Source organism: Streptomyces sp. NPDC097640 (assembly GCF_040302705.1).
Lineage (GTDB): Bacteria > Actinomycetota > Actinomycetes > Streptomycetales > Streptomycetaceae > Streptomyces.
The window spans coordinates 1-216,597 of record NZ_JBEOSB010000020.1 but is presented as its reverse complement, the minus strand read 5'-3'; the positions used below and the strand labels follow the sequence as shown (position 1 = coordinate 216,597).

163 protein-coding genes and 1 pseudogene are annotated in these 216,597 nt (G+C 73.4%); 83 read left to right on the top strand and 81 right to left on the bottom strand.

All coding sequences use genetic code 11. From position 1 onward, the window contains the following. Positions 1-132: 132 nt before the first annotated feature. A complete protein-coding gene (locus tag ABTY62_RS29455) occupies positions 133-1,314 on the bottom strand; it encodes a S8 family serine peptidase (RefSeq protein ID WP_352132437.1) in 1,182 nt (393 codons plus the stop codon). Between the two features lie 85 nt (positions 1,315-1,399). Between ABTY62_RS29455 and ABTY62_RS29450 the strand changes: the two genes are divergently transcribed. Next, on the top strand, positions 1,400-4,711 hold the full coding sequence (locus ABTY62_RS29450; RefSeq protein WP_352132436.1) for a right-handed parallel beta-helix repeat-containing protein: 3,312 nt from the start codon (positions 1,400-1,402) through the stop codon (positions 4,709-4,711). 21 nt (positions 4,712-4,732) lie between these two features. On the opposite strand, the gene ABTY62_RS29445 is transcribed toward ABTY62_RS29450, so the two are convergent. Together ABTY62_RS29445 and ABTY62_RS29440 are read right to left on the bottom strand one after the other, a co-directional pair. After that, the gene (locus ABTY62_RS29445) at positions 4,733-4,948 is read right to left on the bottom strand and encodes a ferredoxin (protein ID WP_311725516.1); all 216 of its coding nucleotides are present in this window, start codon (positions 4,946-4,948) and stop codon (positions 4,733-4,735) included. A 6-nt stretch (positions 4,949-4,954) separates the two neighbouring features. Next, positions 4,955-6,157 carry a cytochrome P450 gene (locus tag ABTY62_RS29440; RefSeq protein ID WP_352132435.1) on the bottom strand — a complete coding sequence of 401 codons (1,203 nt, stop codon included), beginning with the start codon at positions 6,155-6,157 and terminating at the stop codon, positions 4,955-4,957. Between the two features lie 134 nt (positions 6,158-6,291). Here ABTY62_RS29440 and ABTY62_RS29435 point away from each other — a divergent pair, with 134 nt between their 5' ends. Then, on the top strand, positions 6,292-6,912 hold the full coding sequence (locus ABTY62_RS29435; RefSeq protein ID WP_352132434.1) for a TetR/AcrR family transcriptional regulator: 621 nt from the start codon (positions 6,292-6,294) through the stop codon (positions 6,910-6,912). A gap of 36 nt (positions 6,913-6,948) precedes the next feature. Beyond that, on the top strand, positions 6,949-7,716 hold the full coding sequence (locus ABTY62_RS29430) for a sulfite exporter TauE/SafE family protein (RefSeq protein ID WP_352132433.1): 768 nt from the start codon (positions 6,949-6,951) through the stop codon (positions 7,714-7,716). A 30-nt stretch (positions 7,717-7,746) separates the two neighbouring features. Here the strand turns inward: ABTY62_RS29430 and ABTY62_RS29425 are convergent, their stop codons facing one another. Beyond that, positions 7,747-9,018: an MFS transporter gene (locus tag ABTY62_RS29425; protein ID WP_352132432.1), complete on the bottom strand. Its 1,272-nt coding sequence runs from the start codon at positions 9,016-9,018 to the stop codon at positions 7,747-7,749. 131 nt (positions 9,019-9,149) lie between these two features. Between ABTY62_RS29425 and ABTY62_RS29420 the strand changes: the two genes are divergently transcribed. Further along, entirely contained in the window at positions 9,150-9,530 is a 381-nt protein-coding gene (locus ABTY62_RS29420) for an ArsR family transcriptional regulator (protein WP_352132431.1), read from the top strand. Positions 9,531-9,540: 10 nt separating this feature from the next. On the opposite strand, the gene ABTY62_RS29415 is transcribed toward ABTY62_RS29420, so the two are convergent. After that, a complete protein-coding gene (locus ABTY62_RS29415; RefSeq protein ID WP_352132430.1) occupies positions 9,541-10,203 on the bottom strand; it encodes a TetR/AcrR family transcriptional regulator in 663 nt (220 codons plus the stop codon). A 238-nt stretch (positions 10,204-10,441) separates the two neighbouring features. Between ABTY62_RS29415 and ABTY62_RS29410 the strand changes: the two genes are divergently transcribed. Further along, a complete protein-coding gene (locus ABTY62_RS29410; RefSeq protein ID WP_502997538.1) occupies positions 10,442-11,926 on the top strand; it encodes an MFS transporter in 1,485 nt (494 codons plus the stop codon). Positions 11,927-11,972: 46 nt separating this feature from the next. Here the strand turns inward: ABTY62_RS29410 and ABTY62_RS29405 are convergent, their stop codons facing one another. The 3 genes from ABTY62_RS29405 to ABTY62_RS29395 all read right to left on the bottom strand — a co-directional run bounded on the left by ABTY62_RS29405 (position 11,973) and on the right by ABTY62_RS29395 (position 16,158). After that, the gene (locus ABTY62_RS29405; protein ID WP_352132429.1) at positions 11,973-13,547 is read right to left on the bottom strand and encodes an alkaline phosphatase D family protein; all 1,575 of its coding nucleotides are present in this window, start codon (positions 13,545-13,547) and stop codon (positions 11,973-11,975) included. A gap of 225 nt (positions 13,548-13,772) precedes the next feature. Continuing rightward, positions 13,773-15,290, bottom strand: coding sequence for a glycerol kinase GlpK (gene glpK / locus ABTY62_RS29400; RefSeq protein ID WP_352132428.1), 1,518 nt, complete (start codon positions 15,288-15,290; stop codon positions 13,773-13,775). A 43-nt stretch (positions 15,291-15,333) separates the two neighbouring features. Next, positions 15,334-16,158: an MIP/aquaporin family protein gene (locus ABTY62_RS29395; RefSeq protein WP_352132427.1), complete on the bottom strand. Its 825-nt coding sequence runs from the start codon at positions 16,156-16,158 to the stop codon at positions 15,334-15,336. Positions 16,159-16,377: 219 nt separating this feature from the next. Between ABTY62_RS29395 and ABTY62_RS29390 the strand changes: the two genes are divergently transcribed. The 8 genes from ABTY62_RS29390 to ABTY62_RS29355 all read left to right on the top strand — a co-directional run bounded on the left by ABTY62_RS29390 (position 16,378) and on the right by ABTY62_RS29355 (position 23,193). After that, positions 16,378-17,649, top strand: a complete 1,272-nt coding sequence (locus ABTY62_RS29390) for an FAD-binding protein (protein WP_352132426.1) — start codon at positions 16,378-16,380, stop codon at positions 17,647-17,649. Positions 17,650-17,761: 112 nt separating this feature from the next. Continuing rightward, positions 17,762-18,382 carry a CBS domain-containing protein gene (locus ABTY62_RS29385; RefSeq protein ID WP_311725496.1) on the top strand — a complete coding sequence of 207 codons (621 nt, stop codon included), beginning with the start codon at positions 17,762-17,764 and terminating at the stop codon, positions 18,380-18,382. A 36-nt stretch (positions 18,383-18,418) separates the two neighbouring features. Further along, positions 18,419-18,754: an SHOCT domain-containing protein gene (locus ABTY62_RS29380; RefSeq protein WP_352132425.1), complete on the top strand. Its 336-nt coding sequence runs from the start codon at positions 18,419-18,421 to the stop codon at positions 18,752-18,754. Between the two features lie 18 nt (positions 18,755-18,772). Continuing rightward, complete coding sequence (locus ABTY62_RS29375; protein WP_352132424.1) at positions 18,773-19,684, top strand: universal stress protein; 912 nt, start codon at positions 18,773-18,775, stop codon at positions 19,682-19,684. A 53-nt stretch (positions 19,685-19,737) separates the two neighbouring features. After that, a complete protein-coding gene (locus ABTY62_RS29370; RefSeq protein WP_352132423.1) occupies positions 19,738-20,817 on the top strand; it encodes an alcohol dehydrogenase catalytic domain-containing protein in 1,080 nt (359 codons plus the stop codon). 54 nt (positions 20,818-20,871) lie between these two features. After that, entirely contained in the window at positions 20,872-21,555 is a 684-nt protein-coding gene (locus ABTY62_RS29365) for a helix-turn-helix domain-containing protein (RefSeq protein ID WP_352132422.1), read from the top strand. Positions 21,556-21,623: 68 nt separating this feature from the next. After that, complete coding sequence (locus ABTY62_RS29360; protein WP_352132421.1) at positions 21,624-22,505, top strand: universal stress protein; 882 nt, start codon at positions 21,624-21,626, stop codon at positions 22,503-22,505. 19 nt (positions 22,506-22,524) lie between these two features. Continuing rightward, positions 22,525-23,193: a CBS domain-containing protein gene (locus tag ABTY62_RS29355; RefSeq protein WP_352132420.1), complete on the top strand. Its 669-nt coding sequence runs from the start codon at positions 22,525-22,527 to the stop codon at positions 23,191-23,193. A gap of 52 nt (positions 23,194-23,245) precedes the next feature. Here ABTY62_RS29355 and ABTY62_RS29350 read toward each other — a convergent pair whose 3' ends face one another. Further along, the gene (locus tag ABTY62_RS29350; protein WP_352132419.1) at positions 23,246-23,827 is read right to left on the bottom strand and encodes an Rv1733c family protein; all 582 of its coding nucleotides are present in this window, start codon (positions 23,825-23,827) and stop codon (positions 23,246-23,248) included. 274 nt (positions 23,828-24,101) lie between these two features. Here ABTY62_RS29350 and ABTY62_RS29345 point away from each other — a divergent pair, with 274 nt between their 5' ends. Then, complete coding sequence (locus tag ABTY62_RS29345) at positions 24,102-24,812, top strand: response regulator (RefSeq protein ID WP_352132418.1); 711 nt, start codon at positions 24,102-24,104, stop codon at positions 24,810-24,812. Between the two features lie 110 nt (positions 24,813-24,922). After that, positions 24,923-25,756 carry a nitroreductase family protein gene (locus ABTY62_RS29340; RefSeq protein ID WP_352132417.1) on the top strand — a complete coding sequence of 278 codons (834 nt, stop codon included), beginning with the start codon at positions 24,923-24,925 and terminating at the stop codon, positions 25,754-25,756. Between the two features lie 62 nt (positions 25,757-25,818). Here the strand turns inward: ABTY62_RS29340 and ABTY62_RS29335 are convergent, their stop codons facing one another. Then, positions 25,819-27,534, bottom strand: coding sequence for a sensor histidine kinase (locus tag ABTY62_RS29335; protein WP_352132416.1), 1,716 nt, complete (start codon positions 27,532-27,534; stop codon positions 25,819-25,821). Positions 27,535-27,699: 165 nt separating this feature from the next. Here ABTY62_RS29335 and ABTY62_RS29330 point away from each other — a divergent pair, with 165 nt between their 5' ends. Then, positions 27,700-32,307 carry a glycoside hydrolase family 2 TIM barrel-domain containing protein gene (locus ABTY62_RS29330; protein WP_352132415.1) on the top strand — a complete coding sequence of 1,536 codons (4,608 nt, stop codon included), beginning with the start codon at positions 27,700-27,702 and terminating at the stop codon, positions 32,305-32,307. Positions 32,308-32,664: 357 nt separating this feature from the next. Here ABTY62_RS29330 and ABTY62_RS29325 read toward each other — a convergent pair whose 3' ends face one another. Next, positions 32,665-33,165 carry an NUDIX hydrolase gene (locus tag ABTY62_RS29325; protein WP_502997537.1) on the bottom strand — a complete coding sequence of 167 codons (501 nt, stop codon included), beginning with the start codon at positions 33,163-33,165 and terminating at the stop codon, positions 32,665-32,667. Between the two features lie 149 nt (positions 33,166-33,314). Between ABTY62_RS29325 and ABTY62_RS29320 the strand changes: the two genes are divergently transcribed. Together ABTY62_RS29320 and ABTY62_RS29315 are read left to right on the top strand one after the other, a co-directional pair. Then, positions 33,315-33,803, top strand: coding sequence for a DUF2267 domain-containing protein (locus tag ABTY62_RS29320; RefSeq protein ID WP_352132414.1), 489 nt, complete (start codon positions 33,315-33,317; stop codon positions 33,801-33,803). After that, positions 33,800-34,774: a glycosyltransferase gene (locus ABTY62_RS29315; RefSeq protein WP_352132413.1), complete on the top strand. Its 975-nt coding sequence runs from the start codon at positions 33,800-33,802 to the stop codon at positions 34,772-34,774. The genes ABTY62_RS29320 and ABTY62_RS29315 overlap by 4 nt, the downstream gene beginning before the upstream one ends. A gap of 21 nt (positions 34,775-34,795) precedes the next feature. Here the strand turns inward: ABTY62_RS29315 and ABTY62_RS29310 are convergent, their stop codons facing one another. Beyond that, positions 34,796-35,014, bottom strand: a complete 219-nt coding sequence (locus tag ABTY62_RS29310; RefSeq protein ID WP_352132412.1) for a hypothetical protein — start codon at positions 35,012-35,014, stop codon at positions 34,796-34,798. 29 nt (positions 35,015-35,043) lie between these two features. Here ABTY62_RS29310 and ABTY62_RS29305 point away from each other — a divergent pair, with 29 nt between their 5' ends. Beyond that, entirely contained in the window at positions 35,044-35,637 is a 594-nt protein-coding gene (locus ABTY62_RS29305) for a helix-turn-helix domain-containing protein (RefSeq protein ID WP_352132411.1), read from the top strand. A 9-nt stretch (positions 35,638-35,646) separates the two neighbouring features. Here the strand turns inward: ABTY62_RS29305 and ABTY62_RS29300 are convergent, their stop codons facing one another. After that, on the bottom strand, positions 35,647-37,014 hold the full coding sequence (locus ABTY62_RS29300) for a hypothetical protein (RefSeq protein ID WP_352132410.1): 1,368 nt from the start codon (positions 37,012-37,014) through the stop codon (positions 35,647-35,649). A 90-nt stretch (positions 37,015-37,104) separates the two neighbouring features. Here ABTY62_RS29300 and ABTY62_RS29295 point away from each other — a divergent pair, with 90 nt between their 5' ends. Beyond that, a complete protein-coding gene (locus tag ABTY62_RS29295; protein WP_352132409.1) occupies positions 37,105-37,596 on the top strand; it encodes a MaoC family dehydratase in 492 nt (163 codons plus the stop codon). Between the two features lies 1 nt (position 37,597). Here the strand turns inward: ABTY62_RS29295 and ABTY62_RS29290 are convergent, their stop codons facing one another. Genes ABTY62_RS29290 through ABTY62_RS29260 form a run of 7 tightly spaced genes read right to left on the bottom strand, consistent with a single transcriptional unit; the run spans position 37,598 to position 44,935 of the window. Next, on the bottom strand, positions 37,598-38,572 hold the full coding sequence (locus ABTY62_RS29290) for an ornithine cyclodeaminase family protein (protein ID WP_352132443.1): 975 nt from the start codon (positions 38,570-38,572) through the stop codon (positions 37,598-37,600). 5 nt (positions 38,573-38,577) lie between these two features. Then, positions 38,578-39,588, bottom strand: coding sequence for a 4-hydroxy-2-oxovalerate aldolase (dmpG, locus tag ABTY62_RS29285; protein ID WP_352132408.1), 1,011 nt, complete (start codon positions 39,586-39,588; stop codon positions 38,578-38,580). Next, positions 39,585-40,511, bottom strand: a complete 927-nt coding sequence (locus ABTY62_RS29280) for an acetaldehyde dehydrogenase (acetylating) (protein ID WP_352132407.1) — start codon at positions 40,509-40,511, stop codon at positions 39,585-39,587. The genes dmpG and ABTY62_RS29280 overlap by 4 nt, the downstream gene beginning before the upstream one ends. Further along, a complete protein-coding gene (locus ABTY62_RS29275) occupies positions 40,498-41,508 on the bottom strand; it encodes an HpcH/HpaI aldolase/citrate lyase family protein (protein WP_352132406.1) in 1,011 nt (336 codons plus the stop codon). The genes ABTY62_RS29280 and ABTY62_RS29275 overlap by 14 nt, the downstream gene beginning before the upstream one ends. Continuing rightward, positions 41,505-42,767, bottom strand: a complete 1,263-nt coding sequence (locus ABTY62_RS29270) for an 8-amino-7-oxononanoate synthase family protein (RefSeq protein ID WP_352132405.1) — start codon at positions 42,765-42,767, stop codon at positions 41,505-41,507. The genes ABTY62_RS29275 and ABTY62_RS29270 overlap by 4 nt, the downstream gene beginning before the upstream one ends. Continuing rightward, positions 42,764-43,630: a cupin-like domain-containing protein gene (locus tag ABTY62_RS29265; protein ID WP_352132404.1), complete on the bottom strand. Its 867-nt coding sequence runs from the start codon at positions 43,628-43,630 to the stop codon at positions 42,764-42,766. The genes ABTY62_RS29270 and ABTY62_RS29265 overlap by 4 nt, the downstream gene beginning before the upstream one ends. Positions 43,631-43,690: 60 nt before the next feature. Then, positions 43,691-44,935: an MFS transporter gene (locus ABTY62_RS29260; RefSeq protein WP_352132403.1), complete on the bottom strand. Its 1,245-nt coding sequence runs from the start codon at positions 44,933-44,935 to the stop codon at positions 43,691-43,693. A gap of 476 nt (positions 44,936-45,411) precedes the next feature. Between ABTY62_RS29260 and ABTY62_RS29255 the strand changes: the two genes are divergently transcribed. From ABTY62_RS29255 to ABTY62_RS29240, 4 genes are all read left to right on the top strand, one after another. After that, positions 45,412-46,056 (top strand): peptide deformylase, encoded by a 645-nt coding sequence (locus tag ABTY62_RS29255; RefSeq protein ID WP_352132402.1) that lies wholly within the window; start codon positions 45,412-45,414, stop codon positions 46,054-46,056. 186 nt (positions 46,057-46,242) lie between these two features. Further along, positions 46,243-47,001 carry a GNAT family N-acetyltransferase gene (locus ABTY62_RS29250; protein WP_352132401.1) on the top strand — a complete coding sequence of 253 codons (759 nt, stop codon included), beginning with the start codon at positions 46,243-46,245 and terminating at the stop codon, positions 46,999-47,001. Further along, positions 46,998-47,825, top strand: a complete 828-nt coding sequence (locus tag ABTY62_RS29245) for a lysophospholipid acyltransferase family protein (protein WP_352132400.1) — start codon at positions 46,998-47,000, stop codon at positions 47,823-47,825. The genes ABTY62_RS29250 and ABTY62_RS29245 overlap by 4 nt, the downstream gene beginning before the upstream one ends. A gap of 293 nt (positions 47,826-48,118) precedes the next feature. Beyond that, on the top strand, positions 48,119-48,775 hold the full coding sequence (locus ABTY62_RS29240; protein ID WP_352132399.1) for a helix-turn-helix transcriptional regulator: 657 nt from the start codon (positions 48,119-48,121) through the stop codon (positions 48,773-48,775). 53 nt (positions 48,776-48,828) lie between these two features. On the opposite strand, the gene ABTY62_RS29235 is transcribed toward ABTY62_RS29240, so the two are convergent. Both ABTY62_RS29235 and ctaD read right to left on the bottom strand, forming a co-directional pair. Next, a complete protein-coding gene (locus ABTY62_RS29235; protein ID WP_352132398.1) occupies positions 48,829-49,191 on the bottom strand; it encodes a hypothetical protein in 363 nt (120 codons plus the stop codon). Next, positions 49,188-50,849 (bottom strand): aa3-type cytochrome oxidase subunit I, encoded by a 1,662-nt coding sequence (gene ctaD, locus ABTY62_RS29230; RefSeq protein WP_352132397.1) that lies wholly within the window; start codon positions 50,847-50,849, stop codon positions 49,188-49,190. The genes ABTY62_RS29235 and ctaD overlap by 4 nt, the downstream gene beginning before the upstream one ends. 105 nt (positions 50,850-50,954) lie before the next feature. Between ctaD and ABTY62_RS29225 the strand changes: the two genes are divergently transcribed. From ABTY62_RS29225 to ABTY62_RS29200, 6 genes are all read left to right on the top strand, one after another. Further along, positions 50,955-51,503, top strand: a complete 549-nt coding sequence (locus ABTY62_RS29225) for an RNA polymerase sigma factor (protein ID WP_311725458.1) — start codon at positions 50,955-50,957, stop codon at positions 51,501-51,503. Then, positions 51,500-52,471, top strand: a complete 972-nt coding sequence (locus ABTY62_RS29220; RefSeq protein WP_352132396.1) for a CU044_5270 family protein — start codon at positions 51,500-51,502, stop codon at positions 52,469-52,471. Before ABTY62_RS29225 ends, ABTY62_RS29220 begins: the two co-directional genes overlap by 4 nt. A 65-nt stretch (positions 52,472-52,536) precedes the next feature. Further along, a complete protein-coding gene (locus ABTY62_RS29215) occupies positions 52,537-53,280 on the top strand; it encodes a hypothetical protein (RefSeq protein ID WP_352132395.1) in 744 nt (247 codons plus the stop codon). Further along, complete coding sequence (gene cseB / locus ABTY62_RS29210; RefSeq protein WP_352132394.1) at positions 53,277-54,050, top strand: two-component system response regulator CseB; 774 nt, start codon at positions 53,277-53,279, stop codon at positions 54,048-54,050. The genes ABTY62_RS29215 and cseB overlap by 4 nt, the downstream gene beginning before the upstream one ends. A 2-nt stretch (positions 54,051-54,052) precedes the next feature. Beyond that, complete coding sequence (locus tag ABTY62_RS29205; RefSeq protein WP_352132393.1) at positions 54,053-55,333, top strand: sensor histidine kinase; 1,281 nt, start codon at positions 54,053-54,055, stop codon at positions 55,331-55,333. A gap of 148 nt (positions 55,334-55,481) precedes the next feature. After that, positions 55,482-57,323: a transglycosylase domain-containing protein gene (locus ABTY62_RS29200; RefSeq protein WP_352132392.1), complete on the top strand. Its 1,842-nt coding sequence runs from the start codon at positions 55,482-55,484 to the stop codon at positions 57,321-57,323. Positions 57,324-57,352: 29 nt separating this feature from the next. Here ABTY62_RS29200 and ABTY62_RS29195 read toward each other — a convergent pair whose 3' ends face one another. Further along, entirely contained in the window at positions 57,353-58,141 is a 789-nt protein-coding gene (locus ABTY62_RS29195; RefSeq protein WP_352132391.1) for an Fpg/Nei family DNA glycosylase, read from the bottom strand. 78 nt (positions 58,142-58,219) lie between these two features. Here ABTY62_RS29195 and ABTY62_RS29190 point away from each other — a divergent pair, with 78 nt between their 5' ends. After that, positions 58,220-59,371: a PP2C family protein-serine/threonine phosphatase gene (locus tag ABTY62_RS29190; protein ID WP_352132390.1), complete on the top strand. Its 1,152-nt coding sequence runs from the start codon at positions 58,220-58,222 to the stop codon at positions 59,369-59,371. Between the two features lie 17 nt (positions 59,372-59,388). Here ABTY62_RS29190 and ABTY62_RS29185 read toward each other — a convergent pair whose 3' ends face one another. The 5 genes from ABTY62_RS29185 to ABTY62_RS29165 all read right to left on the bottom strand — a co-directional run bounded on the left by ABTY62_RS29185 (position 59,389) and on the right by ABTY62_RS29165 (position 72,738). Next, positions 59,389-62,343 carry a glycosyl hydrolase gene (locus tag ABTY62_RS29185; protein WP_352132389.1) on the bottom strand — a complete coding sequence of 985 codons (2,955 nt, stop codon included), beginning with the start codon at positions 62,341-62,343 and terminating at the stop codon, positions 59,389-59,391. After that, positions 62,340-65,639 (bottom strand): family 78 glycoside hydrolase catalytic domain, encoded by a 3,300-nt coding sequence (locus tag ABTY62_RS29180; RefSeq protein WP_352132388.1) that lies wholly within the window; start codon positions 65,637-65,639, stop codon positions 62,340-62,342. Before ABTY62_RS29180 ends, ABTY62_RS29185 begins: the two co-directional genes overlap by 4 nt. A gap of 120 nt (positions 65,640-65,759) precedes the next feature. Beyond that, a complete protein-coding gene (locus tag ABTY62_RS29175) occupies positions 65,760-69,104 on the bottom strand; it encodes a glycosylhydrolase-like jelly roll fold domain-containing protein (RefSeq protein ID WP_352132387.1) in 3,345 nt (1,114 codons plus the stop codon). 106 nt (positions 69,105-69,210) lie between these two features. After that, complete coding sequence (locus ABTY62_RS29170) at positions 69,211-71,778, bottom strand: glycoside hydrolase family 127 protein (protein ID WP_352132386.1); 2,568 nt, start codon at positions 71,776-71,778, stop codon at positions 69,211-69,213. Positions 71,779-72,003: 225 nt separating this feature from the next. Then, positions 72,004-72,738, bottom strand: coding sequence for a Mut7-C RNAse domain-containing protein (locus tag ABTY62_RS29165; protein ID WP_352132385.1), 735 nt, complete (start codon positions 72,736-72,738; stop codon positions 72,004-72,006). A gap of 133 nt (positions 72,739-72,871) precedes the next feature. Between ABTY62_RS29165 and stsA the strand changes: the two genes are divergently transcribed. From stsA to ABTY62_RS29140, 5 genes are all read left to right on the top strand, one after another. Then, on the top strand, positions 72,872-73,252 hold the full coding sequence (gene stsA, locus ABTY62_RS29160) for a StsA family sactipeptide RiPP (protein ID WP_352132384.1): 381 nt from the start codon (positions 72,872-72,874) through the stop codon (positions 73,250-73,252). 83 nt (positions 73,253-73,335) lie between these two features. After that, positions 73,336-74,754: a StsB family radical SAM/SPASM domain sactipeptide maturase gene (gene stsB / locus ABTY62_RS29155; RefSeq protein ID WP_352132383.1), complete on the top strand. Its 1,419-nt coding sequence runs from the start codon at positions 73,336-73,338 to the stop codon at positions 74,752-74,754. Positions 74,755-74,766: 12 nt separating this feature from the next. After that, positions 74,767-75,075, top strand: coding sequence for a PqqD family protein (locus ABTY62_RS29150; protein WP_352132382.1), 309 nt, complete (start codon positions 74,767-74,769; stop codon positions 75,073-75,075). Continuing rightward, a complete protein-coding gene (locus ABTY62_RS29145; RefSeq protein WP_311725442.1) occupies positions 75,072-76,022 on the top strand; it encodes an ABC transporter ATP-binding protein in 951 nt (316 codons plus the stop codon). The genes ABTY62_RS29150 and ABTY62_RS29145 overlap by 4 nt, the downstream gene beginning before the upstream one ends. Continuing rightward, positions 76,012-76,842, top strand: a complete 831-nt coding sequence (locus tag ABTY62_RS29140) for an ABC transporter permease (protein WP_352132381.1) — start codon at positions 76,012-76,014, stop codon at positions 76,840-76,842. The genes ABTY62_RS29145 and ABTY62_RS29140 overlap by 11 nt, the downstream gene beginning before the upstream one ends. A gap of 128 nt (positions 76,843-76,970) precedes the next feature. On the opposite strand, the pseudogene ABTY62_RS29135 reads toward ABTY62_RS29140, so the two are convergent. Continuing rightward, positions 76,971-77,910 (bottom strand): annotated as a pseudogene (locus tag ABTY62_RS29135) (LysR family transcriptional regulator); the annotation flags it as partial. Between ABTY62_RS29135 and ABTY62_RS29130 the strand changes: the two are divergent. Together ABTY62_RS29130 and ABTY62_RS29125 are read left to right on the top strand one after the other, a co-directional pair. Next, positions 77,904-78,815 carry a serine hydrolase gene (locus tag ABTY62_RS29130; protein ID WP_352132380.1) on the top strand — a complete coding sequence of 304 codons (912 nt, stop codon included), beginning with the start codon at positions 77,904-77,906 and terminating at the stop codon, positions 78,813-78,815. The pseudogene ABTY62_RS29135 and the gene ABTY62_RS29130 sit on opposite strands and share 7 nt — an antisense overlap. Before the next feature lie 73 nt (positions 78,816-78,888). Then, positions 78,889-79,869 (top strand): MBL fold metallo-hydrolase, encoded by a 981-nt coding sequence (locus ABTY62_RS29125; protein ID WP_352132379.1) that lies wholly within the window; start codon positions 78,889-78,891, stop codon positions 79,867-79,869. Positions 79,870-79,899: 30 nt separating this feature from the next. On the opposite strand, the gene ABTY62_RS29120 is transcribed toward ABTY62_RS29125, so the two are convergent. Together ABTY62_RS29120 and ABTY62_RS29115 are read right to left on the bottom strand one after the other, a co-directional pair. Next, positions 79,900-80,646, bottom strand: a complete 747-nt coding sequence (locus ABTY62_RS29120) for a YhjD/YihY/BrkB family envelope integrity protein (RefSeq protein ID WP_311725602.1) — start codon at positions 80,644-80,646, stop codon at positions 79,900-79,902. 99 nt (positions 80,647-80,745) lie between these two features. Continuing rightward, positions 80,746-81,312 (bottom strand): nucleoside deaminase, encoded by a 567-nt coding sequence (locus ABTY62_RS29115; protein WP_352132378.1) that lies wholly within the window; start codon positions 81,310-81,312, stop codon positions 80,746-80,748. A 128-nt stretch (positions 81,313-81,440) separates the two neighbouring features. On the opposite strand from ABTY62_RS29115, the gene ABTY62_RS29110 reads away from it, so the two are divergent. Continuing rightward, entirely contained in the window at positions 81,441-82,406 is a 966-nt protein-coding gene (locus tag ABTY62_RS29110) for an antibiotic biosynthesis monooxygenase (RefSeq protein ID WP_352132377.1), read from the top strand. Here ABTY62_RS29110 and ABTY62_RS29105 read toward each other — a convergent pair. The 4 genes from ABTY62_RS29105 to ABTY62_RS29090 form a co-directional block, all read right to left on the bottom strand. Then, positions 82,399-83,934 carry a condensation domain-containing protein gene (locus ABTY62_RS29105; protein WP_352132376.1) on the bottom strand — a complete coding sequence of 512 codons (1,536 nt, stop codon included), beginning with the start codon at positions 83,932-83,934 and terminating at the stop codon, positions 82,399-82,401. The genes ABTY62_RS29110 and ABTY62_RS29105 overlap by 8 nt on opposite strands. Next, complete coding sequence (locus tag ABTY62_RS29100; RefSeq protein ID WP_502997540.1) at positions 83,931-89,456, bottom strand: MupA/Atu3671 family FMN-dependent luciferase-like monooxygenase; 5,526 nt, start codon at positions 89,454-89,456, stop codon at positions 83,931-83,933. The genes ABTY62_RS29105 and ABTY62_RS29100 overlap by 4 nt, the downstream gene beginning before the upstream one ends. 629 nt (positions 89,457-90,085) lie before the next feature. After that, a complete protein-coding gene (locus ABTY62_RS29095) occupies positions 90,086-93,340 on the bottom strand; it encodes a type I polyketide synthase (RefSeq protein ID WP_352132374.1) in 3,255 nt (1,084 codons plus the stop codon). Beyond that, positions 93,337-94,638 (bottom strand): MFS transporter, encoded by a 1,302-nt coding sequence (locus tag ABTY62_RS29090; protein ID WP_352132373.1) that lies wholly within the window; start codon positions 94,636-94,638, stop codon positions 93,337-93,339. Before ABTY62_RS29090 ends, ABTY62_RS29095 begins: the two co-directional genes overlap by 4 nt. A 220-nt stretch (positions 94,639-94,858) precedes the next feature. Here ABTY62_RS29090 and ABTY62_RS29085 point away from each other — a divergent pair, with 220 nt between their 5' ends. Continuing rightward, the gene (locus tag ABTY62_RS29085; protein ID WP_352132372.1) at positions 94,859-98,323 is read left to right on the top strand and encodes a SpoIIE family protein phosphatase; all 3,465 of its coding nucleotides are present in this window, start codon (positions 94,859-94,861) and stop codon (positions 98,321-98,323) included. Positions 98,324-98,463: 140 nt separating this feature from the next. On the opposite strand, the gene ABTY62_RS29080 is transcribed toward ABTY62_RS29085, so the two are convergent. From ABTY62_RS29080 to ABTY62_RS29070, 3 genes are read right to left on the bottom strand one after another with little or no spacing between them, the layout of a single operon-like run. Further along, a complete protein-coding gene (locus tag ABTY62_RS29080; RefSeq protein ID WP_352132371.1) occupies positions 98,464-99,450 on the bottom strand; it encodes a MauE/DoxX family redox-associated membrane protein in 987 nt (328 codons plus the stop codon). After that, positions 99,447-100,094: a cell wall protein gene (locus ABTY62_RS29075; RefSeq protein ID WP_352132370.1), complete on the bottom strand. Its 648-nt coding sequence runs from the start codon at positions 100,092-100,094 to the stop codon at positions 99,447-99,449. Before ABTY62_RS29075 ends, ABTY62_RS29080 begins: the two co-directional genes overlap by 4 nt. Positions 100,095-100,107: 13 nt before the next feature. Further along, a complete protein-coding gene (locus ABTY62_RS29070) occupies positions 100,108-100,530 on the bottom strand; it encodes a septal ring lytic transglycosylase RlpA family protein (protein ID WP_352132369.1) in 423 nt (140 codons plus the stop codon). A 312-nt stretch (positions 100,531-100,842) separates the two neighbouring features. On the opposite strand from ABTY62_RS29070, the gene ABTY62_RS29065 reads away from it, so the two are divergent. The 4 genes from ABTY62_RS29065 (at position 100,843) to ABTY62_RS29050 (ending at position 108,692) form a co-directional block, all read left to right on the top strand. After that, positions 100,843-102,345 carry a glutamate synthase subunit beta gene (locus tag ABTY62_RS29065; protein WP_352132368.1) on the top strand — a complete coding sequence of 501 codons (1,503 nt, stop codon included), beginning with the start codon at positions 100,843-100,845 and terminating at the stop codon, positions 102,343-102,345. Positions 102,346-102,532: 187 nt separating this feature from the next. Further along, on the top strand, positions 102,533-103,957 hold the full coding sequence (locus tag ABTY62_RS29060; protein ID WP_352132442.1) for a DUF2201 family putative metallopeptidase: 1,425 nt from the start codon (positions 102,533-102,535) through the stop codon (positions 103,955-103,957). Positions 103,958-104,042: 85 nt separating this feature from the next. Next, a complete protein-coding gene (locus ABTY62_RS29055; protein ID WP_352132367.1) occupies positions 104,043-105,953 on the top strand; it encodes an ATP-binding protein in 1,911 nt (636 codons plus the stop codon). 102 nt (positions 105,954-106,055) lie between these two features. Beyond that, positions 106,056-108,692: a hypothetical protein gene (locus tag ABTY62_RS29050; protein ID WP_352132366.1), complete on the top strand. Its 2,637-nt coding sequence runs from the start codon at positions 106,056-106,058 to the stop codon at positions 108,690-108,692. Here ABTY62_RS29050 and ABTY62_RS29045 read toward each other — a convergent pair. Beyond that, positions 108,685-111,234, bottom strand: coding sequence for a SpoIIE family protein phosphatase (locus ABTY62_RS29045; RefSeq protein WP_352132365.1), 2,550 nt, complete (start codon positions 111,232-111,234; stop codon positions 108,685-108,687). The genes ABTY62_RS29050 and ABTY62_RS29045 overlap by 8 nt on opposite strands. A 71-nt stretch (positions 111,235-111,305) precedes the next feature. Next, complete coding sequence (gene lpdA / locus ABTY62_RS29040; RefSeq protein WP_352132364.1) at positions 111,306-112,706, bottom strand: dihydrolipoyl dehydrogenase; 1,401 nt, start codon at positions 112,704-112,706, stop codon at positions 111,306-111,308. Positions 112,707-112,791: 85 nt separating this feature from the next. Between lpdA and ABTY62_RS29035 the strand changes: the two genes are divergently transcribed. Further along, positions 112,792-113,166 carry an RNA-binding S4 domain-containing protein gene (locus ABTY62_RS29035; protein ID WP_311725425.1) on the top strand — a complete coding sequence of 125 codons (375 nt, stop codon included), beginning with the start codon at positions 112,792-112,794 and terminating at the stop codon, positions 113,164-113,166. Positions 113,167-113,212: 46 nt separating this feature from the next. Here the strand turns inward: ABTY62_RS29035 and ABTY62_RS29030 are convergent, their stop codons facing one another. Continuing rightward, positions 113,213-114,454 carry an FAD-dependent oxidoreductase gene (locus ABTY62_RS29030; protein ID WP_352132363.1) on the bottom strand — a complete coding sequence of 414 codons (1,242 nt, stop codon included), beginning with the start codon at positions 114,452-114,454 and terminating at the stop codon, positions 113,213-113,215. A gap of 232 nt (positions 114,455-114,686) precedes the next feature. On the opposite strand from ABTY62_RS29030, the gene ABTY62_RS29025 reads away from it, so the two are divergent. After that, positions 114,687-115,418: a peptidoglycan-binding domain-containing protein gene (locus tag ABTY62_RS29025; RefSeq protein ID WP_352132362.1), complete on the top strand. Its 732-nt coding sequence runs from the start codon at positions 114,687-114,689 to the stop codon at positions 115,416-115,418. Positions 115,419-115,455: 37 nt separating this feature from the next. Here ABTY62_RS29025 and ABTY62_RS29020 read toward each other — a convergent pair whose 3' ends face one another. The 7 genes from ABTY62_RS29020 to ABTY62_RS28990 form a co-directional block, all read right to left on the bottom strand. Next, a complete protein-coding gene (locus ABTY62_RS29020; protein ID WP_502997536.1) occupies positions 115,456-116,211 on the bottom strand; it encodes a LuxR C-terminal-related transcriptional regulator in 756 nt (251 codons plus the stop codon). Positions 116,212-116,515: 304 nt separating this feature from the next. Next, complete coding sequence (locus tag ABTY62_RS29015) at positions 116,516-119,341, bottom strand: ATP-binding protein (RefSeq protein WP_352132360.1); 2,826 nt, start codon at positions 119,339-119,341, stop codon at positions 116,516-116,518. Then, the gene (locus tag ABTY62_RS29010; RefSeq protein ID WP_352132359.1) at positions 119,331-122,057 is read right to left on the bottom strand and encodes an AAA family ATPase; all 2,727 of its coding nucleotides are present in this window, start codon (positions 122,055-122,057) and stop codon (positions 119,331-119,333) included. Before ABTY62_RS29010 ends, ABTY62_RS29015 begins: the two co-directional genes overlap by 11 nt. A gap of 59 nt (positions 122,058-122,116) precedes the next feature. Then, entirely contained in the window at positions 122,117-125,047 is a 2,931-nt protein-coding gene (locus ABTY62_RS29005; RefSeq protein ID WP_352132358.1) for a helix-turn-helix transcriptional regulator, read from the bottom strand. A 312-nt stretch (positions 125,048-125,359) separates the two neighbouring features. Next, the gene (locus ABTY62_RS29000) at positions 125,360-125,848 is read right to left on the bottom strand and encodes an ATP-binding protein (RefSeq protein ID WP_352132357.1); all 489 of its coding nucleotides are present in this window, start codon (positions 125,846-125,848) and stop codon (positions 125,360-125,362) included. Beyond that, positions 125,845-126,039 carry a DUF5999 family protein gene (locus ABTY62_RS28995; protein ID WP_311725417.1) on the bottom strand — a complete coding sequence of 65 codons (195 nt, stop codon included), beginning with the start codon at positions 126,037-126,039 and terminating at the stop codon, positions 125,845-125,847. The genes ABTY62_RS29000 and ABTY62_RS28995 overlap by 4 nt, the downstream gene beginning before the upstream one ends. 311 nt (positions 126,040-126,350) lie before the next feature. Further along, the gene (locus tag ABTY62_RS28990; protein ID WP_352132356.1) at positions 126,351-128,561 is read right to left on the bottom strand and encodes an ATP-binding protein; all 2,211 of its coding nucleotides are present in this window, start codon (positions 128,559-128,561) and stop codon (positions 126,351-126,353) included. Between the two features lie 278 nt (positions 128,562-128,839). On the opposite strand from ABTY62_RS28990, the gene ABTY62_RS28985 reads away from it, so the two are divergent. Then, positions 128,840-131,128 (top strand): ATP-binding protein, encoded by a 2,289-nt coding sequence (locus tag ABTY62_RS28985; protein ID WP_352132355.1) that lies wholly within the window; start codon positions 128,840-128,842, stop codon positions 131,126-131,128. A gap of 150 nt (positions 131,129-131,278) precedes the next feature. Next, entirely contained in the window at positions 131,279-133,243 is a 1,965-nt protein-coding gene (locus ABTY62_RS28980; RefSeq protein ID WP_352132354.1) for a pyridoxal phosphate-dependent aminotransferase, read from the top strand. A gap of 99 nt (positions 133,244-133,342) precedes the next feature. Here ABTY62_RS28980 and ABTY62_RS28975 read toward each other — a convergent pair whose 3' ends face one another. Then, positions 133,343-133,747 carry a hypothetical protein gene (locus tag ABTY62_RS28975; RefSeq protein ID WP_352132353.1) on the bottom strand — a complete coding sequence of 135 codons (405 nt, stop codon included), beginning with the start codon at positions 133,745-133,747 and terminating at the stop codon, positions 133,343-133,345. Between the two features lie 128 nt (positions 133,748-133,875). Between ABTY62_RS28975 and ABTY62_RS28970 the strand changes: the two genes are divergently transcribed. From ABTY62_RS28970 to ABTY62_RS28955, 4 genes are all read left to right on the top strand, one after another. Beyond that, on the top strand, positions 133,876-134,736 hold the full coding sequence (locus tag ABTY62_RS28970) for a Sco1979 family transcriptional regulator (RefSeq protein WP_352132352.1): 861 nt from the start codon (positions 133,876-133,878) through the stop codon (positions 134,734-134,736). Further along, on the top strand, positions 134,737-134,973 hold the full coding sequence (locus ABTY62_RS28965) for a DUF397 domain-containing protein (protein ID WP_311725411.1): 237 nt from the start codon (positions 134,737-134,739) through the stop codon (positions 134,971-134,973). It begins immediately after the preceding gene. Positions 134,974-135,022: 49 nt separating this feature from the next. Further along, a complete protein-coding gene (locus tag ABTY62_RS28960) occupies positions 135,023-135,847 on the top strand; it encodes an SAM-dependent methyltransferase (protein ID WP_352132351.1) in 825 nt (274 codons plus the stop codon). A 2,111-nt stretch (positions 135,848-137,958) separates the two neighbouring features. Beyond that, positions 137,959-139,176, top strand: coding sequence for a transglycosylase family protein (locus ABTY62_RS28955; protein ID WP_352132350.1), 1,218 nt, complete (start codon positions 137,959-137,961; stop codon positions 139,174-139,176). A gap of 87 nt (positions 139,177-139,263) precedes the next feature. On the opposite strand, the gene ABTY62_RS28950 is transcribed toward ABTY62_RS28955, so the two are convergent. Further along, positions 139,264-140,025 (bottom strand): DUF429 domain-containing protein, encoded by a 762-nt coding sequence (locus ABTY62_RS28950; RefSeq protein ID WP_352132349.1) that lies wholly within the window; start codon positions 140,023-140,025, stop codon positions 139,264-139,266. Positions 140,026-140,155: 130 nt separating this feature from the next. On the opposite strand from ABTY62_RS28950, the gene ABTY62_RS28945 reads away from it, so the two are divergent. Further along, the gene (locus ABTY62_RS28945; protein WP_352132348.1) at positions 140,156-140,761 is read left to right on the top strand and encodes a DUF4291 domain-containing protein; all 606 of its coding nucleotides are present in this window, start codon (positions 140,156-140,158) and stop codon (positions 140,759-140,761) included. Positions 140,762-140,837: 76 nt separating this feature from the next. Here the strand turns inward: ABTY62_RS28945 and ABTY62_RS28940 are convergent, their stop codons facing one another. From ABTY62_RS28940 to ABTY62_RS28930, 3 genes are all read right to left on the bottom strand, one after another. After that, complete coding sequence (locus tag ABTY62_RS28940; RefSeq protein WP_352132347.1) at positions 140,838-142,556, bottom strand: ABC transporter ATP-binding protein; 1,719 nt, start codon at positions 142,554-142,556, stop codon at positions 140,838-140,840. Further along, entirely contained in the window at positions 142,553-144,271 is a 1,719-nt protein-coding gene (locus ABTY62_RS28935) for an ABC transporter ATP-binding protein (protein ID WP_352132346.1), read from the bottom strand. Before ABTY62_RS28935 ends, ABTY62_RS28940 begins: the two co-directional genes overlap by 4 nt. 131 nt (positions 144,272-144,402) lie before the next feature. Continuing rightward, positions 144,403-144,996, bottom strand: a complete 594-nt coding sequence (locus ABTY62_RS28930; protein WP_311725404.1) for a helix-turn-helix domain-containing protein — start codon at positions 144,994-144,996, stop codon at positions 144,403-144,405. Between the two features lie 50 nt (positions 144,997-145,046). On the opposite strand from ABTY62_RS28930, the gene ABTY62_RS28925 reads away from it, so the two are divergent. After that, entirely contained in the window at positions 145,047-145,439 is a 393-nt protein-coding gene (locus tag ABTY62_RS28925; RefSeq protein WP_352132345.1) for a GNAT family N-acetyltransferase, read from the top strand. After that, positions 145,436-145,582 carry a GNAT family N-acetyltransferase gene (locus ABTY62_RS28920; protein ID WP_352132344.1) on the top strand — a complete coding sequence of 49 codons (147 nt, stop codon included), beginning with the start codon at positions 145,436-145,438 and terminating at the stop codon, positions 145,580-145,582. The genes ABTY62_RS28925 and ABTY62_RS28920 overlap by 4 nt, the downstream gene beginning before the upstream one ends. Positions 145,583-145,642: 60 nt before the next feature. Here ABTY62_RS28920 and ABTY62_RS28915 read toward each other — a convergent pair whose 3' ends face one another. After that, the gene (locus ABTY62_RS28915) at positions 145,643-146,401 is read right to left on the bottom strand and encodes a GntR family transcriptional regulator (RefSeq protein ID WP_352132343.1); all 759 of its coding nucleotides are present in this window, start codon (positions 146,399-146,401) and stop codon (positions 145,643-145,645) included. A 112-nt stretch (positions 146,402-146,513) separates the two neighbouring features. Between ABTY62_RS28915 and manD the strand changes: the two genes are divergently transcribed. From manD to ABTY62_RS28895, 4 genes are all read left to right on the top strand, one after another. Further along, positions 146,514-147,722, top strand: coding sequence for a D-mannonate dehydratase ManD (gene manD / locus ABTY62_RS28910; RefSeq protein ID WP_352132342.1), 1,209 nt, complete (start codon positions 146,514-146,516; stop codon positions 147,720-147,722). Continuing rightward, positions 147,719-149,191, top strand: a complete 1,473-nt coding sequence (locus ABTY62_RS28905) for a mannitol dehydrogenase family protein (RefSeq protein ID WP_352132341.1) — start codon at positions 147,719-147,721, stop codon at positions 149,189-149,191. The genes manD and ABTY62_RS28905 overlap by 4 nt, the downstream gene beginning before the upstream one ends. Positions 149,192-149,261: 70 nt before the next feature. Beyond that, on the top strand, positions 149,262-149,678 hold the full coding sequence (locus ABTY62_RS28900; RefSeq protein WP_352132340.1) for a YchJ family protein: 417 nt from the start codon (positions 149,262-149,264) through the stop codon (positions 149,676-149,678). 217 nt (positions 149,679-149,895) lie between these two features. Next, positions 149,896-153,450 (top strand): phosphodiester glycosidase family protein, encoded by a 3,555-nt coding sequence (locus ABTY62_RS28895; protein WP_352132339.1) that lies wholly within the window; start codon positions 149,896-149,898, stop codon positions 153,448-153,450. 96 nt (positions 153,451-153,546) lie between these two features. On the opposite strand, the gene ABTY62_RS28890 is transcribed toward ABTY62_RS28895, so the two are convergent. Next, positions 153,547-154,467, bottom strand: coding sequence for an EamA family transporter (locus tag ABTY62_RS28890; protein ID WP_352132441.1), 921 nt, complete (start codon positions 154,465-154,467; stop codon positions 153,547-153,549). A 52-nt stretch (positions 154,468-154,519) separates the two neighbouring features. Here ABTY62_RS28890 and ABTY62_RS28885 point away from each other — a divergent pair, with 52 nt between their 5' ends. Together ABTY62_RS28885 and ABTY62_RS28880 are read left to right on the top strand one after the other, a co-directional pair. Continuing rightward, the gene (locus ABTY62_RS28885; RefSeq protein WP_352132338.1) at positions 154,520-155,044 is read left to right on the top strand and encodes a MarR family winged helix-turn-helix transcriptional regulator; all 525 of its coding nucleotides are present in this window, start codon (positions 154,520-154,522) and stop codon (positions 155,042-155,044) included. Between the two features lie 290 nt (positions 155,045-155,334). Next, positions 155,335-155,487 carry a hypothetical protein gene (locus tag ABTY62_RS28880; protein WP_352132337.1) on the top strand — a complete coding sequence of 51 codons (153 nt, stop codon included), beginning with the start codon at positions 155,335-155,337 and terminating at the stop codon, positions 155,485-155,487. Positions 155,488-155,510: 23 nt separating this feature from the next. Here ABTY62_RS28880 and ABTY62_RS28875 read toward each other — a convergent pair whose 3' ends face one another. Both ABTY62_RS28875 and ABTY62_RS28870 read right to left on the bottom strand, forming a co-directional pair. Continuing rightward, entirely contained in the window at positions 155,511-156,650 is a 1,140-nt protein-coding gene (locus tag ABTY62_RS28875) for a Gfo/Idh/MocA family oxidoreductase (RefSeq protein ID WP_352132336.1), read from the bottom strand. Positions 156,651-156,749: 99 nt separating this feature from the next. Beyond that, entirely contained in the window at positions 156,750-157,292 is a 543-nt protein-coding gene (locus ABTY62_RS28870; protein ID WP_352132335.1) for a tyrosine-type recombinase/integrase, read from the bottom strand. A gap of 125 nt (positions 157,293-157,417) precedes the next feature. Here ABTY62_RS28870 and ABTY62_RS28865 point away from each other — a divergent pair, with 125 nt between their 5' ends. Next, on the top strand, positions 157,418-157,921 hold the full coding sequence (locus ABTY62_RS28865) for a metallophosphoesterase family protein (RefSeq protein WP_352132334.1): 504 nt from the start codon (positions 157,418-157,420) through the stop codon (positions 157,919-157,921). A gap of 25 nt (positions 157,922-157,946) precedes the next feature. Here the strand turns inward: ABTY62_RS28865 and ABTY62_RS28860 are convergent, their stop codons facing one another. From ABTY62_RS28860 to ABTY62_RS28825, 8 genes are all read right to left on the bottom strand, one after another. Further along, positions 157,947-159,920, bottom strand: a complete 1,974-nt coding sequence (locus ABTY62_RS28860) for an APC family permease (protein ID WP_352132333.1) — start codon at positions 159,918-159,920, stop codon at positions 157,947-157,949. Between the two features lie 148 nt (positions 159,921-160,068). Next, positions 160,069-160,857 carry a sugar phosphate isomerase/epimerase family protein gene (locus ABTY62_RS28855; RefSeq protein WP_352132332.1) on the bottom strand — a complete coding sequence of 263 codons (789 nt, stop codon included), beginning with the start codon at positions 160,855-160,857 and terminating at the stop codon, positions 160,069-160,071. Beyond that, positions 160,854-162,860: a DUF2264 domain-containing protein gene (locus ABTY62_RS28850; protein WP_352132331.1), complete on the bottom strand. Its 2,007-nt coding sequence runs from the start codon at positions 162,858-162,860 to the stop codon at positions 160,854-160,856. Before ABTY62_RS28850 ends, ABTY62_RS28855 begins: the two co-directional genes overlap by 4 nt. Before the next feature lie 97 nt (positions 162,861-162,957). Beyond that, positions 162,958-163,938 (bottom strand): hydroxyacid dehydrogenase, encoded by a 981-nt coding sequence (locus ABTY62_RS28845; protein ID WP_502997539.1) that lies wholly within the window; start codon positions 163,936-163,938, stop codon positions 162,958-162,960. Positions 163,939-163,973: 35 nt separating this feature from the next. After that, positions 163,974-164,888 (bottom strand): carbohydrate ABC transporter permease, encoded by a 915-nt coding sequence (locus ABTY62_RS28840; protein ID WP_352132329.1) that lies wholly within the window; start codon positions 164,886-164,888, stop codon positions 163,974-163,976. Beyond that, positions 164,885-165,835 (bottom strand): carbohydrate ABC transporter permease, encoded by a 951-nt coding sequence (locus ABTY62_RS28835; protein ID WP_352132328.1) that lies wholly within the window; start codon positions 165,833-165,835, stop codon positions 164,885-164,887. The genes ABTY62_RS28840 and ABTY62_RS28835 overlap by 4 nt, the downstream gene beginning before the upstream one ends. A gap of 75 nt (positions 165,836-165,910) precedes the next feature. Further along, the gene (locus ABTY62_RS28830; RefSeq protein WP_502997535.1) at positions 165,911-167,260 is read right to left on the bottom strand and encodes an ABC transporter substrate-binding protein; all 1,350 of its coding nucleotides are present in this window, start codon (positions 167,258-167,260) and stop codon (positions 165,911-165,913) included. A 101-nt stretch (positions 167,261-167,361) separates the two neighbouring features. Then, positions 167,362-168,459 (bottom strand): LacI family DNA-binding transcriptional regulator, encoded by a 1,098-nt coding sequence (locus ABTY62_RS28825; RefSeq protein ID WP_352132440.1) that lies wholly within the window; start codon positions 168,457-168,459, stop codon positions 167,362-167,364. Between the two features lie 228 nt (positions 168,460-168,687). Here ABTY62_RS28825 and ABTY62_RS28820 point away from each other — a divergent pair, with 228 nt between their 5' ends. Then, positions 168,688-169,173: a hypothetical protein gene (locus ABTY62_RS28820; RefSeq protein WP_352132326.1), complete on the top strand. Its 486-nt coding sequence runs from the start codon at positions 168,688-168,690 to the stop codon at positions 169,171-169,173. A 49-nt stretch (positions 169,174-169,222) separates the two neighbouring features. After that, positions 169,223-169,783: a methylated-DNA--[protein]-cysteine S-methyltransferase gene (locus ABTY62_RS28815; RefSeq protein WP_502997534.1), complete on the top strand. Its 561-nt coding sequence runs from the start codon at positions 169,223-169,225 to the stop codon at positions 169,781-169,783. Between the two features lie 15 nt (positions 169,784-169,798). Here ABTY62_RS28815 and ABTY62_RS28810 read toward each other — a convergent pair whose 3' ends face one another. From ABTY62_RS28810 to ABTY62_RS28800, 3 genes are all read right to left on the bottom strand, one after another. After that, entirely contained in the window at positions 169,799-171,829 is a 2,031-nt protein-coding gene (locus tag ABTY62_RS28810; protein ID WP_352132325.1) for an NAD-binding protein, read from the bottom strand. Positions 171,830-172,055: 226 nt separating this feature from the next. Further along, positions 172,056-172,577 (bottom strand): YbaK/EbsC family protein, encoded by a 522-nt coding sequence (locus tag ABTY62_RS28805; RefSeq protein ID WP_352132324.1) that lies wholly within the window; start codon positions 172,575-172,577, stop codon positions 172,056-172,058. Then, entirely contained in the window at positions 172,547-173,482 is a 936-nt protein-coding gene (locus ABTY62_RS28800; protein WP_352132323.1) for a DMT family transporter, read from the bottom strand. Before ABTY62_RS28800 ends, ABTY62_RS28805 begins: the two co-directional genes overlap by 31 nt. Before the next feature lie 80 nt (positions 173,483-173,562). On the opposite strand from ABTY62_RS28800, the gene ABTY62_RS28795 reads away from it, so the two are divergent. Then, positions 173,563-174,468: a LysR substrate-binding domain-containing protein gene (locus tag ABTY62_RS28795; protein WP_352132322.1), complete on the top strand. Its 906-nt coding sequence runs from the start codon at positions 173,563-173,565 to the stop codon at positions 174,466-174,468. Positions 174,469-174,567: 99 nt separating this feature from the next. Here the strand turns inward: ABTY62_RS28795 and ABTY62_RS28790 are convergent, their stop codons facing one another. Together ABTY62_RS28790 and ABTY62_RS28785 are read right to left on the bottom strand one after the other, a co-directional pair. Beyond that, the gene (locus ABTY62_RS28790; protein ID WP_352132321.1) at positions 174,568-175,890 is read right to left on the bottom strand and encodes an MFS transporter; all 1,323 of its coding nucleotides are present in this window, start codon (positions 175,888-175,890) and stop codon (positions 174,568-174,570) included. Between the two features lie 79 nt (positions 175,891-175,969). After that, positions 175,970-177,133: an XdhC family protein gene (locus tag ABTY62_RS28785; protein WP_352132438.1), complete on the bottom strand. Its 1,164-nt coding sequence runs from the start codon at positions 177,131-177,133 to the stop codon at positions 175,970-175,972. Positions 177,134-177,224: 91 nt separating this feature from the next. Between ABTY62_RS28785 and ABTY62_RS28780 the strand changes: the two genes are divergently transcribed. From ABTY62_RS28780 to ABTY62_RS28760, 5 genes are all read left to right on the top strand, one after another. After that, positions 177,225-177,788, top strand: a complete 564-nt coding sequence (locus ABTY62_RS28780; protein WP_352132320.1) for a (2Fe-2S)-binding protein — start codon at positions 177,225-177,227, stop codon at positions 177,786-177,788. Continuing rightward, positions 177,785-178,786, top strand: coding sequence for an FAD binding domain-containing protein (locus ABTY62_RS28775; RefSeq protein WP_352132319.1), 1,002 nt, complete (start codon positions 177,785-177,787; stop codon positions 178,784-178,786). The genes ABTY62_RS28780 and ABTY62_RS28775 overlap by 4 nt, the downstream gene beginning before the upstream one ends. Further along, complete coding sequence (locus ABTY62_RS28770) at positions 178,783-180,927, top strand: xanthine dehydrogenase family protein molybdopterin-binding subunit (protein ID WP_352132318.1); 2,145 nt, start codon at positions 178,783-178,785, stop codon at positions 180,925-180,927. Before ABTY62_RS28775 ends, ABTY62_RS28770 begins: the two co-directional genes overlap by 4 nt. Before the next feature lie 10 nt (positions 180,928-180,937). Next, on the top strand, positions 180,938-181,585 hold the full coding sequence (locus ABTY62_RS28765; RefSeq protein WP_352132317.1) for a TetR/AcrR family transcriptional regulator: 648 nt from the start codon (positions 180,938-180,940) through the stop codon (positions 181,583-181,585). A gap of 195 nt (positions 181,586-181,780) precedes the next feature. Further along, positions 181,781-182,710, top strand: coding sequence for a siderophore-interacting protein (locus ABTY62_RS28760; RefSeq protein WP_352132316.1), 930 nt, complete (start codon positions 181,781-181,783; stop codon positions 182,708-182,710). Between the two features lie 22 nt (positions 182,711-182,732). On the opposite strand, the gene ABTY62_RS28755 is transcribed toward ABTY62_RS28760, so the two are convergent. Then, on the bottom strand, positions 182,733-186,599 hold the full coding sequence (locus tag ABTY62_RS28755; protein ID WP_352132315.1) for an AfsR/SARP family transcriptional regulator: 3,867 nt from the start codon (positions 186,597-186,599) through the stop codon (positions 182,733-182,735). 85 nt (positions 186,600-186,684) lie between these two features. On the opposite strand from ABTY62_RS28755, the gene ABTY62_RS28750 reads away from it, so the two are divergent. From ABTY62_RS28750 to ABTY62_RS28740, 3 genes are all read left to right on the top strand, one after another. Then, positions 186,685-187,338 carry a LysE family translocator gene (locus ABTY62_RS28750; RefSeq protein WP_352132314.1) on the top strand — a complete coding sequence of 218 codons (654 nt, stop codon included), beginning with the start codon at positions 186,685-186,687 and terminating at the stop codon, positions 187,336-187,338. A gap of 178 nt (positions 187,339-187,516) precedes the next feature. After that, positions 187,517-188,416, top strand: coding sequence for an MBL fold metallo-hydrolase (locus ABTY62_RS28745; protein WP_352132313.1), 900 nt, complete (start codon positions 187,517-187,519; stop codon positions 188,414-188,416). Between the two features lie 71 nt (positions 188,417-188,487). After that, positions 188,488-189,894, top strand: a complete 1,407-nt coding sequence (locus ABTY62_RS28740) for an FAD-binding oxidoreductase (protein WP_352132312.1) — start codon at positions 188,488-188,490, stop codon at positions 189,892-189,894. On the opposite strand, the gene ABTY62_RS28735 is transcribed toward ABTY62_RS28740, so the two are convergent. Beyond that, a complete protein-coding gene (locus tag ABTY62_RS28735) occupies positions 189,891-194,339 on the bottom strand; it encodes a cation-translocating P-type ATPase (protein ID WP_352132311.1) in 4,449 nt (1,482 codons plus the stop codon). The genes ABTY62_RS28740 and ABTY62_RS28735 overlap by 4 nt on opposite strands. A 109-nt stretch (positions 194,340-194,448) precedes the next feature. Between ABTY62_RS28735 and ABTY62_RS28730 the strand changes: the two genes are divergently transcribed. Further along, positions 194,449-194,940 carry a hypothetical protein gene (locus tag ABTY62_RS28730; RefSeq protein ID WP_352132310.1) on the top strand — a complete coding sequence of 164 codons (492 nt, stop codon included), beginning with the start codon at positions 194,449-194,451 and terminating at the stop codon, positions 194,938-194,940. 178 nt (positions 194,941-195,118) lie between these two features. Further along, on the top strand, positions 195,119-198,058 hold the full coding sequence (locus tag ABTY62_RS28725; protein WP_352132309.1) for a SpoIIE family protein phosphatase: 2,940 nt from the start codon (positions 195,119-195,121) through the stop codon (positions 198,056-198,058). Between the two features lie 54 nt (positions 198,059-198,112). Here the strand turns inward: ABTY62_RS28725 and paaK are convergent, their stop codons facing one another. Both paaK and ABTY62_RS28715 read right to left on the bottom strand, forming a co-directional pair. Further along, a complete protein-coding gene (paaK, locus tag ABTY62_RS28720; RefSeq protein ID WP_311725351.1) occupies positions 198,113-199,450 on the bottom strand; it encodes a phenylacetate--CoA ligase PaaK in 1,338 nt (445 codons plus the stop codon). Positions 199,451-199,690: 240 nt separating this feature from the next. Beyond that, the gene (locus ABTY62_RS28715; protein WP_352132308.1) at positions 199,691-200,263 is read right to left on the bottom strand and encodes a hypothetical protein; all 573 of its coding nucleotides are present in this window, start codon (positions 200,261-200,263) and stop codon (positions 199,691-199,693) included. A gap of 225 nt (positions 200,264-200,488) precedes the next feature. Here ABTY62_RS28715 and ABTY62_RS28710 point away from each other — a divergent pair, with 225 nt between their 5' ends. The 3 genes from ABTY62_RS28710 to ABTY62_RS28700 are packed head-to-tail and all read left to right on the top strand — an operon-like array spanning position 200,489 to position 203,715. After that, entirely contained in the window at positions 200,489-201,139 is a 651-nt protein-coding gene (locus ABTY62_RS28710) for a DUF4142 domain-containing protein (protein ID WP_352132307.1), read from the top strand. Positions 201,140-201,148: 9 nt separating this feature from the next. Next, a complete protein-coding gene (locus tag ABTY62_RS28705; protein ID WP_352132306.1) occupies positions 201,149-202,684 on the top strand; it encodes a DUF1996 domain-containing protein in 1,536 nt (511 codons plus the stop codon). After that, the gene (locus ABTY62_RS28700; protein WP_352132305.1) at positions 202,684-203,715 is read left to right on the top strand and encodes an RNA polymerase sigma factor; all 1,032 of its coding nucleotides are present in this window, start codon (positions 202,684-202,686) and stop codon (positions 203,713-203,715) included. Before ABTY62_RS28705 ends, ABTY62_RS28700 begins: the two co-directional genes overlap by 1 nt. Positions 203,716-204,019: 304 nt before the next feature. Here ABTY62_RS28700 and ABTY62_RS28695 read toward each other — a convergent pair whose 3' ends face one another. Beyond that, complete coding sequence (locus tag ABTY62_RS28695; RefSeq protein WP_385336664.1) at positions 204,020-205,057, bottom strand: PucR family transcriptional regulator; 1,038 nt, start codon at positions 205,055-205,057, stop codon at positions 204,020-204,022. A gap of 558 nt (positions 205,058-205,615) precedes the next feature. Between ABTY62_RS28695 and ABTY62_RS28690 the strand changes: the two genes are divergently transcribed. The 4 genes from ABTY62_RS28690 to ABTY62_RS28675 all read left to right on the top strand — a co-directional run bounded on the left by ABTY62_RS28690 (position 205,616) and on the right by ABTY62_RS28675 (position 209,736). Next, positions 205,616-206,467 carry a ferric reductase-like transmembrane domain-containing protein gene (locus tag ABTY62_RS28690; RefSeq protein WP_352132303.1) on the top strand — a complete coding sequence of 284 codons (852 nt, stop codon included), beginning with the start codon at positions 205,616-205,618 and terminating at the stop codon, positions 206,465-206,467. Continuing rightward, a complete protein-coding gene (locus ABTY62_RS28685) occupies positions 206,455-207,969 on the top strand; it encodes an NADH-ubiquinone oxidoreductase-F iron-sulfur binding region domain-containing protein (protein ID WP_311730647.1) in 1,515 nt (504 codons plus the stop codon). The genes ABTY62_RS28690 and ABTY62_RS28685 overlap by 13 nt, the downstream gene beginning before the upstream one ends. Positions 207,970-208,160: 191 nt before the next feature. Next, complete coding sequence (locus ABTY62_RS28680) at positions 208,161-209,150, top strand: SCO0930 family lipoprotein (protein WP_311730646.1); 990 nt, start codon at positions 208,161-208,163, stop codon at positions 209,148-209,150. Between the two features lie 103 nt (positions 209,151-209,253). Beyond that, entirely contained in the window at positions 209,254-209,736 is a 483-nt protein-coding gene (locus ABTY62_RS28675) for a hypothetical protein (protein ID WP_352132302.1), read from the top strand. Between the two features lie 32 nt (positions 209,737-209,768). Here the strand turns inward: ABTY62_RS28675 and ABTY62_RS28670 are convergent, their stop codons facing one another. Next, positions 209,769-210,446 carry an HAD family hydrolase gene (locus tag ABTY62_RS28670; RefSeq protein ID WP_352132301.1) on the bottom strand — a complete coding sequence of 226 codons (678 nt, stop codon included), beginning with the start codon at positions 210,444-210,446 and terminating at the stop codon, positions 209,769-209,771. Positions 210,447-210,766: 320 nt separating this feature from the next. Continuing rightward, positions 210,767-211,747: a ScbA/BarX family gamma-butyrolactone biosynthesis protein gene (locus tag ABTY62_RS28665; protein ID WP_502997533.1), complete on the bottom strand. Its 981-nt coding sequence runs from the start codon at positions 211,745-211,747 to the stop codon at positions 210,767-210,769. A gap of 111 nt (positions 211,748-211,858) precedes the next feature. Here ABTY62_RS28665 and ABTY62_RS28660 point away from each other — a divergent pair, with 111 nt between their 5' ends. Next, entirely contained in the window at positions 211,859-212,485 is a 627-nt protein-coding gene (locus ABTY62_RS28660; RefSeq protein WP_352132299.1) for a ScbR family autoregulator-binding transcription factor, read from the top strand. A 35-nt stretch (positions 212,486-212,520) separates the two neighbouring features. Here the strand turns inward: ABTY62_RS28660 and ABTY62_RS28655 are convergent, their stop codons facing one another. From ABTY62_RS28655 to ABTY62_RS28640, 4 genes are all read right to left on the bottom strand, one after another. Beyond that, positions 212,521-213,330: an endonuclease I family protein gene (locus tag ABTY62_RS28655; RefSeq protein ID WP_352132298.1), complete on the bottom strand. Its 810-nt coding sequence runs from the start codon at positions 213,328-213,330 to the stop codon at positions 212,521-212,523. 165 nt (positions 213,331-213,495) lie between these two features. Then, positions 213,496-214,176: an SDR family NAD(P)-dependent oxidoreductase gene (locus ABTY62_RS28650; protein ID WP_352132297.1), complete on the bottom strand. Its 681-nt coding sequence runs from the start codon at positions 214,174-214,176 to the stop codon at positions 213,496-213,498. Beyond that, complete coding sequence (locus tag ABTY62_RS28645) at positions 214,169-215,407, bottom strand: sialidase family protein (RefSeq protein ID WP_352132296.1); 1,239 nt, start codon at positions 215,405-215,407, stop codon at positions 214,169-214,171. Before ABTY62_RS28645 ends, ABTY62_RS28650 begins: the two co-directional genes overlap by 8 nt. A gap of 62 nt (positions 215,408-215,469) precedes the next feature. After that, on the bottom strand, positions 215,470-216,480 hold the full coding sequence (locus ABTY62_RS28640; RefSeq protein WP_352132295.1) for an aldo/keto reductase: 1,011 nt from the start codon (positions 216,478-216,480) through the stop codon (positions 215,470-215,472). Positions 216,481-216,597 lie beyond the last annotated feature (117 nt).

Genomic DNA, 216,597 nt, shown 5'->3' with positions numbered 1-216,597 from the left:
TCCACCTTGGCCACGCGGACGAACACGCGAGCAGGCGCGACCCCCCGCACCGGGTGCACGACCGCGACCACCGGGGTGGCGCTCCGTACGCCGGCACCGCCGTGCCGGAACCCGCTCGCGTGGAGTCCGGTCCTACCCGGCCGGGCGCCAGCCGCGGGCCTTGCCGCGGGGGACGATGAACGCGGCGGCGGCCACCAGCAGCACGACGGCCGCGGCTCCGCCCGCGATCAGCAGGGCTCGTACCCGCGGCGACTTGGGGGCGGCGGGCGGGACATGCGCGGCGGCGGCCTTCGGCTCGGCCCGGGTGCCGTCGCCGAGGACCGCGGTCAGCCCGGCGTAGGTGTCCAGGCGCGGGGCCTCGCCGGGGTAGGCGGCCTCGGTCAGCCGCCGGGAGACCTCGGCGGCGGACAGGCCGGGGTGGTAGGAGCGGATGAGCGCCGCCGCCCCCGCGACATGCGCGGCCGCCAGCGACGACCCCGAACCGATGTAGTGGCCGTTTCCCTTGGGCCCGATGCCGACCACCGCGTCGCCGGGGGCGGCCAGGTCCGGGGCGAGGGGGGCCGCCGCCTTCTCCGGGCGGCCGCCGCTCGGCCCGTAGTCCACCACCGACAGCACCTGCGGGACCTGGGCGGGCCAGTAGGCGCGGGCCCGCGGGTCGGGGCGCCCGTCGGCGCCCTCGGGGGCGATGTCCGGCGCGGCCGGGGCGATGACCAGCACGTCCTTGGTGGTGGCGTAGGCGACCGCCTGGGTCAACTGGCTTCTGCCCACGGCCAGGGCCTGCCCGGTGTAGATGATGTCCGCGCCCTCGTCCACGGCGGTCCTGATGCCGTCCGCGACCTGCTGGGCGGTGGTGTTGCCCCGCGCGTCGGTGGCCCTGACGGCCAGGATGCGGGCCCGGGGCGCGACGCCGACGACCGCGCCCTTGCCGCTGGGGGCCCCGGCGATGAGGCCCGCGGCGAAGCTTCCGTGTCCGACGCAGTCGACGCCCGCGTCGCCCGCCTGGGTCACCCGGCCGGAGAGCGCGGGAAGGTCGTCGCCCACGCCCGTGTCCACGACGGCCACGGTCACATCGGCGCCCTTGGACAGCTGCCACGCCCGGGAGAGCTGCAACGCCTGCCAGGTCCAGGGCCGCTGCTCGGCGGCCTTGAGCGACGCGGTGGCACAGCTCTCGTCGGGGGCGACGCGGGAGCGGAGCGCGGGCAGGCTGACCGGGTCGTCCTGGTCGGCCTGTGCGGGCGTGGACATCATCAGCGCGGGGAGAGCGGCTGCCGCCGCGAGTGTCACAGAGGCGCGGCGGTAACGATCGCTTCGCATGCCACGCATGATAGGGGAAGCCCGGCCGCCAACATGGTTCGGTCCGGGCACAGTTCACTGCACGATGAATTCAGGAGGTCCGAGGGTGTCACGGCAGGTACTGACGGTCTGCCCGGAACAACCGGAGAGTTTCCGGACGATCGGTGAGGCGCTGGCCACGGCACGCACCGGTGCGGTGATCCATGTCCGGCCCGGCCGTTACGCCGAGAACCTCACCGTCAAGACCCGGGTCACGCTCGTCGCCGAGGGCGAGCCCGGCAGCGTGGAGATCTGCCCGCGCCGCGGCACCGCGCTGACGCTGGTCGCGGACGCGGTGATGCTCACCGATCTGACGCTGCGCGGCGGCAGCGAGGACGTGGCGGTGGTCGACGCGCCGCGCGGGCAGGTCGCCATGGACGGCTGCACGGTGATCGGTTCCGGCTGGACGGCGGTGCTGGCCCGGCAGAGCGGCTCGCTCGCCATGCGGGGCTGCCGGGTCACCAACCGCGAGGGCGCCGCGATCGTGGACACCTCCGAGGTGGCGAGCGTCATCGAGGACTGTGTGCTGGAGAACCTCGGCACCTCCGGCGTCGTGTTCAGCGAGAGCGCCCGCTCGACGGTGCGCGGCTGCCGTATCCGCGACGCCCGCGGCAACGGCATCCTCGCCAACGGCGAGTCGCAGGGCTCCATCGAGTCCTGCGACATCACCGCCACCGACAAGCCCGCCATCGCGCTGGAGGGCAACAGCACCACGTACGTGTCCCGCTGCACCGTCCGTGACACGGCGGTGGGCGTCTATCTCACCAGCGGGTCCCGCCCCATCGTCGAGGACGTCACGGTCTCCGGCACCACCGGCCCCGCCATCGCCCTGTCCGCGGGCGCCGACCCGCTGCTGCGCCGGTGCCGGACACTGCGCACCAAGGGCGCCGGGGTGGTCGTCTCCGAGCGGTCCCGAGGCACCTTCGAGGACTGCGAGTTCACCTCGGCCACCGGCCCGGCGATCCGGGTGACGGGTTCCAGCTCGCCGTCGTTCACGCGCACCACCGTGCGGGACTGTGCCGACGCCGAGGCGGCCGTGCTGCTCGCCGAGGAGTCGACCGCCGAGTTCGACCGGCTGGAGGTGATGGACGCGGTCGGCAGCGCGGTCGCCATCCGCTCGCACGCCAACCCGCTGCTGCGCGGCGCCCGGATCACCGCGCCCGGCAAGTACGGCTTCGAGGTGGGCGACGACGGGCGCGGGCGCCTGGAGTCCTGCACCGTGGAGCGGGCGGGCGGCGGCGGGATACGCGTCGCCGACGGCGGCAACATCCGGATCGACGACTGTGTGCTGCGCTCGTCCTCGGAGACCGGTGTCTCGGTGGGCCGCGACGCCGTCGCGGCCGTGCTCGACTGCCAGATCGACACCTGCGGCGCCTCGGGCGTGGCCGTCGAGGAGGGCGGGGAGCTGACCCTGACCCGGGCCCGGATCACCGGGGCCGGGGCGCACGGTGTGCTCCTCGCCGCGGGCTCCCGCGCCGAGCTGCACAGCTGCGCGATCAACGGCAGCGTGGGCGACGGCATCCGGATCGACAGCTCCGAGCCGGTCAGCGTCACCAACTGCACCGTGCGTGACAACCGGGGCGCGGGGCTGACCCAGACCCGGGTGAGCGAGCGCCTGGAGGTGCTGGAGCTGACCAGCGCTGACAACTCCACTCCGGATGTCTGGGGCGCCGAGGTGGCCGCGAACACCACCGCGCGCGCCGCGGGGAAGGACTCCGGCGGCGGCGAGCCCAGGGAGCCGCTGGACGAGCTTGAGGCCCTGATCGGCCTGGAGGGCGTCAAACACCAGGTGCGCACGCTGGTCAATCTCAACCAGCTCTCCCAGCGGCGCCAGCGGCTGGGCATGCCGGTGCCGTCCATGAGCCGCCACCTGGTGTTCGCGGGCCCGCCCGGCACCGGCAAGACCACCGTGGCCCGGCTCTACGGCTCCATCCTCGCCCAGCTGGGCGTGTTGCCGTCCGGCCATCTGGTCGAGGTGTCCCGCGCGGATCTGGTCGCCCAGGTCATCGGCGGCACGGCGATCAAGACCACGGAGGCGTTCAACGAGGCCCTCGGCGGTGTGCTGTTCATCGACGAGGCCTACACCCTCACCCCCGAGGGCGCCAGCTCCAACGACTTCGGGCGCGAGGCCGTGGACACCCTGCTGAAGCTGATGGAGGACCACCGGGAGGACGTCGTGGTCATCGCCGCCGGCTACTCGGCGGAGATGTCCTCCTTCCTGGAGTCGAACCCGGGCCTGGCCTCGCGCTTCACCCGCACCATCGAGTTCACCAACTACTCCGTCACGGACCTGGTGACCATCACCGCGAGCATGTGCGCCTCCCACCAGTACGAACTGGGCCCCGGCACCAGCGAGGCGCTGGCCGTGCACTACGAACGGATGCCGCGCGACGCCACGTTCGGCAACGGCCGGGCCGCCCGCCGGGTGTTCGAGGAGATGGTGGACCGCCAGGCCTTCCGCCTCGCCACCATGGCCGAACCCGCCGAGCGGGACCTCACCCTGCTGCTCCCCGAGGACATCAGCGACGAGAGCGACGTCGAGCAGAACACCGGCGAGGACCGGGAGGCGATGCTCGCCCGGCTGGAGGCCATGGTCGGCCTCACCGCCGTCAAGCGCGAGGTCACCGACCTCGTCTCGCTGCTCACCACGGCCAAACAGCGCGAGGCCGCCGGGCTGCCCGCCCCGAAGATCAGCCAGCACCTGGTGTTCTCCGGGCCGCCCGGCACCGGCAAGACCACCATCGCCCGCCTCTACGCCCAGCTGCTGCACTCCCTCGGCGTCCTGCCCCGCGGCCAGCTCGTCGAGGTCGCGCGCGCCGACCTCGTCGGACGCTATGTCGGCCACACCGCGCAGCTCACCAAGGAGGTGTTCGAGAGCGCGATGGGCGGTGTGCTGTTCATCGACGAGGCCTACACCCTCACCCCCGAGGGCAACTCCAGCGACTTCGGCCGCGAGGCCGTGGACACCCTCCTGAAACTGATGGAGGACCACCGCGACCAGGTCGTCGTCATCGTCGCCGGCTACACCGGCGAAATGCGGCGCTTCCTCGACTCCAACCCCGGTCTGGCCTCGCGCTTCTCCCGCTTCGTCGAATTCGAGAACTACTCCACCGACGAACTGCTCACCATCCTGGAACGGACCGCCGAGGAGTCCGGCTACGCCTGCCCGGCGACGACGCTGGACGCGCTCCGCACCCATATCGAGGCGATCCCCCGGGACCGCTCCTTCGGCAACGCCCGCCTGGCCCGGCAGCTGCTCGAGACAATGATCACGCACCAGGCCCGGCGGCTCACCGCCATCCGCACCCCGAGCGTGGACGACCTGCGGGCGCTGCTGCCGGAGGATCTGCCGGCCGCCGGGCTGGGCGTGTCCAGGTGACGTAGTGTCAGATCCCGGAGGTCAGGGGCGCGGTCCCACGGTCGTGGCGCCGTCGCGGACGGTGATCGCCTGCGCGGGGCAGGAGTCCGCCGCGTCCAGCACCCGCTCCTCCTCCGGGACCTCGTCGCTCAGTGGCTCGGCGTGCTCCGCGCCGAGGGCGAACAGATCGGGAGCGATTCCGGCACACATGCCGGAGGCCATGCACCGGCCCCCGTCGATCTCCGCCTTCCAGGTCATGCCGGCTCACCACCCGACCGGCATGACGCGCGGCCCACGCACCAGCATCTGGTTCTTCCACTCCACGTCCCCGGCCAGGCGCAGCCCCGGGAAGCGGGTGACCAGGGCGCCGAGCGCCTCCTGGAGCTCCAGGCGGGCCAGGGGCGCCCCGAGGCAGTGGTGCACACCATGGCCGAAGCCGAGGTGCTGGGTGGCGGGGCGGGCCACGTTCAGCGTGCCGGGCTCGTCGAAGCGCAGCGCGTCGCGGTTGGCGGAGCCGACGGCGACGAGGACGGGCTCTCCGGTGCGCACGAGGGTGCCGCCGACCTCGATGTCCTCGGTCGCGTAGCGGGGCTGGGAGGCGCCCACGCCCAGCGGTACGAAGCGCAGCAGCTCCTCGATCGCGCCGTTCAGCAGGGCGGGTTCCTCGCGCAGGCGGCGCAGCTCGTCGGGGTGGTCGAGGAGCGTCAGCACGAAGTTGGGGATCTGGGAGGCGGTGGTCTCGTGTCCGGCCACCAGGATGCCGACGCACAGGTCGACGAGTTCGAGTTCGGACAGCCGGTCGCCGGCGTCCCGGGCCTCGATCAGCGAGGTCATGAGGTCGTCCTGGGGCGCGGCGCGGTGGTGTTCGATCAGCCCGGCCATGTAGGCGCGGAGTTCGTCGCGGTTGCGCTCGAACTCCTCGGCGCTCAGCGAGCTGGTGGACAGCGCGGCGTCGCTCCAGACCCGGAACTTGGGCCGGTCCTCCTCCGGCACGCCGAGCAGCCGGCAGATGACCCCGACCGGGATCGGCAGGGCATAGCGGTCGACCAGGTCGGCGGGTGGCCCGGCGGCCTCCAGTGCGTCGAGGAGCTCCTGGGTCAGCCGCCGCACCGACGGCCGGAGCTTCTCCACCTGGTGGACGGTGAAGGCCTTGGCGACCAGGGTGCGCAGCCGGGTGTGGTCGGGCGGGTCCATGGTCAGGATGCCGCTGTTGCGCCGGCCCTCGGACTGCCGGGGCTCGTCGTGGTGGAGCGCCGCCGCGCGGCTGAAGCGCCGGTCCCCGAGCACCAGCCGGGCGTCGGCGTACCGGGTGACGAGCCAGGCGGGCTCGCCGTACGCCATGCGCACGCGCAGTAATCCCGCGCGTCCCCTGGCCTCTTGGTATGCCTGGCTGAGCCCCAGGCTCTCGGAGGTGTTGAAGGGATAGGTGATCTCCGTCGGATCTATGGTCGTCTCCGCTGTGGTCACTGTGACCTCCCTCGCGTAAGCACGTGCTTACAAACGTAGGAGCCCCTCCTTGGTACGGTCAACGGCCCGATTGCGCCGTTGATCCGACGGTCCGGCGGGGGGACCGCGGAAGGTGCGACGAGAGGAGTGTCGCGATGGGAACGACCAGGTCAGCGGGGCGGCGGCGGGACGCACAGGACACCCGGCGGCGGTTGCTGGAGGCCGCGTCCGCGCTGTTCGCCGAGCGGGGCTACGAGCGGGCCACGGTCCGTGAGATCGCGGATCGCGCCGGGGTCAACCAGGCGCTGCTGTTCCGGTATTTCGGCTCGAAACGAGCGCTGTTCGGCGAGGTGGTGGCGCGCAACGGGGAGGCTCAGGTGCGTAACACCCCACCCGGCGAGCTGCTCGAGGCCGCCCTGCGCGGGCTGCTGGGCCACCGCGGCAAGGAGCCGGCCAACCGCGCGCTGGCGACCCTGCTGCGGTCGGTGGGCAGCGGTGACGAGATCGGTACGGCCGTGCGTGCCACCAGCGACGACTACGCGCGGGTGCTGGCGTCGCTGAGCAGCGCCGAGAACCGTGCGCTGCGGGCGGATCTGGCGCTGTCCTGGATGCTCGGGATCGGCATGATGCGGGTGGTCGTGGGCAAGGAGCCGCTGGCCGACGCCGACCCGGACGAGGTGTGCGCGCTGGTCATGGTGGCACTCGGCGCCCTGCTGGACGGTCTGCCCGGGATATCGTCTCAGGGTTCGGCGAACACCGAATCATCGGCCCTTTAGCGTCGGTGCCATGAGAATCACGCGAGAGGACACCGCATGACGCCGGGGGACATGGTCGCCGTCTTTGCGGCCGGCATCAGTGCGGGCGCCATCAACACCGTCGTCGGCTCGGGGACCCTGATCACCTTCCCGGTCCTGCTGGCGACCGGCCTGCCGCCCGTGACCGCCACGGTGTCCAACGCGCTCGGCCTGATCCCCGGCTCCGTCAGCGGGGCCATCGGCTACCGGAGCGAGCTGAGCGGCCAGGCCCGGCGGGTGCTGAAGCTCGGTGTCGGCGCCGTGCTGGGCAGCTTCGCCGGCGCCACGCTCCTGCTGGCCCTGCCCGCGACGGCGTTCGAGACGGTCGTGCCCGTCCTCGTCGGCCTCGCGCTCGTCCTGGTCGCGCTCCAGCCCGTGATCGGCGAGCGGGTGCGCCGCCGCCGCGAGCGGACCGGCCACCCCGCCCACCGCGACGGCGGCCCGCTGCTGTTCATCGGGCTGACGCTCGCCAGCGTCTACGGCGGCTACTTCGCCGCCGCGCAAGGCATCATCTACATGTCCCTGATGGGCATGCTGCTCGATGAGCCCCTCCAGCGCCTCAACGCCGTCAAGAACGTCCTCGCCGCCATCGTCAACACGGTCGCCGCGCTCTTCTTCCTCTTCGTCGCGGAGTTCGACTGGACGGCCGTGGGGCTGATCGCGGTCGGCTCGGCGCTCGGCGGCCAGATCGGCGCCAAGGCGGGCCGCCGGCTGCGCCCCGTCGTCCTGCGGAGCCTCATCGTCACGATAGGCACCGTCTCCATCGTCCAGATGCTGCTCAACTGACCCGGTGGCGGCCGCCACCGCCGGTGCGGGTCAGAGTGCGGTACGGCGGCGGGCGAGCACCACGCCGCCCCCGGCGAGCGCGGCCACCGCGACGACGGCGCTGAAGACGGTGGTCCCGGCCGACAGCCCGACCGCGTCGCTGAGGTAGCCGGCCGCGACCGGCAGCAGCCCGGCGGGGAGATAGCCGCCGACGTTCAGCGCCGCGTTGGCCTCGGCCAGCCGCGCGGCCGGGACATGGGCGCCGATCAGCGTGAGGCCGCCCAGCTGCCCCATCCCCTGGCCCGCGCCGGCCAGGACGGCCGCGAGGGCCAGCAGCGGGGCGGAGGACAGCTGGACGGCCAGCGCCAGCGCGCCCATGGCCAGGGCGGTCGACGCGGCCCCGGCCGCCAGGATGGCGCCCACCTTCAGCCGTCGCACGGCGAACTGGACGGCCGTCGCGGCCGTGAACATCACAAAGGCGGTGGCTCCGGCGACGACGCGGCTGGAGGTGCCGAGCAGATCCGCCAGGAGCGAGGGGCCGAGCGACAGGACGAAGGAGGTGGAGGTGATACCGGGGGCGAACACCACCACGCCCAGCAGGAGGTGGACGCGGTGGGGGCGGGGCACGAACGGCAACCGGACCCAGGCGCCCGGTCGGCGCGAGCCCTGGACCGGACCTGTGGGGCGGCGCAGCGGCATGCGCAGCACGACCACCACCGCCAGGGCCAGGAGCGCGATCTCCACCAGGAACACGGTGACCGTGGGGCCGGGCAGGGTCTCCGAGAGGATGCCGGCCAGCAGCGGGCCGAGCCCCGCCCCCAGGACCATCGCGGTGGAGGCGAGCAGCGCGGCGAGCCGCTTGCGGTCCGGCCCCGCCACGTCGGCGACGGCGGCCATGCCGGCGGAGACGATGGAGCCGACCGCGACGCCGCTCAGCAGCCGGGCGATCGCCAGCGTGGCGATCGAGCCGGCGGTCGCGAACAGCACACTGGCCACGACCGCCAGGGCGAGGGCCGGCAGCAGCACCGGCTTGCGGCCGACCCGGTCCGACACCACCCCGGCCACCAGCAGTGCCGCCAGCAGACCCACGATGTAGCAGGCGAAGACGACGGTCAGCGTCCCGGAGGAGAAGCCGAGCTCGTCGCGCCACAGGACGTACAGCGGGGTGGCCGTGTTGGACAGGATGAACACGGCGGTCACCGGCCATGCCGCGAGCCAGACCTCGCGGCGCGGCGGGGGCGTCGTGGGCTTCGCAGCTGTCGCGGGTGTCGCGGGTGTCGCGGGTGTCGTCGCCGGGGTCTCGGCGTGCCGGGCGCTCCCCATGGGTCCCCTCCAAGCCGCACAGCAAGCTGTACGAGAAAACTCGAACCATTAGTACGACCAGAGTCGAACATAAACTCCTGTACGATGCAACTCGTACTGATGGTTGTGTTGTCTTCCCCGAGGTGACGCGGATGTCGCAGAGCGCCACGGCCGACAGGTTCGCCGGCCCCTACCCCGCCCCCGCCGGCCTGCCGGAGCCCCTGCCCGAGCCCGCCCGCGAGGAGCTGCGTCTCGAGGTGGTGATGGCGGCGCTGAGCGACCCGCTGCGCATGGGCGTGGTCCGCACCCTGCTGCTGGAGTCGGAGGCGTTCGACCACCCGTGCGGCTGGTTCGGCATCGACCGCCCGAAGTCGTCGCTCACCCACCACTTCCGCGCCCTGCGCGACGCGGGGCTGATCCGGCAGCGCCAGTACGGTCTGGAGCGCCGCAGCCATGTGCGCGTCGACGACCTGGAGGCGCGCTTCCCCGGGCTGCTCGCCCTGATCGCGGACTGGACGCCGCCCGGGACCTGAGCGCCGCGGCTCAGCGCGCGGCCAGGGCCTCCACCGTGGCGACGGTGCGGTCGACGACCGTGTCGTAGAGGCGGCGTTGAGCCTCCGGCAGATGGGACAGCAGCGGCTCCACGGCCTCCCGCTCCTCCCGGGGCCGCTGGGCCGCGGCCTCCCGCAGGGCGGTCAGCTTCTGCTCGGCGGGGCGCCGGTGGCTCTCGTACACGGCGTGGCCGAGGACCGTGGAGCAGACGAGGGTGACGGCCAGGGCGAGGTCTTCCTCGCTCAGCCGGAGCGGGCGCAGCACCCCGGTGAGGGTGACCAGCGCGGGCACCCACGCGGGCTGTTGGGTCGCGGCCATGTAGGACAGCAGCTGCCGGTAGGGCAGCAGGCGGTCGCGGCTGGTGTGCATCCAGGCGCGCAGCTGGTCCTGCCAGGTGTCGCCCGGCGGGTCGGTGTGCTCCGCGTCCGCGATGATCCGGTCGGCGACGGCCTGGAGCAGGTCGTCGCGGTCGGGGAAGTAGCGGTAGAGGGCCATGGGGGCGGAGTCCACGGCCTCGGCGACCCGCTTGATGGTCAGCACGACCCCCGGCTCACGCGCCGCCAGTTCCGCTGCGGCGCGGACGATCTGATCGCGCGACAGACGCGGCGGACGCCCCCTTCCCCTGCGGGCCGTCCCGTCCGCCTGCTGCGCCATCCGGTGGTTCCCCTCTCCCGTCCGTCCCCCGCCCGCCGACGCGGGCACCGGAGGTCAAGGCTACGCAGGTGGCAGCCGCCCCTCGTACGGCGCCCGCGCGGCGCCGAGGACCCCGGGAAGATTTGACGTACGCGTTACACAAAACTGTGCGACACTTGCCGCCGCCCCTGCTGAGGGGCCGTCATACAGCAGCGGCGACACGGTGTTCCCCGTGGCGCCGGCACCCCGGAGGACACCCGTGGCCCAAGTGCCCCATACGGCCGAGACGACGGCGGACACCCACGCACCCCGCTCCGGACCGGTGGTCGCGGTGCTCGCCTTCGGCGGGATCGTGGTCGCCCTGATGCAGACGCTGGTGGTCCCGCTCATCCCGGACCTCCCGGGGCTGCTGCACTCCTCGGCCTCGGACGCCTCGTGGGCGATCACCGCCACCCTGCTCGCGGGCGCGGTGGCCACCCCCGTGCTCGGGCGGCTCGGGGACATGTACGGCAAGCGACGGATGCTGCTGATCAGCCTGGGGCTGCTGGTGGCCGGGTCGGTGGTGTGCGCGCTCAGCGACTCGCTGGCGCCCATGGTCGTCGGCCGTACGCTCCAGGGCTTCTCCTCGGGCGTCATCCCGCTCGGCATCAGCATCATGCGGGACGAGCTGCCGGCCGAGCGGCTCGGCTCGGCCATGGCGCTGATGAGTTCGTCGCTGGGGGTCGGCGGCGCGCTCGGGCTGCCCGGCGCCGCGGCCCTGGCCGAACACGCCGACTGGCATGTGCTGTTCTGGGTGTCGGCGGCCGCGGGCGTGCTGGTGATCGCGCTGGTGCTGGCGGTGGTGCCCGAGTCCCCGGTCCGCGGCGGCGGCAGATTCGACCTGGTGGGGGCCGTCGGACTGTCGGCCGGTCTGCTGTGTCTGCTGCTGGCGATCTCCAAGGGGGCCGACTGGGGCTGGACCAGCGCCATCACCGACGGGCTGTTCAGCGCGGCGGCGGTGATCCTGCTGCTGTGGGGGCGGTGGGAACTCCGGGTCGGGCAGCCACTGGTGGATCTGCGCACCACGGCGCGCCGCCAGGTGCTGCTGACCAACCTCGCCTCGATCGTCATCGGCTTCGCGATGTACGGGATGTCGCTGGCGCTGCCGCAGCTGCTCCAGCTGCCCGAGGCCACCGGCTATGGCCTGGGCCAGTCGATGATGACGGCGGGGCTGTGCCTGGGCCCCTCCGGGCTGGTGATGATGGCCGTGTCGCCGGTCTCGGCGCGGATCACGGCCACGTGGGGGCCGAAGTTCTCGCTGCTGATCGGCTCGGCGGTGATCGCCGTCGGGTATCTGCTGGCCATCGCCCTGATGGCCGAGGTCTGGCAGATCGTCCTGGTGTCCTGTGTCATCGGCGCCGGGATCGGCTTCGCGTACGCCTCCATGCCGGCGCTGATCATGTCGGCGGTGCCGGTGTCCGAGACGGGCGCGGCCAACGGCCTCAACACCCTGATGCGGGCCATCGGCACCTCGACCTCCAGCGCGGTGGTCGGCGTCGTCCTCGCCCATATGACCACCCGCCTGGGCCCGTTGGCGGTGCCCTCCGAGAACGGCTTCCGCACCGCCTTCGCCATGGGCGCCGGCGGTGCGCTGCTGGCGCTGGCGATCGCCACGATGGTGCCGGGGAAGGGCGCGGACAAGCTCACCGCCACCGCCACCGCCACCGGGGCGTCGGCGGACACCCAGCCGGCCCGCCAGGGCTGAACCCCGGGCCCTGGTGGCGGTGGCAGTGGCGGTGGCGACGGGCGGGTCAGACCAGGTCGACTCCGGGCCGCCCGTTCTCCACCCGCAGCCGCGCCAGGGTCCGCGCCGCCGACCGGGGCTGGGTGACGGTGTCCACGATCCGCACCTGGGCGTCGATGCCGCCGCGGTCGATGTCGAAGAGGTGGTAGCCGCGGTGGGCGTCGAGGAGCTTCCAGTGCGGGTTGTCGGGCACCAGGGGGTCGAACTCGGCGTGGAAGGCGGCCTGGTCCTGGTCTCCGTTGGAGGTGATGGAGGTGCCCACGAACTCGGCGCCCACCACCGGCGAGGCGGGGTCGGCGAAGTCCCGCTTGAGGTCGCTGATCATCGTCAGATGGCGGTCCCCGGACAGCACCACCGGGTTGCGGACCTGGGCGAACTCGGCCATCAGCTCGTTGCGCTCCACCTGGTAGCCGTCCCAGGCGTCGTAGAACCAGAGCTTGCCCGGGCCCGCGAGCCGGTCGGTCTCGGCCATCATGATCTGTGAGCCGATCAGGTTCCAGCGGGCGGGCGAGCGGTGCAGCCCGTCCAGCAGCCACCGCTTCTGCTCGGCGCCGAGCATCGTCAGCAGCGGACTCTGCGCGGCCTCCTGCGTGGTGACCTGGTCGCTGCGGTACTGCCGGGTGTCCAGCACCTGGAGCCGGGCCAGCCGGCCGAAGTCGAGGCTGCGGTACATCTTGATGTGCGGGCCGCCTGGCACGGCGGTGGCGCGCACCGGCATGTGCTCGTAGAACGCCTGGTAGGCGGCGGTGAGCCGGGCGACGAACGCGTCGTGCGGCTGCTTGTCCGGGTCCTGCGGGATCTCGCCCGCCCAGTCGTTGTCCACCTCGTGGTCGTCGAAGGTGACGATCCAGGGCGCCTGGGCGTGCATCCGGAGCAGGTCGGGGTCGGTGCGGTACTGGGCGTACCGGTTGCGGTACTGGACGAGCGAGTACGGTTCGCCGTTGCCCTCGTGGCGGCGTACGGCGGTGGCGGAGGGGGAGCTCTCGTAGATGTAGTCGCCGACGAACAGCACCGCGTCCGGGTCCTGTTCGGCCATGTCGGCATATGGCGTGAAGTAGCCGTGCTGCCAGTTCTGGCAGGAGGCCAGGGCCAGCCGCAGCGGGCCGGCGGCGTTCGGCGCGGGGGCGGTGCGGGTGCGGCCGACCGGGGATATCTGGTCCGCGGCGCGGAAGCGGTACCAGTACTCGCGGTGCGGCCGCAGGCCGCGCACATCCACGTGGACGCTGTGGCCGAGGGCCGGCAGGGCCTGCGCGGTCCCCTGCCTGACGATGCGCCGGAAGCGCGAGTCCTCGGCCACCTGCCAGGCGACGTCGACGGCCTGGTCGGGCATGCCGCCGCCGTTCAGCGGGTCGGGGGCGAGCCGGGTCCACAGCACGACCCCGTCGGGCAGCGGGTCACCCGAGGACACGCCGAGCGTGAAGACGCCACTGGGGAGCGCGGGGTCCGCGGCGCGCGCGGTGCCCGCGAGGGCCAACTGGCCCACGGCGACCGCGCCGACGGCCACGGCACCGGCAGCGAGGAACTGGCGTCTGTCGGAAGGGGATCTGTCGGATGGCTGTGATCCGGTGGCCTGTCCAGGCATGGCGGTCCCTCTCGTCGCGTCGGGCGATGGATCATTGTGACCGGACGAGACGTTTTCAGGCAGAGCAGGGACGGCCTCTGAACGGGATCTGTCCAGAAGATGACGCGTCCATGTTCAGTGAGCGCCGACGGGGTGTCAGACCCCTTGATGGCGTGCGCCGTCGTGCCGGATCGGCCCGGCCCGCGAGCGCCGGCGAGGGAGGCGAAACACACCTCCGGACACCCCCTAGTGGACCTTCACCCAGTCGAGCGTGCGCTCGACGGCCCGTTTCCAGCCCGCGTAGCCCTCTTCCCGGCGCTCCCGGCTCCACCGCGGCTCCCACCGCTTGGACTCCCGCCAGTGCGAGCGCAGTTCATCGGTGTCGCGCCAGAATCCGATGGCCAGGCCCGCGGCGTAGGCGGCGCCGAGCGCGGTGGTCTCGGCGATCTGTGGGCGGCTGACCGGGACGCCGAGGACATCGGCCTGGGTCTGCATGCACAGGTCGTTCCCGGTGACCCCGCCGTCCACCTTGAGCACATCGAGGTGGACCCCGGAGTCCTGGTCCATGGCCTCCACCACGTCCCGGCTCTGGTAGCAGATGGCCTCCAGCGTGGCCCGCGCCAGGTGGCCGCCGTTGTGGTAGCGGGAGAGGCCGACGATCGCGCCGCGCGCGTCGGAGCGCCAGTACGGGGCGAACAGCCCGGAGAACGCCGGGACGAAGTAGATCCCCCCGCTGTCCTCGACGGAGAGGGCCAGCCGCTCACTCGCGGCCGCGTCGTCGACGATCTTCAGCTGGTCGCGCAGCCACTGCACGGCCGAGCCGGTCACCGCGATGGAGCCCTCCAGGGCGTAGACGGTGGGGCCGTCGCCGAACCGGTACGCCACGGTGGTGAGCAGCCCATTGCGCGAGCGCACCAGCTCGGTGCCCGTGTTGAGCAGCAGGAAGTTGCCGGTGCCGTAGGTGTTCTTCGCCTCGCCCGGCGCGAAGCAGACCTGGCCGACGGTGGCCGCCTGCTGGTCGCCGAGCACCCCGGTGATCGGGGTGGCGGTGCGCAGCGGGCGGGTGGTGCGGGTGCGGCCGAACGCCTCGGGGTGGGCGGAGGGGTTGATGGTGGGCAGCATCGCCCGCGGCACGCCGAAGATCTCCAGCAGCTCGTCGTCCCAGTCCAGGGTCTCCAGGTTCATCAGCATGGTGCGGCTGGCGTTGGTGACGTCGGTGGCGTGGACTCCCCCGCCGGGGCCGCCGGTGAGGTTCCACAGCACCCAGCTGTCGGTGGTCCCGAACAGGGCGTGGCCGCGCTCGGCCGCCTCGCGTACGCCGTCGACGTTCTCCAGGATCCACTGGATCTTCGCGCCGGAGAAGTAGGTGGCCGGCGGCAGGCCGGCCTTGCGGCGGATGACCTCGCCGCGGCCGTCGCGCTCCAGGCGGGCGGCGATGGTGTCGGTGCGGGTGTCCTGCCAGACGATGGCGTTGTAGTACGGCATTCCGTTGCGCGGATCCCAGACGACGGTGGTCTCCCGCTGGTTGGTGATGCCGATCGCCGCCAGGTCGGCGGGCACCAGTCCACTGGCCCGGACCGCGTTCTGCATGACCGAGTTGGTGCGCTCCCAGATCTCCACCGGGTCGTGCTCGACCCATCCGGAGCGCGGCAGCAGCTGGCGGTGTTCGAGCTGGTACTTCGCCACCTCGGCGCCGTCGTGGTCGAAGATCATGAAGCGGGTGCTGGTGGTTCCCTGGTCCACCGCACCGACGAATTCCGGCATCCTGCCGCCTCTCGTCGCTCGGGGTTGGGTTCGGGCTCGGGTCTCAGGTCTCGGCGGACGGGGTGCGTCCCACCTCCTGCGGCCCGGGCACCGGGAGGAAGCGGCCGACCAGGACCCGGTAGAGGCCCGCGCCGACCAGCCCGCCGACGAGCGGGCCGACGATGGGCACCCAGAAGTAGAGGTTTCCGTACTGATCCCGCCAGGCGGTGTCATAGCCGGTGAGGAAGCTGGCGAGGCGGGGGCCGAAGTCACGGGCCGGGTTGATGGCGTACCCCGCGTCGGTGCCCCAGGCCATGCCGATGGCGACCACGATCAGCCCGATGATCAAGGCGGCGAGGTTGGCGCCCGGGGGCGTGTTCAGCACATCGGTGACCGCGAAGAGGAGCAGCATCAGAATCGCGGTGCCGATGACCTGGTCGCGCAGCGCACCCCACTCGCTCACCGGGAGCACGCCGTTGCCGGGCAGGGTGGAGAAGACGAACTGGGTCTTGAAGGTGTGCCCCGGATCGGTCTTGGCCAGCACCTCGGTGTAGTTCCAGCGCACCAGCAGGGCCGCCACGAACGCCCCGGCGGTCTGCGCGATCGCGTACGGCACGACCTTGCTCCACGGGAAGCCCTTGAAGACCGCCAGGGAGAGGGTGACGGCGGGGTTGATATGGGCGCCGCTGAGCCGCCCCGCGACATACACGCCGAAGGTGACGCCGAACCCCCAGGCCCAGGCGATGCTGTCGTGGTCGCCCAGCCCCCCGGCCACCACCTGGGCCACCACCCCGCAGCCGAAGAGGATGAGGACCATGGTGCCGACGAACTCGGCGCACAGCTCGCCGATCAGCCCCGTCCTGTGGGCGACTGGTTTCTGCTCGCTCATCGGGCCACCTGTCTCCGGCACTGTGACGACCATCGTGACCGGGCCGGACCCCGGCGGCTTCCGCAGCTGGGCCGATCGGGGCAACTGAGGGGCGCGTGGGACTGTACGAGGTGGTGGGCGGCCCTGTACTACGGTTCCTGGCCGCCTCGCCGGGCGACCACTTCGGCCAGAACCCCTTGACCGAAACCGAGCACTTCCAGGACAGGATCAGGAACGCGGATGCTGACAACCGGAGCCCCGACGAACTGGGCCGGAAACATCACCTTCGGTGCGGCCCGGGTGCACCGACCGACCTCGGTCGACGAGCTGCGACGGATCGTCGGCTCCGCCGAGCGCGTCCGCGCGCTGGGCACCGGCCACTCCTTCAACCGCATAGCCGACACCAGCGGCGATCTGATCCGCCTCGACCGGCTGCCGCACCGGGTCGAGATCGACCCCGACGGCTCACGGGTGACCGTCGCCGCGGGCATGCGGTACGCCCAGGTCGCCGAGGCCCTTCAGCCGGCGGGCCACGCGCTGGCCAACCTCGCCTCGCTGCCGCACATCACGGTCGCGGGGGCCTGTGCGACCGGCACCCACGGCTCCGGCGTCGCCCAGCGTGGCCTGGCGGCATCGGTGGCGGGTCTTGAGATCGTCGGCCCCGAGGGGGATCTGACGCGGCTGAGCCGGGAGGCGGACGCGGACCGGCTGGCCGGGGCGGCGGTCTCGCTGGGCGGGCTCGGCGTCGTCACCGCCGTCACCCTGGACATCGAGCCGTCCTTCGAGGTGGCCCAGTGGGTCTACGACGGGCTGCCCCTGGACCGGCTGGCCGACCGCTTCGACGAGGTGTTCGGCGCCGCGTACAGCGTGAGCGTGTTCACCGACTGGCACGCCGGGGACGGGGTGGTGTGGCTCAAGTGCCGCACCGACCGGCCCGGTCCGCCCCGGCCGGGCCGGCCGTGGCTGGGCGCCCGCCCGGCCGACGGCCCCCGCCACCCCGTGCCCGGCATGCCGCCGTCGCACTGCACCGCGCAGGCCGGCGTGCCGGGGCCCTGGCACGAGCGGCTGCCGCACTTCCGGCCCGACTTCACGCCCAGCAGCGGCGAGGAGCTCCAGTCGGAGCTCATCCTGCCGCGTGGCGCCGCGCCCGAGGCCTTCGCGGCGCTGCGCCGGCTGGGCGACCGGATCGCGCCGGTGCTGCTGGTGTCCGAGGTCCGTACGATCGCCGCCGACGACCTGTGGCTGAGCCCGGCGTACGGCCGTGACTCCGTCGCCCTCCACTTCACCTGGGTGCCGGACCGCGCCGCGGTGCTCGAGGTCGTCGCCGCGATCGAGGAGGAGCTGCTGCCGCTGGGAGCGCGGCCGCACTGGGGCAAGCTGACCGCGGCCGCGCCGGCGGACGTGGTCGCGCGCTACGAGCGCGCCGCGGACTTCGGGCGGCTGCTGGGCGAGTTCGACCCGGCGGGGAAGTTCCGCAATCCGTACCTGGACCGTCTCTTCCCCACGGGCTGATCCCCGCGGGCTGAGGGGGGGCCGAAGGTCCCTGATCGGACCCCGGGCAGCCCATGCCGCCCGGGGTCCTGTCGCGGGAGGGTGGCCGCGAGGGGCGGAGAAGGGGCCCGCGATGAAGCACCGCAAGATCGGCAATGTGATGACCGACGACGTCGTCCGGATCGGCTCCGGTGCCTCGCCCGAGGAGGTCACGGAGCTGCTCGCGCGGCATCGCATCGGCGGGCTGCCCGTGGTGGACGAGGACGAGAAGGTCATCGGGGTGGTCTCGGCGGCCGATCTGCACGCCGCGTCCGGGGCCCGCACCGCCGGGCAGCTGATGTCACGGCCCGCGGTCACGGTGCGCCCCCAGGACAGCGTGGTCGACGCCGCGCGGACCATGGCGCGGTACGGCGTGGAGCGGCTGCCGGTGATCGACGAGGAGGACCGGCTGATCGGCATCGTCACCCGGCGCGATCTGCTGCGGGTCTTCCTCCGCCCGGACCACGAGATCCGCGCCGAGGTGATCGACGAGGTGCTGGTGCGCGCCTTGTGGCTGCTGCCCCACGCGGTCGACGTCACGGTGACCGACGGGGTGGTGCGGCTGGAGGGGCAGTTGGAGCGGCACAGCGAGGTGCCCATCGCGGTACGGATGGCCGGCCAGGTGGACGGGGTGGTGGCCGTCGTCGACCGGCTCACCTACCGCGTCGAGGACGCGCGCCCGGGGCCCGTCGGCCGGCCGGTCGGAGGCGGGTGAGGGCCCGGCGCGGGTGATGGGACAAGGAGATCCGGCATGTACTGGTGGTACGGCCACATGATGGGCGGCTGGGGCTACTCCCTGCTGACCTTCATCGCGATCGCGCTGTGGGTCCTGGTGGCACTGGTGGCGGTGGCGCTGTTCCGGCACGTGGAGCCCGGCGTCCGCGCGCCCTGGTCGTCGGCCGAGCGGGTGCTCTCCGAGCGGTTCGCGCGCGGGGAGATCGACGAGGACGAGTACCGGACGCGGCTGGCCGTCCTGCGGGGGCGGACCGCGCCGCCGCAGGCCGGGCCGAGGGCCTGGCCCGGGTCCGGTGCCGGGGGCGACGCGAAGTCCGGTCCCGGCTCAGGGTCCGGTCCCGGCCCAGGGTGAGGACGGGAGGCCGCCGCCATGACGCGTTCCGGCACCCCGCCGCAGGACGGCCGGGTCGTGGTCGGCCTGGACGGCTCCGACAGCGCGTGGCTCGCGCTGGACCGGGCGGTCGGCGAGGCCCAGCGGCGCGGGTCGACGCTGGAGATCGTGCACGCCTGGCCGTGGGCACAGACCGACCCGGCCGCGCTCGACGTGGGCGCCGAGCCGCAGCGGACCCCGGTGGAGATCGCCCGGACCGTGCTGCGGCTCGCGGTGGCCCAGGTGGCCGAGAAGGCTCCGGAACTGCGGGTGGTGCCGACCCTGACGGCGCAGGACGCGGTGCCAGAACTGCTGCGCATCGGCGCGGACGCGGCGCTGACCGTCATCGGCACGCGCGGACTTGGGGGCTTCACGGGGCTGCTACTGGGCTCGGTGGGGCTGCGGCTGGCCGCGCACACCACGCGCCCGCTGCTGGTGGTGCGCGGCGACATCACGCCCGTACTGGGCCCCGAGGGCCACGGCAAGGTGCTGGCCGGAATGGAGACGAGCGCCGACGAGGCCGCGGCGCGGTACGCGTTCGAGGAGGCGGTGCGGCGCACCGCGCGGCTGCGCGTGCTGTACGCGGGGACGCACGCGCAGCTGTTCCGGGGTGATCACACACTGCCCTCGCGGGAGGGCCCGGCGGCGCGGGCGGAGCGGGAGCAGGAGGGTGCGCGCCGGGTGGTCGCGGCGCTGGGCGAGAAGTTTCCGCAGGTGCGGGTGCGCGAGCACCTGACCCGCGGCGCCCCGGCGCAGGCCCTGGTGGAGGCCTCGCGCGCGGCGGACGTCGTGGTGCTCCCGGTGCACCGCCATACGGCCCGGCTCGGGATGCAGCTCGGCCCGGTCACCCACGCGGTGCTGCACCACTCCCACTGCCCGGTGGTGCTCGTCCCGATCGACGGGGGCGGGTGAGGGCACACAGAGAGGACAATTGGGTATATCCACACAGAAGCGAGGAAGCGGCCATGAAAGCACTCGTCTTCCACGGACCCGGGAGGCCCTCCTGGGATGAGGTACCCGACCCCGGTCTCCAGGAGGCGTCCGACGCGATCGTCCGCGTCGACACCGCCACCATCTGCGGCACCGATCTGCACATCCTGAAGGGCGATGTGCCGGATGTGCGGCCCGGGACGGTCCTCGGCCACGAGGCCGTCGGCGAGGTCGTCGAGACCGGCGACGACGTGCGCACCGTACGCCCCGGGGACCGGGTGCTGGTCTCCTGTGTCTCGCCGTGCGGCCGCTGCCGGTTCTGCCGGGAGCGGGCGTACGGACAGTGCCACGGCGGCGGGGGCTGGGTCCTGGGGCGGCTGATCGACGGCGCCCAGGCCGAGTACGTCCGGGTGCCGTTCGCCGATCTGTCCCTGCATCCGCTGACCGGCGCGGCCGACACCCTCGAAGCCGTGCTGCTGGCCGATGTCTTCCCCACCGCCTACGAGGTGGGCGTGCTCAGCGCGGGGGTGCGGCCCGGCGACACGGTCGCGGTCGTCGGCACCGGGCCCGTGGGGCTCGCCGCGATCGCCACCGCGGAGTTCTTCTCCCCCGGCCGGATCATCGCCGTCGACCTGCTGCCCGAACGGCTGGACGCGGCCAAGCGGCTCGGCGCCGACGCGGTGGTGCAGACCACGGAGGGGCCCGAGCCCCTGGTCGACGACCTCACCGGAGGGCTCGGCGCCGATGTGGTCATCGAGGCGGTGGGCACCCCCGCGAGCTTCGAGGCCTGCACCCGCATGGCGCGGCCCGGCGGGCGGATCGCCAACATCGGCGTGCACGGCCGGCCCGTGACCCTGCATCTGGAGGACCTGTGGATGCGGAATCTGACGATCACCACCGGTCTCGTCGACACCCGCACCACCCCCACGCTGCTGTCCATGCTGGCCGCCGGGCGGCTGCCCGCGGCGTCGCTCATCACCCACACCTTCGAGCTCGACCAGATGGAAGAGGCGTACGACGTCTTCTCGCGGGCGGCCGACACCGGGGCGCTCAAGGTCGCGCTCGGGGTGCCCACCAGGCCGCTGGTCGCCCGGGAGACGAGCGGAGCGAAGTGATCGGAGAGATTGAAGAGATCGAAGAGACCCGAGAGCGGAGAGAAGTGATCGGCCATGTCCGAAGCAGCACGGCCGGACCCGGCCGCCGCCCGGCGGCCCGGCGGCGGAGGTGACATCGGACGGCGCGTGGCCCTGCGGCGCGAGCGGCTGGGGCTGAGCCGGGAGGACGTGGCCGGGCGCGCGGGCACGTCGCCGAGCTATCTGCGGTACCTCGAGGAGAGCCCCGCCGACCCCGGCACGGGCTTTCTGCTGAGGCTGGCCGCGGCGCTGGACACCACCGCCGGCGAGCTGCGGGGCGGAGGCGTCGGGCTGCCGCCGGGGCTGGGCCAGGCGGGCTCCCGCCCGGACCTGGCGGAGCTCACTCCCCGGGAGTGCTACGACCTGCTCTCGACCCACGGCGTGGGCAGGATCTCGGTGTCCACTTCCCAGGGCCCGAGCATCCTCCCGGTCAACTACAGCGTCATGGATGACGCGGTGGTCTTCCGCACCGCCCCGGACGCCTCCCCGGCGGCCGCCGCGGGGGCCGAGGTCGCCTTCGAGGTGGACCACATCGACGAGGCGCTCAGCGAGGGCTGGAGCGTGCTCGTGGTGGGGCGGGCCCAGCGGGTCACCGACCCGGAGGCGATACGGCGCGTGGCCGCCGGCGCGTACAGCAAACCCTGGCCGGGCGGCAGCCGCGAGCTGTGTCTGCGGATCGACCCCACGCGCGTCACCGGGCGCCGGATCCGCGTCCACTGACCCGCCGGGTCCGCCGGCGCCGGCCCCACCCGGCCCCGGCCGGGCCCACGATCACGGAGGTAGCGGCCATGCCACCGCAGGTCACCGCCGGGCTCGGCAGCCTCCCCGGCTGCCTGCCCGCCGCGCACTGGGCGGCGGGCGAGGCGCTGCTGCGCAATCTGCCGCTGCGCCTGGTCCACGCCTGGATCCTGCTCGCGCCGCCGGCCGGGGCGATCCCGCCGAAGCCGGAGCGGGACCAGAACTACTGGGCGCGGCGCATCGTCGACGACACGGCCACCGAGCTGTGCCGGACCCACCCGGGCCTGCGGGTCGGCACGGACCTGCGGGCTGATGAGACCGCTCCCGCCCTGCTGACTGCGGCCGAGGAGTCCGAGCTGCTGGTGCTCGGCTCGCGCGGTCCGGGCACACTCGGCGGCGCGCTCCTGGGCTCCGTCGGCCGGCAGGTACTCGCCCGGGCGGCCCGCCCCGTGACCCTGGTGCGCGACGACGCCCGGCACGACGGGCGGGGGTCCGGGGACGGGCCCGCGGACGTGGTGGTGGGGCTCGCGCTGCGGCGGCCGTGCGAGGAACTGCTGGAGTTCGCCTTCGACGCCGCCGCCCGCCGCGGCGGCGCGCTGCGCGCCGTGCACGCGCTGCACCGACCGCCCCTGGAGGGCCGTGCGCAGCGGGTCCTGGCCCCCTCGCCGGCCGGCCGGGCCCGGGAGGAGGGCGAGGCGGCGCTGGACTCGGCGCTACGCCCGTGGCGGGAGAAGTTCCCGGGCGTACGCGTGGTGGCGGAGGTCACCGCGGAGGGCGCCGCCCGGGCGGTGGTGCGCGCCGCGGCCGGCACCGGGCTACTGCTGCTCGGACGGCACGGGCCGGAGCCCACTGCCGTCCCGCACATCGGGCCCGTGGCACACGCCGCCCTGCACCACGCGCCGTGCCCGGTGGGGGTGGTCCCGTACCGCTGAAGCAAGGAAGGAGGTCCCCGTGCACCGGAGCTCGCACATCGTGAGTGATGTGATGACCCATACCGTCGTCGCCGTCGGCCGCGAGGCCCCGTTCAAGGAGATCGTGAAGACGCTGGAGCAGTGGAGGGTGAGCGCCCTGCCGGTGCTGGAGGGCGAGGGGCGGGTGATCGGCGTGGTCTCGGAGGCCGATCTGCTGCCCAAGGAGGAGTTCCGGGACAGCGATCCGGCCCGGCTCGGACAGCTGCGCGACCTGCCCGACGTCGTCAAGGCGACCGCGGTGACCGCCGAGGAGCTGATGACCTCTCCGGCCATCACCGTGCACGCGAACGCGACCTTGGCCGAGACCGCGCGGATCATGACCCACAGGCACGTCAAGCGGCTGCCCGTGGTCGACGACGAGGGCCGTCTGGAGGGCATCGTCAGCCGCGCCGATCTCCTGAAGGTGTTTCTGCGCCCGGACGAGGAGATCGAGGAGGAGGTGCGGCGCGAGGTCGTGTCGTATCTCTTCCCCGCGTCGGCGGGGCAGCCGGTGCGGGTGAGCGTGAACGAGGGCGTGGTCACCCTCACCGGCCAGATCAGGGACACCGGCCTGATCCCGGCGGCAGCGCGGCTGATCCGCTCGGTCGAGGGCGTGGTGGACTTCGACAACCGGCTGACCGCCGCGCACCACGTCACCAGGCCGTCCTGACCGGCCCGTCCGGCCTGACCGGCTGTTGGAGTTGGAAGGAGCGACGGCCGGCTCAGCCGCCGCGGCTGCTCCAGCGGGGCTCGACCTCGGCCCACGCGCGCTCCCACTCCGCGGCGCGGTGGCGGTCCAGCCGCCACCGCACGGTGCGCCGGCCGGCCAGGGTCACCAGGCAGACGCCGGTGGCCGCGGTGGCGCCGGTCAGGGCCGCCCGGGTCTCGGCCTCGCGCTGGGTGAGCGGTTCGGAGACCAGCCGGCCGCGCGCGTCGGTCCACACCACTGTCCGGCTACCGGCCGGCCGCCCCTCGCGCACCCGCGCCACGCCGGTGTGCACCGAGCCGTCGGGTGCCTTCCAGCGCACGGTGGCGGGGACGCGGCCGAACTTGCCGCCGTCCGCGGCCTGGGGCACCGCGGGCGCGTTCTCCAGCAGCCGCGCCGGGACGGGGTGGTGCTCGGCGCGCTCCGCCAGCAGGGGCCGTTCCACGGCGGCGGAGGTGACCATGCCGGCCGTCGTGCCGCCGACCGCCATCACCAGGCCCGCGACCAGCGCGACCCAGGCCTCCACGACGTCCGAGCGGCGCTTGAGCGGGTTGCGCCGCCACCGCCACAAGAGCCGCCCCCGCGCCTTCGCACTCATCGCCGCACCCCCTGTCGTGTGCTGTCGCGTGCTGCGGGGCGAGACCCGCGCGGCAGCGCGGGGGCTCCCTACAAACGACCCTCGCACGCGCGGGCCGCGGGTGCGAGGGCCGGACAGACCCGGCGGTGGGACCATCGGACCCGCCGCCCGAGCGCCGGGGACCGTTCGGCCCTGGCGCGGCCACCGGAGGCGAGTCATGATCGATTGAAGGGGGCCGATCAACCGGTCCCAGTCCCAGGGGGGCCGGGCCACGACAACCGTGCGGAAGGCCGCCATGACCGACTCTGCGCACCACTCCGGTCCGATCAGGGTGTTCTTGCTGGACGACCACGAGGTCGTCCGGCGCGGGCTGCACGACCTGCTCGACGCCGAGCCGGACATCGAGGTGGTCGGCGACGCGGCGACCGTCGCCCAGGCCCTCGCCCGGGGGCCCGCGCTGCGGCCCGATGTCGCGATCCTGGATGTGCGGCTGCCGGACGGGGACGGGGTCACGGTCTGCCGTGAGCTGCGCTCCACGATGCCGCGACTGGCCTGTCTGATGCTCACCTCGTTCGACGACGACGATGCGCTGCTGGACGCGATCATGGCCGGGGCCGCGGGATATGTCCTCAAGCAGATCAGGGGTTCCGACCTGGTGTCCGCGGTCCGCACGGTGGCGTCCGGCCAGTCGATGCTCGACCCGGCCACCACCGCCCGGCTGATGAGCACCCTGCGCGGGGGCGGCGCGGAAGAGCAGCCGCAGGACGAGACGCTGGCCGGGCTGTCCACCCGGGAACGGGAGATCCTGGCCCTGATCGGCGAGGGAATGACCAACCGGGAGATCGGCAAGCGGCTCTATCTGTCCGAGAAGACGGTGAAGAACCACATCTCCCGCCTGCTGGCCAAGCTCGGCGTCGAGCGCCGCGTCCAGGCGGCCGTGATCGCCACCCACGCGGAGCCCTGGCATCCCGGCGGCCCCTCCGCGCGGCCGGATTCCGCCCACTGACCCCGGGGACGTCCGGGCCCGGCCCAGGGACCATTGGCCCCTGCCCGCGCCCGCCCACCGCCCCGCAGGCTGGGTGACCGTAACCCCTGCGCGTCCGCCGAGGAGATCACATGCAGCCCTCAGCACTCGACGCGGCGACCTTGGAGAAGCTGATCTCAGCCGCTGTGGCCGCCCCCTCGATGCACCACACCCAGCCGCCCTGGCACTGCCGGCTCGACCCCGGCACCGTCACGCTCGAAGTGCGGGCCGCCCCCGGGCGCGTCCCGCGCCACGCCGACGGCTCGGGGCGGACCCTGAGCCTCACCGTCGGGGCGGCCGTGTTCAACCTGCGGGTCGCCATGGCCCACTTCGGGTGGCGGCCGGTGGTCCAGCTGCTGCCGCGGCCCTCGGAGCCGGAGCTGCTGGCCACCGTCCGCGCGGAGCCCGCGCCGAGCGGGGGCGACGGCCACCTGGACGATCTGTACGAGGTGATCTGGCGGCGGCACGGCGACCGCCTCGCCTTTTCCGGCCGGGTCTCCGGCCGACGGCTGCCGCAGCGGGTGCTCTCCGCGCTGACCGAGGCCGCGCACACGCACGGCACGACCCTGTACTTCCCTCGCGACGAGGAGACCGCGCAGCTGCTGCGGATCAACGAGGAGGCCGAGCGGCGCAACGCCCGCGACCACGGCCGGGCCCTCGGGAACGGGTCGGGGCCGCACGGGGAGGAGCGGGCCGACGCCTTCGCGCAGCGGCCGACCGTGGCCGTGCTGAGCACCCGGCACGACCACCGCGCCGACTGGCTGCGGGCCGGCCAGGCGCTCCAGCACGTCCTGCTGGTGGCCACCGCGCACACGGCGCGGGCCGCGCTGCTGCACCAGGCCCTGGAGTGGCCCGATCTGCGCTGGGCGCTCAGCGACGACCGCCGCGTCGCCGACCACGCGCAGATGCTGATCCGGCTCGGCTAGGGGCCGGCCGGCCCGGTCACCCGTGCTGGACCGAGACGTCTCGCCGCGCGAGTGCCGGCCGGTCAGTCCCGCGGCAGCGGAACGCTCCACACCAGGCGGGTGCCGCCGCCCGGCGCCCCCTTGACCAGCAGCTCGCCACCGCGCTTCGCGGCGCGCTCGGCGAGGTTCCGCAGCCCGCTGCGCCGGCCGCCCTCCGGGATGCCCACCCCGTCGTCGGTGACCGTGAGGGTCAGCCGGCCGGACCCGACGGCCAGGGAGATCTCCGCTCCGCGGGCCCGCGCATGGCGGGCGACGTTGGACAGCGCCTCGGCCAGGACCGCGACCACGTCGTCCGCGACGGGGTACGGCACATCGGTGTCGACCAGCCCCTCCGTACGCAGCGAGGGCGTGAAGCCCAGCGCGGGCACGGCCTCCTCGACCGTCCTGGCCGTGCGCACCCGCAGCCCCTGGGCGGCCGGGCCCGCCTCGTGCGACCGCAGGCCGAAGATCGTCGATCGGATGATCTTGATGGTGTCGTCCAGGTCGTCCACCACCCGCAGCAGCCGCTCGGAGCCCTCCGGGTGCTGGACGAAGCGCATGGTGCTCTGGAGCGTCATCCCCGCGGCGAACAGCCGCTGGATGGCCAGGTCGTGCAGATCGCGGGCGATCCGGTCGCGGTCCTCCAGCAGCGTCAGCTGCTCGGCGTCGCGCCGCCGCTCGGCCAGCTTCATGGCGATCGCCGCCTGACCGGCGAAGCCGAGCAGCATGTCCGTCTCCACCGGGGTGAAGGGCGGGCTCCCCACCGCGCGGGCCAGCGACAGCACCCCCTGGACGCCCTCGCTGGTCCGCATCGGGACCGCCACCGCGGGGCCGAGGCCCGTCCATCGCAGGGGGCCCTCGGTGATCCGCGGGTCGTTCCCGACATCGACGCTGGTGACCGCCTCGGACCCGAGGAAGGCGGCGCCGGCGAACGAGCCCTTGCGGGGCAGCACGAGGCCGCGGTGCTTCTCGGCGTCGGTGCCGTCCGCGAGCGCCATCTGGAGGTCGGTGCTCCCCTCGACCGGCAGCGCGAGCACCCCCAGGTCGGCGGCGAGCAGCCGCCGGGCGTGCCCGACGATCAGCCCGAGCACCCGGGTCTCGTCCACGCCGGACAGCAGGCCCTGGGTGACCTCGGCGTTCGCCTCCAGCCAGCGCTGGCGGTGCCGGGCCTCCTCGTACAGCCGGGCGTTCTCGACGGCCACCCCGGCCGCGACCGCGAGGGTGGACAGCACCGTCTCGTCCTCGCCGTCGAACTCCTTCCCGCTCCGCTTCTCCGTCAGATAGAGATTGCCGAAGACCTCGTCCCGCACCCGGATGGGCACCCCCAGGAACGAGTGCATGGGCGGGTGGCCCGGCGGAAAGCCGTAGGAGGCCGGGTGGTCGGACAGCTCGGACAGCCGCAGCGGCTCGGGGTGGCGGATCAGCTCGCCCAGGATGCCGTGGCCGGACGGCAGCGCGCCGATCGCCGCGATCTGCTCCTCGCTGACGCCCACGGTCAGGAACTCCGCCAGCCACCGCCGGTCCTCGCCGATCACGCCCAGGGCGCCGTACTCGGCGTCCACCAGGACCACGGCCGCCTCGACGATCCGCCGCAGCACCTGCGGCAGATCCAGCTCCCGGCCGACCGAGAGCACGGCCTCCAGCAGGCTGTGCACCCGGTCCTGGGTCCCCCGCACCGCGTCGATGCGCACCTGCAACTCGTCCAGCAGCTCGTCGAGCCGCAGACGGGGCAGATTCGTGGAGCTGCTCGCGCTACCCATGCCCACCGCGCCTCCCACTCCTTACGGTAGCCGCGCACCCCGGGCGGTGAATGCTGCCGGAAGTCTTGGCGCGACAGACTCCGTTGGCTAATGTTCGGCGCTGTTGATTTCGGATTGCTTCGGCAACCTCTGTATATCGGCACCGAAGAGAAGGGTGGGCCGCCGATGCCCCGGCTCCTTCGCTCCTTCCGCCTCCTCCCCCGACTGATCGCCCTGGCCCTGGCCGGAACGCTGGTGACCCCCGCCCCCGCCGCGACGGCGAGCCCCTCGGCCCCGCCCGCGGACGTGTACAAACTCCTTGAGGACCCCGAGGTCACCGCGGTCGGGCAGGAGCCGGCCCACGCGCGGCTGACGCCGTACGACAACGCCCCCGGCGCGCTCCAGGGCGGCCAGGACACCCGCTGGACCAAGTCGCTCGACGGCTCCTGGAAGATCCATATGTCGGACCGCCCCGAGGAGGTCCCCCAGGACTTCTTCACCGAGGGCTATGACACCTCGCGGGCCGGCTGGCGCAGCGTGAGCGTGCCGCACACCTGGCAGACGGACGGCCTGGACCACCCGGTGTTCCGCAACATCCCCACCGAGATGTATCCGGACGACCCGCCGAAGGTGCCGCACGACGTCAACCCGACCGGTGCCTACGTCAAGACGTTTCAACTGCCCGGGAGTTGGGAGAAGCGGCGGACGTTCCTGCGCTTCGAGGGCGTCACCAGCGGCTATCTGGTCTGGGTCAACGGCTCGTACGCCGGGTACGACCAGGGCGGCTACACGCCCGCGGAGTTCGACATCAGCGAGCGGCTCCACCCGGGCCGGAACACGGTCGCGGTGCAGGTGCACCGCTGGGGCTCCGGCTCCCATCTGGAGGACTACGACCAGTGGCGCTTCGCGGGCATCTTCCGCTCGGTCGGCCTGTACTCCACCCCGGCGACCCATCTGCGCGACATCACCGTCAAGACCGATCTGGACGCCGCCTACCGGGACGCCCGGCTGACCGCCCGGGTCGATGTCGCCGCCAAGGGAGCGGACGGCGCGAGCGGGGGCGGCGCGGGTGAGCGCAAGGTCACCGGAACGCTGTACGACCGGCGCGGACGCGAGGTGACAACGATGTCGGGGACCGTTGACCCCGGCGGCGGCACCGGGTCCGCCACCCTCACCGCCCCGGTGGCGAACCCGGCCAAGTGGACCGACGAGACACCGAACCTCTACACCCTCGTCATCCAGCTCCACGGCGCCGACGGCCGGGTCACCCACACCACCGCCCAGCCGGTCGGCTTCCGCGAGATCGAGATCAAGGACAAACAGCTCCTCGTCAACGGCCGCCGCATCCTCGTCAAGGGCATCAACCGCGCCGAGACCGATCCGAACACCGGCCGTCACGCCACCAGGGAGCGCACCGCATCCGACGTCTCCCTGATGAAGCAGCTCAACATCAACTCGATCCGCACCTCGCACTACCCGTCCGATCCCTATCTGTACGAGCTGGCCGACGCGCGCGGGCTGTGGATCGACGACGAGGTCGACATCGAGACCCACCATCACGACGGCTGCCCGGACGACTGTCTGGCCGAGCGGCCCGAGTGGCAGAGGGCGTTCCTGGACCGGCTCACCGCGATGTACGAGCGGGACAAGAACCACCCCAGCGTCCTGATGTGGGACACCGGCAACGAGGCCGGCCTGGGCAGGGCCCACTACGCGATGGCCGAGTTCCTGGACCGTGAGGACCCGGCCCGCCCCGTTTACCACCAGCCCAACAGCCCCGACGGCGACGCCCCGTTCGCCGATGTCTGGGGGCCGCGTTACCCCTCCCCCGCGGGCCTGGAGGAGAAGGCGAAGGCCACCACCAAGCCGATCATCATGGGCGAGTACGCCCACGCCATGGGCAACTCGCTCGGCAACTTCAGGGAGTTCTGGGACGTCGTCCGCAAGTACCCCCAGGTCCAGGGCGGCTACATCTGGGACTGGGCGGAGCAGAACATCACCCAGCCGCTGCTGACCACTCCCGACTCCTCCGGCAACGACATCCTGTCCTATGTCTCGGGGAAGCCCGGTCTGGTGGCGGGACACCGGGGCAGGGCGCTGGAGCTGTCCGGGCTCGACGACTTCGTGGAGGTCTACCGCGACCCGAAGCTCGACGCGGTGGCGGACGCGCTCACCCTGGACGCCTGGGTGAAACCCGCCGACTGGACAGGCAGCTTCACCGTGATCGCGAAGGGCGACCACAGCTACGCCCTGAAGATGCGCGACAAGGACACCCTGGAGTTCTTCGTCTACGGCGACGGGGAGTGGCACACCGTCGCGGCCGACGTCCCCGGCGACTGGTACGGCTCCTGGCACCGCGTGTCCGGCACCTTCGACGGCTCGACGCTGAAGCTCTACATCGACGGCGAGCAGGCCGCCTCCACCGCCTGGCGCGGAACCGTCGGCTACTCCGCCCAGCCGGTGAACATCGGCCGCAACCCCGAGACCGACCAGGAGAACATCCGCAGCCGCATGGCACACGGCACGGTCGACCAGGTCCGCGTCTACCACAAGGCGCTGGGCCCCGATCAGCTCGCCGCCGACCCCAGCGCGGACGCTGTGCTCGCGCTCGACTTCGACCGGCTCGACCGGAAGGGAGAGTTCCTGTCCTATGGCGCGGGGACCGGCGGGGTCGACGGGGTGGTCTCCGCCGACCGCACCGTACAGCCCGAGGCCCGCGCCATGGCGGCGGTGCACGCCCCGGTCCGGATCTCCGGCGCCGAGGCCGCGTCGGGGCTGATCGATGTGCTCAACGAGCGCTCCTTCACCCGCACCGGCGACCTCGGACTACGGTGGCGGATCACCGAGGGGACCAGGACCCTGGCCCACGGGACCCGCTCCTTCGGCCTCGACCCCGGCGAGCGACAGCGCGTCCGGCTGCCGAAGCCGCCCGCCAACCCCAAGGACGCCGACCGGCAGCTCACCGTGGAGGCGGTGCTCGCCAAGGACACCACCTGGGCGAAGGCCGGGCACCTCGTCGCGGTCGAGCAGTTCGACATCGGCGGCGCACAGCTTGCGGGCGCCACCCCTGCCAGGGCTCCGGGCAGACTGACCACCACCACGACCGGCAGCCGGATCACCGTCGCGGGGGAGGGCTTCTCGTACGGGTTCGACAGCGCGAGCGGTGAGCTGGTCTCGATGCGGGCCGACGGACGTGACCTGCTCGGCTCCGGTCCCGAACTCGACGCCTGGCGCGCCCCGGTCAGCAATGAGATCGGCTCCGAGGAAGGGCCGTGGCGCGAGGCGGGCCTGGACCGGCTGCGCACCGAGCCGGGGAAGGTCACGGTCTCCGAGCGGGGCGGCGAGGTCACCGTGACCGTGCCCTCCACGGCCGCCGCGCCCGGCGTCAAGGGCTCCTCCTTCGCGCAGACCCTCCGGTACACCGTCAGCGGCACCGGGGAACTGCGCCTGGACCACCGCGCCGAGGCGCGGGGCAAGGCGCGCACCGTGCCCTACCTGCCCCGCATCGGGCTCTCCCTGCGGCTGCCCGCGCGGTACGACACGTTCACCTGGTACGGGCGCGGGCCGCAGGAGAACTACAACGACCGCGAGGACGGCGCCCCCGTGGGGGTGTACTCCACCGATGTGGACAAGCAGTTCGCGGGATACACCAGGCCCCAGGACTACGGAAACCATGAAGACGTCCGCTGGGCGTCGCTGTCCGACGGCAAGAGCGGTCTGCTGGTCTCCGGGTCGGGATCCGGGTCCGGGTCCGGGTCCGGGGGATTTTCGGCCGGGGTCACCCCGTACACGGGCATCGACCGCGCCGCGTACCCGTTCGCCCTCCGGAAGGACCCGGGAGGCAACACCCTGCACCTGGACCACGCGGTGAGCGGCGTGAGCGAGACCTTCCACACCGTGCTGCCCCAGTACCAGGTGCGGCCCGCCCGGGAGTACGCCTACACGCTGCGGATACGCCCGCTGACCGGCGCCGAGGCCCGCACCGGCACCCCGCGCGGCCCGGTCGTCTGCACCCCTGGGGCCAAGCTCACCGCCGCCGACACCACCGTGCCGGCGGGCAGCTCCACCTCGGCCGAGCTGACCGTCACCAACCCCTGCGACACCCCGCTGCGCGAGGTCACCGCGGCCCTCGACCTCGCCGACGGCTGGACCGCCGAACCCGGCACCTTCGACCTCGGCGACCTCGCCGCGGGCGGGACCGCGACCGTACGGACCGAGGTCACCCGCGGCGAGAACTCCCCGGACGGGCTGCGGCCCGCCGTCGCCGACGTCCGCGCGACCTCGACCGGCGGGGCGCGGGTGAGCGGCTCGGCGGCGGTCGACCTCGACGGCACGCCTCCCCCGCCGCGCGGCGAGGTGTCCGTGTCCACGCTCGACTTCATCACCTCCGACAACGGCTGGGGCCCGGTCGAACGGGACCGCAGCAACGGCGAGTCCGCCCCGGGCGACGGCAGGACGCTCACCATCGGCGGCAAGGCCTACGAGCACGGCCTCGGCGTGCACGCCGACTCCACGGTGGAGGTCTTCCTGGGCGGCAACTGCTCCACCTTCACCGCCGAGGTGGGGGTGGACGACGAGGTGGCCGACGACGGCAGCGTCGCCTTCGAGGTCTACGCCGACGGCGAGCGGGTCCACCGCGGCGACGTCGTCGACGGCGCGGACTCCGCCGTGCCGATCGAAGCCTCGGTCGAGGGCGCGCAGGTGCTCCGCCTGCGGGTCACCGACGGCGGCGACGGGAACGCCCACGACCACGCGGATTGGGGGGCGGCGACGGTGCGCTGCGGCTCGGACTGACGCGGAGGCCCGTTTCCCCTCCCCGCGCCCCACCCGCCCTCCATCGGCGAGTGCCCCGGCCCGGACGGACCCCGGCGGGCTCCGTCCGGGCCCAGTGGTCCCGCGGGCTTCCGGGAGCCTGTGGGCGGCGCGTCGCCCCGGGCCCTGGGCGATACGCCGCCCAGGGCCCTGCCGAGCTCGGCGGCCGGCGCTCGCGGTGGCCGCCGCGCGGCCGCGGGGCCCCGGCCGGCGTCGGTCCTCGGACCTCGAACAGCGGGGGGCGGATCGCGGGGACGGCTCGCAGGGACGGCGCTCAGGCCCGGAGCCGTCCGCGACCCGGCCCACGCGCGGCGAAGCCAGTGCGCGGCCGCGGGCGGCTCAGCCGTACAGGAGTTCGACGAGGCGGTCGAGGAAGAGCTCCTGCCCGGCCACGATCTTCGTCCGCGCCTGCGCGAGATCCAGCCAGGCCACCCGGTCGATCTCGGGGAAGGCCCGAAGGCGCCCCGACCCCCTCGGCCACTCCATCTCGAAGGTCCCCGGGGCGACCCGCCGCGGGTCGAGGTCGCCCGCCAGCGCCCACACCGTCACGACCTTGCCCCCGGTCTGCCGGACGGAGCCGAGCGGAAGGAGTTCGCCGGAAGGCGGCGGCAGGCCGAGCTCCTCCTGGAACTCCCGGTACGCCGCGGCCTCCGGCTCCTCGTCCGGCTCGTACTCGCCCTTGGGCACGGACCACGCCCGCTCGTCCTTGCGCGCCCAGAAGGGCCCGCCCATGTGGCCGAGCAGAACCTGGACCGGTGTGCCGGCCACCGGGTCCGGGGGCGTACCTGCCGGGTCGGCCGCGCGGAACAGCAGGATTCCGGCGCTTCGCTTGTCCGTCACAGTGACCAGTGTGCGCGGCCGACGTCGAACGCGGCGCCGCCGACGCCCAGGCCCTCGGGGCGTACGGCGGCCGGTCACCGGCGGTTCGCGGGGGCGGCCGCGGGCACTCGGCTGACGTTGCGGACATCCCGACGCTGGGGGTGCTGACGATGCGGTACGAAGAGCTGACGGGGCAGGTCCAGGCCCTGGCGCGGCTGCCCGACCGGCGGTCGGCGGAGCGCGCGGTGCGCGCCACGCTCGAAACCCTCGCGGAGCGGATCCCGGACGGCCTCGCCGACCACATGGCGGCGCAGCTCCCGGCCGAGGCGGCCGAGCCCATGCGGCGGGTGGCCGCCTCCCACGAGACCTCGCCCGAGCAGCGGGCCCACCGGCGCGACCACGGGGAGCGGTTCGACCTCACCGGCTTCGCGGGGCGGATCGCCTGGCGCGCGCAGACCTCGGAGGAGGAGGCGATCCGGGAGGCGAGCGCGTTCTTCGAGGTGCTGGACTCCGCGGTGAGCCCGGAGCTGATGGAGCGGCTGTACACGGCGCTGCCGCGCGACATCCGGGAGCTGCTGCCGGAGGCGCGCGCATTCGAGAACCAGGAGAACCGGGAGAACCAGTGGAACCAGGCGAACCTGGAGGACCGGCGCCCATGAACATCCTGATCTGGCATGTGCACGGCTCCTGGACCACGGCGTTCGTCCAGGGCCCGCATCACTACCTGGTGCCGGTGGTGTCCGGCCGCGGGCCGGACGGCCTCGGCCGGACCCGCGGGTTCGCCTGGCCCGCCTCGGTCACCGAGCTGAGCCCCGTACGGCTGCGGGACGCCCCGGTCGACCTGGTGGTCCTCCAGCGGCCGCACGAGGCGGCCCTCGCCGAGTGCTGGCTGGGCGGGCGCCGCCCCGGGCGCGATGTGCCCGCGGTCTACGTGGAGCACGGCACCCCGGGCGGAGGTGTCCCCGGCACCCGCCACCCCTGCGCCGACCGGGACGACCTGCGCGGCGTGCCCCTGGTGCACATCACCCACTTCAACCGGCTCTTCTGGGACAGCGGCACCGCCCCCACCACCGTGATCGAGCACGGCGTCGTCGACCCGGGCCATCTGTACACCGGGGAGCTGGAGCGCGCCGCCGTCGTCGTCAACGACCCCATCCCGCGCGGCCGCGCCACCGGCACCGATCTGCTGCCCGAGCTGAGCCGGGCGGCGCCGCTGGACGTCTTCGGCCGCCGTACGGAAGGGCTCGCCGCGTACCTGGGGCTGACCGAGGACCGGCTGCGCCACGCGGAGCTGCCGCAGGACCGGCTGCACGCCGAGATGGCCCGCCGCCGGCTGTATCTGCACCCGCCGCGCTGGACCTCGCTCGGGATATCCCTCCTGGAGGCCATGCACCTGGGCATGCCCGTGGTGGCCCTGGCCACCACCGAGGCGGTCGAGGCGGTGCCCGAGGGCGCGGGTGTGCTCTCGACCCGCCCCGAGGTGCTCGCCCGCGCCGTCCGGGGCTATCTCCGGGAGCCGGGAGCGGCGGCCGAGGACGGGGCGCGGGCCCGCCGCGCGGCGCTCGACCGGTACGGGCTCAAGCGCTTCCTGGACGACTGGGAGCGACTCTTCGAAGAGCTGCGGAGCTGAGAAGCTGACGAACTCCGGGCGTCAGGGGTGGGCGCCGGCGGTGGTGGCCGCGCCGGTGCCGGCCGCCGCACCGCGGCCCGGAGCCACGCTGCCGGGTCCGCCGATGCCCAGGGCCACCTTGGTCCAGCCCTGCTCGCGGCGGTCGAAGGCGCGGTAGGCCTCGATGGCGTCCTGGGTGCCCGACCAGTGGGTGCCGCGTACCGGGGTGCCCAGGCGGGGGCGGAGGAAACAACTTGACAAAAGGCCTTGCCGGAACAGCAAATAGGAGGGTGTCGGACAACGATTTCGCGAGTGTGCTGACGGGTGTGGGGCCGCGGTTGCGCGCGCTGCGGCTGGCGCGCGGCGCCACGCTGTCCCAGTTGAGCGAGACGACCGGGATCTCGGTCAGTACCCTCTCGCGCCTGGAGTCGGGGCAGCGCAAGCCGACCCTGGAGCTGCTGCTGCCCCTGGCCAGGGCCCATCAGGTGCCGCTGGACGAGCTGGTCGACGCGCCCGCCAGCGGCGATCCTCGGATCCATCCGCGGCCCTTCACCCGGCACGGAAGGGTGTTCGTGCCGCTGACCCGCCACCTCGGCGGGCTACAGGCCTACAAGATGATCCTGCCCGCCGGGCAGACGCCCGAGGGCACTCGGCTCGAGCAGAAGGTGCACGAGGGGTACGAGTGGCTTTATGTGCTCGCCGGCCGGCTGCGTCTCGCTCTGGGCGAGCACGACCTCGTCCTCACCGCCGGCGAGGCGGCCGAGTTCGACACCCGTGTCCCCCACGGCTTCGTCGGCGCGGGTGACCAGCCCGTCGAGGTGCTGAGCATCTTCGGGACGCAGGGCGAGCGGATGCACGTACGAGCACGCCCCACCGGCGCCTGACGGACGCCGTCAGATGGCCACGACGCAGTCGTCGGAGCTGTTGGTGCCCAGGACGCTGACGATCCCCGCGGTGCCGTCGCCGAAGAAGCGGGAGAACATCCCCGCCGGGCGGCCGCCGAACAGCAGCGGCCCGAACACCGGGGCCACCTCCACGTCGTGCGGCTCCCGGGCGCCGTCGGCGACCATCGCCAGCCGACACGTGCGCGGCGCCACGAACTCCTGCACCACGCTGGTGCCCGCCTCCGCCGCCGCGGCCACCGCCGTCTCCCACTCCGCCGCGCCGCTCTCCCGGCCGATGACGACCTGCTTGCCGCTCATCCCGATGCTCTCCTTGAGCACCAGCAGCTCCCGGTTCGCCACCGCGAAGGGGACGAGGTCGACCTCGCGGCCGCCCCGGCTCGTCCTGCGGTGGGTCAGCACCCGCGTCCACGGCAGATACCTGTCGACCAGGGCCCGCTCCGCCGCGCTCATCCACGGCCGCCCCTCCGACAGCAGGCCCATGGTCAGCTTGCTGGACAGGAAGGTGGAGGTCTGGGTGGACACCAGCAGACAGCCGTGGTCCAGCGCGGCCTGCACCGGCGCGGTGTCGATGCCCAGCTCGGCCCAGTCGGGGAGGGTGAAGTTGCGCAGCCCCAGCGGGTAGCGCAGCCGCGGTGGGCAGTCCCAGGCCTCGTGCAGATCCTCGGGTTCGAAGAAGCGCGCGGTCAGCCCGTGGCCGTTGAAGTGGTCGGCCTCCATGTCGAAGTAGCGGGTGGACTCCACCCCCTGGTCGCGGGCGCTGCCCACCAGGGCCACCCGGGGCGCCACGGCCAGCTCCGCGCACAGGTCCCGGAACATCGCGGCACGCACCGCGAACGGGCTCCGGCAGCGGAACGGCAGCCGGCCCGCGTCGTCGGCGTAGAGCTTGCGCCACACCTCGAGGCGGCAGTGTGTCTCCACCGGGCCGCCGAGCGCGCCACTGACGTTGAACTCCAGAAACCGCGGCCCGTCCGGCCCGATCACGATGTCCGGCCGGGCCACGCAGTCCGCGTACCGCTCCTCGGCGAACGGGTCTGCCATGAACAGCCGGTGTTCGCCGTCCGGCATGCCGTACGCCGCCAGCCTGCCCTCCGTGGTGGGCGCGGTCTCCAGGGCGGTGCGGCGCACCAGGTCGAGGAGCGCCGCGGTGGCGCGGAACAGCTCCGCGTAGGACGCGCGCGGCAGCGCGATCGGCGCGGCGGGCAGCAGCGGCTGATACGGCCAGCCGGTGTCCCTGATCTCGGTGCGCAGCATCTCCCGGATGGTGTCCGCGGGCGCGTCGGGCGGCCTCAGTCGGTGGCGGCCGAACCACGGGTGTCCCGTGGCCGCCGGGGTGCCGATGTCCTCGAGCCCGCTCATCCGGGTTCCCCCAACTCCGCGTCGCCGAGCGCCGATCGACCGGGTGTCAGCATAGCCAGGGCCTAATAGCCAGGGCCTACCCTTGGGGGCATGACGCTGCGCCGGGTCGGGGACAACGAGTACGTCGAAGAACACGGCGGGGACTACGAGGACTTCGAGCCCGGCATGGTCATCCGGCACTGGCCGGGCCGCACCATCACCGAGACCGACAACACCTGGCTGACGCTGCTGACCATGAACCAGCACCCGCTGCACTTCGACCGGGCCTACGGGGAGGGTGCCGAGTACGGGCGGGTGCTGGTCAACAGCGGGATAACGCTGTGTCTGGTGGGTGGCATGACCGTGCAGGCGCTGTCGGCGCGGGCGGTGGCCAACCTCGGCTGGGACAAGGTCCGGCTGAAGGACCCGGTGTTCGTCGGCGACACGCTGTACGCCACGAGCCGCATCCTCGCCAAACGGCTGTCCAGGTCCCGGCCGGGGCAGGGGATCGTCACGGCGGAGACGACCGGCGCCAAGTCGACCGGGGAGACGGTCATCGTGTTCGAGCGGTCCTTCATGGTGCGCTGTCGCGAGGCGGGCTGACTCACCGCCCACCGGTGGCCACGGCCTCGTGGAGCGCCGCAGCGGCGGCGGTGTCCTCGATGGCCAGGCCCACCCCGCGGAACACCGAGGTCCGGCCGTCCGCGGCGGTCGTCCCGTTCACCAGACCGCCCAGTTCGTGCAGTTCGGCCACGCCGATCAGCCCGTCGGCCAGCGCGGCCCGCACCTCGCCCGCGTCCTCGAGCGCGGCGGCCCGCTCCTCCACGACGACGAACGCGGACGCGAGGAGCGCCGGGTCGACCTCGATCGCGTCCTCGTAGGTCCCGCCGATCACGTTCACATGCGCGCCGGGGGCCACCCAGTCGGCCGCCACCAGCGCTGTCCGGCCGTCGGTGGAGGTGGCTGTGCAGATGACGGCGGCGTCGGTGACGGCGTCCTTCGCGGTGTCGCACACCGAGACGTCAACCGAGTGGGCTGAGGTGGCGCGGAGCCACTCCGCGAACGCCTCCGTACGGGCCCGGGTGCGGGAGAACACCCGGACCGAGCGGATGGGGCGCACCGCGCACACGGCCCGCACCAGGGCCCGCGCCTGCACCCCCGCGCCGAGGACGGCCAGCTCCTCGGCGCCCTCGGAGGCGCACAGCCGGGTCGCCAGGCCCGCCACCGCGCCGGTGCGGACGGCGGTCAGCTCGGCGCCGTCCAGCAGCGCGGTGATGCGCCCGGTCTCCAGGTCGGTCAGCACGACCACACCGTGGATCAGCGGCAGCCCGCGGTCCGGGTTGTCCGGGGTGAGCGTGGTGATCTTGACGCTGCCCACCCCGCGCCGCTCCCAGACCGCGGTCCCGGCCAGCAGCTGCCGCCGCGGGCCGGGCACGCCGTGTTCGACCACGGTCCGGGAGGGGGACCGGGTCCGGCCCGCCGCCAGATCGCCGAACACCTCGGCCAGCGCGTCGATGACCCGCACCAGCCGGTCCGCGCCCGCCATGTCCTCGGCGCCAATGGTCACTGGGAGACTCAGCGCAGTCATGTGGCGGCCTTCCGGGCGCTCAGCTCGGCGACGACATCGACGATCAGATCCTCCTGCCCCGCGACGGCCTGTCGTCTCCCGAGCTCGAAGAACACATCGCGCGGGTCGACTCCGGCCCGCGCGGACTGGTCCAGCACCTGGTGTTTGAACCCGGAGAACACCCCGGCCAGGCCGCTGACGATGGACAGCGAGCCGGTGACCGGCGGCGCGGGCATGAGCTCACGCTCGGCGAACTCGGCGGCGTCCAGCAGCGCGTACAGATCGATGCCGGTGGCGTATCCGCTGCGCTCCAGCACCGGCACCACCACCTCCAGCTGGGTGTTGCCCGCCCCGGCGCCGAAGCCGCGCGCGCAGCCGTCGATGATCGCGGCCCCGGCCCCGGCGGCGGCCACGGAGTTGGCCACGGCCATGCCGAGGTTGTTGTGACCGTGGAAGATCAGAGGTACGTCCACGGCCTCGGCCATCGCGCCGATCCGGTCGGTGACGTCCTGGGGCAGGAGGTGGCCGGCGGAGTCCATGATGCCCACCGCCCGTGCCCCGTACCCGACGGCGCGCGCCGCGTGTTCGGCCAGCTCCGCCGGGGTGGCCATATGGCTCATCATCAGCACGCAGTGCGCCTCCGCGCCCTCCTCGCGCAGGAGCCCGAGGTGGCGCTCGGCCAGCGAGGTCTCGGTGCAGTGCGCCCCGACGCGGACCACGTCGGCGCCGTGCGCCACCGCCTTGCGCAGATCGTCGGAGGTGCCCCAGCCGGGCAGCATGAACACCGCCATCTTGCTGTGGCGCAGGGCCTCCCGCACGGTCGACAGCATCACGTCGTCGCTGACGGCGGCCCGTCCCACCTGGAGGGAGGAGGCGCCCAGGCCGTTGCCGTGGCCCACCTCCACCACCGGGATCCCCGCCGCGTCGGCCGCCTCGGCGTACCCCCGCAACGCCGCCACGCCGAGTTGGTGCCGCACCGCGTGCTGGCCGTCGCGCAAGGTGGGGTCGTGGATCACCACGGAGCTCATCGGCCCGCCCCCGTCCGGGCGGCCGGGGCGAGCCGGGCCGCGTGCTGCTCGGCGACCAGGACGGCGGCCGAGTTGATGATGTCCAGATTTCCGGCGTACCGGGGCAGTACGTCGCTGTCCGCAGTGACCTCCAGGGAGATCACGACCCGGTCGCCGGTCACCGAGCAGGCGATGACCTCGTATCCGGGCTGATGTTCCCGCACCCGCTCGGCCGCCCCGGCCACCACGGCGCGCACCGCCTCGGCGTCGGCCCCGGGGACGACGGCGTGGACGGCCGTCCGGAAGGTCGCCGGGGGCGTGGCCGGGCTGATGTTCAGGATCGCCTTGGTGTCGTGCACCCCGGTGAACTCGGTGAGGGCGTGCTGGGTGGTGGCCACGTACTCGTCGAGGTTGAGCCGGGTCGCCCGGCCCGCGATGCCGCTGGCCACCGTGGAGACGGCCTCCAGGTACGCCACTTCGTACCGGCCGGCGAGGGCGTGCGCGACCGGGATCGACGCCTGTCCGCCGCAGCTGATGAGGCTGACGTTGCGCTCGGCCGGCGGGTAGGTCCCGGTCACGGTGGGCACCACCATCCGGCCGACCCGGCTGGGGGTCAGATCGATCAGCAGTGTGTCCAGCGGCCTGAGCAGCCGCCAGTGTTCGGCGTGCGACATCGCGTTGGTGGCGTCGAACACCACGTCGAACGGGCGCGGGGCGGCGAGGATCGCGCCGATCCCCTCCGCCGTGGTCGGACAGCCGAGCGCGGCGGCGTGGCGCAGCCCCGCGGACTCGGGGTTGCGCCCGGCCACCAGGCCGCACTTCAGCACGGCGGAGCGCCGGACCTTGCCGACGAGGTCCTGGCCGATGGCCCCGGTGCCGAGGACGGCGACGGTGATGGGCGGGACGGTGCCGGGCCCGGCGACGGCGCGCTCAGCGACGGCCATCGCCCGCCTCCTCACCGATGCCACCACTGTCGCCACTGTCGCCGCTGTCGCCGCCGAACCGCTGCGCCCAGGCGTCCCCGCGGGCCACCGTCGCCTGGGCCATCCGGGCGAACGGCGGGCCGACCATGTTGCCGTCCAGGACCGCGATCCCGCCGTCCGCCGCCCGCACGGCCTCGCTGACCCGCCGAGCCAGCCGCAGACCGGCCGGGTCGGGCCGCAGGGCCCGGTTGATCGCGCCCAGTTCGCTCGGGTGCACGGTCACCTTGCCGTGGAAGCCCAGCTCGCGCACCCGGTCGAGCTCCTCCGCGAGCGCCTCGGGCTCGGCGAGCCGGAAGTTGGCGGTGTCGATCAGGGCGGTGCCGTACCGGGCGCCGGCCAGGGCCATCGCCTGCCGGGCCGCGAGCAGGCCCGCCCAGGTGATCTCGATGCCCAGGGCGGCGGCCAGGTCCGCCGAGCCGAGGATCAGCCCGTCGGCGGCCGCCGCGATGGCATCGATGTCAGCGACGGCGGCCGGGGTCTCCACGGTCGCGTAGACCTCCGGGCGCGTCCCCGCCGAGGCGAGGGTGTCGCGCATCAGCGCCACCTCCACCGCCGACTTCACCATCGTCATCACCACGAAGCCCGGCTTGACCGGGCATTCGATGAGCATCGCCAGGTCGTGCACCGCCTCGGCGGTGCCCAGCTCGTTGACGCGCACGGCGGCGTTCGCGGGCTCCGGCGCCTTCTCCAGCGCCGCGCGGCACACGCTCCGCGCCGCGGGCTTCCGCTGCGGCGGGATGGCGTCCTCCAGGTCGATCAGGTGCACATCCGCGTCGTACGACCACGCCTTGACCACCCGGTCGAGGGACAGCGCGGGCGTGTAGAGGATGGAGCGCGGTATGGCCCGAGCGGTGCCCGTCGGTGTCAGCGGAGGTGTCAGCGCAGGTGTCAGCGGAGGTGTCAGCGGAGGTGTCAGCGGAGGTGTCAGCGGAGGTGTCAGCGGAGGTGTCACCTTCATCTGGTCGCCTCCACCGCCGCCGGGGCCGCCTGCTGGGCGCCCACCGCGGCAAGGGCCGCGCACAGCCCGCGGATCTGCTCCTCGGTCTGGCCGGCGCGGAGCATCACCCGCAGGCCCGCGGTGCCGCGGGCCACGATCGGGAAGAACACCGGGGAGACATAGAACCCGGCCTCGTACACCCGGCGGCCCGCCTCCATGACCGTCTCGTCGCTCATCGGCACGACCCGGATGGGAAACGTCGTCCCGCTCTGCCCGGTGCTGATGTGCCGGTCGAACAGCTCGATGTTGGCCCGCAGCCGCCGCTGGAGGACGGTCAGCTCCTCGGTGCGGTGGATCTCCGCCGAGGCCAGGGAGGCCCCGACCGCGGCCGTGTTCATCGGCTGCGAGTAGCTGAGCGCGCCCGCGAACCGCTCGACCACGCGCAGCGTGTCCTTCGGGTAGCCGTCGAGCAGGATCGCCGCGCCGCTGGTGCCGAACGCCTTGTTCAGGGTGGCGACGGTGATGGTCCGCTCGTCCAGCACCGGGCAGTGCGAGCGGATGTAGCCGATGCCGCGCTCCCCGTACGCCGAGATCGAGTGCGAGTCGTCGTAGTACACCAGCAGGCCGTGCTTCTCCTGAAGCTCCGCCAGTTCCCGCACCGGCGCGTAGCCGCCCAGGCTGTCCGCGCCGTCCACGACATAGGCGACGCGCTCGTACCGAGCGCACATGTCCTCGAGGAACCCGAGGTCGTGGTGGTCGCAGGTGACCACCTCCGTCTCGTCGGCGCAGGTGGGCTTGGCCGCGGCCATCGACACATGGCAGTTGCGGTCGAACACCATCAGCGGCCGGACCCCGTTGCCCAGATGGCCGGAGGCGATCAGCGGCAGCAGCCCGGCGCTGGCGACACCCGCCGAGATGGCGGCCACCACCTCGGCGCCGAACAGCTCGCCGAGCGAGGCCTCCAGCTCCGGCAGGGCCGGGAGCTGCACCCGGCTGCGCGGGATGCAGTGGTCCAGCACACCGAACCGGCGCAGCGCGGCGACCGCGCCCTCGATGACCTTGGGGTGCGAGTCCAGGTCGAGATAGGAGCAGCAGGTGAAGTTGGTGAACTCGTGGCCGTCCTCGGTGTGCAGCACGCCGGGCTCGCCGTCCTCGAGTTCGGCCGTGATCCCGGCGAGGCCGCTGCGCTCGGACAGGTCCCAGAACGCGTTCCCGACGCCGACGGCCTTGTCGTTGTTGCGGTAGCGGTGCGGGGGTGTGATGGTCCGGCGTTCGGTCATGACGCGGCCTCGGCGGGCTGGTAGTTGTAGACGCCCTTGAGCTTGCGGTAGGCGGCCGTGTAGAGCGCGACGCCGAGCACATAGGGTCTGCGGAAGATCTTGGGGTCGCGCAGCCAGAAGTTCATGTTGATGTTCATCTCGTCGAGCGACTCGGCCTGGTGCCACCAGCCGAGGGGGAGATAGAGCATCTGGCCGGGCTCCAGGATCAGCTCCCGGCGCTCGGCCAGTTTGGCGGCGAGCCTCGGGAAGCGCCGCCGGTCGACGTCGTCGAAGTCGAAGGCCCGCGACTTGTCGCCGAACCCGCGCACCAGCGACCTCGGGTAGTACTCGCGGAATCCCGGGGGCGCGAGGACGAACCGCTTACGGCCCTCCAGGGCTGTGTTGAAGTTCTCCAGCTCGTCGAAGTGGCTTTGGGTGAACACTCCGCGGTGACTGATCCACAGATTGGCCGCGTTGAGCGAGCGCCGGTAGTCGAACAGCTTCCCGGCGTCGAAGCCGAGGATCGCGTCGACATCGGCCGGGCTGTTGCGGATGTTCGACACGATACGGTTCCAGGTGCCGGGGTCGGTCCGGTATCGGCCGTCGTCGAAGAACTCACGGAGCCGGATCTCCTGGGTGGTCCAGCGCTGTGAATTCCGCTTGTCGCCGGGCTCGGTGAACAGGGTCACCTTCTTGTTTCCCAGGCGCTCGGCCACGCCTTCCCGGCCGAGGCCCCGGGCGCCTTTCGGTAAATCGATCACCACGGGGACATCCGCCCGGATGAGGGCCTGCCGCCCGAATGCCGTGAACTCGTCGAAGGAGAGACGGGGAACCGGTAATCCCCCGAGTCCGTCCCGCTCGGACGCGTGCCGCGCGGTGCTCACCACTCTGTCCTCATTGTTCTCGTCATCGCTCCGCCATCGCTCTCGTCAACGTCATGGTGCTCATACGGCGGTTTCCGGGGCCGGTTCCGGCGCGGGCCCCGTCCTCAGGAGCGCCGGCTGTCCCACGAGGCTCAGCCCCATCGCGAGGAGCCCGCCGCCGACCGCCGCCCACGCGGCCTGTTCGAAGCCGCCCGGGCCGGCCAACCGCCCGCCCACGGCGGTGCCCAGGGCGATGCCCAGGGCACCGGCGCTGGTGAGCCACGAGAACCCCTCGGACAGGGAGCCCTTCGGGGCCAGGGACTCCAGCAGGGTGCTGCCCGCGATCAGCCCCGGGGAGATCGCGACCCCCGCGACGACGGCGAGGAAGGCCATCGCGAGGGGAGAGTCCGCGAAGGCCAGGGGGATCACGCCGAGCGTCAGCGCCGAGGTGGTGATCGAGAGCAGCCGCGCCTGCGACAGCTTCCAGTCCACGGCCCCGTAGACCACCCCGGCGGTCAGACTGCCCACCGCCGTCAGCGACAGGAACACCCCGGCGAGCCCGGAGGCCGACCGCTCCTGCGCGAACGCGATCAATGTGACGTCGACCGCGCCGAGCAGAAACCCCATCCCCGCGTACGCGACCATCAGCACCCTGATCCCGACCACCGAGATCGCCCGCCGGGGGCCGCGGCCCGGGGCCGGTTCGGATACCGGCTCGGACCGGCGGTGCAGCGCCACCGCGATGGAGCCGGTGGTGGTCAGCACCGCGCAGGCGATCAGGCCCGCGGCCGGGTGCACCGCGGTGGCCAGCAGGGTGACCAGCAGCGGCCCCAGCAGGAAGATGGTCTCGTCCAGCATGGATTCCAGGGCGTAGGCCGTACGCAGCAGCCCGCGGTCGGCCATCGACGCCCACCGGGCCCGCATGAACGAGGTGAACGAGACCGAGGCGCACCCGGTGGCCACCGCCGCGAGGATCAGCAGCCACAGCGGGGCCTCGAGCAGGATCGACACCACCAGCAGCGTCATCCCCGCCCCGTGTGCCAGGCAGGCGGTGAGCAACACCCGCCGCTGGCTGAGCCGGTCGGCCAGCCGCCCCAGCACCGGGCTGGCCACGCCCTGCGAGACCAGCATGGCGGCCGCCACCGTCCCGGCGTCCGCCAGCGACCCGGTGACCGCGGAGATCAGCATCAGACAGCTCAGCGACCGCATGGCGATCGGGAATCGGCCGACCATCCCCCAGAACGCCAGCGCCGCGGCGCCCGGCGCCCGCAGTAATCGGAAATAGGACCCGAGCCCGGAATTCGAGCCCGATGTACCTCCGGCCACATTGCCCCCGTCAGCGCGAAACGGCCATCCCGAGTTATTCCGACGATCTCGAGCCGGAATACCCGGTCACGCCACACGTCAAGGAACGAATTGTTCCGCACCGACTGCGCCGATCCCTGTACCCCCGCCCAATACAGCGATTCGCCATAATAGTCGGGCCGCGGCCGGTTGGCGATGGGTCCGGCGGCATCCGAGATCGATGGCCGTGTTCACCGCGGATTCTGGACGCCTTGCTTATAGAGGCGTGACGCCCGCTCGGTGAGGCTGCCGCCCCGTGGCGCACAACGGGGAGAGTCACCGCGGAGCGGCAGCCGGACCGGGCCACGAGGCCCGGGAGAGCCGCCGGAGGCGTGGGTTCCCCGGCGACTCGACAGAAGATACGGGCCGCCGCCCCGCGTTGTTCAGTCTTCGACTAATTGGGTTCTGCCGCTGAGCCGGGTTTGCCGCGGCGGCCCGCCCCTTGCCAGGCTGTCCCCATGCCGACCACCCCGCTGCCCGAGCTCGTCGACGCGCTTCTCACCGGCCCCGGCCCGTTGCCCATCGTCTCCGCGGGCGTCCCGGTCCTGCGCCGGCCCGCCCTTCCCTACGAGGGGCAGCTGTCCGACGGGCAGCTGGACCGGCTGGTGGTGGCGATGCGGGAGACCATGCACGCCGCGCCGGGGGTGGGCCTGGCCGCCCCGCAGATCGGGATTCCGCTGCGGATCGCGGTCATCGAGGACCCGGCCGAGGTGTCCGCGGAGGTGTGTGAGGCGCGCGGGCGGGTGCCGCTGCCCTTCCGGGTCCTGGTCAACCCGTCGTACGAGCCGGTGGGCGACCCCGGCCGCCGGGTGGCGTTCTTCGAGGGGTGCCTGAGCGTGCCCGGCTGGCAGGCCGTGGTCGCCCGCCCCGAGCGGATCCGGCTGCGGGGGCAGGACGAGCGGGGGCGGGCGCTGGACGAGGAGTTCACAGGGTGGCCCGCGCGCATCGTCCAGCACGAGACGGACCACCTCGACGGCGTGCTCTATCTCGACCGGGCCGAGACCCGCTCGCTCGCCTCGGCGCGCTCCGTCGCCGAGCTGTGGTCCCAGCCCACCCCGGCCGACGCGGCCCGGGCGCTGAACTTTCCCCTGCCGGACGCCTAGGAGGGAGTGTCCGGCGGACGTCCTCCTGGTGGACGGCGCGTGTTCCGGCCGCGGCGGCACACGTTCGTCATCGAGCGGCAGTCGTCGAATCACCGTCCGGACACTGCCGCGTTCTCGTACCGGGGCAACACTTGCGAAGCCATTCCAAGCTTCGCTGGTGCTGAATCCCCTGAACGGAGAACAGGAATGCCCTTGCTCTCGACAACCCCGGTACCGGCGGACGCCGGCTCCTACGTCACCTCGATCGCGGACACCGAAGAGCAGATACAGGCCGCGCAGCGGCTGCGCTACCAGGTGTTCGGCCAGGAGCGGGGCGCCCGGCTGCACTCGCCCGTCCCCGGCCGGGACATGGACGAGTTCGACGAGGTCATGGACCATCTGATCGTCACGGACACGGCGACGGACACCGTGGTCGGCACCTACCGGCTGCTGCCTCCCGGGCGCGCCGAGCGGCTGTACTCGGACACCGAGTTCGACCTGAGCGGGCTCCCGGAGGAGATCCGCTCGTCGATGGTCGAGGCGGGCCGGGCCTGTGTGCACCCGGACCACCGCTCGGGCGCGGTGATCAATCTGATGTGGGCCGGGCTCGCCCGGTATGTGCTGCTGTCCGGGCACCGCTATCTCGCGGGCTGCGCCTCGGTGCCGCTGGCCGACGGCGGGCAGGCCGCGGCGAACGCGTGGCTGCTGGGCACCTCCCGGCACGCCGCGCCGCCCGAGGTGCGGGTGCGCCCGCACGACCCCTGGATGCCCACCCGGCCGCTGGTGGCCGAGCCGGGCTACGCCTCGCTGCCGCCCCTGCTGCGCGGCTATCTGCGGATCGGGGCCTGGATGTGCGGGGCCCCGCAGCACGACCGGGACTTCGACGACGCCGACTTCTTCGTGCTGCTGGACACGGAGCGGATGAACGACCGCTATCGGCGCTACTTCCTGGGCGAGTCACGGTGACCGTGCCCGTGCCCGTACCGGCGCCCGCGAGCGCGTGGGCCGCGTGGTCCCCGTGCACCACCCGCTGTGTGGCGCACGCCGCCGCGCGGGTGCCCGCCTCGCGGGCGGCCGGGCGTGCCGCGTCCTTCGCGCGGACGGTGGTGAGCGCGCTGCTGCGGGGCCGGGGGATCGGCGAGCCCGCCACGCTGCGCGCCCACGCCGTGGCGGTGCTGGACGCCCTGGACATCCGGCTCGAGGTGACCGGCGGGCCGCTGAGCGTGCCGGGCGACACGGGCACACTGGTCGTCGCGAACCACATCTCCTGGCTGGACATCCTCGCCCTGCTCGCCGTGGAGCCGGTGACCATGCTGGCCAAGCGGGAGGTCGGGGGGTGGCCGGGGGTCGGCCCGCTGGTGCGGCGGGCGGGGACGCTGTTCATCGACCGCGACAGCCTGCGCGGGCTGCCGGACACCGTCGCGGCGATGTCCGGGCAGTTGCGCTCCGGGCGCTCGGTCATGGCCTTCCCGCAGGGGGTGACCTGGTGTGCCGGGACGGGGGGCCGTTTCCGGCGGGCCACCTTCCAGGCGGCCCTCGACGCGGGGGCGCCGGTCCGGCCGGTGTCCCTGGAGTACGTCCAGCACGGAGCGCCGACCACGGTGGCCGCCTTCGTCGGCGAGGACGACTTCGGCAGCTCGGTGCGGCGGATTCTGGGTGCCGACGGGCTCACGGTGCGGGTGCGGGTGCGCGAGCCGCTGTGGGCGCTGCCGGGGGTGGACGACCGTCGGGCGCTCGCCGCGCGGGCCCAGGCGGCGGTGTGCGGAGCGGAGATGGCCGTACACGGCTGACCCTTCGGGCAGTGTGGGGCGATGTGCGGGATCGGTGGCGGCGGTCTGCCCGAGTCCACGGTGACACCGGCGGACGGGGCCCGACCCGGAAGTTTCGGCGCCCTTCCGCCGTACGACACGCGGAAGTTGATCACAGTTGCCCCGAACTCCATTCGGGCAGAAACGGTCACAAGTCTTTCGTATACGGGCAGGGCCAACAGTGCGTGGCATTGGTATACACCTGAAAGCGGACCTAAACACCCGTCACCAGATTGTTCAGCCGTTGCCGATACGACAGAAAGTGGTGACTTCCCTTGGCTGCCCTCCCCCACACCGCCCAGGTCACCCCTGATCACCCCAGAGTCCATGAAGGGCGCGGCCGGTACGCCACCGGCATGGCCACGCTCACCTCCGACCTGCGCGTCCTCGCGGGTGACGACGACTTCTTCCGCCACTTCGGCGGCTCGTCGGCGGAGCTGTGCGGCCGCGAACTGTTCGACCTGCTGCGCCCCAGCGCGCTCTCCGTACTGCGGGAACACTTCTCGCGCCTGCACGACGGGCGCCGCACCCGCTTCACCGAGCGCGTCGTGGGATGCCGCTCGGACGGGCAGGTGTTCTCCGGCGATCTGACCGGCACGGCCATCGAGGGCCCGTCCCGGCAGGCGTCCTCCATCGTCGTCCTGGTCAGGCCGGACGACGAGCCGGCCACCGAGGAGGTGTCCACGCTGCGGGGGCTGCTGCTCTCCCCCATCGAGGCCCGGATACTCGAAGGAGTGGCCACCGGCGCCTCGACCGTGCAGCTGGCCTCCAAGCTCTATCTGAGCAGGCAGGGCGTCGAGTACCACGTGAGCTCGATGCTGCGGAAGCTCAAGGCGCCCAACCGCGCCGCCCTGGTGTCCCGCGCCTACGCGGCAGGCATCCTGACCGTGGGCACCTGGCCGGCCCAGGTGCTCCCGGAGTACATCAAATAGCCCCCGTCGGCGGCACGTCCGGGGGCGTGCCGCCGACGCGGGTCGCTCCGTCGCTATCCGGCGACGAGCGCGGCGGTCACGGACGCCGTGGCGACGACGGCCAGGGCGATCCCGCCGAGCAGCGCGGCCACCAGCCGGCACCGCAGCCGGAGATGGACCGCCTGATACTCCGCGCGCAACTCCTCGCAGCGCCACGCCACCTTGCGCAGCATCCGCTCGGTGACGTCCAACTGGTCCTGGGTGTAGCGGCGCTCGACCTCCTGGCGCTGGGCGACGGTCAGCCAGTCCAGCCGGTCCGCGAAGCGGCGCGCCCGTTCCGAGGCCAGGTCGCGTTCCGCCTGGAGCAGCAGATAGCCCTCGAGCTGGTTGATGCCCATGGCGATGTCGCCGGAATACGGGGCGCCTGCCGGCCTCATGCCACCGGCTCCCGCTCGGCGACCTCGGGGTGGTGCAGATCGAACGCCGGGGATTCGGAGCGGATCCGGGGCAGTTCGGTGAAGTTGTGCCGGGGCGGTGGGCAGGAGGTGGCCCACTCCAGCGAGCGGCCGTAGCCCCACGGGTCGTCGACCTCGATCTTCTTGCCGTACTTGGCGGTCTTCCAGACGTTGTAGAAGAACGGCAGGACCGACAGACCGAGCACAAAGGAGAAGATCGTCGAGACGGTGTTCAGCGTGGTGAAACCGTCGGCGGCGAGATAGTCCGGAATCCTGCGGATCATCCCCTCCGCCCCCAGCCAGTGCTGGACGAGGAACGTGCCGTGGAAGCCGATGAACAGCGTCCAGAAGGTGATCTTGCCGAGGCGCTCGTCCAGCATCTTGCCGGTGAACTTGGGCCACCAGAAGTGGAAGCCGGCGAACATCGCGAAGACGACCGTACCGAAGATCACGTAGTGGAAGTGGGCCACCACGAAGTAGGTGTCCGACACGTGGAAGTCCATCGGCGGCGAGGCCAGGATGACACCGGTCAGACCGCCGAAGAGAAACGTGATCAGGAAGCCGACCGCCCACAGCATCGGGGTCTCGAAGCTCAGCGACCCCTTCCACATCGTGCCGAGCCAGTTGAAGAACTTCACCCCGGTCGGCACCGCGATCAGGAACGTCATGAAGGAGAAGAACGGCAACAGCACGCCGCCCGTGACATACATATGGTGCGCCCACACCGTCACCGAAAGACCCGCGATCGAGATCGTCGCGCCGATCAGCCCGATGTAGCCGAACATCGGCTTGCGCGAGAACACCGGAATGACCTCGGAAATGATCCCGAAGAACGGCAGCGCGATGATGTACACCTCGGGATGGCCGAAGAACCAGAACAGATGCTGCCACAGCAGCGCCCCGCCGTTGGCCGCGTCGAAGATGTGCGCCCCGAACTGGCGGTCCGCCTCCAGGGCGAACAGCGCGGCGGCCAGCACCGGGAAGGCCAGCAGCACCAGCACACCGGTGAGCAGCACGTTCCAGGTGAAGATCGGCATGCGGAACATCGTCATGCCCGGAGCGCGCATGCAGATGATGGTGGTGATGAAGTTGACCGAGCCGAGGATCGTGCCGAAGCCGGAGAAGGCCAGACCCATAATCCACATGTCGGCGCCCACACCCGGCGAGCGGACCGCGTCCGACAGCGGCGAGTACGCGAACCAGCCGAAGTCGGCGGCGCCCTGCGGGGTGAGGAACCCGCCCACCGCGATCAGCGAGCCGAACAGGTACAGCCAGTAGGCGAACATGTTCAGCCGCGGGAACGCCACGTCGGGCGCGCCGATCTGAAGCGGCATGATCCAGTTCGCGAAGCCCGCGAACAGCGGCGTGGCGAACATCAGCAGCATGATCGTGCCATGCATGGTGAACGCCTGGTTGAACTGCTCGTTCGACATCAGCTGGTGGCCCGGGCGGGCCAGCTCGGCGCGCATGAGCAGCGCCAGGATCCCGCCGATACAGAAGAACGCGAACGACGTGACGAGGTAGAGCGTCCCGATCGTCTTGTGGTCGGTGGTCGTCAGCCACCTCACGGCCGCGGATCCGGGGCTCGGACGGCGCGTGGGCAGGGGCGCCGGTGCCGCGACAACACTGTTGTTACTCATGCCCGGTAGGTGTCCGGCACCCCTCCCGACCGTCACAGGGGAGGCCGGGAAAAGAAAGTTTCCCGGGGGTGTGATGATCGGGGGCATGCCGGACACCTACCGGGCATGAGCCCCGACGAAGCCTTCGACACCGCCTACCGTGAGCATTACTGGGCGGTGAGCCGCTTCGTCGCGCGACGGCTCGACGGGCAGCCGAGCGAGGTCGAGGAAGTGGTCGCGGAGGTGTTCGCCGTCGCCTGGCGGCGCCGCCGCGAGCTGCCCGGGTCGCCCCTGCCCTGGCTGTACGGGGTGGCGCGGAACTGCCTGGCCAACGCGGTGCGCGGGCGCGGCCGGTACCGCAGGCTGCTCGCCAGACTCGGCCACCACGAGGTGACGCGCGGCCGGCGCACCGTGTCGGGCCCGGACGCCGAGCGGCCGGGCTCCTGGGTGCTGGAGGCGCTGGACCGGCTCACCGAGGCCGACCAGGAGGTGCTGAAGCTGACGGCGTGGGAGGAGCTGACCGTCGAGGAGCTCGCCACCGTCCTGGGATGCGGCCGGTCGGCCGCGGCCATGCGGCTGCACCGGGCCCGGCAGCGGCTGCGGGCGCAGATCGACACGGTGCGCGGGACTGTCCCGGTGCCGGCGGGGACCAGCACGGAGGAACAAGGGACATGACCGACGAACTCGACCTGCTCCGCGGCGCCGACCCCGTCCCCGCCGGCGACGAGCGCTGGCATGACCGCCCGCTGGACTTCGCAGGCGAGCGGCGGCTGCGGCAGCTGGTGTCCGGCGCCCGGCGGCGCCGCACCGTCCGGCGGATCGTCATGGGTGCGGCCACGGCGACGGCGGGCGCGGTGGCCGCCATCGCGCTGACCGTCTCGGGCCCTGCCTCCTCCCCGGCCGTGGCCGCCCCGGTGGCGCTGCGGCCGCACGCCTCCGCCGCCGATGTGCCGCTCGCGGAGATCGCCCGCCGGGCCCGGGCCGCGGCGGCCGCCGAGCCCGGGACGTCGGTGCACGGCAGCCATGTCCAGGACTGGTCGCTGGGCCTGGAGTCGGGGAAGGACGCGGTGACGGTCCCCCTGGAGACGCTGACCCGCTGGAACGCGGACGGCAGCGGCTCGCTTCTCGTGGTGGCCACCGACCCCCGCCACCCGGGCCGCCCGGTCATCGACGACGGCGTGCCACCCCGTACGGTCCACGACGGCAAGGTGGTGCAGCGGGAGAGCTACCCGCCGGGCATCGGCGGCGCGAACCAGAGCTTCTTCGAGCCGCCGCCGGCCGGCGCCGCCGCGCTGCGCGACTACCTCGCCGTCTGGCACCCGGGCGCGGACCGCGACCCGGACGAACTGCTCGGCGCGGTCCGGGACTTCCTCCGGGTGTGGACACCCGGCCCGCGCGAGACCGCGAACCTCGCCACCCTCATCTCCCGTGACGCGGGCCTGCGCCCGGCCGGCCGGGTCACCGACCGGATGGGCCGGGAGGGCCAGGCGTTCGTGCGCACCACCGACGGGCTGCGGCAGATGGTCGTCCTCGACCCGGACGACGGGAGGGTGCTGGACATGGAGGAGACGTACACCCGCGACGACCCCGAGTACCGGATCGCGGCGGGCGACGTGCTCTCGTACACGGCCTGGCTGTCCTGAGCGCTCGCTCCGACGCGGCCGCTCAACATCCGTGCGGCGCGGGGGTGTCATAGGGTGATCGGCCTATGCACTCCTCAGTCTCCCAGCGGCGGACGCGGCTCCTGCTGCCCGCGCTCGCCGCCGCCGGCGCGGCCGTGGGGCTCGCGGGCTGCGCCTCCGGGACCGGTGCCCGGGACGACGGCGCCGCTCCCCGGCTGTCCGCGCCCACCAGCGCCGTGCCGCTGTGGCCGGACTTCACTCCGCCGCCGACACCCGAACATGAGGGGCAGGCCCCCCGCTTCGTCCGCTATCTGCCCGTCGACGGCGTGTCCGCGCCCGCCGGCGGGCTGGCGGGGGTGTCCCCGAAGCGGCTGCTGGACAGGGACCCCAATGTGCCGAAGGTGGTGCAGAGCGCGCTGGCCGCGTGTCCGCGCGCCGACTGCCCGCTGCGCAAGCCGGTCCTGCGCGATCTGACCGGCGACGGCCGGGACGAGCTGGTGACCGCGGTCGACCTGCCGAAGTTCCAGCGGACGCTGGTCCAGGTGTACTCGGCGGAGGGCCGGACCATCAGACCGGTGCTGATCTACTGGGGCCAGCTGGGCGTCACCGGCGAGACGTACGGCCGTGACCTGGTCATCACGTCGACCGGCGAGGACGGCCGGCTGACCGCGCGTTACCGCTGGAACGGCGACGTCCTGGCCGCCGTCACCCCGCGCGGCGCCTCCACCGCCCCGGATGCCGGGGTTCCCGTCCCCGCCGCCCCGGACGTCGCGGAGACCCGCCCCGGCGCCGTGCCGGCCGAGACCACCCCGCCGAGGAGGACGCCATGACCTCCGCCTTCCCCCCGCCCGCGCCCGCCGGGCCGGGCCCCGCGGCGCCCGGCCCCACCACCGAGGCCCACCTCCTGCTCGTGGAGGACGACGAGGTGATCCGCAACACGGTGCGCATGCTCCTGGAGCGCTACGGCTTCACCGTGTCCACCGCCGGGGACGGCCTCACCGGCCTCGAGCTGTTCCGTGAGCGGCAGCCCGATCTGCTGCTGCTGGACGTCATGCTGCCCGAACTGGACGGCATCGGGCTGTGCCGCCGGATCCGCGAGCTGAGCCTGGCCCCGATCCTGATGATGTCCGCCCGCGGCGACGCCCTGGACGTGGTCTCCGGTCTCGAGGCGGGGGCCGACGACTACGTGGTCAAGCCGGTCGAGAGCGCGGTGCTGGTGGCCCGTATCCGCTCCCTGCTGCGCCGCGCCTCGTTCGCCCCCGTACAGCGGAGCGCGCCCGGTGGGCCGGAGGGGGAGACGGCCGAGGAGGAGCCGCGGACGCTCGCCTTCGGCGACCTGACCATCGACCCCCGCGGGATGGAGGTGCGCCGCGCCGGCCGGCTCCTGGCCCTGACGCCGACCGAGCTGCGGATGCTGCTGGAGTTCGCCGCGTCGCCCGGCGTGGTGCTGGAGCGCCGGACGCTGCTCAGCCGGGTGTGGGACCACGCCTGGCACGGGGACACCCGCGTGGTCGACCTCCATGTCCAGCGGCTGCGGGCCAAGATAGGCGCGGAGCGGATCGAGACGGTCCGCGGCTTCGGCTACAAGCTGCGGCGCTGACGATGGCACTGAGATGGCGGATAGCCGCCCTGGTGGCGGCGGCCGCCTGTGCGGTCGCCGCGGCGGTCGGCGTGCTGGTGCACCGCGCCTCACAAGAGCGCGAGCTGTCGCAGGCGCGGGACGCCGCCCGCACCACGCTGGAGCGGGCCGCCGCCATCTATGCCCGCACGGGCGACGTCGAGGGTTCCGGAGCCGCACTGGACGCCCCCGGACTCCCCGGCGGACTGCGCGGCCTGGTACGCAAGGGACACCAGGGCACCGAGTTCACCACCGGGGCCGGTGGGCCCACGATGTGGGCCGCCAGACCCGCCGACGGCAAGATCCTGTCGGTCCGGGTGGACCTGGGCACCTCCATGCGCGACATCAGCGCGCTCGACACCAACATCGTGCTGGCCGGCCTGATGGCCACCGCCGTGGTGCTGCCGCTGGGGGTGGTGACCGCCGGGCGGATGAGCCGGCGGCTGCGTACCGCCGCGGCGACCGCGCGCCGGATCGCCCTCGGTGACCTGGACGCCCGTATCGCGGCCACCGCCCGCCCGCACGACGAGATCGCCGAGATCTCGGGGGCCGTGGACTCGATGGCGGCCGCGCTCCAGGAACGGCTGCTCCGCGAGCAGCGGTTCACCGCCGATGTGGCCCACGAGCTGCGCACCCCGCTGATGGGTCTGGTGACCGCGGCCGAACTGCTGCCGCCGGGCGAGGCCGCCGGGTATGTGCGGGACCGGGTGCGGGTGCTGAGCACGCTGGTCGAGGACCTGCTGGAGATCTCCCGGCTGGACGCGGGAGCGGAGCGGGCCGATCCGTCCCCCTGCCCCCTCGGGGCCCTGGTGGCCGAGGCGGTCGCCCGCACCGCGCTGGACGTACGGCTGGGCACCGGCCCGGGGGCGGAGGAGGGCGCCGGGGACGGACCGACGGTGTGGACGGACCCCCGGCGGATGGAGCGGATCGTGGCCAATCTGGTCGTCAACGCCCATCGCCACGGCCGCTCCCCGGTCGAGGTGACGGTGGACCCGGACCGCAGGACCGTGACCGTGCGCGACCACGGCCCCGGCTACCCGGACGATCTGCTGCGGGACGGCCCGCAGCGGTTCCGCACCGGCGCGCGGGAGCGCGGCCGGGGCCACGGCCTGGGGCTGACCATCGCGCTGGGCCAGGCGGAGGTCATCGGCGCCGCGCTGGCGTTCTCCAACGCGCCGGACGGCGGGGCGGTGGCCACGCTGCGTCTCCCCGAGGGCCCCGAAGCGGCGCCGGTCGAAGCGGCGGCGGCACCGATACACGGCTGATACATCGTCGAGCGGGATTCGAGGCCCGGCCGAGCCGGGGCCGTTACCGGGCTTTGCGGTTTTCAAGATCTCCGCTGTCGAGGATGGCTCCGCCCGCGAATATCTCGCGGGGCTCGACGGAGGTGCTCCCGGTATGACAGGTCCGCGTATGGCGTTACGCACTCGGCGCGAGCCGGACGGCGCGGCGGCCCGCGAGGAGACGGCCGGGGCCGCTGAAGGGACGAGAGCGAGAGGGGGAAGGCGGGTAAAACAAGGGAAGCAGCGGAAGCGGGCGAAACCGACCGGGCTGCGGCGCTTCTTCACCTGGCGCAAGCTGCTGGCCTACGTGATCGCGCTGTGCGCGCTGCTGGTCGGGACCTTCGCGGTCCTCTACTTCCTCATCGACATCCCCAGGGCCAACGCCCTGGCGAAGGCCGAGAGCAATGTCTACCGGTACAGCGACGGAACGGTCCTGGCCCGCACCGGCGACATCAACCGCGAGTCGGTGCCCCTGAGCAGGGTGCCGAAGGCCGTGCAGCACGCGTTCGTCGCGGCCGAGAACAAGACCTTCTACGACGACCCGGGCATCGATCCGATGGGCGTCGCCCGCGGCCTGGTCAACACCGTGACCGGGAAGGGCACCCAGGGCGGCTCGACCATCACCCAGCAGTACGTCAAGAACTACTACCTGAGCCAGGAGCAGACCGTCACCCGCAAGGTGAAGGAGCTGATCATCTCCCTCAAGGTGGACCAGCGGAACTCCAAGGACGACATCCTCGCGGGCTATCTGAACACCAGCTACTTCGGTCGGGTGGCCTATGGCGTCCAGGCCGCGGCCAGGGCGTACTACGACAAGGACGTCGAGGACCTGACCGTCGCCCAGGGCGCCTATCTCGCGGCGCTGGTGCAGGCCCCCAGTCAGTACGACTGGGCGGTCGCGACCCCGGCGGCGAAGCGGCTGGTGACCCGGCGCTGGAACTACGTCCTGGACAACATGGTCGAGATGGGCTGGCTGAACGCGGGCGAGCGGCGGACCCTGCGCTTCCCCGAACCGGTCGCCCCCCAGCCGACCCGGGGCCTGGGCGGGCAGGCCGGCTACCTGGTGGACGCCGCGCGGAACGAACTCATCGCGGCCGGGGTCAGCGAGCAGGAGCTGGCCGCGGGCGGCTGGACGATCACCCTCAACATCGACCCGGACAAGCAGCGCGCCCTGGAGCGCACGATGAAGCCGGCGCTGCGCGACAAGGACACACAGGGCGCGGCGGTCTCGGTGGACCCCGGGAGCGGCCGGCTGCTGGCGCTGTACGGCGGCCGGGACTACACCAAGCACTACCTCAGCAACGCCGCCCGCGCCGACTACCAGGTGGGGCCCGTCTTCCTGCCGGTCGTGACCGCCACCGCGCTGGAGAACAAACAGGGGCGGAAGAACGGCCGGGCGGAGGTGAAGGACATCGCGGTGGCCCTCGGCATGTCCCCGGACACCACCGGCCTCACGGACCCGCTGACGGTGTCGCTGGGCCTGGCGGGCGTGAGTCCGCTGCGGATGGCCGGCGCCTACGCCACGTTCGACCGCCACGGCGAGCGCGTCACGCCGGTCATCGTGAAGTCCGCGCGGCGCGGTGCCGAGACGGCCGGGCCGCCGCGAGCCATCGGCGACCGGGCGGTCACCCGCGCGACCGCCGACGCCGTCACCTCCGACCTCGTGCGGAACGGCGAAGGGCCGCTGGCGGCGCGCAGCCTCGCCCGGCCCGCCGCGGGCATCTCCGGCACCGCCGACGACAAGAAGTCGGCCTGGTACGTCGGCTACACCCCCGACCTGGTCACGACGGTCGCCTTCTTCGGTGAGGACGCGAAGAGCCGGAAGCAGATCCGGCTGAAGGACACCGGGACCGACGTCCTCGCGAAGGTCTGGAGCACCTACACGCGGGAGGCGCTGCGCGGCAGGGCCGCGTCCGGATTCGACCTGAAGGGGGCCTTCCCCACGGTGCGGGTCCCGGAGCTGCGGAGTTGAGGGCGCGCCGCCGCGTCATGACCCATTCGTCATGATCCGTCCGGCTGGCACCGGGGGCACCAGGCGGTGGTCCGCCCCGCCATCCGGGTGCGGCGCAGCGGGCCGCCGCAGCGCGGGCAGTGCGGGTCGGGGTCGTCGCGGCGGCCGGTGAGCCAGGAGGGGCCGGTGGGCACATGGCCCGCCCGCACCGATGTCCGCAGCACGCCGCGCATCTCGCGCTCCAGCCGGGCCCGCTCCTCGGCGCTCAGCCCGGCGGTCGGCCGCGCCGGGTGGATGCCCGCGCGCCACAGGATCTCGTCGCCGAGGAGATTGCCGAGCCCGGCGACGACGGACTGGTCGGTCAGCGTCGCCTTGACCCGCCCGCGCCGCCCCGCCAGCAGCCGGTCGAGTTCGGCGCGGCCCACGGACAGCGCGTCCGGGCCCTGGTCGCCCAGGATCCGGTCCACGTCGGCCTCGGTGGCGGCCAGCCACAGGCCCTGGAGCTTGCGCTGGTCCCGGTAGCGGAGGTCATGGCCGTCGTCCAGGGCGAGGGTGACACGGTCGTGCGGATGGGGCGGGTCGTCGTGCGGGCGGCACAGCAGATCGCCGGTCATTCCGAAGTGCAGGAGTACGGTGGGACCGTCGGTACGGGCGATCAGCCATTTGCCGTGCCGCTCCGGTGCGCCGAAGCGGCGGCCGGTCAGGTCCCGCCGCAGCCGCTGAGGCGTCACCCCGCGCAGCACTCCGGCGTCGCTCACCTCGACCCGCTCCACCCGGCGGCCCTCCGCGCAGGAGGCCAGCACCCGCCGGTAACCCTCCACATCGGGTAGCTCGGGCATAGCGCCACCCCCACGATTCGCGGCCTTTACAGCACGTTAACTCCGGAAAAGTCCGTAATCCGATTAAAGTAGCAGGTTATGCGATTCCTCCGCTCTTCAGCGGACCGGGGAGCTTACGGTCACAGCCGTAGGCTCTTCGCGGTTGCGCGGTGCCTGCCCTTCGTGGCCCTCGTCGCGGTGATCACGATCGAGCTCTCACCAGCGCATGTCATATACACCGGCCCCCTGCTCTCCCCGGCCCCGGCGCTGGCCGCGGTGACCATGGGGCCGCTCGGCACCAGCGCGGTGGCCCTGCTCGCCTTCGGGGTGAGCTCGGCCACCGCGACCGCCAACCACGCCTGGGGCACCCAGCAGGTGTACGCCAACATGGCCGCGCTGCTGCTGGTGGCGCTCGCGAGCGTGGTCGGCAGCGCCGTGCGGGTCCGCAGGACACAGGAGCTGACCCAGGTGCGGCGCATCGCCGAGGTCTCGCAGAACGTGGTGCTGCGGCCGCTGCCCACCCGGATGGGCATGGTGATGGCCGCCAGCGTGTATCTGGCGGCCGAGCGGGGTGCGCAGATCGGCGGCGATCTCTACGAGGCGATGACCACCCGGTTCGGGGTGCGCCTGATCGTCGGGGACGTACGGGGCAAGGGGCTGGCGGCCGTGCGGTCGGCCGCGGCGGTGCTGGGCGCCTTCCGCGAGGCGGTGCACTACGAGCGGGACCTGGCCGAGGTCATGCACCGCTGCGCGGCCGCGCTCCAGCGGGAGTACGCGCTGATGGACCGCACCGACCCGCGGAACTGGGAGGAGCAGGCCGAGCAGTTCGTCACCGTGCTGCTGGCGCAGGTGCCGGACGACGCGACGATCCAGGTGATCAACCGCGGCCATCCGCCGCCGCTGATCGTCCAGGGCGGCTGCGTGCGGACCCTCTCCCCCACCCGTCCGCTGCCCCCGCTGGGCCTGGAGGAGTTCCTCACCGGGCCGCCCATCGGCACCGAGACCTTTCCCTTCGCCGTGGGCGAGCGGATGCTGCTGCACACCGACGGGGTGCTGGAGGCGCGCAACCGCTCCCACGAGTTCTTCCCGCTGTCGGAGACCCTGGAGATACTCGACGGCGCGACTCCGGAGGAGTACCTGGAGCGGCTGCGCCAGGCGCTCGTCCGGCACGCGGACGGGCACCTGGCGGACGACGCGGCGATGATCCTGATCGAACGAGCCGTCACGGCCCCCGCCCCCGGCGAGCCCTAGGGGGCGCGAGGCCGGCGTCAGCCGGCGGGCAGCGTCGCGCGGCCGTAGGGGACCAGGCGGACCGGGCCGATCAGGCCGTAGCGCTGCCGCTTCGCGGCGCCGAACTCGGCGGGGCGGACGGTCCGCAGCCGGTTGAGCAGCGTGGTGGCCACCTCGACCTCGATGGCGTTGTCTCCACGCCGCAGCAGGCCCCCCAGATCCACCACGCCGGTCACCTGGTCCACGGGGCCCACCGCGGTGCCGTTGACCGTGACCCGGTAGGTGTCGAAGACCTCCCCCAGCTCGAGCCGGGCGCCGGTGGCGCCGGTCCAGCCGCGCCCCAGCCGCACCGTGGCGCGGTAGCGCCCGACGCCGGACACGTCCTGGAGGCCGGGGAGGTCCGGCCAGGCCGCGAGGGCGTCGAGGTCCAGCCGGTGTTCCACCGTGACATGGCGGTCGGGCGAGCGGCCCGGCCGCCAGTCCGCCACCCGTAGCGACCAGCGGTCCAGGGCGAGCGGCGCGGGCAGCTCGCCGATGCGGGCGACTGCCCTCCGGCCGTCGCTCAGCACGGTCTCGCGGGCGCCGGGGCGGGTGTCCACCACCTCCAGGACACCGTCCGTGACCCGCGCCGACTCGGCGTCGGTGCTGACCGCGTGGAGCGGCCCGGCGCCGCGCGCGAGCGCGACGAGGGCGGTGGCCCCGGGCGCCAGGGTCATCCGCAGCGTGACCCGGTCCCCGTCGCGGCGGTGGACGGCGACCGGCGCCACCTCGCCGGTCCAGGCGTCGAGCGCGTACGGGGTGGCCTTCGCCCAGGGCGCGGCGATGGCCACCTCGTGGTCCACCGTCTCGGCAGCCGAGCCGTTGGCGAAGAAGTGGTACGCCACGTCCCGCGCCGCCCGGTGGCAGTGCAGCAGCGGCGAGCGGGCCGCGTACGCCACCTCGGGCCCGAGGCCCAGGTCGGCCAGGGCCGCCGGGATGTCGGGCCGGTCGGCGACATTGCGCACCCCGGGGACGGCGAGCAGCCGGGTGATCAGGGCGCGCAACTGGTCGTCGTCGCCGTCGTGCGGCAGCCCGGGCACATGCCCGTCGGACCAGTCCCCCACCACGATCATCGGAAGGCCGTCCTCGGCCAGCTCGATCAGTTTGCGGGCGGTCCCCAGTTCCAGGGTGCGCTCACGCCCGATCATGACGTCGCCCTCCAGCACCAGGACCTTGAACGCGGGCCCGTCGGGCGCCAGCCGCCCGCCCCGGACCACGGCGCTCGGCAGGCCGAGCGAGCGCGGGCTGAGGAAGGTGTGCGTCCAGCCGAGCGGCACCCCGTCCGCGGTGAACCAGGGCGCGCCGAGCCCGGAGCCCGCGTAGCCCTTCTGGCGCAGCACGGCCACGTCCACGCGGTGGCTGCCGGTCTGGAGCACGCCCTGGATCCGGCCCAGGTATCCGGCCACGTCGGACACATGGCGCCAGGCCGGGGTGCGCGGCCCCCAGGCCTCGCCGTATCCGGGGCCGCCGTGGTACGGGGAGAAGGCGGCGAAGCCCGGCCAGGCGGCGCCGGGCGCGGTCGCGTAGCCGAAGCCGTGGAGCACCGCCTGGTTGACGCCCGCGCAGTACTGGGTGACCAGCTTGCGCAGGGTGGCGTCCCAGGTGGTGGCGTACGCGCCGCCCGCCGTGGCGCCCGCCTCGTTGGACAGCACCCGCCCGCCGCCCATGTCCCGGCCGCCCGCCAGACAGCGGAAGTCGTCGAGGTTCTTGAAGCCCAGCGACTCGCCTTCGGGGATGTCCAGGAGCGAGGCGCTGTGGATCGCGTCGGTCTCCAGGCCGTAGGGCTGGACGCGCAGGGCGAGGCCCAGCGAGTGGGCCCAGTCGCGCAGCGGCAGCAGGTGGTGTTCCAGATACAGATCGGTGATGACCTGCATGTAGTCGCGGCGCACCGCCTTGTTGGTGGCGGCGTCGAAGGCGAAGACATACTTCTCGTCCTTCTCGATCACCGCGGCCAGATACGGCAGCAGGGGGTGGCCGATCCGCCGCTCGAACTCCTCCGCGAGGCCGGGGGTCCACAAGGTGGCGTCGGTCTCGATCTCCAGGGAGTCCTCGAACAGCGCGCCCCCGGCCCGGCGCAGCAGCTCCCGGACCCGTCGGGTGAGGATGCGGCGCTCCCAGAAGTCGGTGACCGCGCGGGTGCCGGCGGCGCTGAAGTGGTCGACGACATAGGCGAGCGGGGAGGTGTGGGCGGGGCCCTCGGGCCGCTGGCCCGAGCCGCGCTCCCAGTACGAGATCACCGCCCACTGTCCGTCGTCGGGCGCGGTCCACTGGAGCGCCCCGTCGCGGACCAGCGCGGTCAGATCGATCACCGAGTCCCGGTCCAGTTGCAGCGGCGCCGGGGCCGCGGCGGCCGCGCCGATACGGGCCGCCTGCACCCACAGCAGCCGCCGCGCGGTGGCGGCACCGGCCGCGGGCACCACCGGTGGCGGCACCGGGCCCGCGTAGGAGCCTTGAGACCCCTGGAAGACAGTCAGGCCGTGGGCCAGCTCGGAGGCCGCCGCCGCGCTGTCCGGGGTGATGGTGGGCACGGCGGCGGGCCAGGCCGGGCCGATGGTCACATCCACGGTGAGGCCACGCCGGTCGGCCTGGCGCAGGGCGCTCTCCAGACCGGCGACCCAGGCCGCGGTCCCCCAGCCGTAGCGCTCGGCGTCGATCGGCTCGCTGAGGCTGTGAGTGACGGCCGCGACCTCCACCCCGCCGAACCCGGCGTCGGCGATCTGGTCGACCTCCCGGGCAACCTCGGCCGGGTCCACCAGGCCGTCCGGCCACCACCAGCGGAACTTGGGCCGCACCGCGCGGCCCGGCGAGGCGAACGCGGCGGCGAAGCCGGGCCGCGGGGCCTTGCCGCGCGCCGCGGCGGGTGTCGCGGCCGCCGGGAGCACCGCGGCCGCGCCGGCCGCCGCGACCAGGCCGAGCAGCGCCCGGCGGCGCGGGCCGCCTCTGTCGTCTCTCATGCGTCACTCCCGGTCGGCGGCTCGTAGACGGAGGTGAAGGTCCAGGTCCCGGAGGCGACCGCGTACACCCGCGCGCCGTCCTCGGTACGCAGCGGACGCGCCCCGTCCGGCGCCCCCACGGCCCCGGAGGTGACGGGCACCCGCACCTCGGCGGTGGTCCCGGCGGGCACCGTCACGGTCAGCCGGTACGCGGAGCCGTCGCGCCGCCAGGCGCTGCGGGCGGGGCCGTACGGGGTGGTGTACGAGGCGGCCACCTGGGTCAGGTCGCCGACGACGGCGGGCGCGAAGAGCAGCTTGCGGTAGCCGATCGAGTCGTCGGTCTGCCGGATTCCGGCGAGGGAGCCGGTGAACCAGGAGTCGACCGAGCCGAGCATGAAGTGGTTCTGGGACTGGCCGGAGCCGCCGTCCCAGGTCTCGCCGAGCGTGGTGTTGCCGTGCACCACCTGGTAGCCGTAGCTCGGGCTGTCGGTGCGGGTGGCGATCCGGTAGACCACGTCGTCGCGCCCGGCGGCGGACAGCACCCGGAAGGCGGCGGGCAGCGAGATCTCGCCGAGCACGAGGTGGTCACCGGCCTGCTCGACGCTGTGCACGAAGTGGTCGAACAGCCGCTGCCGCTGGCCGTCGGGTACGGCGCCCATGTCCAGCGCGAGCGCCTCCGCGCCGTGTCCGCCACCGCCGAAGGTGCCGGTCGCGGCGTCGTAGTACTTCGCGGACAGGGCGGCGACCGAGGCGTCGGCCTTCTCCCGGTACGCGGCGGCGTCCTCGCGCTCGCCGAGCACACCGGCGATCCGGCCGAGGGTGTCGACGACCCGCCAGTAGCCGTAGGTGCCCGCGACGGCGCGCGGGAAGGTGCGGTCGGGGGTGATCCAGTCGCCCAGGCCGTAGTCGAGGATGCCGTCGCTGACCTGTTGGGCGAGGAAGGCCGCGTACCGCTTCATCCTCGGGTAGTAGGCGCGCAGCGTCTCCTGGTCGCCGTAGGTGGTGTAGAGCTGCCAGGGGACGAGGACGAACGCCCCGCCCCAGTTGGCGTCGTTGCGGTAGGAGCCGGGCAGCAGGGTGTAGTCCGGCACGGTGCTGGGGATCAGGCCGTCCGGGGTCTGGGCGTCGGCCATGTCCCGCACGATCTTGCGCAGCTGGGACTGCATGTCGTAGTTGGCGGCCAGGGCGGGGAAGACCAGTTGGTCCTGTTCCAGCCAGCCGAGCTTCTCCCGGCTGGGGCAGTCGGTGAGCACGCTCATCATGTTGCTCTCGATGGCGCCCCTGATGAGCCCGTGGATGCCGTTGAGCAGCTCGTTGGAGCTGGTGAACTCGCCCGCGGAGGCGTTGTCGGTGCGCAGCGCCAGGCCGCGTACGGACACCTCGGCGCCGGCGGGCAGCCCCTTCAGCTCCAGATAGCGGAAGCCGTGGTAGCTGAAGCGCGGATGCCAGGTCTCCGCCCCGCGGCCGGCCGTGGTGTAGCTGTCCCACAGCGGCGCGCCGACGTTGCTGATGGACTGGTGGGCGTGGCCGTCCTTGAGGCTTTCGGCGGGGTGGACCCGCACGGCGGTGCCCTCGGGCGCGCGCACGGTGATCTCGGGCCATCCGGCGATGTTGCGCCCGAGGTCGAACACCCGGCTGCCGGCCGGGGAGTTCGCGACCTCGGTGCCCTTCAGAGTCTCGGTCACCCGGATCGGCTCGGTCTCGCGGGCGCTGACCTGGGCCGGGTCGGTGGCGGTGCCGGGCGGGGCGACGACGGTGGCGGCGCGCCAGCCGGTGCGGTCCCCGCCGGGCCGGTCCCAGCGCGGGAGCTCCCGGCGGGCGTCGTAGTCCTCTCCCCCGTACCAGTTGGAGGAGGTGGTGGCGCCGAGCGTGGTGCGCCAGTCGGGGCCGCTGGCGATGCGCCGGACGGTGCCGTCGGCGAGGGTGATCTCCAGCTGGGCGAGCAGCTTGGGGTCGCTGAGGTTGCCGTAGAGCTTGCGGTAACGGTCGGCGGTGCTCACGACGTTGGCCATGCCGTTGCCCAGCTCGACGCCGATGGTGTTGGCGCCGCGCCGCAGCCGCTCGGTCACGTCGTAGGTGGCGTACTGCACGCGGTCGGCGAAGTCGGTGTTGGCGGGCTCCAGTACGGCGTCGCCCACCGGGTGGCCGTTGATCCGCGCGTCGTAGACCCCGAGGCCGGTCAGGTAGAGGCGGGCGGAGCGGATGCCCTGGGGGACGGTGAAGTCCTTCGAGAACAGCGGGAGTCCGGCCGGGAGGTACGGCTTCGGCGGCGTCTGCCCGGTGACGCGGGCGGACTCGGTGAACGGGCCGGTGGCCGCGTCCGAGGTGGAGACGGTGTAGTCGACGGGGAAGTCCGGCACCCGGCCGTCGGCGGTGAGGACGTCGGCGCGCGGGTAGAGCAGCACCCGGTCGAAGCGGGCGGTCTGCTTCAGGTCCAGGGTGAGGGTGATGGGCGTGGCGGAGACATCGGCGTCGGGGTGCGGCTTGCTCGCGTACCCGGCGGCGGTCTGCGCGCCGCTGTTGGTGAGCCCGTCCACGGCGAGGGCGGGCTCCCAGGTCTTGCGGACGGTGTTGCTCTCGGAGGCGGTGACCGCCGCCCCTTTGGCGAGGTCGGGGCCTTCGGGGTCGGCCGAGTCGCGCACCTCGATCTCGGCCAGTTGGAGCCGCCGGGTGAGGGTGGGGAAGTCGCCTTCGGCGAGCGGCAGCCCGAGCCGGGTGACGTCGAGCCGTACATAGCGGGCGTCGGTCTTGGGCAGGTCGACGACCACGGGGGTGACCTGACGGCCGCTCAGCTGCCAGTCGGGGTGGCCGATCCACTGGGCTGACCAGTCCTCCGGGGACGTCAGCCCGGTCTCGAAGACGGACGGCGCGCTCCAGCCGGACGCCCGGCCCGCGCCGCCCCCGGTCCACACCTTGACCCGCCAGTACACCCGGGTGCGCGGGCCGAGCCGGTCACCCGCGTAGGTGGCGCGCGGCGCGTCGGAGCGGACCTCGCCCGAGTCCCACAGGTCGGGGCGGCCCGCGTCCAGCCGGGCCGCGCTGGTGGCGGCCTGGACGCGGTAGGCGCGCTGCACGGTGTCCCGGCCGGTGACGGACGGCCGCCAGCTGAGCTCGGGGGTGGTGTCGTCGATGCCGAGCGCTTGGCTCAGGGCCCCGGTGCGCAGCGCACTGGGACGGCCCGCGCCACTCGCGTCGGCGGGGGCCGCCGAGGGCACGGTGGTGGCCAGGGCGGCGAGGGCCGCGACGGCGGTCGTCGCGAGCCGGGCGAGCCGTCTGCGGCGCAGCGGTGGCCGCGGAGGTCGGACGGGTCTGTCCATGGAGCATCTCCGAATGAGTGGTCGGGGGCCCAAGAGGGATACGGGCAGAAGTCGGGCGCGCCGGAACACGAAACGGGCGCGAAGCGGGCGCGGCCCGGGGCCGCGGCTCCGGGCCGCTGGTCAGGCGCGGGTCAGACGGGCCGTCACCGGGCGCAGCGGGCGCAGCGTCACCGGCCCCAGCAGCCCGGACGGCAGCGGCTTGCCGCGCTCGTTGGAGAGGGTGTTGGCCACGCGGACGGCGATGGTGTTGACGCCGGGGCGCAGCAGCTCGGTGACGTCCACGGAGTACGGGGCCCACAGCGCGGTCGGCAGCGCGGTGCCGCCCACCGTCACCCGGGCCACCTCGCGCACCTCGCCGAGGTCGAGATGGAGACGGCGGCCGTCGAGGTCGGCGCGGGTGAGGGTGATGTCCTTGGTGTAGGTGGCGCTGCCGGAGAAGCGCGGGTCCAGGTCGGCCCAGCTGCCCAGCGGCCGTACGACGGGCTCGGCGCCGTCCCGCTCCAGGGTCAGGGTCCAGTCCCCGTCGAGCGGAATCGCCCGCAGCGGGTCGGTGACCTCGGCCTCGCCGCGGTAGGTGTGGCGCCCGTCGGTGCCGGTGAAGGCGTAGCGGCCGGGTGCGTCCGCCAGTGCCTTCGCCCGCAACCCGCCGCCCTCGGCGGTCACGGCGGTGACCGGGAGGTCGGCCCGGGTCAGATGGGCGCGCGCCGTGGTGCCCGCGCGGAACACCACGGCCAGCGTCTCGTACGGGCGCAGGCGCAGCGGCAGCCGGGTGGCCTCGGCGCCGGGCCGGCCGGCGGTGGTGTGGACGGGGGCGGGGGTGACCGTGCCGGTGGCCGGGTCGCGCAGCTCGGGTGTGCCGCCGGCCGGGAAGACCGCCTCGGTGTCCACGGTCTCGGCGCTCTCGTTGTTGAGCAGGAAGGCCGTGTCCCGGCCGGCGGTGGTGCGCAGCACGAGCACCGAGGGGGCGGGCGGATCGAGCACGGCGGCGGCGACGCCCGCGGCGCGGGCCGCCGCGCCGAGGCCGGCGGGGTCCGCGACCCGCTCGGCCCGCCCCCGGCCGACCCGGCGGCTGCCCGGGACCTGCTCGGGGAACAGGGCCCGCAGGGCGCGGCGCAGCGCGGCGTCGTCGCCGTTCGCCTCCTGGTCGGGCAGCTCGCCGACCGCGAGGACCGTGCCGCCGCCGCGGGCGAAGTCGGCGAGGGTGCGGACGGTGGCGGCGTCCAGGACCGGGGTGTTGGGCACCACGGCCAGCTCGTAGCGGGCGTGGCCGACGGCCAGGGTGCCGCCGTCGGTCCTGGCGTGGTCGCGCAGCGCCCGGTCGCCGGACAGGGCGCCCTCGTGGACGAGGTCGAAGTCGGTCTGGGCGGTCTCCAGCGCCCGGGCGGCCGCGCCGAACGCGGTGTCCAGCGCGGTGCCCTGGTCGGTGCCGCGCCACTGCTCGGCGGCGCGCTGCGGCTGGATCAGGGCGGTGCGGGCGGCGGAGGTGCCGCGGACGGACTCCATCACGCGCCCGGTCCAGTCGGCCAGCGGGCGCATGGCCCACCACCAGGGGGCGCGCGGGCCGATGGGCGGCGGGAAGTAGACCCGGGTCTCGTCGGTCCACAGCGCGTGCAGCACCGTCAGGTTGACGCCCCGGGCGGCGCCCGCGCCCAGCAGTGCGTGGGCGAAGGCGGGCGCGACCTGCCACCCCATGTTGCCGAAGGCTTCCAGCAGCACCCGCTCGCGGCCCGCCTGGTGGGCGGCGCTCGCCGGGTTGCGCGGGATCATGCTGGGCTTGCCCGCCACATACTCGCCGGTGATCATGTCTCCGCCGGGGATCTGCGCCCACTGGTTGACCTTGTGCAGATCGCCGGTGGAGGCGATGCGCCTGGCGGGGGCGGCCTCGTCGTACAGGGGGTTGGTGATCAGGGCGACGCGGCGCTCGGCGTACCAGCCGGCCTGTTTGCGGAAGGAGAGCGCGAACCGGTCGGAGACCGCCTGCCAGAACCGTCCGCGCAGCACCCGGCCCTCCCGGCCGAGGCCGTCGTCCAGGAGCGCGGCGTACGCCCGGCCGGGCTCGGCGCCGACCGCGCGCAGGGCCGCCTCGAGCGTGGGCGACCAGGGCGCCCGCTTGAAGTGCGGCTCGGCGGAGGCGAAGAACGGCTCGTCGTCCCAGAAGCCGGGCACCACGGTGCCGAAGTAGCGGCCGAATCTGCGGTGGCACTCGCCGGGCACCATGTCCAGCATCAGCTCGATGGGTTTCTCGTCGAGCAGGTCGACATACGCGCGGCTGTAGCCCTGGGTGTCGTCGGCCAGGGTCGTCCCGCCGAACACGTCGATCTGCCACCGCCCCGCGGGCACCTCCCAGCGGCGGGTGGTCCGCAGCCGCTCGGTGAGTTCGACCAGCCGCGCGGCGTCGTCGGCGCCGACCGGGCGGGCGGCGGCCGCCACCGGCGCTGCGGTCCCGGGGCTCCGGCGGGTGGCGAACTCGCCGGGGGTGGCGGGGTCGGCGAAGTCCTCGCGGTAGAGGACGGTGTCGTCGGCGGCGGTGACGGTCAGGTCCTCCCACAGGGCGCGCTGGGTGCCGGTGGCGTGCACACCGACGCTGCCCGCCGGGTGGGTGTCGTCGGTGACGGTGCCCTTGTCCTTGTCGTCCAGGCGGACGGTGAGCGTGGCGCCGCTGACGGCCACCCGCAGGGTGTGGAACTTGGTCCGGTTGAAGCCGTCGGTGCGGGCGCTGCGGGCTAGTTCGGATCGCTCGCCGCCGTCCAGCCGGGAGATGGTGACCACCCCGGTCTGGTCGAACTCGACCACATAGCCGTCGTCTCCGGTGGCGGAGGCGCGCAGCAGCAGTCCGGCGGCGGCGGTCTCGGCCTTGGCGCCGCCGGTGACCGTGCAGTCGCCCCATCGGGCCCCGCGGCGGAGCACGGCCGCGCCGTCGAGCACCGCGGCGTCGGCCACGAGCCGCCCGCTCTCGACGCCGACGCCCGTGGTCTCGTACAGGTCGACGGTGGCCGGGCCCTCCACCACGGTGGTCGATCGCCACAGCGCCTTGAGGCGCAGCTCGGGGCGGGCGGGGTAGTGGCGGCCCCCGACCGTGCCGCCGTTCACGATCAGCCCGGCGGCGCGCCCGCTGGGGAAGTGGTTGTCGTTGAACACCCACACCCGCATCCCGGTGCGCTCGGCGACGGCCAGGACGTGTCCGACCACGTCGAACCAGTCCTCGCTGAAGAACACCGGGCTCATCTCGGCGTTGTCGAAGGGGAAGAGGACGACCTCGTACATCCCCTTGTCGCGCAGCTCGGCCATCTGGCGGTCGATCAGCTCATGGGTGACCGGTCCGTTCCAGTACCAGTACACCGTGGGGCGGCTGTCGCGGCGGGGGTCGGTGAACCGGGCCGCCGGGAAGCCGGCCGCGGCGGCGGACTCCGCGTGGGCCGCGGGCAGGCCGGTGCCGAGTGCGGCGACGACCGCCCCGGAGGCCATGACGAAGTGGCGCCTGGTCGGTCGGATCGGTCTTCCGGGCTCTGGGGTGCCGGTTTCAGGCATGGGGGCGCTCCCGTAGGGACAAGGGCGGAAGGAGGGGGAGGGGTCAGCCGTTGGCGCGGTGCAGCGCGGCGACCTCGGCGGCGGTCAGGGCGCGCCCCAGGACGTGGAAGTCGGCGACGGCGCCGTGCAGATACGGGTGGGTCGGGTTCTGGGAGCGGCCGAGGTAGTTGCGGGTGGTGGCGCCGAGCAGCAGCGGTCCGGAGACCACCGCGTCGTTGCGCCCGGCCTGCTCGCCGTCCACGTACAGCACGCCGGTGCCGCCGCCGAGGGTGAGCGCAAGCTGGATCCACCGGCCCGGCTCCAGGGCGGCCGCGGCGTCGATGTAATCCTCCGCCTGCATGCCCGCGATCTTCCAGGCCGCGCGGGCCTTCCCGGCGCCGGTGCGCGCGGTGAGGAAGAGGTAGGTGTTCTTGTGGAAGCCGAGGTCGAAGACGCGCGCGGAGTTGGTCACGCTGTCCAGGAACACCCGGACGGAGAGGGTGAGTTCGGTGAGGCCGGTGAGCAGCCCGGGCGGCAGGGCGACATGGCCGTCCTTGCCGTCCAGCGCGACGGCCGCGCCGTGCGGCGCCGCGGTGGTCCAGGTGGCGCCGCCGGCCAGCCGGGCGTCCGGGAAGCGGCGCAGGGCGTCCGCGCTGGTCGCCCCCGTCCCCTCGGCCAGCGGGAAGCGGGCGATCTCGCGCCGCCGCGGGCCGCGCGGCGGGACGGCGAAGTAGACGTTGTAGCGCTGGTGGTGCACCCGGTGGAAGGGCAGCAGCGGCACCCTTGTCCCCTCGGCGACGGCGGTGAACTCCGGCCCACCGCGGCCCGCCACCGGCCGCACCGAGGAGGGCTCGATGTCCGGGATGGTGCGCGGGCCCGTCTCGCCGTACGCGCCCGCCAGCACCAGCGGGCCGTAGGACACCGCCTTGATGTGCGGGTTGTCCGGCGCCGGGCGCCACACCAGCTCGCGGGGAAAGGTCAGCTCGACGGTGTCGCCGGTGCGCCAGTGCCGGTCGATGGTCAGATAGCGGCCGGGCACCGGCCTGGCGTCCACGGGGCGGCCGCCCACCAGCACCCGGGCCCGGCGGTCCCCGTCCGCGAGCCAGCCGGGCACCCGCACCTTCAGCGCGAGCCGCCCGCCGCCCTCGGTGACGGTCAGCCGGACGGTGTCGGTGTCGGGGTGGCCACCGTGCTGCCGCAGCCGGAAGCCGCGCTCGGCCCAGGTCACTTCGGAGGGGATGAAGAGGTTGACGTACAGGGCCCCGGCCTTCTCGTCGCGGAAGTAAACGGTGTCCGCGAACTTGGTGTGGGTCTCCAGGCCGGTGCCGTGGTCGCAGGAGAAGTTGTCGTAATCGCCGCTGTAGGTGCCGGGCGCGGAGCCGAGGCCGCCCTTGGGCTGGCGGCGCGAACCGGCCCACAGACCGGTGTAGTACGTGACGAAGCCGTGGTCGGAGTCGGGGTCCTGCTCGCCGAGCATCTGGTTGTACAGGGTCCACTCGTAGTGGTCCATGTACGCGGCCCTGCCCGGGTCCTGGAGGAACAGCAGGCGGCCGATCTTGAGCATGTTGTAGCTGTTGCAGTTCTCGCAGGTGTCCTCCGACAGCCTGCTGACGATCTGCCCGGGCGGGCCGAAGAACTCCTGGTTGGAGTTGCCGCCGATGACATAGGAGTGGTCGCGTACGACGATGTCCCAGAAGTTCCGCGCGATCCGCAGATAGCGCGGGTCCCCGGTGGCCCGGTACTCCTCGGCCGCGCCCACGATCTTGGCGATCTCGGTGTTGGCGTGGCGCCCGTCCAGCTCGTCGCGCCCCTCTGCCAGCGGGCCGTACAGCGACTCGTGGTCGAAGCGGCGCGCCGTCCGCAGATGGGCGGGGTCGCCGGTGACCAGGTACAGGCCCGCCAGCACCTCGTTCATGCCGCCGAACTCCACGCCGAGGAGCCGCTGCATGGTGGCCTCGTCGAGCGGGGCGGTGCGGGAGTCGGCCCAGGCCGCCATCCCCCGCGCCACCTCCAGGGCCTGCTCGTTTCCGCTGAGCCGGTACTGGTCCAGCAGCCCGGCCATGATCTTGTGGATGGTGTAGTACGGGGCCCACGGCTTGCCGCCCGCCTCGAGCTCGTCGAAGATCCGCTCGGGAAACGCCGACAGATAGCCCGTCCGGTAGCCCGCGCCGGGCGAGGCCGCCTGACACTCGGCGAGCGCCGCGACGATCCGGCGCGCCTTGTCCGCGTGGACCTCCTCGCCGGTGTTCGCGTGGGCGAAGGCCAGCGCGGAGAGCAGATGCCCGGTGGTGTGGCCGCGCAGCAGCACATTCGGGGCCTCCCAGCCGCCGCAGGGCTCGGCGGTTGAGGGCAGTCCGACATTGAGCCGGAAGGTGTGCAGCAGCCGCTCGGGGTCGACGAAGCGCAGATACGACAGGGTGCGCCGCATATTGGCCAGGAAGGGGCTCTCCAGCAGTCGCACGGCGGAGAGCGGGAAGGGGGTCAGCCGCGCGGGGGCGGCCTCGGCGGGTGCCTCCGCGGGCGTCTCCGCGGATGCCTCCGCGGGTGTCTCCGCGAAGGCGGGGGCGGGCAGCCCCACGGCCAACCCGGCCGCGGCCGCGCCACTCGCGGCCAGCACCCGTCTGCGGCTCATACGGGACCCTGCGGCTGATCCGGATCCGGTCATGGCGGTGCGTCTCCTTCGGGGGCAGGGCGGGGCGGAGCGGTTCCCGGGACCGAAGTTGAAACGTTTCGATTTGGTTGCCAGGAAGCTATGGGCGCATAGCGGGGTGCGTCAAGAGTTGTGCCGCCCTAAGAAGTTGACACGATTCATACGGCGCGGTGGGTCCGGCGGGCGGAACGGCCGCCGGACCAGCGACTAACGCACGGCGGCGCCGAACTCCCCCACCGCCTGCTGGACGATCGCCTCCAGGCGGGCGTGGTGCGCGCCGCGCCAGTAGACCCGCTCGCAGGCGGTGCACTGGGCGAACACGTCGTAGGTGCGGCGCGTGCCGTGTTCCAGGCGCTCGCCGACGGTGTCCTTGTCGGCGTCCTCGAGCGGGCCGTTGCACGCGGTGCAGCGCGTCCAGGGGGCCAGCTCCGGGGTGAACCGGCCGAGTATGTCCCGCAGTTGGTCGTCGGGGCGGTCGCTGTAGACATACGCCCCGGCCCAGAGCTCGCGCCGGCGCAGCAGCCCGCGGTCCCGGGAGAGCAGCACCCGCCGCTGCGCCGCGGAGAGCGCGGCCAGGACGGGGTCGCCGAGGTCCTCGCTCTCGTAGGCCGCGTCCACGCCCAGCAGCCGCAGCCGCCGCGCGAGGGTTCCCAGGTGCACATCGAGCAGGAAACGCAGCGGCGCGCCGGGCACCCGCTGCGGCCGTGCCACCGCGCACACCTCCACGGTCTCCCCCGCCCGCGGCACATGGGACACCGGGGTCTCGCGGCCGTCCACGAGCAATCCGCCGACCTCGGTGAGCGGGACGCCGAGCGACTCGATGACGTGTCCGAGCGTGGACGCGCCGTCGGTGACGACGGCCGTGCGCTCCCGGCGCCGCTCGGGGACGGCGAACATCCGCAGTTCGGGGGCCAGGCTGACATGGATCCGGGGTCCGTTCACATGGCCAGCATGCCAGAAAGTCCCGTCACACCCGTCACTTGCGTCACGCTCCGCGCTCTCCGCCGAATGCCTGAAAGATCGAGGCGCGGACACAAGGATCTCCCGGCCACGCGGAAACCGGTGGGAAGGGGTAATGGCGCGAATACTTCTGCCCGAACGGGCGCCCCAATCACGGGCCATCCGGATTTGCCTATTCCTGTTGACACCCACGACCAGCCACCCCAATGCTGTGAGGGTTCGGTGCAGATCCGCCGCAAACCATGCCTCCCCTTGCGATGGGAATACGCCATGCGCCCATCCTCCGGCGCGCCCGGAAATCGGGGCCCGGCTGCGTAGCGCGGTGACCTTAAGAACCAATCACAAGAAAGGACCAATCATGGAATGTCCTGCCTGGGTGAAGCCGGAAATGCTGCCCGTCGAGTTCGATGTGGACCAGCCGTGCTCCTGTGATTGTTCGGGCGGTGCCGGTGCCGGATCCGGTAACGCGGAGTCCGAGCCGAGACTCGACATCTGACCGACGGCTGTCGGCAGTCCCCGTCAGCCGGCAGGCGGGGCCCCGGCGCGCCCGGAGCCCCGCCTGCTCATCGGAGGTGCAGGATGAAGCTGCTGGAGCAGTGGCACGACCTGATCGTTCCGGAAGATCTCGTCTACTTCCGGTACTCGGAAAAGCGCCTGGTCACCAACCCCGAACTGGCCGCCTGGTGCGTGCTGACCGAGCCGGAACTGGCGGTGCTCGAGGCGCTGAGCCGGGGCCTGAAGCCCCCGTCGCCCGGCGGTGGATCCGCCGAGGTGGAGCGCGCCCTGGCCAAACTGGTGCTCAAGTGGATCGTCTATCTGCCCGGGCACCGCCCGGCGGTGCGCCCTCCCAAAGGGAACCTCACGACCGTCTACTACGCGATCACCGACGGCTGCAATCTGCGCTGCCCGTACTGCTATGCCTCCTCGGAGAAGTGCCTGCCCGGGGAGCTGTCCACCGAGGAGTCGCTCGACCTCGTCGACCAGGCGGCCGACATGGGCGTGGAGCAGTTCATCTTCACGGGCGGCGAGCCCATGCTGCGCAAGGATCTGTTCCAGGTCGCCTCGCACGCCCGCGACCGGGGACTGACGGTCAACATGATCACCAACGGCACGCTGATCCGCACGGCCGAGATCGCGCGGCGGATCGCGGAGATCTTCGGCACGGTGACCGTGAGCGTCGACGGCGGTACGGCGGAACTGCACGAGCGGACCCGCGGCAAGGGCACCTTCGCCCGCACCGGAAAGGGGCTCGGGCTGCTCAACGACGCGGGCGTCGCCCCGGTCATCAACCATGTGGTGACCCCGGAAAACGTGGACGCCCTGGAGAAGGTCTGCGAATTCGTCGACGATCTCAAAGTGCGTCGCGTACGTCTCATGTATCACTCCGACCTCGGCCGTGCGGCCACCGACGGATACGACTTCGGATGGCTGGACTTCCAGAAGATCCAGAATTTCTTCTGGACCAATCCGATGGCCGACAAGCTTCTCCCCGACGGCCCCAGGTCCAGCAAGCCGTGCTCGATCAAGGGCAACTGCGGTATGGGCGGAAATGAAATCTACGTAAATTCACTGGGCGATGTTTATCCCTGCAAACTGGTCACCGAGCAGATACACAAGGCCGGAAACGTCCGGCAGCGCCGGCTGACCGAACTCTTCGCGTCCCCGGTACTCGCCGACATGCGCGGCAACAACGTATTCAGCGGCGAGAATCTGAAGGACTGCCGCCGCTGCTATATCCGGGGCGCCTGCGGCGGTGGCTGCCGGGCGTACCACATGGCGGAGACCGGAGATGTCAATCGCAACGGCCGGCATCTGTGCCGGATGCTGCGCCACTCCATGATCTCCAACTGGTGGCGGGCCACCGGAGTGTCCGGGCGCCAACTCGCCGAACACCAGGAGGAGATGCTCCGGCCCCATCTGGTCCGGGACGACACGGTCCACCCGGTGTACGAGGACTGGAAGACCTCCGGCCGCCGTCTCCTGCCGCTCGTCGACTGAAGGGAATCGTCCATGCGCTACCGGATCGCCCCCGACGTCGTCTGGATGGCCGACGACGGCGAAGTGCGGCTCTACGACGCGGGTTCGGGTGAGTTCCGGACCCTCAACAGCACGGGGGCCGAGCTGTGGATCCTCGTCTCGGAAGGACAGCCCGTCGACGCCATCACCTCGGAGATGGCGCGGCGGTACGCCGCCGCCGACACCGGGCAGACCGACGTGGTCGTGCAGGACGTGCGCGACTTCCTGGACGCGCTGGCCGGGCAGGGGCTGCTGCTGGCCGATGACGTCGCCCCGTCCGGGACCCCGGGCCCACCGGCATGACGCCCGCGGTCCACGCTCATGACCTGGTCAAGCGGTACGACGGCATGGACCGGGACGCGGTGAGCGGGCTGTCCTTCGACATCGAGCCGGGCGCGGCCATCGGGTTGCTGGGCCCCAACGGGGCGGGCAAGACGACCCTCATCAAAATGATCTGCGGAGCCACCGTGCCCACCCGGGGCGCCGTCGAGGTGTTCGGGGCCGATCCCGCGGCACCCAGCGGCGCCACCAAACGCGGGATCGGCGTCGTCCACCAGAGCGGGCCGTTCGACATGATGCTGCCCGCCCTGGACAACCTGCGCATCACCGCCGCGTACAAGGGACTGCGCTGGCGCGAAGTGCGACCGCGGGTGGACGAGCTGCTCACCGCCTTCGGCCTGGACGGCAAGGTCCGCCAGCTCGTGTTCACCCTCTCCGGAGGGGAGATGAGGCGCCTTCAGGTCATTCGCGCGCTGCTCGGCGACCCGCCACTGCTCCTCCTCGACGAGCCCTCCGCCGGGCTGGACGTGGGCGGCCGCCTCCAGGTGTGGTCCCTGCTGCACGAGCTGCGCCGCCGGCACGGCACCACCATGCTGTGGACCAGCCACTACGTGGAGGAGCTGGAGCGCAACTGCCAGCGGGTCCTGGTGGTCAACCACGGCAGGCTGGTGGAGTTCGCGGCCCCGCGCGAGCTCGCCGACCGGTTCGGCGGCCAGGTGGCGCTGGTGCGCCCGGACAGCCCGCGGGACACCGACGGGCTGCTGGCCGTACTGGGCCGGGGGCGGCCGCAGCTGCGGGTGACGGCCGGCGACGGACATGTCGAGGTGCGGGGCCAGGCCACCCGGACCCGCCTGCCCGCCCTGCTCAGCGACGCGGAGGCGCTGGGGATCGGCGTCGGGCCCGTCGAGTACCGCACCCCGTCGCTCGAGGACGCCTTTCTCACGCTCGTGGGGGCCGGACATGACGGCTGACCTCGCCCCGGGGCCGTCCGGGGAGACCGCCCCGGCACCGGCCCCACCGCCCCGGCCGCGCGGCGATGTCGCGGCCACGATGTACCGCGAGTACCTCCTCCTCACTCGCAACCGCACCAACCTGCTGCTCGCCATCACACCGAGCGCCGTCTATCTGCTCCTGTTCGCCACCTCCCTGTCCCGCCTGGTCGGGGATGTGCGCTACGAAGACCGTGTCATCAGCTATCCGGAGTTCGCCGTTCCAGCGCTGCTGCTCTCGTCGATGCTCGCGGCGGCCACCACCGCGGGCACCTCCCTGTTCCAGGAGCGCCTGGGGCGGATGGATGTCGAACTCTGGTCCTACCCCTTGCGGCGCGGCAGCTATGTGGCGGGAAAGCTTCTGGTCAGCACGTTGCTCATCCTTCTCCAGAGCCTGGCCGCGCTGGGCGTCTCGCTCCTCGTGTTCACCTTCCGCTGGCCGCCGAGCCACTGGGTGTCGGTGCTGTGCGGGATCGCCGTCGCCTCGATGGCCTTCAACGGCCTCTATCTGCTGCTCGCCACCCTGTTCAAGGACTTCCAGCGCTTCTCGGTGACCATCAACGTGCTCGCGCCCACGCTGCTGTTCGCCAGCCCCTCGTTCTACCCCGCCGCACAGATGGCACCCCTGCTGCGCTGGCTGTCATGGGCGAACCCGGTGAGCTACGGGATCCGCTGCATCCGCGACGGGGCCCTCTTCGGGTTCGGCGCCGCCTGGCCGTGGATGCTGATCCTGCTCGGCATCGCGGCCGTCGCCTGGGTCCTCATCGGACGCTCCCTGATGGCCCGCGCCCGCGAGATCTGACGCCGAGGCCCGGGGGACGGCCGGCTCGAACACCACCGACCACGGCCTCGGCCGTCCCTCGTACCGCTCCCCGCGCCGCTCGTCCCCGTACCGCTCCCCGGCCGGGGCCGCGGGCAGCCGCCGTGCCGTCGTCGCGTCGCGGGCCACCACCTCGGCCGCGATGCGCGCGAAGCGCCGGGCCGCCGGGTGGGGCCGCTGCTCCGGCCAGACGGCGGACATCTGCTGGACCAGCGGGCGCCCCGCCAGCGGACGCCACATCACCCGCGGTTCCCGCCCGGCCACCCGGCCGTCGTCGAAGGCCACCCCGCACCCCGCGGAGACCAGGCCCACCAGGAACTCGGGGTTGCGCGCGTGGCGGACGGCGGGCGGGGCGAAGCCCCCCGCCCGGCAGAGGCCGAGCATCCGGTCGTACCAGCCGGGGGCGCCGGCCCGGGGGAAGAGCACCAGGTCATGGCCGGCCAGGTCGGCCAGGGACACCTCGGGCAGCCGGGCGAGCGGGGACGTACGGGCCAGCACCACGCCCAGCTCGACCCCGACCATGGGTCCGAGCGCCAGATCGGTGGCGTCCCCGCACTCGACAGGATGCTGCACCCAGCCCACATCGAGCTGTCCGCAGGCCAGCAGCCGCAACTGCTCGGCGGTGTCCACCTCCTGGAGATCGATCCGCAGCCCCGGACACCGTTCGGCACACGCCGCCAGCAGCGCGTGCAGCGTACGGGCGGGCATCTGGGGCGGCACTCCGGCCCGGAGGGTGGCCGGCTCCCCGGTGCGGGCGCGGCGCATCACCGTACGCAGCCGCTCCTCGCGGGCCAGCAGCTCACCCGCCTCCTGGAGCAGCAGCGCGCCGGCGGCGGTGAGCCGCACCTGGCGGCGGGAGCGGTCGAACAGCTCCACCCCCATCTCGCTCTCGAGCCTGCGGACGGCCTGGCTCAGCGGGGGCTGCGCCATGCCGAGCAGCTCGGCGGCGCGGCTGAAGTGCAGCTCCTCGGCGACGACAATGAACAGCCGCAGGTGGCGTATCAGATCCACCGGGCGACCATACGTGACGCGCGAGAGGGACCGTGGCATTGGCTTCGACCGAGGAGAGAATCGAGGAGAACGTAGCGGCGGTCTTCGAGGCCGCGGGGGCCCGGGGACGGCTGCACGCCGTGGGGATCGGCGGTGGGCGGGAGGTCGCGGTCGGCGCGGACGAACCGGTGGTCATCGCGTCCGTGTTCAAGATCCTGCTGGTGCTGGAGTTCGCCCGGCAGTCGGCGGCCGGTCAGCTCGACCCGCGGGAGCGGGTGCTGCTGACGGCGGCCGACCGGCTCGGTGGCTGGGGCACCGCCGGATGCCTCGACGACGTCGAGATGTCGCTGCGCGACCTGGCGTACTTCGCCCTGTCGGTGAGCGACAACACGGCGGCCGATGTGCTGATGCACCGGGTGGGCCTGGACACGGTGCGGCTGCTGGCCGCCGAGCTCGGGCTGGAGCACACGGTGGTCGTGGGCGGCCCCCGGGAGCTGCTGGAGTCCATGCTGGAGGACGTGGGCGCCCGCGACGAGGCCGAGTTCGCGGCCGTCTTCCCCACCCTGGGCGCCGAGCGGGTGCGGGGGCTGCGGGTGCTCGACCCGCGGCGGACCACCAGCAGCACGGCCCGCGACATCACCCGGCTGCTGGGGCTGATCTGGCGGGACGAGGCGGGTCCGCCGCAGGCCTGCGCGCAGGTGCGCGAGCTGATGGCCCGGCAGGTCTTCCGCCACCGGCTGGTCTCCGGGTTTCCCGGAGACGTACGGGTGGCCGCGAAGACGGGGACCCTGCCGAGCCTGCACATGGAGGCGGGGGTGGCCCACTATCCGGACGGCGGGCGGTACGCGGTCGCGGTGTTCGCCGAGACCCGTGAGCCCGGCACCGTGAACACCGCCGTGGACGCGGCGATCGGCCGGGCGGCCCGGCTGGCCGTGGACCACCTCAGAGGTTCTGACCTGGTGTGATATCCACCCGGATATCGATGGGGAAAGGTTTGGATCTTGGACGGGGCCGGTCGGCGCCTGCTCTGCTGTGGCCATGAACGACGAGAAGACATCATGTTTCCACCGCCGTCTGCTGTTCCGGGGAGCCGCCGCGGGGGCGGCCGTCCCGATGCTGTCCGCGGCCCCGGGCGCGGCCACCACCCCGCGCCGGACCGAAAGCCGGACCGGAAGCCGGACCGGAAAGGCGTCGGGGGCGGAGTTCCGCTGGCTGGGGACCACCGGGTGGCGGATCGACTTCGACGGGCGGACCGTGCTCTCCGACCCCTATCTGACCCGCTTCAAGACCGGCCTGTTCGAGGGCTCCTTCAACGCCCGCACCGAACTGGAGACCGACGAGGCGCTGGTCGGCGAGCACATCGGCCGCCCGGAACTGGTGCTGGTCAGCCACAGCCACTGGGACCACTTCAACGACGTGCCGTTCATCGCCCGTTCCACCGAGGCGCGGATCGTGGGCACCGAGACCACGTACCACCTGCTGCGGGCCTTCGGGATCGACACGAGCAGGATGATCGTGGTCAAGGGCGGGGAGGTGCTGGACTTCGGCGGATATGTGGTGGAGGTCGTCTCCAGCCGCCACAGCCGCAACAAGGCCCAGAGCTACTTCGCCCCGGGCACGCTGAACGCCCCGCCCGCCGCCAGGCCGGAGACGATCTCCGACCTGCCCGAGGGGGACACGCTGGCGTTCCAGGTGACGGTGGGCGACGGCCCGTCGGCGTTCCTCATGGGGGCGAGCGACTTCAGCGCACGGGACGCCGAGGGCCTGCGGCCCGATGTGGCGATGGTCGCGGTGCCCAACAGCGTCTCGACGCACCGCTATGTGCCCCGGCTGCTGAAGACCCTCGGATACCCGGGCACCGTCGTGCCGGTGCACTGGGACGTGTTCGAGAACCCGCTGAAGGACGGCCCTCAGGAGGACCCCACGATGGACCTGGCCGGCTTCCGGGACCAGGTGCGGGCCGCCGCGCCGGGGACACGGATCCTGCTGCCGGACTATCTGACCCCGTACCGCTTCTGAGCGGAACGCTCCGGACCCGGTGGGTCGGCGTCAGGCCTTTCCGTGCCGACGCCGGTTCACCAGCAGCACCCACTCCTCGTGCAGCACCCTGCCGAGGAGCGCCCCGCCGAACACCACGAAACCGACGCCGACCAGCCAGGACTGGACGACCAGGACCGTGCCGACCGGGCCGTAGGAGACGGCGCTCGACGCGATCAGCGGCGAGAACACCAGCCGGGAGAAGATCCGCAGCCCCAGCAGCCCGGCCGCCGTGGCCACCGCTCCGGGCAGCAGGGGGCCCCAGCCGATCCGGCCGCCCAGCAGCACCCGCTGAGACCACCAGAAGAACGTCACCGTCCCCACGATCCCGATCCACAGCCGCCACCCCGGAGTGAGGTGCGAGGACACCAGGAGGTAGCCGATGAGCACCGCGAGCCACACCAGATGCCGCCAGACGGTGTGCCAGCGGCCCGGGGACAGTTCCCACACCTTCTCGTAGCCGGTCTGCACCGCCGCGCCGAACCGGAGGCCGAAGACGCACAGCGTGGCGAGGCCGAAGGCGGTGGTGGTCTCCAACGCCTGCCGCGGCGCGGCGAACAGCCGCCGCACCTCGTCCCGCGACTCCTTGGACACTCCGAGGCCCTCGGCCAGCCACTGGGGGAAGCCCTGGGGATTCACCGGGTCGGCCGCGGCGACCACGATGAGGAGCGGTACGAGGGTCAGAAACCCGAGCGCGGCAAACCCCATGGCCCGGTGGAGCAGTTCGAACTCGCTGCCGCGCCGCCACCCCCGCCCCATCGCGGAGGCGTGGAACCCGTCGTGCAGCCGTTTGAAGAGTGACGCGTGGTCGTCCTGGTCCTGTGGTGATCCGCCGTCCCGCGGCGTGGGTCCGGCCACTCAGTACGGGTGCCGGTCCGGCTTTTCCATCCACGCCTGGTAGGCCCCGGCGCCCAGCTCCGGGTGGATCTGCTCGATCCGGATCCTCCGCTCGTCCAAGGGCCGCTGGAAGTCCTCGTACTGGAAGGAGTCGTCGAATCCGATCTCGCGGGTGGCGGCCAAATCACAGCTGAAGAAGACGTTGTCGATCCGCGACCAGTAAATGGCGCTCATGCACATCGGGCAGGGCGCCCCGCTGATGTAGATCGAGCAGCCCTGGAGCATGCGCGCGCGCTCGGGCACCACGTCGGTGGATCCCTCGGGGCGGGGCACGTACTGGAGCGTGCTCTCGTTCTGGTGCTCCTCCGATATGGTCGGCGCTTCCGGGTTGAGCACCTGGGACGCCTTTCGGATGGTCTCCACTTCGGCGTGTGCGGTGGGGTCGCCGGTGAGCAGCACGCGGTTCTGCCCCCGGGCGAGGATCTCGCCGTCCCGGGTGAGGACTGCCCCGAACGGCCCGCCCCAGCCCTTCTCGACCGACTCGGTGGCCAGTCGCACGGCTTCAGCCAGGAACTCCTTGTTCCCCATCTCGAACCTCCGCTCGGCCGCTGCCCGGGTTCCGCGCGGGACACCATACCATTTGGTCCACTATTGTCCCGTAATTCGCTCAACTCACCGTTTGCGCCTTAATTACCCTTTGAAATACACTACTCCATATGAGTGCCCGTGCAAGCCAGGGCTCCGAGGGGACCGGCGCCACGGTCGTGACCTCGCAGAAGGTACGGCCCGGCCGCACCGAGGAGTACCAGCGCTGGCAGGAGCGGACGGACCGGGCCGTCCGCGACTTCGAGGGCTTCGAGGGCACCGAGCAGTACCCGCCGGACTCCGAAGAGGAGAACGAGTGGGTGGTGGTATTCCGTTTCTCCCGGATCGATCAGTTGACGATGTGGCTGCGGTCCGGCGTCCGGCAGAAGCTGCTCGACGAAGGCAGCGCGCTGTTCGAGGAACCACCCACCCAGGAGGTGCTCAGCGGCGGGGCCCCGGTCCGGGATGCCGTCACGGCGGTGATCTCGCACGAGGTACGGCCCGGCCGGGAAGCGGACTTCGCGCGCTGGCAGCAGAAGATGCTCAGGGCGCAGCAGAAGTGCCCCGGGTTCATGGGCTCCGAGCTCTTCGAGCCGGTGGCGGGAATCCAGGACAACTGGGTTGTGGTCTTCCGTTTCGACACCCGGGAACACCTCGACGAGTGGCTCGGGTCCGACGCCCGCGCCAAGCTCCTGGATGAGGGGCGGGAGTACTTCTCCACGTACGACGTCCGCAAAATCACCTCACCGTTCAGCGGCTGGTTCCGTTTCGGGGAAGGGGAGCAGGAGGGCGTTCCCCCCAACTGGAAACAGGCCATGTCGGTGGTGCTCGCCCTCTATCCCACCGTCATGATCCTCAACCTCACCGTGGGTCGCGGGCTCGACTCGCTCGGGACGCCCGGGTATCTGGCCCTGTTCATCGGAAACGTACTGAGCGTCAGCGCCCTCACCTGGCTGATGATGCCGCTGGTGAACCGGGCGCTCGCCTTCTGGCTGCTGCCCGGGCGGGCCCGCACGGTGGGTGTCCACGTGGCGGGCGCCGCACTGGTGACGGCGTGTTACGCACTGCTCATCGTGGTGTTCGGGCTGTTCACCTGACACCTGCGCCCATGCCGGGCAGCGAGTCCAGTGGGGCATCGAAACGGTGGCAGACGGCGTCGAGGACGGCGGCGTACCCGCCGAGCCACCCGTCGGCGGTCGGCGGGTCCCACAGGTCGGTCGCGTACTCGACGTACAGCTCGTAGGTGTCGCCCTGGGGCACGACCCCGAAGCTGCAATCCCTGCGCGCGCCCTCCGTCGGCTGATCCATGACCTCCGCCCGGATCCCGGGCAGGTCCAGGGTCAAGTCGAGGGAGTTCTGGAAGGTCATGCCGATCGGAAACGCCCCGGGCAACCGCAGGCCGTACTCCTCCAGCAGGCCGCGGCGGAGGGCGGACAGCGGCAGCAGATGGTCGATGCCCTCCATGGTGCGGCTGACCACCTGGTCGACCAGGTCCGCGAAGCGCGCGGCCCGGTCCAGACGCAGCCGCAGCACCACCCCGGTGGCGGTGGTGGTCACCAGGTGCTCCATGTTCCCGCGCGGCCGGTTGGCGTAGTTGGTGACGACGGGCAGGTCGTCCCGGCCGGTCAGGCTGGACAGCAGGACCGCGAAGGCGGCGGTGGTCACCGCGAACGGGGTAACGCCACGCTCGCGGCACAGCGCGCGGAGGGCATCGGCCGACCCACGCTCCAGGGTCAGCCGCGCGGTGCGGCCGCGGCCGCTGGCCCGCGGCGGGCGGGGGTGGTCGAGCGGCAGGTCCAGGTCGGCCGGCAGATCGTCGAACCGGCCTGCCCAGTAGGCCAGTTCGCGCCCGTGGCCGCCCGGCCCGGCCGCCTTCGCGGCCTGTTCCCGGGCGTAGTCGGTGCACTGCGCCACCCGTTCGGGCAGTTCGGGCGGACGGCCGCGGACCACGGCCCGGTACAACTCGGCCAGGTCGCGCAGCAGGACCGTCACCGCCCAGCCGTCGACGCAGATGTGGTGGACCACAAACATCAGCACCCAGGTGTCGTCGCCCGTGCGCAGCAGACGGCACGCCGGCCAGGTGCCGGAGGTGAGGTCGAACGCCGTGTCGACGGCGGCCGCGCACTCCTCCTCGACCCGCGCGGCCCGGCGCGCCGCGTCCAGGCCGGTCAGGTCGCGCACCGGAAGTGGCACGGACCGGGGGGCCAGCACCTCCTGCCGCCACCGCTCCCCCTCGACCTGCGCGAAGCGGCAGCGCAGCGCGTGGTGCCTGGCCACCAGCCCGTCCAGCGCGGTGTGCAGCGCGGCGGGGTCGACCGGCCCGGTGAGGGTGATCCGCAGGGGGATGTTCCACACCTGAGGCACGGGGTCCTGCCGGCTCCGCCCCAGCAGGCCGAGTTGCTGGACGGACACCGGGGCGGTGGCCACCACCGTGTCCCGGCTCCGGTCTTCGAGTTCGAGGCGGGCGAGCAGTTCGCGTTTGTGGCGGGTGAGCGCGGCGAGCACGTCGGGGCCGAAGGCGTCGCGCGGGGCGTCGTACCGCAGCCGGTGGCCGTCCCGGGCCAGCACGATGCCCTGCGCGGCGACGTACTCCAGCAGCTCCTCCACGGTGGCGTCGGGGGTCATATCTCCCCCCGGACCCGCGAGGGCTCCTCCGCGGTCGCCGCGGTCGCCGCGGTCGCCGCCAGAGCCTGGGTCATGGCCCGTACGGTCGGCCGCTGGTAGAAGCGGACCATCGGATACTCGGCGCCGAGCTCCTCGCGGACCCGGTGCAGCAGCCGCATGGCGGCGATCGAGTCACCGCCGAGCCGGAAGAACGAGGCGTCCGGCCCGATGCGCGCCGCGTCGAGCCCCAGTTCGGCCGCCCACAGGGTCACCAGCGAGGCCTCGGCCGCGGCCTCTCCGGAGATCTCGTACGGCACGGCATCGGCGTACGGTACAGCCGCCTCGGGCAGCGCGCCGCGGTCCAGCTTGCCCTGTGCGCTCAGCGGCAGGGCGTCGAGCACCGCCCAGGCGCGCGGCACCAGGTAGTCCGGCAGCCGCTCGGCCAGGCGCCCGGCGACCCGCCGCAGGAACGCGGCCTCGTCGGCGGGCGCGCCGCCGTCGGGGACCACATACCCGGCCAGCCGCGCCTCCCCCCGGCCGTCGCGGACGGCCACCACCGCGGCCCGACCCACCTCGGGCAGCTCGCGCAGCACTTGGGCCGTCTCGCCCGGCTCCACCCGGAAGCCACGGATCTTGACCTGGTCGTCGGTGCGACCGACGAACTCCAGGGCGCCGTCGGGGCGGCGCCTGGCCAGGTCGCCCGTCCGGTACAGTCGCGCGCCGCCGACGAGGCCGTCGAGGAACCGCCGCGCGGTGTCCTCGGGGCGGCCGAGATAGCCGCGCGCCACCCCCGGGCCGCCGATGTACAGCTCGCCCGCGTCACCGTCCCGGACCGGCCGCAGGTCCTCGTCCAGCAGATACAGCGTGGTGTTGTCGATCGGCCGGCCGATCGGGATGGGCCCGGGGTCGCTCCCGGCGTCGGCGACGGTCGCGGTGGTGACCAGGACCGTGGTCTCCGTCGGCCCGTACACATTGACCGTCTCGTACGGCACCCCCGGGCCCGGCCTGTGGCGCATCACCTCGCCGCCGAGCGCCAAGTGGCGCAGCGGCGGCTGAAGGTGGGCCGGCAGCGCCAGGACGGACTCGCCGAGCGCGGTCGGCAGCATGGAGAACGTCACCCGCTCCTCGTGGTACCAGCGGGCCAGCGCGGGCGGGTCGAGCCGGGCGGCCTCGGGCGCGACGGCGATCGACGCGCCGGAGGTGAGGGCGGGCCAGATCTCCAGCACCGAGGCGTCGAAGCTCTGGCTGGACACGACGGCGGCGCGGTCGTCGGGGGTGAAGGCGAAGCGCTCGCGGTGCCACTGGCAGAGGTGGGCGACGTTGCGGTGGGTGACCATCACCCCCTTGGGACGTCCGGTGGTGCCGGAGGTGTAGATGACGTAGCACAGCGAATCGGGGCCGACGGGCCCCTCTGGACGCCCGTCCTGAACGTCCTCCGGCATCTGTGCTGCGGAGATGTCGAGGACGGTGACGCCGTCGGGCAGAGCGGGCAGGGCGGGTGCGTCGGCGCGGGTGAGCACGGTGCGGGCGCCGCAGTCCGCGAGGATGGCGCCCACCCGCTGCGGGCCGAGCGCGGGGTCGAGCGGCAGATACGCCGCGCCGGTCCGCAGAACGGCGAGCATCGCCACGACGAGGTCCGCGGAGCGCGGCAGCCACAGCGCGACCACGCGCTCACCGCCCGGAGCGCCGGACTCGGCCGCGCGGAGCCGGGCGGCCAGGTGTGCGGCGCGCGCGTCCAGCTCCCCGTAGGTGAGGCGCGTGGCGCCGTCGGACACCGCCAGGCGCCCCGGGTCGCTGCGGACACGGTCGGCCACCAGCCCGTGCACCGTCGCGTCGGCCACCGGGCGGCGCGGCCCCGCGCAGGCGGGCGCGGGGCCGGCCGCCCGCGACAGCGGGGTGGCGGGGTCGCGCACGGCGGCTTCGAGGATGTCCCGGAAGCGGTCGAAGAAGTGGTCGACGGTGGCCGGGTCGAACAGGTCGGTGCGGTATTCCAGGTGGCAGCCGACACCGTCCGAGCGGGCGGTGAAGTACACCGTCAGGTCGGTCAGCGACTTGTCCGGGCGGTGGTTCAGCGCGGTGCTGTACACCCCGGGCAGGTCCAGCGCGAGCGGCGGGCCGCTCTCGTACTCCGCGAGCACCTGGAAGACGGGGTTGCGCGAGGCGTCGCGGGGCGGGGCCAGGGCCCGTACGACCGCGTCGAACGGCGCGGTGGCGTGGTCGTAGGCGTCCACGGCGGTACCGCGCACCCGGGCCAGCAGCTCCTCGAAGGCGGGGTCGCCGCTGAGGTCGAAGCGCAGCGCGACGGTGTTGAGGAAGAAGCCGACGAGGTCTTCGGTGCCCTCGGGCCGGTCGGACACCGGGGTGCCGACCACGATGTCCTCCTGTCCTGTGACCTCGCGCAGCAGCGTGGCGAAGCCGGTGAGGAGCGTCATGAAGAGGGTGGCGCGGGACCGGCGGCTCAGCTCGCGCAGCTGCTCGGTGAGGTCCTTGGGCAGGGACCGGAAGACGGTCCTGCCACGGGAGGTCATCACTTCGGGGCGGGGCCGGTCGGTGGGGAGTTCGAGCGCCGGTGGCTCGCCGCCCAGATTCCCGGTCCAGTACGCCAGATCGCGGGCCACGGCAGGATCCGAGTCCCCCACAGCGGCCCGGTCTCGTGCGAACTCACAGTAGCTGGAGCGCAGTTCGGGCAGACCAGCGACGGCGCCGCCGTCCACTGCCGCGCGGTAGAGGAGGGACAGATCTCGGGTGAGCACCGTGACGGAGTGGGCGTCGGCGACGATGTGGTGGAAGGAAAACACCAGCACATGCCGCGCCTCGCCCAGTCTCAGCAGCCGGAACACGAACAGCGGGCCGTCGGCGAGGTCGAACCGGCGCGCGCTCTCGATGGCCATGGCCTCGCGCACGGCGTCCTCCTCCGGCGTCCCCGCGCGGTCCACCAGCGCGAAGTCGGGCGCCATGCGGTCGCGTACGACCTGCCGGGGCTCGCCCTCCACGGCGGGGAACACGGTGCGCAGCATCTCGTGCCGCTCCGCGAGACCGGTGAGGGCGTGGCGCAGGGCGGGGAGGTCGAGGGGGCCGTCGAGGCGGATGGCGGTGGCCTCGTTGTACGCGGTGCCGCCGGGCAGCAGCCGCTCGTGCAGCCAGATGCGCCGCTGGCCCGGCGAGAGGGGGACGGGCGGCGCCGTGGCAACGCCCCCGGCGGCGGCGTCGGTCTTGGGGGGCGCGATGGCCTCCGTGGTCTCCGTGGTCTCCGGGTGCAGGGCCCGGCGCAGCCGCTCCAGGTGGGGCAGCCCGGCCCGCAGCCGGTCCGGGGACACGCCGAAGTCGACAAGGGCGGCGATCTCGTCCACGCCCGCCTCGCGCAGCGCGTCCACCACGGGCCGGCAGCTCTCGGGGCTGCCGATGAGAGAGCGCTGGTCGCAGTAGCGGCCGTAGGCGCGCCGGAAGATGGCGTCCAGCGTCTCGTCGCCGACACCGTCGATGTCCACGCTGTGGCCGAGGCTGTTCGCGACCTGCCCGAACAGGGACAGGGAGGAGCGCATATAGCGGGAGAGGGGTTCGTAGGCCTCGCGCCGGGCCTCGTCCGGGTCGTCGGTGAGGTAGGTGTGCAGCAGCACGACGACGCGCCCCGCGTCCGGGTCGAGGCCGTGTTCCTCACGGGTCCGCCGGTACAGGGCGATGTGTTCCGCCAGTTGTTCCGGGGACTGGCTCATCAGGTTGGTGACCACGCCCATGTCGTGCCGGGCCGCCCGGGCGTACGAGTCGGGGTTGCCGACGATGGCGGTGAACATCGGCGGGGTGTGCTGGACCGGGCGGGGAAACAGCCGGACCTCGGTCTCGCCCGCGCCTCCCGGGCGGCGCAGCGGCTCGCCCCGCCACAACGCCCTGACCTGCTCGGCCTGCTCGTACATCAGCTCCTTGTGGTGGCCGAACCGTTCGGGGAAGAAGACGAAGTCCCGGGCGTGCCAGCCGCTCGCGCAGCCGATGCCGATCCGGCCGTGGGAGAGGTTGTCGGCCATCGACCACTCCTCGGCCACCCGGATCGGGTCGTGCAGCGGGAGGACGACGGAGCCGGCGTTGAGGCGGATGCGGCTGGTCTCGCGGGCGAGGGCGGCGGCGAGCACGGCCGGGTTGGGGAACGGCCCGCCGAAGGTGTGGAAGTGGCGCTCGGGCAGCCACAGGGCGTGGAAGCCGTGGGAGTCGGCGAAGCGGGCGGCGTCGGCGATGAGTTCGTAGGAGTCCTCGGGGGCGGTGCCCTCGGGGTAGTCGCCGAAGAAGTACAGGCTCACCTCGGGCGCGGGGCGCGGGGCGGGCTGCCGTGCGGCGCGCGGGCGGGCGGGTTCGGGGGTGGTGCGCGGGAAGAAGCCCGCCCGCCGCAGATCGCGCAGCGAGCCGGTGACCGCGTCGGTGATCCGCTCGATGTCGTGGTCGGTGTGGGCGGTGGAGAGGAAGAAGTTGCGCCACTCCCACACGTGCACACCGCGCACGAGCAGGTGGTAGTAGAACAACTCCATGTCCGCCCGGTGTTCGAAGCGGAACATCGAGCCGAAGTGGGCGAGCCGGAGCGGGAACTCCTCCTCGGCGAAGAACGCGTTGAGCGTGTCGGCCAGGTGCTGGGTGCGGGCGTTGAGCCCGCGCTGGAGGTCCGGGCCCTGCTCCTTGAGGTGGGTGAGCACGGCGCGCGCGGCGGCCATCGAGACGGGGTGCTGGAGGTAGGTGCCGCCGAAGAAGGTGGTATCGCGGGGCGGGTAGCTGCCGTCGCCGTAGCGCCAGAAGCCACCGTCGACCCCATCGAGGAGGTCGGCGCGCCCGGCGATGGCGCCGATGGGGAAACCGCCGCCGAGGACCTTGCCGTACGTGGCCAGATCGGGCACCACGCCGTACAGGTCCTGGGCGCCGCGCTGATGCGGCCGAAGGCCGGTGAGCATCTCGTCGAAGAGCAGGACGATGCCGTGGCGGCGGGTGAGTTCGCGCAGCGAGCGGACGAACTCCACTGGCTGGAGCGCGGGGTTACGGCTCTGGACGGGCTCCACCAGCACGGCGGCGATGTCGCCCGCCGACTCCTCGATCAGCCGCAGGCTGTCCGGGGCGCCATAGTCGAGGACGAGGAGGTCGGCGACGGCGTGCTGCGGGATGCCGGAGGAGACGGGGACGGTCTCGCGTCCCGCGCCTATGGTTCGGCCGAGTACGTTGTCGGCGTGTCCGTGGTAGGCCCCCCGGAACGTGACGATCTTGTCCCGGCCGGTGGCGGCGCGGGCGAGCCTGATGGCGGCGGAGTTGGCCTCGGTGCCGGAGTTCGCGAAGGCGACGCGTTCCGTGCCGGTGAGTTCGGCGAGGAGCTCCGCGGCCTCCCCGGCCTCGGGGCCCCGCGGCCCCAGGCGCAGACCGTCGGCCAGATGCGCACGCACCGCCTCGGTGACGAACTCCGGCTCGTGGCCGAAGAGCAGCACCCCGAAGCCCATGGTGATGTCGACGTACGCGTTGCCGTCGATGTCCTCCAGCCGTGACCCGCGGGCCCGCCGCGCCGCCAGCGGATACAGCATCTCCTTGGTGGCGCTGCGAAAGCCGACGGAGGCCCGGCTGTCGGCCAGCGCACGGCGGTGGCGCTGGGCGAGCTCCTTGGAGGCCGCGGTCCTGGCCGTATAGCGCCGTATCAGCTCGTCCGCGTGACCGCGCGCCGCCTGCCCGCCTTGGGCCGCCATCCCGGCCGTACGGGGGACGGAGACGCGGGGACCGTGGACGTGGGGTGCGCTGTCGGTGGCAGCCGACTCCGAGGCGGGGGACGCGGGCGCCGACGGCGCGGGCGCGGCCGACACGGCCGTCGGCGATGCGGGCACATCCGGAGCGGACACAGCAGACGCGGAGGCTGCCCGCGCGGACGCGACCGCTGGCCACTCAGGTGCGGCTGGTGCGGGCCCCGGCAGCGCGGACGCGGCCGCCGCAGCCGCCCGCGGTGCGGGCGTGGCCGTCGCGGACGCTGCCTGAGCAGACGCAACCGACACGGCCGACGCCGACACGGGCGACGCGGAGACGGTCGGCTCGGGGGTGGCGGGCGCGGGTGAGGGTGCGGCGGGCGCGGCTGCGCTCAGGGCTTCGATCTGCTCGGTAATGCGGCGGGACAGTCGCGACATCTCGGCCAGGTCGCGCGCCACCGCGGCGGTCGGTGACTGCGTCATCTCAGGTCCGCCCTTCCGTTCAGGGTCGGCGCCCCATCGCCCGGCAGCGAGCGTTCCAGCAGCTGGGACAGCTGGCTCATCAGGAGGAGTTGGTTCCGGGCCAGCTCCTGGACCTGCCGGGCCAGCTCGTCGTACGCCTCCCGCGTGACGTACGGCGCGTCGGCCGCCGCCGCGACCTCCGGCACCGGCTCGGGCCGTGGCGGTTCGGGGGCGGGTGGCGGGCTCATCCGGGCCACGATCGCCTCGGCCAGCAGCCGGGGCGTGTCGGCCTCTTCGAACAGCTCGCGCATCGCCACCTTCACCGCGAACTCCCGCTCCACCTCGCGCAGCATGTTGATCATCTGTAGCGAGTCGGCGCCGAGGTCGAAGAACGGCACGTCGGGCCCCACTTCCTCCTCGCCGAAGCCCAGCTGATGTGCCGTCAACTCAATGATCCTGCCGAGCACCTGATCCAATGCCGCCCCAATCTCTCGGTCGCCCATGTCGCTCCCCGGTCCCGGCCCAACGGAGCCGCCCTCGGCGGGCGTGGCCTCCACCAGCTCGGGGCCGATCCAGTGCGTCTTGCGCTGGAATCGATAGCCGGGGAGCGGGACGCGTCCGCCCGCGCAACCGGCCGCCAGTTCCCCCCAGTCGAGCCCGTGTCCCTGGCAGTGCAGCCGGGCGGCGGTGTCCCACAGGGCGCTGAGCCCGGGGCGGCGGCGCTGGGTGGGGAAGGCCCGCACCCCCGCGAGCTCGCGCCGGGCCAGGGCGGTCAGGACCTCGCCCGGCCCCAGCTCGACCAGGGCCGCCGGGCTTCCCCCGGCCAGCTCCCGCAGGACCAGGTCGAAGCGGACCGGCCACCGGGCCTGGCGCACCGCGTAGTCCGGGTCCGGGGCCCAGCCGGGCGGCCGCGTACGCCCGTCCAGGCCGCTGACGAACGGCACTTGGACGCCTCCGAACCGGACCGCCCCGGCCGCCTCGCGCAGCCCGTCGAGGGCCGGGTCGAGGAGGGCGCTGTGGAACGCCCGGTCGACGGGCAGCCGCTGTCGGCGGACGCCGCGCGCCTCGAACCACCGGTCCGCCTCGGCCAGCGCGGCGTGCGGCCCGGCCAGCACATGGTGGCGGGCGCCGTTGACCACGGCGAGCTCCAGGCCGGCCAGGTCCGCCAGAGCGAGCCGGACCGTCGCCTCGTCGGTGAACGCCGCGATCATGCCGCCCGGGGCCGCGTCGCGCCGCATGAGCCGTCCGCGCGCCGCGGTCAGCCGCAGCCCGTCCGCCAGCGACAGGGCGCCGGCCGCGAACAGGGCCGCCCACTCGCCCGCGCTGTGGCCCGCGACGACGGCCGGCGGGCCGGTGAGCCGCTGCCACAGCCGGGTCAGCGCCGCCTGTAGCGCGAACAGGGCGGGCTGGACGGTTTCCGTCGACTCGTCGTCGGCGTACCGCGCCGGTCCGGCCTCGCTTCCCGGGGCGGTGAGCACACGCAGCAGCGAGCCGCCGTACTCATCGCGGTACTGCTCCTCGCACGCGTCCAGGACTTCGCGTACGACGGGGAACCGCGCGTAGAGGGCCGCGGCGGCCCCGCGTACGGAGGCGCCGCCCTGGCCGCTGAACAGCCAGACGGGCGGGGTCGGCGGCGAGTGCGGCGCCTCGCCCCGTACGTACCGGCGCGGGGCAGACCGATCGTCGAGGCAGTCGTCGAGCGCGGCGGCGAGCGCCGCGGGCGTGTCCCCGAGGAGCACCACGCGGTGGCGGAGCGCGCGCCGCCCGAGGGCCAGGGTGGTGACCAGGTCGGCCATGGCGGGCTCGGGCCCGGTCCGCAGACGGGCGCGCAGCGCGCGGGCGTTGGCGTCGAGGGCGGCCGCGCTGTGTCCGTACAGCGGCACCATGCCGGGTGGCGCCAGGGCCAGCGGCACCGCCCCCGGCGGGCGTACCGCCCCGCGCGGGGCGCGCGGGGCCTCCCCCGCCTCCTCGAGGAGGACATGGGCGTTGGTGCCGCCCACCCCCAGGGAGGTGACACCGGCCCGGCGCGGGGTGTCCCCCGCGGGCCACGGGCGCGCCTGCGACGGCAGATAGAAGGGGCTCGTGTCGAGGTCGAGCAGCGGGTTGGGGGCGGTGAAGCCGGCCAGGGGCGGAATGGTGGCGTGCCGCAGCGCCAGCACGGCCTTGATCAGCCCGGCCAGTCCCCCGCAGACGTCCAGATGGCCGATGTTGGGTTTCGCCGAGCCGATGCCACAGAAGCCGCGCCGCTCGGTGTCCTCACGGAACGCCCCGGTGAGGGCGGCGAACTCGATGGGGTCGCCCTTGTACGTCCCCGTGCCATGGGTCTCGACGTACCCGACGGTGTCGGCGGACACCCCCGCCGAGGCGAGCGCGCGCCGGATGACCGCCCGCTGCCCGTCCACGGAGGGTTCGGTGTAGTTCTTCTTCGCAGCGCCGTCGTTGTTCAGGGCGCTGCCGAGGATCACCGCGTGGACCGTGTCGCGGTCGGCGAGCGCCCGGTCCAGCCGTTTGAGCACGACGGCAGCCACCCCGTTGCCGCCGACCGTTCCGTCGGAGGCCGCGTCGAAGGCCAGACACCGTCCCGTACGGGAGAGGATCGAGCCGGGGGCGTGGCGGTAGCCGAGGATCTGCGGCACATGGACGGCGGCCGCTCCCACCACCGCGAGCTCCGCGTCATCGGTGAGCAGGGCCTGCCGGGCGAGGTGCACCGCGACCAGGGAGCTGGAGCAGGCGTTCTGGATGCCGACCGCCGGCCCGGTCAGCCCGAGCCGGAAGGCGGCGCGGGTGGCGGTGTAGTCGGGGTGGTTGCCGATGTCGCGCTGGAGTGTGGGGACCCAGGTGTCGCCGAGGGGCTCGTCGGCCAGGTTGCGGTGTCCGTAGGTGTGGTACGGGAACAGGTGGTAGCCGGTGCTGGCGAACACCCCGACCTGCGCGCCCGTGCCCGCGTAGCCGGCGTCCTCCAGGGCGTGGTGTGCGCACTCGAGGAAGATCCGCTGCTGTGGATCCGTGAGCGCCGCCTCCCGGGCGCTCATCGAGAAGAACTCAGCGTCGAATTCCGGTACGCGCCGCAGCGGGGCGCTCGCCCCGACGAAGTCCTCGGCCCGGAAGGTCGTCTCCGGAACCCCCGCCGCCAGCAGCTCCCGCTCGGTGAACCGGTGGATCCGCGATATTCCGCGGTGGATGGTGTGCCAGAACCCTTCCGGGGTGTTGGCGCCCGGTAGGCGCAGGGCCATGCCGATGATCGCTACGCGTCTGTGGGGCGGCACCGTCACCGGGCGCCCTTCCCCTCTTCCGCGAGTGTCCGATCCTCGACGCCTGTCGCGCCGTCCTGGGCGGCGGACCTCTCCCGCGCGGCGCGGCCGATGCGGACGAGGAAGAACATGAAGACCACCCCGACGGCGAGGGCGACCCCGTGCATCACCCCGACCACCCCGAACGGCGACATGCGCTCCATCAGCGCGGCGCTGATCACCATGCCGGAGCCGAAGCCCACGCTCTCCACCGTCGCCGAGATCCCGAACACCCGGGTCCGCTGGTCGTCGGGCACCGTCTGAAGCCTGGAGGTGTAGGCGATCTCGCTGAGCCCGTCCGCCATGCCCGCGAGAAACACGATGGCGACCGTGAGCGGCATCGGCAGACCGGCGAATCCCAGCACGAAGGTCGCGGACATCACCACGGTGCCCAGGGCGAAGGCCCACTCCCCCAGCGCCCGCCCGCTTCGCTTGGCGCGATAGGCCACCACCCGCTGGGTGGCGATGTTCCCCAGCGCCCAGGTGGCCCAGAAGAAGCTGATGAACGAGGCCGGGTGCGCCTCGTCGAGTTCGCTGGAGTAGACGGGCAGGCCCACGTTGTGCGAGGAGGAGCCGAACGCGTCCAGGCCCCGGATCGACACCATGAACAGCAGCAGCGGGGTCAGCGAGAACAGCCACCTCGTCGTCCGCCGCTCCGGCGCCCCGCCCTGGCCCGCCGCCTTGTCGCCGTCCGGCCCGCCGTCGGCGCCGGTGGCCCCGGCCGTGGGGCGGATCCGCAGCGGCAGCAGGGCCAGGTTCGCCGCGGACACCAGGAAGGTGCAGGCGTCGATCGCGATGGCGCCGGTGAAGCCGAGCCAGGCGACCACCGGCCCGGCGGACGCGAACCCGGCCACCATGGCCATCGACCGGCTGGTGGCCAGCAGCGCGTTGGCCGGAACTCGCAGTTCCTGTCCGGCGATGTCCGGCACCGCGCTGCGCAGCGAGACCGAGGAAACCGTCGCGCACAGCCCGGTCACCACCGCGAGCCCGTACAGCAGATACCCCCGGGCGCCGTCCGGGGCCAGAAGCAGCGTGAACAGCCCTGTGGCCTGCGTCAGATCCGCGGTCATCATGAGGACCTTGCGGTCCAGCCGCCGGGCGAGCAGGGCCGCGACCGAGCCGCCCAGCACGCTCGCGGAGAGGCGCAGCGCCATGAACAGGCCGGTGCCCAGTGCCGTTCCCGTGACGGCGTAGGAGAAGAGACTCAGGGCCACCATGTTCACGTAGCTGCCGTACGCCGAGCAGGCGGCACCCAGGGCAAGGAACCGGATGTAGCGCAACCACCCTCCCGAATTTCACACACGGTTGAACCTGGGCGCATGCGCTGCATAATCTGTCCCGCCGGAGCGAAAACGCGCCAGACCCGAACAGGCCAAACGGCACATGACAGGTGGCCGGTCCGAGCTCTTGACGCCCGCTGTTCCCGCCCTCTACCGGCCCGCTTCGCCCGGGGTCCGGCCGTACCGCTGTGCCACACTGTGACTGAGGAGAGCCGACTCCATGAACGGGCCCGAGAGGCAGCACTCAGGGGTGGAGGAGCTGTTCACCGAGGGCGGTTCGCTGGGCAGGCTGATGAGCGGCATCGACTGGGCGGCGACCCCCCTGGGGCGGACGGAGGCGTGGCCTGCCCGGCTGACCGAGGCCCTCCGTATCGTCCTCGACTCGGAACAGCCGATGGCGCTGTTCTGGGGCCCCGAATTCCGGATGCTGTACAACGAGGGCTACGCCATCCTCATCGGCAGCAAGCACCCGGGGGCGCTGGGCAAGCCGTGTGTCGAGGTGTTCCCGGAGAACTATGCCGAGACCACGGGTCCGCTGTTCCGCTCCGTGATGGACGGTCGCAAGCCGTTCCTGGTCAACGACATGGGGTTCCAGCTCATCCGGCGCGGCTTCCTGGAACAGTCCTATTACGACATCTCCTTTCAGCCCATGTCGCTGCCGGACGGCACGGTGGGCGGGGTGCTGTCCGTCGTCACCGAGACCACGGCCCGGGTGCTCAGCGAGCGGCGGCTGCGGCTGCTGGCCACGCTGGGCTCCAGGACGGCCGGGCTGAGCAGCCCGCAGGACGTGGCGCGAACGTTCGTGGAGGTGCTGGACGCCCACCGCGAGGACGTGCCGTGCACCGCCGTCTATCTGGCGTCGGGGCCCGGAGAGCTGTGCCTGGCCGCCGCCACGGCCTGCGAGGACGCCCCCCGGCCGCCCGGGGAGCTCCGGCTCGACCGGACCGCCGGGGAGACTGCCGGGGAGACCGTCGGGGACGGGGACGGCGACGGGCTCGCGGCGCGCCTGGCCACGGTGGTCGGCGACGCCGCCCCGGCCTGGCTCCCGGGCGCGCTGCTCGGGCGGCCGGGAGAGGAGGCGCTGGCCCATCCGCTCGTCCGATCGGGCGAGGTGGCGGGCGTACTCGTCATGGGCGTCAACCCCAGGCTGCCCGTGAACGCGTCCTACCGGGACTTCTACGATGTGCTCTCCTCCGGTGTCAGCGCGGCGCTGGCGGCGGCGCACACCCAGCAGGAGCAGCGTCGGCGCGCGGAGGCGCTGGCCGAGCTGGACCGCGCCAAGACGACGTTCTTCTCCAATGTCAGCCATGAGTTCCGCACCCCCTTGACCCTGCTGCTGGGGCCGGTGCAGCAGGCCCTCGCGGAGGAGGACAAACCCGAGCGGCGCAGACAGCTGGAGCTCGCCGAGCGCAACGCGCTGCGCCTGCTGAAGCTGGTCAACACGCTTCTCGATGTCTCCCGGGCGGAGGCCGGGCGGCTGAAGGGCCACTTCGAGCCGGTGGATCTGTCGCATGTCACGGCGGATCTGGCGGCGGTGTTCCGCTCCGCCTTCGACCTGGCGGGGCTGAGCCTGCGGGTGGACTGCCCACCGCTGCCCGGGCCGGTGCATGTGGACCGGGAGATGTGGGAGAAGATCGTCCTCAATCTGCTCAGCAACGCGCTGAAGTTCACCTTCGCGGGCGGGGTCACGGTGCGGATGGCGGCCGCCGGGGAGCGGGCCCGGCTGACCGTGACGGACACCGGCACCGGTGTCCCGCCGGAGGAGGTGCCGTATCTGTTCGACCGCTTTCACCAGGTGCGCGGGGCTCGCTCGCGCTCGCACGAGGGCAGCGGCATCGGCCTCGCGCTCGTCAAGGACCTGGTCGAGCTGCACGCGGGCACCGTCTCGGTGAGCAGCAGGCCGGGCGAGGGCACCACGTTCACCGTCGAGGTGCCGTTCGGCACGGCCCACCTGGCGGCGCCGGACGTCGCCACGGCTGCCGACCAGGGCGGCGCGTACGGCGGGCCTGTCCGGCAGAAGCGCACCGCCGCCTACGCCGGGGAGGCGCTGCACTGGCTACAGAACGACGTGGGCGACGCGGCCGATGTGGGCGGCCTGGACACCATGGGCATGGACATGCCCGCGATGTCACCGGAGGGCGACGGCGCCCACCGGCCGCTTCTGCTGGTCGCCGACGACAACGCCGATGTGCGCGGCTACCTCAAGGACCTGCTCGCCCCGGAGCACGACGTGCTGCTCGCAGGGGACGGCCGGGCGGCGCTGGAGACCGCCCTGTCACACCCGGTCGACCTGGTGCTGACCGATGTGATGATGCCCCGGCTGGACGGATTCGCGCTCGTACGGGCGCTGCGCCAGGATCCCCGGACCACCCGCCTGCCGATCATCGTGCTGACCGCCAGGGCCGGTGAGGAGGCGACGGTACGAGGGCTGCGGGCGGGCGCGGACGACTACCTCGCCAAGCCGTTCTCCGCCCGTCAGCTGCTCGCCCGGGTACGCGCCAACCTGGAGCTGTCGCGCCTGCGCGAGCAGGTACTCACCGAGAGCCGCCGCCACGCGGCCACGCTCACCTCGCTCGCCCAGGCGGGCATGCTGTTCTCCGACAGCCTCGACCCGCCGCAGGTGCTGGAGACGGCGAAGGACGTGCTGATTCCGGCCCTCGCCGACGAGATCCGGATCCGCGTCACCGACCCGCGCGCGGGCCGGTCCGAGTTCACCGCGGGCCAGCCGACGGCCGGGGAGGAAGAGCTCGACCGCGCCCTCGGCGACTGCCTCGACCAGGACGACGGCACCGGGGTGACGGCCCCCGGCACCGTGCTGTCCGTGCCGCTGGTCTCCCACGGCCGGACGCTGGGGGCCCTGGCCATCGCCCGGCGCGGGCGGGAGTACCGCGAGGAGGACCGGAGCTATCTCGACTCCCTCGCCGGCAGGCTCGCCCTCGCCTACGACAACGCCGCCCGGTTCCGCAACGAGCGGCGACTGGCCCTCACCCTCCAGCGGGCGCTGCTGCCCCAGCACCTGCCCCAGGTGCCCGGGCTGCGCACCGCCTCCTACTACCGGGCCAGCACCACCGGCACGGAGATCGGCGGCGACTGGTACGACGTCATCGCGCTGCCCGACGGCGCCATGGGGCTGGCGATCGGCGACGTCATGGGCCATGACGTCGCCGCCGCCACCGTGATGGGCCGGCTGCGGCCCGCCCTGCGCGGCTTCGCGCTCGACGGCGCCTCGCCGGGCTCGCTTCTCGCCAAGCTCGACGCGTATCTGCGGTCGCTGGACGTCGAACACTTCGCGACCTGTCTGTACGCGGTGTACGAGCCGGGGACCCGGCGGCTGCGGTACGCGTCCAGCGGACACCTGCCGCCGCTCGTGGTGGCCGGCGAGGCCACCGGCTTCCTGGAGACCCGGCCGGGCGCTCCGCTGGGGCTGACGCAGGGCGCGCCCGAGGACCACGAGACGCGGCTGCCGGCCGGCGCCGGGCTGCTGCTGTTCACGGACGGCCTGGTGGAGAACAGCAGGCTCTCCCTCGACAACGGGCTGGCGGCCCTGCGGACGGCCTGCGCGGACTTGCCCGAGGCGGCGCGGCACGACCCGCAGCGGATCATCGACCGCGCCATGGAGCTGCTCGGCGCCCCCGGCCACGTCGACGACGACACCGCGCTCCTGGCCGCGTCGGCCGGCTCCTGAAGGCCGGCAGGCCCCGCCGGCTCCCGGGCCCCGCCAGGTGCTGGGCCCGGTCGGGCCCCGTGCTCAGCCCGGACCCCCGGGCTCGGGCCGACGCCAAGCCCGGCCAGGTCCCGAACTCCCGCCGGGTCCCGGGCTGCGGGTCAAACCAGGTGCCGCCTCTCGCCAGGTGCCGGACTCGGGCCCGACGCCAAGCCTCGGCCAGTCCCCGGACTCCCGCCCGGCACCGGGCTCCCGCCGGGTCCCGGGCTCTCGTCGGGGCTCGCGGGTGGGTGGGGTGGGAGCGGCACTGGGGTGCCGGTGTCCGCGTCCACGGCTCCGACTCGGACCGCGGGCTCGGCCACCGTGTCCAGGCTGGCCGTCGCGTCCAGGGCGAACATCACGAAGACCGGCCTGGCGCCCGCCCCCTCGCCGTACACCCCGGCGAACTGGAGAACGCGCCAGCCGCCGTCGTCCCAGTGGTCCAGCAGCGCGGAGCGCACCACCGGGGCGGCCGTCCGCCAGGCCAGCGAGCGCTCCAGCAGCTCGACCGTCGCGGCCACCGGAACCGCGCCACCGTCCGCGGGCCGGACGAGCGGAAGCCCGCGCGGCCGTGGCCGCCACCGTAGGCCCACGCCGGCGTCGGCCGAGAGCGCCACCAGCGCCAGCGCGCCGACGCCGGCCAGCACCAGCGAGGCGACCGGCCGCCGGGCCACCGCCGCCCACCAGGGCTCCGCCGCCGTCGCCGCCACGGCCGCCGTGGCGCCGCCTGCCGCCAGGGCGGCGGCGCGGGCGAAGGTGCGCCAGGTGACGGGGGCCGCGCCGCTCCCCGTACAGCCGCAGGACGAACCCGGCGCGGCCCGGCGGGCGTAGGCCAGATAGCCGCTGAAGCCCACGCCGAGAACGGCGGCCGCCACCCCCGGGACGACGGTGGCGGGGGGCGCCAGCAGCGCGACGGCGAGCAACAGTTCAAGGGCGCCGAGCAGCCGCAGGGCGAGCGCGGCCCGGCCCGCGCCGCGTACCAGCCGGACCAGCGCGGCGGGTGGCGGGGGCGGGTGGGCCGCGCGGCGGGGCCGCAGCTTGGCCGCGCCGGTCCGGCCGAGCAGCCCGGCGGTCAGCAACGTGGCCGCCCCGGCAGACGCGGCGATCACCGCCTCCTCCCCGGCGGGGGCCCGACCGAGACCCGTACGACGTCCACGGCTCGGTCGGCGGCCCGCCAGGCGCCGAGGACCTGCGCGCCGTCGCCCACCCGCAGCCGGGACAGGTCCGAGGTGGCGGCGGTGCCCGGGTACGAGGCGCTGGTGGTGACCGGGAGCAGATGGCCGACGATCCGGTGCGCCCCGTGCGTCAGATGGAGGCGGTCCTTGTCGATGCGGCGGACGGTGGCGTAGAGGTTCACGATGTTCACCCACACCGCGTCGGCGGCGACGGTGCCGTCGGGCATCGGGACACCGCGGGCGTAGAGCCCGTCACCGGCCTCGATCGCCTCGGCGGTGGCCACCCCCGCCTTCCAGACGCTGGTGGCGTTGGTCAGCCGCACCCGCGCCGCGTCGCCGTGGGATCCGGCGACCCACAGCACGCTGCCGTCGATCCGCAGGATCCGCCCTTCCACGAAGGTGCTCCGGGGGACGGCCGGGTCGAGGGGGGTGAGGGGTGCGGCGAAGGCGGCTTCCGCGTCGACGGCGCCCAGCGAGGTCGCGCCGACGATGGTGGCGCCGCTCAGGGCCACGGTGGTCAGAAACCGCCGTCTGCCGACATCTTCGAGGCCGCCGGGGGCCGGTCGGGGCGAGGTCACGGCCGCTCCCCCGTCACTCGTCGATCAGCACCGGCAGGGTGCCGGAGCTGAGGCTGCCGAGGGCGGCGAAGGCCGCGGGCGTGAGGTCGATGACGCGGTTGGTCCGGCAGACCCCGTCGCAGCAGGTCGACTCGGAGCAGAAGCTCCTGGTGCGCGGGCCGCAGTCGGTGATCGTCACACACACCGACGCGCCGGAGCACTGGTGGCGGACGGTCAGGACGCTGCCGCAGCCGCGCCGCGGCATGTCCTCCCCGCACAGGTCCGGCCGGGTGATCTCCCAGCACTCCGGGGAGGCGTTCGGCCAGGCGGCCTGCGGCTCGCTCGACCGGCAGGTGCCGCAGGCCCCGCCGCCCTCGTCGGCGCACGGGCCCCAGGAGTTGCCGCAGCAGAACCAGCTGGCCTCGCCCGCCCACAGAGGCGTCGATCCACAGGCCATCATGTGCTCCCTTCGCTCCCTGTATCCGGTGCCCGGTACCCGGTTTCCTCCAGCCTGCCGGGAACATCACCGGGCGGCGATCGCTCGTCCGCCGACCGCGCGGTGGCCGCAGGTGGCCGCAGGTGGCGGCGCCGGGCGCCCTTGCACCCGGACGTACAGTGGGGGAAGGCGTGGTGTTCCGCGGGGCGCCCGCCACCACATGGCCCAGGCCGAGCCCCTGCCGAGATGCGAGCGCGGCCGCGTGGGGTGCCGCGTACGGGCAGAACACGGGCAGACACGGAACACGGGCAGACACGGGTAAGGAACGCCGTCATGGCCGACCCGAAGGGCTTTCTCAACACACCTCGCCGGCTTCCGCCACGCCGCCCCGTGGCCGAGCGGGTGCGGGACTGGCACGAGGTCCAGGTGCCCGGCGGCCTGCTGCCGATCGTCGGGGCCCAGGCCGGGCGCTGCATGGACTGCGGCATCCCGTTCTGCCACGAGGGCTGCCCGCTGGGAAACCTCATCCCCGAGTGGAACGAGCTGGTCTCGCGCGACGACTGGCGGCGGGCGAGCGAGCGGCTGCACGCCACCAACAACTTCCCCGAGTTCACCGGCCGTCTGTGCCCGGCGCCCTGTGAGAGCGCCTGCGTGCTGGCCATCAACCAGCCCGCGGTGACCATCGAGAACGTCGAGCGGGCCATCGCGGACCGGGCGTGGGAGAGCGGCCATGTGTCCCCCAAACCGCCCGAGCGGCTGTCGGGGAAGACCGTCGCGGTCATCGGCTCGGGCCCGGCGGGCCTGGCCGCGGCCCAGCAGCTGACCCGCGCCGGACACACGGTGGCGGTGTACGAGCGCGCGGACCGCGTCGGCGGGCTGCTGCGCTACGGCATCCCCGAGTTCAAGATGGAGAAGCGCCACCTCGACCGCCGTCTGGCGCAGATGCGCGCGGAGGGCACCAAGTTCCGTACGGGTGTGGGCGTGGGCACCGACGTGGACGCCGCCGAGCTGCGGGCCCGCTACGACGCGCTGGTGATAGCGGTCGGGGCGACGGCCTGGCGGGAGTTGCCGGTGCCGGGGCGGGAGTTGGCCGGAATACATCAGGCGATGGAGTATCTGCCGCTGGCCAACCGGGTCCAGGAGGGCGACTTCGCCCGGCCGCCGATCACGGCCGAGGGCCGGCATGTCGTGATCGTCGGCGGCGGGGACACCGGCGCGGACTGCCTGGGCACCGTGCTGCGCCAGGGCGCGGCCTCCGTCACCCAGCTGGACATCCATGCCCAGCCCGGGGCCGAGCGGCCCGAGAGCCAGCCCTGGCCGGTCTATCCCAAGATCTACCGGATGTCCGCCGCCCACGAGGAGGCCCAGGTGCTGAGCGCGTCCCCGGACGCCGACGCGGACGCGCGGGTCTTCTCGGCCGCGACGATCCGCTTCGAGGGGGACGAGCGGGGCAAGGGGGGCGAGGGGGGCTGCGTACGGGCGGTGCGGCTGGTCGGGGTCGACGCGGACGGGCGGCCCGAGCCGGGCCCCGAGCGGGTGCTGCGGGCCGACATGGTCCTGCTGGCGCTGGGCTTCTCGGGCCCGGAGCCGGACAGCGGCCTGCTCGGCCAGCTCGGCCTGGGACTCGACGACCGGGGCACCATCACCCGGGACGAGGGGTACGCCACCGGCCACGAGGGCGTCTTCGTGGCGGGTGACGCGGGCCGCGGCCAGTCGCTGATCGTGTGGGCGATCGCCGAGGGCCGCTCCGCCGCCGCGGCCGTGGACCGCTATCTCTCGGGCTCCACCACGCTCCCCGCCCCCGTCACCCCGGCGGACCGGCCGCTGGTGGCCTGAGCGGCGGGCCGGCCACCGGCGCTCCCGCCCCTCGGCCCCAGGGGCCCACTGTCGTACCCGGTGGATAACGTTCTTGGTAGCGGGCCGGGCACGAGCACCGGAAAGCCGCAGGTGTAACAGCCATGCGCAGGAGGGGGAGACAGTGGCACGGGTGACGGGGGAGAGCCGGCATGCCGCGGCGCGGGGGGTGATCGACCTCGGCGACCGCCGGGCGCTGCTGGAGTGTCAGGTGGCCGACCCGGAGGTCGCCGAGGAGGGCCGTCGGCTCAAGGAGGCGGCGCTGCTGGACTTCGGGGTCAAGGACAGCGTGGTGGGCTCGTGGCTGTACGCCAAGTGCCACCACCAGATCGCCACCGCGGCGGTGGACACGGCGGCGGTGGTGGCCGTGGGCGACGGCAGCTGCCTGTTGCTGTACAACCCGGAGTTCTTCGTCCGGATCGGGCCGAGTGGAGTGCGCTTCGTGCTGTTCCACGAGGCGCGCCATCTGATCCACCGCCATCTGTACGTGGACGAGGACCTGCGCGCCGACCCCGTGTTCGAGCTGGCCGCCGAGGTGGCGATCAACCATGTGGCCATGGTCCGGCTGGGGCGTACGGAACTGCCCACCCAGGAGGTGCCGGACGGCCTCGGGGGCACCCGCCGTGAGCCGGTGGGCGTCGATCCGCGCGAGGTGCATCAGCGGTACGTGGCCGACCTGGCCGAGCAGGGCCTGACGCCGCTGTCCTACCAGGACTTCGTCGACACCGACCTGGGGGTGTACGGGGAGCTCAAGCGGATGCGCCGGCCCCCGGTGCCGCCCGCGGTGTGTGTGCACATGCGGCCGGCCGGGGCGGGCGAGGGCGAAGGGGCGGGCCGGAAGCTGCCACTGGACGACGAGACGCTCTCCTCGGTCGTCGAGGCGACGCTGGCCGAGGCGATGCGCGCGGCGCTGCGCGGCGAGGGCATCGCCCGGGAGGAGATGCTGGGCCTGGCGGACCGCAGCGCGGGGGGCGGAAAGCGGGTGGAGCGCATGTGGGGCCGGATGGGCCTGGGCGCGCTGCGCGGGGAGACCCCGCGGACCCGGCGTGTGGAGTGGTGGCGGCGCTGGCTCTCCGATGTGCTGGCCTCCAAGCTGCGCGAGGGCGAGCGGCTGGTCTATCCGAAGAAGCACGGGGCGGTGCTGCTGGCGCTGGGCCATGACCCGATGCTCTCCCGGCGGGGCGCGGAGCGCACCAAGGTGGTGGTGGTCGCGCTGGACACCTCGGGGTCGATGCCGCAGGCCGTGGTCGACTGGATCACCTCGCTGGTGGGCCGGACGGACGGGGTGGAGAGCCACTGGCTGAGCTTCGACGGCGCGGTGATGCCCTTCGTCCCCGGGGAGCGGGTGCTGGGCGGCGGGGGGACGAACTTCCAGCACGTCGTCGACTATGTCGAGGGCCGACTGGCGGTGAACGGGCGGCGGTTCGAGGAGCGCGCCGACGCGGTGATCATGGTCACCGACGGATATGCGCCCGAGGTCACCCCCGCCCACCCCGACCGCTGGATCTGGCTGATCACGGACGGCGGGGACGACTGGCCGGAGCGGCACGATCCGCCGATGGCCTGCCACCGCGTGGTCACCGGCGACAGCTGACCGTGGGCCGGCCGCCGGCCGGCCGTTCCGGACAATCGACAGACACACAACGAGGGAACAGGCCACTGTGAGCAGCGTGGAGACGATGGCACCGACCGCGGAAGGCGCCTCCGCCGGGCGAGCGGGGCGGACGGCGCGGAAGACCCAGAAGGTCCAGAAGGTCCAGAAGACCCAGAAGGCGCGGCAGGGGGCCGGGCCGGCCGGCGGTTCCCGGCTGGAGCAGTTCATCAGCGCGATGATCGCCATGGGACAGACCGGGCAGGTCTTCGGCGAGCACGGCATCGGCAAGACGTCGACGTTTCTCTCCTACGTGCCCGAGGCGCACCCCGGCACCGAGGTGATCCTGATCCCGGCGGCCAATCTCACCCCGGACGATCTGCTGGTCAACGCGCCGGTACGGGACGACCGCAGCGGCGAGCTGGTCCTCACTCAGCTGATCATGCGCCAGCTCTCCCCCGGCAGGCCCTTTGTGCTGCTGATCGACGACTCGCTTCAGGCCGGGGAGACCATTCAGTCGCAGCTGATGCAGATCGCCTGCAACTGGACGCTCGGCGAGCACGATCTGCGCGCGCTCGGCTGTGTCGGGGTCTTCCTCGCCGACAACGAGTCGCTCGCCGAGACCAGCGCCCGGCGCAGCGATCTGGCCGTCCTGGACCGCATGGTCACCCTGCGGGTGACCGCCAATGACACGGCCTGGCGGCAGAAGCTGGCCGAGCGCTACGCGGACTGGGAGCTGACCGAGGTGTTCCGGCTGTGGGCCGGGCTGACCCCGCGGCTGCGCTCGCTGCTGTCCCCGCGCACCCTCCAGCACGTCCTGGACTGCGCCCGCGCCGGGTTTCCGCTCTCCTGGGGGCTGCCGCTGGTCGGTGGTCAGCGGCTGCGCCTGCGGGATGTGAAGTCGGACGGCAAGCCGGGCCCCGACCGCACGGCCGAGATCCTGGACGGCATCGCGGCCGCCGTCGGCTGCCCGAACCCCTCGACCATCGCGGATCCGGTGCGCGCCATTTTGCGCACCGCCGTCCGGGAGAACTGGTCCGTGCTGCTCCAGGGCCCGCCCGGGTGCGGCAAGACCGAGATCACCAAGGCGGTGGTCCGGGAGGAGACCGGCAGCGACCCGGTGTACTTCTCGCTGCCGGTGACCAACGTCGAGGACCTGTGTGTGCCGATCCCGACACCGGACGGCACCTTGGACACGCTGCTCAGCCGCTCGCTCATGGGGCCCGAGTCCAAGGTGATCGTCTGGGACGAGTACAACCGGCCCAAGGACAAGGCGACCTTCGCCAAGCTGATGGAGATCACCCAGGAGTGGTCGCTGGCCGGCCGGCCGATTCCGGGGCTGTGCGCCCAGATAGCGCTCCAGAACCCGCCGTACCACCTCGGCCGCAAGCTGCTGGTCAGCAGCAACAACGTGGCGCAGGCCAGCCGTTTCACGGTCAGCTACGAGGTGAGCCCGCAGGACATCCCCGCCAATCAGTGGCTGATCGACACCTATGGCGAGGTGGCCGAGACGGTGCTGGAGTGGTGGAAGAGCGACATCGACGACGAGGGCCGGGAGTGGATCACCAAGCGGACCCTGGAGCGGCTGATCAAGCTGCATCGGGCCGGACAGCCGCTGGAGACCGGGCTGATCTACCTCGGCGACGGGGAGTACGCCCCGGTGCCGCTGTCCCGGCTCGAGGCGCGGCTGTCGGAGAGTTCCGGGCAGAAGGTCATCGGTCTGCGCGAGTTGGCGCGCGATGTGGCGGAGTGGGAGGCCAGGCTGGCGGCGGCCTGTGAGAGCTCGGCCGAGGGCACCAACGACACCGATCTGGTGCACCAGGTGTTCGCCAACGCCGAGGTCTCCCAGCTGAAGCGCCATGCCGAGGCGGTGGCGCGGCTGCTGCGCCATATGCCGCCGAAGCTGCGCGCCGCGCATCTGGTGGGACAGACCCCGGAGCGGCAGCGGTTCTGGATCGGCGCGCTGTCCAAGATGGCCGAGCTGCCCGCCACTTCCTGAGCCCCGCGCTTCCCCGCGCTTTCCCGCTCCTCCCCTTCCCCTCCCCGTTCACTTCTTGAGCCGCTCTCTTCTGCTCTTCTCAACGATCGGAGAACACCCGGCGTGGCGACCCTCGACGAATCCCTGCTCTCGGCCACGTTCCGGCTGGCCGGACCCGCGCTCGCCCCGGAGCTGATGGCCCGGCTGCGCGAGGAGGCCATGGCGCTGATGGCCGGGCGGGAGCCGCTGCCCGACTATCTGGTGGACGAGATGTTCGCCACCGGCGACGCCGAAATGATCTGGACCCTGTCCGGATGCCCGCTGACGCACGAGCGCGAGCCGGTGCTGCTGCGCCTTGCCGCGCTGGGCTACACGGCGCTGGGCCCGCGGCTCTACCGGGGGTACGGTGACCGCCGGAAACTGCGGGCCGCGGTGCTGGAGGGCGCGAAGCGGAATCTGGACGACCCCGACTGGCACGAGCCGGACGGGCTGGTGGAGTATCTGCTGAACACCAGCGGTCCGGACGAGCTCCGCCCGGCGCTGCGCGCGCCGTTCCCCCGCGTCGTACGCCACGCCCTGAAGTCCGTCGGCTACAAAGCGGACGCGAACGAACAGTTGGCGGCCTGCCGGGCGGTGCTCGCCTACGGCGGCGTGGCCGAGCTGTCCGAGCTCGCCGAACTGCCCGTGCTGCGCCCGGCGGTGGCCGAGCTGGTGCGCCGGGCGGTGGCCGCGCCGGACCCGGCGGCGGTGCTGGAGACCGCCCCGGTGGCCGAGGACACCGCGGACCCCGCCGCCCCCGCGAACACCGCGGCCCCGGCCGCCCCCGCGGACCCCGCCGGTTCCGAGCGCGTCCCGAGCGTCCCGGCCCTGTCCGGAGCGGCGCTGGTGGGCCGGCTGCGCGAGGCGAGGTGGGCGCGCGAGGACATCCCGCTGGACGGCGTGGACTGGGACCTGCTGCTGGCCGAGCACGGGCGCGAGCCCCTGCCGAACGGCGCGCTGCTCATCCTGGCGGCCCACCGGGACTGCCCGGACGACCTCATGCTGGCGGCCTACAAGAAGTCGCCCCAGCATTTTCCCGCCACCTCCCGGCTGCCGTGGCGGCTGCTGTCGGACTCCGATTGGGGTGACAGCTACTCCCACTTCAACCTGTCCAAGCTGTTGCGGCGGGGCGCCAAGGACGGCGCCTACCCGGTCGGGCGGGTGCTGACCGAGATCCGGCCCGCCCGCGCGGTGCTCGGCTCGCTGCCGTGCGAAGAGGCTTCCGTCCGCGAGGCGCTGACCGGTCTGGTGGCCGAGCTGGGCGAGGACTTCACCACATGGCGCGCCCTGTACTCGCTGATGCCCCGCTTCACCGGGACGAGCACGGAGCTGTTCGCCGCGGCCCGCGAGCAGTCGGCCAAGCACCGGGGCAAGACCTGGCCCCGGCCGCTGGCCCCCGAGTACCCGGTCAGCGCGCCGGAAGGTGCCCGCGCGGTGTTTCTCCAGCTGTACGGTCTGGCCACCGAGGACGTCCAGTTGGCGCTGGCCGAGCACCTGGACCTCCGCACCATCCAGCATCTGCTGGTCCATCGCCGGCCCTCGGCGGCGCTGCGCGACCGCTTCATCGCGCTGCACGGGGTCTCCGTGCTGGCCGGTATCGCCTCCAGCTGGGAGCTGCCGGAGGACACCATCGCGGAGCTGCTGCGCCACGACGACCCGGAGATCAACGCCAAGCTGTACATCTACACCCCGCTCAGCCCCGAGCAGCGCCGGCAGATCCTGTCCGGGCAGCGGACCGACCCCGACAGCGGGGAGGGGCCGCTGCCGCTCACCGAGGAGGTGTTCGCCGAGCTGCGGGACAGCGGGCGCCGCCACTGGCTGCTGCCGGCCTGCGAGGCCGGCGATCCGCGCCTCGCCCGCATCCTGCTCGGAAAGGTCAAACTGCATACGCTCGCCGGCCAGCTGCGGCTGCTGGAGCGGCTGTGGACGCAGCACGGCGCGGAGGAGGTGCGCGCGCTCCTCGACGAGACCGAGTTCCCCGAGCGGCGCAGCAAGAAGCACCCGCTGCCGGCGGCCACCCACAAGATCGCCCGCTCCGCCCTGGAGTCGGCGGACGGCCTGGCCGAGCTGCGCGAGCAGCTCGCGCGGGCGCAGTCGCCCGCGAGCCGGGCGGCGTTCTTGCGCGCCGCGGGCGAGGGGCGGCGCGACCAGCTCGCCGCGGCGATGGAGCGGCTGGCCGAGGAGACCGGCCCGGGCCTCCCCTGGGAGGAGCTGACGGCCGAGCACGGCCGCGAACCGCTGACCGACGCCCTGCTGGTCGAGCTGGCGAAGCGGGACGACTTCCCGGGGGAGCTGCGCGTCGACGTGCGGCTGGCGGAGGTGCGGCTGGAGCACAACGCCCATCCGCACCGCCTCACCGGCCCGCGCCCCACCGCGCTGGAGCTGCTGCGCCACCACCAGCTCCCCCGGTACTTCCGGCAGGAGTGGCTGGACAAGGCGGTGTCCTACGGGCAGCTGTCCCTGTCGGAGGTCCTGCACGAGGCCCGGCCCGCCATCGTGGCCGCGACCTACCTGTCGAAATATCCGGCGAACCGCCCCCAGGAGGCCGGGGCCGGCGGCACGGACGAGCAGTTCCGCCGGGCCCGCCGGGAGGCCGTGGATCTGGTCGCCTCCCACCTGGGCAAGGATCCGGAGGCCTGGGCGGTGGCCCTGCGGCTGATGCCCGAGTTCACCGGCACCCTCCCCGAGCTGCTGACCACCACGGCGGCGGTGATCAGCTGAAGGCGAGCGCGGCCGAGAGGGGCCACGGGGACGACTCGGACGGCAGTGTCTGCTCCGTCCAGATGACCTTGCCGCTCCTGGTGTAGCGGGTGCCCCAGCGCTGGACCATCTGGGCCACCAGGAACAGCCCGCGCCCGCCCTCGTCGGTTGTGGCGGCCCGGCGCAGATGGGGCGCGGTGGTGCTGCCGTCGGCGACCTCGCAGATCAGGGACCGGTCGCGGAGCAGGCGCAGCCGGATGGGGCCGGAGGCGTGGCGGATGGCGTTGCCGAGCAGTTCGCTGACCACCAGCTCGGTGGTGAAGGCCGCCTCGTCCAGGCCCCAGTCGTCGAGGGTCCGGGCCACCGCGGCCCGCATGTCGGAGACGACCGCGGGGTCCGCCGGGAGGTCCCAGGAGGCGACGTGGTCCTCGGCCAGGCCAGTGGTTCCGGCGACGAGCAGCGCCACGTCGTCGGTGGGGTGGTCCTGCGGCAGGGCCTCCATCACCGCCCGGCAGGTCTGCTCGGGGTCGGCGCCGGTGCCCGCGAGTGCGCCGAGCAGGCGCTCGAGACCGGTGTCGACGTCGACGTCGCCGGCCTGGAGGAGCCCGTTGGTGTACAGCACCAGCCGGCTGCCGTCGGGGAGGTCGATGTCGGCGGCCTCGAAGGGCAGCCCGACCAGGCCGAGCGGCGGTCCGGCGGGCAGGTCCAGGAGGGTCGCCGTGCCGTCCGGGCGCACCAGGGCGGGCGGCGGGTGGCCGGCCCGCGCCAGGCCGCAGCGCCGGGCCACGGGGTCGTAGACCGCGTACAGGCAGGTGGCCCCGGCGACCCCGGGCCCGCTCGCGCCGTTCGCGGCGGTCTCCTCCCGGTCCAGGCGGTCCACCACCTCGTCGAGGTAGGTCAGCAGCTCATCGGGGGGCAGGTCGAGGGCGGCGAAGTTGTGCACCGCGGTGCGCAGGCGGCCCATGGTGGCGGCGGCGTGCAGGCCGTGGCCGACGACGTCGCCGACGACGAAGGCGATGCGGGCGCCGGAGAGAGGGATGACGTCGAACCAGTCGCCGCCCACCCCGGCGTGCCCGGGCACATAGCGGTGGGCGACCTCGACGGCCTCGTGCTCGGGCAGGTCGCGGGGGAGCAGGCTGCGCTGGAGGGCCAGGGCGACGGCGTGCTCGCGCGCGTAGCGGCGGGCGTTGTCGATGTACGCGGCCGCCTGGCTGACCAGTTCCTCGGCGAGGGTGAGATCGTCGTCCTCGAAGGGCTCGGCGCGCGCCGAGCGCCAGAACTCGGCCTGCCCGAGGATGACGCCGCGCGCGGTGAGCGGCACCGCCACCGAGCCGATCGGCTCGCCCATCAGCCGCAGCGACGAGGGTTCGCGGACGCCGCTGACCGCGACGCGGCGCATCCGGGTGTCGGCGGGGTCCGGCTCCTCATAGCGCAGGACCGACTCCAGCAGGTCGACGGTGACGAAGTCGGCGAAGCGCGGCACGGCGACCTGGGCCAGCTCCTGGGCGGTGCGCACCATGTCGAGCGTGGTGCCGACCTCGACCCCGGCGTAGTACAGCAGCTCAAGGCGCTCCCGCGCCCGGTCGGCCTTGTCCGTCAGGGCTTGCAGTTCGGTGGTGTCGCGCAGGGTGGCCACGCTGCCCCAGGGCTGTCCGCGCCGGCTGGCGGGGCGCTGGTTGATGGCCAGCAGCCGCTCCCCCACCTGGTGGACCTCGTCGGTGGCCGGCCGGCCTGAGGCGAGCAGGCCGGCGGTGTCCGGCGGGAGCCCGGCGTCGGCCACCTGCTTCCCCTGGGCGCCGGGCGGAAGGGCGAGCAGCCTGCACGCCTCGTCGTTGGCGAGCAGCAGCCTGCCGTCGCGGTCGACGATCAGCACGCCCTCCCGTACGGCGCGCAGCACGGCGTCGTGGTGCTCGTACATTCTGGCGATCTGGGCGGGCCCGAGGCCACGGGTCTGGTGCCGCAGCCGCCGGTTCACGAGCGCCGCCCCGCCCGCGCCGAGCGCGAGGGCCACGCCCAGGGAGCCGAGCATGAAGGGCAGCTGGCGGTCGACCGAGCGGCGCACGTTGGGGATGGTGACCCCGGCGTTGACGATGCCGATCACCTTTCCGCTCGCATCGGTGACCGGGACCGCCGCCCGGATGGAGGGGGCGGAGAGGGTCACGCCCGGGACCTTGCTGGTGAAGGCGCGGCCGACCGTGGCCGGGTACAGGGATTGGTCGACGCGCTTGCCGATCTGGTGGGGGTTGGGGTGGGTGTAGCGGATGCCGCTCGGGCTCGTCACCACGATGTAGTCGATGCCGGCGTCGCGTGTGACCCGCTGGGCGAAGGGCTGGAGCGTGGCGGTGGGGTGGCGGGACTCCAGGGCGCCGAGCACCCCCGGGGCGCGGGCGAAGGAGTGCGCGACGGCGAGCGCGCGGCCCCGGGCCTGCTTCTCGCCGCTGCTCCGGGCCTGTAGGAACAGCGCGGCGCCCGTGGCGACCAGGAGCAGGGCCGTGATCACCAGCATCAGGACGAGCGCCTGTCCGGCGACACTGCGGGAGCGTAGCGCCGAACCCACCTTCATCTGGTCTTTTTAGCACATTTAGGACATTTGCACCCCGTCGGCGCCCGCGGCCACGGCCCGCCGGGGCCGGGTCACATGTTGATCATGTGGCCCGCGAGGCCGTGCACGGCCTCCTTGACCGCCTCGGAGAGCGTGGGGTGGGCATGGACATTGCGCGCCACCTCGTGGGCGGTCAGATCCCAGCGCTGCGCCAGCGTCAGCTCCGGCAGCAGCTCGGTGACCTCCGGGCCGATCAGATGGCCGCCCAGCAGCTCGCCGTGGCGGCCGTCCGCGATCAGCTTCACAAAGCCGACCGGGTCCCCGAGGCCCTGCGCCTTCCCGTTCGCGGTGAACGGGAACTTCGCCACCCGCACATCGAAGCCCAGCTCCCGGGCCTGGGCCTCGGTCCAGCCGAAGCTGGCGATCTGAGGCTGGCAGAAGGTCGCCCGCGGGATCATCACATAGTCCAGCGCCATGGTCTCCGCGCCCGCGATCGTCTCGGCGGCGACGACCCCCATCGCCTCGGCCGCATGGGCGAGCATCAGCATCGCGGTGACGTCCCCGACCGCGAAGATGTGCGGCACGTTGGTGCGGCAGTAGGCGTCGACGGCGATGGCGCCCCGCTCGGTCAGCCCGACGCCGGCGTTCTCCAGGCCGTAGCCGGTGACCCGCGGCCGGAACCCGATCGCCTGGAGCACCGCCTGGGCCTGGAGCGTCTGCCGCTGGCCGCCCGTGGTCACCATGACCTTCACCGAGGGGCCCGCGTCGTTGATCGCCTCGACCCGGGTGGAGGTGAGGACGTCGATGCCGAGCCTGCGATAGCGGCGAGCGAGCTCCGCGGAGACCTCCTCGTCCTCCAGCGGGACGATCCGGTCCAGGAACTCCACGAGCGTCACCCGCACCCCGTAGCTGCGCATGATGTACGCGAACTCGACGCCGATGGCGCCCGCGCCCGCGATGATCACGCTCTCGGGCAGCTCCGGGCTGAGGATCTGCTCCTCGTACGTCACCACGCGCTCGCTGAGCGAGGTGCCGGGCAGCAGATTGGTGACCGCGCCTGTGGCGATCACGCAGTGGCCGAAGGTGAGCGTCTCCGTTCCCCCGGCGGCCAGGTCGATCCGCAGCGTACGGTCGTCGAGGAAGGTGCCCCGGCCGTCGTACTCCGCGATCTCGTTCTTCTTCATCAGGTAGTGGACGCCCCTGACCCGCCCGTCCGCGACCTTGCGGCTGCGCTCATAGGCCGCCCGGTAGTCCGGGATCACCTGCCCGTCCACCCGGATGCCGAAGGTCTGGGCCTCCTCGGTGAACAGATGGACCAGCTCGGCGTTCCGCAGCAGGGCCTTGGAGGGGATGCAGCCCACGTTCAGACACACCCCTCCCCAGAACCGCTCCTCCACGACGGCCACGGACAGCCCGAGTTGCGCGGCGCGGATCGCCGCCACATAGCCGCCCGACCCCGCCCCCAGGACCACGACGTCAAAGTGTGCGCTCATGCGTCGCACCTTAGACAGCAATCCCGGATAAAGCAGGACGTACCGACCAGGGCGGAGCCGATAGAGTCAGAGCATGGCTTCAGGGATGGCTTCAGATGAGGGGCCCGTGCGGGTCGACAGCTGGATCTGGTCCGTACGGCTGACGAAGACGCGGTCGCTGGCCGCCACGGCCTGCCGCGGCGGACACGTCCGCGTCAACGGGGATCGCGTCAAGGCGGCCCAGGCCGTGCGGCCGGGGGACGAGGTGCGGATCTTCCACGCCGGGCGGGAGCGGATCGTCGTCGTGAAACGCCTGGTGCGCAAGCGGGTCGGGGCGGCCGTGGCGGCCGAGTGCTTTGTCGACAACTCCCCTCCCCCGCCGCCGCGCGAGGAGCTGGCCGCGGTCGGCCATCGCGACCGCGGCACCGGCCGCCCGACCAAGCGGGACCGCCGCGACATGGATCGGCTGCGCGGCCACTGAGCGACCGCGCCCGCCGCCGCGCCGCATCACCCCGGCCGCCGCCGTCCTACGCGCCGATCCCGGATCGGCGCAGGGCGGCGGCGGGCGGGCGCTCGCGCTGCGCGCCGTAGGCCAGGAAGTACGCCGGGACCCGCTTCAGCCAGGGCACCGCGTTCAGCACCCGCACCGCCCGGGCCCCGCCCCCGGGCGGGATGCGGCCGGCCAGCAGCGGCTCGATGAGGCGGGCATGGGCGATCCGCTGGAGCGCCTGCGTCCCCGCGGCGGTCGGCCATCGGCGGCGCTGCACCTCGCGCACCTCCCGCAGCCCCACGGTGCCCTTCCCCAGCGGCCCGGCGAGGATCCGGGCGGCGGCCACGGCGTCCTCGACGGCCAGGTTGATGCCGATCCCGAACACCGGCGACATCGCGTGCGCCGCGTCCCCGATGCACAGCAGCCCGGGGCGGTGCCAGCGCCGGAGCCGGTCCATCCGTACGTCGAGCAGCTTGACCTCGTCCCACGACCGCAGCGCATGGGTGCGGTCCGCCAGCCACGGGGCGATCTCCGCGAACTCGGCCATGAACGGGTCCAGGCCCGCCGCGCGCCGGGCCGCGTCGGTGCCCTTGGGGATCAGCACGGCGCACTGCCAGTACTCCCCCCGGTCGATCATGGCGGTCAGAAAGCGGTCGCCCGCGTTCCCCACCAGGCCCCGCGGGTCGCCCTCGTGCCGGGGCAGCCGGAGCCACCAGGCGTCCATCGGGCAGGGGAACTCCCGCAGCCCCAGCTCGGGCAGGCGCCTGGCCAGCGACCCGCGGCCGTCGCAGGCCACGGTCAGGGTGGCCCGCAGCTCGCCGACGCTCCCGTCCTCGGTGCGGTAGCGCACCCCCATGACCCGGCCGCGCTCCATGAGAAAGGAGGTCGCCTCGGTGTTCATCCGCAACCGGAAGGAGGGCTCCCGCTCGCCCTCGTCGGCCAGCAGGTTCAGCAGGTCCCACTGCGGGACCATGGCGACGTAGTTGTACTTGCCCGGCAGCGAGCCGATGTCGCCGACGGTGAACAGCGAGCGGCCCGGGCCGATCGGCAGCTGGACGGTGCGCACATGACGCTGCGGCAGCGCGGCGAACCGCTCGGCGAGCCCCAGCTCGTCCAGGAGCGTCAGCGTGCTCGGATGCACGGTGTCGCCGCGGAAGTCCCGCAGGAAGTCGCCGTGCTTCTCCAGGACGGTGACCTCGACCCCGGCGCGGGCCAGCAGCAGCCCGAGCACCATCCCGGCTGGTCCGCCGCCCACCACACAACAGGTGGTGCGCTCCATGGCATCCACTCCCTTCGGCTCCCGGCCGCGGCCATTCGGGGGAACGGAGCGGCCGGTCAGGAGCCTTCCCCCCTCGAGCTTCGTCAGCCGGACATCGACAGGCATCCGCAACAGATCCAGACGGAGGTACCCGGATTTCTCCCGTTGAGTCGTCCGGCCCTCCCGTCCGTATCTCCTCCTGACGGTCTCGACGCTATCGACGGAATCGACGGTCTCGACAGAGGAGGTCTGTATGGCTGCTGCCGGAACCGATCCCGAACAGCCCACCGGACGGCAGGTGATCGAGCCGACCAGGATCTTCCGCGCGGGCGTCAAGTCCGGCAAGGACGACGACCCGCCGGTCGATCCCTGGATGGAGGAGCTGGACCTCTTCCGCCCGCTGATCGCGTCGGCGCCGCCCCGCGTGTACAACAGCTCCGACGCGGACACCGAGGAGTTCGAGCCGGGGCTGGGGGCGGCCACCGAGCCGACGGCCACCGCCGCCGAGCCCGAGCCCGAGCCCGAGGCGTCGTCCCGGAGCCGGCCGCGCACCGCCGCCCTGGCCGTCGCGGGGGCGGCCGGCGCGGCCGTCGCGCTCGCGCTCGTCCTGCTCCTGTCCGGCTCCGAGGGATCCACCGCGGCACCGTCGGACACGGGGCGCGGTACCTCGGCCCCGGCCGCGCCCACCGAGTCCGCCGCGCCCACCGCCCCTACCGAGTCCGCCGCGCCCGCCTCGCCGGGCGGGGACGGCCCGCAGGGCCAGGCCCCGGTGCTGTCCCTGGGGGACAGCGGCCCGGAGGTCTCCGAGCTCCAGTCCCGGCTGCTGCGGATCCCGGACGTCTACACCGGCGGGGCGGTCAACGGCCAGTACGACCAGAGCCTCGCCTCCGCCGTGGCCCGGTTCCAGCTGTGGTACGGGATCCGCGGCGACGAGGACGGGGTGTACGGCGACGACACCCGGCGCGATCTGGAGTCCCGCACCTGAGCCCGGCAGCCGCCGTGCCCAGCCTGTCGTGGCTCGGTCACTTGACGAAGTCCCGGACGACCCGCGGAGGCCAGGAGCCGACTTCGAGCACGCCCATCGAGTAGGCGCGGGAGACCAGCGCGGCCCGGTTGGGGACCCGCAGCTTACGGAGCAACCGCGTCACGTGGTACTCGACGCCCTGGCGGCTGAGGTAGAGCCGGGACGCCAGGGGGATGGTCGAGATCCCGGCGGCGATGCCCTCCAGAATGCGTGCCTCGATCTCGGTGATGACCTTCTTGTGCTGGGTGACGACGTCGGCGTCCTCGAAGCCGTCGGCGGAGCGCATCACCACCAGGATGGAGGCGACGCGGGAGGTCTCCCCGCGCACCGCGACCGCCGTGAGCGCGCTGGTGAACGCGGTGCCTTCGGCCGAGACGGCGACGACGTGGGTGGCGAACCGGCGGCGGCTGCCGTCGACGAGCCGGGCGAACTGGTGTCTGAGCGGGTGTCGCAGGCTGGGGTGTGTCAGGTCGCAGAAGCCCCGGCCGCAGACGTCCGCGGAGGAGCCCCCGAACTGGCGGAAGAACTCCTGGTTCGCCTGCTGGACGAGCAGGCTCGCGTCGAGGCGGGCCACACACGCGCCGGGCTGGTCGAACTGCCCGAGGAGGTCCGCGTAGTCGAGCCGATCGCGTCCTGCGTCATGGGAGGTTGGCTGAACTGTGCCTGCCGGTGCGGGAGTCGCCAATGGCCTGCCGCCCTTCGTGGACCGTTCCCCGGAAATAACGGGAACGAAATAGTTGTCGTGCATTTTCATATTCCGGTTCGGAGACTAGGTAGCCCCGGCCAGGGGAGTCAACGTCCACCGGAGCGGGTCGGCAAATCCTGTGGTGGGTGCGGCGGATGGTTCGGTCCGCGGGCCGCGGTTTCGGTGCCTCGGTACGGTGTCGCCGCTGGGCGTACCGTCCCCATAGTCAACGCTCTGACCTGCTCGGCAGGTTGCCCCGTCGAAAGACGGACCGGGTGTGGCGCCCGGCGCGGGAGCGGGGACCGAACCCCCGGGCATGGCATGCCGAGGAGACCCGTGGGTAGCGGGCCCGGCCGGCGGCGCATTAGCGGCGTTAACTCCCTTTGACCGCCTGGAGCCTGGGCAGCGCGGCGATGAGTTCACGGCGCCCGGAAACGGCCAGCTTGCGATAGGAATTCGTCAGGTGCTTCTCGATGGCGCGGGATGACACGCCCAGCTCTCCGGCGATCTCCGTATTGGTCAGCCCCCGGCCGGCGAGGGCGACCACCCGGCGCTCGGTGCGGGTCAGCACCCGCTCCGGCCGGACCGCGACGCCCGGGCCGTCGCTGCGGGCCCGTTCGACCAGCCATGGCGCCTCGCACTCGGCGGCCAGCGCCGCGGCCTCCCGCAGCAGTTCGCCGGACTCGGCGCGGCCTTCGAGGCGCCGGCCCAGCACCAGCAGGGCGCGGGCGAGTTCGAGTTCGTTGGCCGAGCGGCGCAGCACGCCGACCGCCTCGCGCAGCAGGGCCTCCCCCTGATCGCCGCCCAGCAGCGAGCCCTTGAGCCGCAGGGCCCGGCCGATGGCCACGGGGGCGCCCCACTCCTCGGCCCGCAGCCGCTCCTCCTCGGCGAGCGCGAGCGCCGAACGGATGTCGCCGAGCCGCTGGTAGAGCCCGGCCGCGCGGGGCCGCCACGGGAACAGCACCGGGTTGCGCCAGCCCGCCGCCTCCAGCCTTCGGCCGCTGGCCATCAGGATCTCCACGGCGGCGGCCCAGTGGCCGCGGTGGGCGTCCACGGCCGCGCCCAGGAACTGAAGCCCCGCCGTCAGGGTCAGGCAGGAGGACCGGTGTGGTGAGGCGCGGTCCAGCATCCGCTCGATCAGCGCGGGATCGCCCATCTCCAGGGCCGTGAAGATGAGGGCGACGGTGGAGGTGACGCCCAGTTCGTGCCAGTGGGCCTCGGACAGCCGCAGCGCGCGCTCGGCGTGCGCGTGGGCCCGGGCGGCCCGGCCGCACGCCATGAACACCATCGCCCGCTCGAGGTGGCCGAATCCGTCGGCGACCGTGGCGGCCGCGTGCGGCCGGCCGATCCGCTGCTCGACGGACAGCCAGGTGCCGAGGGCGTCGACGGAGTCGGCGGCGACCAGGGTGACGGTGGTCAGCGGCAGCGCGGAGTACACCCGCGCGGTCGCGGCCGGCTCGCGCTCCAGGAGGCGCCCGGCCAGCCGGGTGAGCTCGGCCGCGGGCAGCCGGCAGGCGAGCATGGCGGCGTAGAGCAGCACCGCGACCAGTTCGCGCTCGGCGGCCGTGGCCGTCGGCGGCTCCGCCCCCATCCCGCCGAGCCGCTCCACCGCCGAGGCCAGCTCCGCCGGGTCCTCGATGGCGCCCTGGCGCAGCCGCGCCTCCAGCCGCAGGGCCACCTCGCGCGACGCCCCCTCCAGCGCGTCCGGCGGGCCGAGCTCCTCGGCGACCTGGCGCAGCAGGTCGCGCGCGGAGAAGGTGGTCGGGCCCATGACGGCCGGGGAGAGCCGCAGCGCCGCGGCGGCGCGGTGGGCGGCGGTGGGGAGCAGCGGGATCGCCTGGGAGATGTGGCGTTCGCAGGCCGCCGGGTCCGGGCCGCGCTCCGCGGTGGCCAGGTCGATCAGCAGCCGCGCCCGGCCCTCCCCCGACAGGGAGCCGTCCAGCAGCGCGCGCCGCAGATAGCGCATCGCGGCCTCGGGGGCGCCCCGGCGCAGCGCCACGTCCGCGGCGGCCCGCAGCACGCCCACCGACCACGGGTGGCGGGAGGTGACGCCCAGCATCAGCTGAGCGGCGACCTGTTCGTCGGAGCGCCCGCCCCGGTACAGCAGCTCCGCCGCGCGGTCGTGCAGCCGCTCCCGCTCCGCCACGGACAGGGTGGACTGGACGGCGTCCGCCACGACGGGGTGGACGAAGCGGGGTTCCCGCTCGTCGGCCACCAGCCCCAGCGCGTGGAGGGCGCGCAGCGCCGCCGCGAACCCGATCGGGTCCAGGCCGGCCAGCAGCGCGACGAGTTGAGGGTCGCCCTGGTCGCCGAGGGCCGCGATCGCGGCGGCCAGGTCGCGGATGGGGCGCGGCTGGAGGCCCACGCACCGGGCGAGCCGCTCGCGCAGGTGCGGGGGCCGGGACGCGCGGGCCGCCGCGGCCCGGTCGGCGGTCGGCCGGGGCCCGGCGTCCGCGAGGTCCGGGAGTACGGAGGTCAGCAGCAGCGGATTGCCGGCACAGGTCTCGTGGCAGGCGCGGACGAACTCCTCGTCGCCCGGCTCACCGAAGTGGTCGCGGATCAGCTCCGCGGTGGCCCGGGACGACAGCGGGCGGGGGCGCAGCCGGTGTGTCGCGGCCTCGACGACCTCGCACAGCAGGGGGTCCCGGGCGCGCGGCTCCCCGTCCCGCAGGGTGCACACCAAGACGGCGCGCAGCCCCCGCAGCCGCTTGGCCAGATAGGCCAGCCATCGCAGCGAGGGGGTGTCCACCCACTGGAGGTCGTCCACCAGGATCAGCAGCGGGCCGTCGGCGCAGACGCCCTCCAGCAGCGAGCGCAGGGCCCGCAGCACCGGTTCGAAGGCGGCGGTGGGTGCGTCGTCCGCGGGCATGGCCTCGTCGGCGGGGAACAGCCGGGCGACGTCGGCGACGTCGGCGAACTCGCGCGTCCAGCGCTCACGCAGCTCCCGGGGCGCGCCCGCCAGCAGGCTGTCGAACAGCTGGCGCACCACACCGAAGGCGAACTCCGCCTCCACGGGGGCCGCGTTGGCGCGCAGCACGCGCACGTCGTCGTCCGCGGCCCGCGCGGGCAGCCGCTGGAGCAGCGCGGACCGGCCGATGCCGAGCGGGCCGGTCAGCAGGACGAGGGACGGACGGCCCTCGCGGGCGTCCCGTAACGCCTCGCCGATCTGCGCCAGTTCGTCGTCCCGCTCATGCAACATCCGTGTCGTAGCCCTCCATCGAGCGCACCAGCGCACGCAGTTCGGCCCGGCCGCTGATCCGCAGCTTCCGGTACGCGCCGCTCAGCCGCAGCTCCACCGTACGGGTGGTGACCGAGAGCGTGTCGGCGATGTCCCGGTTGCCGTGGCCGAGACCCGCGAGGGTGGCGGTCCGCCGCTCGGCCTCGGACAGCGCGGCCCAGGCGGCGGGCCGGTCGTGGCCCGCGAAGGTGGGCGGCCTGCCCAGGCGCTGGGCGAGCGCGCGGGCCCGGGTGGCCGGTCTGCTGCCGGGGTGGGCCGCGGTGAGCCGGGTCAGCTCGGCCACCAGGGGGGCCGCGATCTGCCGCCGCCCCGCGTCCAGCTCCGCCGTGGCCAGCTCGATCAGCGCCCCGGTGTAGGCCATCGTGGCGGGGGTGACCCGGAGAAGGCGCACAGCCTCGCGCAGCCTGGCCGTCCGTTCCTCGCGGACGGCCCGCCCGACGCCCAGCTCGGCCCAGCCGACGGCGCTCGGCGCGCCCCAGCGCCGGGCCAGGGCCAGCTCGTCGTGGCTGAGCCGCTGTGCCTCCTGGTGGTGGCCGAGCGCGTGACAGGCCCGGGCGGCCATGGAACGCCAGGGCACCAGGGCCGGGTTGTCGTACTGGAGGCGCAGCAGCCGCCGGCCGGCGGCCAGCAGCAGGTCGACCGCCTCGACCGGCCTGCCGTCGGCGATGGCCACCAGCCCTCTGGCGAACAGCAGATGGGCCCCGGCCATGCTGTTCCACGAGGCGTCGGGGTCGGGCAGGGCCGCGAGCGACTGGGCCCGCTCGCGGTCTCCGCTCTCCAGCGCGACGAGGATCCGCACGGCCCGCGCGTAGGGGGCGTAGAGGGGGTGCCAGTGGCCCTGCGGCAGGGCCCGCTCGGCGGCGGCGACATCCCGCTCGGCCAGGTCGGACCGGCCCCGGCGCAGGCTGAGTTCGCCGCGCGCGGTGAGGACGAGCGCGGCGGCGGCGCGGGCCGGGCCGCGCCGGACCTCGGCGAGCAGGACGTCCAGCCGCCGCGCGGCCTCGTCCAGGTCGTCGGTCAGGCACAGCGCCCGGCACGCCACCAGCCGGGGCAGCAGCAGCGCACCCTCGTCACCGCGGTCGGCGAAGGCGCCGCGGGCCAGCGCCCTGGTGGTGAGCAGGTCCTCGCCGCGCAGGGCCAGCTCCCAGGCGCGCACCCCCGACTGGGCGGGCGAGGCCGGGTGGCCGGGCAGCGCGGGAACCTCGTGCAGCAGCAGGTCGGTGTCGTCGTGGCGGCCCATTTCGGCGAGCCAGAACAGGGCGGTCAGGGCGTCTCGTTCGCCGTCCCGCGCGACCGGCAGCGCGTCCGCCAGCGCCCGGCGTACGACATCGTTGCCGCCGCGGGCCAGCGCCAGGTCGGCGGCGTGCATCCGCGCCCCGGCGAGTTCGGGGCCCGGCGAGCGGAGGATCCGGGCGAACCGGCGGTCGCCGGCCTCCGGCGCCTCCACGACCTCCAGGGAGGCCAGCTCAAGGCTCAGCCGGGCCCGCTGCTCGCGGTCCAGCGGCTCTTCCAGCGCGCGGGTCAGACAGGCGATCGCGCGACCGTGGTCGCCGACGCGCAGCGCGTCCGCGCAGGCGCGGCGCAGCGCGTGGACGGCCCAGGGCGCGCCGACCGGACGGGCGGCGAGCAGCAGCGCGGCGATGGCCGCGTCGTCCACCGCGGCCCGGTGGGCCAGCTCCGCGGCGCGCGCGTACAGGTCGGCCCGCTCGCCGGCGGGCATCTCCTCCAGCACCCGGGCCCGGACCTCCGGGCCGGGGAGCCGCAGCGCCGCCCCGGTGCCGGGGGCGGTGAGGCCGGTCGCCTCCAGCGTCTCGCGCAGCCCGGCCTCTTGCTCCGGGCGCGGGTCGAGGAGCGTGCACACCAGGGGGAAGTCCAGCAGGTCGCCGCAGACGGCCAGGGCGCGCAGGGCCGCGACCGCCGGGGCGGGCAGGCCGCGCAGCGCGCGGGTGGCGTGGTCGGCGGTGACGGCGGCGGTGATCGCGCGCAGTCGGGGCACTTGGGCGTCGACCGGTCGGTGTCCGGCGTCGGTGAAGCGGCGCAGCGCGTCGTGGAGGACGGCCGGATGGCCCGCGGTGGCGTCGGCCGCCGCCGCGGTGAACCGTTCCTGCCCCGGGCCGCCGCACACCAGGGCCACCGCGGCCGCGACCTCGGCCGAGTCCAGCGGGCGAAGCGTCAGCCGGGTCACGGGGAGGGACCCCGGGGCCCCGGGGTCGACCAGGTGGGCGGGGCCACTGGCACCGGCGAGCACCGCGACCGGCGCGCCGGGCAGCCGCCGTACGAGCGCCTGGAGCCAGCGCAGCGAGTGCGGGTCCAGCCACTGCACGTCGGCGACGGTCAGCAGCGTCGGCCGGTCCCGGGCCGTGCGCAGCAGCTCGGCCAGGCCCGGTAACGGCCCGGCCGGGCCCTCGGGTGTGGTGTCGGCGGCGGGGCCCACCAGTTGGTTCACCGCTCCGTACGCGAGATCGGTCTCGCCGGGGGTGCCCCGGGCGCGCAGCACGCGCAGGCCGCGGTCCTCGGCGAGCCCGGCGGCCCAGCGCAGCAGCGCGTCTTGTCCGAAGCCCGCCGCGCCGGTCAGGGTGACGACCGCCGGGTGGTGTGCGCTCAGGCCGGCCACGGCCCGGGCCAGGACCGCCCGCTCACGTTCGCGCCCGATGAGGGGGAGCCCGGAGAGCTGCATGCGGCTCACTGTACACTGAGTTTATAGCCAGGGCCGGTCCGAGCGGCGGGACGCACCGCTCAACTCCGCCCGCGGGACGCGGAAACCCAGGCCGGCGCCCGTGGATCGGGGGCGCTCCGGGTGTGCAGCACGGCGCCGAGCTCGGCCCGGTGACCGACGCTCAACTTGCGGTAGACGCCGGTCAGATGCATCTCGACGGTGCGCACCGTGATGAACAGCGACTCCGCTATCTCGCGGTTGCCCGCCCCGGCCGCGGCGAGGTTCGCGACCGTGCGCTCCATACCGGTCAGCAGATCCAGCGGCGAGGCGGTGATCTCCCGCATCCGCCCGCCGGAGGCGACCAGCCGCCGCCGGGCCTCCTTGGCGAGTGCGAGCGCCCCGCAGCGCCAGGCGAGGTCGGCGGCGGTTCGCAGATGCTCGCGGGCGCCGCGCGCGTCGCCCGCGTCCAGCAGCGCCCCGCCCAGCAGATACTCGGCCCTGGCGTGTTCGGCCCTGGCCGGCGACCGGGACAGCGACTCGACCGACTCGGCGAGCAGTTCGACGCCCCGGCTCCCCCCGGTGGTCACACCACGGGCGAGTGCGGCCAGCCCGAGCGCCCGGGACGTCCCCCACCGGTCGGCGAGGCCGGCGCCCCACTCGACGATGTCCCCGGCCTCCCCCGGGCGCTTCAGCTCGGCCAGCAGACAGGCCGCCTCGACCCACCAGGGCGCGAACGCCGGGTTGGTGAACCCCGTCTCCTCCAGGGACCTGCCGCAGTCCAGCAGCAGGCCGAGCGCCGTCTCGCGGTCGCCCAGCGCCCAGCGGGCCCGCGCCCGCGCCATCAGATAGAAGTGGTACTCCAGCACGAAGCCGTCCAGGTTCGGCCGGTCGATCTTCTCCAGCAGCGCCTCGGCCCGCTCCGGCTCGCCGCGGTCGACGAGAGCGGTGGCCAGCGCCGTCTGAGGCATGGTCACATGGCCGCTCCACCGCTCCCCGGCGATGATCTCCACCGCGGTCTGGGCGTCCGCCAGCGCGTCCGGGATCTCGCCCATCGCGTGCAGCATCAGGGCGCGGGAGGACAGGGCGAGCACATACGTCCACACCGCCGCGTTCTCCTGGCTGTAGCGCAGCGAGCGGTCCAGCGCCTCCAGCGAGCCCTGGACCTCGTCGGCGAGGGAGAGCGCCAGCGAGGAGAAGATCAGCGGCAGGGTGCCGGTCGCGGCGTCCGACCCCCGCTGCGCGCGCCGCGCCTGCCGCACCGCCCGCTCCGCCGAGCGGCCGTCCATCGCCGTCAGCACGCTCATCATGGCCAATATCTGACGCTGCGCCGGGGTGTCCCCCGCCGGGGCGGCCATCCGCGCGAAGCGGGCGCGGACGGCGGTGATCGTCGCCTTCTCGTCGCACCCCGTGATCAGCAGCACCGACTGGACGAGGGCGCGCAACTCGCGGTCGGCGGGATCGGGGTGGGGGCCGGACCCCAGCTCAGCCTCCAGCGCGTCCAGGACCTCGCCGAGCACCCGCACGGCGGCGGGCGCCCGCTGCACGGTCAGACATGCCATCCCCAGCTGGACGGCGATGGTCGCCCGGACGCGTATGTCCAGGGCCAGCTCCAGCGCCTCCTCCAGCAGCCCGATGGCCTCGCGCGGGTTGATCTCCGCCAGCGACCTGGCCAGTTGGGCGCGCGCCGACACGCTGTCCGGCTCCGCCTCCAGGACCCGGTACAGATAGCGGACCGCGGCCTCGGGGGCGCCCCGGGTCTCGGCCAGCGCGGCCGCGTCCCGCAGGACCCGCGCCATCCACGGCTGGTCCACGGCGGGCACCAGCAGCAGCTGGCCCGCGACCTCCTCGGCCGGCCGCCCGGCGTCGCTGAGCAACAGAGCCGCCCTGACCCGCAGCTCGCCCAGTTCCTCGGCGGCGGCCGAGTCCAGCAGCGCCGAGCGCACCACGTCATGCGCCGGCTCCAGCCGGTCGGGGGCGACCACCTCCGCGCGCCGCAGCGCCGCCACTGCCTCCTCGACCAGCGCGGCGGGCACTCCGGCCAGCGCCCCGACGTGCTCGGCCCGCTCCGACTCCACCTCGCCGAGCACCGCGATCGACGTGGCCACATCGCGCACCCAGGCGGGCAGGCGGTCCAGCAGGGCGCGCACGGACAGCGCGACCACGCCCTGGCCCACTTCGGCGACCGCGCCCAGGCCCTTCTCGTCCGGCGACGCCCCCCTGGCCCGCAACTCGCCCAGCAGCCTGGCGAGCTTCAGCGGGTTGCCCCCGGAGACGGCCGCGGCGCGCTCGACGAAGGAGGGGTCCACGGGCGCCGGGAAGACCCGCCCGACCATCTCCCCCACCCCGTCCTCGGTCAGCGGCTCCAGACGCAGCGCCGTGGAGCGGGGGTGGGCGGCGATGTCCGCGAGGGCGCCGGGGGCGGCGGGCTCGGCCTCGGTGCGCCGGGCCAGCACCACCAGCAGCGGCAGGTCGTCCGCGCGGCGCAGCAGGAAGTCGATCCAGCGCAGCGACCGCTCGTCGCACCAGTGCGCGTCGTCCAGGACGAGCACCAGCGGGCCGCGCGCCGTCAGATTGACCGTGAGCCAGTAGAGCCCGTGCAGCACGGGGTAGACGGTCGCGGCCGTGCCCGGCCCCTCCTCGCCGGGGCGCGGCCGCAGGGCGGGCAGCGCGCGGCGGGCGCTGCCCCGCAGCAGCGGGGAGTCCCCGGCATCCTCGGCGCCTTTCTCGGCCTCGGTCAGTCCCAAGCGGCCGAACAGGGCCCGTACGCCGCCGTAGCCCGCGTTGGTGACGACCTCGCCGCATCTGCCGTGGAGCACCGTCATGTCCCGGCACGCCCCGCCGTTCACAAAGGCGTGCAGCAGACTGGTCTTGCCGATACCGGCCGGGCCGGACAGGATGACCAACCCGGCGCGCCCGGAGCGCGCCGCCTCGGCGTGCTCACCCAGGGTCGCCAGCTCGCGGGAGCGCCCGATCAGGGAGCCGGATAACCAGGATTCGCCGGTCCGGTCCATCACAAGCCCCCTCGCGCCCCAACCCGCTGCGATAAGCCGGACAAAATATGCTACTCAATGCGATCACAAGGCTACACGAGTGATACGAAGGTGATCAACCGATGCGTCAGTGATCGGTGATGCCCTACGGAATCGGTGTTCGCGCCACAGCCGCGGCGGCCCGCCGGGCGGGCATGGCGAGGCCCGGGGCCGGAAGTCGCGGTGGAGGGCACTCACCTCCGGTCCCCGGGCCATTCGGCATCACGGAGTGCGTGTTTGCGCTGTACCGTCCGATGGCATCTCCTTTCGTCGAGGGTCACATGTCGTTGTTGATCAGGGGGCGTCGGGGTGTCCCTCGGCGCCGGGGCGGATGTGCAGCTCGAACCACACCGTCTTGCCCGAGCCCGTCCGCTGGCTGCCCCAGCAGCGGGCCAGCAGGTCGATCATGTAGAGGCCCCGGCCCCCCTCGTCGTCCTCGCAGGCCTCACGGGCACACGGGGGCGTGGGGTCGGCGTCCTCCACCTCACAGCGCAGCGCGTCCTCCGCGGGGCACAGGCACAGCGTCAGCCGCACCTGCCCCCCGGTGTAGCGCAGCGCGTTGGTGACAACCTCGCTCACCAGCAGTTCCGCATCGTCCGCCGGGCCTGCGAGCGCCCATACGGCCAGCTGCGACAGCACCAGCCGCCGGGCGGTGGACACCGAGGAGGGATGGGACGGCAGCACCCAGGACACCCCCCGGTCGGCGGCGCGGGCTCCACGCCGCGCCGGCCGCCGGAGGGTGCCGGGCGGTGGCGCGAGGGCCACGGTGGGTGCATTCGTCATGCGGTCTGGTCCGGGGAGGTACGGGGGGCGGGGACGACGCGTCCGTCGGGGAGCAGTTCACCCGTGTCCGCGAAGATCACCACACCGTTGCACAGGAGGCTCCACCCCTGCTCGGGGTGGGTTGCCACGAGACGCGCCGAATCGTGATCAGTGGCTTCGGCGGGCGGGCAGGGAGGCTGGTGGTCACACATGGCTCGGGCCTTCGATCTTCCGCCGACTTCCGGCGGAATCCGGAATCGAGACATTCAGCATGCGTCCGGGGACATCCCCCGGGGAGGGGAGAAATCCCCGCATGGGTACCTGAGTGGTCTTTCGGGGCTCGGTCGCCTCCTTTTAGGGCTCGGTTCGCCTCCGGGGCGCCTCAGCCCCTGTCGACGGTCGACCGTGCTCGGCCCTTCGTTCCTCAGGGCCTCCGCGCGCTCTCCCTTTCACGGTGCACATCAGCGCCTCCGGCGCGGGCGGCGCGCCCCTTCGGCTCACTCGCCGGCGCCCGCCGCCGGACTCACGCGCCGGCCGAGGCCGCGCGGCGGCCGCGGGGGCGGGGCCGGTGGGGGGCGTGGAGCGCGGCGGCCGCGGCCTCGTCGTCCGTCAGCCGCGTCCCCGCCCGGTACGCGGCGGCGTACGCGGCGCCGCCCAGGTCGGCGCGCAGCCGGACGGCGACCTCGTCGTGCACGGCGGCCAGGTGCCGGAACCCCGAGGGCGAGGCGCCCAGGGAGCTCCACATCTCGTCCGCCGCGCCGAGCAGCCGCGCGCCGTGCCCGGACTCTCCGCCGAAGGCCGCGATCCAGGCCAGCAACTCCAGGCACAGCGCCATCCCCCACCTGTCGCGCACCGCCCACCGGGTGCGCAGGGCGCCCCGCACCAGGGAGGTGGCGCGCCGCCGGTCGCCGCGGCGCCAGGTGTGCAGGCCCAGCGCCCACAGCGCGTAGGAGCGGGCCCACTGGGCCCCGCCGGCCTCGCACAGCGCCAGGCACTCCTCGCCGAAGGCCGAGGCCCGGGCGTCGCCGTACAGGGAGCAGGCCATGGTCAGCTGGTAGAGGGCGCTCATGACGCCGTTGCGGTCACCGGCCGCGCGGTGGCCCTCCAGCGCCTTCTCGATGAGGCGGATCGCCCGGGGGAAGTCGCCCTCGTACAGCGCGAGGCCGCCCCGGTGCTGGGTGGCGCGGATCAGGGTGGGCTCGTGCCCGAGCCGGAGGGCCAGGTCCCGGCACTCGTCGAGCCGGGGCAGCGCCGCGGCCGTGTCCCCCTGGAGCGTCGCGAGCCACGCGTCCACCCACAAGGCCTTGCCACGGGCCTCGCCGCCCTCGGGCGCGAGCCACAGCGCCTGGCCGAGCCAGTGGCGGCCCTCGCCGAGGCTGCCGCCGCAGATCCAGTGGGGCCACAGCCCAGCGGCGATCTCCAGACCGGCGCGGGCCTCGCCGGGCTCGGCGCAGCAGAACTCCAGGGCCGCGCGGAGGTTCGCGATCTCGCCGCGCAGCCGGGTGAGCCACTCCTCCTGGCGCGGGGTGAGCCACTCCTCCTCGGCCTCGCGCACCAGGTCGCGGTACCAGTCGCGGTGGCGCCGCCGCAGCGCCGCGGCCTGCCCGTATCCGGCCAGCCGCGCCCGGCCGTACTTGCGGATCGTCTCCAGCAGCCGGTAGCGGACCCGGCCGCCCCGCTCCTCCCGCACCAGAACCGACTTGTCGACCAGCCCGGTCACCAGATCGAGCACGTCCTCGCGGGCCAGGCCGTCGCCGGAGCAGATCTCCTCCGCCGCCCGCAGGTCGAAGTCCCCGGCGAACACCGACACCCGGGGCCACAGGGCCCGCTCGCCCGGGGAGCACAGGTCGAAGCTCCAGTCGACGGCCGCGCCCAGGGTCTCGTGGCGGGCCCGGGCAGGGGCGGCTTCCCCCGCCGCGGGCTCCGCTGCCCCGGCCTCCTCCGCAGCGGGCTCCAGGCACCGGTCCATCCGGTCCAGCACCTGCTCGGGGTCGAGGGTCCGCAGTACGGCGGCGGCCAGCTCGATGGCCAGCGGGAGTCCGTCCAGCCGCTCGCACAGCAGGGCCACGGTGTCGGCGTTGTGCGGGCCGAGGGTGAACGAGGGCGAGGCCCGCACCGCGCGGGCCACGAAGAGCTCCACCGCCGGGCAGCGTGCCAGCGCCTCCGGGCGGTGCCGCCGGTGCGGCTCGGGCACGGGCAGGGAGGGCACCCACAGGACCGTCTCCCCCTGCACCCGCAGCGGCTCACGGCTGGTGGCCAGCACGCACAGCCGGGGGGCGCGCCGCAGCAGGCCGTCGACGAGCCACGCGCAGGATTCCACCAGGTGCTCGCAGTTGTCGAGGAGCAGCAGCGCCCGCTTGCCGCTCAGATGATCCCCGAGCAGCTCCACCGCGGACCGCGCGGCCTGGTCCCGCAGCCCCACCGCGCCCGCGACGGTCTGCGGGAGCAGGCTCTGGTCCTCCAGCGCGGCGAGCTCGACCGTCCACACGCCGTCCGGGAAGTCCCCGCGCACCAGATCGGCCACGCCGAACGCCAGCCGGGTCTTGCCGACCCCCGCGACGCCGGTGAGGGTGAGCAGCCGCGTACGCCCGAGCAGCCGCCGGGCCTCGGACAGCTCGCCCGCCCGGCCGACCAGCCCGGACGCACCGGCCGACACCGCCGCACCGGCCGCTCCCGGCTCGCGGGCGGGCCCGGCCCCGCCGCGGCGCCCGCCCTCGTCACGCGTCGCCGTCATGCGATGTCCTTCGCTTCCGTCCTGCCACCGCCTCCGGCCGCCGGCCTGCACTCCCCACACGACTCCAAATGGCGCATTACCACCATTCTCCCCATTCCGCCCCCGACCCGCGCGCCCCCAAGAGGCCAGGCATAGCCTGGAAGCGTCGGGCCCGGCCCGATGGCCCGAGAAGGAGACCCGGCGGCCGGGACTGGTTCGAGGCATCCATGAGCGCGGTGGCATCAGGCACCTCGAACGGTCGGCACACCGGAAGGCTGCCGGCCGAGGTGACGAGTTTCGTGGGGCGTCGGCACGAGGCGGCCGAGGTCAAGCGGCTGCTGTCCGCCTCACGGCTGGTGACCCTGACCGGCGTGGGCGGGGTCGGCAAGACCCGGCTGGCGCTGCGGGTGGCCGAGGACGCGCGCCGCGCGTTCCCGGACGGGGTGTGGCTGGTCGAGCTGGCCGCGCTGGCCGACCCCGGGCTGCTGCCGCAGAGCGTCAGCGAGGCCCTGGAGCTGCGGGACCACTCCTCCCGGCCCGCGGTCGAGGCCCTGGTCGACCATCTGCGGGACAAGCAGGCGCTGATCCTCCTCGACAACTGCGAACAGCTGATAGAAGCCTGCGCCCTGCTCACCGGCCGGCTGCTGCGCGAGGCCCCCCGGCTGCGCGTCCTGGCCACCAGCCGGCAGGCGCTGGGCACCGCGGGCGAGCAGACCCTGGCCGTCCCGACGCTGGCGCTGCCGGACGCCACGGGCCCCCGGCTGTCCACCGCGGCACTGGCGCAGTGCGACGCGGTGCGGCTGTTCGTGGAGCGGGCCGGCGCCATCCTGCCCGGGTTCTCCGTCACCGAGACCAACCGGGACGCGGTGGAGCGGGTCTGCCGCCAGCTGGACGGCATCCCGCTGGGCATCGAGCTGGCGGCGGTACGGCTGCGGGCGCTGTCCGTACAGCAGTTGCTCGACCGGCTGGACGACCGGTTCCGGCTGCTCACCACGGGCTCGCGGGCCGTCCTGCCGCGCCATCAGACGCTGCGGGCGCTCGTCGACTGGAGCTACGACCTGTGCACCGAGAAAGAACAGCTGCTGTGGGCCCGGGTCTCGGTGTTCGCCGGGAGCCTGGACCTGGACGCGGCCGAGGCGGTGTGCGGCGGGGACGGCATCCACCGCGAGGACGTGCTGGACCTCGTGGCCGGGCTGGTGGACAAGTCGGTGCTGATCCGGGAGGACCACCCGGAGGCGGTCCGCTACCGGATGCTGGACACACTGCGCCACTACGGCCGGGAACGGCTCTCGGCGGCCGGGGAGGAGCCGGTGCGGCTGCGCCGCCACCGGGACTACTACCAGCGGCTGGCGGCCACGGCCCGCGCGGAGCTGTTCGGCCCCACCCAGGTGTCGTGGTTCGCCCGGCTCCAGCGCGAGCACGCCAATCTGCGCACCGCGCTGGAGTACAGCTTCACCGAGCCCGGGCAGGCCGCGGCCGGGCTCGGCATCGCGACCGACCTGCTCTACCACTGGATCACCAGCTACTACCTCGCCGAGGGGCGCGGCTGGCTGGACCGGGGCCTGGCCCTGTGCGCCGAGCCCACCGAGACGCGCGCCCGCGCGCTGTGGACCGACAGCTGGCTGGCCATCATCCAGACCGACATCGAGGCGGCCGCCGCCATGCTGGAGGAGTGCCGGGCGCTCGGCGTCCGGCTGGGCCGCGACGCGGTTCTCGGCTATGTCGCGCTCTACTCCGGGATGATCGCCATGTGCCGGGACGACCCCGAGTCGGCGATCGGGCTCTACGAGGAGGCGGTGGTGCGCCATCGCGCCGCCGACGACCCGGTGGGGCTGGCGCTCGCGCTCATCCGGCTCTCCCTGACCCACTCCTTCCTGGGCGACTCGCCGCGCGCCATCGCGCTGGGCGAGGAGTCGCTGGCGGTGTGCGACGCGTACGGGGAGGGCTGGCACCGCGCGTACGCGACGATGGCGCTCGGCGTCGAGGTGTGGCGCCAGGGCGACCACGAACGCGCGGCCGCCCTGGAGCGGGAGAGCCTGACCTTCAACCGCTCACTGGACGACCCGCTGGGAGTCGGGGTCAACCTGGAGGTGCTGGCCTGGATCTCGGCCTCGCAGAAGGGATACCAGCGGGCCGCCAGGATATTGGGCGCCCTGCGCACCATCTGGCAGAGCATCGGCGCCCCGCTGTCGGGGTACGGACATCTCATCCGCTACCACGAGGCCTGCGCGGCGGACACCCAGCGGGCCCTGGGCAAGCAGGCGTTCCAGGCGGCGGTCAAGGAGGGCATCCGGCTCTCCTACGACGAGGCGCTCACATACGCGCTCCTGGATCAGCTGCCCGCCCGGGCCCCGGCCGCGGAGGCCGAACAGCCCTCGCCGCTGACGCCGCGCGAGACCGAGATCGCGCGACTGGTCGCCCAGGGGCTGAGCAACAAGGAGATCGCGGCCGCGCTGGTGATCGCCCAGCGCACCGCCGAGGGCCATATCGAGCGCATTCTGAGCAAACTCGGGTTCAACTCCCGGGCTCAGGTGGCAGTCTGGGTGGCCGGACAGCATCGAACCGAACACGATTTTGAGGCGGAATGATAACCGCCCACTTGTTCCCCTGTCCCGAACTTCTCAAACACCCCACGAAAATCCTCAGCAGAGTGACGTTTGAGGGATCATGCAGCAGGCTCTGGAGACAGAGCAGCAACGGTCGTGTCCGCACGGCCCCGTGACCGAGGAGGTCCTGCTGTGACTGTTGCCGCAGTCGGCAATTCCGGTAATGCCACGGAACTGTTCCGTGGCACCAACCACAGCCCGTCCTACTTCTCCCTCTCCCGCGCGGGAGTGGGCCAGGACGTCGTCGACTTCTGCATCCCCTGCAACCCGTACTTCCCCACGCCCGCCATGTTCGCGGTGCTGGCGGTCCGGCTGCGGGACATCCTCACGTACTACCCGAGCTCGGCGGACACCATCACCGCCGAACTGGCCAGTCTGCTGGGGCTCCAGCCGCAGACCATGGCGATGGGCAACGGCTCGACCGAGCTCATCACCTGGATCGACCACCTGCTGGTCAAGGAGAGCCTGGCGGTGCCGATCCCCACCTTCGGCCGGTGGACCGACCAGCCGATGGAGACCGGCAAGCGGGTCGACATGTTCCAGCTCCCGGAGATGGACGGCTTCCGGCTCGACCCGGACGCCTTCGTCTCCTTCGTCAGGGCCCGGGGCTCGCGGGTCGCGGTGATCTGCAACCCGAACAACCCCGACGGCGGGCTGCTGTCCCGGCAGGCCGTCGTCTCCATGATGGACGCCCTCGCGGACCTCGATCTGGTCGTCATCGACGAGTCCTTCCTGGAGTTCGCCGACGCCGAGGCGTATCCGAGCGTGGTGGACGAGGCGGTGCTGCGGCCCAATGTCATCGTGCTGCGCAGCCTCGGAAAGAACTTCGGCCTGCACGGGGTCCGTTTCGGCTACCTGGTCGCCAATCCGGCGCTCGCCGTCCAGATCCGCTCCCGGTTGCCGAAATGGAATCTCAATTCCTTCGCCGAGGTCATCGTCTTCATGCTGAAGCGATACCAGCCGGAGTACGCGCAGAGCCTGCGCATGCTCAGCCGCGACCGACACGATATGACCGCCCAGCTGGCCAACCTGCCCGGGCTGACGGTCTACCCGTCCCAGGGCAACTTCGTGTTCGTCAAGCTCCCGGAGGGTGCCGACGGCGCCCAGGTGCGCGACCGGCTGCTGTCCGAACACGGCGTGCTGGTCCGCGAATGCGGCAACAAGCTCGGCAGCAGCAGCCAGTTCATGCGGCTGGTGGTGCGCTCCCAGCCCGATGTGCAGCGGCTGCTGACCGGGCTGAGCACGGTGCTGTACGGCACGGCCTGGTACGCCCCGCAGCCCTCCCTGGACCAGCAGCCCTCCTACCTGCTGGAGCAGCCGTCCTACATGGTGGAGCAGCAGCCGTCGTACGCCCTGCCGCAGCAGCCCTCATACGCTCTGCCGCAGCAGACGTCGTACGCGCTGCCGCAGCCGCAGTCCGAGCTTCAGCAGCTTCTCCAGTCCGTGCAGACGCCGCAGCCCGCGCTCTACCCCGCCACCCCGCTCCAGCCCGTCCAGCCCGTCCAGGACGGCTATGGGTTGTACGCGGGGCAGCAGGCGATGCCCGCGGCCTATCCCCAGCCCCAGGCGCAGCCGATGGCCGAGCTGGCCCCCGCCGCGTACACCCCCGCCGGCCAGGTGCCGTCCTGGCAGGCCCTCCAGCCCACGCCGCAGCCACAGCTCACCCAGACCTTCCAGGCGGCCCCTCAGGCCCAGCAGGCGACGGGCGCGTACGCCCGGCTCCAGGCCATGCAGCAGGCCCTCCAGCAGCCGGCCCAGCAGAGCGGGCCGCAGCCCGCACAGACGATGCAGCCCGCACAGGCCATGCAGCCTGCCCAGCCCGCGCAGACCGCTCAACAGCCGCCCACGGGCGGGCGGATGACGGTGTACGCGCCGGACCCGGCGGCCGTCGCGGCGGACCGCTCGTCGATGGACGACACCCTCATCTACATGCCGACGGTGGTCGCCGACCCGGCCCCCGCCCCGGATCCGGCTCCGGCCACTCGGGCCCCGGCGCGGCCGTCCATGGACAGCGACGACCCGCCCGGCGGGGGCGGGGGCGCCCTGCGCCGCTATCCCCGCCCGGCCGCGTATCTCCAGACCGACAGCGGGGCATGACGGCCGACACGGCCCCGGGATCCGTCCCGGGGCCCGTCGGGGCCGACAGAAGCTAGCCGACAGAACCTGGCCGGACCCAGCCGGGCCGGCCAGGCGGGCCTAGCCGGGCCAGGTCGGGGGGATCCCGGCGACCGCGCACACCGCGATGTGCAGCACCAGCGGGTGGGTGTACGGCACGGTGCCCTCGGGCCGGTGGATCAGCCGGGGCGCCTCGTCCTCCGGGTCCGCCCGCCACGATCCGCCGGTCACCACCGCGCCGACCGAATACAGGGCCATCGCGGGCCAGTTGAGCCCGCAGTCCGACCGTGGCGGGACGATCCACCACCACCGTCCGGCAGCGGAATACACACAGCCCGACCGGGGCAGCAGCTCCATGACTTGACGCCCATGCCGCTCCGGCAGGGCGACGGCGTCGTATCCGGCGTCGGCGAACAGCGTGGGCGGCAGCTCCAGACGCCGTCGGCAGCGGGGCCTGGGCGGCGCCGCGTGAGTTGACGGGATCACGACGCCACTATGCGTAACGCCTTGTGCACTTGGCAAGAGGCACTCTGAAAAGTGCAGAGTCGCAAGTGCAGTGTGTCCGCTCCATTCAGGGCATGACACACTTCGGGCATCAGCTGCGGGAGGTAGAAGTGAGTGAACCGCGGTCCGCCCCGACCGTGGGCCAGGTCGTCCTGGGCAAGCGTCTGCGGGATCTGCGCGAGAGAGCGGGTCTCAGGCGCGAGGAGGCCGCCAAGGTGCTCCACGTGGCCGCCGCCACCATCCGCAGGATGGAGACCGCCGAGGTCGCACTGAAGATCCCGTATGTGCGGATGCTGTTGGACGCCTACGGCGTCACCGGCGACGAGGCCCAGTCGTTCATCACCCTGACCGAGGAGGCCAACCGGCCCGGCTGGTGGCAGCGGTTCCACGACATCCTGCCGGACTGGTTCAGCGTGCATGTCAGCCTCGAGGGCGCGGCAGCGGTCATCCGCGCCTATGAGCCGCACTTCGTCCCCGGCCTGCTCCAGACCGAGGACTACGCCCGGGCCATCATGCGCACCGGCGCCGTCGGCCAGGTCGAAGCCGAGGAGGCCGAGCGGCACGTCGCCCTGCGCATGGAGCGCCAGGCGCTGCTCACCCGCGAGGACGCCCCGCATCTGTGGGTGGTGATGGACGAGACCGTGCTGCGCCGGCCCGTCGGCACCCCCGAGGTCATGCGGCGGCAGGTCGAGCGGCTGCTGGCGGCCACCGAGCGGCCGAACGTCACGCTACAGATCGCGGAGTTCGCCTCGGGCCACCACCCGGGCACCTACGGGCCCTTCGTCCTGTTCCGCTTCGCTGTACCCGAACTGCCGGACATGGTCTATGTCGAGTACCTGACCGGCGCCGTTTACCTCGACGAACGTGTCGAGGTGGCCTCGCACCTGGAGGTCCTGGACCGCATGGCGGCCCAGGCGGCAACCGCACGACGCACAAAGGAAATCCTCCGCGATTTCCGCAAGGAGCTCTGAATGGATCGCATTTACAACGGCATGCGCGCGGCCGACCTCGGCAACGAGGGCTGGCACAAGCCGTGGAGCGGTGGCAACGGCGGCAACTGCGTCGAGGCCAGGAAGCTGGACGACGGCCGGGTCGCACTCCGTCAGTCCACCGATCCGGAGGGCCCGGCGCTGATCTACACCCGCAGCGAGATCATCGCCTTCATCCAGGGCGCCAAGGCCGGCAAGGCCGACTTCCTGGTCTCCTGACGCACCCGCATCTCCCGACCCACCCGCGCCGACCCCCATGGAGCGCCCGATGTCAGCACCGTCAGTGCCCGGACCCGAATCCGGGCTCACCAGAATCGACACCAGCAGGCCGCATCCGGCCCGTGTCTACGACTACATCCTCGGCGGCAAGAACAACTACCCGGTCGATGAGCAACTGGCCGTACAGATCCTGGACATCGACCCCACCGTCGCCACCTCCGCCAAAGTCAACCGCCTGTTCATGCACCGCGCCACCGAGTGGCTCGCCCGCGCCGGCACCCGCCAGTTCCTCGACATCGGCACCGGAATCCCCACCGAGCCCAACCTCCACCAGGTGGCTCAGCGGATAGCCCCCGACTCCCGCGTGGTCTACACGGACAACGACCCGATCGTGCTGCGCCACGCCGAGGCCCTGCTGCGCAGCACACCGGAGGGCGCCACCCACTACCTCGAGGCCGATGTGCGCGAGCCGGGGAAGATCGTCGACCTCGCCGCCGAGGTGCTCGATCTGGACCGCCCGGTGGCCCTGTCCCTCATCTCGCTCATGCACTTCATCCCGGACGAGCAGGGCGCCTACGACCTGGTGCGCGGCCTGATCGACGCGCTCGCCCCGGGCAGCCACCTCGTGTTCTCGCACGCCACCGCCGACGGCAGCGAGGAGGAGGCGGAGCGGGTCGTGGCCCTGTACCGCGAGGGCGGGGTGACCCTGCGGCCACGCACCCGGGCGGAGGTCGCCAGGTTCTTCCACGGCCTGGAGCCCGTCGGCCCGGCGCCCGTCCTGGTGTCGCACTGGCGGCCGGACGCCGAGACGGAGGAGCTGGCGCCCGACGACCCGCCGGTCACGGTCTACGCGGGCATGGCTCGCAAGCCCTGAGCCGGGGCCGGTGGCGGCCCTCGAGGCGACACCTGCCCGCCGCCCCGCGAGGTGGCGGGCGAGTGTCCGCGGTGGCCCCGGGCCGGCCTTCGACGGTGGTCGCCGCCTCGCCAAGTGCCACTGGTCTACGGCGGGTTCGGCGGCCGCAGAGGTCGGGAACGGGGCGTACATCGCGGAGACAGCCGCCCTGCCCGGTGCCCGACAGGCGGTCGGCGGCACGCCCCGGCGCACCGTGCGCCCCCGGGTGAGGCGTCCAGCGGCATGGCGTAGGCACGCATACGACACTTCACGTACGGCGCCGCGCGGCGGCGACCTCCGTACGCCGTAGGCACGCTGCGCTCTCCCGGCGGTGCGGGCCCGGTTACGGGCCCTTCCCGCTCACTGGCGGACGGGGCCCGGATAAAGAGGGCGGTGATGCCCTCCGGGGCCCCGACTGGCCGACGGGGAGAGTTGATTATTCACAAGCCGCCCCGGCGGGCGGTCTGCGGAGGAAGTCGATGTGATTGACATGGTATGCGCGGCGGCACGCATCCCGCTATACACGGACCGCCTGATTCTCCGCCAGTTTCCAACACCCCGGGCGACGCACGCCTTTTCGGGAGAAGCGCGGCCGTACAGCGGATCTTTCCCTATCCCGACTCTCGCGGACGGCCTCGTTTTGCGACCACGCCGCACGACGGCGGGCTTCGGACCGGCGCCGGTCCGGCCGCGGGCACCGCGGGCGCAGCGGATATCGCCGCGGCCGAGAAGAGACGGTTCAGGGACAAGGTCGATTTTACGGCCCGGCCGCGCAGCTGCGGGTTCCGTCTCCGTAGCATGCCCGGCCCGGGGGCCGAACCCCGCACCAGGAGCCGCAAATCCCTACGGGCGGTAAGGAACCGGTCGACGGGACGCTCCATCCCACGTCGGGGACCGGGGCTCCGCGTCTGCGTCCGCCTCTGCATCTGCGTCCGCACTCGGCGAAGTCGCAAATCGATACGGATGAGAAGGGACGGACCACGGACGACGCCGAAATCGGGCCCCGCCGCTCCGGCCACAGCCCCACCTGGGCGCCCGGGCCCGTGACGGCAGCCCCGTACGGCGTGGCGCGGGTCCATACCCCCAGGAAGGAGCGGGTCCGCGCACGGCGTCCAGGCACGTCCGGCCCTGCGAGAGGCGCGGCCCCATGCCCGTGGACCGGACGAAGCACCTCCGCACCACGGCTTCGTACCGGGATAGTTCAGGAAGGGACGGTTCCGGACCGCTTCGATATACGACCCGCCTCGTACCGGAACCGCGTGCCAAGGTCCGGGCCCCGGTTCGAACCCCGCGCCCAGGACCGCAAATGCATCCGTCCGGGACAGAACGAGTGAGCGCCGGACCCGATCTCGATATACCCTCCGCCGCGACTCGATGACACCGCGTCAAAACAGGGCCAAGGCCCGTTCTCGCGTGCGGCGTCGTCCGAGGATCACGGCCGGGCGAGGGCCCGGACCGGACCGCCCCCAGTCTCATGGCCCATCCGTTCTTCTTCTCCCCTTCTCCCCCCGTTCTTCTCTGTCCCGCTTCTCTCCCGCCCCCAACAGGCGGACCAGGCCAGGGCGTTCGTGCTTTTCCGCCGACCTCCCGGCCGGCCCCCCTACGGCCGGCCCGGTGACCGGGGGCGGCCCGCGGGCCGGCGGATTCCGGGCGGCGGCCGGGTCCCGGCCCGGCGCCGCCCCGGCCCCCTCACCGGGCGTATTTCGCCTCTCCCCGAGGCCGGCGGTACCGATGGGGCGGGGAAAGGGCAATCGCGCGGATTAGCCGGCCCGGCGCGCTCCGGGAAAGAATCATTTCCCGCCGGGCCCCGGACGGTCCGGGCCTCCACCGCCGCGCCGGGCACGGCCCGCCCGGCCCCCCCTCGGCGTCCAGGCCGCGGCCCGCGCCGGGCCGAGCCGTGCGCCCCCCGGCCTCCACGCGCCTTGCGGCCCACGGCTGACGGGACATCAGCTGCCGCGGGGGTGGCACCCGACGGCGCGCGGCGGTCCGTGCGGCCCCCTGCGCCTTGTGACCTGCGGCCCCCGGCTGCGGTACTCGTACAGCCCGCCGGGGCAGCCGGTGGGCGAGTGAAAGCTCGGGAGAGGAACAGGCCCATGGCCCAACGACGAAGTCACCGCCGTTCCGCACCAACCAGCCGGGTCTCGCCCCTCTGCGCCGCCCTCACCGTGGGCAGCGTGGGACTCGTCCTGCCGTTCCTGGGCGCCGAAGTGGCCACCGCGGCCCCCTCGGACACCTGGGACAAGGTCGCCGCATGCGAGAGCGGCGGCGACTGGGACATCAACACCGGCAACGGCTACTACGGCGGTCTCCAGTTCTCCCAGCACACCTGGGAGGCGTTCGGCGGAGCCAAGTACGCCTCCCGGGCCGACCTCGCCACCCGGGCCCAGCAGATCGCCGTGGCCGAGGCGGTGCTGCGCCACCAGGGTCCCGGCGCCTGGCCGGTCTGCTCGGTCCGGGGGCGGCTGACCCGCGACAGCCGGCCCGCGGCCGGCACCGGCCGTGGCAGCTCCGGCCACTCCGGCCACTCCGCCGGGTCCCGCAAGTCCACCGGCTCCCGCCACCACTCGGCCGCCCCGCGGCGGCACGCCACCGGCTCCGGCCCGTACCGGGTGAGGGCCGGGGACACGCTGTCCCGCATCGCGCTGCGCGAGTCCGTGAGTGGCGGCTGGAAGGCGCTCTACCGCGCCAACCGGCGCACCGTCGGCCCCGACCCGGACATGATCTTTCCCGGTCAGCGGCTCGCCTTCCCCTCCCGCTCCGGCCAGGCACGCACCGCGGCGGCCCACGGGAAACGGCCGCAGGCGAAGCAGCCACGTCCGGCGTCCGACAGCCACCACAAGACCGGCAAGGCGGGGGCCACGGCGTCCGGCACCTCGGCCCACGGCGCCCGGCGGCCCGCCGCCCGGCGCGCCCATGTGGCCCCGGTCAGCGGGCCGCTCGGCACCTCCTATGGCGTCCGCGGACCCCGCTGGGCGGGCGGCCACCACACCGGGGTGGACTTCGTGGTGCCCCTCGGCACCGGGGTGCGCTCCGCCGCCCCGGGCGTCGTGGTGACCGCGGGCTGGGGCGGCTCCTACGGCTACGAGGTGGTGATCCGGCACCACGACGGCCTCTACACCCAGTACGCGCACCTGTCCTCGCTGGCGGTGCGCCCCGGACAGTCGGTGGACACCGGCCGGCGGATCGGCCGCTCCGGGGCCACCGGCAACGCCACCGGACCGCACCTCCACTTCGAGGTGCGCACCGGTCCGCGCTACGGCTCGGACGTCGACCCCGTCGCCTATCTGCGCTCGCGCGGAGTCATCGTCTGACGACCGGCCGGACCGGCGATCGGGGAGGCCGCCCGGCGGAGGGGGCCGGGCGGCCTCCCGCGCTTCACCCCCGTACCGACCGGGTCCTCAGTACCAGATGGCGACCGGCAGCCCGTCGCGCGTCGTCTCGGGCGGGTCGGGCAGGCTCACCGCGGTGCCGAGCGCGATCCGGTGGGCGCTCCAGGCCGCCGCCGCGGCGTCCATGACGTCGTCCGGCGGGACCCGGCCCGCCGGACCGAGCTCCTCGGGCAGGGCGATGTCCTGCCCGAGGAGCAGCCGCCGCCGCTGAACCTGGCCGTTCCAGCCCTTCTTGGACCAGGCGACCGGGCTGCCGCCGTTCATGGCCGCGAAGGAGACCTCCGGATGCACCTCGTACAGACGCCGATCGCCGCCCTCGCGGCAGGCGTTGGCCTCCCGCAGCTTCACCGCCAGGCCCCAGGACTGGCGGGGCAGCCCCGAGCCGGTGAGGCGGCGGCAGCGCTCGTTCGCCGCGTCGTAGCCGGACTCCTCCCACACCGCGCGCGGCGGCACCGGGAACACCCGCGCGCGGTGCGGGGCCACCTGACGTATGGCCAGCTCCTCCGCACGGCGCCACCCGGTCTCCAGCAGCCCCAGCGGCATGTCGACCGCCACCACGGCCGCCGCCGGCACCCGTGCCAGCAGCTCGGCGAGCGCCGCGTCCCGGTCGGCGCCCGCGAACCGGCCCTCGCGCAGGGTCACCGCCACCCAGCCACCCGGACAGGCGTCCACCCCCACGGCGTCCACCCCCACGGCGTACGGGCTCACGGCCCGCGGGCCCGCGTCCTCGGCGGCGGGAGAGGGACGGGGAGAAGCGCTTGGGGAACCCATGGGCCGTATCCGACCACGCGCCCCGGCCGCGCCGCGAGAGCGCACCTCCGTGGGCGCGCCAGGACGGGAGGGGGCCGTGCCCCCGTAATTCGCTGGCCGCCCGCCGCGTACGCCCGCCACCCTGGTGGCCATGCAAGAACCGCGACATCGCATCCGCGCGCTCCACACGGAGTCCACGGTCACCGTCTACCAGGCGTACGCCCCGCACCTCGGCCTGCCCGCGGCGCGCGACGGCCGCTTCCCGGCGGCCTGGAAGCGCGACCGGATGACCTGGATCAAGCCGTCGTTCCTGTGGATGATGTACCGCTGCGGCTGGGGCGCCAAGGAGGGCCAGGAGACCGTCCTGGCCGTCGAGATCACCCGTGAGGGGTTCGAGTGGGCGCTGGGCCGGTCGTGCCTGTCCCACCACGAACCCGGGCTCCACCCCGACCGGGCCGCCTGGCAGCGCGCGCTGAAGGCCGCCCCCGCGCGCGTCCAGTGGGACCCGGAGCGCGATCTGCGGCTGCGGCCGCTGCCGTACCGCTCGCTTCAGCTGGGCCTGTCGGGCGAGGCGGCGCGCCGGTACGCGGACGAGTGGACGGTCTCGATCACCGATGTGACCCCGCTGGCTCACGAGATCCACGCGCTGGTGCGCCGGGACGAGTTGGACGCGGCCGCGAAGCTGCTGCCCGAGGAGCGCCCGTACCCGGCCGGGGACGAACTGCTGGGCCATCTACGCACGCCCGTGGCCTCCTGAGCGGTGTTCCGTTCGGCGCGAGGGGCCACGGGCGCGGCGCCGACGCGCCACGCCCCGGGCCCTCACGCCGGTCTGGCTATTCGGCCGCTCCTTCCAGGGATTCCCGCGCCCACAGCCGCCGCATCTCCGGGCAGCTCTCCAGCAGTTCGTCCAGCGTCCCCCGCCCCGCCACCCGGCCCCGGTCCAGGACGACGACCTGGTCGGCGCGGGCCAGTACGGCCGGCCGGTGGGAGACGACCAGCAGCGTGGCGAGGCCGGTGATCCGCTCCCACAGCAGCTGTTCGGTCTCCGTGTCCAGCGCCGAGGACAGGTCGTCCACCACGAGCAGGTCGGGTGAGCGGACCAGGGCCCGGGCGACGGTCACCCGCTGGGCCTGGCCGCCGGACAGCCGTACGCCCCGGGGGCCGACCAGGGTGTCCAGCCCCTCGGGCAGCGCGGCCAGGTCACGGTCGAACGCCGCGGCGGCCACCGGCTGCTCGATGCGGCCGGGATCCCGGCCGAGCAGCAGGTTCTCCCGCAGCGTGGCGGAGAACAGCCGCGGCACCTGGCCGACGTACGCGGTCCGGCCGGGCACCAGGAAGGCGCCGGGGTCGGCGACCGGTCCGCCGTTCCAGCGGATCGTGCCGGCCACCGGCGGTTCCAGTCCGAGGAGGGTGCGCAGCAGCGTCGTCTTGCCCGAGCCCACCGCCCCGGTGATCACGGTGAGGGTGCCCCGTTCGATCTCCAGGTCCACCCCGTGCAGGCCGTGGCGGGCGGCCAGCCCCCGCGCCTGGAGTGTCTCCAGCGGGTCGTCGTGGGCCGCCGGGGCAGCGACGGGGTAGTCCTGGTGGAACCAGACGCCGGAGTCGTGGGACAGGCTGTCGTCCGGGCCGGTCATCCGGGTGAGCCGCTCGGTGGAGACGGCGGCCTGGGGCATCCGGGCGAGGATCGAGCCGACGGCCCGCGGCAGCGCGGTGAGCCAGCCGATGTAGGTGGTGAACAGCGCCAGGTCGCCCGCGGTGAACTCGCCGCGGCGCATGGCCGGGGCGGCCAGCAGCAGCACCAGGCCGACGCTGATCTCGACGCTCGCGCCGGTCGCGGTGGTCAGCAGGTCGGTGGCGAGCCGGTCCTTGACCGCCGCGTCGCGGCGCAGCCGGTTGTGCGCCCGCAGACGGTCCAGCGCCGCCTTCTCGGCCCCGGCGGTCTTGATCGCGAGGACTCCGGTGAAGACCTCGCCGAGGTGGCCGGTGACGGCCGCGCCGCGCACGGCGGCCTCCCGGTGCAGCCGTCCGGTCACGCGGTTCAGCAGCCGGCTCGCCACCCCGATCGCGAGCGTGGGCACGATCAGGGCCAGCGTGGCGGCCGGGTGGATGGACACCATGATCGCCAGTGCGGCGGTGCTGAACAGCGCGGCTCCGGCCAGAGGCACCGATTCGTCCACGAACCCCACCACTTCGGCGCCGTCGTCACGGAGCCGGGCGAGAGCCTCCCCGGGCGAGTGCGGCACCCGCCCCTTCCCGCTCAGGATCGAGCGCAGCACATTGCCTCGCAGCAGGGCGGCCGCCGCGCTCCACCAGTAGTCGCCGTATGTCCAGGCGATGACGATGGTCAGGCCGCGGACCAGCTCCACCCCCACGAAGGCCGCGCACAGCATCAGCGGCACCCGGCCGAGGGTGAGGTGGTCGAACATCCGCTGGAGGATCAGCCCGCCGACCAGCGGCAGGACGCTGGCCGGCATCCACAGGAGGCCGCCGATGAGGAAGCGGCGCAGATCGAAGCGGACCAGGGTGGCGGTCACCGCCGCGAGGGGGCTCATCGGCGCACCCCCGCGAGCATCCGCGCGAACCGGCTTGCGGGGTCGGCGAGAAGCTCTTCCCGGGTGCCGTGCTCGACGACCTCTCCGTCGGACAGGACGGCGATCCGGTCCACGCGGGACAGCGATTCGAGCCGGTGTGCGATGAGCACCCCGGTCCGGCCGGTCAGCAGCCGGGCCGTGCTGTCGCCGATGTGGCGCTCGGTGGCCGGGTCGAGCCGGCTGGACACCTCGTCGAGTACCACGAGCCCGGGGTCGGCCAGCAGGGCCCGGGCGAACGCCAGCAGTTGGGCCTGGCCCGCGGAGATCCTGCCGAGCGGGGCGCCGAGGTCCCAGGCGGGGAGACCCACTTCGGCCAGGACGGCCCTCAGCCGCTCGTCGTCGTGGCCGGGGCGGAACAGAGTGAGGTTGTCCCGGACGTCGGCGGCGAACAGCTGCACATCCTGGGTGACCACGGCGATCCGGTCGCGGAGCGAGGCGGGGTCCACCTCGCGCAGATCCAGCCCGCCGACCCGGACGGCGCCCGCCGTCGGGTCGTACAGCCGGGCCATCAGACGGGCGATGGTGGTCTTGCCGCTGCCACTGCGGCCGACCAGGCCGAGCGTCTCGCCCGGGGCGAGGACGAGGGTGATGTCGCGCAGCAGCGGCCCGCCATCTTCGTCGCCGTAGGAGAAGCCGACACCGTCCAGCTCCAGACGCAGCGGCCCGGCTACGGGCAGCTCCTCGGCGGTGGCCGGGACGGTCAGCGTGCGGCGCTCGGCCAGCAGCTCGCCGATGCGGGCCACTCCGGCGAGGGCGGTCTGGTAGTGGCGCAGCTGGTCGATCAGCCGCTCGAACGGCGTACGGACCATGAGGGTGTACTGGAACAGCAGCACCGCGGTGCCGATGCTGAGGGCGCCCGACAGGCCGGTCATGAGCGCGGTGCCGGCCGCGAACGCCACGCTGGTGGCGGCGAGGACGGCGCTGCCCACCGCGCTGGCGCGCCGTCCGACGCGCCACAGGTGGGCGCAGGCCTGGTGGAAGCGGCGGACGGTGTGCCCGCCCGCACCGTTGGCGCGCAGGTCCTCGGCTCCGGCCAGCCGCTCCTCCAGGAAGCCGAAGAGCGTGGCGTCGGCCGCCCGGGTGCGGGTGGCGGAGGGCACGGCCAGGCGCTGTGCGTGGACCATGCCGAGGCCGATCAGCGCGCAGTAGACCAGCAGGGCCAGGCCGATGCGCGGGTCGACCACGGCCACCACCGCGATCACCCCGCACAGCAGCAGCACCCCGGCCACGACGTCCAGCAGGAACGCCACGACGAAGTCGGCGATGGCGGACACATCGCCGTCCACCCGCTCGATCAGCTCGCCGGGGGTGTGTTCGCCGTGGAAGGCGAGGTCCAGGCCGAGGGTGCGCTCGGCCAGGTGTTCGCGCAGCCGGTTGGTGCCGTCCCAGGCTGCCTTGCCGGCCAGCCAGGCGGTGACGGTACGGGCGCCCTGCCCGGCGACGGCCAGGACGAGGTAGGCCAGTGCGATGAGGGTGAGCCGGCGGGTGTCCTCGCCGGCGTTGGCGCCGTCGACGAGCCGACGGGTGAACTGGGGTGCCGCCAGCGGCAGGGCGGTGGCGGCGGTGATGGTGAGGGCCAGGAGTGCGGCGGCGCCGCGGCCCGGCAGGAGAAAGCGGAGGACGTGCCTACCGGAGGTCGTCCTCCTTGCGGCGGGCAGGGTCGATGAGGTCGACAAACGTCATGTCCTTTGCGCGGATGGCAGGGGTGGGGTGGATGGACATGAACGTGTTCCTCATTGCGCCTCCTCGGTCGGCGGGGGTGCCGCGGTGAGTAGAGCAGGGGGCTCGGCCGCCGGACAACCGAATTTCACCGCGCCCCGTCAGGCTTCCGGGGCTGTGCCGCGCGGGGCCGCATGATGAGCGCGGCGACATGGTAGGTGCACGGCACGCTCGCGGGGTTGGCGTAGGCGTGGGTGACGTCGGCGGCGAAGTACACCGAGTCCCCCGCGCCGAGCTCCACCGTCCTGTCCGCGAGGGTCAGCCGCAGGGTCCCCGATTCCACGGCCACGAACTCATGGGAGCCGGGGGCGTACGCGGGGAACCGGCCCGCGTCGCAGCCGGGCGGCAGGGTGGTGCGGATCCACTCGAAGTTCACGCCGGGCACCACGGGGGTGAGGACGGTCCGCCGCCACCCTCCCGGCTCCTCGACGGTGTCCTGGTCGGCCGCCCTGCGCACGATGACGCGGCTGTCCTCGGGCTGGGCGACGAGCTCGGCGAGCGGCACACCGAGCCCGTCGGCGATGCGGGCGAGGACGAGGACCGTGGGTGCCTTCTGGCCGCGCTCGACCGAGGACAGCATGCTCACGCTCACCTCGGCCGCGCCCGCCAACTGCTGAAGGGTCAGGCCGCGTTCATGGCGCAGTCCCTGCACACGGGTGCCCAGGGTCAGGAGATCCAGCATTCCTCTATAATAACAACGACTTCCACTATAGCGAAAAGAGCACCGCGATCATGACGTCCCCGGGAGCGACCATCCGGCCGGCGGTCCACGCCGATCTGAAGGCCGTGGCCGACATCTACGCCCACTACGTCCTGCACACCGTGACCACCTTCGACGAGACCCCCCGCTCCGCCGCCGAATGGGAGCGGCGCCTCGACGAGCTCAGCGGCAGCGGCCTGCCCTTCCTGGTGGCCGAACTGTCCGGCGCCGTGGCCGGGTTCGCGTACGCCGCACCGTGGCGGCCCAAGCCCGCGTACCAGTACACGGTGGAGGACACGGTCTACCTCGCCCCCGACGCCACCGGCCGGGGGCTGGGCACCGCCCTGCTCGGCCCCCTGATCGCCGAGGCCACCCGGGCCGGACGGCGGCAGATGATCGCGGTCATCGCGGACGGCGGCAGATGATCGCGGTCATCGCGGACACCGGCAGCGACGCCTCGGCCGCCCTGCACCGCCGCTTCGGCTTCACCGACGCCGGCCGGCTGACGGCCGTGGGCCGCAAGCACGACCGCTGGATCGACACCCTGCTCATGCAACGGGCCCTTTGACGCCAGGCCCTGGTCTCCAGCCGACCACGGGCCGGGACGGCCGTCCCCTCAGGCCTCCCCTCAGGCCTCCCCTCGGGAGCCGCCGCGCCGGGCGGTGTCGCGGCGCGGCCGGACGGGCGCGTCCTCGTCGCTGAACAGCTCGGGGTGGCGGGCCCGGATCTTCTCCACGTCGCTGAAGACCAGCCGCAGATGCGAGCGCAGCGCCTCATCGGCCCGGTCCAGATCGCCCGCCTCCAACAGGTCGACGACCGCACGGTGCTGGCCGACCAGCAGGGTCATCTGCTGGGTCAGCGCATGTGACAGCCGCCGCGCCCGGTCGAGCTGGGCCTTCGCCTCGCTGACCACCCGCCACGCGGAGCCGTGTCCGCTGACGGCCATCAGCCGGGCGTGGAACTGCTCGTCGAGCTGGAAGAAGCCCTCCCTGTCGGTCCGCCGGTCGGCCTCCTCCTGGGCGGCGAGCAGCGCCCTGAGGTCGGCGATGTCGCGCTCGGTGGCCTTGCCCACGGCATCCCGCAGGGCCGCGCACTCCAGCGCCTCCCGGACGAACTGGGCCGAGGCGACATCGCGCTCGCGGATCCGCGAGACGAACGTCCCCATCTGCGGGTAGATGTCGACGAGCCCCTCGTCGGCGAGCAGGATCAGGCTCTCGCGCACGGGCGTGCGGCTGACGCCGAGCTCGGCCGCCAGATCGTTCTCGGAGACGGCCGCCCCGGGCGCCAGCTCCAGGCTCACAATGCGCGAGCGCAGTACCTCATGGACCAGTTGCCGGGTGTTGCGCCCCCGGGAACGTGCCGTGTGCAGACCTTCCACCGGTGCCATGGAGCCCCTTCCCAATCCCTTGACCCACTCGACTGCAATACTTGTATGGTAGTCGACCAGCGCCCCCCTCACCACGGCATCCCGCTTTCTCCTCCCCCTCTAGGAGCAGCACATGGCCACCATCACCGAGGCGACGCTCATCGTCACCTCGCCCGGCCGCAACTTCGTGACGCTGAAGATCACCACGTCCGACGGCGTCACCGGACTGGGTGACGCCACCCTGAACGGCCGCGAGCTCTCGGTCGCCTCCTATCTGCGCGACCACCTCGTACCGCTGCTGATCGGCCGGGACCCCGCCCGGATCGAGGACATGTGGCAGTACCTCTACAAGGGCGCGTACTGGCGCCGCGGCCCGGTGACCATGACCGCCATCGCGGCCGTCGACACCGCGCTGTGGGACATCAAGGGCAAGGTCGCGGGCATGCCCCTGTACGACCTGCTGGGCGGCCGGGCCCGCGACGGGGCCATGGTCTACGGCCACGCCAGCGGCGGGGACATCCCCGAACTCCTCGACGACGTCGCCCGCTTCCGCGACCTGGGCTACCGCGCGATCCGCGCCCAGGCCGCCGTCCCCGGCTCACCCGGCAGCTACGGGGTGCGCAAGGGCGTGGTCTACGAGCCCGCCGCCGCCTCCCTCCCCGACGAACAGACCTGGTCCACCGAGGACTACCTGGACTTCGCGCCCCGCCTGCTCACCGCGGTCCGCGAGCGGTACGGCTTCGACTTCCACCTGCTGCACGACGTGCACCACCGGCTGACCCCCACCGAGGCCGGCCGGCTCGGCCACCGGCTGGAGGAGCTGCGGCTGTTCTGGATGGAGGACCCCGCCCCCGCCGAACTCCAGGAGTCCTTCCGCCAGATCCGCCAGGCCACCACCACCCCCATCGCCGTCGGCGAGGTCTTCAACTCCATCTGGGACTGCCAGCAGCTCATCACCGAGCGGCTCATCGACTACATCCGCGCCACCGTCGTCCACGCCGGCGGCATCACCCACCTGCGGCGGATCTTCCACCTCGCCGAGCTCTACCAGGTGCGCACCGGCTCCCACGGGGCCACCGACCTGTCCCCGGTGTCCCTGTCCGCCAACGTCCACCTGGACGTCACCGTCCCCAACTTCGGCATCCAGGAGTACATGGGCCACGACCCGCTCGCCCACGAGGTCTTCCGCCCCACCTACGAGCTGCGCGACGGCGCCCTGTACCCCTCCGACGCCCCCGGCCTCGGCGTCGAACTCGACGAGGAGGCGGCCGCCCGCTTCCCCTACGACCCCAAGTACCTGCCGGTCAACCGCCGCACCGACGGATCGGTGCACGACTGGTGAGCGCCACACCCCGCCACCAGGCCACCCCCGCCCCCGCCGGGGGACGGCTGTCCGCCGCCACCCTGCGCGCCGTCCCCGCCGGGAGCCGGCCCGCGACCGACCGCGGCGCGCTGCGGCCGCGCATCGTCCACCTGGGCATCGGCGCCTTCCACCGGGCCCACCAGGCCGTCTGCACCGAACTCGCCGAGGTGTCCGCGGCCGGCGGGTGGGGGATCGCCGGTGTCACCCAGCGCAGCAGGGCCGTCGTGGACGCCCTGCGCCCCCAGGACGGGCTGTACTCGCTCACCGAGCGCCACCCCGACGGGCCGGTCACCCGTGTGATCGGCACGGTGACCGAGGTGCTGCACGCGGCGGACGACGGCGCCCGCCTGACCGAGCTGCTCGCCTCCCCCGACGTCACCGTCGTCACCCTCACCGTGACCGAGAAGGGCTACCGCCGGGACCCCGCGACCGGCGGCCTCGACCTGGCCGACCCGCTGATACGAGGCGATCTCGCGGGCGCGACCGCCTCCGCGAGCGCCGTCGGACAACTGGCGTACGGCCTGCGCGCCCGGCTGCGCTCCGGCGGCGCGCCCCTGTCGGTGGTCTCCTGCGACAACATGGCCGGCAACGGCGCGGTCCTGCGCCGCCTGGTACGGGAGTTCCTCGCCGCCACCAAGTGGGCGGAGCGTGAGCGCCTGCTGGAGTGGACGGCCGCCTCGGTCGCCTTCCCCTCCACCGTCGTCGACCGCATCGTCCCCGCCACCACCGAGGCCGATCTGCGGACCGCCGCCCGGGCCCTGACCCTGCGCGACGAGGGCGCGGTGACCGCGGAACCCTTCACCCAGTGGGTGCTCGAGGACGCCTTCGCCGCCGACCGGCCGCGGTGGGAGGCCGGGGGCGCCCGCTTCGTCGCCGACGTCGCCCCGTACCAGCTCACCAAGCTCCGGCTGCTCAACGGCTCGCACTCGCTCCTCGCCTATCTGGGCGTGGCGGCCGGCTGCGGGACCGTGGCCGACGCCATGGCCACCGACTGGGGCGAGGACGCCGTCCGCGCCTTCTGCGCCGAGGCCGCCGCGAGCCTGCCCCCGGCCGACGGCCTGGACATCCCCGGCTACGTCGACAGCCTCGTACGCCGCTTCGCCAACCCCGCGATGCACCACCGGATCCGGCAGATCGCCGCCGACGGATCGCTGAAGATCCCCGAGCGCTGGCTGGCCCCGCTGCGCGAACTGCGCGCCACCGGCCACGACACCCCCCAGCTCACCGCCGCGCTCGCCGCCTGGGCCCGCGCCACCCGGGACACCCCCGCCGAGGACCCGGCCGCCGAGGAGCTGCGCCGCGCCTGGGACCGGCCGGGTCCGGACGCCGTGCGCACCCTGCTGCTCCTGCTGGGCGCCGAGGACCTCGCGGAGGACACGGCCCTGGTCAAGGCGGTGGACCGGGAACTGCGCTCCCCCACCGCCCCGGTCGCCCCTCGCCGTCGCTGAGCGCGCCGATCCACGGCCCGGGCCCGGGCCCCGGGGCGGGCCCGGGAGCGCGCCCCGTCACAATGGGGCCATGTCCCGACGCGCACGACGCCCGCAGCCGCCCCGCCCGGCGCCCTGCCCCTGCGGGCTGCCCGCCGCCTACGACGACTGCTGCGGCAGACTGCACCGCGGCCAGGCCCGGGCGGCCACCCCCGAGCAGCTGATGCGCTCCCGCTACAGCGCTTTCGTCCGCCAGGACGAGGCGTATCTGCTGCGCAGCTGGCACCCCGACACCAGGCCGCCGCGCGTCGACTTCGACCCCGCGCTGCGCTGGCGCGGCCTCGACATCCTCGCCACCACCGAGGGCAGCGCCTTCCACACCACCGGCACCGTCGAGTTCCGCGCCCACTACACCGAGCGCGGGCAGGCCGGTGAACTCCACGAGAACAGCCGCTTCGTGCGCCACGACGGCGAGTGGGTCTACGTCGACGGCGACGTCGACGCCTGAGCGGGCCCCGCGAACCTCGGCGCCCGCGAACCCTCGGCCCGCGCGAACCTCGAACGCCCGCAGCGGGTGCTGCCCCTCCCGGGGGATAAATCCCGCTCCAGGCTGCGAAGTTTCCCAGGATGTTGCCGAGGACTTCTGGCGCAAGGTCAACTCCCCCCGGGATGCTGGGGCGCTGTGCGTGTGAACCACGCGAAGCCGAGGGTTTCCTGGAGTTGCCGTGCCACCTCTCACTCTCGCCAGACCCGTGGCGGCCCTGGCCGCGGTGTCCGCCCTGTTGCTCGGGGCCGCCGGTCAGGCCGCCGCCGACAGCACCCCCTCCCCCGCCCCCGAGCCGCTGCCCCGCTCCTCCGCCGAGATGCTGCGGCCCGTCGCGCCGCCGGCCGCCAGCGGGCGCGGCGACGCTTCGGTGCGGTCCGTCGTCGACGGCGACGGGATCGAGACCGCCCGCAGCTCGCGGCCGGTCGCCCCCGGGGTCAAGCTGACCTCGTACGACCGGCTGGAGTCCGACAAGTGGCTGCGGGTCGACTCGCTGTCGGTCGACCTGGGAGGCAGCGCGAAGGTCGACTATCTCCACCCGGACAAGGTCGCCGCCCGCGAGCCCGTCTCCGAGCTCGCCGCCGAACACGACCCGGGGCCGGGGCGCCGCACGGTCGCCGCCATCAACGGCGACTTCTTCGACATCAACCAGACCGGCGCGCCCGAGGGCAACGGCATCAGCGGCGGCCGGGTGGTCAGCTCGGCATCCTCCGGCGCGGCCGGGAGCCGCGCGGTCGGCATCGGGCCCGGTGACGCGGGCCGGGTCCTTCAGCTGTACTTCGACGGCACGCTCACCCTCCCCGACGGCCCGCACCCGCTCGCCGCGCTCAACTCGGCCAATGTGCCGGCCCAGGGCATCGGCGCGTACACCGCCCAGTGGGGCGAGGCGGACCGCGCCCAAACCGTCGACGGGGCCGGCACGAAGCGCACCGCCGAAGTCGCCGTCGCGGACGGCAAGGTCACCTCCGTGACCACCGCGCCCGGCAAGGGCGCCATACCCGCCGGCACCACCCTGCTGATCGGCCGCGACGCCGGGGCCGACGCGCTGACCGGCCTCGCCGTCGGCGACCCGGTCTCCTGGGAGTACCGCCCGCGCCCCGACAGCGGCGAGGTCCCGGACACGGCCGTCAGCGGCCGGGAGTTGCTCGTCGTGGACGGCGAGGCGGTCGGCCACGACGGCGAGGGCAACAACACCGCCGCACCGCGCACCGCGGTCGGCTTCTCCCGTGACGGCCGTACGATGCAGGTCCTCACCGTGGACGGGCGGCAGGCCGACAGCGGCGGCGTCACGCTCACCGAACTCGGCGTGATGATGAAGGACGCGGGCTCCTACAGCGCCCTCAACCTCGACGGCGGCGGCTCCTCCACGCTGGTCGCCCGCGCGCCCGGCAGCGATACGGCGCGGGTGGAGAACAGCCCGTCCGACGGCAGCGAGCGCACCGTCCCCAACGGCCTGGCCTTCACCGCCCCCGACGGCAGCGGCCGGCTCAAGGGCTTCTGGGTGGAGACCGCGGCCGCCGCCGGAGCCGCCCCCACCGTCGACCCCGTCAAGGGCGGCCACCCCGAGCGCGTCTTCCCGGGGCTGACCAGGCGGCTGACCGCCGCCGGATACGACGAGACGTACGGCCCCGCCGAGGGCGCCGCGACCTGGCACTCGGCCGACCCCCGCATCGGGCGGGTGAGCGCCGACGGCACCTTCACCGCCCGGCACAGCGGCGATGCGAAGGTCTCGGCCCGGCATGGAGCCGCGCGGGGCGACATCCAACTGAGCGTGCTCGACGACCTGGACCGGATCCAGCCCACCACCCGGCTGATCGGCCTCAAGGACACCGAGGCCACCGGCCGCTTCGGGGTGGTGGGCCTGGACGCGCACGGCACCAGCGCGCCCGTCGAACCGTCCGACGTCCGGCTCGACTACGACCACGACCTCTTCGACATCAGCCCGGACCAGCGCTCGGGCGACTTCACCGTCAAGGCCCACGGCGGACAGGGCTCGGGACAGATCAAGGTCACCGTGGCGGGCACCACCACCCGGCTCGCGGTCACCGTGGGACTGACCGAGCAGCAGGAGGCCGCCTTCGACGACGCGGGCGAGTGGAAGTTCAGCCAGGCCCGCGCCTCCGGCTCGCTCGCGGCCACGCCCGACGGCCACACCGGCACCGGCCTGGAGCTGACCTACGACTTCAGCCAGTCCACCGCCACCCGCGCCGCATACGTCAGCCCGCCGCAGCAGATCGACGTGGCGGGCCAGCCGCAGTCGTTCGGCCTGTGGATCAAGGGTGACGGCAAGGGCGCGTGGCCCACACTCCACCTCAAGGACGCGGCGGGCTCCGACCAGTTGCTGCGCGGCCCGTACGTCACCTGGACCGGCTGGCGACATGTCGACTTCGCCGTCCCGGCCGGGGTCTCGTATCCGCTGAAGGTCAACCGCTTCTACCTCGCCGAGACCGGCGCCACCCGCCAGTACACGGGCCGCATCACCATCGACGACCTCACCGCGCAGGTCCCGCCCGCCGTGGACCTGCCGACCCAGACGGCGTATCCGGACCCGCTGATCACCACCGCCGCGCGCGCCGAGGGCCGGGACTGGCGGTTCGCGGTGATGTCGGACGCCCAGTTCGTGGCCCGCGACCCGGACAGCGCGATCGTCACCCAGGCCCGCCGCACCCTGCGCGAGATCAAGGCGGCGCGCCCCGACTTCCTGGTCATCGACGGCGACCTGGTCGACGAGGGCTCCCCCGCCGACCTCGCCTTCGCCCGCAAGGTCCTCACCGAGGAGCTGGGCTCTGGTGAAGGGGCCGTGCCCTGGACTTACGTGCCGGGCAACCACGAGGTGATGGGCGGGAAGATCGACAACTTCGAGGCCGAATTCGGCCCCGCGCACCGCGTCTTCGACCACCGCGGCACCCGCTTCATCACCCTGGACACCTCCAGCCTCAACCTGCGCGGCGGCGGCTTCGACCAGATCCGGGAGTTGCGCGCCCAGCTCGACGCGGCCGCGAAGGACCCGGCGGTCGGCTCGGTGATGGTGATCGAGCATGTGCCCCCGCGCGACCCCACCCCGCAGCAGGGCAGCCAGCTCGGCGACCGCAAGGAGGCCGCGCTGCTGGAGGGCTGGCTCGCGCAGTTCCGCCGTACGAGCGGCAAGGGCGCGGCGTTCATCGGCGGCCACGTGGGCGCCTTCCACGCTTCGCGGGTCGACGGCGTGCCGTACCTGATCAACGGCAACTCGGGCAAGAACCCGGCCACCCCGCCCGACCAGGGCGGCTTCACCGGCTGGTCGATGGTCGGCGTCGACCGGGTCTCCCAGCACGAGCAGGCCGAGGCCCGGCGGGCGCCGTGGGCCGGCGGGCCCGACTGGGTGTCGGTCCAGACCCGGCCACACGTCGACGGCAATGACGGGCTGACGGTGACCGCCCCGGCCGAACTGCCCGCCGGGCAGAGCGCCGCGGTCACCGCGACCGTGCTCCAGGGCGAGGGCGCCACCCCCCGCCGGGTGCCGGTCGGCTTCCCGATGAGCGCGGACTGGACCGGCTCGCCGAACCTCTTCATCGGCGACCCGGACGACGCCCGCCACCGCCCGCGCTACGTCGCCGCGTACGACCCGGCCACGGGCCGGCTCACCGCGCTGCGCCCGGGGTCCGTCACCCTCGCGGTGACGGTGAACGGCGCGACGGCGAAGGCGAGCCTCGGCATCACGGCCCGCGCCACCGGGGGATCCTCCACGGCGGCATGACCGGCCGGCGGGCCGAGGGGGCGCGGACGGCGGCCCGAACGGGCAGCCGTCCGCGGCCCCTCCCCGCCGAGTGCCTGACCTGAACAGCCCTGATCGTCACAAGGGATTGCGCGGGGAGGGTGCTTGCGCGGGACGCTCGTCGGCTGACGGACGAGGAGGTACCCGACCGCTGTCGCGGCGGCCCGCGCGCCTGGGTTGGCCCAGGACGACTCCGGCCAGGACCAGGACCAGTCCGCACAGTTGCTGAACGGTCAGTGCGTCTCCGGCGACACATGTGCCGAGCAGGACGCCGGTGACGGGGTTGAGCAGCCCGATCAGTCCGACGGTCCCGGCCGGCAGGTGCCGCAGTCCGGTGAACCAGGCGGCGAAGGCCACCGCGGTGGCGACCAGGGTGACGTAGCCGAACGCGAGGAGCGTCGGCGTCGAGAGCGCGGGCGGAGGGCCTTCCACGGCGGCGGCGACCGGGAGCAGGAACAGACCTCCGGCGGTGAGCTGCCAGGCGGTCGAGGCGAGCACATCGGTATCGGCGCTCCACCGTTTGGCCAGGATGTGCCCGAAGGACGACACCAGCATGGCCGCGGTCGAGGCGAGGACTCCCGGCAGGCTCACCCCTTCCGTCCCCGTGAGCAGCATGAGGCAGACCCCGGCGAGTCCGATCGCGGCGCAGGCGAGGTGGGCGGTCCGGGGCCGTTCGGACACCAGGGGCCAGGCTATGAGCATCATCGTCAGCGGGGACACCGCCATGACGGTCGAGGCGACGCTTGTCGGAAGCAGTTGGGAGGCGGCGTAGACAAGGACGAAGAACACGCTCATGTTGAGCAGCCCGAGCACCGCGGACCGCCACCACCACGCGCCGCGCGGCCGCTGTCTGCGCAGGGCGAGCAGGACCAGGCCGGCGGGCAGCGCCCGCAGGGCGGCCCCGTAGAGCGGGCGGTCGGCCGGCAGGAACTCGTGTGTGACGAAGTAGTTGGTTCCCCAGGCCACCGGCGCGACTGCGGTCAGCGCCACCCAGCGCATATTAGCTTCCATGGAAGCTAATATAACTTCCTGGGAAGCTACCATGAGGTGCATGGAACACGGTGAACCGATGGACCGCGTCGCCCGCATCCAGGCGGACTGGCGCCGCGAGCGCCCCGACGTCGACATCACCCCGCAAGGAGTGATCGGACGGCTGCACCGCCTGGCCGACCGGCTCACCGAGGAACTCTGCCTCGTCTACGGCCGCTACGGCCTCAGCGAGGGAGAGTTCGACGTCCTGTGCGCGCTGCGCCGCGCCGGGGACCCCTACGAGCGGGCACCCGGCGAGCTCGCCGCGCACACCATGGTGACCACCGGCGCGATGACGAAGAGAATCGACCGCCTGGAGCGAGCCGGACTCGTCACCCGCCGCCGTTCCGACGACGACCAGCGCGGCCGGATCGTCGCCCTCACCGAACCCGGACGTGAACTGATCGACCGAGCGTTCACCGACCACATGCGCAACGAACGCCACCTGCTGGATCTGCTGACGCCCACCGAGGCCGAGTCACTCGAAACGCTGCTCACGACCTGGCTCTCCCGCATGGAGCATCCACGTCCGTCCCGCGGCGAGTGACCCCGCTCGGCGGCTCGGACGGAACGCCCGGGGACCATCGCTCCGTGCCCGGGTCCGGGGCGTCCTCCTCACCCGCGGCTCGCACGCCACAGCGGCGGGCCCCACGGCCGCCCGGCTGCTGGGCATCCAGGGCCTCCCGCCGGACGACGGCACGCTGCACCTCGCCGCCCCGCTCGGCACCATCCGCAGCCGCCAAGGCGTCCGCGTGCACCGGACCGCCGTACCCGGCCACCCCCGCCCGCACCTGCGCGGACCTCCTCCTACAGCTCCAACGCGCCGAGGCCGTCAGCGTGCTGGACTCCGCCCTCCACCAGGGCCTGCTCACGGCGGCCGACCGCCTCACCCTCCCCACCCACCTGTCCGGCCGTCGCGGCGCACACCAGGCCCGCGCACCTGCGGCGCCCGGGCGCGGGCCCAACGCCTCAGCGGACGCGGCCAACTAGGCGGAACACCGGAACCGTGGTCATCAGAGTGTGACCCTCCGGCCCGCGCGCGCCGCCTCTCGGACCCGCTCCAGCATGCGGTGTCGCCGGACGGCGTGCCGGAAGTCGGGAACGCCGTCCTCATCCGGCGCAAGGTTCCCGGTGATCTGGTCGCGCAGAAGCGCGTACTCGTGGGCGACGTTGCAGGCGGGCTCGGTGGATCGCTCGGTCCATTGCGTCAGCGACCGCTGATAGCGGGCGGGAACCGGTAGCTCGGCCAAGGTGCCCTGCTCTCCCCGGGCGCCGTACAGCCGCAGCCCCCCGTACCACCACTGAGCCTGGTCGGCCTTGACGACGAGATCGCCCTCCGTGCCGTTGATCTCCCAGTGAAACGCGGTGGCGCGTGACGTCCCACCACGGATGTGCATCGCGGCTACGGCCCCCGACTCCAGTACCCCGGTGACGGCGATCTGGTCCTCCGCGGTCTTGGCCGCAACCGCCCCGCTCGTGACGTGGGTGACCTCCGGGCGCAGGTTCTCGATGAGAGCGGACACCTCGCTGAACTCCCCGAGCACCATGGCCAGCGCGTCGGCCGAGTGCCCGAAGGGGATCGACAGCAGCGTGGCGCCGCTCGTGCCGTCCAGCACGTACGCATGGCTGTCGTCGTAGGTGGCGCCGCCGATCGAGCCCGACCCGAGCATGCTGGTCGACAGCACCCGCCCCACGTACCCGTCGGCGACCAGGTCCCGCAGATACCGGACCGGCGGAGCCGACCGGGCCTGCAAGCCGACGGCCGTGAGCACACCCCTGCGGTCCGCGAGGTCGGACAGTTCCTCGGCCTGCGCGAGGTCGGCACCGAGCGGCCATTCGCTGAACACCATCTTTCCCGCTTCCAGCGCGGGTCGGATGAGCTCCAGGTGATGAGGAACCTTCACCGTCACCACCACGAGATCGACTTCCTCGCTGCGGGCCAGCTCCTCCGCGCTGCCGAAGGCCAGCGGCACTCCATACTTCTCGCCGGCCGCACGCGCGGATTCGGCGCTGCTGGCGCTCAGGGCCCGCAGCTCGTATCCGCCGAGTCCGGTCAGCGCCGGCACATGGGCGGTGGCCGCCCACCCGCCACTCGCGCTCAGACCTACGACACCGACACGGATCGGCTCCCGATGAGGGGAAGTGGACGTCATGGGCACCCCAGCGTTCGCGGTCACCAGCTTTCCCACCTCAAAACGGCCGATAGCCATGGAGGACACGGTCCGAGCAACACGGTCAGCTCGAGTCGCCTATTACGTCGACCAGACGCGGCGCAGCTGTTCGAAGCGGGTGGGCAGCGGGGGGCGGCGGGCGGCGTAGGTGGCGTTGGTGCGGTGGACGAAGCGGCGCCAGGAGAGCACCAGGCCCTGGCGGGTGATGGGCAGCCCGGCGGCGACCGTGACCCCGTTGTCGTGGGTGTGGTGCACCGTCAGCAGCAGCGCCCTCGGCACCGTTCCCTCCAGCTCGGCGCACAGTTCCTGACGCACCCGCAGCCATCGCCGCACCACGATGACCGTGCCCGGATCCAGCCCGTGCCGGCGCGGGACGCGGTGCTTGCCGTGTTCGATGGTCACCCAGCCCGCGTCCAGGTCCAGCGCGTCGGTGGTGCAGCGCAGCAGGTCCCCGTACCGGGCGCCGGTGGCCCGGGCCAGCCCGACCACCACGGCCAGCCGCACCGTCTCCGGCCGCGTGCCCTGCTCCAGCGCCTGCACCGACAGCAGCCGCCACACCCACTCCGCCTCGGCGGCCGACACCACCGGCCGCGGATACCGGTCGCTCGCCGTCTCCCCCGCCATCCATGCCCACCTCTCCAGACCCGACCAGGGCCGCTTGGCACACTATTTCTTACACCGTACTTCCCACCCGGGACGGCGGATATGCATGCGCCGCGTACGGCGCGGCAGCGCGGTACGGTCGCCGGGTGCGGTTGCTGCTGATGTCCGACACCCATGTCCCCCGGCGCGCCAAGCGGCTCCCGGAGGAGCTGCTGGCCCAGGTGGCGCGGGCCGACGTCGTGATCCACGCCGGGGACTGGGTCGACACCGCCACCCTCGACCTGCTCCAGGCGCGCTCCGGGCGGCTGATCGGGGTGTACGGCAACAACGACGGCCCGCCGCTGCGGGCGCGGCTGCCGGAGGTGGCGTACGCGGAGCTGGGCGGGGTGCGGATCGGGGTCGTGCACGAGACCGGGCCGGCGCGGGGGCGGGAAGCCCGTTGCGCCGCGCGCTTCCCCGACGTCGACGTGCTGGTGTTCGGCCACAGCCACATCCCGTGGGACTCGGTGGCCGAGGACCGGTTGCGGCTGCTCAACCCCGGCTCCCCCACCGACCGGCGGCGGCAGCCCCACTGCACCTATATGACGGCCGAGGTGTCGGCGGGGCGGCTGACCGATGTGGAGCTCCATCGGCTGCCGGCCCGGCGATGACGTACGGGGCCGGGCCCGCCGCCGCTCAGCCGACGTGGACGTGCGGGCGCCGGGCGCGGTCCGGCTCGGCCTCGCGGAGCACCTCGCGGGTGACGGGCGCGACCTCCCCATATCCGAAGAGGAAGAACCGCAGGAAGTTGGCGATGGGGTTGCCCTCGGTCCACTCGAAGTAGATGTGCGGCCGCTGGCCCGTCATATCCCGTACGTGCAGCAGCATCCCGGCGAGCGCGTTGGCAACGGAGGAGCTGACCAGCGTCAGCACGCGGTAGCGGCCGTGCAGCACCTCCCCGCACACATACAGCTCCGTCTCGAACTCCGACGGGTCCGAGACGGTGACCTCGACGAAGATGAAGTCTTCCTCGGCAGGGAGGTCGTTGTCCTCCCTGATCTGGCGGAGCTTGTCGCGGTATTCGGCCACGTCGCGGCTGTCCGGCTGGTTCGCGATGAACCGGATGGTGCGGTGGGCCATGTCGCGGACGAAGCGGTCGGCCATGGGGTCGAGGTCCACCCGGGTGACCCGCAGTTCGAAGGCGCGGGCGGCCCGGGACATCAGCGAGAGCCCGATGATGCCGGCGATGAAGCAGGCGCCGATCTTCACGCCGTCCGGCCGCTCCACGACATTCGCCGCCGTGGTGTACACGAAGACCGCCGCGATGGTGGCGAAGCCGGCCGTCCAGCGGCGCTGCCGGGCCTTGCGCGCGGCGATGGTGACGGCGATCGCGGCGGAGGAGATGAGCACCAGCACCCCGGTGGCGTACGCGCCGCCCTGGGCGTCCACGCTGGCACGGAAGATCCAGGTCACCAGGAAGGCGATGAGCGTGAAGACCAGCACCATGGGCCGCACCGCGCGGGCCCAGTGCGGCGCCATGCCGTAGCGGGGCAGATAGCGGGGCATCAGGTTGAGCAGCCCGGCCATGGCCGAGGCGCCGGCGAACCACAGGATGACGATGGTGGAGATGTCGTAGACGCTGCCGAAGCCGGAGCCCAGGTATTCGTGCGCCAGGTAGGCGAGGGCGCGGCCGTTGGCCTGTCCGCCGGGCTCGAACTCGTGGTGCGGGATCAGCAGGGTGGTGATGAAGCTGGTGACAATGAGGAAGACACTCATGATCAGCGCGGCCGTGGTCAGCAGCTTCCTGGTCCCCCGGATCCGCCCCGCCGGGTGCTCCTCGGTGTCCTGAGGGTCCCCCTCGACATGCGGCATGACGGCCACGCCGGTCTCGAAGCCGGACAGGCCCAGCGCGAGTTTGGGGAAGACGAGCAGCGCCAGGCCGATCATCACCAGCGGATTGCCGTGTTCGGTGGTCAGCTTCGTCGTCCAGTCCGAGACCACCCCCGGCTCGGTGAGCACATGTTCCATCCCCACCACCACGACGACGAGGTTCAGCGCCAGATAGATGCCGACCAGCACCACCGCCAGCCCGATGGCCTCCGTGAAGCCCTTGAGGAACACGCCGCCGAGCAGGGCGATCAGCACCCAGGTGACGGCCACCTCGTTGCCGTGCAGGGCGCCGCCGACATTCGGGTTCTCGACCAGGTGGGCGGTGGCGTCGGCCGCCGAGAGGGTGATGGTGATCAGGAAGTCGGTGGCCGCGAACCCCAGCAGGATCAGGACGAACAGCTTGCCCTTCCAGAACGACAGCAGCCGCTCCAGCATCGCGATCGAGCCCTGGCCGCGCGGGCTCTCCTCGGCCACCCGCCGGTACACCGGAAGCGCGCCGGCGACGGTGACGAGCACCAGCACGAGCGTGGCCACCGGGGAGAGCGCGCCCGCCGCCAGGGCGGCGATGCCCGGCTGGTAGCCCAGGGTGGAGAAGTAGTCCACACCGGTCAGGCACATGACCTTCCACCAGGGCCGCCCGGGGTGTTCGGCGGGAAGCTCGGCGTGCGGGCCCGGCTGCTGCTTGGCCATGTCGGCCAGGCCCTCGAGCATCCAGATGCGCAGGCGATGATGGCGCGTCCGGCCCCCGGCGTCGTTGCCCGCACGGTCGGAGCTGGCCATCACGTACTCCTGTCGAACCGTTGGATCGAACCGGCCGCTTCGGCAGGCGGCCAGGTCAGAGTACGCAACGGTCGGGTCGGAGCCGGTCATGGCACACCGCACGAAGCGGGGCGCGGGTGCCGGGCGCGGGTGCCGCGCCCGGCACCCGTCACCGGCCCACGAGCGCCCTCAGGGTCGTCGCCTCCCTCGGCAGGATGGCTTCGTCGTCCCCCGGCACGAACTCCAGCAGCACATCCAGCGGCCCCTGCGCGCCGCCCCGCGCGGCGCGGTGGGCGCGCAGCCGCTCGAAGGCGCCGCGCCACATCGCCTCGCGGGCCGACAGCGGCAACCGGGTGGTGCCGGGCCACCAGGAGAAGGCGTGTACCGCGGCCACCCGGTCGATCAGCGCGTCGAGGCCGGACAGCGCCTCGGCGTCGGGCGTAGCAGGTTCAACAGGTGGCTGCCAGTAGCTCCGCACGTCCTGGCGATTCACCTCGTCGAGCAGCCCGAGCGTGTGGTCCGCACCGTCGGTGAGGGTGTTGCGGTGGAATTCGTACCCGAGTTCCACCCCTGCGCGGGCCGCGAGCGCGGCGGCGCGCCGGGTGTCCTCGACGATCCGCCGGCGCTGCTCGGGCGGGGTCTCATGGGTGCCGGTGGCGCCCGCCCAGATCCGTATGCGCGGGGCGCCGAGCAGTTCGGCCGAGCGCAGGACCGCGTCGAACTCCTCCGGTTCGCTCACCCCGGCGCGGTAGTACGAGCCGTACGACGCGACGGCGAGGCCCGCGTCCTCGGTGGCCGCGCGCACCCGGCGGGCGGCCCGCTCGTCCCCGGCGGGCACATGCCGGTCCCCGCCCCACTCCACGCACTCCAGGCCCGCCCCGGCGACGGCGGCGATCACCTGGTCCGGGTCCAGCCGGCGGAAGGTGACGGAGCAGATGCCCAGCCGGGTGCCGGTCACGCGGTCTCCCCGGTCACCCGGGGCGTGCGGCCGTCCGGGCCGCCGCCGAAGGCCACCACGGTGCTGCCCCCGTCCGGCCAGCGGATGGTGACGACCGGTCCGCTCACCTCGGCGGTGGCGAGCCCGGCCAGGGGCGGGGCGTCCGGGTCGCCGGTGAGCGAGGCGAGCGAGGCGAAGACGGCGCCGGACTCGCCCTCGCCGACGGCGCCGGTGAGCTCGGGGACCAGGGCCCAGGGACCGTACGCGGTGCCCTGCGGGGCCCGGCGGACCGCGGAGCTCCGCCAGCCGTGCAGCGGCAGCAGCCGGCCGGTCACCTCCGCCCCCGCCAGGCACAGCTCCCCCGCCGGGCCGGCGCCGTCCTCCTGCTCGGCGGCGCTGCCCGGCGCCACGGCGATGGCCCAGCCGCTGTGGTGGACGGCGGTGCCGACGGGGACGTTCACCGTGTGGTGGAGGCGCAGCTCCATCGAACCGCGGGCCAGGGTCAGGCTGTCGATGCGCGCGGCGGGCAGCACGGGGCCGCCGTCGGGGAAGACGGGGATGTGCGAGGAGGCCAGCCAGTTGGGGCCGGCGGCCAGGGGGGTGATCCGGAGCCGGGAGCTGCGCAGGCCGCGCAGTTCGAGGCAGATGTGGTTGTCGGGGGTGTTGGCGGCGCTGGTCGGGCCGGTGCGGGTGGAGTAGGCGAGGCGGGCGTACAGCGGGTCGCCGGGCGCCCGCTCCCCCTCCCAGGGGCGGATCTTGGCGCTGCCGTGGTTGTGCAGCCGCACCAGCCCGTCGCGGCCGGTGGTCTGCACCAGGAAGCCGGGGGCGGGCAGCGCCAGCACCCGGTCGGGTCCCTGGGACGGGGCCGGCTTCTCGGTGGCGGTCCACACCGGGTGGTCGGGCGGGAGCAGCAGGGCGAGGAACCCCTTGGACGCCCAGTAGGGGGAGCCCGGTCCGGAGTAGCGCTGAAGGGTGGCCTCGTGGGGCCCGTACCAGCCCAGGCTCAGCACCCCGTGCCCGGTGAACGCGCCGCGGTCGAGGAAGTGCCGCAGCGCCCCGCTGAGCACCCGCCGGGTGGCGCCCGGGGCCAGCGGGGTGTGTCCGGTGAGGGCGCCGAGCGCGACGGCGGCTCCGGCGGCGAAGCGGTAGGTGAGGGAGCGGCCGTGGTGGATGGGGGCGCCGTCGGCGTCGAAGAGCAGCGAGAACCCTTCGAGGAACTCGCGCAGCCGCGGGCCGAGGTGGTCGAGCAGCGCGCGGTCGGCGGCGAGGTGGGCGTGCAGCAGCGGATACAGGTGGAGGGCCCAGCCGTTGTAGTGGTCGAAGGCCCGTCCGTCGCCGTCGGTGTACCAGCCCTGGCCGCGGTACCAGCCCTCGAGCAGGTCGAGGGCGCGCTCGATGGCCCGGGCGGTCTCGGCGTCGCCGCGCCCGACGGACTCCAGGAAGCCGGCGACGGTCAGCGGGAAGAGGTACCAGTTGTTGGGCGCGGGGGTGTGCCGCAGGGCGCCGCGCAGCCATTCCTCGGTGCGGTCCCGGGCGGCGGCGGGCATCTTCTTCCAGGTCCAGGGCGTGGTCAGGCGCAGGGCCAGCGCCACGGACGCGGACTCCACCATCGGCTGGCCCTGGATGCCGTGATGGCCGATCAGCGGCCAGGACTCGGCGTCGTCCCGCCCGGGGGTGAGGGTGCCGCGCTCGATGCCCGCGGTGTAGCGGGACAGAAAGCTGTGCGGGTCGGCCCCGCCGGCGCCCGCGACCCGCAGGGCGGCCAGCAGGAAGGTGCGGGCGAAGCCTTCGAGGCCGTCGGAGCGCACGCCGGATCTCGACGGCGGTCCGGGCAGGTCGATCAGGCCGTGGCCGGGGGTGGCGTACCGCAGGGCGGCGCGCAGCATGCCGTCGGCGGCGGCCTCCCAGTGGGCGCGGGTCAGCCCGGTGTGCGGGCTGAGCTCGCGGTCGTCGGCGGGGAACGGGAAGGGGAGCGGCGCGGTGGGGGTGAGGGGCGCGGCGGTGGCGGTGGCGGGGGTGGGCATGGCGGGGTGGGTCTCCTGTCGCGTCTGTCCCTGTGCTGGAAGGCCCGGGTTTCCGGTGCCCCGGGTCTCCGGTGTCCCGGGTTTCCGGTGCCCGGCGTCAGGCCGAGCGGTCGAGGATCTCCGGGCGTACCGGATGGGCGAACGGGCGGCCGTGGACGTAGCGTTCGACCTCGCCGATCGCCAGGTCGGCGAGGCGCCCGAGCTCGCCGCTCTTGGACCCGGCGATATGCGGGGTGATCAGCGCGTGGTCGCTGTCGTACAGCGGCGAGTCGGCGGGCAGCACCTCGGGCTCGGTGACGTCCAGCACCGCGTACAGCCGCCCGGCCACCACCTCGTCGGTCAGCGCGGGCTGGTCCACGATGGCCCCGCGGGCGGTGTTGATCAGTGTGGCGCCGGTGGGCATGGTGGCCAGCAGCTCGCGGCTGACCAGGCCGCGGGTCTCGGGCAGCAGCGGGGTGTGCACGCTGACCACGTCGCTGGTGGCGAACAGCTCGGCCGGCGGGACGAGGCGGGCGCCCAGCTCGCGGGCCTCCTCGGCGGTGACGAACGGGTCGTACAGCAGGATGTCGAGGTCATGCGGGCGCAGCAGTTCGATGACGCGCCGGCCGATGACGGAGGCGCTGAGGATCCCCACCGTTCTGCGGTAGTTGCCCGCCCCGGGGTACCGCTCGTTCCAGTCGACGCGGCGGCGCTCGGCGCGGTAGTCGCGGGCGATGTCCAGGACGCGCTTGTTGGCGAGCAGGATCATCGCGAGGCTGTACTCGGCGACGGGCACCGCGTTGGCCGCGGCGGCCGAGGAGATGGCGAGGCCGCGCTCCCAGCAGGCGTCGGTGATGTGGTTGCGCACGGTCCCGGCGGTGTGCACGATGGCGCGCAGCCGGGGGGCGGCGTCCAGCGCCGGGCGGTCGACGGGCGCGCAGCCCCAGCCGGTGATCAGCAGTTCGGCGTCGGCCAGGGCGTGCTGGGCCGCCGGGGTGGTGAAGTCGTCGAGGACGAGTCCCGCGTCCAGGTCGGTCAGCCGGGTCAGGCGGGCCAGCGCCCGGTCGTCGAGCACCTGGCGGGCGGTTCTGGACGCCATGGCGAGGACGGCGCGCGGACGGGGACGGGGTTCGGTCACTTGACGCTCCCTGCGGTGAGGCCGGACTTCCAGTAGCGCTGGAGCAGTACGAAGGCCGCGATCAGCGGGACGACGGCGAGCAGCGAGCCGATGACGACCAGGGGGTAGTACTCGGGGGAGACGGTGGCGGCGCTGTTCCACGTGTAGAGGCCGAGGCTCAGCGGATACAGGTGCTGGTCGGAGAGCATCACCATGGGGAGGAAGAAGTTGTTCCAAATGGCGGTGAGCTGGAAGAGGAACACGGTGACGAAGCCGGGGCCGAGCATCCTCAGGCTGACCCGGAAGTAGGTCTGGAGCTCGCCCGCGCCGTCCATCCGGGACGCCTCAAGGACCTCGTTCGGCACATAGCCGCTGCTGAGCAGGCGGGCGAGGTAGACGCCGAAGGGGTTGAAGAGGACCGGGACGAAGACCGCCCAGAAGGTGTTGACCATGCCGACGTTGGAGGCCACCAGATAGAGCGGGAGGGCCAGCACGGTCGGCGGCACCATGACACCGGTGAGGACGAGGCCGAACAGCTTCTCCTTGTGCCGGAACTCGTACTTGTCGAAGGCGTAGCCCGCGGCGACGCTGATGAGCGAGCCGACCAGGGCGCCGACGACCGCGTACAGCAGGCTGTTGACGTACCACTCGCCGTAGAGCCCGCCGTCCATGGAGAACAGGTCGGAGAGGTTGCGCGCGAAGGAGAAGTCGCCGAGGGAGAAGATGTCGCTGCCGAAGAGGGCGTCGGCGTTCTTGGTGGACGCCAGCAGCAGCCACAGCGCGGGCAGCATGGTGTAGAGGGCGGCGATCAGGACCACCGCGTTGGCGACGCCGCGGCTGGTCAGCCTGGAACGCCCGAAGGGCCTGCCGAGCGGTCTGGCCGGCGGTCCGCCGGAGGTGTTCACGGGGGTGGTGGGTGTGGTCGTGGTCATCCCACTCTCCGTTCCCGGCGGCCCGACCAGCGCGTCACGGCGTACGACAGCACGCAGGTGACGATCAGGAGGATCACGGAGGCCGCGGAGGCGAGTCCGTAGTTGTTGCGGCGGAAGGCCGCGTCATAGATGTACATGTTGGGGGTGAAGCGGGAGTTGACCATGGGGGTGGCCTGGTTCATCAGCATGGGCTCGGTGAACAGCTGAAGCGCACCGATCAGGGAGAACATGCACACCAGGACGACGGAGCCCCTGACGATGGGCACCTTGACCTGGAGCGCGGTGCGGATACCCCCGGCGCCGTCGATGGTCGCCGCCTCGATCACCTCGCGCGGCAGCGCCTGGAGCGCGGCATAGAAGATGATCATGTTGTAGCCGAGCCCGCTCCACAGGGCGATGTTGACGATCGACGGCAGCACGGTGTGCAGGCCGAGGAAGTCGATGGTGATGTCGGCCTGGGCGAAGAGTTTGATGACCGGGCTGAGCCCCGGGGTGTAGAGGTACAGCCAGATGACGGCCGCGATGATGCCGGGGACGGCGTGCGGCAGATAGACCAGCATCTGCGCGGTCCGCCGCAGCCGGATGAGGCCCGAGTCGAGCAGCAGGGCGAGCGCGAGCGCGCTGATGACCACCAGGGGTACGAAGATCACGCAGTAGAGGGCGATGGTGCCGAACCCGGAGAGGAAGCTCGGGTCCTGCACCACCGAGAGATAGCTGCGCAGCCCGGTGAAGACGGTGCGCCCGCCGCCGAAGCCGAGGCCCTCGTGGTCCTCGGAGAAGAGGCTGAGGTAGATGGCATAGCCGACGGGGATCAGGAACACGGCGATGAGCAGTGCCGTGAAGGGGGTCAGCAGAACGGTGGCGGCGATCCGCTGCTGGCGTCGTCCGGTTCTGCGGGGCGGGTCGGCGGCGGCCGCCGATGGCGGCGCCGTCCGTTTCGAGGACATGGCTGTGCTCACGGGTTACCTCGGCTCCAACGGGGTGAGGTGCGGCTCAGGGGTGAGACGGGGAGACGGCGGGGCTCAGCGGGTGGTGACCGACAGGCCGAGGCTCTTCAGATCGGGCATCGTTTTGCTCTGGGCCTCGCGCAGGGCCTTCAGGATGTCGCCGCTGCCGACACCGGCCTTCGCTAGCCCGTCGTCGCCGGAGGTGGTGGTCGAGACCATCCGCGGCCCCCACTTCCAGGTCGGGGAGATCAGCTCGGCCTGCTGCTGGAAGAGGCCGAAGATGTCCTGGCCGGAGTAGTAGCTGGTGTCCATCTCCTTGCGGGCGACCGGGACCAGATCGGGCACGACCGGGAAGGCGCTGCTGACACCGCTGGCGAGCTTGGCGCGCAGTGCGTCGGGGCTGGTGACCATCCAGGAGATGAACTCCATGGCCTCCTTGGGATGGTGACTGTCCTTGGTGACCATGAAGGTCGAGCCGCCCTGGGTGGACACCTTCGGCTTGGCCGGGTCCCATTGCGGAACCGGCGCGATGGCCCATTTGCCCTTGCCGTCGGGGGTGGACGCCATCATGGACCCCGCGGCCCAGGCGCCCGCCAGATAGCCGACCGTCTCCCCGCTGCGCAGATGGGCCCGCCACTGCTGACTGGACCCGGGCTCCACGCGTACCAGGTCCTCGTCCATCAGCCGCTGCCAGTACGCCGCGACCTTGCGGGTGGGGGCGTCGTCCATGGAGATGCGCCAGGTGTCGTCGGCGGTGTCGTACCACTGGGCCCCGGCCTGCCAGGCGTACGCGGCCATGTAGAGCGTGCCGCCGGTGGTGAAGAGGCTGGCGATACGGGAACGCGGCTGCGCCTTCTTGAGCTCGCGGGCCGAGTTCTCGAACTCCGCCCAGGTCTTGGGCACCGGGATGTGGTTCTTGGTGAAGATGTCCTTGCGGTACAGGAAGACCATCGGCTCGATGTCCACCGGTACGGCGTAGGTGCGCCCGTCGAAGGTGGTGAGATCCAGCGCCTGCGGCAGGATCTTGCGGCGCACCGAGTCGGGCAACAGCCCGGTGATGTCCCGGGGCACGCCGTCGATGGTGAAGCTGGGCAGCTGCGGGTATTCGACGGTGGCCACATCGGGGGAGTTGCCGGCGCGCGCGGCGTTGCTGAGCTTGGCCCAGCCGCCCTGCTCCCCCGAGGGAACCTGCTGGAAATCGACCTTGATCTTGGTGTGGGTGCGGTTGAACTCGTCGACGACCTCCTGACTGCCGCGCAGCGCCGACCAGAAGGTGAGGCGCACGGGGCCGTTGCCGGCGGTGTCGGACCCGCGACCTGTGGAGCAGCCCGCCAGTACGAGGGCGAGCAGAGTGAGTAGTGCCGTTGTTCCGGCCGTGGCCCGGCGTCGGTTTGCCAGGCGTCCTGGGCGTCTATGGCCAGGCATGGACCCTCCCCTGATTCTACGGTGGAGTCACGGGGAATCCTGATCGCTTGACTGAAAAGACGTCAATACATCGAACAGAAGAAACTAAAGCGGTCAAACGATCAGAACCGATGGGCCGCCGCGGGCGCCGTGGAATCCCGGACCACGAGGGCCGGCAGCAGTTCCAGATGGCGGGTGGCGCCGGGCCGCCGGCCCTCGCGCGCCGCGTCGAACTGACGGCTCAGCACATCCAGCGCGGCGCGCCCGATCTCCGCCTTCGGCGGGGCCACCGCGGTCAGCGCGATATGCCCCATGTCGGCGACCACGTCGTTGTACGCGACCACCGAGCAGTCGCGCGGCACCTCCAGGCCGGCCTCCTGGAGCCGCTGGACCAGCACCAGCGCGTCCATGTCACTGTGGATCAGCGCGGCCGTCGCCCCGGTCTCGCGCAGCGTCTGGACCAGGTCGACCGCGCGCGCGTCGGCGACGCTCGGATCGGGGCCCGCGGTGCGTGAGCTGAGGATGGTGCGGCACCCCCCGGCGATCCCGCGGGCCGCGGTCTGCGCGGCGAACTCGGCGCGGATCACCCGCGCGGTGGGGCTGTCGTCGCGGGCCGCCAGCACGATCCGCTCATGGCCCAGGGAGAGCAGATGGCCGAGGGTCAGGTGCACCCCGTACGCGTGGTCGCCGCGGACCGAGTCGACCCCGTAGAGGGCGCTGCCCCGCTCCGGGCGCCGCTCCACCAGCACCACGGGCACCTCCAGGGCCGACAGCCAGGAGTGGTCCTGCGCCGCCTCCGCCGCCGTGCGCCAGCGCGGCGCGATCAGCAGGCCGCGCACCCCGGCGTCCAGCGCCTGGCGGACCGCCCGGCGGTCGGCGCCCGGCTCGTCGGCGGCGATGTGCAGCGCGAGCCGCAGACCGGCCCGCTCGGCGGCCTCCCGCGCGCCCTGCACGGCCTCCGTCAGATACGTGTTGCGCTCGGGGACGACCATGCCCACCGCGTCCCCGGTGCCCGCGCCGGGCTCGGGCCCCGGCCGCAGCGAGCGCGCCACCCCGTGGCCGCGGCGCACCTCCCCGCGGCGCGCCAGCTCCTCGATGTCCCGGCGCACCGTGACGATGGAGACCCCCAGCTCGTCGGCGAGATCGGTGATCCGCGCCAACCCGCGGGCCTCCACGATCCCCACGATCCGCGACTGCCTGTTCCGCGCCGGCTCCCGCATACCCCACCGCTCGTCTCCGTCGGTCACGCCCGGCGTGATCGGATTTTCCAGAACCCGGCCATAGTAGCGATCATTCGATCAGTACAGGACGGCGCCCATGGGGGCGGCCCAGAAACACCACGAGGTGGTGAACGGAACACGATCGGGGCACGTACCACCCTCCGTGCGCCGGTGCGCGGCGCGCGACGCCGACCCGACGACAGCTGCCCGAAACCTGGAGGCCCGATCATGAACCAGCCGGTCACCCCTCCCGTCCAAGCGCTCCCGGGCGGAGAGGCCGAACTCCGTCTTGTGCTCCATCTGTCCTGGGAGGACATCGCCAGGCTGGGCCAGGAGGCCGGCCGGCTGGCCGCCCAGCTACAGCGCCCGGTGAGCCTCGACGAGGCCGTCAGCTACCGGCTGCGCAGCCGGCCGCCGGCCGCCCACGCCAAGCCCGCCCCGGCCCCCGACCGCGGTCAGCCGCTCGCCGCCGCCTCGGCTCCGGCCGCGCCGCTCACCGCCCGCTCCCCCGGCGAGCAGGCCCGGCAGGCGATCGAGAAGATCAACAGCTCGGTCCAGCCGTATCAGGGCGGCGCCGAATCCCCAGGCTCCGCACCCCCGGGCCCGGCCCCCGAGGCGATCCCGAGCGACGCCCGGGGCATCCTGGAGCGCCCCACCCGCCCGCCGTCCTCCGTCAACGGCGTCGGCGAGCACGGTCAGTTGAGGGGCGCCTGACGGCGGCTGCCCCGGGCCGGATGTCGGCGGCCCCCAGTAGGGTCGCCGGATGAGCGTGTTGTGGCTGACCGTGCAGACGCCGCTGCCCACCGGGCGGATGCGGGTGGGCGTGACCGACCGCGGCGTGGTGGCCGCCGCGTACACCCCGCAGGGCGCGGCCGGGTTGCCGGCGGGGCCGCTGATATCCGAGGAGTCCGGCGACCGCCGGGCGGCCGCGGTGGTCGGCCGCTTCGCCGACTACTTCGCCGGGCGGCGGCGGGAGTTGGAGCTGCCGCTGGACTGGCGGCTGACCTCCGGAGCCCAGCAGGCGGTGCTGCGCGCGCTCCAGCGGACCGTCTCCTTCGGACGCACCATCACGTACGGCGAACTGGCCGAGCGCAGCGGGGCGTTCGAGGCGGCGGAGCCGGAACAGCGGGCGCTCGCGGCGCGCACGGTGGGTTCGATCATGGGCTCCAACCCGATCTGTCTGCTGGTGCCCTGTCACCGCGTGGTGGCCGCCGACGGCATCGGCGGGTTCGGGGGCGGCGCGGCGGGGCTCGCGGTCAAGCGGTGGCTGCTGACCCTGGAGGGTTCGCTGGCCCCCACGCTGGACTGGGCGGGCCCGTCCTGACCCATCGGCCCGGTCTCAGGCCGGGCCCGGCGAGGCGGGGCGCGCGGCGGGTTCCGTACGGCCTGCGGCGGGCCCGTTCCCCAGGAGTTCGCCCAGGCCCTGGCGGGTGGCGGCCAGCACCACGCGATCCTGGGGCCGCAGCACGTAGTCCGGCGGCAGGTCCCACACCAGGCCCCGCTGCTGCCCGCTGCCGTCGTCCGGGGGCGCCGCGGCCAGATCGCGGAACCCGCCGTCGGCGTCCGCGGTGTCCAGGGCGACCACCCGCCACGCGCCCGGCCGGAACGCCTCCGCGACCGTGCGGCCCGCCAGCTGCGGGTGGCCCGCGACCGGCAGCGCGGCGAAGAGCAGCACCCGCCGCTCGACCGGCACCGCGCCCAGGATCTGACGCCCCATCATGGCGCCCGCGAAAGCCGGGGCCGCCAGGGTGGACACGCTGCGGCTGCGGGTCAGCGCCTGCGGGTGCGCGGCCCGCAGGGTGCGGTAGACGGCCCGGGCGAAGCGGTCGTCGTACAGCCGCATGGCCACCCTCAGGCCGGGCTGGAGCGAGCGGGCGTACAGCGTGGCCTCCAGGTTGGTGGTGTCGGAGCTGGTGACCGCGAGCAGCGCGTGTGCCCGGTCGATCTTGGCGGCCTCCAGCACGCCCTCCTCCGTGACATCGCCGAGGACCGTGGGCACCCTCAGCCGCCGGGCCAGCGGAATGCCACGCGCCTGGGGGTCCTCCTCCACGCACACCACCGGGATGTCCAGCTCCCGCAGCCGGGCCAGCACGCGGGTGCCGACCTTCCCGAGGCCGAGCAGCACGACATGGCCGGACAGCCCGCGGGGCGGCCGGCGCAGGGCGGACGCGGTCCTGAAGGTGCCGAGCCCCTCCAGCGTGGCGGCCACCAGGACGGGCAGCAGCATCAGCCCGACCAGCCCGGACAGCAGTTGCAGGATCTGCCGGGCGAGCGGCTCGCCGAGCGCGGGGTCGCCGGTGCCGAGGATGTCCAGCAGCGTCACATACGCGGCGCGCAGCGGATGTTCCCCGGTGATCTGCCAGGACGCGATGGCGAGGGCCACCAGCGCGGCGGCGAACCCCGCGATGGTCCGCCGCAGCCGGCGGGAGAACAGCGAGCCGAGCGGCACGCCCCGGCCGCCGAGCCGGCGCGGGGGCAGCGCGGAGCCGGTGTGCGAGACGGCCTCCAGCACCACCGTACGGCGCCCGGTCGCGGCGGCCACGTCCTGGTCGTCGGGCAGCATGCGCGGCCCTTCGGCCCCGCTGCTGTCCGAACCCTCCTGGCCCGCCGGGTCGTTGGTGGTCGAGGAGAGCAGGGCGAGGGTGCACAGCCCCGGGTCGGCGATCGCGTCACGGCCGGGCGGGGTGTGGATGGCGGCCCGCAGCAACAGCCCGTCGGCCTGGATCACCTTGCTGGTGCCCGCCACGGCGGTGGCGGCGAGCGCGGGCGCGGCGGTGTCCGCGTCCGACAGGACGGTGGTCGAGGCGTCCAGGTCCGCAGCGTCGAGGCCGGGGTCGGCGACCGCCGCGGCCTGGTCGAGCAGTTCCCGCAGATGCTCGCCGAGCTTGCGGTTGTAGAGCCGGATCACCAGCCGCAGCCGGGGGTTGAGGCGGCGGGCGCGCAGCGCGGCGTGGATGTTGGTCTCGTCGTCGTCGTAGACCAGGGCGAGGGCGGCGGCCCGGTCCACCCCCGCCTCGGCGAGCACCTCGTCGTCCGGCTCGACGGCCTCCAGGACGCGGATGCCGGTGCCGGACGGCGCGTTGGCGGGCCCCGGCGGGGACAGCGACGGGCGGCCGACGGCCGCCGTCATCCGCCCGAACAGCGCGGCGGCCCGCGCCCGCCCGCGCCCGGCCCCCGGCACGGCGGTCCGCGCCGGGCGTGGCTCCCAGGCGGAGGGCGTGGCGGGGATGACGACGGTCACCCGCTGGACGTAGACGTCCTTGAGTTCGGCGGCGAGGCGGTGGGCGAGCGCGTCGTCGCCGCACACGACCATGTGCGGGCCGGGCGGCTCCGCCGACGGCTGCTGCGGCTGCTGGGGCAGGGTGGGCATGCTCGGTAGAGTCTCCTGGGCCGCTCGGCGGTTCCGGCCGGACGCGCGGGGTGGCGCGGCCGCCCGTTGATCATCACGGTTACGGGTGGTTGGCACCAGGGGGGTGAACCGTTCACCGACGTCGACTTCCGACGCGCGTTGTCGACACTGTTCACCTGGGGGTTCACGATCACGGAAGTGAGTGTCGGCACACGATGCCGACACTCAGGTCGGACGGGCGTTGCACTCATGACGGTGTGGCTTCTCGGGCTTCGCCGGGCTCCGGGGCAGCGATGGGCTCGATGCGTGGCTGGGCGAGTCGGGCGTAGTCGGCGCCCGAAATAGCAGCTGACTGGTCGAGGCGGGCGGCGTTGAAGTAGAGCTGCGGTCGGGCGATGACCGCGGGGTCGGCGACGAGTTCCAGGTCGGGATCGAAGGCGAAGGGAAGGACTGTGCCGGGAACGGCGTGGGCCAGCCGTTCGGCGGTGGCGGCGTCGCTGAACCCGACGTAGCGGGCGTTGAACAGCGTACGGACGGCGTCCAGGTCGACGCGCCGATCGCCTGGAACGACCGCCAGCACGTGGCGGGTGGTCTTCTTGTCGGTTTTGACTCTGAGGATGATGCACTTCGCTGCCTGGGAGGCGGGGTGTCCGCGCAGGGTGCTGACCGAGTCCGTGGTGCCGTCCGGTTCGTGATCGATGAGCCGGTAGGGCGTCCGGGTGGTGTCGAGCAGGGTGATCAGGCGCTGGTAGGTGTCATGGTCGGGCACGTTTCATCCTCTTTCTCGGTTCTTGCTGTGGTGGTGCGGTGGGCGCGTTCGATGGCCTGGCCCCAGTAGGTTCCGGCGATCATGAGCACGGCGCCGAGAGTGGCCCAGAGGGTGAGCCGTTCGCCGCCGACGCTGATGCCGATGGCGACAGCCCAGATCGGCTCGGTGCCCAGCAGCAGGCTGGCCCGGCTGGCTGAAGTGCCTTGCACGGCCCAGGTCTGGGCGAGGAAGGCGAACACGCTGCAGAACAGGGCGAGATAGATCAGCTGGGTCCACGTGGTGGCACTGCTGTGGACCAGGTCGGGCAGGTGGGTGACGGCGAGCGGCAGGAACAGTGCCGAGCCGACGACGGTCTGGGCGGTCGTCAGGTGCAGCGGGTCCATGGGACGGCCCGCGGTGAGCCGTCCGACGAGAGCGACGTGCCCGGCCCGGACGACTGCGGCGGCGAGCATCAGCACGTCTCCGAGCCGTGGTGCGTGCAGTCCGGTGCTGGAAGTGAGCAGGCCGACGGCCACAACGCAGAGTCCGGCGGCGAGGAAGAACGTCCACGGCAGCCGACGGCTGCCGGTGCGGTCCAGCAGCGGTGTCAGCACGATGGTCAGGCTGATGATCAGCCCGGCGTTCGCGGCGCTGGTGTGCGCCACCCCGTAGGTCTCCAGCACGAGCACGGCCGCCTGGGTGACTCCCAGCAGCGAGCCGACGCGGACCTCCGCGCGGGTCCAGCGGCGCCTCCGGCGGCGGGAGGCGACCAGGGCTCCGCACGCGAGCGCGGAGATCGCATACCGGGCGAACAGGACCGCCAGGACCGGGAGCGCGACGGTGGCCGTCTTGGCCGCGAGATAGCTGGAGCCCCAGACCAGCGCGACCAGCAGAAGTACCGCATCGGTGCGGCGGGCAACATGCATTCCCCCACGGTGCCCCACCACCACATTGAAGGCTATGACCAACTTCTAAAGCAAAGGTGTAGTAGCTCTACACTGTCGGCGTGGATGAACGGCAGCTGCGCATCCTGCGCGAACTGGGAGACCTGGGCAGCGTCAGCGCGGTCGCCGAGGCACTACACGTGACGCCTTCCGCGATCTCGCAGCAGCTGCGGCTGCTTCAGCGCTCGATCCCCGTCCCGCTCACCGAACGCGCCGGACGCCGCGTGGTACTGACCGACGCCGGGCAGGCCCTGGCCGCGGCGGCCATCAAGGTCGAGACCGCCCTGGCCCAGGCCCGGCACACGATCACCGACTTCGTCGAGCAACCCGACGGCGACGTGTCGGTGGCCGCGTTCCACAGCGCGGCGTCCGCGTTCTTCCCGTTCCTGCTGCGCAGCCTCGCCGGCCCCGGCCGACCCCGCCTGGCGCTCGCGGACGAGGACGTCGCCCAGGACCGCTTCCCGGCCCTCACCCGTCACTACGATCTCGTGCTCGCCCACCGCCTCGACCACGGTCTGCCGTGGCCGCACAGCGTGACGTCCACGACGTTGCTGCGCGAGCCCCTCGACGTCGCCCTGCCGGCCGGCCATCTGCTGGCGTCCAAGCCGCTGCTCACGCCGCGGGACGTGGCGGACCAGCCGTGGATCACGGTGCACGACGGCTTCCCGCTGATGTCCACCATCGAGGCCATCGCGAGCGTCGCCAACCGCCCACTCGAGATCGTCCACCGCATCAACGAATTCGCCGTGGTCGCCGAGGCCGTCGCCGCCGGCGGCGGCCTCGCGCTGATGCCCCGTTGGACCGCTCGGCCGCACCCCGACGTCGTCCTCAGGCCGCTCAGCGGGGTACATGCTCGACGCGACATCGACGTCCTCCACCGGCCCGAGCGCACCGCCCGAAGCGCCGTCCGAACGGTCCTTGCCGAGTTGCACCGCGCCGCCGCACAGATCCAGGGCCGAGACCGCTGAGCCACCGCCGGCAGCGATCACACGGCCTTCGCCGGCCCAGTCGGACCGGCTGCACCCGCCGGGTGGAAGGGGCGGGGAGGGGAAAAGCGGGCGCCGGCCTCAGCCGGTGTAGCGGCGGAAGGAAGGTGCCGCGGCGGTCAGGGCGAGCATCGTGACGACCACCAGCAGTCCGCCCGCGGCCACCGCGACCCGGGGGCCGAACAGCGAGCCGGCCGTGCCGTGCAGCAGGTCGGCCAGGCGCGGGCCGCCGGCCACCACCACCGTGAAGACGCCCTGCATCCGGCCGCGCATGTCGTCGGTGGCGGCCGACTGGAGGATCGCCCCGCGGAAGACCATGGAGACCATGTCGGCGACGCCCGCCACCGCCAGGAAGCCCGCCGCCCACCACAGTCCGGCGCTCAGCCCGAACCCGGTGATGGCCAGCCCCCAGACCACCACCGCGGCGCTCACCATCAGCCCGTGGCGGCGCGCCCGCGAGAAGGTCCCCGACAGCAGCCCGCCGGCCACCGCCCCGATGGGGATCGCCGCGAACAGCAGCCCGAGCGCGAACCCTTCACCCCAGGGCGCGTACGTGCTCGACGCCAGCTGCGGGAACAGCGCCCTCGGCATGCCGAAGACCATCGCCACGATGTCCGCGAGGAAGGACAGCAGCAGCACCCGCTGGGCCACGATGTAGCGGAACCCGTCGGCCACCTCCCGCGCGCCGGCCCGCCGCCGGCCGGGCCCGCTCCCCTCGTCCAGCGGAGGCAGCGGAGGCAGCGAGGGCAGCCGCCATACGGCCCACAGGGTGACGCACAGCGCGACGGCGTCGATCAGATACAGCGTGGGCAGCCCGATGAGCGGGATCAGCGCCCCCGCCAGCAGCGGCCCGAGGACCATGCCGGTCTGCGCCACGGTGGACTGAAGGGCGCCCGCGGCGGGCAGTTCCTCGGCGGGGACGAGCCGGGCTATCGAGGCGCTGCGGGCGGGGAAGTTGATACCGAACAGGCCCTGCTGGGCGGCGAGCAGCACCATCAGCAGCGCCACCGAGTGGATCCCGGCGGCGGACTGCGCCCAGAACAGCAGCGAGATGACGGCGATGCCCACATTCGTGGACAGCATCAGCTTCCGCCGGTCCACCCGGTCGGCGACCGCGCCGCCCCACAGCGCGAAGACCACCAGCGGCAGCAGCCCCGCGAAGCTCGCGTAGCCGACCCAGGCCGAGGAGCCGGTGAGGTCGTAGACCTGCTTGGGCACGGCCACCGCGGTCAGCTGGCTACCGATGGTGGTGACGGAGGTGGACGCCCACAGCCGCCGGAACGGCCGGTGCCGCAGCGGCCGCACATCCATGACCCACCCCCGCCACCCCTTCCCGTCCGACCGTGCGGGGCGGGCCTTCTGTGCCGGGCCGGGGTCCTCCTCGGTGTTTCTCGCGGTCTCCACGGCTGACTCGATTCCCCTTACATCCATCTCCGGAAACGGACCCATTGTGGACCCGCCCGGCCCGCGCCGTACGGCCGTCTCAGCCTTCGGCCGCCGGGTGGATCCTGCCGGTGCGCGAGGTCAGCCGCTCCCCGCTGCCGCCCCAGCGGTCGGCGACGATCTCGGCGGCGATGCTGACCGCCGTCTCCTCGGGGGTGCGGGCGCCGAGGTCGAGGCCGATGGGCGAGGACAGCCGGGCCAGCCGGTCCGCGCCGAGGCCGCGCTCGCGCAGGCGGCGCAGCCGGTCCTCGTGGGTGCGGCGGGAGCCCATGGCGCCGATGTAGCCGAGCGGCAGGCGCAGCGCGCAGTCCAGCAGGGGCACGTCGAACTTGGGGTCGTGGGTGAGGACGCAGACCGCGGTCCGTTCGTCGAGGCGGCCCGCCTCGGCCTCGGCCCGCAGATAGCGGTGCGGCCAGTCGGTCACGACCTCGTGTGCCTCGGGGAAGCGGCGCCGGGTGGCGAAGACGGGGCGCGCGTCGCAGACGGTGACGCGATAGCCGAGGAAGCCGCCGATCCGGGCGAGTGCCGCCGCGAAGTCGACGGCGCCGAAGACCAGCAGCCTGGGCGGCGCGGCGTGGGCGGACACGAACAGGGTGAGCTCGTCGCCGAGGGGCCGGCCGTCGTAGCCGTGGCGCAGGGTGCCGGTGCGCCCGCCGGCCAGCATGCCGCGCGCGGCCTCGGCGGCGGCCGCGTCCAGCCGCCGGGAGCCGAGCGTGCCGGTGGTGGTGTCGGGGCCGACGACCATGCGGCGGCCGAGCCTGGCCGCGGGGTCGGGGCCGTCCACGGCCACGCAGGTGACCTCGGCCACCGGAGCCCCGGTCCGGACCGCCGTGGCCACCTCGCCGAACTCGGGAAAGTCCGTGAGGTCGATCCGCTCCACGTAGACATCGATGATCCCGCCGCAGGTCAGCCCGACCGCGAACGCGTCGTCGTCGCTCACCCCGTAGCGCTGGAGCGCCGGTGTCCCGGAGGCGATGGCCTCCTGGGCCAGTTCGTAGACCGCGCCCTCGACACAGCCGCCGGAGACGCTGCCGACGGCGGAGCCGTCCGGCCCGACCAGCATGCTCGTGCCCGGCGGGAGGGGTGAGGAGCGCCAGGTGTCCACGACCGTGGCGCGCGCGAAGGGCTCGCCCGCGCGCCACCAGCGGTGCGCCTCCTCGACCACGCCCGGCAGGTCGCTCCCCGTCAGCCCCGCGCCTGTCATCCCCGCCTCCGACATCCCCGCCCTCGGCAGTTCGGGCTCTGGCATCGCTGATGTTCCCTCAACTCATGTAAGAGGTTGATACATTGGATGTATGAGCCTCTCACATTCGTCTCCGAGTAGCGACATCACCTTGCGGATCAACGGCGAGAAACACCCTCTGACCGTGGACAACCGCACCACCCTGCTCGATGTGCTCCGCGAGCGGCTGGGCCTGACCGGCACGAAGAAGGGGTGCGACCACGGGCAGTGCGGCGCGTGCACCGTCCTGATGGACGGGGAGCGGGTGAACAGCTGTCTGATGTTCGCGGTGGCGGCCGAGGGGCGGGACATCGTCTCGATCGAGGGGGTGGCGGGCCTGACGGGCGGCGACGGGCTGCACCCGGTGCAGCGGGCGTTCCTCGACCACGACGGGCTCCAGTGCGGCTACTGCACACCGGGCCAGATCTGCTCGGCGATCGGGGCGCTCGGCGAGGCCCGGCGCGGCTGGCCGAGCCAGGTGACCGAAGACGTCGCCACCGCCGCGGGGGTCGGCGCGCTGGACCACGAGGAGGTCCGCGAGCGGATGAGCGGCAATCTGTGCCGCTGCGGCGCGTACGGCGGCATCGTGGAGGCCGTCCTGGAGGCGGCGGGCACGGACGGGGGCGGCGCGCGATGAGGGAGTTCGCGTACGTACGGGCGGCCGACGCCGACGAGGCGGCCGCGCTGGTGGCGGACCGGCCCGACGCCGTGTACCTGGGCGGCGGCACCAATCTGGTGGACCTGATGAAGCTGGGTGTCGCGGGGCCGGGCCTGGTCGTGGACGTCTCGCGGCTCGACCACGACCGCGTCGAGCACCGCGACGACGGCTCGGCGCTGATCGGCGCCGCGATGCGCAATGGCGAGCTGGCCGGCGACCCGGGTGTCCGGCGGCACTTCCCGCTGCTGTCGCAGGCGCTGCTGGCGGGCGCGTCCGGGCAGCTGCGCACGGTGGCCACGGTGGCGGGCAATCTGATGCAGCGCACCCGCTGCGGCTACTTCCAGGACGTGACCAAGCCCTGCAACAAGCGCCGGCCGGGCTCGGGCTGTCCCGCGATCGAGGGCGCGCACCGCGAGCTCGCGATCCTCGGCACCTCCGAACACTGCGTGGCGGGCCACCCGTCCGACATGGCGGTGGCGCTGGTCGCGCTGGACGCGGTGGCGCGGCTGCGGTCGGCGGACGGCGGCGCGCGCACCGTCCCGGTGGAGGAGCTGTATGTGCTGCCCGGCGACACGCCGGAGCGCGAGACCGTGCTGGAACACGGCGACCTGATCACCGCCGTGGAGCTGCCGGCGCCACCGCCGGGCGCGGCGATGGCCTACCGCAAGGTGCGCGACCGCCGCTCGTACGCCTTCGCGCTGGTCAGCGTGGGCGCGGCGGTGAGCCTGGACGAGTCGGGCCGGCTCGCGGACGTACGGATCGCGCTCGGCGGCGTGGCGCCGCGCCCCTGGCGGGCGAGGACGGCGGAGGAGCTGCTGCGCGGGCGGCGCCCGGACGAGGCGACGCTGCGCGAGGCGGCCCGGGCGGAGCTGGCCGCCGCCCGCCCGCTGCCTGACAACGCGTTCAAGGTCGACCTGACCATTGATCTGATCGTCGCGGCCATCCGCGACCTGGCCGCGAGGAAGGATCGCGCATGACCACCGTCGAGCAGACGATCGGCGCCCCGCTGACCCGGGTGGACGGCCCCCAGAAGGTCACCGGGGAGGCGCTGTACTCGTATGAGTTCCCGACCCCGGACATCACCTATGTCTGGCCGGTGCAGTCGACGATCGCCCGCGGCCGGGTGACGGAGGTGGACGCGGCCGCGGCCCTCGCCCTGCCCGGCGTGCTGACGGTCCTCGACTCCGGCAACGCCCCGCGGCTGAACGCGGACGCCGAGGTCAGCGCCGACCTGTTCGTGCTCCAGTCCCCCGAGGTGGCCTACCACGGGCAGATCGTGGCGGCGGTGGTGGCCACCTCCCTGGAGTCCGCGCGCGAGGCCGCGGCGGCGGTGCGGCTGAGCTACGCGCCCGAGCCGCACGACGTGGTGCTGCGCGCGGACGACGAGGCGGCGTACGTCCCCGAGCGGGTGACCGACGGCGAACCCGGGTTCCAGGAGCGGGGCGACGTGGAGCGCGCCCTGGCGGCCGCCCCGGTGCGCACCGACGCCACGTACACCACTCCGGTGGAGCATCCGAGCCCGATGGAGCCGCACGCCACCATCGCCTCCTGGCAGGAGAGCCGGCTGACCCTGCACGACTCCAACCAGGGCCCGCACTTCGCCGCGCAGTTGATGGCCGGGCTGTTCGGGCTCGGCCTGGACGCGGTGGAGGTCGTCACCGAGCACGTCGGCGGCGGCTTCGGCTCCAAGGGCATTCCGCGCTCGCCGACCGTCCTGGCCGTGCTGGCCTCCCAGGTCGTACGGCGGCCGGTGAAGATCGCGCTGACCCGGCAGCAGATGTTCGCGCTGGTCCCCCACCGGGCGCCGACGATCCAGCGGATCCGGCTCGGGGCCGAGCGGGACGGCCGGCTGACCGCGATCGACCACGAGTCGGTGCAGCCGCGGTCGAGGATGCTGGAGTTCGCCGACCAGACGGTGTCCTCGACGCGGATGATGTACGCGGCGCCGGATGTCCGCACCACCGTGAAGGTGGCGCCGCTGGACATCATGACGCCCGCCTGGTTCCGGGCGCCCGGCCACACCCCGGGCATGTTCGCGCTGGAGTCGGCCGTCGACGAGCTGGCCGTCGAGCTGGGCATGGACCCGATCGAGCTGCGCATCCGCAACGAGCCGGAGCTGGACCCGGGCACCGGCAAGCCGTTCAGCAGCCGCAGCCTGGTCGAGTGTCTGCGCGAGGGCGCCGCGCGGTTCGGCTGGGAGCGGCGCGATCCGGCGCCGGGGGTCCGCCGGGAGGGGCGCTGGCTGGTCGGCACCGGCATGGCCGCCTCGCACCACCCCGACTACACCGCGCCCTCCACGGCCACCGCGCGCGCCGAGCCGGACGGCACCTTCGTGGTCCGGATCGGCGCGGTCGACATCGGTACGGGGGCGCGGACCGCGCTGACGCAGGTGGCGGCGGACGCGCTCGGGGTGTCCCTGACGCGGCTGCGGCTGGAGATCGGCCGGGCGTCGCTGGGCGTGGCGACGTTCGCCGGCGGTTCGATGGGCACGTCCTCGTGGGGCTGGGCCGTCCACAAGGCGTGCCGTGCGCTGGTGGAGGAGATGCGCGGCTACGCGGGTGTCGTCCCGGACGGGGGCCTGGAGGTGGTGGCCGACACCACCGAGGACCTCCAGGAGCGGGCGGACCTCTCACGCCACACCTTCGGCGCGCAGTTCGCCCAGGTGCGGGTGGACGCCGACACCGGCGAGATCCGCGTCGACCGGATGCTGGGGGTGTTCGCGGCCGGACGGATCCTCAGCCCCACCACGGCCCGCTCCCAGTTCCTCGGGGCGATGACGATGGGGCTCTCGATGGCGCTGCTGGAGGTCGGCGAGGTGGACCCGGCGTTCGGCGACTTCGCCAACCACGACTTCGCGGGCTACCACATCGCCGCCCACGCCGACGTCCCGAAGCTGGAGGTGCACTGGCTGGACGAGCGCGACGACCGGCTCAACCCGGTCGGCGGCAAGGGCATCGGCGAGCTGGGCATCGTGGGCGCGGCGGCCGCCATCGCGAACGCCTTCCACCACGCCACCGGCGTACGGGCGCGGGATCTGCCGATCCGCATCGAGCGGTCGCGCGAGGCCCTGCGGGTCATGCGCGACGGGGCCGGAGAAAACCGAACGGATATCCGATAAGGTCGGCCGGATGGCACACAGCGGGGGCAGGGAACGCGGCGCCTACCACCACGGCGACCTCGCCGCCGCGCTGGTCAGGGCGACACTCGACATAGTCGACGAGGTGGGGGTGCGCGGCTTCTCCGTCGCTGAGGCCGCGCGCCGCACCCGGGTGAGCCCCGGGGCGCCGTACCGCCACTTCGCCGATCGCGACACGCTGTTGGCGGCCGCCGCCCTGGAGGTCTCGCGCAGGCTGCGGACGATCCATCTCCAGGGCGTGGCCGCGGCCACCTCGCCCCAGGAGCGCCTCGCCATGGTCGCGGGCAGCTATGTGCGCGCGGCGGCCGTCCACCGGGGCGCGTTCGACCTGCTCTTCGCCCCCGGCCTGCGCGCCCACCACCTGGAACTGCGCGACAGCACCAGGGAGTTCATCGACCTGCTGCTGCCGAGCGCGTTCGACGTGGTGCCGCCGGACCGGGCGGCGAAGGCCGCCGTCGAGCTGCTCGAAGCGCTCTCCGCGCTGGCGCGCGGCTATGTCGCCCTCCTGCTCGACGGAGTATTCGGCGAACCCGACGCGGTGGCGGCGGAGGTCGCCGCCCGCGCCACGCGGGCGGCCCGCGCCATGGTGGACGGATACGGGCTCCCGGACGCGGGGGCTCAGGCGCCCGGCGGATCCTGACGCCTGCGGCGGGCCCTTCCCCACCCCGCCCCTTCCCGCAGTGTCGATGTGCGGCTCCGCCGCGTGTGGGCTGGTCGGTGGGCTGTAGGCGAGCTGTCGACCGGCTGTAGGGGGCGGCTGGGAGCGTCGTGGACACAGGCGGACACGCCCGGATGCCGTGGCCGCCGTTCACACCCACTGCCTTCAGGAGGCTCGGTGCAGCAGTCGTTGCCGGTCCGGTTCATCCAGGTCACCGAGGTACGGCGGATCACCCCGCGCATGGCGCGCGTGACCTTCGGCGGGGACGACCTCGCCGACTTCGTCTGCGACGCGCCCGACCAGCAGGTCAAGTTGTACTTCCCCAGGCCGGGCCAGTCGGCGCCCCGCCTTCCGGAGCCCGGCCCGGACGGCGATGTGATGCGGTGGTACGAGGCGTACCAGGCGATCCCCGAGGACGAGCGGCCGTGGATGCGGAGCTACACCATCCGGGCGCATCACGCGCACAGCCGGACGCTCGACATCGACTTCGTGCTGCACGGAGCCGGAGCCGGGGACGGGCACGGCGACGGGGACGGGGACGGGGACGGGCACAGCGACGTGGGCCCTGCGACCAGCTGGGCGCTGACGGCCGGGCCCGGCGACACGCTCGGCATGTTCGGCCCGTCGGCGGCCTTCGCCCGCCCCGTGCCGCTCGGCGAGGCCGACTGGACGCTGCTGGCCGGGGACGAGTCCGCGCTGCCCGCGATCGGCACGCTGATCGAGGCGCTGCCCGAGGGCGCCCGCGCGGTGGCGTACATCGAGGTCGCCGACGCGGCCGAGGAGCAGCGCTTCACGACCGCCGGCGAGGTGGAGGTGCACTGGCTGCACCGGAACGGGCGCCCCATTGGAGGCAATGGGGCGCTGCTCGACGCGGTGCGTTCGGCCCCCTTCCCGCCCGGCTCGGTGTTCGCGTGGCTGGCCGGTGAGGCGGGGGCGGTACGGAGCCTGCGCCGTCATCTGGTGGGCGAGCGCGGCATCGACCGGCGGTCGATCGACTTCACCGGCTACTGGCGGCTGAAGCTCACCCAGGACGACGCCCCGACCGAGGAGGACCTGGCCGAGGCGCGGGAGCGGGTGGCGGACGCGCAGGCCGAGCAGAACGGCTGAGCCGGGCCCGCCCGGCCCGGCGTCACACGAGGGCGGCGGCGTCCCGCACCGCGAGGCCGCCGCCCTCGGCGTAGGCGCGCTCGTACGCCCCCGCGTCCAGCACCCGGCGCAGCTCCGCCTCGGCCCGCTGCCGTACCTCGGCGGCGGCCGAGAGCGTACGGAAGCAGAAGCCCTCCATCACGGGCCCGTGGTCGTAGGCGCCGAGCAGCCGCGCCCCGTCCTCCGCCGCGCCCAGGTGCGCCTTGGCCCAGGCGGCGCTGATGAACTGCTCGGCGATCAGATGCGGGGCGACCAGATACGCCAGGGGCTCCAGCGAGCTCACGGCCTGCCTCAGCCGGCTCCGGGCGCGCTCGTACGCGCCGTCCACGCAGTCCAGCCAGCCGTGCAGACCCGCCACCATGCCGGTGAGAATCGCCGGGGTGGTGGCCGGAAACGCCTGCTCCAGCAGTTCCAGCTGGTCGCGGGCGGCGCCGGTGCGGCCGGTGCGGCCGAGGTGCTGGACCAGCATCAGCCGCGCCGTGTCCAGGGTCTCCCCGGCATACCGGCCCGACTCCACCACCGCTTCGCGCAGCAGCCGTTCGGCCTCGGCCGCCTCCTCCGCGTCCCGGGCGGTCTCAAGACGTACGGACGCCAGCCTGGCCTCGAGCGCCGGGACCTGGGGCTGTGCGCCGCCCCGCGCGGAGACCTCGATGGCGCGGGCGAAGTCGGCGGCGGCCTCCTCGTACCGGCCCCGCCACTCGTACGCCTCGCCGCGCGCGGACAGCGACTCCGCGATCCCCCAGGGATCACCGGCCCGTTCGAACTGCCTCAGCGACTGGTCGGCGTCGTCCACCGACCGCTCGGTCCCGCCGGGGCGGTCGTACCGCGTCCTGGCGCGCATCAGCAGGGCGAAGCCGAGCTCCCAGGGGTGGCCCAGCTCCCGGCAGCCCCGCACCATGTCGTCCAGCGTCTCGCCGAGGCTCGCGGCCCGGCCGGTGAGGAGCTTGGCGGAGAACCACACGAAGCCCGGCTGGCGGAAGGTCTGCGGCAGGCCCGGCCGGTACGCGTCGACGATCCCGCGCAGATACTCCTGGCCGCCCTCCCAGTCGACGGAGGCGCCACCGCTCTCTCCGCTGCTCGCGAAGACCAGCAGCCGCACCCCGCGCCGGGCCTCCCACAGCTGCTCCTCGGACCAGGGCGGCGGCCGGTCGGTGCAGGGCTCGGCCAGCGGCACGGCGGGCCGCACGGGCGGGAGGAAGGGGTCGGGGCCGAGCGCGGCGACGGCGGGAGCCCAGGAGCGTACGTCGCCCAGGTGGTTGCGCTGCTGCCAGAACCAGCTCATGGACAGCGCCAGGCACAGCCCCTCCTGCTCCTCCCGCAGCGCCACGGCCCGGCGCAGCGCGGCCCGCAGATTGTCGTGCTCCGCCTCGAACCGCCGCAGCCACCGCGCCTGTTCCGGGCCGCGCAGCAGCGGGTCGCCGACGCGGACCAGTTCGCGGAAGACGGTCAGATGCCGCCGCTCGACGGCCTCCCGCTCCCCGGCCTCCGCCAGCCGCCGCGCGGCGTACTCGGCGACGGTCTCCAGCAGCCGGTAGCGCATCCCGCCCGGCCCCTCGGGGACGGCGAGCACGAGCGACTTGTCGACGAGGGAGCTCAGGATGTTCAGGGTGTCCAGGGCGTCCTTCGGGGCGGGATCGGCCCAGTCGCCCGGGGCGCCCCCGTCGGCCCAGTCGCCCGGGGCGCCCACCGCGCAGACCGCCTCGGCCTCCTCCAGCGCACAGCCGCCCGAGAAGACGGCCAGCCGCCGCAGCACGGTCCGCTCGTCCTCGTCCAGCAGGTCCCAGGACCAGTCCACCACCGCCCGCAGCGTCCGCTGCCGGGGCAGCGCGGTCCGGTGGCCGCCGGTCAGCAGCCGGAAGCGGCTGTCCAGCCGGTCGGCGATCTGGCGCGGAGTCAGCGCCCGCAGCCGGGCCGCGGCCAGCTCGATGGCCAGCGGGAGGCCGTCGAGGCGACGGCAGATCTCCACACAGGCGGGCCGGTCGTCGGCCACGCCGAACCCGGGGCGCACGGCGGCGCCGCGCTCCGCGAGCAGCCGCAGCGCCACCTCGCCCGGCAGCGGCTCGACGGGCCGTGCCCACTCGCCCGGCACGCCCAGCGGCTCCCGGCTGGTGGCCAGCACGGTCACGCCCGGGCAGCCGGTGAGCAGCGACCGGGCCAACTCGGCGGCGGCGCCGATCACATGCTCGCAGTTGTCCAGGACGAGCAGCATCCGGCGCCGACCGCAGTGCTCCACCAGCTCGGCGAGCGGCCCTGGCGCGGCGCCCTCGGCCGCCCGCAGCTCCCGGGCGCCGGGCCCCCGCAGCGCCGTGTCGCGCGCCCCGACGGCGGTCAGCACCGCCTCCGGCACGGTCTCCCCGTCCCGTACGGGCGCCAGCTCGGCCAGCCACACCCCGTCCGGCCAGGCCCCGGCCGCCGCCTCGGCGGCCTCCAGGGCCAGCCGGGTCTTCCCGACGCCGCCGGTGCCCATCAGGGTGACCAGGCGCCGGGCGCGCAACTCGCCTGCCAACTCACCCAGTTCGGCCTCGCGCCCCACGAAGGTGGTGAGCCGGGGCCGCAGATTTCCCGGCCCGCGCTGCCCGCCATCCGCGGCGGGCCCAGCACGCTGGTCGTCCTGCCATGTGCTGTCGGACCCACCGCGCTCCCCGGCACCGCCTTCGGCGTGCCACGCCATATCGCCTTCGGCGTGCCACGGCTCGCCGCCCGCGCCGCGCCGCTGCGCGCCGCCGTCCCCGCCGAACTCCCGCCCACCGCACGCGCCATCCCGCTCCATGCCACCCTGCCGGGCGCCCTGTCCCAAAGCGCCCCGCGCGCTGTCACGGCGCCCGCCGCGCTGCCCGCCGTATCCCTGTCCCTGTCCGCCGCGGCCGCTCTGCTCAGGTCGTGGCCAACCGTCGTGCTCCCCGCGCCGTTTCGGGCCGTCCTGCCCGGCGCGCCCCTGCGCGCCATTCCCGGGATGCCGCCCCACACCTCCCGGCCCACCGCTCCCCCCGCGCCGACCCGAGCCGTCCCGCGCGTCCTGTCGCCACGCGCCACCCGACCCGCCCCACCCGCCGGACCGCGCCGGGCCCTCCGCGGCGAGCGGGGCCGCGTCTTCGGCGAGCAGTTCGGCGTGCAGGGCGCGCAGTTCGCCGCCCGGATCCGCGCCGAGTCGATCGGCGAGGCGGAGCCGGACCTCCTCGTACGCCTGCAAGGCCTCGGCACGCCGGCCGGCGGCCCGCAGGGCGCGGATCCACAGGGCCTGAAGCGGCTCGTCCAGCGGCTCCTGGCCCGCCAGCGCCGCCAGTTCGGCCAGGGCGCCCTCCGCGCCGCCCAGTGCCACCTCCGCCGCCAGGCGGTCACGGCGCGCCTGGGCGTGGCGCCGTTCGGCCCGTATGGCCACGGGCCCGCCACGCGACGCGGAGGACACGCCTCCGCCCGCGCCCGGGAGGTCCGCGAGCAGCGGCCCGCGCCACAGCTCGAGCGCCTCGTCGAGCAGCGCGGCGGCCAGGCGCGCATCGCCCGCGCCGAATGCTGCGGAGCCCTCCGCCGCCAGCCGCTCGAAGCGGAACAGGTCGATATCGTCCTTGTCCGCCACCAGGCGGTAGCCGCCGGGCACCGAGGCCACCGCCTCCTTGCCCAGCGCCCGCCGCAGCCGTCCCACCAGCGCCTGCACCGCCGCCACTTCGTCGGCGGGCGGCGCCTCGTCCTCGCCCCACAGCTCGGCGGCCAGCTGCGCCGTGGACGCCGGCCGGCCGCCGCCCAGGGCCAGCGCGCCCAGCAGCGCCCGCAGCCGGGCGCCGCCGAGCGGCACCTCGGTGCCGTCCGGACGGAGGGCCTGGGTGGCGCCGAGGACGCGGTAGCGGTAGTTCACCCGCCCATTGTCACCAACCGACCCGCACCGTCCCGCATCGCGAAATCATTTTCGTCCCGCTCGCGGCCGTGGTGATACTCCGGCCATGGACCTCTCCCTGATCGCCGCCTTCGTGGCGGCCGCGTTCCTGCTCAGCGTCGCCCCAGGCCCGGACATGCTCTTCATCGTGGCCAACGCCACGTCCGGAGGCCGCCGCGCCGGGGTGGTGGCCGCCCTCGGCATGTCGACCGGTCTGGCCGTGCACACGCTCGCCGCGGCGCTCGGCCTGAGCGCGCTGTTCCGGGCCGCCCCTGAGGCGCTGGAGGTGGTGCGGCTGGCGGGCGCGGTGTTTCTGATCTACCTCGCCGTCACCTCCTGGCGGGCGGGTCGCCGTACGCCGGGCGGGGAGCAGGACACTGCCGCCGCCACCGCCACCGCGCCCCGGCGGCCGCTGCGCAAGCTCTACCTGATGGCGACGCTGACCAATGTGGCCAATCCCAAGGTCATCCTCTTCTACCTGGCGTTTCTGCCGCAGTTCCTCACCGTGGGCGACGGGGCGTGGCCGGTGTGGCTCCAGCTGCTGACCCTCGGCGGGCTGTTCATCATGATCGGGCTGCCGGTGGACGCCACGGTCGGGCTGGCCGCCGGGAGCCTGGCCGACAAGCTCCTCAGCCGGCCCTCGTTCCGCCGCCGGCTGGAGCGGGCCTCGGCCGTGGTCTTCGGCGGTCTCGCCGTCCGTCTGGCGCTCGACAGCCGCTGAACGACAAAGAGCGACGAAATATAGCCAATCCCCCGCCTGCGCCGTGGCCGCTCAGAGTCGTCTCCCCGGAAAACAACAAGGTCCGGCCCCTCTTCCGGTTTTCGTCCGAACCGGGATATCCATGAGGTGAGCGGCCGGACACCGGCCGTGATCGGCGACGTCGGGAGGACCTTCGACCATGAGCGACACAGCGCGGCCGGACGGCGGACAGAACGGCTGGTACGTGGACGACCGCTGCACGAACTGCGATGTGGCCCGGCAGCTCGCCCCCGGGCTGATCGGCGAGGCTGCCGACGGCCGCTCGCGGGTGCTGCGCCAGCCGCGCGACGAGGCCGAGAACAGGCTGCTGCACACCGCCGCGTACGCCTGCCACGTCCGGTCGATCCGCCCGCCGTCCCGGCGGCTCGACCCGGAGCTCGACCCGTTTCCGATGGCCCTGGACGACTCCGTGTACCTGTGCGGACACAACTCCACGCAGACCGCCGCGGCCAATTCGTACCTGCTGCGCCGCCCGTCGGGAAACGTCATGGTCGACACGCCGCGCTGGAGCGAGGCGCTGGCGGAGCGGTACGAGGCGCTCGGCCCGGTGACCGAGGTGCTGCTCACCCACCGCGACCACGCCGCGCACGGCCGCCGCTGGGCCGACCGCCTCGGCGCCCGGCTGTGGATCCACGAGGGCGACCTCGCCGCCGCCCCGGACGCCGACCGGGTGCTGCGCGGCACCGAGCCGGTCGAGGTCGCCGACGGCCTGGTCGCCCATCCGCTGCCCGGGCACACCGAGGGCAGCGTGCTCTACCTCGCGGACGACCGGTACTGCTTCAGCGGCGACAGCCTGTACTGGTCGCGCACCACGGAGGACATCGAGGTCGTGGAGAGCGTGACCTGGTACTCGATCGAGGAGCTGGCCGCGTCCCTGGCCCGCTCGGCGCCACACCTGCGCTTCGAGTGGCTGCTGCCCGGCCACGGGGACCGCAGGCGGCTGCCCGCCGACGAAATGGCCCGCCGCCTGGCGGGGCTGACGGACCGTGTGCGGGCGCTGCGGCCCCAGCCGATCGACTTCTCCGCCGTCCGCTGGTGACCCGATAGGCTGGAACACGGCATTCCGGCGCTCACGCCACTGCCTCTCCCCCCGCTCCCCAGGAGGGCGGTATGAGCAGATACCCGCAGGTCCGGGGCCGGGCCCGAGCCATCGAGGGGGCGGTCGTCCGGCGGGGCGACCCCGGTTACGAGAAGCTCCGCGCGAGCATGGTGTGGAACGAGCTGACACCGTCCCGGTCCCCGGATGTCATCGTGGTGGCCGCCTCCGAGCGGGACGTTCCCGAAGCGGTGCTGCTGGCCCGCGCGAGCGGCATGCGGATCGCCGTACGGGCGGGCGGGCACAGCTGGTGCGGCTCGTCGCTGCGCGAGGGCGGAATGCTCATCGACCTCTCCGGGCTGCGCCGGTACGTGATCGACCCGGCGGCCCGGACGGCCCATGTGCAGCCGGGGGTCACGGGCGGGGAACTCGCCGCCCGGCTGGCCCGCTACGGCCTCGCGTACGCCACGGGGCACTGCGAGTCGGTGGCGATGGGCGGCTATCTCCTCAGCGGCGGCCTCGGCTGGAACTCCGGCGCCTGGGGCCCGGCCTGCGCGAGCGTCCGGCGCGTCGAGGCCGTCACCGCGGACGGCGAGGTGGTCGGGTGCGACGCCGGGGAGAACGCGGATCTGTTCTGGGCGGCGCGGGGCGCGGGGCCCGGCTTCTTCGCCGTCGTCACCGGCTTCGACCTCGCCCTGCACCCGCTGCCCGGGGCCGTCGCGACGACTTCCTACGCCTTCCCCCTCGCCGGCACCGAGGAGGTGGCGCGGCACATCTCCGGGGTTTCGGAGGAGCTCCCGGCCGAGGTGGAGCTGACGATCCAGCTCGCCACGGCCGACCCGGCCGTCTTCCCCACAGCCCCCAGGACCCCGGTGATCACCGTGTCCGCCGTGGCGTTCGCGGACTCGTGGGAGGAGGCCGTCCGCCTCACCGAGCCCCTGCGGAGCTGCCCCGTCGTGGCACGGGCGCTGTTCCGCCGCGAGAGCGAGCCGGCCTCCTTCGCCACGCTGTCCGGCGGCGCCTCGTCGGCCTGGCCCGCCAAGCACCGCTTCGCGGCGGACACCCTGTGGTCCGACGACCACCTGGGGGCGCTGCTGACCCCGCTCGCCGACGCCATCGCCGCCGCGCCCTCCGGCAAGTCGTCCGTCCTGGCGCCGTTCCGGCCCGCCTCCCGGGACGAGCGGCTGCTGGGCGACATGGCGTTCTCGGTGCTCGGCAGGTCGTACGTCGTGCCGTACGCGGTGTGGGACGACCCGGGCCGGGACGGGGCGAATGCGCGGTGGCTGCGGGAGGCCATGCGCCGGGTGGAGCCGCTGGGCACCGGGCACTACATCGCCGAGGCCGACCTCACCGCCGCCCCCACCCGCGCCGAGCGGTCGTACACCCCGGCCGACTGGCGGCGGCTGCGGGAGGTGCGGGCGCGGTACGACCCGGACGGCGCCTTCCACTCGTACCTGAGCCCGGGCCCAGCCCCGCCCTAGTCCGACAGCGTGCGCATCAGCGGGGTCAGCGCCGCGCCGACCAGGGTGGCCGTGGCGATGGAGCCGAGGGTGATGCCCCACGCCACGGGGCCCAGCGGGGTGGAGCCGAAGAACTGGCTGACGCCCGGCGTCTGGACGATGCCCGCGAGGACCGCGGCGGAGCCGAGCCCCGCGATCAGGACGTGCCGGTCCAGGCCGCCGGTGGCCAGGGTCTGGGCGAGCTGGGTGCCGACCAGGGCGACGAGCGCGACCGTGCTCGCGCGGCGCCCCCGGCCGGTGAGCCGCGCGCCGGTCCAGGCCATGCCCGCCCCGAGGGCGGTGATGACGCCGCGCAGCAGCATCTCGTGGGTCAGGGCGGTGCCGAGGGAGCGGTGCGGCCCTTCGCGCAGCAGCCGCTCGCCGGTGTGGCCGGTCGGCTCGCGCACCGCGATGGCGAGCGCGGGCGCGAGGTCGGTGAGCAGGTTGACCAGCATGATCTGCCGGGCGCTCAGCGGTGTGCCGCCGGTGAGCGCGGCGGTGACCACGCTGAAGGTGACCTCCCCGAGGTTGCCGCCGATGAGGATGGCGAGCGCGGCCCGCACCGAGGCCCACATGGCCCGCCCCTCCATCAGCGCCGAGACGATGGTCTCCAGGCGGTCGTCGCCGACGACCAGGTCGGCCGCGGCGGTGGCGGCGGGCGTGCCGCGCCGGCCGAGGGCGATCCCGACGTCCGCGAGGCGGATGGCGGGCGCGTCGTTGGCCCCGTCGCCGGTCATCGCCACGACCCGCCCCAGGCGCTGGTAGGCCTGGACGATGCGGACCTTGTGGTGCGGGCTGCACCGGGCGATCACATCGACGGCGGGCAGCAGTTCGTCGAGGGCCGCGTCGTCGAGTTCGTCCAGCTCGGGCCCTGTGCACACCTTCGGCTCGGGGACGTCGCTGACGGTCGCCGCGATGGCGTCCGCGGTGGCCGGGTGGTCGCCGGTGAGCATCACCGTGTGCACGCCCGCCTCGTGGAGCCGTCTGGTGGCGGGGGCGGCGCTGGTGCGGACCGGGTCGGCCAGTGCGATGAACCCGAGGAACACCAGGTCCCGCACGGCCTCGTCGGTGAGCTCCTCGTCGTCCGCCATGGGGCGCTCGGCCACGGCCAGCACCCGTCGGCCGGCCCCGGCGAGCTCCTCGGCGCGGTCGGTGAGCTGCTCGACGGCGGCGGGGTCCAGCGGGGACTCCGCGTCCCGGGTCCGCCGGCGGGCGCAGCGGCGCAGCACGTTCTCCGGTGCGCCCTTCACACTCAGGATCAGGCCGTGCGAGTCGCGCCCGGCGGTGGCGTGATAGGCGCGGGACGGCTCGAAGGGCAGGGCGTCGGTGCGCCGCCAGCGGGGGGCGCCGTGCCGTACGGTGACGCGGGCGCGGCGGGCGCCCGCCATCACCGCGCGGTCGGTCTGGTGGGCCATGGGCTCCGCCTGCCGGGCGGGCGGGGTGGCGCGGAGCGCGGCGGCGAGCACCGCCTTGCGCGGGTTGTCGAGCCGGTCGGCGGGCAGTTCGACCTCCCCGTCGCCGACGGCCGCGAGTTGCAGATTGCCCTCGGTGAGGGTGCCGGTCTTGTCGAAGCACAGGATGTCGGCGCGGCCGAGCGCCTCGATGGTGCGGGGGTTGCGCACCAGCGCGCCGAGGTCGGCCAGGCGGCGGGCGGCGGCGAGCTGGGCCGCGTTGACCAGGAACGGCAGCCCTTCGGGTACGGAGGCGACGGCGAGGTTCACCGCGGAGGCGAGCGTGTCGGTCACCTTGCGGCCGTGCAGCAGCGCGGCGCCGGACACCGCTGACGCGGAGCCGATGGCGATGGGCAGGCTGGCGCGGGTCAGCTTGGTCAGCCGGGCCTCCACGCCGGTGACGGGCGCGGCCTGGCGCGCGGTGGCGAGGCTGCGGCCGACCTCGGTGGAGGTGCCGGTGGCCACCACGACGGCCAGCGCCCGCCCCGCGGAGACGGTGGTGCCCTCGTAGAGCATCGAGCGGCGCCCGGTGATGTGGGCGGCGGCCACCGGTGCCGGGTCCTTGGGCACGGGGAGGGACTCGCCGGTCAGGGAGGACTCGTCGACCTCGACGCCCTCGGCCTCCAGCAGCCGGCAGTCGGCGGGCACCACGTCCTCGGGGCGCAGGGTGATGATGTCGCCGGGCACCAGGTCCCCGGCGGCGACCAGCCGCTCGGCGCCGCCGCGGCGTACCCGGGCGCCGATGGCCGAGCGGGAGAACAGCTCGGCCAGGGCGCGCTCGGTCCTGACCCGCTGGACCCCGCCGACCAGGGCGGAGGTGCCGGTGATGGCGGCGACCAGCGCGGCGTCGGTGCGCGATCCCACGGCGGCGGCCAGCGCGGCCCCGGCGGCGAGCACCGGGGTGAGGGGGTTGGCCAGCTCCTCGATGAACGCCGAGGGCAGGCTGGTGCGGGTCGGCTCGCCGGTGCGCGGGGCGCCGTGGGCGCGGGTGGCGGCCTCGGCGCCGGTGAGCCCGTCGGTCCGGGTGTCCAGGCGCTCCAGGACGCGCCGGACGGGCATCAGATGCCAGGGGACGGAGGTCACCGGTGGCGCCAGGGGGCGTGCGATCAGCTGCTGGGCGCGCCAGTTGCCCATGCAGAAGGCGATGGTCCCGGCGACGTTGCTGGCGCTGGTGGCGCGCGGGGCGGCCTGCCGGCGGGGGGCGTTGAGGGCGGCGACGGCGCCGACGCCGCTGCCGCCCGCCGCGAGCGTGGCGCTGTCCCGGTCGACCCGGGCCGCCACCCCGACCGCGTCCACGATCACCCCGGCCGACTCCAGGTCGGCGCCGACCAGCAGATGTGCTCCCCAGGGCGGGGGCTCGCCCTCGCGGTGGGTGCCGATGGCGCAGTCCGCGGCGCCCAGCGCCCGGCGGTTGCCGGACAGCAGCAGCACCACCGCACCGTCGGCCTGGAGGGCGCGCACCGAGGCCACGAGGCGCCCTCCGGCGGGCACCACCGCGTCGGCGAAGGTGAACGCCGGGTGCGCCCGGTCGGTGGCCAGGACGACGCGGGCGCCCGCCCGGCGGGCGGCGGCGGCCACGGCCTCGGCGCCCGGGACGGTCTGCGCGGCCAGCCCCACCACGGCCCGCAGACGGCTCCCCTTGGCCAGGCCGAGGACGCGCTCGCTGCCCTTGCCGCGCAGTCTGGCGGCGGCCTGGCCGCCCGTACGGCCCGTCAGGTCGAGCCGGTCCGGCGGCCCCAGCGCCCAGCCCTGGCCGTTGCGGCGGACTTCGAGGGGGCCGTCGGAGTCGAAGAGTTCGAACAGCCGCTCGGCGGCCTGCGGGGCCTCGGCCCCGCCGAGCACTTCCATGTCGATGGGCTCGTACCGGTCGCCGCGCAGCGCCTCCTCGTCCAGCACCACGGTGTCGACCTGGCCGAGCCGCCGCAGCGCGCCGCGGTCCATGGCCACCACGCCGCGCAGCGCGAGGAAGCGGCCGAGGTTGGTCGCGAAGCCCTCCCTGCCCGCCCCCGGCGCCTTGGGGATGGAGGCCAGCGCCACGGCCAGGCCGCGGCGGGGGCCGGCGAACGGCACGGCGAGGGCGCCGGCGACCGCCCCGGCCCGCAGGGACCGCTCCGCGTAGCGCGTGGTCGCGTCCCTCGGGGGCGGTCCGGGGCGCTCGACGACGATCGGCTCGGCCACGACGTCCCGCGGCCCGTGCACCAGCCGCGGCTCCGCCGCTTCCCATGCCTCGCTCTCCGCGGCGGCCTCCCGCCACTGCGCCAGGCGCTCGATCACGTCCAGCGCGAGCCCTCCGCCGCGGGTGGCCACGCCCTGGGTCAGGGCGCTCATCGCGGTCAGGGCCGATTCGGCCCGTTCCGCGCCGCCGATCGCCGCGGCCAGCCGGCGGATCCGGGGGTGGTGCTGGAGCAGGGAGGCCAGCGCGCCCACCTCGTGGGGCAGTTTGAGCCAGGGAGCCAGGCGCAGCGCGGTGGCGAGCGTCAGACCCACGGCGTCCGCGGTCAGCGCGGACACGGACTCGGGCGTGTTGGGCCCCTCGGACGGGTGCTGCGGCTCCGGGAGCCACTCGTCGAACTCCCCGGCGACGGCGGCTGCCAGCTCCTCGGCCTGCTCGACCAGGGCGACCAGCTCGGACTCGCGCGGCGGCGGGGAGGCGACCGACACCACGACGCGTTCGGAGGGGGCGTTGACCCGCGCCCACCGGACGCGGGGGTGTGACTCGAGCGCTCTCTCCACGCGGTGGCCCACGTGCTCGCCCCCGATGCCGTGCACCCCCCGGACCTCGATATAGCAGCGCCCGGGGTGGGACCAGACCCCGCGCCGTGGCAGCCTGACCAGCCGCCCGACCAGCCCGGCCGCGCCGCGCACGCCGGCGGTCACCCCGCTGGTGAGCGGCGTCAGCAGCGGGGTGACCACCGGGATGTGCAACCCCGGCAGCCCCGGCAGTCCTGACAGCCCCGACCGTGATGACGCTGACATCGACGCGGCCTCCCTAGACGTCGCCCGGCAGCCGCCCCCATTCGGCGGAAGATGAATCCCGATTACCCTGAAAAGTGAGTAATTACCGAAACGTCAACCATGTGTGGACGTGAGATCTGTGAGTACTCCCACCATTTCCCGCAAGCGCGGGTCCTCGGACAAGACGAAGACAGCGCCCCGGCGGAAGGCGACAACTGAGCGGAAGGCGACGACGGAGCGGAAGGCGACGACCCAGCGGAAGACCGCACCGGCCGCGAAGAGCACGGCCGCGGCGAAAGGCACCAAGGCCGTGGCGAAGGCCGGGAAGGTCACCAAGGCCGCGGCCGACGGTCAGCGGTCCATCACCATCACCGTCCCCTCGGCGGGGCGCGTGGCGGGCGGCCTGGCCGACGCGGCGCTGCTGCCGGTGGCGGTGGCCCGCCGGTGGCTGCCCGCCCAGGGCGGCCTGCCGCTGTATGTGGGCCTGGGGCTGCTGGGCGCCGCGGACGCGCTCGAATGGCCGGTGGCCGTGGGCATCGGCATCGGCTACGCGGTGCTGCGCCGCGGCGGCGCCATGGCACCGCCCTCCACCGCCCGCCGGACCGCCGCCCGGGCGGCCTGAGCCGCGAACCGGGGCCCCGCCCCAGCCCTCGGGGGCCCAGGGGCGAAGCCCCCGAGATCGGCCCGTCGCATGGTTTTGCCCGGTCTTTACGGTATCAACCGTGATGCTGGCATATAGCACGCTTTGGGGTGAAACTTGAACCTCGAAAGAGGGAGTTTTTCCTCGGGGAAGTGATGATGTGCCCGTCAGCTGGGACGACACCGCCGCCCTCACCGATGCCCATGACCGTTTTCTGGCGGGGAGGCTCGTCAGGCGCGCCGTGCGTCCGCCGATCCTCAGCTCCTGGGAGCGCTGCCGGTCGCTGGGCATCGCTGCCGACCACGTGGAGGTGCTGTACCACACGGAGCTGGACCTCGGCGGCAGCCTCGCCGATGCCGCCCGGCCGGTGCTGGACCGGCTCGAGACCCAGGTCTCCGGCATCCGGGTGAGCGCGGTCCTGTGCGACCAGGACGCCCGGGTACTGGAGCGCCGGGTCGGCGAGCACTCGCTCAACCGCTTTCTGGACTCCCTGAACCTCGCCCCCGGCTTCGCCTTCTCCGAGGAACTCACCGGCACCAACGGCATGGGCACCGCGCTCGCGGCCCGGCAGCCCGCCTTCGTCTGCGGCCGGGAGCACTTCGCCGACATCATGCGGCAGTTCGCCTGCGCCGCCGCCCCCATCCGCGACCCCCTGAGCGGGCGGGTCGTCGGCGCGCTTGACCTGACCTGCAACCATCGCCATGCCGACGCGTCCATGCTGGGCCTGGTCCACCAGGCGGCGGTCGACGTGGAGCAGCGGCTGCTCGACCGGATCACCGCCCGCGAGCGGGCCCTGCTCGCCGCCTTCCCCCGGGGCAGCCCCCGGGAGGCCGCCGACGCCCTCGGCCGACGGGACCGGCTGGCCCTGGAGGAACTGGCCATGCAGCTGATCGCCGCGGGGCACGCCGGGGTGGCGGAGGCGTGGCTCCCCGGGGGCCGGGGCGTCACGCTGTGGTGCCACGAGGCGCGGAGCCGGTCGGGGGCGACGGGCTTCCTCGTGGAGGCCGTGCTGCCCGGCGGCGGGCTGCACCGATGCGCCCCGCAGGACAGCCTGGGCTCCCCCGACGCCATGGGTCCGCCGGGCGGACCGGGCGCGGTCCCCGTCGCCCACGCACCGCTCGCCCACGCACCGCTCGCCCCGGAAACGTCCGCCCCCGCAACGCCCGGCCCCGAAACGCCCGGCGCCGAAACGCCCGTCGGCGGAACGCCCGGCCCGGAGATTCTGGTCCCGGAGACGCTCGTCCCCACCGCCCGCTCCGCCGACGCCCCCGCCCCGTTCGGCGAGCAGCCCCGGGGCGAGCCGCTGGCCGTCGGGGAGCCCGGCGTCAGCCGGCTGGCGCTGCTGGCCCGGGAGCGGCTGGGGCTGCTGTGCGAGGCGGGGGTCACGGTCGGCACCACCTTGGACGTCACCCGCACCGCCGAGGAGCTGACCGAGGTGGCCGTGCCGCGGTTCGCCGACTATGTCGTCGTGGATCTGCCGGACTGTGTGCTGCGCGGCGAGGAGCCGGTACGGACCGACGGCCCGCTGCGCCGGGTGGCGATGGCGGGGGCGGGCATGGCGTCCCACCTGTATCCGGTGGGCGAGTCGGTCGGCTACGTCCCGTCGACGCCGCAGGCCCGCGCGCTCGCCACCGGCGACCCCGTGCTCGAGCCCTATCTGCACGAGGCCCACGGCTGGCTGGCCCACGACCCCAACCGCGGCGGGCGGGTGCTGCGGGCCGGGATCCACTCGCTGATCGCGGTGCCGATGCGGGCCCGGGGCGTCGTCCTGGGCGTGGCCGGGTTCTATCGCTCCGCGCTCAAGCAGCCCTTCGAGGAGGACGATCTGTCCTTGGCCGAGGACCTGGTCAGCCGCGCCGCCGTGTGCATCGACAACGCGCGGCGCTTCACCCGCGAGCACGCGACCGCCCTGGCGCTCCAGCGCAGCCTGCTCCCCCACGGCCTGCCCGCGCAGCACGCGGTGGAGGCCGCCCACCGCTATCGGCCCGCGACGACCGGGGTCGGGGGCGACTGGTTCGATGTGATCCCGCTGTCCGGGGCCCGGGTGGCCCTGGCGGTCGGCGATGTGGTCGGGCACGGTCTGCACGCGACGGCGACCATGGGGCGGCTGCGTACCGCGGTCCACAACTTCTCGGCGCTGGATCTGGCCGTCGACGAGGTCCTCACCCAACTCGACGACCTGGTCTGCCGGTTGGACCCGGAGGCGATGGGCCGGGACGGCATGGGCGCGGAGGGGCCGGCCCCGGACGCACCGTCCCCCGGAGGGACCGAATCCGCAGCAGGGCCGGACACAGCGGACTCGGGGCATGAGCCGGGCATCGTCGGCTCCGGGTGTCTGTACGCCGTCTACGACCCGGTGACCCGCCGCTGCACCGCCGCCCGGGCCGGACACCCGCCGCCCGCCCTCGTCCTGCCCGACGGCACCGTGGAGTTCCCCGACGTGCCCCCGGGGCCGCCGCTCGGCGTGGGTGGCCTGCCGTTCGAGACCGCCGACTTCGAGGTCCCCGAGGGCAGCCTGCTGGTGCTCTACACCGACGGCCTGCTCACCGGCGCCACCGGCCGTGACGCGGAGGTCGGCTTCGAGCGGCTGCGGACCGTCCTCGCCCGCGCGGGCCGCACGCCGGAACAGGCCTGCGACGCCCTGGAGTCGCTGCTTCCGGACCGTCCCGCGGACGATGTGGTACTGCTCGTGGCCCGCACCCGGGCCCTGGCCGACGACCAGGTCGCCGTCTGGGACCTGCCCGCGGACCCGGCCGAGGTCTCCCGGGCGCGCCAGGAGGTCCTGGACCGGCTGACCGAGTGGGGGCTGGAGGAACCGGCGTTCACCACCGAACTGATCGTCAGCGAGCTGGTCACCAACGCCATCCGGTACGGCCGCGAACCGCTACAGCTGCGGCTGCTCCGCGAGCGCGCGCTGATCTGCGAGATGGCCGACGGCAGCAGCACCTCCCCTCGGCTGCGCCGGGCCCGCACCACCGACGAGGGCGGCCGCGGGCTGTTCCTGGTCGCCCAGCTCGCCCAGCGCTGGGGCACCCGCTACACCGAGCACGGCAAGGTGATCTGGACCGAACAGCCGCTGCCCCGCGGCGGGGTGCGCTGACCTGGATCAGCTGATGACGCTCCGCTGACCTGGGCGCGCTGACCTGGTGGGCCGTCAGCGCAGATCCTTCACCCGGCGGATCTTTCCGACGGAGCGCTCCAGCGACTCCGGCTCCACGACCTCCGCCTCGACGGTCAGCCCCACCCCGTCCTTGACCGCCTGGGCGATGGCCCGCTCGGCCGCCGCGCGCGCCTCGGGCGTGGCCCCGGGGCGCGCCTCGGCCCGTACGGTCAGGTGGTCCATCCGGCCGCGCCGGGTCAGCAGCAGCTGGAAGTGCGGGGCGACGCCGGGGGTGCGCAGCACGATCTCCTCGATCTGACTGGGGAAGAGGTTCACCCCGCGCAGGATGATCATGTCGTCGCAGCGGCCGGTGATCTTCTGGATGCGGCGGAACGCGGGCCGGGCCGTGCCGGGCAGCAGCCGGGTCAGATCGCCGGTGCGGTAGCGGATGACGGGCAGGGCCTCCTTGGTCAGCGAGGTCAGGACCAGCTCACCCTCCTCGCCGGCGGCCACCGGCTCGCCGGTGACCGGGTCCACGATCTCGGGGTAGAAGTGGTCCTCCCACACATGCAGCCCGTCCTTGGTCTCCACGCACTCCTGGGCCACCCCCGGGCCGATCACCTCGGACAGCCCGTATATGTCCACCGCGTGGAGGCCGGCGCGCTCCTCGATCTCCCGGCGCATCTCCTCCGTCCACGGCTCGGCGCCGAAGACGCCGACCTTGAGGGAGGTGGTGCGCGGGTCGATGCCCTGGCGCTCGAACTCGTCGAGGAGGGTGAGCATGTAGGAGGGGGTGACCATGATGACCTCGGGCCCGAAGTCCTCGATGATCCGCACCTGGCGGGCGGTCATCCCGCCGGAGGCGGGGACGACGGCACAGCCGAGGCGCTCGGCGCCGTAGTGGGCGCCGAGGCCGCCGGTGAACAGGCCGTAGCCGTAGGAGATGTGCACCATCTGGCCGGGGCGTCCGCCGGCCGCGCGCAGCGAGCGGGCGACCACCTCGGCCCACATGGACAGGTCGTTCTCGGTGTAGCCGACGACGGTGGGGCGGCCGGTGGTGCCGCTGGAGGCGTGGACGCGGCGCAGCCTGGAGCGGTCCACGGCGAGCATCCCGAAGGGGTAGGCGTCGCGCAGATCGGCCTTGGTGGTGAGGGGGAAGCGGGCCAGGTCCGCGAGCGTGCGGCAGTCCTCGGGTTCGATGCCGGCCGCGCGGAACTTCCTCCGGTACGGCTCGACATGGTCGTGGACCCGCCTGAGGGTGGCCCGCAGCCGGGCGAGCTGGGTCTCGCGCAGCTCTTCCGGCCCCATCCGTTCGGCGGCGTCGAGGAGCTCGGCCGGCGGCGGGGACCCCAGTCTGCGTCCGCCACCCGCGGCAGTCGTCGAATCCGTCATGCTGGCACCACCCCAAGGAGCCGACCGACCATTCGGTTTAGCGCGCGACGCGATCAAGTAATCCAGCAACCGACGGGGCTGTCAAGGGTCGGCGCGGCCGCTCCCTTGTCCCCTATATATGGGGACGCTGCGGAGGGCCTCGCGGAGGGGCCCTATATAGGGGACAGACAGAGGGAACAAACGGGGCGGATCGGCGAGGGGCGGCAGGCGGGCGCGAGGCCCGGCCGCCGCCTCGGGCGGTCAGGGCGAGGGCGTCCCGGCCGTCGGGGAAGCCCCGTACGCGGCGGACTCCTCGATGGTGCCGCCGAGCTTGTCCCGGGCCTCCTTCAGCGTGCGCATGGACTCCGCCGAGACCACCCAGCGGTTGCCGACCAGATACGTCCCGCCGTACATCTGGGCGTAGCCGAGCCAGTCGCGCTGCCCCTTGGTGGTCACAAAGCTGAGGAAGACATAGTTCTTCTTGCCCGCGTGGCAGACCCCCTGACGGTAGTCGTCGACATCCGTGGTGATCTCCGGCTTGCACCCCATGGTCCCGGCCAGCTTCTCAACGCTGGCGGGGCGGGCGGCCGGGGCGCTCGCGCTCGGCTTGGCCTTTCCGCCGCGGTCGATCGCCGCCTTGTCGGAGTCGGCGTCCGATCCGCACCCGGCGGCCAGCAGCGCCATCACCGCCACGGCCGGGGCCACGGCGGCGATCCGGCGGCGCGGCGGGGCCAGCGGCCGGGGGCGCGGGGCCACGGCGGCGCGGCCGGGCGCCGGACGGGAGGCGTCTTCCGGGAAGCACCTTCGCGGTGCGTGCTCGGGCTTCACATCCATCCCATACGTAGGCGGGGCGCGGGTCGTTCACCGGTTCCGGGAATTCCTTCGCGCGCCGCCGCGAAGACCGGTGCAGCGGCCCGGACGGGCGGATGGCAAAAAATTCGGGAGAGTACCAGCAAGTAGAGATCGCTGTCAGGCTTTTATTCATTGGTGATGAGCTCTCCACTCCCGGGCCACACCAGGCACTAGCGTCCGGTGTCACTCCGAACCAAGGAGGGCGCTGTGCGATCAGCCATCATCAGCAGATCCATTGCTTCCAGCCGCACGATCGGGACCGGGCTCATCATTGGTGCGCTCGCGATGACGCTCGCGGCACTGCTCATCCCCGTGAGCCTGTTCGGCCAAAGCAGCGCCGCAGCGCTCCCGAGCGGGGTCATCGACGACGGTAAAGGAACCATCAGTACGCAATACGGACCGCTCACCGCGGTCGACAGGGACTTCGTCCGCAAGGTCAAGCTCGCCGGCCTGTGGGAGCTGCCCTCGGGGCGCATGGCGCAGGAGCGCGGTAACACCGACGCCGTGAAGACCGCGGGTGAACACCTCATCGAGGGCCACACCGAGCTGGACCGCCGATCCAACGAGGTGGGCCAGGCTCTCGGAATCCCCCTGCCCACCCAGCCCAATGAGCAGCAGCAGGGCTGGCTCAACCAGATGACCACGGCCGCGTCACCGGCCGAGTTCCAGCAGCTGTTCGCCAACCTCCTGCGCGCCGCGCACGGAAAGGTCTTCGGCCTGGTCGCTCAGGTACGGGCGCAGAGCGAGAACTCCATGGTCAGGTCCCTCGCGACAAGGGCCAACGCAGTCGTTCTCGACCACATCACGGTCCTTGAGGACACCGGACTTGTCGACTTCGAGGCCCTCAACACAAAGTGAAGTGATCTCATGAGGCAACAGACCCATAAACGCGGGCGTTTCACAAACAAGACCGTGGCCATCGTGGCCGCGCTGGCGCTCGGCGGCGGCGGGGCGGCCATCATCGCGGCGAACGCGTCCGCGAGCGGCGACAAGAGCTCCGGCCAGGACCGGACGCTGTCGGCTACGGCGGGCACGATCAGCTGCCCCGACGTGGGCCAGAAGCTCAACACCGTGCCCCGTCAGGCCCGTGCCGAGGTCGACAGGAACCTGGCCGAGCTGGACACCCAGGTGGCCAACGCCTACCAGCGGATGGCCAAGAAGGAGGCGGGCACGGACTCCGTGCTCACCACGCTTCAGCAGCAGCGCACGGCCACCCTGGACCGCATCGGGATCGCCATCGGCCGCAGCTCCCAACGCCCGGCGGGCCTTGAGCAGATGAGCGCCTGCAAGATGCAGACCAACTTCGCCGGGAAGGGCCGTGGCAACGGCCAGGGCGGCAACCAGCAGGGCGGCGGCCAGCAGGGCAACCAGCAAGGCGGCAACCAGCAGGGCGGCCAGCAGCAGGGCGGCAACCAGCAAGGTGGCGGCCAGCAGCAAGGCGGCCAGCAGCAGGGCGGCAACCAGCAAGGTGGCGGCCAGCAGCAGGGCGGCAACCAGGGTGGCAACGGCGGACAGCAGGGCAACGGCCCCTCGCAGGACGACTTCGTCGACATCACGAAGGTGCAGCCCAACGTCAAGGAGCCGCAGAACCAGGGCGGCGCGTCGACCGGCGTCTTCGAGTCGAAGTGCGGCGTCAACGAGCAGGGCATCCGCAACACCGACAACGTGATCGTCGCGCCCGGCGTGGGCAACGGCGCCCACCACACCCACGACTACGTGGGCAACAAGACCACGAGCGCCAACTCCACCAACGACAGCCTGGCCGCGGGCGACACCACCTGCACCAACGGCGACCAGTCCACGTACTACTGGCCGGTGGTCCGGGTACAGGACGGCACCCAGGAGAAGGACGCCAACCAGCTCGGCGGCGGCCTGGAGGGCAACGTCGGCCGGATCCTGACCGCCAAGAGCTCCACACTCGAGTTCAAGGGCAACCCGGTCGGCAAGGTCACGGCGATGCCCCGCTTCCTGCGGATCATCACCGGTGACGCCAAGGCGTTCACCAACGGCACGGCCAACGCCAACGCCCACTGGAGCTGCACCGGCTTCGAGGACCGCCAGCTGACCGACAAGTACCCGCTCTGCCCCGCGGGCAGCGACGTGGTGCGCAGCTTCGCCTTCCAGAGCTGCTGGGACGGCAAGAACGCCGACAGCGCGAACCACCGTGACCACGTGGCCTTCGCCCAGCAGGACGGCTCCTGCCCCAATGGCTTCCAGGCGATCCCCCAGCTGGTGAACAAGATCACCTATGAGGTCCCGGCGGGTCAGACCTACGCGGTCGACGGTTTCCCCGAGCAGTTGCACAAGCCGATCACCGACCACGACGACTTCATCAACGTGATGTCGGACAAGCTGATGAGCGAGGCGGTGGACTGCATCAACAGCGGCCGGAAGTGCGGCTGATGCCCCAACGCCAGGCGTGCGCCGACCGTTCCTCGGTCGGCGCACGCCGCGTTTCCGCGCAGCACGAGACCGCGGACGACGCGGACGGCGGCGATCCGGCCGCCCAGCACCCGGACCACGCGGAGCGTTCGGGCCCCCCGGGCCCCCCGGGCCACCCGGACCACCCGGACCGGGCCGACCCCGAGGAGCTACCCCAGGGCACCCCCGGGCGGTTACCCGGGCGGACGGGGCCGGATCCCCGAGGCCGTGAGGCATCGCCCACGGACCAGGAACTCACCCAGCGGCTCAAGGACGGGTACCGAGGCCGGCTCGGCGCCATGGATCCGACGCCCGGTGAGATCCTCTACCGCCGCCACCACGAGGCGGCGCTCGCCTACGCCCGCACCTGCTGCCGCACCCTCCACGACGCCGAGGACCTCGTGTCCGAGGCGTTCATTCGTACGTTGCAGGCCATCCGGTCGGGCGGGGGTCCACGTGGCCCCTGGCGCCCGTATCTGCTGACCGTCATCCGCCACACCGCGATCGAGTGGAGCGCCGGCGAGCGCCAGGTGCTGCTCACGGCGGACTTCGAGTCGTGGCGGCAGGAGACCACCGAGGCGGATCCCCAGCAGCGCCTGCTGGCCGACGAGGACCGCAGGCTGCTGGTCCGCGGTTTCCGCACGCTGCCCGCGCGGTGGCGGACCGTGCTGTGGCACACGCTGGTGGAGGACGCCTCCCCGCAGCGCGTGGCCGCGCTGATGGGGCTGTCGCCCAGCGGTCTCACGTCCCTGGCGTTCCGGGCCCGTGAGGGGCTGCGCGAGGCGTATCTGCGCGCCCATGTGCAGTCCGAGTCCGCGGACAGCGACCGCTGCCGCCACTTCAGCGCCATGATCGGCGCGTCGGTGCGGCGTGGCGCGGTACGCGGCCGTGGCCTCGGGCGCCACCTGGCCGAGTGTTCCTTCTGCGCGCGGGCGTACACCGAGCTGCTCGGCCTCAACTCGGCCATGCCGGGGACCACTCGGGCCCCGGAGTCCACCGGCACACGGCGCTGAGCCCCCACCCCTCCGGCCGGGCCCGGACACGGCCCCGGACATGGCACTGCCGGCCGCGATTCGCGGCCGGCAGTGGGGTGTGCGGGGCCCGGGGGGTGTCCGCCGGCCACGCGGCGGAGCCGCACATCGATGCTGTCCCCTCCCCGCCCCTTCCCGCAGTGTCGATGTGCGGCTCCGCCGCGTGGGGGGCTTTGCCCCTGGACTCCTGGGGTCTGGGGCGGAGTTCCAGTTTCGGGAAGGGGCGGGGTGGGGGACGAGCCCGCCGCACGCGTCAAGATCCGCCGGACAGGGCCTACGCCCCGGCTCACAGTCCGTTGACGCGCGCCTCCCTCGCCATGCCGCCCACGGGCCGCAGCCCGGTCGGCGCGCCCCGGCCGCGGCGGGTGACCGCCCGGGAGTAGTGGCGCCGGATCCGGTCCATCTGCGCCATCAGCCGGCGGCCGCGCAGCGCCATCTCCAGCTCGAAGCGTATCCGCGGGTCGCGCAGGCCGGGCCCGAAGAGCTTCTCGATCTGGCGCAGCCGGTAGCGCACGGTCTGCGGATGCACCTTGAGCGCCTTGGCCGCTTCGGGCGCGCCGCCGCCCTCGAGCCATGCGAGCAGGGTCATCTGCAACCGCTCGCTCTGCCGGGGGGTCAGTCCGGCCAGCGGCTTGAGCCACCGGGACGCCAACGCCCGCACCAGGGACTCGTCCTGGAGCAGGAGCAGCGTCGAGAGGTGATCGTCCACGAAGAGTATCCGAGCCTCGGGGCCGCTGCGCGCATGGGTCATGGTGAGCAGCCGTCGGGCCCACCGCACCGAGGAGGCCGTGTCGTTCAGCGGAACGACATGGCCGACGGCGGCGGTGCGGCCCCGCAGCGCGGTCTCCAGGGCGCCGCGCCCGGAGGCCGGCTCGGGGGCGGGCTCCCGGTCCGGGTCCGGCTCGGCGGTCGCCGCCGGCTCGGCCAGGGTGTCCGGGACGGTGTCCGCGACCGGGTCGGGGATCAGCAGGCACAGCTCGTCGCCGACGGCGCCGATGAGGGTGTCGCCGAACACCGCGGCCAGCTGCGGCGCCTCGCCCGGGGTGGGCAGCACGATGGCCTGGACCGTCTCGGGCAGGGGCCAGCGGGCGGCCCGGGACAGCTCGGCCAGCGCCCGCTCGGACACGGGCACTTCGCCCACGAGGGCGTCGAAGAGGTCACGCCTGGCCCGCTCGGGCGGTACCTCGGTCAGGGACTTACGGCCCCGGGCTCCGTCGGCCACCGCTTGCTCGGTGGCCTCCTCGCCAGGGGACCGGTAGCCGAAAGCCGTCAGGAGGGCCTGTTCGACCGTCCATCGGACCTTGTCACGCTCAGTGTCCTCCAAGAGGTCGGCGAATCCCGGAATCCTGCGCCGAAGGGTCTCAACCACTTCTTCGGCCAGGGACGGGAGTTCATTGCGCAGGACGCGGGTCCGCTCGCCACGGGGGGGACGGGGGGACCAGATGCGGTTCGCGAGTTCGCCCATCATTACCTCGTTCTTGCCGGGGGGAGGCCTGCCCGTTGGGGGGTCGGTCAGGCCCGTGGAGGTTGCCTCCGTCGCCGGTCGTCCGCTCCGGAAGAGGGAGTCGAGGGTCCTCCGATGAATCTTGGAGGCACCCCTCCCCTGCCGGTCCCGGCGCTTTGCCGGGTCTTTGCCATCGAAATGACAGTGGAGCAGCCCGAGACGGTGTGGGCAGTGGTCGTCCACAAGAAGTTGTCACATTACGACAAATCTTATGGAGATCACGTGTAGTTCGGAGATGCTGCCGTACCCAACGACGACTTGACGTACTCGTCATTCGCGCGATCAGGCGCGATCGGGAGGCTTCGAATGCCCATGCCCCAGCCGCCGACTCCCCCGATTCCGGGGCCGCGCCGCAGGGCTCGCCGCGGAGGATCAACCATGCCACAAGGACCCGGAGGACCCGGCGGACGACGGGCCGGCCGCCGCGCCCGCCCGGTCCGAGCCGGCATCGGCTGGCCGCGCCACACCGTGCTGTACGCCGCTGTGGCGGCGGTCATACTCTCGCTGATCGTGGCCGGCAACGCCGGTGCGTTCACGAAAACTTGGGCCTTCCTCGACTTCGGGGCCGGTGTCCTCGCACTGGTCTCGCTGAGCAGCGCCGTGCTCTGGGGCCTGGCGGCCACCGACCGGCTGATCCTGCACTCGAACCACCGGCTGCTCGCCCAGGGTGTCCACCGTGGCGCCGCGGTGGCCGGCCTGCTCTTCCTCGTTCTCCATGTGTGGGTGAAGGTGGCGGAGAGCCGGACGCCCGCCGCGGCCATCGTGATACCGTTCGCTGACGCAAATAAACCTGTGCTGATCGGACTTGGCACTTTGGCCGGATACCTCTTCATCACGGCGGCGGTCACCGGAGCGGTACGCAGCTCCTTCGCCTCCGCCGGCAAGTCGCGCTGGCGGTACCGCTGGTGGCGGGCGCTGCATGTGGCCGCTTACCCCGCGTGGTGTGCCGCGCTGATCCACGGTCTGAAGAGCGGCCGCGCCGCGAAGGACTGGGCGACCGCCGGATACATCATGGCGCTGGCCGCGGTGGCCATCACCCTGTGGATCCGGCTCGCCACCCGCCGGGCCGAGCGCAGCGAGCGCGACGCCGTCATCACCGGCCAGATGAACGCGGTCGGCGGCCCCCAGGGCGGCGGGCCGCGCAGGCCCATGTCGTCCGCGCCCCCGGCCGGCGGGGCCTCCTCGCGTGATGGTGAACCCCTCGGCGCCTCGCGCGGGTGGGGCGCGTGATCTCGACCAAACCCAGACTGGCCTGTATCGATCCGCCCCGGCTGCTGGCCGGGCTGGACGAGACATACCGGCTCGACCGGGTGGGACACCTGACCGTCCACGGCTCGATGCCCGCCCTGCGGGCGGACGAACTGGTGGCCCTCGCGGAGAACATCGACCTGCGCGGCCGAGGCGGCGCGGGTTTTCCGTTCGCCAAGAAGCTGACGGCCGTGATGGAGTCGGCGGGCCGCCGGGACGGCCGCTGCGCGGTGGTGGTCAACGGCAGTGAGGGCGAGCCCAGTTGTCTCAAGGACACCGCGCTGCTGCTGCACACCCCGCATCTGGTCATCGACGGCGCCGTGCTGGCGGCCACCGCGCTGGGCGCCGACGATGTGGCCATCGCCGTCCACCGGCCGGATGTCGAGGAGTCGCTGAACGCCGCCATCGCCGAGCGCGGCCCGAGCGGCCCGCGGGTGCAGGTGAGCGTGACGGACGACCGGTTCGTCGCCGGTGAGGGCGGCGCCGTCATCAACGGCATCAGCGGCGCGCCCGCCATCCCCAACGGCCGCAAGATTCGCACCAGCGACAGCGGCCTGGCCGGGCTGCCGACCCTGCTGTCCAACACCGAGACGTATGCGCAGCTCGCCGTGGCCGCGCGGATGGGCGCCCTGCCGTTCCGCTCGGTGGGGCTGCCCACCGAGCCCGGCACCACCCTGCTGACGGTGGGCGGGAAGTTCGTCATGGAAACCCCGTTCGGGGTGCCGCTCAGCTACGTCCTGGAGCTGTGCGGCCTCACTCCGGGCCAGGGTGTTCTGGTGGGCGGCTACCACGGCAAGTGGCTGCTGCCCGACAGTCTCGCGTCGGTGAACATCTCCCGGGAGTCCATGGAGAAGTACAACGCGCGGCTCGGGGCCGGGGCGGTGCTGCCGATCCCGGAGAACACCTGCCCGGTCGGCGAGACCGCGCGGGTGGCGCGCTGGCTGGCGGGCGAGACCGCCAACCAGTGCGGGCCCTGTTTCATCGGGCTGCCCGCGCTCGCGGACGCGATCGGCCAGGTGGAACGGGGCGGTGGCCAGGCGGCGTTGGACAGCGTGAGCGCGTACATCGAGTCGGTGAAGCGCCGTGGCGCCTGTAGCCACCCCGATGGCACGGCGGGCTTTGTGACCACCGCGCTGGACGCGTTTCCGGACGAGTTCCGGGAACACGCGCTGGGCCCCGGATGCGGCCGTCCCACGCTCGGGGTGCTGCCGCTGACCGACGGCGCCTCCTCCGGGCCGCTGGCCCTGCCACCGGGCCCCTCGGCCACCCGGCGGGACGAGCGGGACGCCTCGGAGCAGCTCCTCGTGGACTGGACGCTGTGTCAGGGCCATGGGCTGTGCGCGGACATCCTCCCCGAGGTGATCGAGCTCGGCATCGACGGCTATCCGCACCGGGCCAAGTACGGGGTGCCCCGCCAGCTGCGCGGGCAGGCCGTCCGCGCGGTGCGGCGGTGCCCCGCGCTGGCGCTGCGCCTCGAGGAGTAGCCCCCGCTTCGATCTCCCCCCACTCGACGGCCGTCCTATAACGGCCGTCGATTCGTCTGTGCTCACGGAAACACGTGTTTTTGCGTCTGATGACAAATTTTGAAGCCCATGAACGCCCGCCGAGACCTGCTCCGTATGCAAGTGACGTCGGCGCAAAACAGCCGCCGGACCGCAAGCTTGAAGGAGTGGGCATGAAGAAGCGGCAGATCGCGTTCGCCGGGGCCTCCGTCGCGATGGTCCTGATGACCGCGGCGTGCGGCAGCACCGAGAACAAGTCCTCGGGCAGCGCCAACGTCCAGCCCATCGGCGGCACCCAGACCGTGGGCGTGGGCGCCACCTCGGGGTCGTCGGGCTACGGCACCAGCGCCGGCTCCGGAAACGAGGCCGGGGGCGACAGCGGCGCCACGGAGTCCGGCAAGGACGCGCTGACCGGCCCGGCCAAGCAGCTGTCGGTGCGCGACGTCCCCAAGCTCGGCTCGGTCGTCACCGACAGCAAGGGCTGGACGCTCTACCGGTTCGACGAGGACACCTCCGGCGCCTCCCCCAAGTCCAACTGCAACGACGCCTGCGCCACCAAGTGGCCGCCGGTGCCCGCCGCCGACGCCACCGTCAGCACCGGGATCGACAAGGGCGAGCTGGGCACCACCACCCGGGCCGACGGCACCAAGCAGCTCACGCTGGGCGGCTGGCCGGTGTACCGCTTCGCCGGGGACACCAAGGCCGGGGACACCAAGGGCCACGGCGTGGGCGGCACCTGGAACGCCCTGGCGCCCGACGGAAAGCCGGCCGGGAAGAAGGCGGCCCAGGACGACAGCCTCCAGCTCTCGGTCAACGACAACGCCAAGCTCGGCAAGATCGTCGTGGACGGCCAGGGCATGACCGTCTACCGGTTCGACAAGGACAGCGCCTGGCCGATGAAGACCGGCTGCCTGGGCGCCTGCCTGGAGACCTGGAAGCCCGTCAAGCCCGTGGACACCTCCAAGGTGGCGGGCGTGGACCCGAAGAAGCTCACCACCTTCACCCGGCCCGACGGCTCCAAGCAGCTGGCCTTCGACTGCTGGCTGCTGTACACCTTCACCGGGGACACCAAGCCCGGCGACACCAACGGACAGGGCAAGCAGGGGCTTTGGTTCGCGGTCACCGACAAGGCCAAGAAGGCCGGCGTGTCCGCCTCGGAGTGAAGTACGAACAGCGATCCGTATCAATCAGCGGTCCACCGAGCGGGGGGCCCGAGGCCACCGGCGCCCCCGGGCCTCCCCGCCGGACCACTACCGGGAGGTTGACGTGTCACACGTACTGCGTGCCACCGCGCTCTGCGCGGTGCTGCTGGTGAGCGGCTGCGCCGGCGGCCAGGGGCAGAGCCACGCGGGCCATGAGCAGAAGAAGACCTCCCCGTCCGCCGAGGGCTCCGCCGTGAAGACCGCCGGACCCGCGACGCTGACGAAGATCGCCGATGCCATCGGCTGCAAGGCGAACGTCGTCACCGACGCCGAGGAGCTGCGCCAGGCGGCGTGCAAGTCCGGCAAGTCCCAGTACACCCTGGTCACCTTCGCCACCGACAAGGGGAAGCGCGAGTGGCTGTCGGAGTCCAAGGACTACGGCGGCACCTATCTCGTCGGCTACCGCTGGTCGGTGACGGCCCCCTCGGAGAACTCCCTGAAGCCGCTCCGCACCAAGCTCGGCGGCACCATCGAGATCGGAACCTCCCACCAGGGCATGGAGATGGAGCCCGGGCAGGGCCACTCCGAACACGCGCAGCACGGCTGACTCCGTGTCATGTCGGCCCGGCCGTGCGGCCCTCAGGATCTGCGGGTGTCCGCCCACCTGAGCAGGTCGGGATCGGCGAGGCTGGCGACCCACAGGTCCACCGGTGGCCGCTCGTCCGCGGGTTTGCGGGGGCCCACCCCGAGGACTCTGAGCCCGGCCCGGGACGCGGACAGAAAGCCGCACTGGGAGTCCTCCACCGCCAGGGCGTCGCCGGGGGCCGCACCGCACCGGCGGGCGGCCTCCAGATACACGTCCGGATGCGGCTTGGGGCGCACCTCGCCCTCGGGGACCAGCACATGGCCGAAGTACCGCAGCAGGCCGGCGCGGGAGAGCCCGGCCTCGACCACGTCGCGTGGGCAGTTGCTCGCCACGGCGAGTGGGGCGAACTGGGCGGCCTTGCGGACGATTTCGCTGGCCCCGGGCATGGTGACCGGGTCCTCGGCCACCAGTTGGCGGAAGTTCTCCAGGAGTTGCGCGGTCATCTGCCCGGCGAGTTCGGGGGCCCCGGCGTACTCGGCCATCATGCGGCCGCACTCGCTGTAGTGAAGGCCCTTGGTGGCGTTCGCGAACTGCCGGTCGACGGTGGATCCGTGGCGGCCGAGCACCACCTCGCGCGCCTTCTCCCAGTGCCGTTCGGAGTCCATGAGGGTCCCGTCGCAGTCGAAGACGATGGCTGCGGGGGTCCAAGCGAGAAGCGTGTTGGCTGTCATCTGCCTGCCGTTCCATGGGAGTGGACGAATCGGCGCAGGGTGTGCCTGTACCTGCGGAAGACCAGCGCAGTGGGGTTCCTGGCGGCTCAGGCGCGAGAGCGCCGACCGCTGCCGTCCGATCCGCGAGCGCCTGATCGCTCGCGCGACGCGGGAAGCCGTACAGGCGGAGAGTCGCCTGCCCGAAAGATAACGATCACTACGGTAGTTAGATGACCCGCAGTAAGCAAGAGACTACTATGTGTCGGCGTTTCGTTCGTCGGTGTCGTGTTCGCCGGTGTCGTGTTCGCCGGTTCCGTGTTCTGCGGTCGGGTGCTCGTCGCTCAGACGTACCGAAGCACGCCGACCGCGGTCCACTCCCCCGCCTGCCGCAGCCGGAAGACACAGGTCCGGCCGTACGGGACGCACTCGACCCGGGCGGGCGGGGCGAATTCGGTGAACCGGAGGGCACGCAGCCGGCAGCCGAAGGGGCGGGTCAGCACGCCCCCCGTCGCCAACGCCGCGGCCTGGCGGGCGGCTTCCAGCAGGACCAGGCCCGGCACATGGTCGCTCCAGTGGTCGAAGAAGAACGGGTGGCGCAGGTCCGCCGGGTCCAGGCGCAGGGCACCCGCCTCCCGCACCACCATGACGTCACGCTCCGCCGGCACCGCCACTGACCGCGGCGAGGGCCGCGCGAGGACTTCCGAACGGGGTCGCGCGGCGGGCTCCGGCGCCGCGCGGCGGGCCGTCTCGTACGCCTCCGGGGCGAGGAAACGCGCGGTGCCGCCGGCCCGCGCGAAGGGCACCCCGTCCGTGAGCAGCCGGATGTCGAGGCGCAGCCCGGAGACGAACCGGCCGCAGGGGGTGGTGCGTACGTCGGCCACGGCGGCGCGGCAGACCACGTCCGTGGCCCCGTGTTCGACCCGCGGCTCGGCGGACGGGTCGAGCACGAAGGAGAGGTCCTTGATCACGAAGTGCGCCCCCGCGGCGGTCGCGAAGTGGCGGGAGGGCAGATAGATGCCCAGCTGGCGCAGGGTCTCGGCGACCATCAGGGGGTGATGGCGGCCGTCCGGACCGTGCGGGAAGGTGGGGTGGGAGCGGGGCCACTGCACCGCGGCCACGAACCGGTCCCCGCCCAGCGCCCGGACATCGGTGAGCAGCACCTCGGCCACCGAGGTGCGGTGCACCGCCTCGCGCGCCACGGTGCGGGACCAGCTCAGCCGCGGCACCGCGAGCTCCCACGGTTCCGGGGGTTGTGCGCGCTGCGGGCGCTTCCCAGGCTCCGGCGGCTCTGGAAAACCACGCGCCTCACCAATAATGGCCATAAAATATTAATAATCGTTGACCTGTGGGTCTTCACCTCCATGACACGCGAGAAGTCCGCTAAATTCACCCCGACAACGCATCGCACGCGACGGATCGAGGACGGACACCACGTGCAAGAGCGGGCCGAGCAGACACGCCGATCCCTCCTGGAAGCGGCGGCTTCCCTCTTCGACGAACGGGGCTACGCCGGCACCAGCATCAGCGACATCGCCACCCGGTCCGGCCATACCAGCGGCGCCATCTACTTCCACTACGCGAGCAAGGAGAAACTCGCGCTCGCCGTGGTCGAGGGACACTTCGCCACCTGGCCGCCGCTGATCGAGCGGCACACCGAGCCCGCCCCCGGCACCCCCGCCCTGGAGCAGTTGGTGGGGCTGAGCTTCGCGGTGGCCCGCGCCTTCCGCGACGACATCGTCGTACGGGCGGGGGCGCGGCTGTGGACGGAGCGCACGCTGATCGCGGCGCCGCTCCCGCCGCCCTTCGTCGGCTGGATCGACGCCGTGACCGCGATGCTGGAGCGGTCGCGCGCCGAGGGCGAGCTCGCCCCGCACATCGACCCCGAGCGCGCCTCCCGGACGGTGGTGTGCGCCTTCTTCGGCGTGCACACCGTCTCCGAGGCCCTGGACCGGCGCCGGTCCATCGAGGACCATCTGTCCGATCTCTGGGCGCTGCTGCTGCCCTCGCTCCAGGCCCGCCCCGCCCCGATGGAGCTGCTCCCGGTGGCCCGGCAGGGCTGAGCGCGGGGCCGTGGGCGGGCCTTACCGGCGCGTGGCTACCAGATCTCGTCGACCCACTCGGGGTGGTCGACGAACGGGTTCCGGTTGTGCTGGTAGTCGTCGTATATCACCTGGTTGCGCCGCTGTTCGAAGGCGTCCGGCGGGTCCTCGGCGTTCCACTTGCGCAGGACGGACAGCCGCCCCAGATACGGCTGGCTGCCGTTGCCCGCCTTGTCGTTGACCTCGAGGTCGGCGAAGCCGTCGCCGCCCTCGTAGCGCACCGCCATATAGAAGATCATGCGGGCCACATCGCCCTTGACGGCGTCGCGGGGCTCGAAGGAGTCGGCGTCGGTGTAGTTGCCGGGTGCCCCGGACACCTGGGATCCGCCCTCGTCGAAGTCCTTGTTGCCACGGGTGCTGTTGACCGACACATCCTCCGGGCGCAGATGGTGCAGATCGGTGCCCGGACCGGTGGCGGTGCCGAAGTCGCCGTGCGACTTGGCCCAGACGTGTTCCCGGTTCCAGTTGCCGACGTTGCCGCCATTGGAACTCTTGCTCTGCGACCGGCCGGAGTAGAGCAGGATGACGTTGGCGGAGTTGCGCGGGTCCTCGTCGGTGTTCTTGAGGGCCTCCCAGACCTGGCTGTACGAGACCTTCGAGTTGGTGCTGATGATCTTGTACAGCGAGTCCTTGAGCGACTCACCGGTCTTGCCGATGGCGTCCTTGTAGTACGTGTCGTCGTATCCACCGGCGAGCGCGGGGCTCGTGGGCGCGGAGCCGGCGGTGGCGGGGGCCTGCGCGGTGGCGGTCACGGCCACCGCGCAGACCAGCAGGGCCAGGGATTTCCAGCGGGTCACACGGGTCATGTGCACAGGCGGTCCTCTCCCCGATTCACGTTCGATCGCCGAAAGCGTGTCAGAGAGCGGATCTCCCAAAGGTGAACGGCAGGGAGAGGTTTTGTGACAGGGTCATGACTAAACCCGCCCGGGAGAGCTCCGTGCCTCTCTCCCGCCCTCCCTCCCTGCGGGGGATTACAACGACGCGCCCCCGCACATCACCAGCGTCTGGCCGGTGGTCGAGCCCCCCTCCGGCCCGAGCAGAAACGACGTCAGCCCGGCCACCTCCTCAGGGCGTACGAGCCTGCCCAGCGGCGGCACGACCGGAGGGGTCGCGCTGCGGCCGGGGTCCCGCAGCATCGGGGTGTCCGTGGGGCCGGGCGCCACGACGTTCACGGTGACCGCGCGCGGCGCCAGCTCCGCGGCCCAGGACCGGGCCATGGCCGCCAGCGCCGCCTTGGTGGCCGCGTACTGGCTCTTGCCCGGAACACCGGTCATGGTGCGGCTGCCCACGAGCACCACCCGGCCCCCGTCCGCGATCCGGTCCGCCAGGGTGTCGACCAGGACCTCGGCCGCCTGCACATGGACCCGCCACATCAGTTCGCCGTCGGCCGCCGACAACCCGCCCAGCCGGGCGGAGCGCTGAACACCCGCCGCGTGCACGATCGCGTCCACCCCGGCCACCGGGGCGAGCGCGTCCCGCAGCGCCTCCGGCCGCGCCAGATCGACCGGGATCCAGCGCATCCGCTCGGCGGACACCGGCTCCGTACGGCTGATCCCGGTGATCCGCCACCCCTCGTCCAGCAGCCGGGCGGCGATGGCGGCGCCGATGCCGGAGCTGGCGCCGGTGACCACCGCGTGGCGGGGCTCAGACATCGGCCGCCCAATCCGGCGCCACCCGCACGTACTTGATGGCCCGGCGGTGGTAGGTGTACGCGATGTGCAGCGCGCCGTCCGGCGTCTGCGTCACGGACGGGTAGGACAGCTCGCGGTTGAGGCGGTCGCGCGAGTTGTTGGTCAGGCAGTGTCCGTCGCCCGTGTCGAGATCCCTGCGGTGCGGCCAGGTCAGGCCACCGTCGGACGAGAGGGCCAGGGTCATCGGGGCGCGTGGCGCGCCCCAGAACGCGGTCCTGCCGCCGTCGGCCACCTCGGCCGGGGCGGTGGCGGCGGTGGCGGCCGGGGACTCACCCGCCTGGCCGTCCTCGTCGATCTCGTCGTAGAGCGAGACCCGGCGCGCGGTGGCGTCCGCGGCGCTGCTGTGGTTGTAGACCAGCGCGAGCCGTCCGTCGGCGAGCGGGACGTACTGGACGGAGGAGTTGTTGTTCGGCAGCTCCGTCGGCACCGGCTCGCTCCAGGTCTCGCCCCCGTCGTGGGAGTGCGAGCGGTACACCGCGTCCGCCCACCGGCTGCGGAACAGCGCGAGCAGGGTGCCGTCGGGCAGCGGGTGGATGTTCATGTGCACACAGCCGGTGGACCCGGGCACCGGCCGCTCGCGCCAGGTCCGCCCCTGGTCATCGCTGATCATCACCGCGCTGGTGTCGTGGTCGCCGACCCACGGGACACCCGGGGTGGCCACGCAGTGGAACACCGGCAGCAGCCACCGCCCGTCCTCCAGGACCACCACCGGCTGGCGGACGAAGACACCGCCGGTCGCGGTGGCCGCGAACAGCGTGCGCGTCGGCCCCCAGGTGGCGCCCCCGTCCGCCGAGGTCCGCAGCCGCACCTCGGCGGTGTCCTGATTGCCCGCCTGCTGGGCGGTGTGCAGCAGCCACAGCTCGCCGGTCGGCGCGGAGAAGAGCACGGGGTTCTGCTCCGAGCGCGTCGGGTCGTCGGAGAGTTGCACCGGGTCGGTCCAGGTGTCCGAGCCCGGGGCGAGCCGGGAGAACCACACACAGATGTCGGCGACACCCTCCTGCGTACCGCCGAACCACACGCACCCCAGGTCACCCCCGGGCAGGACGGCCAGGTTGGCGGCGTGGTTCTGCACGGCGGGCGCGGGCAGGAACGCCTCGGCGCGCGCCGGGTCGTCCGGGCGCTCGCGCACCCGCCCGTCGGTCCGCAGCGCCTCGTCGGACTGCACTGGGGTGGTGTCGTGGTCGGCGGTCATGCCGCGGGCTCCTTCGATGGTGCGGGGTGGGTGTCGGATCACAGTGATGCTGGAGCGGGACGTCAGCGGTTGTACGCCGGCATCGGCCCCCGCAGCCGGGCCCCGACCTCGTCGCAGGCCGCGACCACGTCGGCCGGCAGCGGACCCGCCTGCGCGGCCGCCGCATTGGCCAGCAGATGCTCGACGCGCGAGCCGCCGAGCAGCAGCGCGTCCACCCCGTCCCGGCCGAGCAGCCATCGCAGCGACAGCTCGACGAGTCCGAGGCCCGCGCCCTCGGCGATCCGGGCCAGGTCCCGCACGGCCTCGAAGAGCCGGGGGTCCCAGTACCGCTGCCGGTACATCTCGGCCAGCCGGGAGTCGCCGAACCGCCCCGACCCGGGCGTCTCCTCGAAAGTGTGGCGGCCCGTCAGCAGCCCGCCGCCGAGCGGGTTGTAGACCATGGTGCGCACGCCGCTGGTGGCCGCGTACTCCAGGTACTCCTCCTCGACCCGCCGGGCCAGCAGGTTGTACAGCTGCTGGGCGACCACCGGGCGCGGCGCGCCCACCCGCTCCGCGGTGTGGCCGACCTCGGCGATCTGCCACGCCGCGTAGTTGGACACGCCCAGCGCCAGGACCTTGCCCTCGGCGACGAACTCGGCGACGGCGCCGAGCGTCTCCTCGAGCGGGGCCGACCGGTCGGGCTGGTGCAGATAGAAGAGGTCGACGTGGTCGGTGTCCAGGCGCCGGAGGCTGCCTTCGAGGGCCGCCCGCAGCCCGCGCGCGGACAGCGGGGAGTGGTCGCCGTGGTCGGGGTGCGGCATTCCGGCCTTGGTGGCCAGCACGATCCGGTCCCGGCGGCCGGGCAGCAGCTCGGCCAGGATCGTCTCGGTGACCCCGCCCGCGTATGCGTTGGCGGTGTCCACACCGGTCACCCCGGCGTCCAGCGCCGCGTCCAGCATCGCGGCGGCACCGGCGCGGTCCACCGTGTCGCCGAAGGTCATGGTGCCCAGCACCAGGCGCGAGAGCGGCACCGGTACGCCGGGCAGCTGCACCGCGCCGGGCGAGGTCCGGCGGGTGGTGTCGGGGTCGGTCATCGGGGGGTGGCTCCTTCGGCCGGCGCGCCCCGGGCCTGGGCCGCCGGTCTTGTCACCGTCCCCGTCTACCCCACCTCTTCGCAGGAGCAGACGCTGCACATCCTGCGGGATTCGGGC

What these genes read in the sequence shown, in the direction of transcription:
- ABTY62_RS29030 (WP_352132363.1), bottom strand. Translation starts at nt 114,454, where the DNA reads ATGGAGCGCACCACCTGTTGTGTGGTGGGCGGCGGACCAGCCGGGATG.
- ABTY62_RS29070 (WP_352132369.1), bottom strand. Translation starts at nt 100,530, where the DNA reads ATGGCCTGTGGATCGACGCCTCTGTGGGCGGGCGAGGCCAGCTGGTTC.
- ABTY62_RS29445 (WP_311725516.1), bottom strand. Translation starts at nt 4,948, where the DNA reads ATGACCTGGAAGGCGGAGATCGACGGGGGCCGGTGCATGGCCTCCGGC.
- ABTY62_RS29110 (WP_352132377.1), top strand. Translation starts at nt 81,441, where the DNA reads ATGAGTGCCCGTGCAAGCCAGGGCTCCGAGGGGACCGGCGCCACGGTC.
- paaK (WP_311725351.1), bottom strand. Translation starts at nt 199,450, where the DNA reads ATGACGGATTCGACGACTGCCGCGGGTGGCGGACGCAGACTGGGGTCC.
- ABTY62_RS29395 (WP_352132427.1), bottom strand. Translation starts at nt 16,158, where the DNA reads ATGAGCGAGCAGAAACCAGTCGCCCACAGGACGGGGCTGATCGGCGAG.
- manD (WP_352132342.1), top strand. Translation starts at nt 146,514, where the DNA reads ATGGCCACCATCACCGAGGCGACGCTCATCGTCACCTCGCCCGGCCGC.
- ABTY62_RS28840 (WP_352132329.1), bottom strand. Translation starts at nt 164,888, where the DNA reads ATGACCACGACCACACCCACCACCCCCGTGAACACCTCCGGCGGACCG.
- ABTY62_RS28995 (WP_311725417.1), bottom strand. Translation starts at nt 126,039, where the DNA reads ATGTGTGACCACCAGCCTCCCTGCCCGCCCGCCGAAGCCACTGATCAC.
- ABTY62_RS28810 (WP_352132325.1), bottom strand. Translation starts at nt 171,829, where the DNA reads ATGCCCACCCTGCCCCAGCAGCCGCAGCAGCCGTCGGCGGAGCCGCCC.
- ABTY62_RS29275 (WP_352132406.1), bottom strand. Translation starts at nt 41,508, where the DNA reads ATGAAGGTGACACCTCCGCTGACACCTCCGCTGACACCTCCGCTGACA.
- ABTY62_RS28705 (WP_352132306.1), top strand. Translation starts at nt 201,149, where the DNA reads ATGAGGCAACAGACCCATAAACGCGGGCGTTTCACAAACAAGACCGTG.
- ABTY62_RS29380 (WP_352132425.1), top strand. Translation starts at nt 18,419, where the DNA reads ATGTACTGGTGGTACGGCCACATGATGGGCGGCTGGGGCTACTCCCTG.
- ABTY62_RS29250 (WP_352132401.1), top strand. Translation starts at nt 46,243, where the DNA reads ATGCCCTTGCTCTCGACAACCCCGGTACCGGCGGACGCCGGCTCCTAC.
- ABTY62_RS29145 (WP_311725442.1), top strand. Translation starts at nt 75,072, where the DNA reads ATGACGCCCGCGGTCCACGCTCATGACCTGGTCAAGCGGTACGACGGC.
- ABTY62_RS28890 (WP_352132441.1), bottom strand. Translation starts at nt 154,467, where the DNA reads ATGCGCTGGGTGGCGCTGACCGCAGTCGCGCCGGTGGCCTGGGGAACC.
- ctaD (WP_352132397.1), bottom strand. Translation starts at nt 50,849, where the DNA reads ATGAGTAACAACAGTGTTGTCGCGGCACCGGCGCCCCTGCCCACGCGC.
- ABTY62_RS28715 (WP_352132308.1), bottom strand. Translation starts at nt 200,263, where the DNA reads ATGGATGTGAAGCCCGAGCACGCACCGCGAAGGTGCTTCCCGGAAGAC.
- ABTY62_RS29270 (WP_352132405.1), bottom strand. Translation starts at nt 42,767, where the DNA reads ATGACCGAACGCCGGACCATCACACCCCCGCACCGCTACCGCAACAAC.
- ABTY62_RS28960 (WP_352132351.1), top strand. Translation starts at nt 135,023, where the DNA reads ATGTCAGCACCGTCAGTGCCCGGACCCGAATCCGGGCTCACCAGAATC.
- ABTY62_RS29360 (WP_352132421.1), top strand. Translation starts at nt 21,624, where the DNA reads ATGCCACCGCAGGTCACCGCCGGGCTCGGCAGCCTCCCCGGCTGCCTG.
- ABTY62_RS28990 (WP_352132356.1), bottom strand. Translation starts at nt 128,561, where the DNA reads ATGACGGCGACGCGTGACGAGGGCGGGCGCCGCGGCGGGGCCGGGCCC.
- ABTY62_RS29100 (WP_502997540.1), bottom strand. Translation starts at nt 89,456, where the DNA reads ATGCTGTATCCGCTGGCGGCGCGGCGGGCCCGCGGGTCACGGCTGGAG.
- ABTY62_RS29175 (WP_352132387.1), bottom strand. Translation starts at nt 69,104, where the DNA reads ATGGCCTCCGGGGCGGTCGTCGCCGCACTCGGCACCGGCCTGCCCGCG.
- ABTY62_RS29225 (WP_311725458.1), top strand. Translation starts at nt 50,955, where the DNA reads ATGAGCCCCGACGAAGCCTTCGACACCGCCTACCGTGAGCATTACTGG.
- ABTY62_RS28925 (WP_352132345.1), top strand. Translation starts at nt 145,047, where the DNA reads ATGACGTCCCCGGGAGCGACCATCCGGCCGGCGGTCCACGCCGATCTG.
- ABTY62_RS28765 (WP_352132317.1), top strand. Translation starts at nt 180,938, where the DNA reads ATGGCACACAGCGGGGGCAGGGAACGCGGCGCCTACCACCACGGCGAC.
- ABTY62_RS28870 (WP_352132335.1), bottom strand. Translation starts at nt 157,292, where the DNA reads ATGGCGGGGGAGACGGCGAGCGACCGGTATCCGCGGCCGGTGGTGTCG.
- ABTY62_RS28690 (WP_352132303.1), top strand. Translation starts at nt 205,616, where the DNA reads ATGCCACAAGGACCCGGAGGACCCGGCGGACGACGGGCCGGCCGCCGC.
- ABTY62_RS29195 (WP_352132391.1), bottom strand. Translation starts at nt 58,141, where the DNA reads ATGCCCGAGCTACCCGATGTGGAGGGTTACCGGCGGGTGCTGGCCTCC.
- ABTY62_RS28830 (WP_502997535.1), bottom strand. Translation starts at nt 167,260, where the DNA reads ATGCCTGGCCATAGACGCCCAGGACGCCTGGCAAACCGACGCCGGGCC.
- ABTY62_RS29420 (WP_352132431.1), top strand. Translation starts at nt 9,150, where the DNA reads ATGTCGCAGAGCGCCACGGCCGACAGGTTCGCCGGCCCCTACCCCGCC.
- ABTY62_RS28900 (WP_352132340.1), top strand. Translation starts at nt 149,262, where the DNA reads ATGTCCCGACGCGCACGACGCCCGCAGCCGCCCCGCCCGGCGCCCTGC.
- ABTY62_RS29200 (WP_352132392.1), top strand. Translation starts at nt 55,482, where the DNA reads ATGGCGTTACGCACTCGGCGCGAGCCGGACGGCGCGGCGGCCCGCGAG.
- ABTY62_RS29010 (WP_352132359.1), bottom strand. Translation starts at nt 122,057, where the DNA reads ATGCAGCTCTCCGGGCTCCCCCTCATCGGGCGCGAACGTGAGCGGGCG.
- ABTY62_RS28940 (WP_352132347.1), bottom strand. Translation starts at nt 142,556, where the DNA reads ATGAGCCCCCTCGCGGCGGTGACCGCCACCCTGGTCCGCTTCGATCTG.
- ABTY62_RS29390 (WP_352132426.1), top strand. Translation starts at nt 16,378, where the DNA reads ATGCTGACAACCGGAGCCCCGACGAACTGGGCCGGAAACATCACCTTC.
- ABTY62_RS28680 (WP_311730646.1), top strand. Translation starts at nt 208,161, where the DNA reads ATGAAGAAGCGGCAGATCGCGTTCGCCGGGGCCTCCGTCGCGATGGTC.
- ABTY62_RS29085 (WP_352132372.1), top strand. Translation starts at nt 94,859, where the DNA reads ATGAACGGGCCCGAGAGGCAGCACTCAGGGGTGGAGGAGCTGTTCACC.
- ABTY62_RS29190 (WP_352132390.1), top strand. Translation starts at nt 58,220, where the DNA reads ATGCGATTCCTCCGCTCTTCAGCGGACCGGGGAGCTTACGGTCACAGC.
- ABTY62_RS29235 (WP_352132398.1), bottom strand. Translation starts at nt 49,191, where the DNA reads ATGAGGCCGGCAGGCGCCCCGTATTCCGGCGACATCGCCATGGGCATC.
- ABTY62_RS28915 (WP_352132343.1), bottom strand. Translation starts at nt 146,401, where the DNA reads ATGGCACCGGTGGAAGGTCTGCACACGGCACGTTCCCGGGGGCGCAAC.
- ABTY62_RS29180 (WP_352132388.1), bottom strand. Translation starts at nt 65,639, where the DNA reads ATGGACAGACCCGTCCGACCTCCGCGGCCACCGCTGCGCCGCAGACGG.
- ABTY62_RS28875 (WP_352132336.1), bottom strand. Translation starts at nt 156,650, where the DNA reads ATGACGTCCACTTCCCCTCATCGGGAGCCGATCCGTGTCGGTGTCGTA.
- ABTY62_RS29415 (WP_352132430.1), bottom strand. Translation starts at nt 10,203, where the DNA reads ATGGCGCAGCAGGCGGACGGGACGGCCCGCAGGGGAAGGGGGCGTCCG.
- ABTY62_RS29255 (WP_352132402.1), top strand. Translation starts at nt 45,412, where the DNA reads ATGCCGACCACCCCGCTGCCCGAGCTCGTCGACGCGCTTCTCACCGGC.
- ABTY62_RS28740 (WP_352132312.1), top strand. Translation starts at nt 188,488, where the DNA reads ATGAGCAGATACCCGCAGGTCCGGGGCCGGGCCCGAGCCATCGAGGGG.
- ABTY62_RS29280 (WP_352132407.1), bottom strand. Translation starts at nt 40,511, where the DNA reads ATGGCCGTCGCTGAGCGCGCCGTCGCCGGGCCCGGCACCGTCCCGCCC.
- stsB (WP_352132383.1), top strand. Translation starts at nt 73,336, where the DNA reads ATGAAGCTGCTGGAGCAGTGGCACGACCTGATCGTTCCGGAAGATCTC.
- ABTY62_RS28640 (WP_352132295.1), bottom strand. Translation starts at nt 216,480, where the DNA reads ATGACCGACCCCGACACCACCCGCCGGACCTCGCCCGGCGCGGTGCAG.
- ABTY62_RS29000 (WP_352132357.1), bottom strand. Translation starts at nt 125,848, where the DNA reads ATGACGAATGCACCCACCGTGGCCCTCGCGCCACCGCCCGGCACCCTC.
- ABTY62_RS29140 (WP_352132381.1), top strand. Translation starts at nt 76,012, where the DNA reads ATGACGGCTGACCTCGCCCCGGGGCCGTCCGGGGAGACCGCCCCGGCA.
- ABTY62_RS29430 (WP_352132433.1), top strand. Translation starts at nt 6,949, where the DNA reads ATGACGCCGGGGGACATGGTCGCCGTCTTTGCGGCCGGCATCAGTGCG.
- ABTY62_RS28700 (WP_352132305.1), top strand. Translation starts at nt 202,684, where the DNA reads ATGCCCCAACGCCAGGCGTGCGCCGACCGTTCCTCGGTCGGCGCACGC.
- ABTY62_RS29330 (WP_352132415.1), top strand. Translation starts at nt 27,700, where the DNA reads ATGCCCCGGCTCCTTCGCTCCTTCCGCCTCCTCCCCCGACTGATCGCC.
- ABTY62_RS28860 (WP_352132333.1), bottom strand. Translation starts at nt 159,920, where the DNA reads ATGGCCAGCTCCGACCGTGCGGGCAACGACGCCGGGGGCCGGACGCGC.
- ABTY62_RS29045 (WP_352132365.1), bottom strand. Translation starts at nt 111,234, where the DNA reads ATGAAGGTGGGTTCGGCGCTACGCTCCCGCAGTGTCGCCGGACAGGCG.
- dmpG (WP_352132408.1), bottom strand. Translation starts at nt 39,588, where the DNA reads ATGAGCTCCGTGGTGATCCACGACCCCACCTTGCGCGACGGCCAGCAC.
- ABTY62_RS29320 (WP_352132414.1), top strand. Translation starts at nt 33,315, where the DNA reads ATGCGGTACGAAGAGCTGACGGGGCAGGTCCAGGCCCTGGCGCGGCTG.
- ABTY62_RS28750 (WP_352132314.1), top strand. Translation starts at nt 186,685, where the DNA reads ATGGACCTCTCCCTGATCGCCGCCTTCGTGGCGGCCGCGTTCCTGCTC.
- ABTY62_RS28965 (WP_311725411.1), top strand. Translation starts at nt 134,737, where the DNA reads ATGGATCGCATTTACAACGGCATGCGCGCGGCCGACCTCGGCAACGAG.
- ABTY62_RS29185 (WP_352132389.1), bottom strand. Translation starts at nt 62,343, where the DNA reads ATGAGAGACGACAGAGGCGGCCCGCGCCGCCGGGCGCTGCTCGGCCTG.
- ABTY62_RS28850 (WP_352132331.1), bottom strand. Translation starts at nt 162,860, where the DNA reads ATGCCCACCCCCGCCACCGCCACCGCCGCGCCCCTCACCCCCACCGCG.
- ABTY62_RS28835 (WP_352132328.1), bottom strand. Translation starts at nt 165,835, where the DNA reads ATGTCCTCGAAACGGACGGCGCCGCCATCGGCGGCCGCCGCCGACCCG.
- ABTY62_RS28775 (WP_352132319.1), top strand. Translation starts at nt 177,785, where the DNA reads ATGAGGGAGTTCGCGTACGTACGGGCGGCCGACGCCGACGAGGCGGCC.
- ABTY62_RS29120 (WP_311725602.1), bottom strand. Translation starts at nt 80,646, where the DNA reads ATGGGGCGGGGGTGGCGGCGCGGCAGCGAGTTCGAACTGCTCCACCGG.
- ABTY62_RS28820 (WP_352132326.1), top strand. Translation starts at nt 168,688, where the DNA reads ATGAACCAGCCGGTCACCCCTCCCGTCCAAGCGCTCCCGGGCGGAGAG.
- ABTY62_RS29215 (WP_352132395.1), top strand. Translation starts at nt 52,537, where the DNA reads ATGCACTCCTCAGTCTCCCAGCGGCGGACGCGGCTCCTGCTGCCCGCG.
- ABTY62_RS29125 (WP_352132379.1), top strand. Translation starts at nt 78,889, where the DNA reads ATGAACGACGAGAAGACATCATGTTTCCACCGCCGTCTGCTGTTCCGG.
- ABTY62_RS29455 (WP_352132437.1), bottom strand. Translation starts at nt 1,314, where the DNA reads ATGCGAAGCGATCGTTACCGCCGCGCCTCTGTGACACTCGCGGCGGCA.
- ABTY62_RS28885 (WP_352132338.1), top strand. Translation starts at nt 154,520, where the DNA reads ATGGAACACGGTGAACCGATGGACCGCGTCGCCCGCATCCAGGCGGAC.
- ABTY62_RS28735 (WP_352132311.1), bottom strand. Translation starts at nt 194,339, where the DNA reads ATGTCAGCGTCATCACGGTCGGGGCTGTCAGGACTGCCGGGGCTGCCG.
- ABTY62_RS28745 (WP_352132313.1), top strand. Translation starts at nt 187,517, where the DNA reads ATGAGCGACACAGCGCGGCCGGACGGCGGACAGAACGGCTGGTACGTG.
- ABTY62_RS29300 (WP_352132410.1), bottom strand. Translation starts at nt 37,014, where the DNA reads ATGAGCGGGCTCGAGGACATCGGCACCCCGGCGGCCACGGGACACCCG.
- ABTY62_RS29025 (WP_352132362.1), top strand. Translation starts at nt 114,687, where the DNA reads ATGGCTGCTGCCGGAACCGATCCCGAACAGCCCACCGGACGGCAGGTG.
- ABTY62_RS29335 (WP_352132416.1), bottom strand. Translation starts at nt 27,534, where the DNA reads ATGGGTAGCGCGAGCAGCTCCACGAATCTGCCCCGTCTGCGGCTCGAC.
- ABTY62_RS28930 (WP_311725404.1), bottom strand. Translation starts at nt 144,996, where the DNA reads ATGCTGGATCTCCTGACCCTGGGCACCCGTGTGCAGGGACTGCGCCAT.
- ABTY62_RS28945 (WP_352132348.1), top strand. Translation starts at nt 140,156, where the DNA reads ATGCAAGAACCGCGACATCGCATCCGCGCGCTCCACACGGAGTCCACG.
- ABTY62_RS29295 (WP_352132409.1), top strand. Translation starts at nt 37,105, where the DNA reads ATGACGCTGCGCCGGGTCGGGGACAACGAGTACGTCGAAGAACACGGC.
- ABTY62_RS29015 (WP_352132360.1), bottom strand. Translation starts at nt 119,341, where the DNA reads ATGTTGCATGAGCGGGACGACGAACTGGCGCAGATCGGCGAGGCGTTA.
- ABTY62_RS29115 (WP_352132378.1), bottom strand. Translation starts at nt 81,312, where the DNA reads ATGGGGAACAAGGAGTTCCTGGCTGAAGCCGTGCGACTGGCCACCGAG.
- ABTY62_RS28815 (WP_502997534.1), top strand. Translation starts at nt 169,223, where the DNA reads ATGAGCGTGTTGTGGCTGACCGTGCAGACGCCGCTGCCCACCGGGCGG.
- cseB (WP_352132394.1), top strand. Translation starts at nt 53,277, where the DNA reads ATGACCTCCGCCTTCCCCCCGCCCGCGCCCGCCGGGCCGGGCCCCGCG.
- ABTY62_RS29105 (WP_352132376.1), bottom strand. Translation starts at nt 83,934, where the DNA reads ATGACCCCCGACGCCACCGTGGAGGAGCTGCTGGAGTACGTCGCCGCG.
- ABTY62_RS29315 (WP_352132413.1), top strand. Translation starts at nt 33,800, where the DNA reads ATGAACATCCTGATCTGGCATGTGCACGGCTCCTGGACCACGGCGTTC.
- ABTY62_RS29220 (WP_352132396.1), top strand. Translation starts at nt 51,500, where the DNA reads ATGACCGACGAACTCGACCTGCTCCGCGGCGCCGACCCCGTCCCCGCC.
- ABTY62_RS29055 (WP_352132367.1), top strand. Translation starts at nt 104,043, where the DNA reads ATGGCACCGACCGCGGAAGGCGCCTCCGCCGGGCGAGCGGGGCGGACG.
- ABTY62_RS28950 (WP_352132349.1), bottom strand. Translation starts at nt 140,025, where the DNA reads ATGGGTTCCCCAAGCGCTTCTCCCCGTCCCTCTCCCGCCGCCGAGGAC.
- ABTY62_RS29405 (WP_352132429.1), bottom strand. Translation starts at nt 13,547, where the DNA reads ATGCCTGGACAGGCCACCGGATCACAGCCATCCGACAGATCCCCTTCC.
- ABTY62_RS29205 (WP_352132393.1), top strand. Translation starts at nt 54,053, where the DNA reads ATGGCACTGAGATGGCGGATAGCCGCCCTGGTGGCGGCGGCCGCCTGT.
- ABTY62_RS29425 (WP_352132432.1), bottom strand. Translation starts at nt 9,018, where the DNA reads ATGGGGAGCGCCCGGCACGCCGAGACCCCGGCGACGACACCCGCGACA.
- ABTY62_RS29345 (WP_352132418.1), top strand. Translation starts at nt 24,102, where the DNA reads ATGACCGACTCTGCGCACCACTCCGGTCCGATCAGGGTGTTCTTGCTG.
- ABTY62_RS29385 (WP_311725496.1), top strand. Translation starts at nt 17,762, where the DNA reads ATGAAGCACCGCAAGATCGGCAATGTGATGACCGACGACGTCGTCCGG.
- glpK (WP_352132428.1), bottom strand. Translation starts at nt 15,290, where the DNA reads ATGCCGGAATTCGTCGGTGCGGTGGACCAGGGAACCACCAGCACCCGC.
- ABTY62_RS28645 (WP_352132296.1), bottom strand. Translation starts at nt 215,407, where the DNA reads ATGACCGCCGACCACGACACCACCCCAGTGCAGTCCGACGAGGCGCTG.
- ABTY62_RS28845 (WP_502997539.1), bottom strand. Translation starts at nt 163,938, where the DNA reads ATGGCGTCCAGAACCGCCCGCCAGGTGCTCGACGACCGGGCGCTGGCC.
- ABTY62_RS29375 (WP_352132424.1), top strand. Translation starts at nt 18,773, where the DNA reads ATGACGCGTTCCGGCACCCCGCCGCAGGACGGCCGGGTCGTGGTCGGC.
- ABTY62_RS29020 (WP_502997536.1), bottom strand. Translation starts at nt 116,211, where the DNA reads ATGAAAATGCACGACAACTATTTCGTTCCCGTTATTTCCGGGGAACGG.
- ABTY62_RS28670 (WP_352132301.1), bottom strand. Translation starts at nt 210,446, where the DNA reads ATGACAGCCAACACGCTTCTCGCTTGGACCCCCGCAGCCATCGTCTTC.
- ABTY62_RS28780 (WP_352132320.1), top strand. Translation starts at nt 177,225, where the DNA reads ATGAGCCTCTCACATTCGTCTCCGAGTAGCGACATCACCTTGCGGATC.
- ABTY62_RS29350 (WP_352132419.1), bottom strand. Translation starts at nt 23,827, where the DNA reads ATGAGTGCGAAGGCGCGGGGGCGGCTCTTGTGGCGGTGGCGGCGCAAC.
- ABTY62_RS29065 (WP_352132368.1), top strand. Translation starts at nt 100,843, where the DNA reads ATGGCCGACCCGAAGGGCTTTCTCAACACACCTCGCCGGCTTCCGCCA.
- ABTY62_RS29435 (WP_352132434.1), top strand. Translation starts at nt 6,292, where the DNA reads ATGGGAACGACCAGGTCAGCGGGGCGGCGGCGGGACGCACAGGACACC.
- ABTY62_RS28665 (WP_502997533.1), bottom strand. Translation starts at nt 211,747, where the DNA reads ATGGCCATTATTGGTGAGGCGCGTGGTTTTCCAGAGCCGCCGGAGCCT.
- ABTY62_RS28655 (WP_352132298.1), bottom strand. Translation starts at nt 213,330, where the DNA reads ATGACCCGTGTGACCCGCTGGAAATCCCTGGCCCTGCTGGTCTGCGCG.
- lpdA (WP_352132364.1), bottom strand. Translation starts at nt 112,706, where the DNA reads ATGAGCGCACACTTTGACGTCGTGGTCCTGGGGGCGGGGTCGGGCGGC.
- ABTY62_RS28955 (WP_352132350.1), top strand. Translation starts at nt 137,959, where the DNA reads ATGGCCCAACGACGAAGTCACCGCCGTTCCGCACCAACCAGCCGGGTC.
- ABTY62_RS29365 (WP_352132422.1), top strand. Translation starts at nt 20,872, where the DNA reads ATGTCCGAAGCAGCACGGCCGGACCCGGCCGCCGCCCGGCGGCCCGGC.
- ABTY62_RS28650 (WP_352132297.1), bottom strand. Translation starts at nt 214,176, where the DNA reads ATGTCTGAGCCCCGCCACGCGGTGGTCACCGGCGCCAGCTCCGGCATC.
- ABTY62_RS28785 (WP_352132438.1), bottom strand. Translation starts at nt 177,133, where the DNA reads ATGACAGGCGCGGGGCTGACGGGGAGCGACCTGCCGGGCGTGGTCGAG.
- ABTY62_RS29035 (WP_311725425.1), top strand. Translation starts at nt 112,792, where the DNA reads ATGGCTTCAGATGAGGGGCCCGTGCGGGTCGACAGCTGGATCTGGTCC.
- ABTY62_RS29150 (WP_352132382.1), top strand. Translation starts at nt 74,767, where the DNA reads ATGCGCTACCGGATCGCCCCCGACGTCGTCTGGATGGCCGACGACGGC.
- ABTY62_RS28920 (WP_352132344.1), top strand. Translation starts at nt 145,436, where the DNA reads ATGATCGCGGTCATCGCGGACACCGGCAGCGACGCCTCGGCCGCCCTG.
- ABTY62_RS28800 (WP_352132323.1), bottom strand. Translation starts at nt 173,482, where the DNA reads ATGCATGTTGCCCGCCGCACCGATGCGGTACTTCTGCTGGTCGCGCTG.
- ABTY62_RS29005 (WP_352132358.1), bottom strand. Translation starts at nt 125,047, where the DNA reads ATGGACCGGACCGGCGAATCCTGGTTATCCGGCTCCCTGATCGGGCGC.
- ABTY62_RS29170 (WP_352132386.1), bottom strand. Translation starts at nt 71,778, where the DNA reads ATGAGCCGCAGACGGGTGCTGGCCGCGAGTGGCGCGGCCGCGGCCGGG.
- ABTY62_RS28770 (WP_352132318.1), top strand. Translation starts at nt 178,783, where the DNA reads ATGACCACCGTCGAGCAGACGATCGGCGCCCCGCTGACCCGGGTGGAC.
- ABTY62_RS29340 (WP_352132417.1), top strand. Translation starts at nt 24,923, where the DNA reads ATGCAGCCCTCAGCACTCGACGCGGCGACCTTGGAGAAGCTGATCTCA.
- ABTY62_RS29370 (WP_352132423.1), top strand. Translation starts at nt 19,738, where the DNA reads ATGAAAGCACTCGTCTTCCACGGACCCGGGAGGCCCTCCTGGGATGAG.
- stsA (WP_352132384.1), top strand. Translation starts at nt 72,872, where the DNA reads ATGGCGCGAATACTTCTGCCCGAACGGGCGCCCCAATCACGGGCCATC.
- ABTY62_RS28825 (WP_352132440.1), bottom strand. Translation starts at nt 168,459, where the DNA reads ATGCGGGAGCCGGCGCGGAACAGGCAGTCGCGGATCGTGGGGATCGTG.